199 protein-coding genes and 3 pseudogenes (1 of these 202 running past the window's edge) are annotated in these 218,577 nt (G+C 66.5%); 90 read left to right on the forward strand and 112 right to left on the reverse strand.

The annotated features are described in order from the left end of the window. The 7 genes in view from DDE23_RS09525 to DDE23_RS09555 are tightly spaced (at most 12 nt apart) and all read right to left on the reverse strand, a layout consistent with a single transcriptional unit that may run on beyond the window. On the reverse strand, positions 1-242 hold the 5' portion of the coding sequence (locus tag DDE23_RS09525) for an enoyl-CoA hydratase/isomerase family protein (RefSeq protein WP_107751047.1). It extends 502 nt beyond the left edge of the window; 242 of the gene's 744 nt are visible here — the first part of the coding sequence; the start codon lies at positions 240-242; the stop codon falls past the left edge of the window. Beyond that, the gene (locus DDE23_RS09530) at positions 239-1,420 is read right to left on the reverse strand and encodes a MalY/PatB family protein (protein WP_107751048.1); all 1,182 of its coding nucleotides are present in this window, start codon (positions 1,418-1,420) and stop codon (positions 239-241) included. Before DDE23_RS09530 ends, DDE23_RS09525 begins: the two co-directional genes overlap by 4 nt. Next, complete coding sequence (locus DDE23_RS09535; RefSeq protein ID WP_107751049.1) at positions 1,417-2,847, reverse strand: CoA transferase; 1,431 nt, start codon at positions 2,845-2,847, stop codon at positions 1,417-1,419. The genes DDE23_RS09530 and DDE23_RS09535 overlap by 4 nt, the downstream gene beginning before the upstream one ends. Positions 2,848-2,858: 11 nt before the next feature. Then, positions 2,859-3,587, reverse strand: a complete 729-nt coding sequence (locus DDE23_RS09540; RefSeq protein ID WP_107751050.1) for an amino acid ABC transporter ATP-binding protein — start codon at positions 3,585-3,587, stop codon at positions 2,859-2,861. Further along, positions 3,584-4,288, reverse strand: a complete 705-nt coding sequence (locus tag DDE23_RS09545) for an amino acid ABC transporter permease (RefSeq protein WP_107751051.1) — start codon at positions 4,286-4,288, stop codon at positions 3,584-3,586. Before DDE23_RS09545 ends, DDE23_RS09540 begins: the two co-directional genes overlap by 4 nt. After that, entirely contained in the window at positions 4,285-4,980 is a 696-nt protein-coding gene (locus DDE23_RS09550) for an amino acid ABC transporter permease (protein ID WP_107751052.1), read from the reverse strand. Before DDE23_RS09550 ends, DDE23_RS09545 begins: the two co-directional genes overlap by 4 nt. Before the next feature lie 12 nt (positions 4,981-4,992). Next, positions 4,993-5,811: a transporter substrate-binding domain-containing protein gene (locus DDE23_RS09555; protein WP_107751053.1), complete on the reverse strand. Its 819-nt coding sequence runs from the start codon at positions 5,809-5,811 to the stop codon at positions 4,993-4,995. Between the two features lie 194 nt (positions 5,812-6,005). Between DDE23_RS09555 and DDE23_RS25400 the strand changes: the two genes are divergently transcribed. Then, on the forward strand, positions 6,006-6,896 hold the full coding sequence (locus DDE23_RS25400) for a LysR family transcriptional regulator (protein ID WP_202863237.1): 891 nt from the start codon (positions 6,006-6,008) through the stop codon (positions 6,894-6,896). Between the two features lie 301 nt (positions 6,897-7,197). On the opposite strand, the pseudogene DDE23_RS25710 reads toward DDE23_RS25400, so the two are convergent. The 5 genes and pseudogenes from DDE23_RS25710 to DDE23_RS09580 all read right to left on the reverse strand — a co-directional run. Then, positions 7,198-7,269, reverse strand: a pseudogene (locus DDE23_RS25710) (hypothetical protein); the annotation flags it as partial. Positions 7,270-7,554: 285 nt separating this feature from the next. Next, entirely contained in the window at positions 7,555-8,232 is a 678-nt protein-coding gene (locus DDE23_RS09570; RefSeq protein ID WP_238149947.1) for an efflux RND transporter permease subunit, read from the reverse strand. A gap of 26 nt (positions 8,233-8,258) precedes the next feature. Further along, complete coding sequence (locus tag DDE23_RS25525) at positions 8,259-8,489, reverse strand: efflux RND transporter permease subunit (RefSeq protein ID WP_238149948.1); 231 nt, start codon at positions 8,487-8,489, stop codon at positions 8,259-8,261. A 12-nt stretch (positions 8,490-8,501) separates the two neighbouring features. After that, entirely contained in the window at positions 8,502-8,738 is a 237-nt protein-coding gene (locus DDE23_RS09575) for a hypothetical protein (RefSeq protein ID WP_133239537.1), read from the reverse strand. A 102-nt stretch (positions 8,739-8,840) separates the two neighbouring features. After that, entirely contained in the window at positions 8,841-9,284 is a 444-nt protein-coding gene (locus DDE23_RS09580; protein WP_133239538.1) for an efflux RND transporter periplasmic adaptor subunit, read from the reverse strand. A gap of 200 nt (positions 9,285-9,484) precedes the next feature. Between DDE23_RS09580 and DDE23_RS09585 the strand changes: the two genes are divergently transcribed. Continuing rightward, positions 9,485-9,880, forward strand: coding sequence for a VOC family protein (locus DDE23_RS09585; RefSeq protein WP_107751057.1), 396 nt, complete (start codon positions 9,485-9,487; stop codon positions 9,878-9,880). A 1-nt stretch (position 9,881) separates the two neighbouring features. Beyond that, positions 9,882-10,202: a DUF1801 domain-containing protein gene (locus DDE23_RS09590; protein WP_107751058.1), complete on the forward strand. Its 321-nt coding sequence runs from the start codon at positions 9,882-9,884 to the stop codon at positions 10,200-10,202. Here DDE23_RS09590 and DDE23_RS09595 read toward each other — a convergent pair. The 6 genes from DDE23_RS09595 to DDE23_RS09620 all read right to left on the reverse strand — a co-directional run bounded on the left by DDE23_RS09595 (position 10,197) and on the right by DDE23_RS09620 (position 15,968). Next, complete coding sequence (locus DDE23_RS09595) at positions 10,197-10,841, reverse strand: helix-turn-helix domain-containing protein (protein ID WP_107751059.1); 645 nt, start codon at positions 10,839-10,841, stop codon at positions 10,197-10,199. The genes DDE23_RS09590 and DDE23_RS09595 overlap by 6 nt on opposite strands. An 88-nt stretch (positions 10,842-10,929) precedes the next feature. Further along, positions 10,930-12,192 (reverse strand): TRAP transporter large permease, encoded by a 1,263-nt coding sequence (locus DDE23_RS09600; RefSeq protein ID WP_107751060.1) that lies wholly within the window; start codon positions 12,190-12,192, stop codon positions 10,930-10,932. Next, complete coding sequence (locus tag DDE23_RS09605) at positions 12,193-12,765, reverse strand: TRAP transporter small permease (protein WP_107751061.1); 573 nt, start codon at positions 12,763-12,765, stop codon at positions 12,193-12,195. Between the two features lie 107 nt (positions 12,766-12,872). After that, positions 12,873-13,868, reverse strand: a complete 996-nt coding sequence (locus DDE23_RS09610) for a TRAP transporter substrate-binding protein (protein WP_107751062.1) — start codon at positions 13,866-13,868, stop codon at positions 12,873-12,875. Between the two features lie 56 nt (positions 13,869-13,924). Continuing rightward, on the reverse strand, positions 13,925-14,896 hold the full coding sequence (locus DDE23_RS09615; RefSeq protein ID WP_157958000.1) for a PDR/VanB family oxidoreductase: 972 nt from the start codon (positions 14,894-14,896) through the stop codon (positions 13,925-13,927). Positions 14,897-14,912: 16 nt separating this feature from the next. Next, a complete protein-coding gene (locus tag DDE23_RS09620) occupies positions 14,913-15,968 on the reverse strand; it encodes an aromatic ring-hydroxylating dioxygenase subunit alpha (protein WP_107751064.1) in 1,056 nt (351 codons plus the stop codon). 174 nt (positions 15,969-16,142) lie between these two features. On the opposite strand from DDE23_RS09620, the gene DDE23_RS09625 reads away from it, so the two are divergent. From DDE23_RS09625 to DDE23_RS09655, 7 genes are all read left to right on the forward strand, one after another. After that, positions 16,143-16,601 carry a MarR family winged helix-turn-helix transcriptional regulator gene (locus DDE23_RS09625; RefSeq protein ID WP_107751065.1) on the forward strand — a complete coding sequence of 153 codons (459 nt, stop codon included), beginning with the start codon at positions 16,143-16,145 and terminating at the stop codon, positions 16,599-16,601. Between the two features lie 168 nt (positions 16,602-16,769). Then, on the forward strand, positions 16,770-17,498 hold the full coding sequence (locus tag DDE23_RS09630) for a TetR/AcrR family transcriptional regulator C-terminal domain-containing protein (protein WP_107751066.1): 729 nt from the start codon (positions 16,770-16,772) through the stop codon (positions 17,496-17,498). A 193-nt stretch (positions 17,499-17,691) separates the two neighbouring features. Next, complete coding sequence (locus DDE23_RS09635) at positions 17,692-19,062, forward strand: aminotransferase family protein (RefSeq protein ID WP_107751067.1); 1,371 nt, start codon at positions 17,692-17,694, stop codon at positions 19,060-19,062. A gap of 81 nt (positions 19,063-19,143) precedes the next feature. Beyond that, positions 19,144-20,151: a TRAP transporter substrate-binding protein gene (locus tag DDE23_RS09640; protein ID WP_107751068.1), complete on the forward strand. Its 1,008-nt coding sequence runs from the start codon at positions 19,144-19,146 to the stop codon at positions 20,149-20,151. Further along, positions 20,151-20,615 (forward strand): TRAP transporter small permease, encoded by a 465-nt coding sequence (locus tag DDE23_RS09645; RefSeq protein WP_107751069.1) that lies wholly within the window; start codon positions 20,151-20,153, stop codon positions 20,613-20,615. The genes DDE23_RS09640 and DDE23_RS09645 overlap by 1 nt, the downstream gene beginning before the upstream one ends. A gap of 54 nt (positions 20,616-20,669) precedes the next feature. Beyond that, positions 20,670-21,962, forward strand: coding sequence for a TRAP transporter large permease (locus DDE23_RS09650; RefSeq protein WP_107751070.1), 1,293 nt, complete (start codon positions 20,670-20,672; stop codon positions 21,960-21,962). A 16-nt stretch (positions 21,963-21,978) separates the two neighbouring features. Next, positions 21,979-23,271, forward strand: coding sequence for a M20 metallopeptidase family protein (locus DDE23_RS09655; RefSeq protein ID WP_107751071.1), 1,293 nt, complete (start codon positions 21,979-21,981; stop codon positions 23,269-23,271). A 2-nt stretch (positions 23,272-23,273) separates the two neighbouring features. On the opposite strand, the gene DDE23_RS09660 is transcribed toward DDE23_RS09655, so the two are convergent. Genes DDE23_RS09660 through DDE23_RS09690 form a run of 7 tightly spaced genes read right to left on the reverse strand, consistent with a single transcriptional unit; the run spans position 23,274 to position 30,460 of the window. Further along, complete coding sequence (locus tag DDE23_RS09660) at positions 23,274-24,320, reverse strand: phosphotriesterase family protein (protein WP_107751072.1); 1,047 nt, start codon at positions 24,318-24,320, stop codon at positions 23,274-23,276. Then, positions 24,317-25,234 carry a CobW family GTP-binding protein gene (locus tag DDE23_RS09665; RefSeq protein ID WP_107751073.1) on the reverse strand — a complete coding sequence of 306 codons (918 nt, stop codon included), beginning with the start codon at positions 25,232-25,234 and terminating at the stop codon, positions 24,317-24,319. Before DDE23_RS09665 ends, DDE23_RS09660 begins: the two co-directional genes overlap by 4 nt. Further along, on the reverse strand, positions 25,231-26,742 hold the full coding sequence (locus DDE23_RS09670; protein WP_202863238.1) for an amidohydrolase family protein: 1,512 nt from the start codon (positions 26,740-26,742) through the stop codon (positions 25,231-25,233). The genes DDE23_RS09665 and DDE23_RS09670 overlap by 4 nt, the downstream gene beginning before the upstream one ends. Continuing rightward, entirely contained in the window at positions 26,739-28,040 is a 1,302-nt protein-coding gene (locus DDE23_RS09675) for an aspartate aminotransferase family protein (RefSeq protein ID WP_107751075.1), read from the reverse strand. The genes DDE23_RS09670 and DDE23_RS09675 overlap by 4 nt, the downstream gene beginning before the upstream one ends. A gap of 17 nt (positions 28,041-28,057) precedes the next feature. Then, positions 28,058-29,293: an NAD(P)/FAD-dependent oxidoreductase gene (locus DDE23_RS09680; protein ID WP_107751076.1), complete on the reverse strand. Its 1,236-nt coding sequence runs from the start codon at positions 29,291-29,293 to the stop codon at positions 28,058-28,060. A gap of 44 nt (positions 29,294-29,337) precedes the next feature. Then, positions 29,338-29,682 carry a RidA family protein gene (locus tag DDE23_RS09685; protein WP_107751077.1) on the reverse strand — a complete coding sequence of 115 codons (345 nt, stop codon included), beginning with the start codon at positions 29,680-29,682 and terminating at the stop codon, positions 29,338-29,340. A 31-nt stretch (positions 29,683-29,713) separates the two neighbouring features. Then, complete coding sequence (locus DDE23_RS09690) at positions 29,714-30,460, reverse strand: TetR/AcrR family transcriptional regulator (RefSeq protein ID WP_107751238.1); 747 nt, start codon at positions 30,458-30,460, stop codon at positions 29,714-29,716. Positions 30,461-30,627: 167 nt separating this feature from the next. On the opposite strand from DDE23_RS09690, the gene DDE23_RS09695 reads away from it, so the two are divergent. From DDE23_RS09695 to DDE23_RS09705, 3 genes are read left to right on the forward strand one after another with little or no spacing between them, the layout of a single operon-like run. Next, entirely contained in the window at positions 30,628-31,914 is a 1,287-nt protein-coding gene (locus DDE23_RS09695) for a TRAP transporter large permease (RefSeq protein ID WP_107751078.1), read from the forward strand. A gap of 10 nt (positions 31,915-31,924) precedes the next feature. Then, positions 31,925-32,491: a TRAP transporter small permease gene (locus DDE23_RS09700; protein ID WP_107751079.1), complete on the forward strand. Its 567-nt coding sequence runs from the start codon at positions 31,925-31,927 to the stop codon at positions 32,489-32,491. A gap of 3 nt (positions 32,492-32,494) precedes the next feature. Further along, on the forward strand, positions 32,495-33,490 hold the full coding sequence (locus tag DDE23_RS09705; protein ID WP_107751080.1) for a TRAP transporter substrate-binding protein: 996 nt from the start codon (positions 32,495-32,497) through the stop codon (positions 33,488-33,490). A 75-nt stretch (positions 33,491-33,565) separates the two neighbouring features. Here the strand turns inward: DDE23_RS09705 and DDE23_RS09710 are convergent, their stop codons facing one another. Next, positions 33,566-35,071 (reverse strand): amidase, encoded by a 1,506-nt coding sequence (locus DDE23_RS09710; RefSeq protein ID WP_107751081.1) that lies wholly within the window; start codon positions 35,069-35,071, stop codon positions 33,566-33,568. 244 nt (positions 35,072-35,315) lie between these two features. On the opposite strand from DDE23_RS09710, the gene DDE23_RS09715 reads away from it, so the two are divergent. Beyond that, the gene (locus tag DDE23_RS09715) at positions 35,316-35,987 is read left to right on the forward strand and encodes a GntR family transcriptional regulator (RefSeq protein WP_107751082.1); all 672 of its coding nucleotides are present in this window, start codon (positions 35,316-35,318) and stop codon (positions 35,985-35,987) included. A gap of 32 nt (positions 35,988-36,019) precedes the next feature. On the opposite strand, the gene DDE23_RS09720 is transcribed toward DDE23_RS09715, so the two are convergent. The 3 genes from DDE23_RS09720 to DDE23_RS09730 form a co-directional block, all read right to left on the reverse strand. Continuing rightward, complete coding sequence (locus DDE23_RS09720) at positions 36,020-37,915, reverse strand: TRAP transporter permease (protein WP_107751083.1); 1,896 nt, start codon at positions 37,913-37,915, stop codon at positions 36,020-36,022. A gap of 77 nt (positions 37,916-37,992) precedes the next feature. Beyond that, a complete protein-coding gene (locus DDE23_RS09725) occupies positions 37,993-38,994 on the reverse strand; it encodes a TAXI family TRAP transporter solute-binding subunit (protein ID WP_107751084.1) in 1,002 nt (333 codons plus the stop codon). A gap of 56 nt (positions 38,995-39,050) precedes the next feature. Further along, positions 39,051-39,992: a dihydrodipicolinate synthase family protein gene (locus DDE23_RS09730; protein ID WP_170121808.1), complete on the reverse strand. Its 942-nt coding sequence runs from the start codon at positions 39,990-39,992 to the stop codon at positions 39,051-39,053. Positions 39,993-40,187: 195 nt separating this feature from the next. Here DDE23_RS09730 and DDE23_RS09735 point away from each other — a divergent pair, with 195 nt between their 5' ends. The 8 genes from DDE23_RS09735 to DDE23_RS09770 all read left to right on the forward strand — a co-directional run bounded on the left by DDE23_RS09735 (position 40,188) and on the right by DDE23_RS09770 (position 49,298). Next, positions 40,188-41,210, forward strand: coding sequence for a LacI family DNA-binding transcriptional regulator (locus DDE23_RS09735; protein WP_107751085.1), 1,023 nt, complete (start codon positions 40,188-40,190; stop codon positions 41,208-41,210). Between the two features lie 306 nt (positions 41,211-41,516). Beyond that, a complete protein-coding gene (locus DDE23_RS09740) occupies positions 41,517-42,197 on the forward strand; it encodes a GntR family transcriptional regulator (RefSeq protein ID WP_107751086.1) in 681 nt (226 codons plus the stop codon). A 50-nt stretch (positions 42,198-42,247) separates the two neighbouring features. Beyond that, complete coding sequence (locus DDE23_RS09745) at positions 42,248-43,786, forward strand: gamma-glutamyltransferase family protein (protein WP_107751240.1); 1,539 nt, start codon at positions 42,248-42,250, stop codon at positions 43,784-43,786. A 1-nt stretch (position 43,787) separates the two neighbouring features. Then, complete coding sequence (locus tag DDE23_RS09750) at positions 43,788-44,300, forward strand: TRAP transporter small permease subunit (RefSeq protein WP_107751087.1); 513 nt, start codon at positions 43,788-43,790, stop codon at positions 44,298-44,300. Continuing rightward, positions 44,297-45,853 carry a TRAP transporter large permease gene (locus tag DDE23_RS09755; protein WP_107751088.1) on the forward strand — a complete coding sequence of 519 codons (1,557 nt, stop codon included), beginning with the start codon at positions 44,297-44,299 and terminating at the stop codon, positions 45,851-45,853. Before DDE23_RS09750 ends, DDE23_RS09755 begins: the two co-directional genes overlap by 4 nt. A gap of 29 nt (positions 45,854-45,882) precedes the next feature. Next, a complete protein-coding gene (locus DDE23_RS09760) occupies positions 45,883-46,962 on the forward strand; it encodes a TRAP transporter substrate-binding protein (protein WP_157958001.1) in 1,080 nt (359 codons plus the stop codon). A 52-nt stretch (positions 46,963-47,014) separates the two neighbouring features. Beyond that, positions 47,015-47,836, forward strand: a complete 822-nt coding sequence (locus DDE23_RS09765) for a sulfite exporter TauE/SafE family protein (RefSeq protein ID WP_107751090.1) — start codon at positions 47,015-47,017, stop codon at positions 47,834-47,836. A gap of 19 nt (positions 47,837-47,855) precedes the next feature. Further along, positions 47,856-49,298, forward strand: a complete 1,443-nt coding sequence (locus DDE23_RS09770) for an amidase (protein ID WP_107751091.1) — start codon at positions 47,856-47,858, stop codon at positions 49,296-49,298. A gap of 397 nt (positions 49,299-49,695) precedes the next feature. Here the strand turns inward: DDE23_RS09770 and DDE23_RS09775 are convergent, their stop codons facing one another. After that, the gene (locus tag DDE23_RS09775; protein ID WP_238149949.1) at positions 49,696-49,881 is read right to left on the reverse strand and encodes a hypothetical protein; all 186 of its coding nucleotides are present in this window, start codon (positions 49,879-49,881) and stop codon (positions 49,696-49,698) included. 252 nt (positions 49,882-50,133) lie between these two features. Continuing rightward, on the reverse strand, positions 50,134-51,489 hold the full coding sequence (locus DDE23_RS09780) for a formimidoylglutamate deiminase (RefSeq protein ID WP_238149950.1): 1,356 nt from the start codon (positions 51,487-51,489) through the stop codon (positions 50,134-50,136). Positions 51,490-51,597: 108 nt separating this feature from the next. Between DDE23_RS09780 and hutI the strand changes: the two genes are divergently transcribed. Genes hutI through hutU form a run of 4 tightly spaced genes read left to right on the forward strand, consistent with a single transcriptional unit; the run spans position 51,598 to position 56,778 of the window. Beyond that, a complete protein-coding gene (gene hutI, locus DDE23_RS09785) occupies positions 51,598-52,785 on the forward strand; it encodes an imidazolonepropionase (RefSeq protein WP_211316859.1) in 1,188 nt (395 codons plus the stop codon). Then, entirely contained in the window at positions 52,782-54,320 is a 1,539-nt protein-coding gene (gene hutH, locus DDE23_RS09790; protein WP_107751094.1) for a histidine ammonia-lyase, read from the forward strand. Before hutI ends, hutH begins: the two co-directional genes overlap by 4 nt. After that, positions 54,317-55,117, forward strand: coding sequence for an N-formylglutamate deformylase (gene hutG, locus DDE23_RS09795; protein ID WP_107751095.1), 801 nt, complete (start codon positions 54,317-54,319; stop codon positions 55,115-55,117). The genes hutH and hutG overlap by 4 nt, the downstream gene beginning before the upstream one ends. After that, positions 55,114-56,778 carry a urocanate hydratase gene (gene hutU, locus DDE23_RS09800; RefSeq protein WP_107751096.1) on the forward strand — a complete coding sequence of 555 codons (1,665 nt, stop codon included), beginning with the start codon at positions 55,114-55,116 and terminating at the stop codon, positions 56,776-56,778. Before hutG ends, hutU begins: the two co-directional genes overlap by 4 nt. 37 nt (positions 56,779-56,815) lie before the next feature. Here the strand turns inward: hutU and DDE23_RS09805 are convergent, their stop codons facing one another. Further along, on the reverse strand, positions 56,816-57,505 hold the full coding sequence (locus DDE23_RS09805) for a GntR family transcriptional regulator (RefSeq protein ID WP_107751097.1): 690 nt from the start codon (positions 57,503-57,505) through the stop codon (positions 56,816-56,818). 137 nt (positions 57,506-57,642) lie between these two features. On the opposite strand from DDE23_RS09805, the gene DDE23_RS09810 reads away from it, so the two are divergent. The 3 genes from DDE23_RS09810 to DDE23_RS09820 are packed head-to-tail and all read left to right on the forward strand — an operon-like array spanning position 57,643 to position 61,092. Continuing rightward, positions 57,643-58,599 (forward strand): ABC transporter permease, encoded by a 957-nt coding sequence (locus tag DDE23_RS09810; protein ID WP_107751098.1) that lies wholly within the window; start codon positions 57,643-57,645, stop codon positions 58,597-58,599. Positions 58,600-58,605: 6 nt separating this feature from the next. Next, positions 58,606-59,463 (forward strand): ABC transporter permease, encoded by an 858-nt coding sequence (locus tag DDE23_RS09815; RefSeq protein WP_107751099.1) that lies wholly within the window; start codon positions 58,606-58,608, stop codon positions 59,461-59,463. Positions 59,464-59,466: 3 nt separating this feature from the next. Then, complete coding sequence (locus DDE23_RS09820) at positions 59,467-61,092, forward strand: ABC transporter ATP-binding protein (RefSeq protein ID WP_107751100.1); 1,626 nt, start codon at positions 59,467-59,469, stop codon at positions 61,090-61,092. A 36-nt stretch (positions 61,093-61,128) separates the two neighbouring features. Here DDE23_RS09820 and DDE23_RS09825 read toward each other — a convergent pair whose 3' ends face one another. From DDE23_RS09825 to DDE23_RS09835, 3 genes are all read right to left on the reverse strand, one after another. Next, positions 61,129-62,319, reverse strand: coding sequence for a 2Fe-2S iron-sulfur cluster-binding protein (locus DDE23_RS09825; protein ID WP_107751101.1), 1,191 nt, complete (start codon positions 62,317-62,319; stop codon positions 61,129-61,131). A gap of 1 nt (position 62,320) precedes the next feature. Continuing rightward, complete coding sequence (locus DDE23_RS09830; protein ID WP_107751102.1) at positions 62,321-63,361, reverse strand: aromatic ring-hydroxylating dioxygenase subunit alpha; 1,041 nt, start codon at positions 63,359-63,361, stop codon at positions 62,321-62,323. Between the two features lie 83 nt (positions 63,362-63,444). Then, positions 63,445-64,377, reverse strand: coding sequence for a LysR substrate-binding domain-containing protein (locus DDE23_RS09835; RefSeq protein ID WP_107751103.1), 933 nt, complete (start codon positions 64,375-64,377; stop codon positions 63,445-63,447). Between the two features lie 166 nt (positions 64,378-64,543). Here DDE23_RS09835 and DDE23_RS09840 point away from each other — a divergent pair, with 166 nt between their 5' ends. From DDE23_RS09840 to hisC, 3 genes are read left to right on the forward strand one after another with little or no spacing between them, the layout of a single operon-like run. Further along, complete coding sequence (locus DDE23_RS09840; protein WP_107751104.1) at positions 64,544-66,103, forward strand: ABC transporter substrate-binding protein; 1,560 nt, start codon at positions 64,544-64,546, stop codon at positions 66,101-66,103. A gap of 55 nt (positions 66,104-66,158) precedes the next feature. Next, entirely contained in the window at positions 66,159-67,544 is a 1,386-nt protein-coding gene (locus tag DDE23_RS09845) for an FAD-binding oxidoreductase (RefSeq protein ID WP_107751105.1), read from the forward strand. A 16-nt stretch (positions 67,545-67,560) separates the two neighbouring features. Beyond that, positions 67,561-68,670, forward strand: coding sequence for a histidinol-phosphate transaminase (hisC, locus tag DDE23_RS09850; protein WP_107751106.1), 1,110 nt, complete (start codon positions 67,561-67,563; stop codon positions 68,668-68,670). A gap of 35 nt (positions 68,671-68,705) precedes the next feature. Here hisC and DDE23_RS09855 read toward each other — a convergent pair whose 3' ends face one another. The 4 genes from DDE23_RS09855 to DDE23_RS09865 form a co-directional block, all read right to left on the reverse strand. After that, positions 68,706-69,236: a HutD/Ves family protein gene (locus DDE23_RS09855; protein ID WP_107751107.1), complete on the reverse strand. Its 531-nt coding sequence runs from the start codon at positions 69,234-69,236 to the stop codon at positions 68,706-68,708. Between the two features lie 96 nt (positions 69,237-69,332). After that, the gene (locus DDE23_RS09860) at positions 69,333-70,763 is read right to left on the reverse strand and encodes a sulfatase family protein (protein ID WP_107751108.1); all 1,431 of its coding nucleotides are present in this window, start codon (positions 70,761-70,763) and stop codon (positions 69,333-69,335) included. Next, positions 70,760-70,939 carry a hypothetical protein gene (locus DDE23_RS25530; RefSeq protein ID WP_238149951.1) on the reverse strand — a complete coding sequence of 60 codons (180 nt, stop codon included), beginning with the start codon at positions 70,937-70,939 and terminating at the stop codon, positions 70,760-70,762. Before DDE23_RS25530 ends, DDE23_RS09860 begins: the two co-directional genes overlap by 4 nt. After that, positions 70,930-71,253 carry a hypothetical protein gene (locus DDE23_RS09865; RefSeq protein ID WP_238149952.1) on the reverse strand — a complete coding sequence of 108 codons (324 nt, stop codon included), beginning with the start codon at positions 71,251-71,253 and terminating at the stop codon, positions 70,930-70,932. The genes DDE23_RS25530 and DDE23_RS09865 overlap by 10 nt, the downstream gene beginning before the upstream one ends. Before the next feature lie 1,101 nt (positions 71,254-72,354). On the opposite strand from DDE23_RS09865, the gene DDE23_RS09875 reads away from it, so the two are divergent. Next, on the forward strand, positions 72,355-73,539 hold the full coding sequence (locus DDE23_RS09875; protein WP_107751110.1) for a hypothetical protein: 1,185 nt from the start codon (positions 72,355-72,357) through the stop codon (positions 73,537-73,539). Here DDE23_RS09875 and DDE23_RS09880 read toward each other — a convergent pair. The 4 genes from DDE23_RS09880 to DDE23_RS09895 form a co-directional block, all read right to left on the reverse strand. Further along, positions 73,527-75,476, reverse strand: coding sequence for a tripartite tricarboxylate transporter permease (locus tag DDE23_RS09880; RefSeq protein ID WP_157958002.1), 1,950 nt, complete (start codon positions 75,474-75,476; stop codon positions 73,527-73,529). The genes DDE23_RS09875 and DDE23_RS09880 overlap by 13 nt on opposite strands. A 53-nt stretch (positions 75,477-75,529) precedes the next feature. Beyond that, entirely contained in the window at positions 75,530-76,609 is a 1,080-nt protein-coding gene (locus tag DDE23_RS09885; RefSeq protein WP_107751112.1) for a hypothetical protein, read from the reverse strand. 151 nt (positions 76,610-76,760) lie between these two features. Beyond that, positions 76,761-77,657, reverse strand: a complete 897-nt coding sequence (locus tag DDE23_RS09890; RefSeq protein WP_107751113.1) for a LysR family transcriptional regulator — start codon at positions 77,655-77,657, stop codon at positions 76,761-76,763. Positions 77,658-77,700: 43 nt separating this feature from the next. Next, on the reverse strand, positions 77,701-79,176 hold the full coding sequence (locus tag DDE23_RS09895) for an FAD-dependent oxidoreductase (protein ID WP_192883718.1): 1,476 nt from the start codon (positions 79,174-79,176) through the stop codon (positions 77,701-77,703). 242 nt (positions 79,177-79,418) lie between these two features. Between DDE23_RS09895 and DDE23_RS09900 the strand changes: the two genes are divergently transcribed. The 3 genes from DDE23_RS09900 to DDE23_RS09915 all read left to right on the forward strand — a co-directional run bounded on the left by DDE23_RS09900 (position 79,419) and on the right by DDE23_RS09915 (position 82,344). After that, entirely contained in the window at positions 79,419-80,492 is a 1,074-nt protein-coding gene (locus DDE23_RS09900; protein ID WP_107751114.1) for a type 2 periplasmic-binding domain-containing protein, read from the forward strand. A 61-nt stretch (positions 80,493-80,553) separates the two neighbouring features. After that, complete coding sequence (locus DDE23_RS09905; protein WP_202863239.1) at positions 80,554-81,366, forward strand: glycoside hydrolase family protein; 813 nt, start codon at positions 80,554-80,556, stop codon at positions 81,364-81,366. Positions 81,367-81,864: 498 nt separating this feature from the next. Further along, on the forward strand, positions 81,865-82,344 hold the full coding sequence (locus DDE23_RS09915; protein ID WP_238149953.1) for an ATP-binding cassette domain-containing protein: 480 nt from the start codon (positions 81,865-81,867) through the stop codon (positions 82,342-82,344). Positions 82,345-82,357: 13 nt separating this feature from the next. Here DDE23_RS09915 and DDE23_RS09920 read toward each other — a convergent pair. The 9 genes and pseudogenes from DDE23_RS09920 to DDE23_RS09960 all read right to left on the reverse strand — a co-directional run. Beyond that, a pseudogene (locus DDE23_RS09920) lies at positions 82,358-82,516 on the reverse strand (IS6 family transposase); the annotation flags it as partial. A 263-nt stretch (positions 82,517-82,779) separates the two neighbouring features. Then, positions 82,780-83,790, reverse strand: a complete 1,011-nt coding sequence (locus DDE23_RS09925; RefSeq protein ID WP_107751118.1) for a zinc-dependent alcohol dehydrogenase — start codon at positions 83,788-83,790, stop codon at positions 82,780-82,782. After that, a complete protein-coding gene (locus DDE23_RS09930; RefSeq protein WP_107751119.1) occupies positions 83,787-84,791 on the reverse strand; it encodes a branched-chain amino acid ABC transporter permease in 1,005 nt (334 codons plus the stop codon). Before DDE23_RS09930 ends, DDE23_RS09925 begins: the two co-directional genes overlap by 4 nt. Before the next feature lie 9 nt (positions 84,792-84,800). Next, positions 84,801-85,661 (reverse strand): branched-chain amino acid ABC transporter permease, encoded by an 861-nt coding sequence (locus DDE23_RS09935; protein WP_107751120.1) that lies wholly within the window; start codon positions 85,659-85,661, stop codon positions 84,801-84,803. Beyond that, a complete protein-coding gene (locus DDE23_RS09940; RefSeq protein ID WP_107751121.1) occupies positions 85,648-86,373 on the reverse strand; it encodes an ABC transporter ATP-binding protein in 726 nt (241 codons plus the stop codon). The genes DDE23_RS09935 and DDE23_RS09940 overlap by 14 nt, the downstream gene beginning before the upstream one ends. Next, on the reverse strand, positions 86,370-87,107 hold the full coding sequence (locus DDE23_RS09945) for an ABC transporter ATP-binding protein (RefSeq protein ID WP_107751122.1): 738 nt from the start codon (positions 87,105-87,107) through the stop codon (positions 86,370-86,372). Before DDE23_RS09945 ends, DDE23_RS09940 begins: the two co-directional genes overlap by 4 nt. A gap of 12 nt (positions 87,108-87,119) precedes the next feature. Continuing rightward, positions 87,120-88,409, reverse strand: coding sequence for an ABC transporter substrate-binding protein (locus DDE23_RS09950; protein ID WP_107751123.1), 1,290 nt, complete (start codon positions 88,407-88,409; stop codon positions 87,120-87,122). 76 nt (positions 88,410-88,485) lie between these two features. After that, positions 88,486-89,304: an SDR family NAD(P)-dependent oxidoreductase gene (locus tag DDE23_RS09955; RefSeq protein ID WP_107751124.1), complete on the reverse strand. Its 819-nt coding sequence runs from the start codon at positions 89,302-89,304 to the stop codon at positions 88,486-88,488. 35 nt (positions 89,305-89,339) lie between these two features. Continuing rightward, the gene (locus DDE23_RS09960) at positions 89,340-89,855 is read right to left on the reverse strand and encodes a 2,4'-dihydroxyacetophenone dioxygenase family protein (protein WP_107751125.1); all 516 of its coding nucleotides are present in this window, start codon (positions 89,853-89,855) and stop codon (positions 89,340-89,342) included. 250 nt (positions 89,856-90,105) lie between these two features. Here DDE23_RS09960 and DDE23_RS09965 point away from each other — a divergent pair, with 250 nt between their 5' ends. After that, complete coding sequence (locus DDE23_RS09965) at positions 90,106-91,710, forward strand: XylR N-terminal domain-containing protein (protein WP_107751126.1); 1,605 nt, start codon at positions 90,106-90,108, stop codon at positions 91,708-91,710. A 53-nt stretch (positions 91,711-91,763) separates the two neighbouring features. Here the strand turns inward: DDE23_RS09965 and DDE23_RS09970 are convergent, their stop codons facing one another. The 8 genes from DDE23_RS09970 to DDE23_RS10010 all read right to left on the reverse strand — a co-directional run bounded on the left by DDE23_RS09970 (position 91,764) and on the right by DDE23_RS10010 (position 100,626). Next, positions 91,764-92,390 (reverse strand): ANTAR domain-containing response regulator, encoded by a 627-nt coding sequence (locus DDE23_RS09970; RefSeq protein ID WP_107751127.1) that lies wholly within the window; start codon positions 92,388-92,390, stop codon positions 91,764-91,766. Next, positions 92,387-93,529, reverse strand: coding sequence for a transporter substrate-binding domain-containing protein (locus DDE23_RS09975; RefSeq protein WP_107751128.1), 1,143 nt, complete (start codon positions 93,527-93,529; stop codon positions 92,387-92,389). Before DDE23_RS09975 ends, DDE23_RS09970 begins: the two co-directional genes overlap by 4 nt. 48 nt (positions 93,530-93,577) lie before the next feature. After that, positions 93,578-94,570, reverse strand: a complete 993-nt coding sequence (locus DDE23_RS09980; protein ID WP_107751129.1) for a formamidase — start codon at positions 94,568-94,570, stop codon at positions 93,578-93,580. 104 nt (positions 94,571-94,674) lie between these two features. Further along, positions 94,675-96,015 (reverse strand): purine-cytosine permease family protein, encoded by a 1,341-nt coding sequence (locus tag DDE23_RS09985; RefSeq protein ID WP_107751130.1) that lies wholly within the window; start codon positions 96,013-96,015, stop codon positions 94,675-94,677. A gap of 356 nt (positions 96,016-96,371) precedes the next feature. Continuing rightward, the gene (locus tag DDE23_RS25535) at positions 96,372-96,572 is read right to left on the reverse strand and encodes a type IV toxin-antitoxin system AbiEi family antitoxin domain-containing protein (RefSeq protein WP_337589832.1); all 201 of its coding nucleotides are present in this window, start codon (positions 96,570-96,572) and stop codon (positions 96,372-96,374) included. An 834-nt stretch (positions 96,573-97,406) separates the two neighbouring features. Beyond that, entirely contained in the window at positions 97,407-98,255 is an 849-nt protein-coding gene (locus tag DDE23_RS10000; RefSeq protein ID WP_107751242.1) for an ABC transporter permease, read from the reverse strand. Positions 98,256-98,260: 5 nt separating this feature from the next. Next, positions 98,261-99,517: an ABC transporter permease gene (locus tag DDE23_RS10005; protein ID WP_107751132.1), complete on the reverse strand. Its 1,257-nt coding sequence runs from the start codon at positions 99,515-99,517 to the stop codon at positions 98,261-98,263. Positions 99,518-99,537: 20 nt separating this feature from the next. Beyond that, positions 99,538-100,626, reverse strand: coding sequence for an ABC transporter ATP-binding protein (locus DDE23_RS10010; protein ID WP_107751133.1), 1,089 nt, complete (start codon positions 100,624-100,626; stop codon positions 99,538-99,540). A gap of 209 nt (positions 100,627-100,835) precedes the next feature. Here DDE23_RS10010 and DDE23_RS10015 point away from each other — a divergent pair, with 209 nt between their 5' ends. From DDE23_RS10015 to DDE23_RS10040, 6 genes are all read left to right on the forward strand, one after another. Further along, positions 100,836-101,921 (forward strand): ABC transporter substrate-binding protein, encoded by a 1,086-nt coding sequence (locus tag DDE23_RS10015; RefSeq protein WP_238149955.1) that lies wholly within the window; start codon positions 100,836-100,838, stop codon positions 101,919-101,921. A gap of 94 nt (positions 101,922-102,015) precedes the next feature. After that, a complete protein-coding gene (locus tag DDE23_RS10020) occupies positions 102,016-102,912 on the forward strand; it encodes a MurR/RpiR family transcriptional regulator (protein WP_107751135.1) in 897 nt (298 codons plus the stop codon). Beyond that, positions 102,909-103,778: a carbon-nitrogen hydrolase family protein gene (locus tag DDE23_RS10025; protein ID WP_107751136.1), complete on the forward strand. Its 870-nt coding sequence runs from the start codon at positions 102,909-102,911 to the stop codon at positions 103,776-103,778. Before DDE23_RS10020 ends, DDE23_RS10025 begins: the two co-directional genes overlap by 4 nt. 346 nt (positions 103,779-104,124) lie before the next feature. Beyond that, the gene (locus tag DDE23_RS10030) at positions 104,125-105,093 is read left to right on the forward strand and encodes a TAXI family TRAP transporter solute-binding subunit (protein ID WP_107751137.1); all 969 of its coding nucleotides are present in this window, start codon (positions 104,125-104,127) and stop codon (positions 105,091-105,093) included. Between the two features lie 69 nt (positions 105,094-105,162). After that, entirely contained in the window at positions 105,163-107,751 is a 2,589-nt protein-coding gene (locus DDE23_RS10035; protein ID WP_107751138.1) for a TRAP transporter permease, read from the forward strand. After that, complete coding sequence (locus DDE23_RS10040; protein ID WP_107751139.1) at positions 107,748-108,179, forward strand: universal stress protein; 432 nt, start codon at positions 107,748-107,750, stop codon at positions 108,177-108,179. Before DDE23_RS10035 ends, DDE23_RS10040 begins: the two co-directional genes overlap by 4 nt. A gap of 52 nt (positions 108,180-108,231) precedes the next feature. Here DDE23_RS10040 and DDE23_RS10045 read toward each other — a convergent pair whose 3' ends face one another. Then, positions 108,232-109,119: a MurR/RpiR family transcriptional regulator gene (locus DDE23_RS10045; protein WP_107751140.1), complete on the reverse strand. Its 888-nt coding sequence runs from the start codon at positions 109,117-109,119 to the stop codon at positions 108,232-108,234. A gap of 162 nt (positions 109,120-109,281) precedes the next feature. Between DDE23_RS10045 and DDE23_RS10050 the strand changes: the two genes are divergently transcribed. The 4 genes from DDE23_RS10050 to DDE23_RS10065 are packed head-to-tail and all read left to right on the forward strand — an operon-like array spanning position 109,282 to position 114,172. Further along, positions 109,282-111,675, forward strand: coding sequence for a GcvT family protein (locus tag DDE23_RS10050; protein ID WP_107751141.1), 2,394 nt, complete (start codon positions 109,282-109,284; stop codon positions 111,673-111,675). Then, the gene (locus tag DDE23_RS10055; protein WP_157958003.1) at positions 111,672-112,091 is read left to right on the forward strand and encodes a GNAT family N-acetyltransferase; all 420 of its coding nucleotides are present in this window, start codon (positions 111,672-111,674) and stop codon (positions 112,089-112,091) included. Before DDE23_RS10050 ends, DDE23_RS10055 begins: the two co-directional genes overlap by 4 nt. A 3-nt stretch (positions 112,092-112,094) precedes the next feature. Further along, positions 112,095-112,850 carry a beta-keto acid cleavage family enzyme gene (locus DDE23_RS10060; protein ID WP_107751142.1) on the forward strand — a complete coding sequence of 252 codons (756 nt, stop codon included), beginning with the start codon at positions 112,095-112,097 and terminating at the stop codon, positions 112,848-112,850. Next, entirely contained in the window at positions 112,847-114,172 is a 1,326-nt protein-coding gene (locus DDE23_RS10065; RefSeq protein WP_107751143.1) for an aspartate aminotransferase family protein, read from the forward strand. Before DDE23_RS10060 ends, DDE23_RS10065 begins: the two co-directional genes overlap by 4 nt. Positions 114,173-114,307: 135 nt before the next feature. On the opposite strand, the gene kce is transcribed toward DDE23_RS10065, so the two are convergent. From kce to DDE23_RS10125, 12 genes are all read right to left on the reverse strand, one after another. Next, positions 114,308-115,240, reverse strand: coding sequence for a 3,5-dioxohexanoate:acetyl-CoA acetone transferase (kce, locus tag DDE23_RS10070; RefSeq protein ID WP_107751144.1), 933 nt, complete (start codon positions 115,238-115,240; stop codon positions 114,308-114,310). 1 nt (position 115,241) lies between these two features. Further along, positions 115,242-116,258, reverse strand: coding sequence for a branched-chain amino acid ABC transporter permease (locus DDE23_RS10075; protein WP_107751145.1), 1,017 nt, complete (start codon positions 116,256-116,258; stop codon positions 115,242-115,244). Continuing rightward, positions 116,255-117,118: a branched-chain amino acid ABC transporter permease gene (locus tag DDE23_RS10080; RefSeq protein WP_107751146.1), complete on the reverse strand. Its 864-nt coding sequence runs from the start codon at positions 117,116-117,118 to the stop codon at positions 116,255-116,257. The genes DDE23_RS10075 and DDE23_RS10080 overlap by 4 nt, the downstream gene beginning before the upstream one ends. Positions 117,119-117,121: 3 nt before the next feature. Further along, on the reverse strand, positions 117,122-117,826 hold the full coding sequence (locus DDE23_RS10085) for an ABC transporter ATP-binding protein (RefSeq protein WP_107751147.1): 705 nt from the start codon (positions 117,824-117,826) through the stop codon (positions 117,122-117,124). Continuing rightward, the gene (locus tag DDE23_RS10090) at positions 117,819-118,547 is read right to left on the reverse strand and encodes an ABC transporter ATP-binding protein (protein WP_107751148.1); all 729 of its coding nucleotides are present in this window, start codon (positions 118,545-118,547) and stop codon (positions 117,819-117,821) included. Before DDE23_RS10090 ends, DDE23_RS10085 begins: the two co-directional genes overlap by 8 nt. 65 nt (positions 118,548-118,612) lie before the next feature. Continuing rightward, positions 118,613-119,881 carry an ABC transporter substrate-binding protein gene (locus tag DDE23_RS10095; protein WP_107751149.1) on the reverse strand — a complete coding sequence of 423 codons (1,269 nt, stop codon included), beginning with the start codon at positions 119,879-119,881 and terminating at the stop codon, positions 118,613-118,615. Between the two features lie 28 nt (positions 119,882-119,909). Continuing rightward, positions 119,910-120,572, reverse strand: a complete 663-nt coding sequence (locus DDE23_RS10100; RefSeq protein ID WP_107751150.1) for a DAPG hydrolase family protein — start codon at positions 120,570-120,572, stop codon at positions 119,910-119,912. 12 nt (positions 120,573-120,584) lie between these two features. After that, positions 120,585-121,835, reverse strand: coding sequence for an ABC transporter substrate-binding protein (locus tag DDE23_RS10105; protein ID WP_107751151.1), 1,251 nt, complete (start codon positions 121,833-121,835; stop codon positions 120,585-120,587). A 35-nt stretch (positions 121,836-121,870) separates the two neighbouring features. Further along, entirely contained in the window at positions 121,871-122,797 is a 927-nt protein-coding gene (locus tag DDE23_RS10110) for a 3-hydroxyacyl-CoA dehydrogenase family protein (protein WP_107751152.1), read from the reverse strand. A gap of 3 nt (positions 122,798-122,800) precedes the next feature. Beyond that, positions 122,801-123,595 (reverse strand): SDR family NAD(P)-dependent oxidoreductase, encoded by a 795-nt coding sequence (locus DDE23_RS10115; RefSeq protein WP_107751153.1) that lies wholly within the window; start codon positions 123,593-123,595, stop codon positions 122,801-122,803. A 4-nt stretch (positions 123,596-123,599) separates the two neighbouring features. Continuing rightward, the gene (locus DDE23_RS10120) at positions 123,600-123,953 is read right to left on the reverse strand and encodes a cupin domain-containing protein (protein WP_107751154.1); all 354 of its coding nucleotides are present in this window, start codon (positions 123,951-123,953) and stop codon (positions 123,600-123,602) included. A gap of 59 nt (positions 123,954-124,012) precedes the next feature. Next, positions 124,013-124,849, reverse strand: a complete 837-nt coding sequence (locus tag DDE23_RS10125) for a cyclase family protein (protein WP_170121809.1) — start codon at positions 124,847-124,849, stop codon at positions 124,013-124,015. A 180-nt stretch (positions 124,850-125,029) separates the two neighbouring features. On the opposite strand from DDE23_RS10125, the gene DDE23_RS10130 reads away from it, so the two are divergent. The 8 genes from DDE23_RS10130 (at position 125,030) to DDE23_RS10165 (ending at position 131,860) form a co-directional block, all read left to right on the forward strand. Next, positions 125,030-125,785: an IclR family transcriptional regulator gene (locus DDE23_RS10130; protein WP_107751155.1), complete on the forward strand. Its 756-nt coding sequence runs from the start codon at positions 125,030-125,032 to the stop codon at positions 125,783-125,785. Between the two features lie 295 nt (positions 125,786-126,080). Continuing rightward, positions 126,081-126,548: an RrF2 family transcriptional regulator gene (locus DDE23_RS10135; RefSeq protein WP_107751156.1), complete on the forward strand. Its 468-nt coding sequence runs from the start codon at positions 126,081-126,083 to the stop codon at positions 126,546-126,548. A gap of 344 nt (positions 126,549-126,892) precedes the next feature. Beyond that, complete coding sequence (locus DDE23_RS10140; protein WP_107751157.1) at positions 126,893-127,948, forward strand: sulfate ABC transporter substrate-binding protein; 1,056 nt, start codon at positions 126,893-126,895, stop codon at positions 127,946-127,948. Positions 127,949-127,951: 3 nt separating this feature from the next. Continuing rightward, the gene (gene cysT, locus DDE23_RS10145) at positions 127,952-128,803 is read left to right on the forward strand and encodes a sulfate ABC transporter permease subunit CysT (protein WP_107751158.1); all 852 of its coding nucleotides are present in this window, start codon (positions 127,952-127,954) and stop codon (positions 128,801-128,803) included. Between the two features lie 11 nt (positions 128,804-128,814). Next, positions 128,815-129,693 (forward strand): sulfate ABC transporter permease subunit CysW, encoded by an 879-nt coding sequence (cysW, locus tag DDE23_RS10150; protein WP_107751159.1) that lies wholly within the window; start codon positions 128,815-128,817, stop codon positions 129,691-129,693. An 11-nt stretch (positions 129,694-129,704) separates the two neighbouring features. Further along, positions 129,705-130,424 carry a sulfate/molybdate ABC transporter ATP-binding protein gene (locus tag DDE23_RS10155; RefSeq protein WP_170121810.1) on the forward strand — a complete coding sequence of 240 codons (720 nt, stop codon included), beginning with the start codon at positions 129,705-129,707 and terminating at the stop codon, positions 130,422-130,424. Positions 130,425-130,595: 171 nt separating this feature from the next. Beyond that, on the forward strand, positions 130,596-131,099 hold the full coding sequence (locus tag DDE23_RS10160) for an Lrp/AsnC family transcriptional regulator (RefSeq protein ID WP_107751161.1): 504 nt from the start codon (positions 130,596-130,598) through the stop codon (positions 131,097-131,099). 182 nt (positions 131,100-131,281) lie between these two features. Continuing rightward, positions 131,282-131,860, forward strand: a complete 579-nt coding sequence (locus DDE23_RS10165) for an RBBP9/YdeN family alpha/beta hydrolase (protein WP_107751162.1) — start codon at positions 131,282-131,284, stop codon at positions 131,858-131,860. A gap of 282 nt (positions 131,861-132,142) precedes the next feature. Here DDE23_RS10165 and DDE23_RS10170 read toward each other — a convergent pair whose 3' ends face one another. From DDE23_RS10170 to DDE23_RS10180, 3 genes are all read right to left on the reverse strand, one after another. Next, positions 132,143-133,387, reverse strand: a complete 1,245-nt coding sequence (locus DDE23_RS10170; RefSeq protein WP_202863242.1) for a Tm-1-like ATP-binding domain-containing protein — start codon at positions 133,385-133,387, stop codon at positions 132,143-132,145. A gap of 68 nt (positions 133,388-133,455) precedes the next feature. Next, entirely contained in the window at positions 133,456-134,637 is a 1,182-nt protein-coding gene (locus tag DDE23_RS10175; RefSeq protein ID WP_107751163.1) for a cytochrome P450, read from the reverse strand. Between the two features lie 99 nt (positions 134,638-134,736). Then, positions 134,737-135,639, reverse strand: coding sequence for a helix-turn-helix domain-containing protein (locus tag DDE23_RS10180; RefSeq protein ID WP_192883719.1), 903 nt, complete (start codon positions 135,637-135,639; stop codon positions 134,737-134,739). Positions 135,640-136,021: 382 nt separating this feature from the next. Here DDE23_RS10180 and DDE23_RS10185 point away from each other — a divergent pair, with 382 nt between their 5' ends. The 12 genes from DDE23_RS10185 (at position 136,022) to DDE23_RS10240 (ending at position 147,687) form a co-directional block, all read left to right on the forward strand. Then, a complete protein-coding gene (locus tag DDE23_RS10185; RefSeq protein ID WP_107751165.1) occupies positions 136,022-136,774 on the forward strand; it encodes an IclR family transcriptional regulator in 753 nt (250 codons plus the stop codon). Positions 136,775-136,980: 206 nt separating this feature from the next. Then, a complete protein-coding gene (locus DDE23_RS10190; protein WP_107751166.1) occupies positions 136,981-138,000 on the forward strand; it encodes a DODA-type extradiol aromatic ring-opening family dioxygenase in 1,020 nt (339 codons plus the stop codon). Continuing rightward, positions 137,997-138,656, forward strand: coding sequence for an RraA family protein (locus tag DDE23_RS10195; RefSeq protein WP_107751167.1), 660 nt, complete (start codon positions 137,997-137,999; stop codon positions 138,654-138,656). Before DDE23_RS10190 ends, DDE23_RS10195 begins: the two co-directional genes overlap by 4 nt. Continuing rightward, complete coding sequence (locus DDE23_RS10200) at positions 138,653-139,315, forward strand: RraA family protein (protein WP_107751168.1); 663 nt, start codon at positions 138,653-138,655, stop codon at positions 139,313-139,315. Before DDE23_RS10195 ends, DDE23_RS10200 begins: the two co-directional genes overlap by 4 nt. Before the next feature lie 3 nt (positions 139,316-139,318). Then, positions 139,319-139,990, forward strand: coding sequence for a 4-carboxy-4-hydroxy-2-oxoadipate aldolase/oxaloacetate decarboxylase (locus DDE23_RS10205; protein ID WP_107751169.1), 672 nt, complete (start codon positions 139,319-139,321; stop codon positions 139,988-139,990). A 93-nt stretch (positions 139,991-140,083) separates the two neighbouring features. Further along, positions 140,084-141,340: an amidohydrolase family protein gene (locus DDE23_RS10210; protein WP_107751170.1), complete on the forward strand. Its 1,257-nt coding sequence runs from the start codon at positions 140,084-140,086 to the stop codon at positions 141,338-141,340. Position 141,341: 1 nt separating this feature from the next. Beyond that, positions 141,342-141,656: a hypothetical protein gene (locus DDE23_RS10215; protein WP_107751171.1), complete on the forward strand. Its 315-nt coding sequence runs from the start codon at positions 141,342-141,344 to the stop codon at positions 141,654-141,656. Next, positions 141,653-142,045 (forward strand): Rieske (2Fe-2S) protein, encoded by a 393-nt coding sequence (locus tag DDE23_RS10220; RefSeq protein WP_107751172.1) that lies wholly within the window; start codon positions 141,653-141,655, stop codon positions 142,043-142,045. Before DDE23_RS10215 ends, DDE23_RS10220 begins: the two co-directional genes overlap by 4 nt. A 179-nt stretch (positions 142,046-142,224) precedes the next feature. After that, positions 142,225-143,859, forward strand: a complete 1,635-nt coding sequence (locus DDE23_RS10225; RefSeq protein WP_107751173.1) for an FAD-dependent oxidoreductase — start codon at positions 142,225-142,227, stop codon at positions 143,857-143,859. 67 nt (positions 143,860-143,926) lie between these two features. Continuing rightward, positions 143,927-144,949, forward strand: a complete 1,023-nt coding sequence (locus tag DDE23_RS10230) for an amidohydrolase family protein (RefSeq protein WP_107751174.1) — start codon at positions 143,927-143,929, stop codon at positions 144,947-144,949. Positions 144,950-145,006: 57 nt separating this feature from the next. Continuing rightward, on the forward strand, positions 145,007-146,182 hold the full coding sequence (locus DDE23_RS10235; RefSeq protein WP_107751175.1) for a 4-hydroxybenzoate 3-monooxygenase: 1,176 nt from the start codon (positions 145,007-145,009) through the stop codon (positions 146,180-146,182). A 65-nt stretch (positions 146,183-146,247) separates the two neighbouring features. Next, positions 146,248-147,687: an NAD-dependent succinate-semialdehyde dehydrogenase gene (locus DDE23_RS10240; RefSeq protein ID WP_107751176.1), complete on the forward strand. Its 1,440-nt coding sequence runs from the start codon at positions 146,248-146,250 to the stop codon at positions 147,685-147,687. A gap of 18 nt (positions 147,688-147,705) precedes the next feature. On the opposite strand, the gene DDE23_RS10245 is transcribed toward DDE23_RS10240, so the two are convergent. Continuing rightward, on the reverse strand, positions 147,706-148,749 hold the full coding sequence (locus tag DDE23_RS10245) for a GlxA family transcriptional regulator (protein WP_107751177.1): 1,044 nt from the start codon (positions 148,747-148,749) through the stop codon (positions 147,706-147,708). Between the two features lie 87 nt (positions 148,750-148,836). Between DDE23_RS10245 and argE the strand changes: the two genes are divergently transcribed. From argE to DDE23_RS10290, 9 genes are all read left to right on the forward strand, one after another. Further along, positions 148,837-150,054 (forward strand): acetylornithine deacetylase, encoded by a 1,218-nt coding sequence (gene argE / locus DDE23_RS10250; RefSeq protein ID WP_107751178.1) that lies wholly within the window; start codon positions 148,837-148,839, stop codon positions 150,052-150,054. A 45-nt stretch (positions 150,055-150,099) separates the two neighbouring features. Then, positions 150,100-151,302, forward strand: a complete 1,203-nt coding sequence (locus tag DDE23_RS10255) for an amino acid aminotransferase (RefSeq protein WP_202863243.1) — start codon at positions 150,100-150,102, stop codon at positions 151,300-151,302. After that, entirely contained in the window at positions 151,295-151,996 is a 702-nt protein-coding gene (locus DDE23_RS10260; RefSeq protein ID WP_107751180.1) for a DJ-1/PfpI family protein, read from the forward strand. The genes DDE23_RS10255 and DDE23_RS10260 overlap by 8 nt, the downstream gene beginning before the upstream one ends. Beyond that, positions 151,993-153,450: an aldehyde dehydrogenase family protein gene (locus tag DDE23_RS10265; protein ID WP_192883720.1), complete on the forward strand. Its 1,458-nt coding sequence runs from the start codon at positions 151,993-151,995 to the stop codon at positions 153,448-153,450. The genes DDE23_RS10260 and DDE23_RS10265 overlap by 4 nt, the downstream gene beginning before the upstream one ends. Positions 153,451-153,465: 15 nt before the next feature. Then, the gene (locus tag DDE23_RS10270) at positions 153,466-155,124 is read left to right on the forward strand and encodes a thiamine pyrophosphate-dependent enzyme (protein WP_202863244.1); all 1,659 of its coding nucleotides are present in this window, start codon (positions 153,466-153,468) and stop codon (positions 155,122-155,124) included. A 447-nt stretch (positions 155,125-155,571) separates the two neighbouring features. Next, the gene (locus DDE23_RS10275; RefSeq protein ID WP_107751181.1) at positions 155,572-157,107 is read left to right on the forward strand and encodes an ABC transporter substrate-binding protein; all 1,536 of its coding nucleotides are present in this window, start codon (positions 155,572-155,574) and stop codon (positions 157,105-157,107) included. Positions 157,108-157,230: 123 nt separating this feature from the next. Then, complete coding sequence (locus DDE23_RS10280; protein WP_202863245.1) at positions 157,231-158,187, forward strand: ABC transporter permease; 957 nt, start codon at positions 157,231-157,233, stop codon at positions 158,185-158,187. Between the two features lie 3 nt (positions 158,188-158,190). Further along, on the forward strand, positions 158,191-158,997 hold the full coding sequence (locus DDE23_RS10285) for an ABC transporter permease (protein WP_202863246.1): 807 nt from the start codon (positions 158,191-158,193) through the stop codon (positions 158,995-158,997). After that, positions 158,997-160,583 carry an ABC transporter ATP-binding protein gene (locus tag DDE23_RS10290; protein ID WP_107751183.1) on the forward strand — a complete coding sequence of 529 codons (1,587 nt, stop codon included), beginning with the start codon at positions 158,997-158,999 and terminating at the stop codon, positions 160,581-160,583. The genes DDE23_RS10285 and DDE23_RS10290 overlap by 1 nt, the downstream gene beginning before the upstream one ends. A gap of 28 nt (positions 160,584-160,611) precedes the next feature. On the opposite strand, the gene DDE23_RS10295 is transcribed toward DDE23_RS10290, so the two are convergent. The 3 genes from DDE23_RS10295 to DDE23_RS10305 all read right to left on the reverse strand — a co-directional run bounded on the left by DDE23_RS10295 (position 160,612) and on the right by DDE23_RS10305 (position 163,419). Next, entirely contained in the window at positions 160,612-161,139 is a 528-nt protein-coding gene (locus tag DDE23_RS10295; protein ID WP_170121812.1) for a MarR family winged helix-turn-helix transcriptional regulator, read from the reverse strand. A 114-nt stretch (positions 161,140-161,253) separates the two neighbouring features. Next, positions 161,254-162,435 (reverse strand): Rieske 2Fe-2S domain-containing protein, encoded by a 1,182-nt coding sequence (locus DDE23_RS10300; RefSeq protein ID WP_170121813.1) that lies wholly within the window; start codon positions 162,433-162,435, stop codon positions 161,254-161,256. 48 nt (positions 162,436-162,483) lie between these two features. Continuing rightward, positions 162,484-163,419: a PDR/VanB family oxidoreductase gene (locus DDE23_RS10305; RefSeq protein ID WP_107751186.1), complete on the reverse strand. Its 936-nt coding sequence runs from the start codon at positions 163,417-163,419 to the stop codon at positions 162,484-162,486. Positions 163,420-164,053: 634 nt separating this feature from the next. Between DDE23_RS10305 and DDE23_RS10310 the strand changes: the two genes are divergently transcribed. Continuing rightward, positions 164,054-166,330, forward strand: coding sequence for a hybrid sensor histidine kinase/response regulator (locus DDE23_RS10310; protein ID WP_107751187.1), 2,277 nt, complete (start codon positions 164,054-164,056; stop codon positions 166,328-166,330). Here the strand turns inward: DDE23_RS10310 and DDE23_RS24855 are convergent. Then, a complete protein-coding gene (locus DDE23_RS24855) occupies positions 166,252-166,917 on the reverse strand; it encodes a hypothetical protein (RefSeq protein ID WP_133239539.1) in 666 nt (221 codons plus the stop codon). The genes DDE23_RS10310 and DDE23_RS24855 overlap by 79 nt on opposite strands. A gap of 171 nt (positions 166,918-167,088) precedes the next feature. On the opposite strand from DDE23_RS24855, the gene DDE23_RS10315 reads away from it, so the two are divergent. The 7 genes from DDE23_RS10315 to DDE23_RS10345 all read left to right on the forward strand — a co-directional run bounded on the left by DDE23_RS10315 (position 167,089) and on the right by DDE23_RS10345 (position 175,515). Continuing rightward, positions 167,089-167,985: an AraC family transcriptional regulator gene (locus DDE23_RS10315; protein WP_157958004.1), complete on the forward strand. Its 897-nt coding sequence runs from the start codon at positions 167,089-167,091 to the stop codon at positions 167,983-167,985. Positions 167,986-168,214: 229 nt separating this feature from the next. Then, entirely contained in the window at positions 168,215-169,318 is a 1,104-nt protein-coding gene (locus tag DDE23_RS10320; RefSeq protein ID WP_133239540.1) for a hypothetical protein, read from the forward strand. Beyond that, on the forward strand, positions 169,315-171,771 hold the full coding sequence (locus DDE23_RS25410; protein ID WP_107751190.1) for a vWA domain-containing protein: 2,457 nt from the start codon (positions 169,315-169,317) through the stop codon (positions 171,769-171,771). The genes DDE23_RS10320 and DDE23_RS25410 overlap by 4 nt, the downstream gene beginning before the upstream one ends. Before the next feature lie 4 nt (positions 171,772-171,775). Continuing rightward, entirely contained in the window at positions 171,776-172,522 is a 747-nt protein-coding gene (locus DDE23_RS10330) for a hypothetical protein (RefSeq protein ID WP_107751191.1), read from the forward strand. Between the two features lie 615 nt (positions 172,523-173,137). Next, entirely contained in the window at positions 173,138-173,755 is a 618-nt protein-coding gene (locus tag DDE23_RS10335) for a sugar transferase (protein WP_272947874.1), read from the forward strand. Continuing rightward, positions 173,752-174,378, forward strand: coding sequence for an acetyltransferase (locus DDE23_RS10340; RefSeq protein ID WP_107751192.1), 627 nt, complete (start codon positions 173,752-173,754; stop codon positions 174,376-174,378). The genes DDE23_RS10335 and DDE23_RS10340 overlap by 4 nt, the downstream gene beginning before the upstream one ends. Before the next feature lie 6 nt (positions 174,379-174,384). Beyond that, positions 174,385-175,515 carry a DegT/DnrJ/EryC1/StrS family aminotransferase gene (locus tag DDE23_RS10345; RefSeq protein WP_107751193.1) on the forward strand — a complete coding sequence of 377 codons (1,131 nt, stop codon included), beginning with the start codon at positions 174,385-174,387 and terminating at the stop codon, positions 175,513-175,515. A gap of 48 nt (positions 175,516-175,563) precedes the next feature. Here DDE23_RS10345 and DDE23_RS10350 read toward each other — a convergent pair whose 3' ends face one another. The 14 genes from DDE23_RS10350 to DDE23_RS10410 form a co-directional block, all read right to left on the reverse strand. Continuing rightward, positions 175,564-176,784: a glycosyltransferase family 4 protein gene (locus tag DDE23_RS10350; protein ID WP_107751194.1), complete on the reverse strand. Its 1,221-nt coding sequence runs from the start codon at positions 176,782-176,784 to the stop codon at positions 175,564-175,566. Positions 176,785-176,842: 58 nt separating this feature from the next. Beyond that, positions 176,843-177,595, reverse strand: a complete 753-nt coding sequence (locus DDE23_RS10355; RefSeq protein ID WP_133239541.1) for a hypothetical protein — start codon at positions 177,593-177,595, stop codon at positions 176,843-176,845. A gap of 24 nt (positions 177,596-177,619) precedes the next feature. Next, positions 177,620-178,618 carry an O-antigen ligase family protein gene (locus DDE23_RS10360; RefSeq protein ID WP_157958005.1) on the reverse strand — a complete coding sequence of 333 codons (999 nt, stop codon included), beginning with the start codon at positions 178,616-178,618 and terminating at the stop codon, positions 177,620-177,622. Positions 178,619-178,749: 131 nt separating this feature from the next. Beyond that, positions 178,750-180,024 carry a UDP-N-acetyl-D-mannosamine dehydrogenase gene (gene wecC / locus DDE23_RS10365; RefSeq protein WP_107751197.1) on the reverse strand — a complete coding sequence of 425 codons (1,275 nt, stop codon included), beginning with the start codon at positions 180,022-180,024 and terminating at the stop codon, positions 178,750-178,752. Then, positions 180,024-181,163 (reverse strand): non-hydrolyzing UDP-N-acetylglucosamine 2-epimerase, encoded by a 1,140-nt coding sequence (wecB, locus tag DDE23_RS10370; RefSeq protein WP_107751198.1) that lies wholly within the window; start codon positions 181,161-181,163, stop codon positions 180,024-180,026. Before wecB ends, wecC begins: the two co-directional genes overlap by 1 nt. 106 nt (positions 181,164-181,269) lie before the next feature. Then, a complete protein-coding gene (locus DDE23_RS10375) occupies positions 181,270-181,626 on the reverse strand; it encodes a MarR family EPS-associated transcriptional regulator (RefSeq protein ID WP_107751199.1) in 357 nt (118 codons plus the stop codon). A 434-nt stretch (positions 181,627-182,060) separates the two neighbouring features. Continuing rightward, positions 182,061-182,762 (reverse strand): RES family NAD+ phosphorylase, encoded by a 702-nt coding sequence (locus DDE23_RS10380; RefSeq protein WP_107751200.1) that lies wholly within the window; start codon positions 182,760-182,762, stop codon positions 182,061-182,063. Beyond that, positions 182,759-183,148 (reverse strand): MbcA/ParS/Xre antitoxin family protein, encoded by a 390-nt coding sequence (locus tag DDE23_RS10385; protein WP_107751201.1) that lies wholly within the window; start codon positions 183,146-183,148, stop codon positions 182,759-182,761. Before DDE23_RS10385 ends, DDE23_RS10380 begins: the two co-directional genes overlap by 4 nt. A gap of 137 nt (positions 183,149-183,285) precedes the next feature. Continuing rightward, a complete protein-coding gene (locus DDE23_RS25050; protein WP_157958006.1) occupies positions 183,286-183,462 on the reverse strand; it encodes a hypothetical protein in 177 nt (58 codons plus the stop codon). A gap of 60 nt (positions 183,463-183,522) precedes the next feature. Next, complete coding sequence (locus DDE23_RS10390) at positions 183,523-184,902, reverse strand: ammonium transporter (protein ID WP_107751202.1); 1,380 nt, start codon at positions 184,900-184,902, stop codon at positions 183,523-183,525. Positions 184,903-185,366: 464 nt separating this feature from the next. Then, positions 185,367-185,921 carry a sarcosine oxidase subunit gamma gene (locus tag DDE23_RS10395; RefSeq protein WP_107751203.1) on the reverse strand — a complete coding sequence of 185 codons (555 nt, stop codon included), beginning with the start codon at positions 185,919-185,921 and terminating at the stop codon, positions 185,367-185,369. After that, positions 185,914-188,853, reverse strand: coding sequence for a sarcosine oxidase subunit alpha family protein (locus DDE23_RS10400; RefSeq protein ID WP_107751204.1), 2,940 nt, complete (start codon positions 188,851-188,853; stop codon positions 185,914-185,916). Before DDE23_RS10400 ends, DDE23_RS10395 begins: the two co-directional genes overlap by 8 nt. Beyond that, positions 188,850-189,131, reverse strand: a complete 282-nt coding sequence (locus DDE23_RS10405) for a sarcosine oxidase subunit delta (protein ID WP_107751205.1) — start codon at positions 189,129-189,131, stop codon at positions 188,850-188,852. The genes DDE23_RS10400 and DDE23_RS10405 overlap by 4 nt, the downstream gene beginning before the upstream one ends. Positions 189,132-189,141: 10 nt before the next feature. After that, positions 189,142-190,392, reverse strand: coding sequence for a sarcosine oxidase subunit beta family protein (locus DDE23_RS10410; RefSeq protein ID WP_107751206.1), 1,251 nt, complete (start codon positions 190,390-190,392; stop codon positions 189,142-189,144). 105 nt (positions 190,393-190,497) lie between these two features. On the opposite strand from DDE23_RS10410, the gene DDE23_RS10415 reads away from it, so the two are divergent. Both DDE23_RS10415 and DDE23_RS10420 read left to right on the forward strand, forming a co-directional pair. Beyond that, positions 190,498-191,451, forward strand: a complete 954-nt coding sequence (locus DDE23_RS10415; protein WP_107751207.1) for a GlxA family transcriptional regulator — start codon at positions 190,498-190,500, stop codon at positions 191,449-191,451. A 294-nt stretch (positions 191,452-191,745) separates the two neighbouring features. Then, the gene (locus DDE23_RS10420; RefSeq protein WP_107751208.1) at positions 191,746-194,169 is read left to right on the forward strand and encodes an ATP-binding protein; all 2,424 of its coding nucleotides are present in this window, start codon (positions 191,746-191,748) and stop codon (positions 194,167-194,169) included. A gap of 153 nt (positions 194,170-194,322) precedes the next feature. On the opposite strand, the gene glnT is transcribed toward DDE23_RS10420, so the two are convergent. From glnT to DDE23_RS10440, 4 genes are all read right to left on the reverse strand, one after another. Next, entirely contained in the window at positions 194,323-195,627 is a 1,305-nt protein-coding gene (gene glnT / locus DDE23_RS10425) for a type III glutamate--ammonia ligase (RefSeq protein ID WP_107751209.1), read from the reverse strand. Positions 195,628-195,707: 80 nt separating this feature from the next. Next, positions 195,708-197,033, reverse strand: a complete 1,326-nt coding sequence (locus DDE23_RS10430) for an FMN-binding glutamate synthase family protein (RefSeq protein ID WP_107751210.1) — start codon at positions 197,031-197,033, stop codon at positions 195,708-195,710. 11 nt (positions 197,034-197,044) lie between these two features. Continuing rightward, the gene (locus tag DDE23_RS10435) at positions 197,045-197,731 is read right to left on the reverse strand and encodes a GltB/FmdC/FwdC-like GXGXG domain-containing protein (protein ID WP_157958007.1); all 687 of its coding nucleotides are present in this window, start codon (positions 197,729-197,731) and stop codon (positions 197,045-197,047) included. Between the two features lie 3 nt (positions 197,732-197,734). Next, positions 197,735-198,622 carry a class II glutamine amidotransferase gene (locus DDE23_RS10440; RefSeq protein ID WP_107751212.1) on the reverse strand — a complete coding sequence of 296 codons (888 nt, stop codon included), beginning with the start codon at positions 198,620-198,622 and terminating at the stop codon, positions 197,735-197,737. Between the two features lie 488 nt (positions 198,623-199,110). Here DDE23_RS10440 and DDE23_RS10445 point away from each other — a divergent pair, with 488 nt between their 5' ends. Continuing rightward, on the forward strand, positions 199,111-199,761 hold the full coding sequence (locus DDE23_RS10445) for a helix-turn-helix domain-containing protein (protein ID WP_107751213.1): 651 nt from the start codon (positions 199,111-199,113) through the stop codon (positions 199,759-199,761). Positions 199,762-199,794: 33 nt separating this feature from the next. Here the strand turns inward: DDE23_RS10445 and DDE23_RS10450 are convergent, their stop codons facing one another. The 10 genes from DDE23_RS10450 to DDE23_RS10495 form a co-directional block, all read right to left on the reverse strand. Next, positions 199,795-200,862 (reverse strand): heme-dependent oxidative N-demethylase family protein, encoded by a 1,068-nt coding sequence (locus DDE23_RS10450; protein ID WP_107751214.1) that lies wholly within the window; start codon positions 200,860-200,862, stop codon positions 199,795-199,797. Positions 200,863-200,872: 10 nt separating this feature from the next. Then, on the reverse strand, positions 200,873-201,859 hold the full coding sequence (locus tag DDE23_RS10455; RefSeq protein ID WP_107751215.1) for a PDR/VanB family oxidoreductase: 987 nt from the start codon (positions 201,857-201,859) through the stop codon (positions 200,873-200,875). Continuing rightward, entirely contained in the window at positions 201,856-202,464 is a 609-nt protein-coding gene (gene dmmA, locus DDE23_RS10460; protein WP_107751216.1) for a dimethylamine monooxygenase subunit DmmA, read from the reverse strand. The genes DDE23_RS10455 and dmmA overlap by 4 nt, the downstream gene beginning before the upstream one ends. A gap of 75 nt (positions 202,465-202,539) precedes the next feature. Next, positions 202,540-203,685 (reverse strand): aminomethyl transferase family protein, encoded by a 1,146-nt coding sequence (locus DDE23_RS10465; RefSeq protein WP_107751217.1) that lies wholly within the window; start codon positions 203,683-203,685, stop codon positions 202,540-202,542. Positions 203,686-204,036: 351 nt separating this feature from the next. Next, a complete protein-coding gene (gene glyA, locus DDE23_RS10470) occupies positions 204,037-205,332 on the reverse strand; it encodes a serine hydroxymethyltransferase (RefSeq protein WP_107751218.1) in 1,296 nt (431 codons plus the stop codon). A gap of 21 nt (positions 205,333-205,353) precedes the next feature. Then, the gene (locus DDE23_RS10475; RefSeq protein WP_107751219.1) at positions 205,354-207,969 is read right to left on the reverse strand and encodes a phosphoenolpyruvate carboxylase; all 2,616 of its coding nucleotides are present in this window, start codon (positions 207,967-207,969) and stop codon (positions 205,354-205,356) included. Continuing rightward, complete coding sequence (locus DDE23_RS10480; protein ID WP_107751220.1) at positions 207,969-208,961, reverse strand: 2-hydroxyacid dehydrogenase; 993 nt, start codon at positions 208,959-208,961, stop codon at positions 207,969-207,971. Before DDE23_RS10480 ends, DDE23_RS10475 begins: the two co-directional genes overlap by 1 nt. Further along, complete coding sequence (gene sucD, locus DDE23_RS10485) at positions 208,961-209,851, reverse strand: succinate--CoA ligase subunit alpha (protein ID WP_107751221.1); 891 nt, start codon at positions 209,849-209,851, stop codon at positions 208,961-208,963. Before sucD ends, DDE23_RS10480 begins: the two co-directional genes overlap by 1 nt. Next, entirely contained in the window at positions 209,848-211,047 is a 1,200-nt protein-coding gene (locus DDE23_RS10490) for a malate--CoA ligase subunit beta (RefSeq protein ID WP_107751222.1), read from the reverse strand. The genes sucD and DDE23_RS10490 overlap by 4 nt, the downstream gene beginning before the upstream one ends. 27 nt (positions 211,048-211,074) lie before the next feature. Beyond that, the gene (locus DDE23_RS10495; RefSeq protein ID WP_107751223.1) at positions 211,075-212,322 is read right to left on the reverse strand and encodes a pyridoxal-phosphate-dependent aminotransferase family protein; all 1,248 of its coding nucleotides are present in this window, start codon (positions 212,320-212,322) and stop codon (positions 211,075-211,077) included. A 198-nt stretch (positions 212,323-212,520) separates the two neighbouring features. Between DDE23_RS10495 and DDE23_RS10500 the strand changes: the two genes are divergently transcribed. The 3 genes from DDE23_RS10500 (at position 212,521) to DDE23_RS10510 (ending at position 215,506) form a co-directional block, all read left to right on the forward strand. After that, positions 212,521-213,156 carry a response regulator transcription factor gene (locus DDE23_RS10500; protein WP_238149956.1) on the forward strand — a complete coding sequence of 212 codons (636 nt, stop codon included), beginning with the start codon at positions 212,521-212,523 and terminating at the stop codon, positions 213,154-213,156. 108 nt (positions 213,157-213,264) lie between these two features. Then, positions 213,265-214,242, forward strand: coding sequence for an HpcH/HpaI aldolase/citrate lyase family protein (locus DDE23_RS10505; protein ID WP_107751224.1), 978 nt, complete (start codon positions 213,265-213,267; stop codon positions 214,240-214,242). After that, positions 214,235-215,506 (forward strand): glycerate kinase type-2 family protein, encoded by a 1,272-nt coding sequence (locus tag DDE23_RS10510; protein ID WP_238149957.1) that lies wholly within the window; start codon positions 214,235-214,237, stop codon positions 215,504-215,506. Before DDE23_RS10505 ends, DDE23_RS10510 begins: the two co-directional genes overlap by 8 nt. Here the strand turns inward: DDE23_RS10510 and DDE23_RS10515 are convergent. The 3 genes and pseudogenes from DDE23_RS10515 to DDE23_RS10525 form a co-directional block, all read right to left on the reverse strand. Beyond that, positions 215,503-215,913 carry a group II truncated hemoglobin gene (locus tag DDE23_RS10515; RefSeq protein ID WP_107751226.1) on the reverse strand — a complete coding sequence of 137 codons (411 nt, stop codon included), beginning with the start codon at positions 215,911-215,913 and terminating at the stop codon, positions 215,503-215,505. The genes DDE23_RS10510 and DDE23_RS10515 overlap by 4 nt on opposite strands. Continuing rightward, complete coding sequence (tdm, locus tag DDE23_RS10520) at positions 215,910-218,279, reverse strand: trimethylamine N-oxide demethylase (RefSeq protein ID WP_107751227.1); 2,370 nt, start codon at positions 218,277-218,279, stop codon at positions 215,910-215,912. The genes DDE23_RS10515 and tdm overlap by 4 nt, the downstream gene beginning before the upstream one ends. A 77-nt stretch (positions 218,280-218,356) precedes the next feature. Further along, a pseudogene (locus DDE23_RS10525) lies at positions 218,357-218,577 on the reverse strand (bifunctional methylenetetrahydrofolate dehydrogenase/methenyltetrahydrofolate cyclohydrolase); the annotation flags it as partial.

The following is a 218,577-nucleotide window of genomic DNA, read 5'->3' on the forward strand; positions in this document are numbered from 1 at the left end:
ATCTCGGGCAGGGCGCGCCAGGCTTCGGTCGGCGGGTCGTGCAGATCGGCCCCGGCGCAGAAGATCCCGGGCGAGGCCGAGGTCAGCACCGCCGCCCGCGCAGGCCCCCGGGCGAAGCGCTGGAAGGCTGCGTCAAGCTCTGCCGCCATGCGGCTGTCGATGGCGTTGCGCTTGGCGGGACGGTCCAGGGCGATGACGGCGATGCCGTCGTCCTCGTCGTAGCGGATCAGGGGCTCGGTCATCGTCCCTCCGTCAGGGCGCGGGTCAGGCGGGCGCAGAGGTCATCCATCAGCGCGGGCGTGGTTGCATAGTTGAACCGCACATAGCCGTCCCAGCCCGGCCCGCACTGCGCGCCGTCATTGACGCCGACCCGCGCCCGGTCGAGGAAAAAGCGCGCAGGCCCGCCGGGCAGATCGGCGGCGCGGGCATCGACCCAGAGGAAATAGGTAGACTCCGGCAGGAAGCAGCGCAGGCGCGGCTCGGCCCGGGTCAGCGCCTCGACCAGTTGCTGGCGCTGCGCGGCAAGCCGGTCCATCAGCGCCGCCAGCCAGTCGTCGCATTCCTCCCAGGCGGCAAGCGTCGCCTCCATCGCCCCGACGCTGGGCAGGCCCAGCAGAACCTCGGGCACCCGCGCCTTGAACCGGGCCATCAGCTCGGCCGAACCGAAATGCATGATCCCGCAGCGCAGGCCCGGGGTGTTGAAGCTCTTGGACGCGGAATAGAGGGTGACAATCCGCGCCGCCGCCTCGGGGAACATCTGCGCCAGCGGCTGATGCGCGCGGGGGGCGAAGACCAGATCGGCGTGGATCTCGTCCGAGATGATGACCATGTCCCGCGCCTCGGCCAGCCGGATATAGGGCGCCAGTTCCTCGCGGGTGAAGACCCGGCCGGTCGGGTTATGGGGATGGCAGAGCAGCAGGACCCGGGGCCTCAGACCCCGCGCGGCCAGAGTCGCGGCGGGGTCGGGATCGGCGCGCGGGCCGTCGGGCGTGTCGCGCATCGGCACGTCGTGCAGCGCCCGCTGCCCCTGATCCAGCGCGATCAGGAAGGCCGGGTAGCAGGGCGTCTGGATCAGGATCCCGTCGCCCGGGTCGCTATAGGCGGTGAGGCAGGCCGCAATCGCCTGCAACAGATCGACGCAAAGCTGGGTGTCGCCGGGCGCCACCGCCCAGCCGAAGCGCTGGCCCATGCGGCGGGCGAAGCTGGCGGCGACATCGGCCATCGGCCCGACCGGACCGCGCATCGGATAGCCGGTCCGCTCCGCCGCCAGCAGCGCTGCCAGCCGGGCGCGGATCGGGGTGGCGAGGTGGTAATCCATCTCGGCAATGCCCATGCCCAGCACATCGGGGGCGAAGGTCGACCATTTGGCGTTGTGCTTGTCCTTCAACGCCTCAAGGCTCATCGGGGCGAGGGGGTTCATGCCTCGACACCCCGGTCCAGCCAGCTTGCGTCATGGCGCCCGGGCGGGCAGGGGGGAAGCGCCCAATCGCCCGGCGTGGCCGAGAAATGCGCGAAGGGCGCGAGGTGGCGCAGAAGGCCGAAGGGGCTGTCGCGCTCGATCGACGGCGGCAGGCCCGCCGCGGTGGGGAAGGGCGCGCCCGCGTGGCGGCCGGGGCCGGTCAGCCCTTGCGACCACATGGTGACACGGGCCAGCGAGACATGGACGCGGTAGCTGCCCCCCTCGCGCGCCCGGCGCATCAGGGCGGCGATGGTGCCGGTCGCGCCCAGATAGGCGGCGAGGTAATCGGCCAGCAGGCCCGTCGGCACGTAGCGTGGCTTGCCGCACTGACCTTCCTCCAGCGCGACGCCGGTCACCGATTGCGCCAGTTGCTCGAAGCCCTTGCGCCCGGCCCAGGGTCCGGTCCGCCCCCAGCTGTCGACGCTGACATGCACCAGACCCGGATGCCCCGCCGGCAGCGCGGCAACGAGGTCCTCGGCGCTCAGGCCGAAGCCCTCCATCGCGCCGGGCCGCCAGGATTGCACGACGACATCGCCCGAGAGCGCCAGCCGCCGCATCCGCTCCAGATCGCCGGGGCGGTGGAAATCGAGATAGGCGGCGCGCTTGCCCCAGCCGGTTTCCAGCAGGAACGCCTGCGGATCGGCATGGGCGGGGGCGCTGATCCTCAGGCAATCGACTCCTTGCTCGGCCAGCGTCCGGGTCAGGATCGGCCCGGCGATGACATGGGTGAAATCGAGGACACGCAGCCCCGACAGCGGCCGCGCGGCGGCGGGCAGGGGCTGAGGCGCGCCCTCGGCGACCTTCTCGACCGTGACGAGGGGGGCGGCGGCCAGCGCCTGGCCCTGCGGATGCGCGTGCCATTCGGCACGGCTGCGGACCATGGTCCCGGCCAGATTGGCGGCGGCAAAGGCCTCCTCCCAGTCCAGCGCATCGCGCTTGGCCACGGCGCGGGCGATGGCCTCGGGCGTGTTGGCGCAATCGAGGACGGCCAGCGCCCCGTCGCGCAGGCCCGGATAGGTGCCCATCGGGTGGAACCAGCGCCCGTCCTTCGCCTGATAGAAGGTGCTCAGCGGCGCGGCGGCGCCGGAGGCCATGGTCATGTCCTGGCCATGGCAGGACTGGAAAAGCCCGCAGCAGAGCGCATAGACCGCCGCGTTGCGGTCAAGGCTCACCGCCTGCGCCGGACCGCCCCGCCGCGCGCCGAATTCCGCCGTGGCGAGGGCCTGCGCCATCACCGCGCTGCGCGCGGCGAGCGCCAGCGCCAGGTCGGTATCCAGCGGCGGCTCCTCGCCGGTGTATCCGGCGCGGGTGGTCAGCTCGGCCAGCGGCAGGCCAAGCGGGTCCAGCACGTCCGCAAGCGCGGCGCGTTCGGTTTGGCTCAGGGGCATGTCGGGGCCTTTCAGTGTCCGAGAATGTCTTGCAGGAAGGCGCGCGCCCGCGCGCTTTCGGGGGCGGTGAAGAATTGCGCGGGGGTTGTGTCCTCGACAATGGCGCCCTCGGCCATGAAGATGATCCGGCTGGCCACGTCGCGGGCAAAGCCCATCTCGTGGGTGACGCAGAGCATGGTCATGCCGTCCTGCGCCAGCTCGCGGATCACCGCCAGAACCTCGCCCACCATCTCGGGGTCGAGGGCCGAGGTCGGCTCGTCAAACAACAGCACCGGCGGCTCCATGGCCAGCGCCCGGGCGATGGCGATGCGCTGCTGCTGGCCGCCCGAAAGCGTGTCGGTGTGGACGTCGCGCTTGTCGCGCAGCCCCACCCGGTCGAGGAGTTGCATCGCCTTGGCCTCGGCCGCCTCGCGGGTCAGGCCCTTCAGCTTGCGGGGCGCCAGCGTGATGTTGTCGATCACCGACAGATGCGGGAACAGGTTGAACTGCTGGAAGACGAAGCCGATCCCCTGTCGCAGCGCGCGGATCTCGCTGGTCTTGGGGTCAATGGTCTTGCCGTCGACGGTGATACTGCCCCTGTCGATGCTCTCCAGCCCGTTGATCGTGCGCAAGAGCGTGGTCTTGCCGGATCCCGAGGGGCCGCAGAGCACCAGCACCTCGCCGGTCTGGACCGTCAGGCTGATGTCCTTGAGGACGTGCAGCCGGTCGAAATGCTTGTCGAGATGGGAAATGGCGATCATGAGGCAGGTTCCAAAGCGATTTTCGCCGTGCGGCGGCCGCGCCGTTCCAGACGGCGGCCCAGCAGCAGAAGCGGATAGCAGAGGGCGAAATAGGCGAGCGCCAGCAGCGCATAGGCCTGGATCGCCTGACCGGGCAGGTTGTTGGCGAGATCGAGGAAGGTCTGCGTGGCCTCGGTCGCGCCGATGGCGGCCCCCAGCGCGGTTTCCTTGATGAGAAGCGACAGCTGGCTGACCAGACTGGGCAGCATGTTGCGCAAGGCCTGCGGCAGGATGATGAAGCGCATGGTCTGCACCGGGCCGAAGCCCAGCGACATCGCCGCCTCGGTCTGGCCGCGGGGCAGGGCGTCGATGCCCGCCACGACGATCTTCGAGATATAGGCGCCGTTGAACAGGACCAGCGTGATGAGCATGGTGATCGCGGGCGGGAAGGAGACGCCAAGCGCCGCGGGCAGCAGGAAATAGACCCAGAGCACATGCAGGAGCAGCGGCACCGAGCGGATGTAGAAGATGATCAGCTCGGCCAGCGCCCGCACCGGCTTCAACCGGCTGCGCAGCGGCACGGCCATCAGCAAGCCAACGGGCATCGCCAGCACCAGCCCGCTCACCGCCAGCACCAGTGTCAGCGCCAGACCGCCCAGCGGCGTATGCGGGAAGCCGCCGATCAGCAGTTGCAGCCAGTATTCCTGAAGGATCTCGATCATGCCTGCGCCCCCCGGGATTTGACGGCGGTGCGGCTGTAGGCGCGGCTGGCCAGCGTCAGCACGGTGCAGATCGCCAGATAGACGAGGGTCGCCGAGGCATAGGGCAGGAAGGGCTCATAGGTGATGTCCTGGATGCGCTGCGCCTGGTAGACCAGCTCGGGCACGCCGATCATCAGCGCGATCGAGGTGTTCTTGGTGATGGTCATCGCCTGACCCAGCAGCGGCGGGACCGAGATGCGGAAGGCCTGTGGCAGGATCACGTAGCGGAAGGTCTCGAGGCCGGAGAAACCCAGCGACAGCGAGGCTTCGGTCTGGCCCTTGGGGATCGACCGGAGGCCCGAGCGCAGATCCTCGGAAATGAAGGCGCCCGCGTAGATCGAGATGGCGATGGCAGCGCAGATGAAGTTCACGTCCCGGGCATAAAGCCACATCCGCGGCCCGTCGGGCAGCAGTTCGGGCGCGCCGAAATACCAGAAGATGACATGCACCAGCAGCGGCACCGAGCGGATGGCGTCGACCAGCAGGCCCACGGCCTGCCGGACGATCCAGAAGGGCGACAGCCGGATCAGCGTCAGAAGGACGCCGATCACGAAGCCCGCCGCCAGCGTGACCCCGCTCAATTGCAGGGTGACGGTCAATCCCTTGAGCAACAGCTCGCCGTATCGACCGCTCAGAAACTCGATCAGGGTCACGCGGCGGGGTCCTTACTCGGCGGGCTGGTTGTCGGCGGAAATGGTGAAGCTGCGCTCCATCTGCATCGGCGTCGCGGCACCAAAGAAGCGGTCGAAGCTGGCCACGGCGCTGCCATCGGCCTCCATCCCCAGAAGCGCCTCGTTCACCGCCGCGCGCAGCGCCGGTTCGTCCTTGCGCAGGCCGACACCCAGCCAGTCGTCGGTCAGGAAGCCGTCGAGCAGGTGGTATTCACCCGGCGCGCCGCTCATCTGGCCCAGAAGCGTGCTCTCGTCGCCCGCCATCGCCTGCACCATGCCCCGCTGCAACGCGAGGAAGGTATTGGCCGGGTTGGGGAAGCCGACGGTGGTGGCCTCGGGGTAGCGCTCGGCGACGATCATCGAGGCCATGCCGCTTTCCGGCACGGCGATGCGGCGGCCTTCCAGCTGGTCCAGTGCGGTGATCTCGCTGCTGTTCGGCACGGCGACGCGGACGCCGGTACGGAAATAGGGGATCGAGAAATCGACCTGCTGCGCCCGTTCGGGGGTGATGGTCAGCGCCGCGGTGGCGATGTCGATGCGGCCCGCCGTCAGGTCGGGGATGCGCGAGGCGCCGGTAACATAGCGCAATTCGGGCGTCACGCCGATATGGGCGGCGATGGCGTTGCAGACATCGACGTCAAAGCCCACGGGCGTGCGCTCGTTGCCGTTTTCCAGGAACGAGAAGGGCACGTAGTTGGACGGCACGCCGCAGACCAGCACCCCGGCGGCGCGGATATCGTCAAGCTGGTCGGCCTGGGCGGCACCAGCCACAGCAAGGCAGGCGCCTGCCAGCAGGATCGTGCGCAAAGTCATGGTCTTCTCTCCCTTGGATGAGGTGGAAATTCAAAAGAATTTCCTTGTCCTTGCGGCAGTGGCATGCCGCGAAATCACGCTCCGAACATTCAGCTTTCAACGGAAGACCACAAGAAAATTCTCATTGCGCATTATCAAGTCTGGGCTTAGCAATGAGGGATCGGAACAGCGCCGGTATGCCGCGCGGGAGCGTCATGTTCAACCTCACCCTCCGCCAGCTGCGCGCCATCCACACCATCAACGATTGCGGCAGTTTCGCCGCCGCGGCGCGCGGGCTGAACGTCTCGGCCGCGGCGCTGAGCGCGATGATGCGCGAGGCCGAGGCCGCGATCGGCTTTCGGCTCTTTGAACGGACCACCCGCTCGCTGCGCCTGACCGATACCGGGGCCGAGTTCCTGCCCCATGTGCAGCGCATCCTGGCCGAGCTCGAACGGGCCGACGCCTTCATCCAGCGCCAGCGCGAGGGCGAAAGCGCGACCCTGCGCATCGCCGCCACGCAATTCCTGTCCTGCGCCGTGCTGCCGCCGCTGCTCTATGCCTTCCGCAACGCCGTGCCCGAGGCCCGGATCCAGATGATCGACAGCGCCATCGATGACGTGATCGAGACCGTGCGCTCGGGCAAGGCCGATCTGGGTGTCTATCTGGACGTGGACAGCGACGAGGGGCTGGAGGCGGTGCCGCTCTTCCGCTCGCCGCTCTGCGTGGTGCTGGGACAGACCCATCCCTTGGCCGATCAGCCCAGCATCACCTGGTCGCAGCTGGCCGGGCACAACATCATCTATGTCGGCCGCGAACAGAACCTGCGCCAGAATCTGGCCGAGGCGCAGGTCGATCTGGACATTCTGCCCCACCAGCAGGTCGCGCATGGGACCAGTGCGCTGACCCTCGTCGCCGCGGGCGAGGGGATCGCGGTGATGACGCGCTATGTGCAGCCGATGCTGCCGATCTATGGCTTGCGGATGGTGCCGCTGGTCGAACCCTCGCTGGACCGGCAGGTGATGGTGATCCACCGCCGCAAGCCGCATCTGTCGCGGCTGTCGCGGAAGTTCGTGGCCTTCGCGCAGGCAACGCGGCTGGGGGATTGAGCGTCGCTGCCGGGGCGGCGGCCCGCCCCGTGTCCAGCTGCCCGTCGCGGAGCCCGGCATCGACACCGCCCGCCGCGGCCGGGGTCTTGTGGGTCTCGGCAACCCGGCCGTTCGGCATGACCACGATCAGGCCGGCGTCGCGGATGCTCGAGAGGCGGTGCGCGATGGTGATCGTCGGGCGGCCCTTCGACGGCCCGTCCAGCGCCTGCGGCATGGTGCGTTCGGTCCGGGTATCGAGGGCGCTTGTCGCCTCGTCCAGCAGCAGGATCGGCGGATCGCGCGGCAGCGCGCGGGCCCGCGCCAGCCGCTGCTTCTCGCCACCCGAGAAGTGGAAGCCGCCTTCGCACAGAAACTGCTCCTGCAAAGCGATCATCGTCAGCAGCGTCAGGGCGGCCAGCGCGAAGCCGATCAGCGACCATTGCCAGTCGCCTGCGGTGTGCGAGCGGACCTCCAGCCCGGCCAGACCGCGCGGGATGCGGGCGAAGCGCTGCGCGAGCCAGGGACCGCGCCCTATGGTGCGGGCAAGGATGATGCCCGGGGGCGGAGAGCGTCTCGTGCGCCGCGGCGGGCATGTCGGCGGCGCGCCCCTGCGGCCCACAGATAAGCGCCTCGCGCAGCCTTGCGGCCGGGGCGCTGATCTGCACGGTCACCGGCCCGATCACGGGGACGAAGGCGGCCAGCCGCCAGCCCAGAAGCACGATCGCCACCGCCGCCAGCACCACCGCGCCGAGCGAGCGCCCCAGCGCCGAGCCCTCGGGCAGGCCTCGCTGTCTATCACCGCGCGATGGGCCTGCGACAACGACCGCGCCAGCCGCTCCATCTCGGCCATGGCGCCGCCGCGGGAGACCCCGCTTGCCCCCTCGCCCGCGGCGATCTCCGCGTCCAGGGTGGTCCGGCGGATGTCCCCGTCGAGCGTGCCGGTGAAGGCCTGCCCCGCATTCGGATCCGAGCCGGAAATGCCGAAGCCCAGGATCACCGTCTTCTCGCGGATGTCGGGGCGGGTCGGGGTAGGGGCCTCGCAGGCGGCGATCATGGCGGGGGTGCGGTCGGCGGTGGCCCCGGCGGGCAGATCGAACATGGCCATGAAACTGCCCTGATCCCTTTCGGGGACGAACGAGGTCGGGATCCGGGCACAGCCCACATCCAGTACCGCGATCAGGGCGACATAGAGGACCGGCATCCGCCCGCCACGGCGCAGGGTGACGCCGACCCAGCCGCCATAGCGCCGGGTCAGCGCGTCGAGGCGGCGGTTGAACCGGCCGAAGAAGCCGCGCGCCGCGCCGTGCCGGGTGACCGGTTGCAGGAGCGTGTCGCAGTGCGCGGGGGTCCCCGGCAAGGCGATGGGCGCGGCGATGGTCGGGATCAGCCTGTAGCGCGGCTTTGCAGGAAAAGCAGGATCACCAGGAAGATCATCCCCATCGCCTCGAACAGGGTCTGGATCACCCTGGTGATCGAGACCCCCACGTAAGGCGCGGTGTTGTACGAGAGCGAGACCTCCATATCCGCGGGCATCGACTGGCGCGGGATGGCAAGGATCCCGGCCACGCGATGACGATGGCGATGAGCGAGGCGCAGGATGAAGAACCGGGGCATGGGATCCGCTTCTCAGTAATGGGGATCGGAGGGGAGCACCCCGTCCGTCCGGGTGCTGGCCGGAACGGTCATTCCCTCGGGCATGCGGTGTTGCCTGCGGATTGCCAGCACCTCGCCCGGTGGCAGACCCGAGGCGACGATGACCCGCTCGCCCCTACTCACGTCACGGCGCGTGGCCTCGCTCCCGGGCGAGACGACGACAAGCTGGGCGCCGCCACCCCCCGTGCGCAGGACGGCTTCCCCGGGCACCAGCGGCGCGCCGGGAAGAACCCCGCGCGGCACGCTGGCGCGGGCGAACATGCCGGGCAGCAGGGTCAGGTCGGGCGTGTCGGCCTCGATCCGCAGGCTGGCTTAGCGGTTTCCAGGGTCGACGATCACGTCCGAGGATCGGACAAGGCCCGTCAGCGGCGCGGCCCCGTGCCAGGACACCAGCAGCCGGAGCGGGCCCAGCCCGTCCGCGGCGGCGATCAGCGCCGCGTCCAGAACATCCGCGGGCAGGCGGAGGTCGACGAAGACCGTGTAGAGAGCCTGAACCGCCGCCAGCGCCCCGTCGCCGCCCGGTGCCGCCAGCCCGCCAATGTCGGCCAGCCCGGCGCTGACATGGCCGTTGATCGGGCTGCGCCGCGTGGCGAAATCCGGCTCCAGCCGTTTGCGGGTCACCAGGGCGCGGGCTTCGGGGCCGCCGGCGTCGGCCAGCAACAGCTCGTCATGCGCTGTATCGCTGCGCTCGCGGCTGATGGCATTCTTGGCCAGCAGGGCAAGGACCAGAAGGGTCGAGAGGCTGCGGCGGGCCATATTGCTGCCCATGAGTGGCACGGGGTCAGCCTGTGGCCCCCTCGGGTGGACGAATGGCTCAGGTTCTCTGGAAATCATGGGAAGGCCGCCGAAAACGCGCCGCGGATCCCTGCCGCCCCCCGAAAATGTCGCCATTCTTCAAGACCCAGAGGGGCGTCTTGGCCGATAGGGGGGCCGAACACCTCTGCAGGAGCCGAACCTTGAAATTCCGATACACGATCCTCTATGTCGATGACGTCCCGGGCACGGTCGATTTCTTCCGGCGCGCCTTTGGCCTGCCACTCGGCATGCTGCACGAGGGGGGCGATTACGCCGAACTGGCGACCGGCGGGACCAGGCTCGCCTTTTCCTCGACCGCGCTCATGCGGCAACTGGGAAAGACCCCGGCCGCGCCCTCGATCAACGCTCCGACCTTCGAGATCGCCTTCGAGGTGGCCGATGTGGCGGGGGCACTTGCCCGGGCCCTCGATGCCGGGGCGACGCTGGTGCAGGACCTGCGGCACGAGCCCTGGGGTCAGACCACGTCCTATGTCAGCGATCCGAACGGCTATCTGATCGAAATCTGCTCACCCGTTCAGGCCCCGGACGAAAGCTGAGATGGATGCGTCAGACAAGGCCCGGATCCTCGATACGCTGCACACGATCATCATCTCTCTGTGCCCGGATGCCGCGTTTCTGGACAAGTACGGCGGCGAGGTTGTCGAGCGGGTGGCAGGCGGGCCAGAAGCGCCTTTCTGCGGGATCTTCGCCCATGCGCGGCACGTCTCGCTCGAGTTCTCGCAAGGGGCGCGCCTCGATGATCCCCGTGGCCTGCTGGAAGGGTCCGGCACGCAGCGGCGGCACCTGAAACTGCGATCCGTTGCGGATATCGAGGCCAAGGCCTGCCGGGCCTTTCTGGAACAGGCCGGCCGTCTATAGCCCGGCGGGTTCGGGCCAGTTGCCCAGCCCGGGCGCGAGGATCTGCTCAAGCCGGGCCGGATCGGCGCGCAGCCGGGCGGGGCTCTGGCCGAACCACCGGACAAACTCGCGCGTCATATGCGCCTGATCGCTGTAGTCGAAGGCAACGGCGATCTCGATCAGGGGCAGGGTGCCGGGAAGGGCCTGGGCCGCGCGCCGGGCCCGGCCCAGTTGCCGCCAGAAATCGGGGCTGGGCAGGGACAGGCCCGCGAACCGCCGCTGGAAGGTGCGCAGGGTGACCCCGCTTTGCCGCGCGACCCCGGCGACCGTTGCCGCCGGACAACCGAGTGCGCCGATGGCGTCGCTCAGGTCGGGATCGCAGCGGACCTCGGAGCCGAGGATCTCGGCCACAGGCGCCGCCTTCTCGTGCAACGCGGCGAGGGCCGCGGGTGACAGGATGCTGCCAGGCGACAGCCGGTAGCCGGTCAGGCTGGTTCCGGCGGCCAGTTCGACGCTGCGCGGGGCGCTGTCCCAGCCGGTGTAAAGGACCTCCTGCGGGTCGTTGCCACGCGCGGCAACGATGATGTCCCGGCAGCCATCCGGCAGCACAGACGCGCCCTCGGGCTCTGTCGTCCTGTGTTCCCATCGCAGATACAGCACCGTCGAGACCCCTCATCATCGTCCGTTGCCGGACAGGTTCCACAAATGGCGCGCCCTGTCCAACAGCGGTTTCCGCCTCTGCGGGGGGTCAGCGGATCAGAACGGTCGACAGGATCGGCAGGAAGCACAGCACCAGCAGCAGGGCCACCGACACGGCGATATAGGGCAGCACGGCGCGAAACAGGGGGATCGGCCGCACCCCGGATATCCCCGATGCCACATAGAGAGCCGCCCCCACCGGCGGGGTCAGCAGGCCCACCACCAGCGTCAGGGTGACGACGATGCCCAGATGCACCGGGTCGAGTCCATAGACCCCGGTGGCAATGGGCAGCAGGATCGGCACGGTGATGATCAGCGCGGCGATGCCGTCGATCAGCGTCCCCAGCACCAGCAGCGCCAGCATGACGACCAGCAGGAAGACATATTTGTTGTCGGTGAGGCCGGTCAGCAGCTCGGCCAGCCTGGCGGGCATGCGGCCATAGATGATGACCCAGCCGAATACCGCCGAGGCGGCGACGATGGCCAGCACCATGGCCGTGTTGCGGCCGGCGCGTTCGAGGACGGCGGGCAGGCGGCGCAGATCCAGCTCGCGGTAGACGAAGGCGCCGATCAGGATCGCCACCAGCGCGGCCGAGGCCGCCGCCTCGGTCGGCGAGCCGAAGCCACCGACGATGGTCGCGACGATGGCCAGCGGCACCAGCAGCGCGGGCAGGGCGCGCACCACGACCCTGAGCGCTTCGGCTCGGGCATAGGCCTCGGACCTTGGATAGTTGCGCCGGAAGCCGATCACCCCCGCCAGCACCAGAAAGGACGCGGCCATGATGAGGCCCGGCACCAGCCCCGAAATCAGCATGTCGGCGACGGGCACCTGTGCCAGCACGGCGAAGATGATGAGCGGCATCGACGGCGGGATGATCGGCCCCAGCAGGCCGCCGGCGCAGGTCATCGCCGCGGCATCGGCCTTGGGATAGCCCGCGCGCTCCATCTCGGGGACCATGATGCGGGTCATCACCGCCGTCTGGGCGATGGCCGAGCCGATGATGGCGGCCATCATCGCATTGGCCAGGATGTTGACATAGGCAAGCCCGCCCCGCACCGACCCCACCAGCACGCGGCTCAGGGCGATGAGCCGCGTGGTGATGCCGCATTCGTTCATCAGTTCACCGGCGATGATGAACAGCGGGATGGCGAGCAGGCTGAAATTGCCGAGCCCGCCGTTCAGCTGCACCAGCAGGTTGTCGAACAGCGCCGCGTGTCCGCCGCCGCCGATATAGACCATGCTGCTGAGCACGAGCACGGCAAAGACCGGCACCCCGAGGATCATGAGGGCGAGGAAGATCAGGGCGGTCATTCACACCTCCTGCGGGAGGATGGCGGCATCCTGCGGATCGAGCAGCCGGGCCAACGCGTGGATCCCCCCGAAGGCGAAGAACGGCACCGGCGCCAGCCAGATCCAGGCCTTGGCGATCCCCAGCGTGTTGGTCGGTTCGAGCCAGGTGAAATTCCCGGTCTCGATGGCCCGGGGCAGGGGATCCTGCCAGTTGGTCAAGAGGCCCGGCAGGTCGAACATCCGCCAGGCCAGCACCAGCAGCAGCGCCGACAGCCCCAGCAGCACCAGATCCGACGCCATCCGCAGCCAGCGCGCGGCACGCGGCGACAGCATGTCGGCCAACAGCGTGACGCCCGGGTGCTGGCCGGTACGGATCAGCATCGACTGGCCGACGAAGGCGGCGACGGTCATCAGCGCGACCAGCGCCTCGGCCGCCCAATAGAGCGAGCGGCCGCCGATGGTCAGGCCGATGTTGACCAGCGTCAGGATCAGGATCGCCGCCATCAACGCCTGCAACAGGCGCCGCTCAAGCGCGAAGAGGCCGCGCGAGACCCGGGTGACCGGATGCGGGCGGGTCGGGGACAGGGGGGGCATGCAGGGGCTCCGGGTGCTGGGCGACGCCGACTTCGGCGGATGCGCGCCGCTGGCAGGGAAGGGGCGGGCCCGGTCGCGCCGGAACCGCCCGTGACCTTGGCCGGGGATCACTCGGCGAAGCGAGCGGCCTCGGCCCTGAGGGCGGCGATGTCGCCGATGCCCTGGCCGAAGCTTTCGTCCCAGGCGGCCTGCAGATCGGCGTAGTCCGCGGGCGCGACCTCGACGATGGTCAGGGCGCCCTCGGCCGCCAGCTGCCGGAAATGCGCGCGCGAGACGTCTTCCGCGGCCAGTGTCGCGTCGATCACGCCCCGGGCATAGGCGGCGCCGTGCTCGTCGAGCAGCGCGCGATCCTCTGCGGACAGACGTTGCAGGGTGCGGGCCGAGACGATGACCACCGCCGGGAACATGCCCTGGTTCGACATCAGCAGCGTGCGCGCGTGATCGGCGATGTTGAGCACGCGGAAGATATCCAGATTGGTTTCCAGCGCGTCAACCTGCCCATTGGCGAAGGCGTCGTAGATCGCGGGCAGCGGCAGCGGCGTTGGCGCCGAACCGATCAGCTGGTTGAAGGCCAGGATCGCCGGGGACGCGGTGATCCGCACCCGGCGGCCCCGCAGATCGGCGGGCGATTGCGCGTCGAAGCTGGTCATCACCTGCGTCACCCCGGCCATGCCATAGCCCAGCCCGTGCACGCCGACCCGGCTGTCGAGCAGCCCCATCAGGGCGCGCGGCGTCTCACCCTCGGTCAGGAAGCGGCCCGCCTGTTCGTTCGAGGCGACAAGCCCGGGCGCCAGCAAGAGGTTCATCTCGGGCACGCGGTTGGCCAGTTCCGAGACGGTGATGAGCATCATGTCCAGCGTGCCCGATTGCACCTGCCGCAGCATGTCGGCCTCGGTGCCCAGCTGGCCGGAATGGAAGACCTCGGTCTCGATCCGGCCCTCGGTCGCCTCGGTCAGCCCCTCGGCGAAGCGGATCGTTTCCAGCGTCCAGGCCTGCTGCGGCGGCGTGACCACGCCGATGCGCAGGGTCTCGGCCCAGCCCGCGCCCGCCATCAGGACGCCAAGGCCTGCGGCCAAGGCGGCCGCCAATCTGGTCGTTGTCATCGTGTTCTCCTCCCAAAAGAACGATGCTTGATTTCCCTGCGGGCGACGCTTTGTCGTCAGACCGAAGGGCCGTGTGAAATGGAATCGATGCGGATCTGCGCCGTGCCGCCCCTGAGGCGGGACACGCAGGCGCAGAGGGCGCCCTTGCGTCCCTGATCGCCCAGGAACACGTCGCGGTGGTCGATGTCGCCGTCGATCTCCTCGATTTCGACCTTGCACAGGCCGCATTCGCCGCGGCGGCAGTCGTACATCACCGGCTGGCCCGCCATCAGCAGCGCGTCGAGCAGCGACTGGTCGCGGCGCACCGTCACCTCGGCGCCGGTTTCGACCACGCGCACGCTGAAGGGCACAGACTCGCTGGCGCCGGAATTGGCGAAACTCTCATAGCGCAGCCGGGCGGGCGCGCGGCCCGCAGCGGCCCAGGCGGACTTAACGGCAGCCATCATCGGATAGGGGCCGCACATGTAGAGCTCGGTCTCGGGGTCGAGCGCGGCGACGAAGGCGCGGGCGTCCAGCAGACCCTGCGCGCTGTCGTCATGCAGCGTGAAGGACGCGCCGAATTCGGCCTCCATCTCGGCGATCCAGGGCCCGCTGGCGCGGTCGCGGACGCAATAGTGCAGCGTGAAACCGCGGCCTGCGGCCTTCAGCGCCCGGGCCTGGGCGAGGATCGGCGTGATACCGATCCCGCCTGCGAGGAAGGCGTGCCGGGGCGCGGCGAAGGACAGCGGGAAATCGTTGCGCGCGGCCGAGATCCGGATCCGGTCGCCCGGCCGCAGCCGCCCCATGGCGCGCGAGCCGCCGCGGCTGTCGGGCAGCAACTTGACGGCGATGCGCAGGCTGCGGTCGGGGCCGATCGCGACATGCGAATAGGAGCGGACCTGCACACCGCCCTCCAGCGGCAGATGCACATCTATATGGCCGCCCGGCTCGAAAACGATCCCCTCGCCATGCGGCAGAAGGTCGATCTGGGCGACATCCGGGCATGGCCGGGCAGTGGCGACGATTGTCGCCTCAATGAGGTCAGACATAGGGAACTCCGTGCGCTCAGCCGACGGCCCGCAGCGACTGGCGCCGGGCGTCTTCCTCGTCGAGCATCTGCTGGTTGATGCGCCGCGCCCACATCGCGCCCGCATCGATGTTGAGGTTGTAGAAGGTCTTGTCGGGGTAAGCCTCCATCGCCCGCTGCTGCTGGGCGAGGATCTCCTCGTCCTGGCGGAACACGTGGCGCACCCCGTCGCGATGGGCATTGGTCGTGCTCTGGTTCGTCGTGTCGAAATTGCGCACGAAGGCCCAGAAATAATGGCAGGTGCTGTCGGTCTCGGGGGTGATGGTGTTGATGACCCAGGCGTTGCGCCCCTGCGAGCGGTCGCCTTCAGGCGCGCCGGTGCCGGTGGGGGCGACGCCGACGTCGATCTGGATCGTGCTGGGCGCGGTGAAATGGATGATCTGCCAGCGGTCGACCTTCGGCACGCCGGGCAGCTGCGCGGCCCAGAAGTTCGCCGGGATGGAATCGATCATCCAGCGCGTGACCGTCGCCTTGCGGTCCCCGTGCGAGACGTCGAAGGGCGCTTCCGCCACCGCCTCGTTGCCGATGGAACCGGCATGGACGAAGGTTTCATGCGTGAGGTCCATCAGGTTGTCGAGCACCAGCTGGAAATTGCACTGCGCATGGATATGGGTGCCGTCGCCCGCCCAGTCGGGATGGTCGAGGCGGCCCATGTCAGGGATCAGCGCCGGATCGGCCAGCTTGGGGTCGCCGGGCCAGATCCAGACAAGGCGGTGGCGTTCCTCGACCGGGAAGGCGCGCACGCTGGCCGAGGGGTTGATCGTGTCCTGCGAGGGCATGTGAACGCAGCGCCCGCCGGGTTCGTATTTCAGCCCGTGATAGGGGCAGACCACCGTGTCGCCGTCGAGCTGACCCTTCGACAGGGGCACCAGCCGGTGCCAGCAGACATCGGCCAGCGCCGCCACCTTGCCCGCCCGGGTGCGGTAGAAAACGATGTCATGGCCGCAGACCTTGCGATGCGACAGCCTGCGCCCGGCCTCTTCCTGCCAGGCGAGGGCGTACCAGGCGTCTTGCGGAAACGGGGTATTCAGCATCGGCAATCCTCCCTTTGCGATATGTGTAACGTGAACATATATTATGTACACGGTCAATATGCTTTCGATACGGAAGTGGCGGCGGCCGGGCGACTGGCGATATGGCTGGACAGGATTCGAGGGAATCCGTAAGCGGGGACGGGTCGTCGGACAGCCATCCTGGAGGAGAAAGGCGTGAGCACGAATCTCTATGACCTTCCCGGTCACCGGATCCGGCGGGTCAACCAGATCATCGTTGCGCGCTTTACCGAACGGTGCCAGGCGACGGGCATCACCCCGGTGCAATACGCGGCGATGATGGCGATCCGCCACGAGGGCGCGAATGACGCGACGCAGATCTCGGCGATGATCGGCTTTGACCGGGCGACGCTGGGCAGCGTGCTGGACCGGCTGGAAAAGCGCGGCCTGATCGTGCGCGGGGGCCATCCGACCGACAGGCGGGTCAAGGTGATTTCGCTGACGCCCGCCGGACACCTGGCGCTGGACGAGGTGCATCCGCTGGTGCTGGCCAGCCAGGGCGATTTCATGTCGCTGCTCGAGCCCGATGAACAGGGGCAATTGATGCGGCTTCTGGACAAGATCATCCGCAAATCCGAGCATTTTTCGGGCCCTGCGGGCGACCCAGAGGCATAGGGCCGCCGCCTCTCGTCGCGAAGGCGGGTTCCTGTCGCTCCGGCCAATCGCCTGAACCGGTGGGCTATCGACCGCGTGCCGGGTTGTGACCGGGCGGTGCGGGGTGCTACCGATGCCTGCGGCCCGGCCCCCGGTCGGATCGAGCGACGGCAGCGAAAGGCGTTGGACATGGCGAAATCTCCGGCGACCGGCCCGCGGAGCCGCGACAAGGGGCAGAAAGCCGCGCCCGAATTGTCCAAGACCCAGATCGTGGAGACCGCGCTGCGGCTGATCGACGAGGAGGGATTGCAGGGCTTCTCGGTCCGCAGCGTCGCCAAGGCGCTCGGCTGCTATCCCACAGCGATCTACTGGTACACGCCAAGCCGCCATTTCCTGATCGCCGAGATCGTCACGATCATCCTGCGCGACGTGGTCCCCACCGCCGATCTCGGGTGGCAGGACTGGCTGCGCGCGCTCTTCACCCGCTACCGGACCGCGATCGCCCGTCACCCCAACGCCGCCCCGCTGATCGGCGTGAACCTCGTCTCGAACGCCTCGGTCGATGTCGATCTGCTGGAGGGGTTGCTGGCCAAGCTCCACGAGGCGGGGTTCCGGGACGAGGGCCTGATCGACGCCTATAACGCGGTTGTCGGTGCCATGGTCGGCTTCACCACGCAGGAATTTGCCATGGAGCCGCCCGATGCCGACGACCTTCAGGGCTATCTGACCGGCTTTCCCGCCAAGATCGACGCCGCCCGCCATCCGATGCTCGCGCGGATGGCGGGGCCGATGATGGGTCGGTCCTTCATCCTGCGCTGGCAGAACGGCGCAACCCGGCCGATGGACGGCGCCTTCGCGCTTTATGTCGACGCTTTCGTTGCGGGGCTCGAAGCCCTCCTCCGTCGCGCTGAGCGCTGAAATTCCCTGATTTGCACCGGGTTTCCCACCCGGTCCGCCTCAAGCCGCCGCTCCTCAGAGAGCCGTGGCCGGGATTTCTTGTCCGCCGTACAATATTTCTTGTACGGCGGACAATGATCATTGTACGGTGAACAAGAGAGGTGATTCCAGCGCGCCTGCCGCGCCCCGCCGCAAGAGACAGAAGGACCATGCCATGACCGCCACCGAGAGCCCCTTTTCCGAACGCGGCGGCCCGATTCAGGTCTTCTATGCACCGCTCGATGCGACGCGGCGGCCGATGATCTCGCATGCCGAGGGGATCTACATGTGGGACACCGCCGGCAAGCGCTATCTCGACGCGACCTCGGGCCCTGTGGTCAGCAACATCGGGCACGGCAACAAGGCGGTGCTGGCGGCGATGGCGGAACAGGCGGGCAAGGTCTGCTACGCCTCGCGCGCGCTTTTCGAGAACGAGGCGAACATCGCCCTGGCCGAGCGCGTGGCCGGGCTGGCCGGGCCGGGGTTCGAGCGGGTCTTCGTCGTCTCGGGCGGGTCCGAGGCGACCGAGGCCGCGATCAAGCTCGCCCGCCAATACGCCGTGGCGAAGGGCGAGGCCGGGCGCTGGAAGGTGCTGGCCCGCAACCCGGGCTATCATGGCGCGACGCTGGGCGCGGCCGCCGTCACCGGCGACCCCGAGACGGATGCGGTCTTCGAGCCGGTGATGCGGATCATGCCCCGGGTGCCGGCGCCCTTCACCTATCGCACGCCGGGCAACATCGACGCCGACACCCATGCCCGCGACTGCGCGCAGGCGCTGGAGACGGCGATCCTTGAGGAAGGGCCCGACAGCGTTCTGGCCTTCATCATGGAACCCGTGGGCGGGCTTGCCACCGGCGCGCTGGTGGCGCCGGATCATTATTACACTGCCGTGCGCGAGATCTGCACGCGCCATGGCGTCCTTCTGATCTTCGACGAGGTGATGAGCGGCGCAGGACGCACCGGCCGGTTTCTGGCGGCCGAACACTGGCCCGATGCGCGCCCGGATATGGTGACACTGGCCAAGGGCGTGGCTGCTGGCTACACGCCACTCGGCATGGTGCTGGCCTCGCGCGGGATGGTGCAGACGGTGGTTGACGCCGGTGGCTTCATGCATGGCCACACCTACAGCGCCAACCCCCTCTCCTGCGCCATCGGCGATGCGGTGCTGCGCGAGGTGATGGAGAACGACCTGATCGGCAATGCCGCGCGGATGGGCGCCCTTCTGGGCGAACGGCTGCAGGCGCTCGCGGCGCAATCGGGCATTGTCGGCGACGTGCGGGGCCTCGGCCTGCTGCGCGCCATCGAGATCGTCGCCGACAAGACGACCAAGACCCCGTTCCCGCCGTCGCGGAAGACCATCGCCCGCATCGTGCAGATCGGGCTTGAAAAGGGGCTGTTGCTCTATTCGCGCAGCACCGCGGGCGGGCGCTATGGCGAATGGCTGATGATGACGCCGCCGCTGACCCTGACCGAGCCGCAGCTCGACGAGATGATGGCGCTCCTGACCGAGGTCCTGAGCACCTTCGAGGCCGAGGCACGCGGCTGAGCAAGCACCGCGTGCCACCCAAAGGACGCCCGGACAACGGGCGCCACCCCTGACCGACACCCACCAACAAGGGATGATCCCATGACCAAGCCTCTTTCGTTCCGGTCCCTCGCCGCGGCGGGCGCGATCCTGTCCTGCGCCGCCCCGGCGATGGCCGACTCGCTGCGCTTCTCGCATTTCCTGCCGCCGGGCCATTACTTCGACAACGACGTCCGCGCCTGGGGCGAGGCGCTGGCCGAGGCCTCGGGCGGCGAGCTGACGTTGCAGGTCTTCCCCGCCGGCCAGATGGGCGCACCCGCCGATCACTACGCCATGGCCCGTGACGGGATCGTCGATGTGGCCTGGGTCAATTTCGGCTACACGCCCGGCGCCTTCCCCATCGCCGACCTGATCGACCTGCCCTATTCGCTGGAGGTCGACCGCGCCGCGGCCTCGACCGCGGTGCACAATTGGTACAGCGCCTATGCCGCGCAAGAGATGCCGGACGTGCATTTCTGCCTCGCCCATGTCGGCGCGCCGGGCGCGCTGCATTCGGCCCAGCCCATCGCGCTGCCCTCGGATGTGGCGGGCCTGCAGGTCCGCCCGGCCAGCGGCGCCATGGCACGCTTCATCGCCGATCTGGGGGGGTCCGCGGTGCAGGTGCCCGCGACCGAGGCCCGCCAGGCCATCGAGCGCGGCATCGCCAATGCAATCACCTTCCCCTGGGGCTCGATCGACTTCTTCGGCATCTCGGACGCCGTGCCCTATCACATCGCCGACACGCTCTATTTCGTGGGCGCGGGCATCGTCATCAACAAGGCCCGCTACGAGAGCCTCTCGCCCGAGATGCGGGCGGCACTGGACAGCGTCTGCACGGCGGAATGGGCGGTCAACGTCGGCGCCAGCTGGGTCGAATTCGAGGATGCCGGCCGTCAGGTGCTGGCCGACATGGGCCACACGATCCACGACCTGACCCCCTTGGAACTGGCGGCCTGGCACGAGGCCGCGCAGCCCTCCTATGACCGCTGGGCGGCGGCGATGACGGCAGCGGGGCTCGATCCCGTGGCGATCCGCGCCGAGCTGGACGCGGCGGTCGCGGCGGCGCAGTGATGGACCGCTTCCTGCGCGCGGTCGAGGTCGCGGCCAGCCTCATGCTGGGGGTGGTCACGCTGATTACCTTCGTCAACGTGGTGCTGCGCTACGGGTTCAACAGCGCGCTGATGGACAGTTTCGACCTGACGCGCATGGCGCAGGGTCTGGCGCTGGCCTGGGGTATCGCGGTGGCTACCCACCGGCGCGAGCACATCACCATCGACGGGCTCTGGGGCCTGATGGGACCGCGCGGCAAGCGGATGATGGACGCGGTCGCGCGTCTCATCACCGCGCTCTTCCTGCTGGGCCTGACGCTGGCCATGGCGCAGCGCGCGGCGCGCAACATGGCGGGCAACCTGTCCACGGCCGAGCTGGGCCTGCAGATCTGGGGCTTTCACGCGGCGATGACTCTGGGCATCGCGCTGGCGGGTGTCGCCGCCCTTCTGGGCCTCCGGTCGCAGCGCAAGCGGCCGGTTGCCTGACGCCTTCCGCCGCCCCGACCCGGGGGCGGCGCTTCGCTTTCTCAAGGAACGATGATGTCGCAGACCGAGATCGCCCTTTCCGGCTTCGCCCTGCTGGTGGTGCTTCTGCTGATCCGGGTGCCGGTCGGCGTGGCCATGGCGATTGCCGGTGTCGCCGGGTTCTCGCTGGTGGTGGGTATCGACCCCGCGATCAGCATGCTGAGCCAGGTCGCCTTCAATTCGCTGACCGCCTATGAATTCTCCATCATTCCGATGTTCATCCTGATGGGCACCTTCGCCGCCCGCAGCGACCTCAGCCTGGAGATGTTCCGCGCCAGCCAGGCCTGGCTGGGGCGCTTCCGGGGCGGAATGGCCTATTCGGCGCTGGTCGCCTCGGCCGGGTTCGCCGCGGTCAACGGCTCATCTATGGCGACGGCGGCGACCATGACCCGCGTGGCCCTGCCGGAGATGGAGCGCAACGGCTACGACAGCGGGCTGGCGGCGGGCGTCATCGCCGCGGGCGGCACGCTGGGCATCATGATCCCGCCCTCGGCCGTCTTCGCGCTCTACGGCTTCATCACCCAGCAGGATGTGGCCGACCTGTTCATGGCCGGGATCCTGCCGGGGTTGCTGGGGCTCGCGCTCTATGCCTCGGTCATCGTGCTCTATACCCTCGTCCGGCCCGCCAGCCTGCCCGAGGCCGAGGGCAGCAGCTGGGGCCAGAAACTGCGGGCGCTGCGCAGCGTCTGGGCCATCGCGCTGCTCTTCGCGCTCATCATCGGCGGCATCTATGGCGGGATCTTCACCGTGACCGAGGCCGCCGGGATCGGTGCCTTCGGCGCCTGGCTGATCGGGGTGCTGCGCGGGCGGCTGGGGCTGCGGACGACGCTCGCCTGCCTCGCCGAGGCGCTGGCGATGAGTGCGGCGATCTTCACGCTGGTGATCGGCGCGCTGACCTTCGGCTATTTCCTGACCGTGACCGGCACCACCACCGCGCTGATCGGCTGGTTGGCCAACCAACCCGTCGGCCCCTACGGCGTGCTGACGCTGATCCTGCTGGGCTATCTGATCCTTGGCGCGGTGATGGACGAACTCGCCATCACGCTGCTCACACTGCCCATCGTCTTTCCGGTCATCGTCTCGCTGGGGTTCGATCCGATCTGGTTCGGGGTGATCTTCGTGATGACCGTGACGCTGGGCGTGAACACGCCCCCCATCGGCATGAATGTCTTCGTCATCAACTCGATGGCGCGTCATATCGGGCTGGGGCGGATCTACCGCGCCGTCATGCCCTTCGTCGGCGTCGATCTGCTGCGCCTGTTGCTGCTGGTGCTGTTCCCCGCCCTCTCTCTCTGGCTCGTTTCCTGACACCCGAGGTTCCGCCATGTCGCCTTCCCTTCCCGAAACCCTGACCGAGCGCCTCGACCGCCGCGCCGACGAGATTTTCGCGCGGATGATCGCCTGGCGGCGGGACTTCCACGCCCATCCCGAACTGGGCAATCAGGAAGTCCGCACCGCGGGCATCGTCGCCGATCACCTCGAACGGCTGGGTTTCGATGAGGTGCGGCGCAATCTTGGCGGCAGCACCGGGGTGATCGGCATCCTGAAGGGCGGCCAGCCCGGCCCCTGCGTGGCGCTCCGCGCGGATATGGACGCGCTCCCTGTCCGCGAGGCGACGGGGCTCGACTTCGCCTCGGTCAAGACCGGGGTCTGGGGTGGCGAGACGGTGCCGGTCATGCATGCCTGCGGCCATGATGCGCATACGGCGGTGCAGATGGCGGTGGCCGAGATCCTGGCCGCCGAGCGCGACGCGCTGAGGGGCAGCGTGATGCTGGTCTTCCAGCCCGCCGAGGAAGGCCCGGCGCCGGATTGGCAGGGGCTGTCGGGCGCCGCGCGGCTGGTGGCGGACGGCGAATTCGACGACCCGACGCCCGACGCCTTCTTCTGCTTCCACGTCCTGCAGGACGAACGCCCCGGCACGGCGGGCGAGATACGGGTGCATGAGGGCGACGGCACCTATGCGATGAACCTGCTGCGGATCAGGATCCACGGGCGGGGCGGCCACGGCGCCTTTCCCTGGCGCACCGTCGATCCGCTGCTGATCGGGGCGCAGATCCTGACCGCCCTGCAGGCGATCCCGGCCAAGAACGTCAACGTCAACGAGAATGACGTCACCCTGTCGATCGGCATCTTCAAGGGCGGCACCAAGTTCAACGTGATCCCCGAAACCGCCGAGATGGAAGGCGCGCTGCGCTTCACCGATCCCGCCACCGGCGCCTATCTGGAAAGCCGGGTCGAGGCCGTCTGCCGCGGCATCGCCGAGGCGGCGGGCGGGCGGGCCGAGGTCGATTGGTACATGCGCGTGCCGCTGGTGCGCAACGATCCGGCGCTGGTGCGGCGGATGCGGCCCTCGCTCGACCGTGCGGCCCCGGTGGATAGGCCGGTGGTCGAGGTCGAGAACTGCTTTCTGGACGATGTGTCGAACTTCGCGGCCATCGCGCCCTTGATGTTCTTCACCGTGGGCGTGGGTCTGGACGAGGACGACGCCGCGCGGTCGGGCTTCCACCACGAGCCGACCTTCCGGGTCAACGAGGCGGGGCTGAAGACCGCGCTCAGGGCGATGGTCAACGTCACCTTCGATTACGCCGAGGCGTCGCTGAAGAACGACCCGGGCTGAGTTCAGACCAAGGTCAACAGCCGGGCCGGATTGTCGATCAGGATGCGGTCGACCTCGGCCTGGTCGAAGCCCCGGCGCAGCATCAGCGGCACGACATTGGCAAATATGTGCTGGAAGCCATGGCCGCCGAAGCGTTCCAGCCGCCCCTTGGTGCAGACGTCATGGCTGATAAGAACCTGATCCAGATGCCCGCGGTCCGCCAGTTTTCGCAGCCAGCGGATCCGGGTCGCGTCATTGGGCAGGTCGATGTCGGGATTGGGCCAGTAATAGCTCGTCTCCCAGCCGAAGAGGTCATATTCCAGCACCGCGCCGGTATCGGCCAGACGAAAGAGCGTGTCCTCGTCAAAGATCGTCCGGTCGATATGGCTGAGGATCAGGCGGTCCATCCGGCCGCCCCGAGCCGCCACGAAATCCGCGACCTCCTGCGGCTGGTCGGCATCGCGCCCGGGATGGACATTGAGCGCGGCGCCGGTGGCCTGCTGCGCGACGATGGCGGCTTCCATCACCTTCTTCTCGCGCTCGGTCCAGGGTGACTGGCAGCCGATCTCGCCGATGATCCCCGCCTTGACGTCGGTGCCCCAGGCGCCGACCAGCACCTGATCGGTGATCTGGGCAATCAGCTGATCGACGCTCATCCCGGCGGTTTCGGCCAGCTGGTATTGCTCGACATAATGACCGGCGCCCATGACGATGGGCACGCCGGTTTCCTCGGCCATCCGGCGCAGCAGCAGGGGACGCGGCCCCAGCCCGCCCACGGTCAGATCGACCACCGCGCCGCCGCCCGCCCGCGCCATCTCCTCGATTTCGTCCCGGACCACGGCGAAATCGTCGATGCGGTAATTGTCGGTGAAATGCCCCTGGCCATAGCGGGCGCGGAAGCAGTTGCAGAGGTCGACGGCCGCGTCGGTCACGCCCTCGGGCAGGGTCTCGCCCCGGAAGGCGGGCGGATTGAGGTCGATGAAAAGATGCTCATGCATCAAGGTCGCGCCCAGCGTTGCGGGGTCGATCAGGCCGGTGACGCTTTGCACCTTGCCGCGGCGGTCGGTCATGCCTCTTGCCTTTCCACGAGATCTGAAAGCCGGGCGCGGGCGGCCTCGGGGTCGAAGGCGGCGCGGTCGCCGATCAGGACCAGCCGGCAACCCGGGTCCCGCCCGGTCGCGGGCTCGAAGGTCGCCCGGCGACCCACCATCTGGAAAAGCACCGGCGCCCCCGGCCGTTCCACCAGCGAGACGAAGCCCTTGGCCCGATAGAGCGCGGGGGCGAGCGTCTCCATCAGCCGCTGGAAGCCGGTGAAGGGCAGGGATCCCCCGCTGACCCATTCCAGCGCGACAAAGCGCGCGGCGTCCTGGATCGGCGCGCCCTCGACGGGTGACGGGGCTTTGCCCTGACCGGAGAACAGCAGATCCACCGGCAGGGCGTCGCGCGCGTCGAAACTGCGCAGCCGGAATTCCGCGCCGAGCCGCAGCATCAGCGCTGATAGGTCGGCATCGCCCGCCTTGCCCAGGATCGCGAAGTCGGATCCCCTTAGCTGCGCCCGCCAGACCGGATCGTCAAAGCGCGCCGGTGTCTCGGCCAGATCCTCGACATCGACGATGGAGAGCGTGCAATCGAGCCGCACATCCGCCCAGAGGACCGGATCCGACAGGGTCTGCACGATGCCGCGCGGGTCCGAAACGCCCGAGGCCTCGATGACGATGGCCTCGGGCTCGTGCTCCAGCACCTGCTTCAGTGCGCGCAGCAGATCGCCCTGCAGGCTGCAACAGATACAGCCGTTTTCAAGGCCGATCACCGTATCGACCTGCCCTTCGATCATCGCCACATCAATGTTGATCGCCCCGAAATCGTTGACGATGGCGGCGATGCGCCGCTCGCCGCTGCTGAGAAGGCGGTTGATGAAAGTGGTCTTGCCCGCCCCCAGAAAGCCCGTGACGACCAGGACGGGGACGGGCGCGCTGTTGGTCATTGCGGCAGACCCCGGCCGAGGATCGCGCGCCCCGGTGCGGCGCTCTCGATCAGCGCGCCGTCCCGGATGACCGCGGTGCCGTTGACGATCACGTGGCGCATCCCCTCGGCGGGGCGGTTCATCGCCCGGAAGGTCGCCCGATCGCGCAGGCCGGCAAGGTCGAAGACCACGAGATCAGCGTCACAGCCGGGCTGTATGCGGCCCTTGCGCCGCATGGCGGGCGCGGCACCCTCGATCACGCGGGTCGGGATCAGCGTGCATTTGGCCAGCGCCTCCATCAGGTCGATCTTGCCACGCTCGCGCACGTAATCGCCGATGAAGCGGGTGAAGGTGCCCGACGAGCGCGGATGCGACACGGCCTTTTCCGGCAGCGGCCAGGCCTCGCCCTCGTAAAGCGAACCGTCCGGCATGACCCAGGGCAGCGCGTCCGAGGCGATGGCGCCGCCGGGATAGAGCACCGACACGTCGAGAAGCCGCTGATGGCCCGCGTCATTCTCGGTATCAAGGAAGTGCCACAGGATGATGTCGCCCGAATCCCGCTCGGCCGCTTCGCGGACCGCCTCGGCATCGGCAAAACGCTCGCCCGTGCGCAGCAATTCCACCCGGTCATAAGGCGAGCCGGTGCGGCCGGTGAAGTCGGGCTGCTGCAGGAAACCCGCGCTGACCACGGTCGAGCCGGTGCCATAGGGATAGGCCTCGACCGTGATCGGCAGGCCCTGGGCCTGAGCGCGTTGCAGCACCTGGACCGCGCGTTCGATATCGAGCAGCGAGGTCGAATTCAGGTGGCAGACATGCATATGCGCGCCGGTCGCGCCCGCCAGACCGATGATCTGCACATAGCTGTCCACCGAACTCGCCGGGTCGATGTTCGAGGCATTGGCGATATGGGTGAAGGTCACGCTGCCCGCCTCGGCCGCCAGATCGCAGACCAGCGTGAGTTCCTTGATGCCCGCGCCGGGGGCGTAGCCGTTGGGAATGCCGATGCCGATGGCGCCCTCGTCCATCGCAGCACGCAGGCGGGCGACGATCCGCTCGGCCTGGGCATCGCTGGCGGCATCGACCGACCAGCGGCGGTCGTTCGCGCCCTGTCCCATGCCGATCATGGACGAGACGGTGGCGTCCGGCGGCAGGCCGATCATCGCCTCCTGCCGGGCAAAGAGCCAGGCGGCCGAGGTGCCGTAATTGCACAGCCGCCGCCGGTCGGCCTGAGCCGCGTACCAGCCAGCGACCGGCAGCGCGCCGACCTCCAGTTCCAGCGCCGTGGTCACGCCGTCGAAGGCCTGCATCCGGTCGGCAGCCAGCGACTGGCCATGGGCGTGGATGTCGACGAAACCCGGGGCGACGATCAGGCCGGTTGCGTCGATCTCCTCCTCCCCCGGGGCCAGGGCGTCACCGATGGCAGCGATCTGGCCGCCCCGCAGCCCGACATCGGTGATCCGGTCAAGACCGGTTTCCGGGTCGATGACCCGCCCGCCGCGGATGACGCAATCGAAGGCGGCGGCGCTCACAATCCGACGCCTTGTTCCAGCGCCGCCATGAAGCCCGCCAGCTCGGCCTCCCCGACCGGGAAGGACAGCGCCATGAGGCCCCGCGCCGCGAAATAATAGCCCCGCTCCTGCATCGTCAGATGCAGGAGTGCGAGCAGCTTCTGATCCACCTCGCGACCCATCCCGCTGTCGGGGTGGATGTTCATGATCGCCCCCATGCCGCTGATGCGGAACGGCAGGCCGCGCGCGACGAAGATCTCTGCCAGGGCGGCGCGCAGGGTTTCGCCGCGGGTGTAGAGCGCGTCCAGAGCCTCGGCCGTCAGATAGGTGTCGATCGCCGCCACCCCGGCCGCCATGGTCAGGCTGTTGTTGTTGAAGGTGCCCGCATGGGGCAGGGCACCGGGGCGCGAGGGATCGAAATGGTCCATGATCCCGGCCCGGCCGCCGAAGGCGCCGAAGGCCAGACCGCCGCCGAAGAATTTGCCGACCGTGGTCATGTCGGGAATGATGCCGAGCCGCCCCTGTGCGCCGCCGACGCCCATGCGCGCCGTCTGCACCTCGTCGAAGATCAGGAAGGCGCCGTGCCGGGTCGTCAGGTCGCGCAGCGCCTGCAGAAAGGCCGGGTCGCCCGGAATGCAGCCGCCCGCGCCCAGCATCGGCTCGACCAGCACGCAGGCGATCTGCGCGCCGCAGGCCTGGAACTCGGCCTCGGCAGCGGCGATGTCGTTATAGGGCAGGCAGGCGTAGTCGAAGGGCACGTTGACCGGCGAGCCACCGCCCGCGAAGGTCATGAACCCGCCGTGGTAGCCGCCGGTGAAGACGACGACCTTGTCGCGCCCGGTCACGCACCGGGCGGCGGTCACGGCCATGAGATTGGCCTCGGTGCCGGAATTGGCAAAGCGCACCCGGTCCATCGAGGGAAAGCGCGCGCAGAGGCGTTCGGCCAGCGCCACCTCGTAGGGCGTGTGCGATGACAGGTTGATGCCGCGCGCATGGGCCTCAGCCAGTGCCTGCGCCAGCACCGGCGAGGAATGGCCGAAGATGCCCGCGGTGAATTCGCCCAGAAGGTCAACATAATCGTGGCCATCCACGTCCCGGATGCGGCATCCCGCGCCGCTTTCGATACAAAGCGGGAAAGGGTCGGACCAGAGAGACGAGCGGGTGTTGCCGCCGGGAAGCACCTGCCGGGCGCGGTGGAGCGCTGCGGCGCTGCCGGGGTTGCGCGCGACATAGGCGGCGCGGGCGGAGGCATAGGCGGCGTCGACGCGGGCCGGGTCAAGCCGGTTCGTCGGCTTGGGGGAGACAAGAGGCTGTGTCATCTGACGATCCTTTACCTTCAGGCAAGCTGCGTGGCCGGGGCCAGCGCGTCGTGGAGCGGTGTTCTGGCGCCGGTCATGACCTCGGTCAGCAGCGCGGCGGTGGTCGGGCCCAGGGTGAATCCCTGATGGCCGTGGCCGAAATTGACCCAGAGCCCGTTCTGGCCGGGCACGGGGCCCACCATCGGCAGCATGCCGGGCAGGCAGGGGCGGGTTCCGAACCAGGGCGGGGTCCCGGTGCGCGGACCCAGGTCGATCAGATCGCCGACCTGCCGTTCGGCACGGGTCAGCTGCCGGGGATTGGCGGGCGAGTCATGCGCCACCAGCGCCGCGCCGGTGGTCATCCGCAGCCCGTCCCGCATGGCCGAAAACACGACGCCGTTGTCGGTATCGAGGAACGGGCGGCGCGGCCTCAGGGGCGCGTCGTAATGGGCGTGATAGCCGCGCTTGAGCACCATCGGCACGCGCAGCCCGAAGCGGTGCAGCGCGGCGCCGGTCCAGGGGCCGAGGCAGAGGACGGTCTGCGCCGCCTCGATGACCCCCTCCGGCCCGTTCACCCTCCAGCCCGAGCCGGTCGCCGCAAGGCTGCCCGCATCGGCAAGGACGACACGCCCGCCCCGCCGCTCGAAGAGATCGGCATAGGCCCGGGTCAACGCCCCGGGATCGGACGCGCTCCAGCTGCCGGTGTAATGCACGACCCCGGCCGGGGTCGCCCTGAGCGCGGGTTCCTCACGCCGCCAGTCCTCGCCGCCAAGGATGCGGGAGGTGACGCCATAGGTGTCGGCCAGCCGGCCCGCATTCGCGGCCTCGGCGTCGAAGGCGGCGGGGTTGCGAAACACCAGCGCCAGCCCCTCGCGGCTGATCAGGTTCTCGCTGCCCGAGGCGTCGATCAGCGGGGCGTGGTCGACGGTCGCCCGGCCGGTGAGCTGCGCATAGACCGCCGCCGCCTCGGCATGGCGCGCGGGGGCCGAGGCCCGCCAGTAGCGCCAGAGGGCCGGCGCCATGCTTGTCACGCCCGCGGGCGACCAGACCAGGTCGTTCGACAGGCCCATCCCATAGCGCAGCAACTGGCCCGGCGCGCGGGGCATGGCATAGGGTTCGGCGGCCTCGACCTGGATCACCCCGGCGTTGCCGAAGCTGGTCTCGCGCCCCGGCGCTTTCCGGTCGGCCAGCGTGACCGCGTGGCCCTGCGCCTGCAGCGCCAGCGCGGTGGCGACCCCCACCATCCCGGCGCCAAGCACCAATGTCTCGGACATGACGTGTCCTTTCGGCGTGACCGCCGCGCCCGGGGCGCGCCGGGTCAGGCTTCGGCGATGACGGTGATTTCGACCTTGGCGTCGATCATCAGATCGGTGCGGACGGTCGTGCGAACGGGCAGGGGATCGGAGAAGGCGCTGCCATAGACCGCGTTGAACTCGGCGAAATCAGCGGCATCGGTCAGGTAGCAGGTGCAGGACACGACATTGGCCAGGCCCAGGCCTTCGCCTTCCAGCGTCGCCTTGATCCGGTTCAGGCAATTGCGGGTCTGTGCCGCGATCCCGGCCGGCAGGCTGCCGTCGGCGTCGAAGCCCAGTTCGCCCGAGAGGTACACGGTCGAGCCGATACGGCGGACCTTGGAGAAGGGCAGTTTGGGAAGCTGAGTCATGGGAGACCTTTCAGTTCAGGGTTGGGTCGGTTCAGGGGTTGGGGGATTGCCTCGGCGCGCGCGCCGAGAGGCCTTCGATCAGCAGATCGAGCAGAAAGTCAAAGCTGCTGGCGTAAGAGACGTGTTTGCCGTTCTCCCAGCGCAGAACGAAGATCCGGTTCATGAAATCGGGCAGTACGGCATGGGTGAAGGGGAAGCGGTCGGCGTCGATCTCGGCCACGCGCCGGGCAAAGAGGGCCTCCCATTCGTTGGCCTTGTCATCGGGGGCCGGTGCGAATTCCATCGTCACGAAGCCGCAGAGGCCGCCGATCAGCGCGTTGAACGCATCGCGCAGGGCGGAACCGCGATAACCCGCGTCATGCAGCGCGGTCAGCACCGCCTCGACCAGGGCGAGGTTGGCGACGCCGTTCGATTTCAGCTGCGCCCCGAGCAGGGGGGCGACATTGGCGTGGTCGCTGACGGCATCGCGGTAGGACAGGAACACCGTCCGCAGCCGGTCCTGCCAGGGCTTGTCGCGTGGCAGGCTCTGGCTGACCGCGGCGGTGAACCGCGCGGCGATCTCGCCGAACAGGTCCTCCTTGGTGCCGCCCACGTGCCAGTAGATGTTGTTCGGCGACACTCCCAGCGCCCGCGCCAACTCGCGCATCGAGAAGGCATGCAGGCCCTTCTCGTCGATCTGCGCGATGGCGACATCGACGATCCGTTCCTTGGTCAGTCCGACCGAGGCGGCGCGCCCGCGCAGCCTGCCGTTCTTACTCTGTGCTGTTGCGTCGCTCATCTCCACCCCGATGCACAATTACTGGGCATTTTCGAATTATTTCTTGCCAAGGGGCGCTTTCTCCATTCAGTTATAGAACACTGTGCAATTGAAAGATCAACAGAACTCGACACCCGCCGGCGCGATTTTTTCGTCAGCGCCGCCCAAGCAAAACGATAGGGAGCCAAGTGGCCGCACTTCCGATCCTTCTTTTGTCGACCGCCCTCCTGTTCGGAGGCGCGGTGCTGGCGCATCTGATCGGGGCCGCTTCGGTCCTGTCCTTCTTCGCCGCTGACCGGGCGCGGTTCCTGGCCGCAGCGCCCCAGCGCATCATCGCCCATATCGACCTGTTCTCGATCATGTCGATGCCGCTCTTCATCCTTGCGGGCGAGATCATGAACCGCGCCGGCGTGACCCGGGCGCTGATCGACCTGGCGATGGCGCTCATGGCGCGGCTCAAAGGGGGGCTGGGGCATGTGAACATCCTGACGTCGGTCTTCTTCGCGGGCATTTCGGGTTCTGCCATGGCCGATGCCGCCTCGGTATCAAACACGCTGGTCCCGGCCATGCGCAAGGCGGGCTATACCTCCAGCTATGCCGGGGCCATCACCGCGGCCTCGTCGGTGATCGGGCCGATCATCCCGCCCTCGATCATCATGATCTTCTACGGCGCGCTGATGAACACCTCGGTGGCGGCGCTGTTCATCGCCGGGATCGTGCCCGGGCTGGTGATGGCCGCCGCGCTGTTCGGCGCGAATGCCTGGATGGCGCATCGCCACAACCACCCCACGGGTGAGCGGGTGCCCCCGCGCGAGATCCTGCGCCGCTTCGTCTATGCCCTGCCGGCGACGGTCATTCCGGTCATCATCCTGTCCGGCATCGTCTTCGGCATCATGACCCCGACCGAGGCGGCGGGCGTGGCGGTCTGCTGCGCCATCCTCGCGGGCGTGATCTATGGCCAGATGTCGCTCCGCAAGCTGATCGAAAGCCTTGAGCGGACCGCGGTGCTGTCGGGCTCGATCTTCATCCTGCTGTCGGCGGTGGCGATCTTCGGCTATCTCGCCGGGCTCGAACAGATCCCGTCGCGGCTGGCCGAACAACTGATCGGACTGGGCTTTGACGGCTGGAAATATCTGCTGCTGCTGAACCTCGTGTTCCTGGTGGCGGGCATGTTCCTCGAGGTGCCGGTGGCGCTGGCGCTGCTGGTGCCGCTGCTGGTGCCCACCGGGATCGAGATGGGGGCGGATCCGGTGCATCTGGGCATCGTCATCATCGTAAACCTGACGCTGGGGATCGTCACGCCGCCCTTCGGCGCCGCCCTGCTGGTCGTCTCGGCGGTGTCGGGCACGCCTTACTGGTCGATCGCCCGGGCGGCTGCGCCCTTCTTGCTGGTGCAGCTGGGCGTGCTGATGCTGCTGACCTTCGTGCCCGAGATCAGCCTGTTCCTGCCGCGCCTCTCCGGCTTCGTGAATTGAGGGTCCGACCATGAACACCGTGCTCGCTTCCGATTCCCTCCTCGCTCGTCTGGCCGACCGCGTCTACGCCGTGTCCGAAGCGGTGAACTGGCTGGCCCGACGGGCCGCAGGCCTCTTCTTCCTGGGCATGCTGGCGACGATGATGCTGCAGGTCATCGCCCGCTACGCCTTTGCCGCCCCGCCCTTCTGGACCGAGGAGCTGGCGCGCTGGCTCATGGTCTGGGGCGGGCTGCTGGGGGCGTCCTGCGCCTTTCACACCCATGCCGACCCGGCGATGGTGCATCCCCCCGTCGGCGTGACCTGGCGGCTGAAGCTGCAGGCGGTCTCGCGCTTCATCGCCTCGTGGCTCTTCTTCCTGCCGGTGCTGTGGTTCACCTATCCGTTCTTCCTGCGCCAGATCGGCCGCACCTCGGAGGGGCTGGAAGTCTCCACCGCCTGGATGGCCGCGGCGCTTCCGGTCGCCCTGATCCTGATCCTGTTCCATGGCGTCGCGGGATTGGGCGCCCTGGTGTCGCCCCGCGTGCTCGCCCGCGAAACCGACTACGCCACCCAATTCTCTTCTCACACCACGGAGTAACGCATGACCCTTGCCTTCCGCCCCCTCTCTGCCGCTGCGCTGGCCCTTGTCCTGGCCGCCCCGGTTCACGCCCAATCCGTCGCCATCGCCCTGGATTCCACCCCGGACCGCGAGACGCAGGGCAGCTATCGCTACGTCGATACCCTGGTCTCGACCCTGCGCGACATGGGCTGGGAGACCGAACTCTTCCCCCGCGACGCGATCGGCGGCGAGGACGAGCGTCTGGACCAGATCCGGGCCGGGATCCTCGACATGTCGATGTCGAACTACGCCGTGACCTATCAGTTCGTGCCCGAAATGCGGGTCATGCAGCTGCCCTATACCTTCGCCAACTCGCGCCACGTCTTCGATTTCTTCACCGAAAGCGACTACCTCGACAGCGTGAACGAGCAGCTGGCGGCCGAAGGCATGCATGTGCTGGCCATCGTGCCCACGGGCGGCATGCTGGGCATCTTCAACAACCAGAAGGAAGTCCGCTCGGTCAGCGACATGCAGGGCCTGCGGATGCGCGCGCTCGATGCCAACCAGCTGGAAATGTTCCGCATGATGGGCGCCGACGGCGTGGTGATCCCGTTCTCGGAGGTGCCGAACGCGCTGCAGACCGGCATCGCCAACGGCTACGTCAACGCCTCGGTGGTGCCGCTGGCCTTCGGTCAGGGTGATCTGTTCACCAACTTCACCGATGCCCGCGTCATCATCTCGGCCCGGGTCGCGCTGGCCTCGACCGCCTGGTGGGAGGCGCTCTCGGACGAGCAGCGCGCCCAGGTCGAGGAAGCCTCGCTCACCGCGTTGCAGGATGTCTTCGACTGGGTCGATGTCACGCAGGAGCAATCGCTGGAGGCGCTTGATGCCGCCGGGATCGCCGTCTACCGGCCGACCGACGAAGAGCTTGCGACGTTCCGCGAGGCGACGGCCGATATGGCCGATCTGCTCGAGGGCGTTGACGCCGCCCGGATCGCGGAACTCCGCGCCATGGTCGCCGAGCATCAGCCGGAATAATCCCGGACGCATCCAGAAGAGAGGCAGGGCGCCGTCAACCGGCGCCCTTTCTTCATGGACGGGGCAGGGGGGGCGTCAGAAGCTCAGGAAACCCGGGGCTTCCGACAGCGGCCTGGCGGCCTTGAGAGCCGCCAGATCGGGGGCTTTCGACGCAAGATCCGGGATCGTGCTGACAATCGCCTCGATCTCGGCCGCGACCGCCAGCACCGCGCGGTCGGCATTGCGCCGCCCGACGATCTGCAAGCCGAAAGGCATGCCGTTGGCATCGAACCCGCAAGGCACGGTGATCGACGGATGCCCCGCCAGGGTCGAGGCATAGGCCAGTGCCAGCCAGTGGTAATAGCTTTGCGTCGCCACCCCGTCGATCTCGGCCGGGTAGAGTTCATGCCAGTCGCGGGGGCTGACCGTGACGGCCGGCGACAGGATCACGTCCCAATCCTGGAACCAGGCCTGCCAACGGTGGTAATAGGCGGTCTGGTCGGTGAAGGCGGCGGCGAAATCGTCGGCGCCATAGCCGCGCCCCTCGATCACGTTGTCGCGCACGTTGGGGCCGATCTTGTCGGGGTGGTTGTCGAAACGTGCGCCATGGGTCGACACGAACAGCAGCCCGCGCAGCACGGCGAAGATGCGGTCCGCACCCGAGCAATCGGGCGAGGCCTCGTCAACCCGGCCCATGAAGGGCGCGAGCGCCGCCAGTACCTTGCGGAACTGGTCGCGCACGATGCCTTCGGTCGGGGTGAAGCCGAAATCCTCGGTCGTGGCGATGCGCAGGCCGGTCAGGTCGACCGGCGGCAGGTCCGCAAAGCCGCTGGCGTCCCAGGCGGTGCGCCCGCCGACCACGGCGGTGAAGGGATCGCGACCGTCGGGGCGCGAGATGACCGACAGCATGAGCCCCGCGTCAGCCACGGTGCGCGCCATCGGACCCGCGCTCGACAGCGGCACCAGCCCGATGCCGCGGGTGTCGCCCGGCACCACGCCGGGGCTGGGGCGGAACCCCACCACGCCGCAATAGGCCGCAGGGTTCCGCAGCGAGCCGCCGGTGTCCGAGCCGGTGGCGAGGGGCGCATAGCCGCAGGCCAGCGCCACTGCCGAGCCGCCCGAGGATCCGGCGCAGCTGCGGGTCAGGTCATAGGGATTGGCAGTCGCGCCATAGACGCGGTTGCGGGTGTTGCCGCCCGCGCTCCATTCGGGATTGTTGGTCTTGCCCATCGGGATCGCCCCCGCACCGCGCATGGCCGCGACCAGGGCATCGTCCTTGGTGGCAATGTTGTTCACGAACAATTCCGACCCGAAGGTCGTGGGCAGGCCCTTCACGTCGAGCATGTCCTTCACGCCGAAGGGCAGGCCGTGCAGCGGACCCAGGGCCTCGCCCCGCGCCTGTGCCTCGTCAGCGGCGAGCGCCGCGGCCTGCACCCCGTCGAAATCGCGCGCGACCAGCGCGTTGACCGCGTGATCCACGTCCTGCACCCGCGCGATGCAGGCTTCGGCCAGCTCCCGTGCGCTCAGCGTCCTGCGCGCGATGGCCCGCCGGGCCTCGGTCGCGGAAAGATCGGCGGGATTGCTGGCGTCTGGTTTCTTCATCTGTCGCTCCATGACTTCGCCTCAGGGAGGCGGGCGCACCCTTCCGCCAGGCGGCATCCGGCATCGGAACCTCGGGTGACATTTCGACCGCGATCCGGCTCCGGATTGCCTGTCCGCAGGCCAAGGGACCTGTATCCGCTGGCGAAGGCGAACAAGGACTTCTAGCAAGAATTGCACTCTGTGCAAGCGATATTGTATACAATAATCTGGGCAGCGCTGCGCGTTTTTCAGGCAGGAAGAAAAGATGGTGCGCGATCACGTCGACCATATCGAGACGACGCTTCAGGACGCCATCCTCGACGGGCGTTACGCCGATGGCGAGCGGTTGGACGAGACGCGGCTGGCGGAGCAATTCGGCGTCTCGCGCACCCCGGTGCGGGAGGCTCTGCGCCGCCTTGCCGCCACCGGGCTGGCGCGCCAGCATGCCAATCGGGGGACTTTTGTCCGGCAACCCGGGCCGCTCGACCTGTACGAGATGTTCCAGGTCATGGCCCGGCTCGAAGCCTTCTGTGCCGAACTGGCCTGCGCCCGGGTCGCGCCGTCGGCCATCGCCGCCCTGCGCGCGCTGAACGACGCCTGCGCCGCCGCGGCGACCCAGGGGGATGTCGACCGCTACTATGGCGCGAACGAGGCTTTCCACCAGCGGATCTATGCGGAAAGCGGCAACGACTTTCTGGCCGAGACCTGTCAGACCCTGCAAAGGCGGCTGCGCCCCTATCGGCGGACGCAGCTGCGGACGCCGGGGCGGCTGGCGCAATCGCTGGCCGAACACGCGCAGGTCATTGATGCCATCGAGGCGCGCCAGCCCCGGAAGGCCAGCGCGCTGTTGCGGGATCATGTGTCCGTGCAAGGCGAGCGGTTTCACCGCCTGATGAGCCATTGGCGCGCGCGCGAGGGACAGGGCGCTTCCGGCTGAGGGGCGGACCGCAGCCCGCTCCTCACGCGGGCTCACAAGGCGATGGCGCGCTCCTGGGCGATGCCGCGGCGGGCCAGAACATAGACGCAGACCACCATCGCCCAGCCGCAGCCAAAGCCCACGCCCCACGGCAGCGAGCCCGTAGGCGCGATGACCGCGACCAGCCCTGCGGCGCCGATGAGGACCCGCGCCAGAGGCCCGAGCGAGCGGCCGCACCAGCCGGCAAAGGCGATGGCCCAGAGCGTGGTCGAGGCGAGCATCGCGGCGGCCCCGGCGGCGATCTGGGGCGCCGTGCCCTCCCACAGGATCGCCGGGTCGAAGACGAAACTGAAGGGCACGAAGAAGGCCACAAGGCTGAGGCCGAAGGCGGACCAGCTGGTCTTCATCACCGGCGCATCGCCCACCGCTGCGGCCGCGAAGGAGGCCAGCGCCACCGGCGGTGTCACCATCGACAGCACGCAATAGTAGAAGATGAAGAAATGCGCGGCCAGCGGCTCGACACCCAGGTTCTGGATCGCCGGCACGAAGAGGACCGCGCCGATGATATAGGCGGCGACCGTCGGCAGCCCCATGCCCATGATGATGCAGCCGACCATGGCCAGCGCCAGCGACAGGAAGATGGACCCCTCGGCCAGCGTGACCAGCGAACCCGCGAACTTGAGCGCCAGGTTCGATTGCACGGCGACCGCGATCACCAGACCGATCGAGGCGATGGGCACGGCAACCTCGGCCGCCTGCCGCGGGGCCTCGCGCAGGCCCTCGACCAGTGCCGACCAGCCGATCCAGGTGTTGCGGCGCAGGAAGGGCACGATGAAGCAGCTGACCGAGGCGATGACGGCGGAATAGGCCGCCGAATAGCCCCAGACCAGCGCGCCGATCAGGATCAGGGGCGGCAGCAGCAGATGCAGGCGCGGCAGGATCGGATCGACGGCCGCAACCTCGGCCGCGGTCATGGCCCGCACATTGTCGCGCCGGGCCGTCAGGTCGACGACCAGCAGCAGCGCCAGATAGAAGGCGACCGCCGGGATCAGCCCCGCCAGCGCGACCCGCGCATAGGGGACGTTCAACATCTCGGCCATGATGAAGGCGGCAACGCCCATGATCGGCGGCATCAGCTGCCCGCCGGTCGAGGCGATGGCCTCGATCCCCGCGGCACGGTGGCCGGGGACGCCGGTGCGCTTCATCAGCGGGATGGTCAGGACGCCGGTCGAGACGACATTGGCCACCGCCGAGCCCGAGATCGAGCCCATCAGCGACGACGAGATGACGGCGGCCTTGGCCGTGCCGCCCGTTGCGCGGCCGGCAATGCGGATCGCCAGGTCGATGAACAGCTGCCCACCCCCCGCCGCCGCGTAGAAAGCGCCGAACAGGATGAAATAGAAGATGAAATTGACCGAGGTCGAGGTGGTGATGCCCAGCACCCCGGCCGTGGTCATGGTCGAAATCTCGATGGCGGCATCGAGGCCGAAGCCGCGGAACGACAGCCAGCCGGGCAGCAGGTTGCCCCAGAAGGCATAGGCGATGAACACCGCCAGCACGCCGACCAGGATCATCCCCACCGCACGGCGCGCGCCCTCCAGCAGCAGCGCCACCAGCACCACCCCGGCCCAGAGGTCACGGTCGAAGACCGGCGAGACATTCTCCATCCGCGTGGTCAGGCGCTGGAAATCCAGCAGGTAATAGGCGCCGACCCCCAGCGTGGCGAGGATCAGCAGCCCGTCGATGGCGCGGCGCGCCCAGAGGGGCAGGGCCGGGGCGTTCAGGGGCTTGGTCAGGAAAAGCAGGACAAGCGCGAAGGTCAGATGGACCGGGCGTTCGAACAGGGGCTGTTGCGGGGTGAGCAGGATCCAGGCCTGAAAGGCCACGAAGGCCAGGCCGATCACGAAGGCCGGCGACAGAAGGGTCTTGCGAAACGCAGGGGCGGGCATCGGGGTCTCCTCCTCGGGACCGGGACGACGGAACGGACGGACGGGGCCTGCGCCGGAACGCAGGCCCCGGGGCAGGATTACTGGATCCAGCCGCGTTCGCGGTAATACCGCTCGGCACCCGGATGCAGCGGGATGCCGACATTCTCGGGGCGCCAGGCGTTTTCGGGCACGAAGGCGCGCCAGGCGGCATGCGCCTCGCCCATGGCGGCGGCGTTCTCGATCACGGTGCGGGTGATCTGATAGGCGGTCTCGTCCGGCACCGAGGCATTGGCGATCAGCACCGTGCCCAGGTTCGCCCCGACGGTCGGCGCCTCCTGCCCCTCGAACCAGGGACCGAAGGTCCCGACGCCGAGGCCGTTGGCGGACAGTACCTCCATCGCCGCCTGGGGAATGTCGATGAAGCGCATCCCGGCGGTCAGCGTCACCTCGGTGATGGTCGGATGGCCGCGCACGATGGTGTCGATGTAGATGTCCGCATCGCCGTTGCGCAGGATGTCGGGGATCTGCGGCGTGTCCACCTGCACGATGTCGCCGCCATTCGCGCGAATTTCCTCGGCGTTGGTGCCGAGCGCCTGCAGGATCATCTCGGCCGCCGGAACGGCGCTGGAGCCTGCGGGCTTCAGCAGGATGCGGACCGGCTGGTCCGAGGCCAGGATCGCGGCCAGATCGGTGGTGCCGCGCGCCTCCAGGAAGGCCTGACGCGCCATGACGCCGATGTAGACATCGTTGAGCCCGCCGACGAGCGCGCGGATATCGGGGGCCGAGGCGCCCTCGTAGACCGGCGCGCCCTCCATCGCCCAGACGGCGGTGGCGGTGTTGGACAGGGCGATTTCCGCCCGGCCGGCCTGTACGACCATCGGGTTGGCGACGCCGCCGCCCCGGGCCACCACCTCGACGGTATTGGCGCCGAGAATGGGCTCGATCATCTGCTCCAGCGTGGCGGCGAAGACATACCACGAGGTCCCCTCGCGCATGGCGCCGATGCGGATCTCCTGCGCCGGGGCGACGGTGGCGCTGACGGCCAGTGCCGCCGCGCCGAAGGCCGCTTGGCGCAGCGCATTCGTGATGGTTTGAAACATGGTCTCTCCTCCCAGTTCAAAGGGTATGCCCCCGCGACCGGCGCGGGGGCAATGTCTCATTCGGCGGCGAGAAGGTTCTCGACCCGGCCGATGCCCGCGGCGTCGAAGGCGGCGAAGATCTCGGCCTCGGCCGCAGCGCCCAGGTTCTTCAGCGGCTCGCGGATCGTGGCGTGATCCAGCACGCCGCGCTTCACCAGACCCAGCTTCAGCGCGACCGTACCCTCCATGTGCGAGCCACGGTGATAGACCGCGCGCGTCACCGGCAGCAGGCGCTCGAAGATGGCGCGGGCGGTCGGGTAATCCTGCGCCTTGCCGGCCTTGATCAGGTCGATCAGCAGTTCGGGCGCGATGTTGCCGTAGCCGACCAGCAGGCCGTCCACGTCGAACATGGTCGGCAGCAACCATTCGTCATGGCAGGACAGGACCTGCAGGTCGGGCTGCGCGGCCTTCAGCTGCGGGATCTCGACATACCAGCGCTTCATGTTGCGCACGCCGTTCTTGGTGGCGACGACGCCCGGCTGCGCGGCGATGGCGAGCTGGGTGTCGAGGTCATAGCTGGCCTTGGTCGCGTCGGGGTACTGGAACAGGATTTCCTGCAGGCCCGAGGCCTCCCAGATCGCCTTGTAGCGGTCTTGCGGCGCGCCTTTCTGGAAGCCGAAACGCAGCCAGCCGTGGTTCGGATAGACCAGGGCGCCGGTGGCACCCGCATCCTTGCACTTGCGGGCCTCTTCGGCGGCGACCTTGGTGCCTTCGCCGGTGATGCCGGCGATGATCGGAATATCAACGGCATCGGCATAGGCGCGGATCAGGTCCAGGCGTTCGCCCTCGGTCAGGAAGGTGCCTTCGCCCGCATGGCCCAGGATCACCAGCGAGGTGACATCCTCGAACGAGGCCAGCCATTTGGCGATGCGCACATTGGCGTCGAAATCGACATCGCCGTTTTTCTTGAAGGCGGTGACGGGGGCCGGGCTGAGGCCGCGCAGGTTCATCGGTTTCATGGTGCTCTCCTGGATAAGTATCGTTTGCGGGAACGTTCCCATCGGCGGGTGAGTTTTTTGCTTGCTGCGGTCAGGCCGGTGTGTGAGAACGATAGCGGGAACGTTCCCATTTACGGCCGGCCCCCGGCACTCGTCAACCAAAAAAATGACAGTGCCGAACCGGGGGGCTACAAGGACAAAGGACAGGAGGGCGCGGTGGCCAACGACCTATCAGACAGAAAGACCAGCGGCCGGGTGACGATCCTCGACGTCGCCGCGGCCGCGGGCGTGTCGAAATCGACGGTCTCGCGCATCCTGGATGAACGCCTGCCGCGCGCCAGCAATCCAACGGCGGACCGGGTCCGTCAGGTGGCAGCGGACCTCGGCTATGTCCGCGACGTGAGTGCCGCGAACCTGCGGCGCGGAACCTCGCTGACGCTGGGGGTGATCGTGCCGCGCCTGACCGATACCGTGATGGCGATGCTCTACGAAAGCCTCGCCCGCGCCTGTTCCCGCCGGGGCCGCTCCGCCATCGTCGCCACCACCGACGACCGGCCCGAAGCCGTGCGGGCCGCGGCCGATTCGCTTTTCAACCGCGGGGTCGACGGGCTGGTGCTGGCCACCACCCGCACCGACGACGATTTCGCCTCGGAACTGCGCGACCGCGGGATCCCCTTCGTGCTGGCGCTGCGCGGCGACGGCCATTCCGCCGCCTCGCTGGGCGACGACGATCTGGGCGGCTGGCTGGCCACGCGGCACCTGATCGACCTGGGCCACCGGCGCATCGCCCTGATCGCCGGGCCGGAACATGCCTCGAATGCGCTTGGCCGGGTCGAGGGCTACCGGCGGGCCATGGCCGAGGCCGGTCTGCCGGTCGATCCCTCCTGGGTCGTGCCCTCGGCCTTCAGCATCGAGGGCGGGGCGGAGGCGGTGCAGGGCATCCTGAAACTCGACCCGCGACCAACGGCGATATTTGCGGTGAACGACAATACCGCCATCGGCGCGATGTCGGTCATCCAGCGAGCCGGGCTGAACATCCCCAGCGACATCTCGCTGGTCGGCTACAACGACATTCCGCTCGTCTCGCATCTGTCGACGCCCCTGACCACGGTCCGCGTCCCCTTCGACCAGATCGCAACCGGCGCGCTGGAGCTGTTGCTGGCCGGCAGCACCGACGAACAGCGCATCGCCACGCCGACGCTGATCCCCCGGGCAACCAGCGCGGCGCCGGGGCGCTAAGCGCGGGCGGAGGGCATTCCGTCTCCGTCGATGACGTCAACTATGACTTGGCGCGAGCTTCCGAATCTTGGGGCGGGAGCGCCGGGCGGCATACCAACTCCATCTCAACCGCAATGATCTCGGGACGCTCGGCAGGGCGTCCGACCGGGTTTTCCGGCTGGCCAGCCTGTGATCGCACCAGGATTTTCGGGAAAAGTGCTTGAAAGACAGGCGCTTGTAGAACTGTATCGCAAACATCAAAACTGTATGCAATTTTTCTTTACAGAATGCAAAATGCTGGTCTAGCGTACCGAGACAGGAGAAATCATGCCTCATACTCTGCGCCAGAAGATCGCCGACCTTGTACTGAACGGGGAACTGAAGCCGGGCGACCGCCTCGACGAACTGTCCCTCGCGGATCGTTTCGGCGTGTCCCGGACCCCGATACGCGAGGCCATCAGACAGCTTGGCGCCTCGGGCCTGATCGAGATCCGGCCGCGCCGCTCGGCGGTGGTGCGCAGCTTCGACCGGACCGAACTCAGCGAAGCCTTCGAGGCGATGGGCGAGATCGAGGCGCTCTGCGCCTCGCTCGCCGCCGTGCGCATGAACGAGGCCGAGCGGCTCAAGCTGCGCGCGCTCATGGCCGCCTCGCAGGATGTCAGCGCCCGCAACGACCGGCCCGCAGCGCTGGAGCTGGACTTCGAATTCCACGGCCAGCTGCACGACGGCGCCCGCAACCGGATGCTCAAGACGGTGGCCGAGGAAACGCGGCTCAGGATCACGCCCTACAGTGCCGCGCTCTACATGATGGAAGGCTACAACGCCGATCTCGAGCGTCCGCATTCGCAGCATGCGGCCATCGCCGACGCCGTCCTTGCTGGCAATGGCGAGGGCGCCGCGCGGCTGATGCGTGAGCATATCGCGCAATCGCTGATCTCGCTCCAGCAATTCTTTGCCGACACGCAATCGCGGTCGGATGCTCCCAAAGTGAAAGGCGACGCCAGGTGACACATTCGTTTCAAGGGCCCGGGCGCGCGCCGATGTACGCGACCGAGGCGATGTGCGCGACCTCGCATCCCGCCGCCGCCCGTGTCGCGCTGGCCATGCTGGGGCAGGGGGGGAATGCCGTCGATGCGGCGGTGGCCGGGGCCGTGGTGCTGGGCTTTTGCGAACCGGCGATGTGCGGGCTGGGCGGCGATGTCTTCGCGCTGATCCATGATGCGAAGACCGGGGAAAGCCGGGGGCTGAACGGCACCGGACGGGCGCCCGCCGCGCTGCATGCGGGCGATCTACGGGCGCAGGGCCTGACCGCGGTCAGCCTTGATTCGGTGCATGCGGTGACCGTGCCGGGCGCGGTCGACGCCTTCGACCGGCTGATCGCGACCGAGGGGCGGCTGGATCTGGCGACGGTCCTCGCGCCCGCCATCGCGGTGGCCGAGCGCGGCGTGCCCACCCATCGCCGCACCGCCATCGACGGGGCGACTTTCGCTGGGCGGCTCAAAGGCGCCGGGCGGCAGCATTTCATGCGGGAGGGGCGCAGCCTCCGCGAGGGCGAGATCTTCGCCGCCCCCGGTCAGGCCGAGGCCCTGCGCCTGATCGCCCGCGAGGGCGCCCGCGCCTTCTACGAAGGGCCGGTGATGGAGGATATCCTGGCCACGCTGCGGGCCGAGGGCGGGTTGCACAGCGCCGAGGATTTCGCGCGGACCGCTGCCACGCCGGTCACGCCGATCCGACGGGCCTATCGCGGCCATGATCTGGTGGAATTGCCGCCGAACGGGCAGGGGGCCACCGCGCTGCTGCTGGCCGGACTGCTGGAGCGGTTCGATATCGCCAGCCTGAACCCGCGGGGCGCCGAGCGCGTCCATCTGGAGGCCGAGGCGACGCGCCTTGCCTACAGCGCCCGCAACCGCTTCATCGGTGACCCGGGCGAGGGGGAGTTGAACCTCGACGGGATGCTGTCCGACGCCGCCATCGACGAGATCGCCGCCCATATCGACCCCAAACGCGCCGGCAAGACCCTGCCGCCCCGTTTCGAGGCGCTGCACAAGGACACGGTCTATATCACCGTGGTCGATGCCGAGGGGCTCTGCGTCTCGCTGATCTATTCGCTGTTCTGGCCCTACGGATCGGGCTTTGCCTCGGAACGCTTCGGCATCCCGCTGCACAACCGCGGCGCCGGTTTCACCCTGGCCGAAGGCCATGTGAACGAGCTGATCGGCGGCAAGCGGCCGCTGCACACGCTCTTGCCCGGCCTGCTGGAGGTTCCGGGCACCTATGCCATGCCCTTCGGCGTGATGGGCGGGGCCTATCAGGCGACGGGCCACGCGCATTTCGTCTCGAATCTCGTGGATTACGGGATGGACGTGCAGGCCGCCATCGACGGGCCGCGCAGTTTCCTCGACATCACCTCGGGCAAGCTGGAACTGGAGAGCACCTTTGACGAGGGCGTCGCGGCCCGGCTGGTCGAGATGGGCCATGACGTGACCCGCGCGCGGGTCGGCATGGGCGGGGCGCAGGCCATCCGCCGGGACGCCGCGACGGGGCTGCTGACCGGCGGCAGCGATCCGCGCAAAGACGGTCTGGCCCTGGGGATCTGACATGACCGCGCAGCCCCGCAGAACCGAGATGAAAGTCAGCTTTTCCGGGGTGCTGCGCGGTCTCGCCGCCCTCGCCGTCGTCGCCCTTCTGATGGCGCAGATCGTGATCGTCGCGCTGCGCTACGTCTTCTCCCTGGGCGCGCCCTGGGCCACGGACCTGCTGACCTATCTGTTCTTCTTCATCGTCTCGCTGCCGCTGGTGGGCGTGATCCTGCGCAACGAAAGCGTCCGGGTGGACGTGTTCAGCGGCCGCTTCCCGCCGCGGCTGAACCGGATCATCGACCGGGTCGCCCTGCTGGGCCTCTTGTTCCCGGCGACGGCCTGGGCTGCGTGGAACGCGGTGCCGATGGTGCGGACCTCGTGGCGGGTGCTGGAGGGGTCGCCGACGCTGGGCGGCCTGCCGGGCCTCTTCCTGCTCAAGACGGTGACGGCCCTGATTTTCGCCGCACTCGCGCTGGTCGCGTTGATCGTCGGCCTGCGGCCGCGCCTTTACGGAAAGGGTGACAAGACATGAGCGATGCGCTCCTTGCCCTTCTGGGCGTGCTGCTGCTCGGCGGCATCCTGTCCGGTGCGCCGGTCGGCTTCGTCTTGCTCGGTGTGCCGACGCTGGTGGCCCTCCTCGGCGCGTCGCTCGGCGTCTTCGACCTCGGCTTTCTCTCGGCCTTTCCGTCGCGGGCCTTCGGCATCCTGACCAACGACGTTTTCCTCTCGGTGCCGCTTTTCGTGCTGATGGGCGGGCTGATGGAGCGTTCCAACATCGCCAAGCGCATGATGCTGACGGCGGGCGCGCTGTTCGGCAAGCGCGAGGGCGGCATGGCCTATGCCGTCGTGATCGTCGGCGCGCTGCTCGCGGCCTCGACCGGGGTGATCGGCGCCACGATCTTCATGCTGGGCCTGATCGCCATGCCCGCCATGCTGCAGGCCGGATATTCGAAATCGCTGGCGTCCGGCGTCATCTGCGCCTCGGGCTCGCTGGGGCAGATCATCCCGCCGTCGATCCTGCTGATCCTGCTGACCGATCAGGTCTCCTCGGCCTATCAGGCCGGACGGCGCTCGGCCGGGGAATGGGCGGTGCAGCCGGTCTCGGTCGGCGATCTCTTTGCGGGGGCCTTCATTCCCGGGCTGATGCTGGTCGGGCTTTACCTCCTCTATATCCTTGTCACCTCGCTCCGCCGACCCGAAAGCTGCCCGCCGGTGATCCCGCGCGACGAGCTGGGTAACCAGACCCGTCCCGACCTTGCCGAAGTGACCTATTCGCTGGTCATGCCGCTTCTCCTGATCCTGATCGTGCTGGGCTCGATCCTGGGCGGGATCGCCACCGCCACGGAAAGCGCCGCCCTTGGCGCGGCCGGGGCGCTGGTCATGACGGCGATGGACCGCGACGGCGTGCCACGCTGGCGGCGGGCGCTCATGGTCGCGGTGCTGCCCGCGGCGCTGGCTCTGGTGCTGGTCAAGGCGATGGGCGGGGCCCAGGCCTCGCCGCTGGCGGCCGGGATCGGGACGGTGGCGCTGGTCATGCTCTGCCTCGGCACACTGGCCGCGCTGGTGCAGGAATTCCGCCGCGGCGGGCTGTGGGACGTGACGCTGAGCACCGCGAGCATGGTCTCCATGCTGACGCTCATCGTGCTGGGCGCGACCATGCTGTCGCTGGTCTTCCGGGGCCTGCACGGCGAGGCGATGGTCGAGGACTTCCTGCATGGCCTGCCGGGCGGCAGCATGACTGCGGTACTGGTGGTCATGGCGATCATCTTCGCCCTCGGCTTCGTCATCGAATACGTCGAGATCATCTTCATCGTCGTGCCGATCGCCGGCCCGCCCCTGATGGCCGCAGGCGTCGACCCGGTGTGGTTCGCCATCCTCATCAGCCTGAACCTGCAGATCAGCTTCCTCACGCCGCCCTTCGGCTACGCGCTGTTCTACTTCCGCCGCGTCGCGCCGCCGACCGTGCAAACCATCGACATCTACAGGGGGATCGTGCCGTTCATCCTCTTGCAGATGGTCGCGCTGGCCATCGTCTACCTGGTCCCCGACCTCGCGACATGGCTGCCCCGCGCCCTCTACCACTGAGCGGCCCAACCAACAGGGATCATACCATAATGAAAAGAAGAACCTTCCTCACCACTGCCGCCGTTTCGCCCGTGGCCCTCGCCGCGCCCGGCATCGCCCGCGCCCAGGCGCAGCACAACTGGAAACTGGTGACCTCGGTGCCGCGCGGCCTGCCCGGTCCCGGCGCCTCGGCTCAACGCTGGGCCGAGCGCATCACCCGGATCTCCGAGGGGGCGATCAACGTCCAGGTGTTCGGCGCGGGCGAGCTGGTCGCGCCCTTCGCCACGCAGGAAGCGGTGGAGAGCGGCACGGCCGAGGCCTATCACGGCTCGGGCACCTGGTTTTCGGGGCGCGACATCGCGCATGCCTTCTTCACCGCCGCGCCCTTCGGCCTGACCTATGACGAGATGCACGCCTGGATGTATTTCGGCGGCGGGCAGCAGCTGCTGGATGAATTCACCAACACCCGCGGCCTGAAGATCTTCATCGGCGGCGGCTCGGGCCTGCAGACCGCCGGCTGGTTCAAGCGCGAGATCACCTCGCTCGACGATCTGAGGGGCCTGAACTTCCGCGCCGCCGGGCTTTACGGCGAGGTGCTGCGCAAGCTGGGGGTCAACCCGACCTCGATCCCGCCGGGCGACATTTTCGCCGCGCTGCAGGCGGGGACGCTCGACGGGGCCGAATGGGTGGGGCCGTCCAATGACCTCGCGTTCGGGCTGCAGAACGTGGCGGGCTACATGTACGCCCCCTCGCCGGTCGAGGTCTATGGCGGCATCGAGTTCGGCATCGGCATGGCGGCCTGGGAGGCGCTGACCGACAGCCAGCGGCTGATGGTCGAGACGGTGACCGAGGCCGAGGCCAACCGATCCTCGGCCGACACCTTCCACGCCAACCTCGCGGCCTATGAGGTGCTGCGCTCGAACCCCGATCTGACCATCGGTGATTTCCCCGACGATGTCTGGGCCGGGATCGAGACCGCCTGTGCCGAGGTGATCGAAGAAGTGAAGGAAACCAGCGACTTCCACCGCCGCTTCGTCGAGGCCTATTACAGCTACGTCCGCCAGGCGACCACCTACAAGCAATATTACGACACCGGCTTCATGGTGCGCCGCCAGAACTTCTTCCTGTGACGAGACGCGCGGACCCAGCCCCGGGCCGGGTCCGCGCCATAAGGACGCCGTCATGACCCTCGATCCCGCGCTGCTTGTCCGGTTGTTCCTGCTGCTGCTGGCAATCGGCGCCCTGGCTGGGCTCCTCGCGGGGCTGCTGGGGGTCGGCGGCGGCATCGTGCTGGTGCCGGCCTTCCACTACAGCTTCACGCTGCTGGGCTTTGCCAGCGATGCCTTGATGCAGATCTGCATTGCCACCTCGCTGGCCACGATCGTCGTCACCTCGGCCCGGTCGCTGCAGGCCCATGACAAGCGCGGGGCGGTCGACTGGGCGATCCTGAAACGCTGGGCGCCGGGGATCGTCATCGGCGCAGCGATTGCCGTCGTCGTGGCGGCGCAGCTGCGTTCCGGCACCTTGCAGGCGATCTTCGGCGGGTTGGCCCTGATCGTCGGCCTCTACATGACCTTCGGCCGCGCAAGCTGGCAGATCGCCCCGCAGATGCCCGGCGGCGCGGTCAGGGCCGCCGCCGCGCCCCTGATCGGGTTCCTGTCGGTGCTGATGGGGATCGGCGGAGGCTCCTTCGGCGTGCCCTTCATGACGCTGCACGGGGTCGCCATCCACCGGGCGGTGGCGACGGCGGCGGGTTTCGGCCTGCTGATCGCCGTGCCCTCGGTCATCGGTTTCGCCTTCCTGCCGGTGGCGGTCCATCCGCCCCTGACGCAGGGCGCGATCAACATCCCGACCTTCCTCGTCATCGTGTCGATGACGCTTCTGACCGCGCCCCTCGGCGCGCGGCTGGCCCATGCGACGCGGCCCGTGCTGCTGAAACGGGTGTTCGGCGCCTTCCTGACCCTTGTCGCGCTGACCATGCTGCGCCGCGCGCTGGGGTTCTGACAGCTTTGAGGCAGAGACCATGACCGACGAGACCCTCTATTCCGGCCCCGAGCTTTGCGCCCTGAGCGCGGTCGACGTGGTGGACCTGTTGCGCCGCGGCGAGGTCTCGCCCGAGGAGTTGATCGCGGCGGCCGAGACGCGGCACGCCCAGACCGACCCGGCGATCAACGCCATGCCGACCACCTGCTTCGACCGCGCCCGCGCGGCCGCCCGCGCGCTGCATGCGCCCGACGATACGCGCGGCGCGCTGCATGGCCTGCCGGTCGGGATCAAGGACCTGTCCGCGGTTCACGGCGTCCGTACCACCTGGGGCACCCCGGCGCTGGCCGATTACCGGCCCGAAAAGTCGGATCCCCTGGTCGAGCGGATCGAAGCGCGCGGCGGTCTGGTGATCGGCAAGACCAACACGCCGGAATTCGGCGCCGGCGCCAACACCTTCAACGCCATCTTCGGCGCCACCCGCAACCCGCATGACACGCGCCTCAACCCGGCGGGCTCGTCGGGCGGAGCGGCGGCGGGGCTGGCGGTGGGCCAGACCTGGCTGAGCCACGGCTCGGACCACGGCGGCAGCCTGCGCACCCCGGGGGCCTATTGCGGCGTCGTCGGCCTGCGGCCCAGCCCCGGCCTGGTCGCGGGCGGGCCCGCGCAGGCGGGCTACATCACCGAGGGCGTGCAGGGCCCGATGGCGCGCTCGGTCACCGATCTGGCCCTGTTCCTCGACACGATGAGCGGCTTCGATCCGCGCTATCCGATCTCGTATCCGGCCGATCCCGTGCCCTATCGGAACGCCGTCACCCGGGCCGATCCTGCCGGCCTGCGCATCGGCTATCTGCCCGACCTCGCGGGCGAAAGCGCCGTCGATCCTGACATGCGCGCCCATATCGACGGGGTGATGACGCGGATGGAAGGGGCAGGGGCCAGGGTCGAGGCGGTGACGCCTGACCTCTCGGGCATGCGCCGCGCCTATTACGTGCAGCGCGGGCTGCTCTGGGCCACGCTCATGCGCGACATCGACCCTGAGGTCCGGGCGGGGTTCAAGCCGACGCTCGAGGGCAATGTGCAGGACGGGCTGGCGCTGAGCATCGACGACATCATCGACGCCCAGCTGATCCGGTCGCGGCTTTACGATGCGGTGCAGGCGGTCTTTGCCCATGTCGACGTGCTGGCCTGTCCTGTCGTCGGCACGATGCCGCACCCGGTCGAGGAGGAATGGGTGCACCGGATCGACGGCAAGGAGCTGAGTTTCTACATGGATTGGCTGGATTGCGGGTTTCTGGCCACGGCGCTGGGTCTGCCCGCGATGTCTGTGCCGGTCGGCCGCAACCCCGCGGGGATCCCGGTCGGGCTGCAACTGATCGGCAAGCCGCGGGGCGAAGCGGGTCTCCTTTCGGCGGCGCGCGGGGTCGAGATGGTTTTCGGCGGCCCGTTGCCGGTGCTCGACCCGGTCGTGCGCCACAGATAGCAGCGTAGTGGCAAGGGGTCTGAGCTTGCCCTTGCAGGATACATAACACCGATTATCAGCCTTATGGCTAGTTGCATGGGATAGCGTCCGTGAGTCTCGAGCAGTAGCGCGAATGACAATGTTCGTCATCCCGACCAAGCTCATCAAACTCCAGTAGGTCCAGCACAGGACCAGAGGAGGCAAACCCCGCCCTGCCGCCTTGAACCAACTGGGTTGGTCCGCGAGGGTCACGAAAGGAGTCCGGCTACTTCGCAAGAGTCGGAGGGTGCATTCTCGAGCAAGCCCGGCCCCCCCCCAAGCCAGACAACGCCGCCCGCGCCGGACCATGTCGGCACAAGACCAAGGGAGGACACAGCGTTGAAGTTGGCCCAGTTGAAGGCGAAGAGCCCTGTCAGTGTCAGCTTGATGAGATACCAGAAGAAGCTGGCGCATCCATCCTGCGGAACCGGAAGGCCATGTTGATGCAAACGCCGATAAGCGAAAGCGTGACGATCAACAGAGCGACAGTGCCGGTATTGCTCGCCACAGCCCCGAACGGGGATTCGGCGGCATCAGGCAGGAAGCCGTCGGCAGTTTCGACCATCCATCTGACGATGCTCCTTACCGGTTGCCTTGCGCTTCGGATGCCCCCTCCTGTGTGGCGATGATGACCTCACCACCCCGGCACCTTGCGATGCCGTCGGCCGGGGGTATCCATCACATCAAGCCTGGATCGCGGCGTCGGTGAGGATCGGCTGACGCCCGCGCTTGCCCGTCGGCGCCGCCAGCCATTGCGTCGCCGGATCTGCGCAACAAAGCGCATTTGGATCCCCGACAGAGCCGAAGGAACGGGCGCTCACTCGTTCATCAACTGCCAGACTGCCACACGGTAGCGCGAGAAGACCGCGTCCCTGTCGACATGCCGGCCTCCGCTCACCCGGTGCCGACCGGCCGACCAGACATCGGTCACCACGTTGTCTTTGGCCGCGAAGCCGAGACCATCGAGGATCCTGTCCGCCGGCAGGGCACAAAGCGCCGGGCATTGACTGTCGATCGCCACGAGATCGGCCAGTCTGCCAGTCTCGATGACCCCCGCATCGCGCGCCAGCGCCTGCGCCCCGCCCCGCGCGGCGGTGGTGTAGAGGTATGCGCCGACCGAGCCTGCGCCCGGGATCATCACGTTGCGGCTCGTGTCGCGCAGGCGCTGGGAATATTCCAGCGTGCGCAACTCTTCCGTGAGCGAGATATTGACGTTCGAATCCGATCCGATGCCGAACCGCCCCCCGGCCGCCGCATAATCGGGGCCGTTGAACGGCCCGTCGCCCAGATTGGCCTCGGTGATCGGGCACAGACCGGCCACGGCGCCGGTCCGGGCCATGGCGCCGGTTTCCGCCTGCGTCATGTGCGTGGCGTGGATCAGGCACCAGCGTTCGTCGACGGATTGATGATCCAGAAGCCATGCAACCGGTCTGGCGCCAAGCCAGGCCTCGATGTCGCGCACTTCCTGCGGCTGTTCGGCGATGTGGATGTGAATGGGCCCCTGCCCATGCGCCGCCACGACCCGCGCCAGATCGTCGGGACAGGTAGCGCGCAGCGAATGGGGCGCGATGCCGATGCGTGCGTCCGGCGGCAGCTCGCGCAGGGATGATGCCGCGCGCTCCGTCAACTGCGCGAAACGGTCGACATCATTGCCGAAACGCCGCTGCCCGGCGGTCAGCGCGGCCTGCCCCGCCCCGCCATAGGTATAGAGAACTGGCAGATGGGTCAGGCCGATCCCCGTCTGCGCGGCTGCGGCGAAGATCCGGTCTGACAATTCAGCGATGTTGTCATAGGGCGTCCCGCCCGGCTGATGGTGGACATAGTGGAACTCTCCCACGCCGGCGAAACCCGCCTCCAGCATCTCGACGTAAACCTGGGCGGCGATCGCTTCGAGCTGGTCGGGGGTCATGCGATCCATGAACCGGTACATGAGGTCGCGCCAGGTCCAGAAACTGTCTCGGCCCTGTTGCCGGAATTCGGTCATCCCCGCCATGGCGCGCTGAAATGCATGGCTGTGCAGGTTGCTCAGAGACGGCAGCAGGGTGTCGACGCAGGTGTCGCCCGCCTGCGGACCGACATCCGCCTGCAAGTTCGTGATGATCCCGGCATCGACGGCCAGGCGGACATTGACGGCCCAGCCATCGGCCAAGAGAGCCTGTTTTGCATGAATCACGGCCTTACCTCCAAGCTTATATCTTTTATGTATAGACATATAATCGGGGCGGCGCTAGGAGAAAAGCAGAATATGGAGGGAACCCGGATGCCTGACGCGAGTCAGCTGATGACCAATCTGACCGCCGTCACGCTGACCGGCGACGCCCCCTATGGCCTGATCGACGATGCGGCCATCGCCATCGCGGACCGCCGGATCGCCTGGGTCGGCAAGCGCGCCGATCTGCCGCGGGATCTGACGTCGCTCGACGCTGTTGACATGGGCGGGCGACTGGTCACGCCGGGGCTGATCGACTGTCACACGCATCTGGTCCATGGCGGCAACCGCGCGGTCGAGTTCGAGATGCGGCTGAACGGCGCCAGCTACGAAGAGATCGCTCGCGCGGGCGGCGGCATCGTTTCGACCGTTCGCGCGACGCGGCAGGCCAGCGAGGATACGCTGCTGCGCGAGGCCCTGCGCCGCGCCGATGCGCTGCTCGCGGAAGGGGTCACCACGCTTGAAATCAAGTCAGGCTACGGGCTCGATATCGAAACCGAGCTGCGGATGCTGCGGGTCGCGCGGGCGGTCATGGCGAACCGGCCGGTACGGGTGAAGACGTCGTTCCTGGGGGCCCATGCCGTTCCGGCCGAGTACAAGGACCGCGCCGACGCCTATATCGACGAGGTCTGCATTCCCGCCTTGCGTGCCGCCCATGCCCAAGGGCTGGTGGATGCGGTCGACGGGTTCTGCGAGGGCATCGCCTTTTCCCCCGTGCAGATCGCCCGCGTCTTCGACGTCGCACAAGAACTGGGACTGCCCGTCAAGCTGCACGCCGAACAGCTGTCGAACCTCGGCGGTGCGGCCATGGCGGCGAGATACGGCGCGCTGTCAGCCGATCACATCGAATATTTGGATGAAGCGGGCGTGGCCGCGATGGCAAAAGCCGGAACGGTGGCCGTGCTGCTGCCAGGCGCCTTCTACACGCTGCGTGAAACCCAGAGGCCGCCGGTTCAGGCCCTGCGCGACGGCGGCGTGAGGATTGCGCTCGCGTCCGATGCCAACCCTGGCTCGTCTCCGCTGACCTCGCTGCTGCTGACCATGAACATGGGCTGCACCCTGTTCCGCCTGACGCCTGAAGAGGCGCTGCGCGGGGTGACGACCAATGCCGCCTGCGCCCTGGGCCTGTCCGATGTGGGCAGCATCGCGCCTGACCAGCGCGCCGAGCTGGCCGTGTGGGATGTCGAGCACCCGGCAGAGCTGTCCTACCGCATCGGCTTCAATCCTCTGCATTCGCGCATTTTCGGAGAAATCGCATGACGTCCCTGACCCTGACACCCGGCGCCGCCACCTTGGCCGACCTTGCCCGCATCTATCGGGAAGAGGCGGCCGTCACGCTGGACCCGGCCTGCCACCCGACTATCGCACAAGCGGCAGCCCACATCGACGCTGCCGCCAAGGGAGAGGCCGCCGTCTACGGCGTCAATACGGGCTTTGGCAAACTCGCCTCGGTCAAGATTGCGGCGGAGGACACCGCGACCCTGCAACGCAACCTCATCCTGTCCCATTGCTGCGGCGTCGGCGATCCGATCTCGCGCCGCCATTCCCGGCTGATGATGGCACTCAAGCTGTTGTCGCTGGGGCGCGGGGCCTCAGGCGTGCGGCTGGAGCTCATCACGCTGATTGAGCAGATGCTGGCTCGCGGCGTGACGCCGGTGATCCCGGTGCAGGGGTCGGTCGGGGCCTCGGGCGATCTGGCCCCGCTGGCGCATATGGCCGCTGTCATGATGGGCCATGCCGAAGCAGAGTACGAGGGCGAAACGCTGCCGGGCGCCGAGGCCCTTGCCCGCGCCGGACTGAAGCCGGTCGAGCTGGGCGCCAAGGAGGGGCTCGCGCTTATCAACGGCACGCAGTTCTCGACCGCCTTCGCGCTGGCCGGCTTGTTCGATGCATGGCAGGCGATGCAGGCGGCGCTTGTGACCTCGGCCCTGTCGACTGATGCGATCATGGGCTCGACCGCGCCCTTGCAGCCGGAAATCCACGCCCTGCGCGGCCATCCGGGCCAGATCGAGGCGGCGGCGACGATGCGCGCGCTGCTCGACGCCAGCGAGATCCGCGAGAGCCACCGCGACGGCGACACCCGCGTGCAGGACCCCTATTGCATCCGCTGCCAGCCGCAAGTGACCGGCGCAGCGATGGACATGCTGCGCATGGCCGGCCGCACGCTTCAGATCGAGGCGAACGCCGCGACCGACAACCCGCTGGTGCTGAGCGAGGCGGGGCTGATCGTCTCGGGCGGGAATTTCCATGCCGAACCCGTAGGCTTTGCCGCCGACATGATCGCCCTTGCCGTGGCCGAGATCGGCGCCATTGCCCAGCGTCGCGTCGCGCTGATCGTCGACCCGACGCTGAGCTTCGACCTGCCACCGTTCCTCACCCCCAATCCCGGGCTGAATTCGGGCCTGATGATCGCCGAGGTGACCAGTGCGGCGCTGATGAGCGAGAACAAGCATCTCGCCAATCCCTGCGTGACGGATTCGACGCCGACCTCCGCCAATCAGGAAGACCATGTGAGCATGGCCGCCCATGGGGCGGTCCGGCTGGGACGCATGGTGACCAATCTCGAACGGATCCTCGGGGTGGAGTTGCTCTGCGCCGGCCAGGGGATCGAGTTCCGCGCCCCCCTCAAAACCAGTGCGCCGCTGGCTTCGGCGCTGGCCCATCTGCGCCAAACCGTACCGTCGGTGGTCGAGGATCGCTACATGGCCCCCGACCTGGAGCGCGCGGCAACGCTGGTCCGCAGCGGTGCCCTGATTTCGGCCACCGGGCTGAAAATGCCGGAACTGAGCGCATGAACCCTGTCGAGATCACCCGCGGCAAGGGCCCGGTCGTTCTGGGATTGCCGCATACCGGAACCTGGCTGCCGGACGATGTCAGCGCCCGGCTGAACGAATGCGGGCGCGGGCTCGACGATACCGACTGGCACATCCATACCCTTTATGAGGGGTTGCTGCCGGGGGCGAGCACGGTGCGCGCCACCTTCCATCGCTACGTGATCGACGCCAATCGCGACCCGTCGGGGCAAAGCCTCTACCCCGGGCAGAACACAACGGGCCTCGTGCCGCTGACCGCTTTCGACGGGCGGCCGATCTGGGAGCGCGAACCCACGCCCGACGAGGTCGAGGCAAGGCGGGTCCGCTATCACGCGGCCTATCACGCCGCCCTGGAGGCCGAGATGGAGAGGGTCCGCGCCGAGCACGGGGTCGCGATCCTCTATGATTGCCATTCGATCCGCAGCCACATTCCCTTCCTGTTCGACGGTATCCTGCCGGATTTCAACATCGGCACCAATGGCGGCGAGAGCTGCGATCCCGCCATCGAGGCGGCCGTGCAGGGGATCTGCGCGCGCGCCGATGGCTACAGCTCGGTGCTCAACGGACGTTTCAAGGGCGGCTGGACCACGCGGCATTATGGCCGTCCGACTGAAGGCTATCACGCCATCCAGATGGAACTGGCGCAATCCACCCACCTGACGGCCGAGGCCGCGCCCTGGACGCTTGACGCAGCCAAGGCCGAAGCGCTGCGCGCGCCCCTCGCCGAGATCCTGACAACACTGGCCGATCTGGCCCCGACCCTTGGAGGCAAACGATGACCAATCCCCGCCACAACATCCGCGACGTCTATCCCGATACCGGGACCGAGATCACCGCGAAAAGCTGGCTGACCGAGGCGCCGATGCGGATGCTGATGAACAACCTGCATCCCGACGTGGCCGAGAACCCGCACGAGCTGGTCGTCTATGGCGGCATCGGGCGCGCCGCCAGGACCTGGCAGGATTTCGACACCATCGTCGCCAGCCTGAAAGAGCTGGAAGACGACCAGACCCTGCTGGTGCAATCCGGCAAGCCCGTGGGCGTCTTCCGCACTCACAAGGACGCGCCGAGGGTGCTGATCGCCAATTCCAACCTTGTGCCGCACTGGGCTAACTGGAAGCATTTCAACGAGTTGGACAAGAAGGGGCTGGCCATGTACGGCCAGATGACCGCCGGGTCGTGGATCTATATCGGCTCGCAGGGGATCGTTCAGGGCACCTATGAAACCTTCGTCGAGGCCGGGCGCCAGCATTATGACGGCAAACTGACCGGGCGCTGGATCCTGACCGGCGGTCTTGGCGGCATGGGCGGCGCGCAGCCGCTGGCAGCCGTCATGGCGGGGGCCTGCTGCCTTGCGGTCGAATGCGACGAAACCCGCGCCGATTTCCGCCTGCGCACCCGCTATGTCGACGAGAAGACCCATTCGATCGACGAGGCCCTCGACATGATCGACCGCTGGACCAAGGCGGGCGAGGCGAAATCCGTGGCGCTGATCGGCAACGCGGCGGATGTGTTCCCCGAACTGGTCAGGCGCGGCGTGCGCCCCGATATCGTCACCGACCAGACTTCGGCCCATGATCCGGTCCACGGCTATCTGCCGCAGGGCTGGACCGTCGCCGAGTGGCGCGAGAAGCAGCAAAGCGATCCGGACGCGGTAGAAAAGGCCGCGCGCGCTTCGATGAAGGTGCATGTCGCCGCAATGGTGGATTTCTGGAACGCCGGCGTGCCGACGCTGGATTACGGCAACAACATCCGCCAGGTGGCGCTGGAAGAGGGGCTGGAAGACGCCTTTGCCTTCCCCGGCTTCGTGCCCGCCTATATCCGCCCGCTGTTCTGCCGCGGGATCGGACCGTTTCGCTGGGCGGCTCTGTCGGGCGACCCCGAGGACATCTACAAGACCGACGCCAAGGTGAAAGAGCTGGTGGATGACCCGCATCTGCACAACTGGCTCGACATGGCGCGCGAGCGGATCAGCTTCCAGGGGCTGCCGGCGCGGATCTGCTGGGTGGGACTGGGTGTGCGGCACAAGCTGGGTCTCGCCTTCAACGAGATGGTGCGCAACGGCGAGCTGAAGGCCCCGGTGGTGATCGGCCGCGATCACCTCGACAGCGGCTCGGTCGCCTCGCCCAACCGCGAGACCGAGGCGATGAAGGACGGCTCTGATGCCGTGTCCGACTGGCCGCTCCTGAACGCGCTGCTCAACACCGCGTCGGGCGCGACCTGGGTGTCGCTGCACCATGGCGGCGGGGTCGGGATGGGCTTTTCCCAGCACTCCGGCATGGTGATCTGCTGCGACGGGTCCGAGGATGCCGACCGGCGGCTGGCCAATGTCCTGTGGAACGATCCGGCTACCGGCGTCATGCGCCACGCCGATGCGGGCTACGACATCGCGAAGGATTGCGCGCGCGAACACGGGCTGAACCTGCCAGGCATCCTCTGAATTCCGGTGACATGCCGCGGCGCCCCGCCGCGGCATGTCAGTATTTCGTCGTCATCCTGTGGCCCCGCCGATAGGTCAGCCGGACCAGCGTCACCGCCGCTTCCCGCAGCCATGTCGTACGCTCGGTGCGAAACAGTGCATTCCCGGCGAAGCATCCCATGTGATCGGCAATATCCTGTGTCGCCTCCACCGCCGAGAAACTGATCTCGGCATTCGAAAACGGCACTTCTGCCAGCAGCCATTCGTTCGGTCCGCTCTTGGTGAAATCCGCCTTCAGGACTGATGGGACGACCTCGGGATTGATCCAGCGCTCTTCGTGCTGATACGGGAGTCCATCCGCCCAATGCATACAGACCACGCGAACGACCTGCTGGCCCGCCTTCAGGGCGAGCCGCCCGAGCAACCAGTCGGGAACATCCAGAACCGACCGGTCGATCAGCGCATAGCGGTACTCTGCCCGCTGTGCCTCGATCTCTTCGCGCACGATGGGAATCGCAAAGCGCGCCTGACGGATCGGCGCCTTGCGCACCCGCGTACCGGCCTTGCGCTTGCGCTCGACGATGCCTTCCTCTGCCAATTCGCGCATCGCCCGATTGACCGTGGCGCGCGCGCAGCAATATTTTTCGGCAAGGTCCATTTCGTTCGGCATCAAGGTGCCGGGCGCCATGACACCGCGCGCAATCTGATCCAGAAGATCCGCTTTGACATCCTTGTAGGTCACGGTCATTGGCATCGCCCCTTTGTTACTTCAGCCAATCTAACCAATAGACCAACCCAGCTATCCGAACTTCGGGTATACAGTCGCGTGTAAACCTCGATAATGGTATACATAATGTAATAACATTAGACAATAGGACCGAACCCTTGTCGCCCATTCTCAAGATCACCCTGTCTCGGCTTGCCATGGGAATCCTCACGCTTGTGATCGTGAGCGTGCTGATTTTCTCGGCCATCGAACTCTTGCCCGGGGACATCGCGACGGAAACACTCGGCCAATCCGCAACCGAGGAAACCATCGCCGCATTCCGGGAGCGTTTCAATCTGAACGGCCCGGTTCACATGCGCTATTTCGAGTGGCTGGCAAGCGCGGTTCAGGGAGATTTCGGTGTCTCGCTGTCGAACCAGCGTCCGATCTCGGAACTGATCGCGCAACGCGCAGGCAACACCTTCTTCCTGGCCGCCTATGCCGCGCTGATCGCGGTGCCGATCGCCATCGTCCTTGGGATGCTGGCGGCGCTCTATCGCAATTCGGCGTTCGACAAGGCGGTCTCGGGCGCCACGCTCGCGGCGATTTCCTTCCCCGAGTTCTTTGTCGCCTACATTCTCGTGCTGCTGTTCTCGGTCACCTTCGGCTGGTTCCCCAGCCTTGCCAACGTCGATGCCGGCACCGGGTTTGTCGAGCGGCTCTATCGCACCTTCCTGCCCGCGCTGACCCTGACGCTGATCGTGGTGGCGCACATGATGCGGATGACCCGTGCGGCGATCATCAACCTGCTGGCCCTGCCCTATGTCGAGATGGCCCATCTCAAGGGGATGCGGCGCTGGCGGGTCATCGCGATCCACGCGCTGCCGAATGCCATCGCCCCGATCATCAACGTCGTGGCGCTGAACCTTGCCTATCTGGTCGTGGGGGTTGTGCTGGTCGAAGTGGTCTTCGTCTATCCGGGGCTCGGGCAGCTACTGGTGGACGCGGTGTCCAACCGGGATGTGCCGGTCGTGCAGGCCGCCTGCCTGATCTTCGCCGCCACCTACATTCTTCTGAACATCGCTGCGGACATCCTGTCGATCATCGCCAATCCCCGCCTGCTGCATCCGAGGTAATCGCCGATGACGCCCTTTCTCAGAAAACTCGGCGCGGCGCCGGTCTCGGCCTGGTTCGGCATCGTCATCGTGACGCTGATCGCGCTGACGGCCATTTTCGCCCCGGTTCTTGCCCCCTTCCCCGAATTCGAGGTCGTGGGCCCGCAATACAGTCCCTGGGCCGCGCCGCATTACCTGGGGACCGACGCCCTCGGGCGGGACGTGCTGTCGCGCCTGATCTACGGCGCACGCAATACGGTGGGGATTGCCCTGTTGACGACCGCTCTCGCCTTTCTGATCGGGGCGAGTTTCGGCCTCTTGGCGGCGACGCTGGGCGGCTGGTTCGACATGGTCGCCAGCCGGGCGGTCGATGTGCTGATGGCCATTCCGTCGCTGATCTTCGCCCTTCTGATCCTGACGATCACCGGCACCTCGGTCCTGTCGCTGATCCTTGTCATCGCCGTGTTGGACAGCACCCGGGTCTACCGTCTGTCCCGCGCCGTCGCGCAGGGCATCCTGACGATGGATTATGTCGAGGTCGCGCGGATGCGCGGCGAAGGGTTGTTCTGGATCATCCGCCGCGAGGTTCTGCCGAATTCGTCCGCCCCGCTGATCGCCGAATTCGGGCTGCGCTTCTGCTTTGTCTTCCTGTTCATCTCGGCGCTCTCGTTCCTCGGGCTGGGGCTGCAACCGCCGATCGCGGATTGGGGCGCAATGGTCCGTGAAAGCGCCCGGCTCATCTCGTTCGCCGATTTCTCGACTTGGCAGACCGCCACCTTCGGGCTTGCCCCGCTCTTGCCCGCGGGCGCCATCGCCCTGCTGACGGTGTCCGTAAACCTGATCGTCGACTGGGTGCTTCACCTGGCCAGCGGCCTGGAGGATTAACGCATGACTGACACGTCCGACCTTTTGCTGGATATTCGCGATCTCGTCATCGAGGGCCGGTCAGGCGGCACCTGGCAACCCATTGTCAAGGGCATCGACCTGACGCTGAAACGCGGCGAGATCCTTGGTCTCATCGGCGAAAGCGGCGCCGGGAAATCGACCCTGGGCCTGGCCGCCATGGGCTATGCCAAGTCGGGCTGCCGTATCGCCGGAGGGTCGATCAAGCTCGCCGGCGAGGAACTTGTCGGGGCCCCGGCCGAGACCCTGCGCCACCTGCGCGGCAAGCGCGTAGCCTATGTGGCGCAATCGGCGGCGGCGGCCTTCAATCCCGCCTATCGGCTGATCCGGCAATACAGCGAGGCCCCGGTCAAACATGGCGTCATGTCGCGACAAGAGGCCGAGCGCGACGCCGTGCAGCTGTACCGCGAGATGCAGCTGCCAAACCCCGAAGAGATCGGCTTTCGCTATCCGCACCAGGTGTCGGGCGGGCAGTTGCAGCGGGCGATGACGGCGATGGCCATGGCCTGCCGTCCCGACCTCATCATCTTCGATGAGCCCACAACCGCGCTGGACGTGACCACCCAGATCGAGGTGTTGGCCGCAATCCGCAAGGTCGTGCGCGAGCACAAGACCGCGGCGATCTACATCACCCACGATCTGGCCGTGGTCGCGCAGATGGCCGACCGGATCAAGGTCCTGCTCAAGGGCGACGAGATCGAAGAGGCGGAGACGCGGCAGATGCTGGCCCATCCGCGCGAAGATTACACCAAGTCGCTCTGGGCGGTGCGCGAATTCCGCCGCGCGCCACGGGCACCGGACGACACCGGCAAGCCGATCCTGACGCTTCAGGATGTCGACGCCTCGTATGGCACCCTTCAGGTGCTCGACGGGATCAACCTGAGCGTCAACCGTGGCCAGACCATGGCCGTTGTCGGCGAAAGCGGATCGGGAAAGTCGACGTTGGCACGGGTTATCATGGGTCTGTTGCCGCCCGACAAGGGCAGCGTTCGCCTGGACGGAAAGACGCTGTCGCCGCTCAACCGCCATCGCGACAAGGGCGTGCAGCGCCGGGTCCAGATGATCCATCAGATGGCCGATACCGCGCTCAACCCCAAGCACCGCATCCGCGAGGTTCTGGGCCGGCCGCTCGAATTCTTCCTCGGCATGAAGGGCGCGGCCAAGGAAGCGCGCATCCGCGAGCTTCTGACGATGATCGAACTCGACCCCGATACGTTCATCGACCGGCTGCCCTCGGAATTGTCAGGCGGTCAGAAACAGCGGGTGTGCATTGCCCGGGCGCTTGCGGCCGAGCCCGATTTCATCATCTGCGACGAGGTGACGTCGGCGCTGGACCAGATCGTCGCCGAAGGCATCCTGCGGCTTCTGGACCGGCTGCAACGCGAGATGGGGCTGACCTATCTGTTCATCACCCACGATCTGGCGACGGTGCGGTCGATCGCGGATTGGGTGGTGGTGATGCAAAAGGGGCAGATCGTCGAACAGGGCGCCAAGGATCAGGTCTTCCAGCCCCCTCACCACCCCTATACCGAACTGCTGCTGTCCTCGGTCCCCGAGATGGACACGGAATGGCTGGACAGGGTGCTGAACGACAGACGCGCGGCCGGATAACGACCGCGCGCCTGCGCATCCCGGAAATCCGGTTCTTCAGATGTCAAGCACGACGCGGCCTTCGGGCCGCGCGCAGCAGATCAGCACTTGGCCTTGGGGCGGGGTCTCCAGAGGCTCTTCGACATAGGACACGATGCCCTCGACCAGCGTGCAGCGGCAGGTGTTGCAGATGCCCGACCGGCACGAGAAATCCGGCTCCAGCCCGGCGCCCTCGGCCAGCTCCAGGATTGTGCGCACATCGTCGCCCATGGTAGCCGTCACGCCCGATGTCGCGAAATGGACCGTATTCCGGCCACCAGAGCCTGTACCGGCGCGGTTGCCGGGATTGTCGCTCGCCTTTGGCACAAGCGTTTCGGGAACAGCCCAGGCTTCGGGGTCGGTCAGGTTCACCAGCGCCGCAATCGCCTTTGGCGCCTGCGACGCGGCCTTGGACGCAGATGCGGGCTGCGCCGCCAACTTCTCCAGCGGGCTGGCCGTGCCGAAGAACTCATAGGCGATGCGGCCCCGGTCGACGCCAAGCGTGGTCAGCACGCGATACATCGCTACCATGAAGCCGGTCGGCCCGCACATGTAGACCTCGTAATCGTCCAGCGGCAGATGCGCCTGCAACAGGGCCTTGTCGATCACCCCCTCGGTGTTGAAACGGGCCTCTGCGCGGTCCCTCTCGGTCGGGGTGCGATGGGTGACATGCAGCGTGATCCGGCCATCGGTTGCGTCCGCCAGCGCTTTCAGCTCGGCACCAAGCGCCTGAACATCGCCGTTTTCGCAGGCATGGAAGATCCAGACGCGGCGCTTCGAGCGCGCAAGGACCTTTGCCATCGCCAGCAGGGGCGTGATCCCGATCCCGCCGGCCAGCAGCAGAACGGGACGCGCGCTGTCCTGATCCAGCACAAAGGCGCCGCGCGGCGGCGCGATGTCCAGCACCTCGCCTTCACCCACATGGTCATGCAGCCAGCACGAACCGACCCCCTCCGGGATCTCCGTGCCGTCCGGGGCGCCTTCGCGCTTGACCGAGATCCGGTGGAACGCGTCCTGCTGCACGTCGCCGGACAGCGAATAGGTCCTCAGAACAGACCCCTCGCCGCTGGGGACCCGAAAGGTCAGGTATTGCCCCGGCAGGGCCTGCCAGAGCGGACCGCCGTCAACCGGCGTCAGGTGGAACGAGGTGACGACATCGCTTTCGCGCACCTTCGCGGCGACGCGAAACCGGCGGAACGCATCGGCCATGTCACGCGTCCATCTTGGCGTCGACCATCCGCTCTTCGGCGATCATCGCCTCAAGCTGGCGACGGAAGCGAAGCTGGCCCGCATCGATGCTCAGGTCGATATGCGGCGATTGCTTGTTGGTCATGCCGAGCTGGACCTCTTGCAGGACGGCGCGGTCCTCCTCGAAGGCGTGACGCACGTCTTCGGCCATCATCTTCGACAGGCCCTCATCGTCCGGGCGGACATTGCGCAGCTGGAACCAGTAATAGCGCGTCTCGGCCTCGGTGACCGGCGTCATGAAATTGTAGCTGTCCATCACGAAGGTCTTTTCATGCAGCGGCCCGTCCGGCCCGCCGGTTCCTGCCGGGGTAAAGACCGCGCGGATCAGTGCGTGCGAGGGATAGCGCACCTCGTAATGCTGCAGCCGATCGCAATTGCCTTCGAATTCGACCACCTTCTTGTAGAAGGGCGCCGGCTCGTGATCCATCATCCAGCGGTGGACGATGATGCCGTTCTCGGTCTTGGTGACACGCAGCGGCGTGTCCTTGGTGGCCGGCGCAGCAAACGAGCTTTGGTGCACCCAGGCCACGTGACTGGGATCGAGCAGGTTGTCGCACATCAACAGGTAATTGCACTGTAGTTCCATCGCATCACCGGCATTGATCCCCCATTCGGGGCTGTCGAAATTCGGGATGTCGATGATTTCCTCGGGATCGGCCATGGCGGCATTGCCCATCCAGATCCACACCAGGCCGTATTTCTCGTGCACCGGATAGGGGCGCACCTTGGCCGCCGAGGGGATCCGCCCGCCACCGGGCGCCCAGACACACTGGCCGGCGCAATCGAAGGTCAGCCCATGATAGCCACATTCGACCGTGTTGCCCTTGATCCGGCCCTTGGACAACGGCAACTTGCGGTGCGGGCAGGCGTCCTCAAGCGCGATGACCTCGCCCTCTTCGGTGCGGAAGACGCAAATCTGCTCGTTCAGAACCTTGATCTGCTTCAGGTCCCGAGTGACCTCGGAACTCCAGGCAGCGACATACCAGGCATTGCGTAAGAACATTGGCGACCTCGTGAGTTGCTTGGCGTTATTCGCAATATGTCTGAACATTCCTCCGTTAACAGGCAGAAATGGGCGCTAATACTTTAGATATTCTGCTCGTCGGTCGCATAATTCCGGCTGGTCGCCATCAGCCAGTTCAGGAATTCGCGGGCTTTCGGCTGGTTCAGTGTCGTATCGCCCCAGCAGACAAAATACGGTTCCGGCATCGGCAGGTTGTCTTGGGACAGCCGCACCAGCCGTCCAAGATCCAGATCGAAGCGAGAGAACGAGCGTTGCGCCAGGACGACGCCCTGGCCGCCTGCCGCGGCCTCGATCGCGCTGCTGGACAAAGAATGCACCGCGACCGGCTTGAAGGTCGCGTCGCGAATGCCATTTGCCGCGAACCAGTCGGCCCAGCGAGGCACCGAACTGTAGGCCGGGCCCCAGTCGATTTCGATCAGCGGCAGGCGAAGCAGCCCCTCGGCTGTGCGCGCCTCGGGATGCCGCTTGAGAAACCCGGGCGAGCAGGCCGGAAAGCTGTGATCGGTGAACAGGACCCGGGCATGGGGGAACCGCTGCGCGATGCTGCCATAGGTCAGGCGGAACATGTCGTTCGTCAGGTTCGGGTCGGGTTCGAGATGCGTTGCTTCAAGCCTCAAGGGCATGTCGTTCAGATGGGCCTGGATATCGTGCAATAGCGGATTCAGCCATTTCAGAAGAAGCGTCGGCAGCCCCGAGACCTTCAGATCCGCCCCCATCTTCGTGCGCAGCACGAGGGTATGGGCCATGCGCAGGCGGTCGAAACCCTCGGCAATCAGCTTGTGATAGGTCAGCGCCTCGTTCGACAGCGCGGCGCGGCGCCCATCCTTGTTGATCAGCTTCATGGACAGGTGCTCTTCCAGCACCTTGAGCTGCTGGCTGATCGCGCCCGAGGTCACGCCCAGTTCCTGGGCGGCGCCGGTGACGGAACCGAGACGCCCGAAGGCTTCAAAAGCCTGCAAGGCGCGCAAGGGGGGCAAGTAGGATTTCACGATCACCTTCCCCGAATGGCTCGGACCCCGAATCGATCAGGCCCCTGTTTAGCTGCGCTACACAGTATCGCAGGAATATTGAGTTGTCCCGACCTTATGTCACCACTTACGATATTATGAACAGACATATTAACAAACAACAACCCCAAACCGTCTCTGCAGGGAGAGATCCATGACCATATCCACCAATCGGCGTGCATTGCTTCAGAGCGCGGCGGCCTTTGGCACGCTTGGCGTTCTCGGTCTCTACGGCCAGCCCTTGAAGGCTCAATCCGCCCCGCGACAGGGTGGCACTTTCCGCCTAGCGATCAATGACTTCGACAGCGGCGAGACGCTGGATCCGCAGGTCAACGAAAGCAAATTCATGCAGAATCTGCAATACCAGATCCGCAACGCGCTGATTGAAGTCGGCCCCGGCGGCGTGATGGTGCCCGAATTGGCGACGGAATGGTCAAGTAATGCCGATTCGACGGTCTGGACCTTCAAGCTGCGCCAGGGGGTCGAGTTTTCCAACGGTCAGCCCTTCGTCGCCGAGGACGCAGTGTTCTCGCTGAACCTGCATCGCGGCGAGCAGAGCATCTCGGTCATCAAGTCGCTGATGGCGGGCGTGACCGACATTCAGGCCACCGGCCCGCACGAGATGACCATCACCCTGTCGAGCCCGAACAGCGGCTTCCCCGCCGTGCTGACCATGGCTGCGACGGTGATTGTCCCGGCCAATACGACGAATTTCGACGAGGGCATCGGCACCGGCGGGTACATCCTTGAAAGCTACGAGCCCGGCGTGCGGGCGCGGGTGGTAAAGAACCCGAACTACTGGAAAGAGGGCCGCGCCCACTTCGAGGCAGTCGAAACGCTGGCCATACGCGACGTGAACGCCCGCACCACGGCGCTGCGCACCGGCGAGGTGGATGCGATCAACGCCGTCGACGCCACCACCGCGCCGCTGATCCGGGCACTGCCCGGGATCGACCTGATCCAGGTGCAGGGCAAGATGCATTATTGCTTTAGCATGAACACCGCCGAGACCCCCTATCAGGATCCGGATGTGCGCCTGGCGATGAAGCTCGCAATCGACCGCGAGGACATGGTCAGCAAGATCCTCGGCGGCTTCGGCTCGGTGGCCAATGACCAGCCGATCTCAAGCGCCTATCCCTACCACAACCCGAACCTGCCGCAGCACAGCTACGACCCGGAACAGGCCCGCGCCCTGATGCAGAGGGCCGGCGTTGCAGATCACCGGCACGTCCTGCACGTCTCGGAAACGCCCTTCGCCGGGGCGGTGGACGCAGCCCAGCTCTTCAGCCAGCACGCCGCAGCGGCAGGGATCACCATCGAGGTCGCGCGCGAGCCCGAGGACGGCTACTGGTCGAACATCTGGGGCAAGACGCCGTTCTTCGCCTCGCGCTGGTCGGGTCGTGCGAACGAGGACCTGATGCTGACCCAGGCCTATTCGCGCGCCAGCCTGGGAAGCTGGAATGCGACGCACTGGGACAATGACGCCTTCAACACTGCACTCATCGCCGCGCGCGGCGAGCAGGACGAAGCGCGCCGGCGCGAGCTGTACTGGGAATGCCAACGCCTCATCTACGAGGACGGCGGCATGATCGCCCCGATCTGGGCCGATATCCTCGATGCGAAATCGAGCAGTGTCGCCACGGGCGACGAGATCGCCAGCGATTGGGATATGGACGGCAACCGCGCGTCCGAGCGTTGGTGGTTCGCCGCCTGATCCCGATTGGCGGGCCGCCGCTTCCCGGCCCGCCACCCCATCCCCACGAGGCCCCATGACACATCATACCAGCCCGCTCGAAACTGTTCTCTCTGCCCTTTCACCGATTTTCGGCGACCGGCTGTCGACAGAGCGGGCAATCCGCGACCAGCACACGGCCGTGGAAAGCTGGCTGACACCGGCCGCACCCGACGCCGTCGTCATGGTCAACAGTACCGACGAGGTATCCGCGGTCCTGAGGCTGTGCCACGCGCACGGCGTTCCCGTTGTGCCGTTCGGCGCGGGATCGTCCATGGAAGGTCAGGTAAACGCGCCGCATGGCGGGATCAGTCTCGATCTTTCGCCCATGGACAAGCTGTTGTCCCTCAATGCCGAGGATATGGATTGCACGGTGCAATGCGGCGCCGTGCGCCAGCGTCTGAACGAGGATCTGCGCGCCTCGGGCCTGTTCTTCCCAGTGGATCTGGGCGCACATGCCACGCTGGGGGGCATGGCCGCGACCCGCGCCTCGGGCACGACGACCGTGCGGTACGGCTCGATGCGCGAGCTTGTGCTGGGTCTGACCGTGGTGCTGCCGGATGGCCGCATCATCAAGACCGGGGGACGGGCGCGCAAATCCTCGGCCGGTTACGACCTGACGCATCTCTTCGTCGGCGCCGAGGGCACGCTGGGCGTCATCACCGAACTCACCCTTCGGCTGGCGGGTATCCCCGAGGCCAGCAGCACCCTCATGTGCAGTTTCGACGATATCGGCGCGGCCACCGCTGCGGTGGTGACGGCCCTGCAATTCGGCCTGTGCCTGAACCGGATCGAGCTGGCGGACGCGGTGCAGATGGCCGCGATCAACGCCTATGGCAAGTCCGACCTGCCCGAAGCGCCGACGCTCTGGATCGAACTGGCCGGGTCAGGGGCGACCGTGGCCCATGATTCCGGGATACTGCAAGACCTGGTCCGGGATGCAGGCGCGACAGGGATAGAGCAGGCCAGCGATCCCGAGGCGGCATCCGCGCTTTGGCGTGTCCGGCACTCTGCGCTCTATGCCTCGCGCGCCCTGCGGCCCGGCATCAAAGGGCTGTCGACCGATGTCTGCGTCCCGGTCTCCGCCCTGCCCGCCTGCATCGAAGGGATCGGCAAGGTGGTGGAGACCACGTCGCTCAAGGCGCCGCTGATCGGGCATGTGGGCGACGGCAATTTCCACATGGTCCTGCTGTTCGATCCCGAGAACCCCGAGGAAACCGCCGAAGGGCGCCGCATCAACTCGGCCCTGATCGAGCTGGCGCTGTCTCTGGGCGGGACCTCGACGGGCGAACACGGGGTCGGGCTGGGCAAGAAGGCCTATATGGAGGCCGAACACGGCACCGCGCTGGACCTGATGCGCCAGCTCAAGCGCTGCATCGACCCTGCAAACATCATGAACCCCGGCAAGATCTTCGATCTTTGACCAAAGGACCCCCCCGATGAAATCCGACCTGATCCGTCCCGAAATCGCGGCGCTGCCGACCTATAATGCCGGGCTTGCGCTGGACCGGTTCCGCGCGCGCTACGGCATCGACTGTCTGGCCAAGCTCGACAGCAACGAGAATCCCGCAGGCCCTTGCCCCGGTGTCGTGGACGCGATCCGTGACGAGGCCGCCGGCATCGCGCGCTATCCCGATGCCGGCAACGGCGCGCTGCGCGAAGACCTTGCCGCCGCGACCGGCTCGACCACGGACCGCCTTATCATCGGCAACGGCTCCGAAGACCTGATCGGCGCCGTCTTCCGCACGGTGCTGCGCCCCGGCGATCATGTCGTCACGATCTGCCCCAGCTTCGGGCTGCACGAATTCGGCGCACTGGCCTCGGGTGCGCATGTCACCAAGGTGCCGTTCAACGCCGACTGGAGCTTTCCGGTCGAGGGCATGATCCGCGCCATGGCGGCCGAGGCGCCGCGCGTGCTGATGTTCTCGTCGCCCAGCAATCCCGCGGGTCCGGCGATCTCGGCGGACGAGTTCGACACGCTGCTGACGGCCACGCCGCCCGACACGCTTGTCGTGTTCGACGAAGCCTATCTCGAATATCTCGATCCCGCCGCGCGGTTCGATGCGATGGCGCGGCTGGAAGCCGGGCCCAATCCCTGGCTGATCCTGCGCACCTTCTCGAAGGCGTATGGCCTGGCCGGGATCCGCGTCGGCTATGGCATCGCCTGCGATCCCGATCTGGCCGCGCAGATGATGAAGGCGCGCAACCCGTTCGGCGTCAACGCGCTGGCAGTGGCCGCCGCGCGGGCCGCGCTGCGCGATGCGGACCATCTGGCGCATTCGGTGACGCGGGCGGCCGAGGGGCGGGTCCAGCTGGCCCGGCATCTGTCCCAAGCCGGGTTCGCCTGCGCGCCAAGCCAGACCAATTTCGTCTTCTTCGACACCGGCCGGACCGCCACAGACTTTGCCGAGGCGCTTCGCCACAAGGGGGTGCTCATCAAGCCGTGGCTGGAGGAGCCCTATACACGCTGGGCCCGCGTGACGATCGGCACGGAAGAAGAGAACCGGCATTTTCTGGCGGCTGTGGAAGCCATCCACTGCCCCGCCTGACCGGTTCCGGCCCGCCCGTTCCGGCGGGCCGCGCTTCAGCCTAGCCGCACGATCACGCAGAGCGCCTTGGGCCCGACGGTGATCGTGCCCCCCTGCCCCAGCGCGAAGGCGCCGGTCGGGAGCGATGTCTCTCCCACCACGACCTGCCCCCGATGGCACAGGATGCCGGTCTGCCCCCGGCCGGCATCGAGCTGCGCGGGGCCTTCGATCACCTCGACCGAGGGCGAGATCGCCCTGGGGTCGTAGATCAGGTTCAGGTCTCGCACCGGCCCGTTGACCATGCGGCTGTCCACCGGCGTCTCGCCCGAGAATGCCAGCGGGCGGAACGGCCGCGCCGCCAGAACGCCGTCGGGCGTGTGCAGGTCCAGCCCGTCGCCGTCGATCACCGTCAGAATCCGCGCGAGCCCTTCGAAGACCGAGAACGGGCCATCCTTCGACACTTCGGCGATGCTGATCCGCCACCGCCATGGTTCGGCGCCCTCGTCGCGCAGAACTTCATGCGTGACCCCGCCCCCGTTCTTCCAGGGGGTCGTCGTGAAGTTTTCGGGCGTGACGATATGGTACATGGTCTTTCGCTCTCTGTCAGGACTTGCTCTGCCCTCAGATCCGGGCAGAAATCGGGATGTGTCTGATGCCGCCGCCTGCGGGTACGGGTGCAGCGCTCAGGTCTTGGGCGGGGGAGTCGCCGACGGCGCGCCCATGGACGCCGCAGCCTCGCGCCCGCCATAGCCCGCGATCATTGCATCCTGATCGGCAAAGGCGAGGTCATTCGTCGCGCCCGGATCACAGGTCGCGTAAAGATGCGCATAGAGCGCGGCCAGGACCGCCGCACAGGCCGGGTCTGCGGCGCGATTGGTGGTTTCCTCGGGGTCGGCATGAAGGTCGAACAGCTCCGGCTCGAACCCGTGGTAGTGGATCAGCTTCCAGCCTCCCTTGCGCAGCATGAACGCGCCAGAGACCGCCCCAACCGCGTGATATTCCGAAAACACCACGCGGTCCGGATCCGTCCCGCGCGCGGCGATGTCGAGCAGGCTCTCGCCGGGACGGTCGCCGTCCAGCGTTGCGCCGAAATGGTCGATGATGGTCTGCGAGACGTCCAGCAGGCTCACCGGCGTCGCGCAGGTGCCGGGCGCGATGCCGGGGCCCGCGACGATCAGCGGCACGGCTACCGATTCCTCGTACATGTTGCCCTTGCCCCAAAGGCCACGCGCCCCGACATTGTCGCCGTGGTCCGAGCTGTAGATTACCGTCGTGTTCTCAAGCTGCCCGCTGGCCTCGAGCGCATCCATCAACTGCCCGATATTGTCATCAAGGAAAGTGCACAGCGCGAAATAGCAAGCCGCGGCCAGCTTGCGCTCGTCATGGTCCCTGAAGCCATTGTCGGCGATCATCGCGGCGGCCTGCTTCTGCAGCCATGGATGGTTCTCGAACCCGTCCATGGTGTGCAGCTTGAATGGCGGCAGATCGTTCAGAGGATACAGGTCCAGATATTCCTGCGGCACGATCAGCGGAAAATGCGGCGCGACAAGGCCCACGTACAGGCACCACGGGTCAGGCCGCCGGGCCGCGTCCTTCAACCAGTCCTCGGTCCGGCTGACCACGGCCCTGTCATAGCGCGTATAGGGGCTGTCGCCCGGGCCGATATAGCTGCCCAGCATTCGCGTATCCGTACGCACGCGCTCTTCCTCTCGACGCAGGGACCCCCAGACCATGCCGACCCCGTCGGCCACCTGCATCGGGATATGTTCGACATCGAATCCGGCCGGGTCCTCGTTGCTGCGGTAATGCAGCTTGCCGATGGATTCGACGCGGATGCCCTTGTCCTGCAGCGCATGGCCCCAGCCGCGCGGCTGGCCGCAATAGGGCATCGCGTTGTCCCACAGCCGGATGTCATGCACATAGCGCCCGCTTGCAAACGCAGCCCGGGCGGGCACGCAGATCGGACAGGGCGTATAGGCATCGGTGAAGCGGATCCCCCGCGACGCCAGCTTGTCGAGGTTGGGGGTCTTCACCAGCGGATGACCAGCGCAGGACAGCGCCCGCGACTGGTGTTCGTCGGACAGGATAACGAGCAGGTTCCCCGGGAAGGTCATTCGTCATCTCCCTTTGAGAAATTGGTGAACTCGTCGGCGCGGCCGAGTTCGGAAAGCGCGGAGCGGATGGGTTTGAGGTCCTCGGGCACGAGCGACCGCAGGACCAGATCGGTGCGCGCATCGAGAACAGGCACCAACTGGTCCAGCACCGCGCGCACGGCTTCGGTCAGCGACAATTGTAGCTGGCGGCCACCTCGGGATGGGCGGATACCGCCCGCAACCCGCGCGCGCGCAACTGGTTGACCGCCTTGAAATACTGGCTCTTGCCGAAAGCAATGCGCTTGCGCAGGGCGGTCAATCCGTCGGGCGCTTCCAGGCCCATCGTCCGGATGACCCGCCATTGCAGCAACATCAGGTCGCTGTGACGGGCGACAAGGGCGCGCCCCTTCGCGTCGATCTTCAGCGACAGGTGATGGATGACAAGGCTCAGCGAGAGCTCCTGGCGGAAGCCGTCCGGTTGCGCGTCGGGATGGATTTTTTTCTGCGGCATTTTCGGCCCTTCGTCCCCCAATCTCTTCGACGATTTTGGTGGACACGTCAACCTTTTTGCGCCGAGAGAGCCGTAAAGCTGCCTTCGCAGGGAGGGGCGAAGCTGCGGCCCGACGTTGAGGGCCGCATCGCCAAACATGGGCACCCGTCAATTGATTGGAGGATGCGGAATCCGTGGGTGTTTCGCACGTCAACCGCGTGACCGGCCCCAGCCGATCCGATACGTCGCGGCCCGTGCAGGCCCAGATCCCGACAATCCACCCAAACCCGCTTCGGCAGGCCACGGCAGGCTTGGGCCCGCCGGTCCTGTCCCTGCGTCCGTTCCGAGAGTGCCGCCATGCGCGACCTTCCCGATCCCTCCCGCAGCCCTGCCACTCCGCGCGGCCGGATCGCGCAGTCGACCAGCGTCGCCCGTTGCCTGCCGGTACTCTTGGCCGACGGTCGCGGCCCGCGCCGGGTTCGGGCGGATGATGCTGCCCGCGCAATACCGCCCGCTGGAACTGGCCTCGCATGTCCGCCGCCACTGGGGACGAAGCTGGACCCGAGGGCTGACGGTCGCGGATGGGGCATGCTGCGCGCCGAGGGCTATTGCGGCACCACTGATTGCCTGCGAGCCAACGCTCCGCTGATTGAGACCATCGCGCCCGGGCATCTGGCTGGGAACCATGCTGACGCGCAAGTTACCGATGCTGGAGCGGGTCGCATTGGACAACAAGATGACGCGGATCGTCTGGGCCCAGATGGCCCGCGGTGGCGTCTGCCAGTCTCCGACCGTGGCGGCAAAAGTCGGCCTCCGGTCTTGCTCATGACGCTCCATCCTACGCAGGAGCTGGAGCCTCCGGCAAATCCGGCGCGGTTCAGAAAGGCCCGGCTGTGCGACAGCTTGATAGGTGCCATCTGGAGCTTCGTGCGCTCGCCTCCGAGAACGGCGGAATCCCCACTCCAGTTGAACGGGAAAGCCTCCCCCGGCGAGATCAGCATGCCGCTGCTTCCGCGCCGTGGCGAGGCTGAGCTTTCTCGTTGCCGGAAAGCTGTCTCCGCGGAAGGAAAATTCCCTGGGAGCCCCGGCTGCGGTAGGAAGTGCAAACTCTGGAGGAACCCCGTGCCGATTGATCAGCTAACCCGCGACCTCGAGCGTCATGCGAGTTTCGGCGAGAAATACACAGGCAGTCCGGGGGATCTGGCGACCGCTGACTGGATCGCGGGCGAGCTTTCCTTGGCCGGCTACCAGATCCAACGGCAGGAGATTCCGCTCCCCTGCAATCGAGTGAGCCAGTTGAGCCTGTCCGACACCGGGCTGACACTGTTTGCTCAGCCGAACATGGTGGCCGACAAGGTCATCGCCCCCTTGTGCGTGGTGCATGACGTGGCCCAAGCCTCCCGAGCTGCTGGCGTCATCGCGGTATTGGCCCTGCCCTATGCTCGATACTCGACCCTCTGGCTGCCCCCGATCGCGACGTGGATCGACGCCGCGACGCGGGCGGGGGCGAAGGCGATCATCATCCTCCCGACCGGCCCGTCGGGCGACATCGTGGGCCTCAACACCTGGGCCGACCGGCCGTTTGCAGATGTTCCGCTGGTGATCGGACGGCCGGACGAACTGGCACGCTATCTGGCGCTTGAGGGGCAGGAAGTCACCTTGACGCTCCTTGGCGGGGTTGACGCCGTCGTCAGTCCGAACATTCTGGCCGTCCGCCGGGCGGGACCGCGTTGGATCGCGCTCTCGACCCCGCGCACAGGGTTCTTCACCTGCCTGACCGAACGGGGCTCCGGCACGGCCGCCTTCTTGGCCATGGCCAGAATGTTGCCTGCCCGCTATCCGGATCATTCGCTGTTCGTGATGAACACCACGGGCCACGAACTCGCCTTCGCGGGGACGCATGTCGCCATGGACAGCGCCCCTGCCCCGGATGCGACGGATCTGTGGGTCCATATCGGCGCGACGCTTGCGGCGAATGACCATCAGGAAACCCGAAACGGTGTCATGCTGCGACACGCCGACCCGAACCGCCTGCTGATGGCGACACCGACGATGACCGAGGCCTGCCGCGGCGCCTTTGCCGGGTTGAGCGGGTTGGAGGACCCTCGCCCGGTGATCTCTGGCGCGGGGGAATTGTCGTCAATCTGCGATCTGGGCTATCGAGATGCTTTCGCAGTGCTCGGCCAGTCGCGGTGGTTTCACACGCCGCAGGACACGCTCGACAAGCTTGATCCTGAGCTGCTGCGCCCTGTCATCACGGCGCATCTGGCAGCGCTGGACATGGCGCTACGCGCTCACCACAGGTGAGCGCGCAGGAAACGGACGTTGAGGACATCGGCATAGACGAAGTACAACAGGGCCAGCGTGCCCAGTGCATACAGCGCCACCGCCCAATACGGGCGCACCCGGCCGACGAACAGAAGATAAGCCAGCACGAAGGCCACCATGGCCGCCATCTGGCCGATCCACCACGCGGACAAAACCATCGCCAAGAGCAGACCAAAGAAGACCAAGGTCCGCAAAGGCGCCTCAATGATTGGTCCCCGGTAGCCACCCGCCACGCCGCGCCGAAGATCGCTCACCGTCGTGAAAGCGAAGATGCAAGTGCCCGAGACGGTGACGATCAACGGCATCGTCCGTGCATAGAGCGACCAGTCCAGCGCCTGGACCAGCGCCCAGACGAACAGCGCCAGCATCGCGGCCCCAAAAGCCGCGGATAGCCAGGGATTGCGCATGGCACCTTCTTGCGCCGGATTGTCGGAAACCGCCTTGGCCGTCCGCAGCGCACTCCAGGTGGCATAGATCAGGAACAGGATCACGCAGGCGGCAAGCAGCAGCGTCTGGGGTCGCGACAGGAAGTCGGGCAGCGCATAGGACTGGATCGCCAGCACCGCGGATTGCTCCATGATCTTGCCGAGGACGAACCCCAGAACCAAGGGCGGTCGCGGCCAGCCCGCCTGCCCCATCAGCCAGCCGACCACGCCGAAGCCGAGCAGCATGTACCAGCTCATCAGGTCAGCCGCGAAGAGCCATGCCCCCATGAACAGGAAGATCAGCACGGCCGGGACGATCAGGTGACCTGATATGAAGGCCGCTCGCGCGAATTGACGGCCCCAGAGCATCAGCAGGCCCGCCGCCAGCAGATTTGCGATGACGATGGTCCAGATCATGCTGACCGTAAGGTCCAGATGCTCTGTCATCATCATCCGGCCTGGGGTCAGTCCATGGATCAGCAGCGCGCCAAGCAGGATCGCCATCGCGCCCGTGCCGGGAATGCCCAGCACCAGGGTCGGGATGAGGGCGGCGCCGACCACGGCATTGTTGGTGGATTCCGGCGCGATCACGCCGCGGATGTCCCCCTTACCGAATTGCGACTTGTCCTTGGCGGATTGCACGGCGTGGCCGTAGGCGATCCAGTCCGCCACGGCATTGCCGATGCCCGGCAGCATGCCGATATAGGTGCCCAGAAGCGCGCAGCGCAGCGCCAGCCAGCGGTGCCGAAAGGCGTCCTTGATCCCGTCGAGAAGGCCACCTCCCTCGGCCTGCCCCCGCGGCACGGATGAGATCGAGCTGTCGCGCAGCGACAGTCGCAGCATCTCGGCAATTCCGAACAATCCCAGCACCACGGGCACCAGCGGCACCCCATCCATCAGAGACACCTCGCCGAACCAGTAACGCGGCGTCGGGCTCGAGACGGGAAAACCGACCTGCGACAGCAAGAGGCCGATCGCCGCCGCGCCGAGACCCTTGGCCAGGGACGCGCCCGAGACCGATCCCACCATCAGCAGCCCCAACAGGGCCAGCAGGAAGAAATCGGGAGTGCCCAGCATCATGATGATCGGCATCGCCAGCGGCAGGAAAAGCAACAGCATCAACCCGCCGAAGACACCGCCGAAGGCCGAAACGGTATAGGCCGCTCCCAGCGCGCGCTCGGCGTGGCCCTTCTGTGCCAGCGGATAGCCGTCAAGCACCGTGGATTGCGAACCCGCCGTTCCGGGCGTTCCCAGCAGCACCGAGGACAAGGTGTCTGCCGTCGTGATCGGCGCGAACATCCCCAGCAGCAAGGCAAAGGCCTGCGCGGGTTCCATGCTGAAGGTGAAGGGCAGGATCAGCACAAGGCCGGTGACACCGCCGAGACCGGGCACCGCGCCGAGCCAGATACCCAGAAGAACGCCCCCGACCAGATAGAGGGGCGTCGGCCATTGAACGATCAGGGCAAAGCCCGCGAGAATGCTCTCAATCACGATGTTTGTCCTTGGAACGAGAGTGGGGCATCGCCTGTCGGGTCCCCTTGGACCTAGCGCGCATAGCGGTCGATGAAGCCGCGCATCGTCTCCAGAATCTCGGGCGAGACATTCCGGACCTCGTCGACGATCGCAATGGCCTCGTCACGCAGGACGGGCTCGGGGGCGGTTCCCAGAACAGGGGTGATCGCGCCGATGTAATCCGGGTCCTCGACCATCTCGGCATAGGCGTCGGCAAGGCTTTGCAGGATCTCCTCCGGGGTTCCCGGAGGCGCCGCAAACAGCCAGGCAAGCCCGTCCGAGGTCCGCGTCAGGTAGCGCAGCAGATCATAGGCCGGGCCAGCAGGCGCACCGCCCAGATGGGCGACATGGAAGTCATGGAAAGTCGGCACGCCCTCCAGAGCGGGACTTGTCGCCTCTCCCCCGTCGATCGGTTGACCCCAATAATAGAGCGGCAGGCTTTCCCCGGTTTCAACCATCTCGGGAACCACGGTCGTCAGGTAGTTCGACACCGTCCCCGTCCGCAGGTCGACTTCACCACGGCGCATTGCGGCCAGGACATCGGATCCGCCGGTATGCCCGCCGATATAGGCGTTCTCGATGCCGAGAAGGTCGAGCGAGGCTGCGGTTCGGATATCTGTCGACACATTGGGCGCGATCCCCCCGCTGCGAATGGAGGGCAGGGCGAGAAACTCCTCGGCGCTTGCCGCAGAGCCGGTGCTTGTCTCGGTCCGGACATGGGTGACCCATTGCGTTGCGAGGCCGCCCAGAATGCCCATCTCATGAAACGGTACGCGCAGGGCTTCGGGGTCCAGAACCCGGGTCGATCCCCCCCATGCGAGCCAGCCCAGGGTCAGGCCGTCCGGGTCGGAGGCATAGACATACTGGATACCCCGCAGCAAGGCACCGCCGGGCATCGGGACCGCGATGACTTCAGGGGTCCCGGGGAGAAAGCGCCCAAGATGCTGCGCCGCGATCTGAGCACTGAGGCCGACGGCACCGCCGGGGCCTGTGTTGAAGACGATCTCGATCGTCTCTCCGCTGAAATCAACCTCAGCGCTGGCCGGCGCCACCAACGAACAGACCACGAAGCTCGCCGCGATGGCGCCAAGGGTAAATCTATCGACCTGCATGATGCTGTCCTCCCTGACATGCACGAACGCGCGGTCTCCCCACCGCCAGAGCCATCGCTCCCGTTCATCTCCAAGAAAGCGCAGCACCGCCCCTCAGGGAAGCGGGTAAGGCGCGAAGCTACCTTTCGCCAATTGCGAAAACCAACGGATCTCAGGCACGGTCCCACGGGGCAACGGGCTGCGTCGCCGCAACCAACGCGTCGAGCAACAGCCGAACCGCCCGGCTTTGCATGCGCCGCTCGGGTACCATCGCCTTGAGGTACAAGTCGGGCACGCGCCACTCCGGCAGCAGTTCGATCAGTTGGCCCGAGGCGAGCGCCTCGCGGGTCAGCGGCTCGGCGATGAGCGCCACTCCAAGCCCCCGTTCCGCGGCATGTCGCAAGATGCGGGTATCGGTGGCGCTGAACACGGCATTGACTTCAACGGCGACTTCGCCAGCCGGACCGACGAGCGACCAGGTACTGCCGGACGCCCGGAACACCAGCCCATCCAACCGGTTCAGATCGCTCGGATGCTTTGGCATGGGACGCCCCTCGAAATATGACGGCGCCGCGACCAGTTTGCGTGGCAACGAGCAAAGCGCCGTTTCGTGGACCTGAGGGTATGTTGCCGGAAGCGCACCAATGGCGATGTCATAGCCTTCTTCAATCGGGTTCACGGAGCGATCGACCAGGTTGAGGTCTATGCGGACACCGGGATGGGCAATCTGAAAATCGCAAAAGATGTCACTGAAATGCATGACCGACATCGTCGTCGGGCATTTGATGCGCAGCTGCTCGGACAGGCGGTTCCGAGCCGGACCGGCTTCGATCGTGGCCTCGATCTCGCTCAACAGTTCCGAGAATTTCTGCTGGCACGTTCGGCCGACCGAGGTGAGCTCCAGCCCACGGGTCGACCGCTCGAACAACTGAGCCCGGCACATGTGCTCCAGTTGCGACACACGCTTGGACACGACCGATGGCACGGTTCCGGCCTCGCGCGCCGCAGCAGAGAAGCTGCCGAGACGCGCGACGGCCAGAAAGGTCCGGAGATTGACGATGAAATCCATGCCTCAAGCCGTGCCGGGTCGCGACCGGGCTGTCAAGCGGGTGTCAGTTTGCGTCCACCGCATCCAGCGCCCGTGCCGGCGCGTCGGCCGAGTCCCGCAGATGCACACCCTGCTTGCGCAACGTCGCCTGCAGTTCGGCAATGTCGATATCGCGCGGCTGGAGGGCACGATTTGCGGCAATCCCGGCCGCCGCCCCGGCCGCATGACCGGTCAGCCAGCATTGCGGGATCTCGCGCATGAAGCCGTGGCTGTTGGCATCGCAGGAGATATGCCGTCCCGCTGCCAGCAGGCCGTTCAGACGCACCGGCACCAACGCGCTGTAAGGGACGGAGATTACCGGGAATTTCGGCGACATCGACGGCGAAACCCCGACTTCGTCCGGCAAGGCCTGCCCAGAGCTCCATTGGCCGCGCTCGATCCGACCCATCCCCCCCAGACGCCGTGTGTGCCGAACGCCGAGTTGCGGCGCGCTCAGCAGCATATAGGCGTCCTTGAACCCGGGCGCATGCTGGCGGAAGAACTCACAATGGGCTTGCATGAAACGGTGCGAGCGGATCTCGACCTCGGTGATGTCGTCGACATTCAGGGCGCTGAGCCCCGACTGCCGCGGCCCGAGGAACAGCGCGATGTCATCGCGCCACGAGACATAGGGTGCCTGGAAGAAGCCCAGCCTCTCGCGCCCCAGCTGGTTGATCTGCGAGAACCCGGCCTCGTCGTTGAGGCGGAAGTCGAGCCAGGTCTGCATGTCGACGCCACCCAGCATGAAGCCGGTGTTCATCGAATGGTGGACGTCGCCCTCTTCGATATCGGTCTCGAAGCCGGCGCCAGCCCGGGCAAAGACGTCTCCATCGCCGGTGCAGTCGACGACGACCTTGGCCATCAGCGCCTGACGGCCTTCCTTGGATTCAAAGATCACCCCGGTGACAGCCCCGTCCTGCAACACCGGCACCGCGGCCCAGGAGTGATAGACGATGCGCACCCCGGCCTCGATCAGCATCTCCTGGCTCGTGAGTTTCAGGCGCTCCGGATCGATCGTCGGGGCCCAGGTGACGATGCCGTGGAAGGCCGAGGTGCGCAGCCGCCAGTATTTCGCCAAGGCATCGTCGCGGCGGCCCCAGAGCGTGCGATCCGGGCCGGCCTTTCCCTCGTCGGGGAGCCGGTCCAGCACCTCCTCGGCAAAACCGCGGATCACCAGATTGCCGGACCAGTCGGTCATCCGGTCGATCCAGATCACCACGCCGCCGGTCGAAAGCCCGCCGAGGTGGTTGTAGCGCTCCATCACCACGACATCGGCACCGGTGCGCGCGGCCGCCAGCGCGGCGGACGTCCCGGCCGGGCCCCCGCCCACCACCAGCACGTCGCATTCGTGGTAGACCGGCACCTCACGCGCAGGCTCGGCGACGCTCCCGCGCCCGTTGCGAGCCGAGAAGACGTACTTGCCGGATTCGAAGATATCAGAGCCAAGGAACCGGTTTTCGCTCTGCCGGATTTCCTGCACCTTCGGTTTGTCGTCGGACATTGGCTCCTCCATTATTGCCGCAAGGCCCGCAACGGAGCCGTCGAGATGGACCCTAAATCCACGATGCGCCTGCGCGGAAGCCGCTCATCCGGCAAGGCTGCTTTCGCGGATCGCGGCAGCTTCGCTTTCGCGATTGACGAAGGCCGCTTTGCCTACGCGCGTGCTTCCCTTCGCTATCCGCATCAAGTGAAATGCGTCTGTCCGGGTCTCCGCCAGCGGAAATCCGATGGGAGGAGAGAACCATGACCAGACTCAAAACCGGCGCGATCCTGCGCCTGACCGCCTGTACCCTCGCCCTCGCCGCGCCCGGCGCGGCCATGGCCGAGGCCGATTTCAGCGGCGAGACCGTGCGCATCGTCTACAACGCCGGGCCGGGCGGGGCGACCGGCCTCTTTGCGCAGATCCTCGCCGCGCATCTGGGCCGTCACCTGCCCGGCAAGCCCGAAGTGATCGCGGAATCCATGCCGGGCGGCGCTCTGCTACGGGGGATTCAGGCGGTCTATCACTCCGAGCCTGATGGCCTGACCCTAGGATGGTTGGCATGGGGCGGCGCGACGCGGGTGCTGGACCCGGAAGACCTGCGCGTCCCGTTCGGCGAATTCGGCCTTGCGGGGGGGCTGGGCAATACCTGGGTCACCCATGCCACCACCAGCGCCTCGATCACCACCGGCGCCGATTTCGCGGAAACCGACCGTATCCGCTACGGCGGCTTCACGCCCGGATCGAGCGAGATCCGCACGGCGGCGTCGATGGACCTTCTTGGCATCCCGATGGACTTCGTCGGCGGGTTTCAAGGCGGCGCCGAGACCTTGGCTGCGATGCAGCGCGGCGAGGTCCAGTTGCGGAACGGGACCGTCTCGAACTGGCTGACAAATGTCGTCCCCGAGATGGTCGATCCCGGGCAGAGCGTCGGTTTGTTCTACTGGGGCCGCCCACAGGAGGACGGAACCGAAGCGGAGAACCCGGAACTTGGGGATCTGCCGACCTTCTACGACTACGTCGTTGCCGCACGGGGACAGGCGCCTTCCGGGCCGGCCTATGACCTTGTGCGCTATCTCTCGACCGCAGCGGACGGGATGACCTGGATCTTCGTCACCCCTCCGGAGACGCCCACTGACATCACCGACGCCGTGGCCCGTGCCTATGCCGAGGTGATGGAGGATCCGGCGATGGTGCAAGCCGCCCTGAACGTTCTGGGCTCTACGCCCGAAGTCGTGCTGCAGGACGAAGCCCAACGCATCATGAGGGTCGTGGAAACCGTGTCGCCAGAGGTCCGTGCGACGATGCAAGACTACATCGACCAATTGTCGCGCTGACATGCTGACGGCACATAGACTACTGGACGCTCCTATCATCACAAAGGGCATGGATGCCCGGATGGGGAGCAATATCAACGGGCCGTCAGCGATCCGGGTGCCTGACTGGGTGCCCAACCCGCTGGGCCGCTATTACCTGTATTTCGCGCATCATCGCGGCGATTACATCCGGCTCGCCTATGCGGAGGAGCCAACCGGTCCCTGGACCGTGTACGAGCCCGGAGTGTTGCCGCTCGCCCTGTCTGGCTTCAGTCATCACCTCGCCTCGCCGGAGGTGGTGATCGACCACCAAGCGCGCCGGATCCGGCTATTCTATCACGGCGGAGACGAGATCAAGTTCCAGTTCACGCGGCTCGCGGACTCGAGCGACGGGCTGGTCTTCACGGGCGGGCGCGAGAACCTGATGAATCCCTATGTGCGGATCTTCCGACACGGGGGTTGGACCTATGCGATCGGCATGCCCGGCCAGTTCTATCGGTCGAAGGATGGTCGTACCGCGTGGCAGATCGGGCCCCGGCTTTTCACCCCTGACATGCGCCATTCTGCGGTCAGAGTGGTGGGAGACATTCTCACGGTCATCTGGTCGAACCGCGGTGACGCGCCGGAATCTCTCTGGCAATGCGAGATCGACCTCACGCCTGACTGGATGTCCTGGTCAGAGGGCCCCCACCGGCTTCTCCTTGCGCCCGAGCGTGACTGGGAGGGGGCGCAGCTGCCGATCGCACCGTCGGTGATCGGCCCCGTGGACGAGCCCGTCAACCAACTTCGGGATCCAGCGATTCTGGAGGACGAGGGACGGCTGTTCCTGTTCTATTCGGTCGCCGGAGAATGGGGGATCGCCGTCGCCCAATTGACGGAAACGAGCCTCGCCTGAAGGCCGCTTCGACGCTCGGCACCCTCCGCGCGCGCTGACGCCACAGATTTGGGCATTTCCGGCTCGGGTCCGAATGCGGGGCAGGCTTTTACCGGCATGCTCGACGGGGACATCCGCCGGACCACCCTGGACGCGGAGATCGCCGCGGGCGAGGGGACGAGCGGGGTCTCCCGCGGCGGCGCCATGGCCGAGATGGCGCGGCTGGCGCGGTCGGTGCCGCAGGCCCATCGAGCGGTGATCGACAGCGAGGCCTGCCCGAGGGCTCGGCGCTGGGGCGCTCGCCCGGCGCGGTGGTGCTGGCGGCGGTGGCGATCGTGCTTCTGGACTGGCGGCTGGCCGCCTTCGTCCCCGTGATCGGGCCGGTGACCGTGCAGATCAGCGCCCGGGCCGCAAGGCTGCGCGAGGCGCTGAGCTATGGGCCGCAGGGGCACGCCGCCGACATGCAAGCCGCGGCGCACGAGACGCTCTCCGCCCCCGGGCATCATCCTTGCCCGCACCATGGGTCGCGGTCCTTGGCTCGCGCAGCGCTTCGCCCGCATCCCGCGCGGTCTGGCCGGGCTGGAGGTCTGCTCGCACACGCCAAGCGACTGGCAATGGTCGATGATCGGCTTCGCGCAGGCCATCCTGACCCTGCTGACGATGATCGCCTTGCAGGAGCAGCTTCTGTGCAAAGGCGGCTTCCGCTTCTCGGGCGGCGAGAAGCAGCGGCTGGCGCGGGCCCGCACGCTGCTGCGCGATCCGCCGATCCTGCTGCTGGACGAGGCGGCCGGCGCCCTCGATCCCCGGACCGAACGCACCATGCCGCAGGCGCTGGACGCACTGTCGAACGGCCGCCCGACGATCACCATCGCGCACCGCCCCTCGACCATCCGCGACGCCAGCCTGATCGTGGTCATGCCGAACGACCGGGTGGCCGAAACCCACAAGACCCCGGCCGCGGCGGGCGGTGTCGATGCCGCGCTCCGCGACGATACCTAGGTCATGTTGACAAACGGCGGATCCAGAGGCGGATTGGTTCACGGCTGACGACCACGCCGCGCTCCGCCAGAAGATCCTCCACATCCCCGGGGCTCGAGGCAAAGCGGTGTCGGGCCCAAACCGCACAGGCAATGATTTCACGCGGAAACCGAAAGCCCTTCAGGCCAGGCATGGACGAGGGGATCTACAGGCCGGACCTCTACCGGCCACGGCGAACACAAACAACCTGGCAATGCCAATCGGCCGTTTGCGACACCGATCGGACGGGAAAAGACCATCGAACGCCGGCCGATATCGCCTTGTCGCACCGGCGGCGAGGCGATGTCCCGCAGCCTCGGGGCAGGGTCGGAAACCCGCGGGACCGGAGGGTCTCGGCAGCGCCTCACGCAGCGACAGTGCTCAGACCATGGATCTGTCCGCCGATCCCCGGGCCTGTCAGCCGAAGGGGTCGATCAGCACCTTGCACTGGGTCGTCCGCTGCCGCAGCGCCTCGAAGGCTGCCGGCGCCGTGTCGAGGCCGACCACATCAGACACCAGATGCTGCGGCGCGAAGCGGCCCGTGTCCAGCGCGTCGATCGAGGTGCGGAATTCGTGCATGTCGAAGAACACCGACATGAGGATTGTCACCTCTTTCGAGATCGCGCGGAAGCTGTCCAGCCGGTCGGTCCCGGTGCAGAGCCCCAGCACGCAGACAATCCCGCGCGGGCGCACGAGGTCGATGCACTGGTCGATCAGCCCGACCTTGCCCACGCATTCGAACACGATGTCGGGCGCTTCGCCGCAGGCCTCGGCCACGCGCTGCGCCATATCCGGCCCCGATTGCACGAAGGCTGTCGCGCCCAGACTGCCGGCGCGGTCCTCCTGATGGCGGTGCAGGTCGGCGGCGACGACCGACTGCGCCCCGAGCCTGCGCGCCCAATAGACCACGGCGAGGCCGATGGCCCCTGCCCCCACCACCAGCACCCGGTCGCCGGGCTTCATGCCGGACCGCATCACCCCGTGCAGCGCCACCGCCAGCGGTTCCGCCAGCGCGCCATCGGCCAGCGACACGTCGACCGGCATCTTGCGCAACTGGTGATGCGCGAGCGCGGTGAACTCGCCATAACCGCCGCCGATCAGGGTCATGCCGTTCTCGCACCACGCCGGTTGCCCCGCGCGGCAGGCGGCGCAATGGCCGCAGCCCCGGATCGGCGCGGCCGCGACCAGATCGCCGGGCCTCAGCGTCGTGACAGCGCGCCCGACCTCCAGCACCTCGCCCGCGAATTCGTGGCCGATGACCTCGCCGCCCTGCAGGCCGAAGGTCTGATCCTCGGTCATGTGCAGGTCGCTGCCGCAGATTCCGCAGCGGCAGATCTTCAGCACCACCTCATCGGCGCCGCAGGTGGGATCGGCCACCTCGGCCTTGCGCAGCGGCTGCCCGAAGGCGTCGAACACCAGCGCCTTCATGCCTTGTCTCCGTCCAGCCGGATCAGTCGGCGCCTTGTGGGGAACCACGGCGCCTCGACCCATTTCGACCACAGGCCCCAGATCCCGCCCCGGAAGTACAGCGCGCAGACGAGGGTCAAGAGGCCCAGCACGATCAGGTAGCTGGCGCCGTATTCGCCGAACCAGCGGTCCGCGAAGAAATAGATCACCGCACCGATGATGACGCCTTCAAGGCTGCCGATGCCGCCGACCATGACGATGAAGATCGCAAGGTTCGCCCAGTTCGCGTCGAAGGCGGACGGCGGGGTGATCCTGAGTTGCGCCATGAAATAGACCGCGCCCGCGAAACCCGTGCCGACCGCCGTGGCGATGAAGATCAACAGCCGCAGCCGCCCCACATCGACGCCCTGACTGGCCGCCGCGACAGGGTTGTCGCGCATCGCCGTCAGCGCGATGCCATAACGCGAGCGCAGCAGCAGGTAGCTGCCGCCCAGCGTGACCAGCAACAGCGCCGCCGCCAGCAGGGACGAGGCCACGGCGCGCTCATGCGCCGAGAATTGCGTCATCACCCGCAGGCTCATGCCCGCGCCGCCGTTCAGCATCGGCATGTTGGTAGCAACAAGGCGCAGCGCCTCGGCCACGACCCAGGTGCCGATGGCGAAATAGGCCCCTTCCAGCCGGTGCAGCAGGCCGTAGATCGGCACCGCCAGGATCGCCGGCGCCAACAGGCTGAGGAACACGGCGAGGAACGGGTTCACGCCGAAGGTTTGGGCGAGGACGAACATCGCATAGGCGGCAACGCCGACAAAGGCCTGCTGCCCGACCGAAACGACCCCGCCGTAACCCGCCAGCATGTTCCACATCTGCGCCACGGCGATATAGCAGGCGAGCGTCACCACGTCGCGGATCAGACCTTGCGAGGCCCACCACGGCATGGCGCAGATCCCCACAAGCGCGGCGGTGAACAGGACCAGCGCAACCCGGCCCGAGAGGGTCATGCGCGCGACACGATACTTGGACATGGGGCCCCCTCAGGCTCTGCGCTGGAAGATGCCTTGCGGGCGGATCGCCAGCACGGCCAGAAAGACGAGGTGCCCGGCAAGGATGCCGAAGCCCGGAGAGATGCGGAAACCGATGGCCTGACTGATGCCGAGGATCATCGCCCCAGCGAAAGCGCCCCAGATCGAACCCAGACCGCCGATGATCACCGCCTCGAAGGCAAAGATCAGCTGGAACGGGCCATCCGCCGGGGCCACGGTCGAGCGCATGGCCTGAAAGGTCGCGGCAAAGCCCAGGATGCCGACGGCGATCGCGGTCGCGGCGGCATAGACGTTGCGCGGGTTTACCCCCACCATCGCCGCCGCCTCGACATCCGCCGAGGCCGCGCGCAGCGACCGGCCGAAGCGGGTGCGGCGCATGGTCAGATCAAGGCCCCCGGTCAGCAGCGTGGCGCAGATCAGCACGATCAGCGGCAGCACGCCCACAAAGATCGGCCCCAGCGAGATCGAGGCCTGCTGGATCCCGCCGCCCGACAGCGACCGTGTGTCGGCCGACCAGATCACCAGCATCGCGTTCTGCAGCGCGATGGACAGCCCGAAGGTGGCGATCAGCGAGGGCAGCGGGTCGTTGCCCACCACCCGGTTCAAGAGCGCACGCTGCAACAGCCAGCCAAGCGCCGCGCCGATGGGCACCAGCGTCGCCAGCACCGCCCACGGCCCCAGCCCGGCGACATTGGCCAGCGAGATGCCGATCAGCGCCAGCAACACGACCAGATCGCCGTGGGTGACGTTGACGATCTTCATCACGCCGAACATCAGCGCCATGCCGAGGGCGTATTGCGCATAAAGGCCGCCCAGAAGGACGCCTTGGACGATGCCGTCAATCCAGTGCATGGCTGGCTCCGAAATAGGCGGCCGAGATCGCGTCACGGCTGATCTCGCCGGAGGTGCCGTGCAGGGTCACGCGCCCTTCCAGCAGACAATAAAGACGATGCGAGGCACGCTGCGCGAGGCCGACATCCTGTTCGACCAGCACCAGCGCCGTGCCGTTCGCGGTGATTTCCGGCAGGGCGGCATAGATCTCGCGCACCACCTTGGGCGCAAGGCCGAGGCTGATCTCGTCGCACAGCAGGATGCGCGGCTGGGCCAGAAGCCCTCGGCCGATGGAGACCATCTGCTGCTGGCCGCCCGACAGGTTCTCGACCGGCGTGCGGGCCTTTTCCCGCAGGATCGGGAACAGGGCAAAGACCCGCTCCAGTGTCCAGGGCTCGGCCACGGGCTTTGCGGCGTGTTCGCTGGCGACGCGCAGGTTCTCCTCGACACTCATCCCGGTGAAGAGGCGACGGCCCTCGGGCACGATGGCCAGCCCCTCGCGCACCATGCGATGCGGGGCGCGGCCGCCGACCGGCTGGCCGTCGAGGCGGATCATCTCGGGCGCGACGGGCAGAAGTCCCATGATCGCGCGCAACAGGGTGGATTTTCCGGCGCCGTTCGCGCCGATCAGCGCAACGGTCTCGCCGGAGTTCACGGTCAGGTCGATGCCGTGCAGGGCGCGCATGTCGCCGTAGCCGGCGATCAGGCCGTGGGTGGACAGAAGGGGCGTCATGCCTCGACTCCCATATAGACGCGCTTCACGTCCGGGTCTTCGATCACGGCGGCGGGCAGGCCCTCGGCGATCTTCTCACCGAAGTTCAGCACCATCAGCCGGTCGGCCACCGCGAAAAGGGCGTGCAGGACGTGCTCGATCCAGACAATCGTGGTTCCGCCGTCACGGATGCGGCGGATCAGGGCGACGAGCGCCTTGCCCTCGTCATCCGTCAGGCCGCCGGCGATCTCGTCCAGCAGCAGCAGGTCCGGCTTCGAGGCCAGCGCCCGCGCCAGTTCCAGCCGCTTGCGATCCAGAAGCGTGAGCGAGCCTGCCTCGGTATTGGCGCGCGGCGACAGCTCGCAATCCTCGAGGATCCGCGCGCAATGGTCATAGGCCTGCGCCTCGGTCATGCCGCCGCCGAAGGTCGCGGCGACGAGCAGGTTCTCGAAGGTGGTCATGCCGGCATAGGGGCGCGGGATCTGGTAAGTGCGCCCGATCCCGGCCCGCGCGCGGCGGAACGGGGGGCCGGCCAGAGGCCGGCCCCGGAAACGGATCTCTCCCGCATGGTCGCGGATGTCGCCGCTGACAAGGTTGAACAGCGTGGTCTTGCCTGCCCCGTTGGGGCCCAGGATGCCCAGAACCTCGCCCTGCCGGACCTCGAAATCGAGATCATGCAGAACCCGGACCGCCCCGAAGGACTTGCCCAGCCCGCGCGCCACCAGCAGCGGCGCGCTGTCTCCGTTTCGTTCCATCGTCCTATGACCTCAGACCGACCAGGGCAGCGGCACCATCGCCTGTTCCGGTTCGAACAGGGGATTGACGGTGTTGTCCACGATCTTCAGCTCGAAGGGCCAGCGCTCGCCGCGCACCCACTGACCGCCGAAGATCGGCGTGGTGGAGACGTTCGGATGCGGCCCGGACCCGAAATCGACCGGCCCGATCAGCGTCTGCATCGAGGTCGCGCGCAGCGCGTCGCGGTTGGCCTCGCGGTCCATGGGGTTGGTCGAGCGTTTCAGCGCGTCGATGGCGACTTCCCAGATCGCGTGACTGTAGCCCAGGGGCTGCGTCCATTGACGCCCGGTCTCGGCCTCCCAGGCATCGGCGACTGCGCGGCTGGTCTGGCCGGTGATCGACGACTGGAACGGGAAGGCGGGCGTCCACCAGACCTCGGACGACATGCCGACGCCCAGATCCCCCAGCGCCTCGATCCCCGAGGGGAAGAGCAGCGCGGCGGCGACGGTGATCGCCTTGGGATGGAAGCCCTGCTGCGCGCATTGGTTCACGAAGGTGGTCAGGTCGTCCACATAGGTGATACCGCCGACGATATCCGCCTCGAAATTCTTGAAGGACGAGATGATCGACGAGAAATCGTTGGTGCGCGGCTGGAAGAAGCCCGGCATGTTGGTCTGGAACCCGGCTGCCTGCGTGGGCGAGGGCAGGCCGTAATCGGTGTTGCCCCAGGTCTCGCCATCGGCGTTCTGCGGGAACAGCAGGCCGACATTGCGGTTCGTCTCGAGGCTGTTCCAGAGGCCCACGAAGGTGTTGAGCGCCTCGTCCAGACCCCAGAAGAAGTGGTAGGTCCACTCGAAGGGCTGCTCGCCGCCGCCGCGCGGAAAGACGATGGCCTGCCACGGCGCCGCGGTCGACAGGCAGGGCACGCCATAGAGTTCCGCCTGATCCGCCGCCGGGTTGATGATGTCGGTGGTCGACGCGGGCAGCAGCATGTGCACCTCGTCGTTCAGGATCAGGTTCGCTGCGACCTCGGCGGCACGGTTCGGGTCGGACTGGCCGTCACGCACCAGGATCTCCAGATCGTAGGTGCCCGCCGCCGTCTCGATACGCCCGCCGAGCGCCTCGCGGATGCGGTCCACGGTGAAGCCGTCGGTCTCGCCGAACAGCGCCAGCGGTCCGGTGGCCGGGGTGATGAAGCCCACTTTGATGGTGCCCGCGCTCTGGGCGCGAACGATGGACGGGGCCGACAGGGCCGCGACGCTGGCCCCCATCCCCTGCAACACGGTCCGCCGCGACGGCGTCCAGTTCATCGACTTGCTCATTCCATTTCCTCCCTGGGAAAAAGCTGATCTGTGGTAGGCGCGGCGCCTCCTCGGTCCCCGCGCGGTGCAGTCGGGATCACCCCCTGAGCGAGGATCCCCCGTCGATGGTCATCTGCGCCCCGGTCACATAGGCCGAGGCCGGCGAGGCGAGGTACAGCGCCAGGCCCTTGATCTCGTCTGGATCCGCGATCCGCCCGAGCAGCGATTGCGCCTCGAAGGCCGCGCGGTCGGCGGGGTTCTTCAGCCGTCCGCCGCCGATGTTGGTCGCAAAGGGCCCCGGCGAAATGCAGTTCACCAGAATCCCGAAGGCGCCCAGTTCCATCGCCGCATTCCGCACCAGGTGATCGACCCCGGCCTTGGCGGGCATGTAGGGGGTGCCGACGAAGCTCTCGTTCACCCGCGCCGCGACGGACGAGGTGACGATGATCCGCCCGCCGCCCGTGGCCTTCATGTGCCGCGCCGCGTGGCGGATGGTCAGGAACACCGCCGTCAGGTTCACCGCGATCACGCGGTCCCAGTGATCCTCGGGCATGGCGTCGATCTGGCCACGGGGGTCGCGCGCGCCCTCGGGCGTCAGGAAGCCCGGACCGGCGTCAACGCCCGCATTGGCAAAGACAACGTCGATGCGGCCGTGTGCGTCCGCCACCGCATCGAAAGCCTCGGCCAGCGCCTTGCGGTCGCTGACATCCAGCCTGCGTGCCCAGACGGTGCCGGGCCAGCCCTGCGCGGCGATCTCGGCCACGGTGCGGTCCAGCCCCGGCTGGTCGAGGTCCAGCACGCAGACCCGCGCGCCCCTCTCGACCATGATTTCGGCATAGGCCCGTCCGATCCCCGAGGCCCCGCCGGTCACGATCACCGACTTGCCCGCCACGTCGAACATCGTCTCCAGGGACATGCGCGTTCTCCTCCCCGCATCCATCCGAGCCGGGCTCAGATGAACATGTCCTTGTTGATGGCGATGCCGTTGGCCTCGCAGTAGCTGACGTAATGGTCGATGAACCAGAAGACATCGGCGGTGAAATCGTACTTGCCGTTGTCGTCGAAGAACTCGATTGCCCCGTTGAGCCAGAACAGCGCCTTCATGCCGTTCGGATCGTCGGAATAGAGCGTGTGCGCGGTGCCCGGCAGCTCGTAGACGAAATCGCCGGGACGGGCGACCCAGTCGTATTCGTAATAGCCCCACGACCCCTCGAGCGTGACCGCCGAGACGACGCCGCGATGCTTGTGCGTGCCGATCCGCCCGCCGCCCTTCACCCACAGGATGTTTGCGGCCGTGTTGGTGCGCACGTCGAAAGCCAGGTGCTTGATCGCCGCCTGATCGCCGAAGGGCACCCAGGGGTTATTCGCGTCGTCGCCGGGAATGAAAGCGCCTTCCTTGCCGAAGCGACGAATCATCGCCTCATGCGGTTCGGGCGGCAGGGCGGTGATGAATTCGGGTTTGGGCATCTGGTCCTCCTCTGACCTTGCCGATGGGATGCCTTTATCCGACAGGTCGCCCCCGGAATCGGTCAAACGGAAAAAGCGTGGCCTCGCATCCGATTTCAGCATCGCTGCGCGCAAAGGCTTGCCAGAAAGGCAGAAATTGATCCGGAAAGGGGGGCGAGGCCGCGCCGGGGGCCCGTCCACGCCCCGGCTTTCTGCACTGCCGCGTTATCATTTGGTGACATAGGAATAACGATATGATGAAGTGCGCCCCATGAAGACCGATAGCGCCCAGAACGATCTGTTGACCCGCGGCGGGCGTCCGACACTGCGCGACCTGCTCGACCTGCTGGAATTCAACCCGGCCAAGGGCACGATTCTGCTCAATGGCGAGCGGATGCTGCTGACCCGGGCAAGCCTCGGCGCGGACATCCGCGACCAGCTGATCCGCCGCTATTCCGAGCACGAGGCGATGGTGCTGATGCTGCGGCTGGGCTTCCGCGCCGGGCGCGAGGACGCCGAGTTCATCCGCAAGTCCTGGCCCACGCTCGACCCCGGCGATGCCTTCACCGCCGGCACGCGGCTGCACATGGTCACGGGAACGGTGAAGGTCGAAACCCTGTCCAACGATTTCGACTTCGACAACGACCGCTTTTCCGGCGATTTCCTCTGGCACGATTCGGTCGAGGCCTCGGCCTATCACCGCTCGCACGGGCGGGCGACGAAGCCTGTGTGCTGGATGCAGACGGGCTATGCCGCGGGCTATGCCAGCGTCTTTTTCCGCAAGCTGGTGATCTACAAGGAGACCAGCTGCTCGGCCATGGGCCACAAATCCTGCCGCGTGGTCGGCAAGACCGTGGACGGCTGGGGCCGCGACGATCCTTTCGTGCGCATGTTCCTGGACGAGGTGCTGGGCAACACCAGCGAGCCCTCGCTTGCCCCGACGCGCGTGCTGCGCCCCACTGTGCCCGAGGATCTGGACGCGCTGATCGTCGCCCCGGTGCGCGACCGGCTGGAGATCCTCGCGCGGTCCGGCGCGCCGGCCCTCATCACCGGGCCATCGGGCGCCGGGCTGCGGTCCGCGGCGCGCTGGCTCCACCGGCAGCGCGCGGCCGAGACCGGCTTCATCATCACCCATGCCCAGGCGGCCGAGCTGGGCGACCGGCTGGCCAGCCTGCGGCAGACCCACGGGCTGCGGCGCAGCACCACGCCGCTGCTGGCGATCTCCGCCATCGAGACGTTGCCTGCCGACCGTCAATGGATGCTGCTGGATCTGCTGACGGCCGAGAAGGGCCGCCCGCCGCAGGTGGTCGCCCTGGCCGGGTGCAGCCCCGAGGCGTTGTTTTCCTTGCCGGATTTCCTGCCGGAATTGGCCCATGCGCTGAATGTGCTGCCGATCCCGATGCCCGCGCTGGCGCAGCGACGCGCCGACATTCCGGCCATCGCCCGCGGGTTGCTGCCGGCCATGGCCTCGGCCGAGGGCGCCGTAAGCCAGGTGTTGAGCGACGATGCGCTGGCCCGGCTGGCGCAGATCGACTTGCCTGGCAACATCCCGCAGTTGCGGACTCTGATCCGGCGTGCCGCGCTGCTGGCGGCGACGCCCGGGATCATCCGGGCCGAGGACCTGGCAGCCGCGGAAGCCGTCGCCGCGCCCATCGGCACAGCCGTTGCCGGAACCGATCCCTGGAGCCGTGTTGCCGATGAGTTCCGCGCCGGCACGATCACCCTCGACAGCCTCAACGCGACGCTGCTTCGCGGTGCCCTGAGTGACGCAGGCGGCAATATCGCCGCGGCCGCGCGCCTTCTTGGCCTCACGCGGCCGCAGATGGCCTACCGCCTCGCCCAGATCGGCGGCGGGGCGACGGAGACGCGCGACTGAAGCGCCGAAGCCAGCCGCGCAAGATCGGGCGCTTCACTCAGCCGGCCGGGGCGTTAGCGCTTGAAGGACAGGATGCTGTTGGCATTGATGATGGCATTGGCGATTTCTTCGGTGCTGACCCGTTTCGACATCGCCTGTTCACGGATGACCTGATAGGCCTCCTTGTCCGAAATTCCGCGTGTTTCCATCAGGATGGACTTCGCTTCGGAAACTTTGCGGATCCCGAACAGCTTGCCTTCGAGACGGGCGATCTGTCTGTCCTTGGTTCTGGCCTGCTCGCTGACATGCCGGGCGACCACCAAGGCAGAAAGCAGGCCAAACGACCTCACCGGAGAGGCGATGACGCTTTTGGCCCCCAGCCTCAGGAGGGCATCGACGATGACCGGGTTCTCGTAATTCACGACCGCGATGATCGTCGGGGCGTTCTCGGCCTTTGACCAGGGGAATTCGAGCTTGATGACATCCGGCCGCACCGCGAGGAAAACGACATTGGTATCGGCGGGCGGCTCGGGCAAGGGCGGCCAGAAGGCCTGAACCTGGCAGCCGATGCGCTGCAGCTGCTGGGTGAGCTGCTCTCCGTCAGAATCCTGTGGGTGAAAGACCGCGACGCGCAAGGCGCGGAGCTCTCTCAGAAGCTTCGGCGTCTCCAGCGCCCGCTTGTCCCGACCGTCGCTTTTCATTTGTCCAGCTTCGCCGTCCAGTCGCCGAGAGAATGGGTCACAAGATACGGATCCGGAGAGACCGGGCGCCGTGCCTCTCGGACGATGGTGAATTGCCCGTTGGCATTCGCCTGGCCGATCCGGGGATAGAGACAGGTGTGATGGTTGGACGGGTCGATGCGGACCCGCCCCTGCGGCGCTTCGAATTCGGACCCGAGCAGTGCCGGCATCAGGGCGTCGATGACATCGGTGCCGGTCTGGCGAAACGCATTCGCGAAGAGATGCACCTGGACATAGGCCGCTTCCCAGGTCTGGTTGGGCTGGATCCCGCCTCCGAAACGGGAGCGGAAACTCTCCAGGCAGCGCCGGTTGTTCTGCGTGCCGATCGACTGGAAATAGGGGGCCGAGGTGAAGTGCCCGGCGGCGGCCTCGCCTCCCATCTGCGCGATCTCGGCCTCCGAGGTCGACAGGCTGCCGATCGGCATTTCCTTCGGGTTCAACCCGGCCTGCGCGTAGGCGTGGTAAAGGTATTGGGTCGGATTGCCGACGACGGTCGAGAAGATGAAATCCGGTCGCTCGGCCTTGATATCGGCAATGATGTCGACGAAGTCCTTTTCGGTCGCATCCAGGGGCACATAGCGTTCGCCGACTTTCGCGCCATCCGTCCGCTGCTGGATCAGGTCGGTCATGATCCGGTTGGATTCATAGGGGAATATGTAATCCGACCCCACGATATAGACCCGCGCACCGAAGTTCGAGGTCATGAACTCGGCCAGCTGGACGCTGTTCTGATTCGGCGCCGGGCCGGTATAGATCACGTTGTTGGAATGCTCGAACCCCTCGTAGAGCGTGGGATAGAACAGCAGCCGGTTCCACTTTTCGATGACCGGGATCACGGCCTTTCGGGTGTGCGACATGAAGCATCCGAAGATGACATTCACATTGTCCCTGATGATAAGCCGCTCGGCCAGAACCCGGTAATGCCCGGCCGAAGCATGGGGATCGTACTGGATCGGCACGATCTCGCGGCCGTCCAGACCCCCGGCTTCGTTGATCTCCTGGATGGCAAAGAGGGTGCCCTTCAGATGCGCGGTCTCGCTGGGCGAGACCGCGTCATTGTCCGAGAACAGCACCCCTACCCTGATCGGTTCGGTCGACATCTGAACGTATCCGCTATGAGCCCCGATATTCCGCGCGCGCGCCCCTCGTCACCCCTGGTAACGGCGGGTCGGTCGTGGAAATCCGCAGGACGTGCCATCCGTCACCTTAACAGCGCCGTCCCAGGGAAGGCGATACTGTCCGGCGGCTAGGTCGGTCATATAGGTATACGGACAATCCTGTGCCCCGCCTTCCACGGCGACATAGCCGCGATGACCGAACTGGTAGATGTTGTTTTCGACCCCCCAGAGCTGGCGCGCCTCGTCGGCAAGGCGCGGCCGGACTTCGGCCGTGATGATCTCGTCAGGCGCACCATTGCCGGTGACCAGCGGCACGCCGTCGAAGCCGACGATCGTGCCCTCGCCCATCGAGTTGAACACGCCATCTGTCCCGGCCATGCAGACATTGGCCGAATACATCAGGTTGCAAAAGGAATTGGCCTGATTGGTGATCGTCCAGGCATGCCGGATCGGCGCCGTGTAGCCGGCCGTGCGGATCATCACATTCGCCCCCTTGTAGGCACATTCCCGCGCCATCTCGGGGAACATGCCATCATGGCAGATGATCAGGGCCAGTTTGCTGCCATTCGGCCCGTCGCAGACCGGGATGCCCAGATTGCCCGGCTCCCAGGGTTCGACCGGCACCCAGGGGTGCATCTTGCGGTAATAGAGGCGGATCTCGCCGGTGTTGTCGATAATCAGACCGCTGTTGTAGGGGTTGCCTGCCGGGTTGAGCTCCATGATCGAGAAGCATCCCCAGATGTTCTCGCGCAGGCAGGCCGACTTGAAGGCGGCAACCTCCGGCCCGTCAAGGCGGCACATGATCTCGGGGTTGGTGTCCATCGACAGGCCGTGCAGGCAGTATTCGGGAAAGACCACCAGATCCATCGTCGCAAAGGCGCGCCGCGCCTTCGTCACCATGGCGCAGACTTTCTCGGTCTGCCGGGCCAGATCCGCTTTCGTCACCACAATCGGAAGCTGCAATTGCACCAGACCGATGACGACCCCATCCGGCGATTTGTTCAGTCCGCCCAGTCCGCTCATTCTCGACACATCCATGATTTGCTTTGGCAGGAAGGCAGGGCCAGCCGCTGGCCCTGCCCATGACCGCCCCCCGCGCGCGCGGCGTTACGGGGGCGGCAGGGTCGTCACGATGCCCTGTAGCGCAGCTCGGCGTTCGCCCGACGCTCCTCGCCGGTCAGCGCCCAATAGGCGAGCGCCCCGATCACGAAGGCCGAGACCGCGGTGGACAATCCGGGGAACATCCCCTCGACGAGGAAGGCGGCCAGCGACCCGATGATCCAGGCGGCAAAGGACTTGCCCCGCCAGGCGTAATCGGCCACCCGAGGCGTCCGGGTGAAATAGAGATCCACGATCATGATGGCGCCGATCGGGGGAACCAGGATGCCCAGCAGCGACAGCCACGGGACGAACATCGCCCAGACATTGGTCGCGGCAATCGCGATCCCGAAAACCGCCAGAATGACGGCCATCACCCGCATCCTGCTCTTGGCAATCCGCGACCAGCCCACCGCGGAATTGTAGAGGCAATGCGCGCAGACCGAACCGAGGTTGCACAGGACGAAGGCGAAGGCGATCACCGACAGCCAGGGCAGGTTGAGATTGACCAGATAGCCGAACATGTTGTCGCTGCCGAAGGGCTGCGGGTCCGGCAGGGCGAGCGCCGCGGTCATGATGCCGCCGACCAGCATTCCGTAGAGGTTGGCGAATGGGAAGGCGCTGAAGGTGGCGATCAGCGACCCTTTGGTATCCTTGGCCCAGCGGTTGAAATCGGCCGTCACCGTCCCGGCGTCGATGAAGAGCGCGATCACCATGGTCAGCCCGATGCCGAACGCCATGGACAGCTCCGGATTGGCGCCGGCGTAGGAATAGACCGCCGACCACCCGACCTGGCTGGCGGAATCGTAGGCCACCCAGGTGCCCAGAACCACGAACAGCGGCACCGATATGAGGCCGATCCAGTGCAGGCCGCGAATGCCGACGAAGGTGATGCCCAGATAGATCACCCCGGCGACGATCGTCATCAGCAGGTAACTCACGCCATAGGCGGTATGAATCAGGTTTCCGGTGATCCCGGTCTGGACGGCGAACCATCCCAGCAGCAGCGTCGACAGCAGGCCGGAGGCGATCACATAGCCTTTCCGCCCGAATACCAATGTTGCCAGCAGCGCGAAATTCATCCCCGTACGCGTTCCCAGCACGCCCAAGGCGCCGACATAGGCGAACATCATCGCGTTGCCGATCACCATTGCCCACAGGGCCTTTTCGAACCCCATGCCGGCCACCATCAGTGACCCGGTCATGGCGCTGGTCAGGATCATCGGAAAACCGATCCAGACGGTGGATACTGAGAATGTACTGTGTCGCGCCTGCAGCGGCACGGGTTCGTGCTCGTATTCGCTGCCCAGGACGTCGTCGACCTGTCCTTCAAGCTCGTCCAGCGCTTTGGAATTGTCTCTTGCGGTCATGTTCGCTCCCCAGTTTATCTGCGGGTCAAGTGACCAAAACGCAAAAGGCCCGACCCAGACGCGAACGTCTGGATCGGGCCTTGTTGCCCTGTGCCTGACCGGCAATGCTGGCGGTCGGTACAAATATCCCGCAGGCGCCTCTCATAAGGCGCTGGGGAAAGGGTAGCAGTTGCCAGATTCGTGTCAAGCGATGTCTCGGCGCGACGGATTCGGTCTGACCGGCAGCCACGGCGCCTCGCCCCGTGGCCTCCGCTGGAAGGGCATTCTGGCCCGTCCCGGCCGCGCCACCTTTGAGCGCGAAGACGTTCTTGTCCGCCACATGCGGCAGGGCGCACACAAGGGGTGCGACTTGGGCTTCATAGGTCACACGCGCCACTGTCGGTTTCCGGATTCACGAAATCTTCCGGCACCATGATCCGATAGCGCGGGTGGATCTTGCCGCCTCGGACCACGGCCCGGTCGCCGCTACCGAAATCAAATGCCTGCTGGTCGATCCGTTTGCACCAGGGATGGTCGTGGCGGGCGGCGACGACGAGGAACAGACGCTTGACCTTGATCTACCGGCAGGACTGCAGGAGGTCGCACAGCAGTCACGGGCGCAGGGTCGTCAGGCTTTCGAAATCCATGTGTGCGTGTGGAAGCCTTCATGGTCGGGCAGTTCGTCCATGGCTACCGGGATTGCACACGCCGGCGCCGACATCATGAGCCCCCGGTCCCATGGTTGGCCGGTCGTCTTGCCCTCGATCAAGCCCAGCTTCGGGTCGGCAAACAAGGATCGGGGGCGGGGTCTGATCGGGGCATCGATCGGCAGTTTCACCAGCAAATTAGGGATATTGTCCCGGTAGATCCAGATAGGTGCGCTTTCGCCGAGGCCGAGGATGCCTCCGACATACAGGGCCGCGAAATCCCGCGTCGACCAGATCGTCGACTGGTTGTGCTATCGGTGGGCGTCCTCGTTTTCCCGGACAATGGCATCCAAGAGAACCTCGCCGACAAGGCCATGACGCTGGGCATCCCGGTCATGAGGTTCGAGAAGGGGGCGTGAGGCGCGCAGACGCTTGCGATGGAGCGCGGTAGGCTTCGGCGTACACTGTTGCCCCGGTCGGGAGCGCCGGGGCGCAGGCCGAGCGCGTCCCACGATTTGAGGATCCGCTGCACTCCCCCGCCCTGATCGCTTTCCCCCGGCAGGTCAGACGATGGTGTGGGTCGGCTCATGAGTTCCGCCTACCACACTCGATTCGCGAAATTGGCGCGTCACAACGTGTGTCCAACCGAGCCTTCGGACCAGGTGTCGTCGCTTCCCCTGGTTCTGACTCTGCGCGCAACCGGGCACGGGTTGCGTTGCACGCCGGGGCGACCCTTCCTGCGACGGTTCCGGGGCAACCGCCGGTCTAGCGAAGGCCCCGCAGCCGCTCGTTGCGCCGACGCAGGAGTTCCAGCGTGGCCAGCAGCAGCACCGAAAGCAGGATCAGCAGCGTGGCGACGGCCAGAATGCTGGGGCTGATCTGTTCGCGGATCCCGGACCACATCTGCCGCGGCACGGTGCGCTGGCTCGCCCCCGAAAGGAACAGCACCGCCACCACCTCGTCGAACGAGGTGACGAAGGCAAACAGCGCCCCCGAGATCACCCCCGGCGCGATCAGCGGCACCACGACCTGAAAGAAGGTGGTGGCGGGTGGCGCGCCCAGGCTGGCCGAGGCGCGCATCAACGAGCGGTCGAAGCCGCTCAGCGTGGCGGTGACGGTGATGACCACGAAGGGCGTGCCGAGCGCGGCATGGGCCAGGATGATGCCGGGGAAGGTCTGGCTGAGCCCGACATTGGAAAAGAAGAAATACATCCCCGCCGCCGAGATGATCACCGGCACGATCATCGGCGAGAGCAGCAGCGCCATCACCGAAGCGCGGTAGGGCATGCGCGAATTTGACAGGCCCAGCGCGGCGACGGTGCCCAGCAAGGTGGCGATCAGCGTGGCGAAGACGCCGATGACGAAGCTGTTGCGGAACGCGTTCAGCCAGTCCTCGCTGCCCAGCACGTCGCGATACCAGCGCAGCGAATAGCCGGCGGGATCAAAGTGCAGCATCTCCGGGGTGAAGGTGAAATAGGGCTCGGCGTTGAAGGACAGCGGGATGACCACCAGGATCGGCGCGATCAGGAACAGGTAGATCAGCCCGCAGAGCAGCTTGTAGCCGAGGGTCCAGAGGCGGTCGCCGAGCGTGACATAGGGGGGAAGTTTGGCCATCGCGCTCATCCCATCTTGAGGTTGTCGATGCCGACCAGCCGGTCATAGATCCAGTAGAGCGCCAGCACCCCGACCAAGAGGATCGTGCCCAAAGCCGCGGCCAGACCCCAGTTGAGCGAGCTTTGCATGTGATAGGCGATCTCGCTGGAAATCAGCTGGCCGGTGCGGCCGCCGACCAGCGCGGGGGTGATGTAATAGCCGATGCAGAGGATGAAGACGAGCACCGAGCCGGCGCCAAGGCCGGGGATGGTCAGCGGGAAGAACACGTCGATCCAGGCGCGCGAAGGCGTGGCACCCATCGAGATGGCGGCACGACGGTAATTCGGCGGGATGGTCTTCATCACCGAATAGAGCGGCAGCACCATGAAAGGCAGCAGGATATGGGTCAGCGCCACGATGGTGCCGGTCATGTTGTAGATCAGCTGCACCCGCCCCTCGTCGTCGAGGATCCCCAGCGCCACCAGAATGTCGTTCAGCACCCCCTGCGACTGCAAAAGCACGATCCAGGCGGTGGTGCGCACCAGAAGCGAGGTCCAGAAGGGCAGCAGCACCAGGATCATCAGCAGATTGGCCCGCCCGGTGGGCAGCGTCGCGAGTTGGTAGGCGATCGGATAGGCCAGCAGGACGCAGAACAGGGTCACCAGCAGGCTGACCCAGAGCGTCTTGAGATAGAGGCCGATGTAGATCCGGGTATTTTCGGGCTGCAGGACGATGTCGCCGTCGACGTCGCGTGTCCGGTCGGTGGCGGCGAGGTAATAGGCGCCGGTCAGGCGACCGTCGAGCGCCTTGAGGCCGGCCCAGATCTCGGGTTCGGACCAGCGCGGATCGACCTCTTCGAACAGCGCGCGATAGCTCTGGCCGTCCTCGGCCCCGCGGCGCAGCGCCCGGCCAAGGCGGGTGAGCGCGCTGCGGCTGCCCGGCAGGTCGTAATTGAGCCGGCTGGCAAGCCTGCCCAGATCGCCTGTCTCATCGGCGGCCAGCAATTCCTCGGCAAAGAGCCGGTAGGTGGCCTCGGCCGGCAGGGTGGGCGGGGTCCAGCTTTGCAGCGCCTCAAGGGTCTGCGGGATCGCCCGCACCGGCACCGGATTGTCGACAGAGCGGGCGATCATCAGCAGGATCGGGAACACGAAGGTGACCAGGATGAAGGCCAGCAACGGCACGGTCAGCCCGAAGGTCTTCAGCTTGTTCCGGCGCTCGGCCTGCCGGAGCTTGGCCTTCAGGGTCAGCCCGTCGTCACCGAGGATCGGCGTGGAATCGGCCATGGTTCTGTCCCCCGACCCGGTCAACCGTCGAGCGCGCGGCAATCGCCGGCATTCCAGCCGAAATGCACATTCGCGCCGGGTTCGAGCATCGCATGGCGGTCGGAATTGGGCAGCTTGACGATGAAATCGTCCTGCCCGCAGAGCGACACCCGGGTGCGGATGTGGTCGCCGAGATAGATCAGTTCCTCGACCTTGCCGGCAAATACATTGTCGATTTCGCCAGCCTTGGCATGGACCGTCACCCGTTCAGGGCGCAGCGACAGCGTGGTCCGGCTGCCCACCCCGCCGATATTGACAGCCAGCGATCTGACCATCGAGCCGTCGCCCAGTTCGACCTGGCATATGTCGCCGTCACGGCTGCGGACGATGCCGTCGAGGCGGTTGTTCTCGCCGATGAAATGCGCCACGAAGGCATTGCTCGGCCGCTCGTAAAGCTCGGTCGGCGGGGCCAGCTGCTGGATCACCCCGTCATTGAACACGGCGATCCGGTTGGACATGGTCAGCGCCTCGGACTGGTCATGGGTGACATAGACCACGGTGACGCCGATCCGCTCGTGGATATGCTTGATCTCGTATTGCATCTGCTCGCGCAATTGCTTGTCGAGGGCGCCCAAGGGTTCGTCCATCAGTACGATGTCGGGGTCGAAGACCAGCGCCCGCGCCACCGCCACGCGCTGCTGCTGACCGCCTGAAAGCATGCCGGGCCGCCGGTTGGCAAAGGGCGCCAGCTGCACCATATCGAGCGCCCGCAGCACCCGCGTCTCGCGCTCGGCCTTGTCGATGCCGCGCACCTTCAGCGGATAGGCGAGGTTCTCGGCCACGCTCATATGCGGGAACAAAGCGTAATTCTGGAACACCATGCCGATGTTGCGCTTGTGCGGCGGCACCCGGTTGATCGAGCGCTGGCCGATATAGATCTCGCCCCGCGTCGCGGTCTCGAAGCCTGCCAGCATCATCAGACAGGTGGTTTTTCCCGAACCGGACGGGCCCAGCATGGTGACGAATTCACCCTTGGCGATGCTGAGGTTGAGGTCCTTCACCACCAACGTCTCACCGTCATAGCTCTTTTGCACGCCCTCGAAGCGCACGGCGGCCTGCGTCGCGTCCATCTGTCGCCCCCTCAGGAAAGCCCGAATCCGATCATCGGATCAGCCTAGCATGAGGGTGTTTCAAATGATACATTTTTGTAGATAACTTGAACATATGCAAAATACATGCTATGGAATCAATGCTGGGCCGTCTGGTCCGACACTGCTGCCGGGCTCCGAATCCGGTCGAAATCAAAAGCGCCGCAGGCGCGATAAACGGGGAGAAGATGATGAAGATTGGTTTCACACCAATGCGGCTCGCCTGTCTGGCGGCGGGTCTGTCGCTGCCGGTCCTCGCGCCTCTGAGCGCGGGCGCCGACAGCCTGACGGTCGTCGGATGGGGTGGTGCGCTGAGCGAGGCCGAGGCGCAGGCCTTCGAGGCGCCGTTCACCGCCGCCACCGGCGTCGAGATCATCTCCGAGGTCTATAACGGCGGCCTGGCGCAAGTGCGCGCGCAGGCCGAATCCGGCCATGTGACCTGGGACGTGATCGATGCCGAGATGACCGATGCAACGCTCGGCTGCGACGAGGGGCTGCTGGAGGAGATCCCGACCTCCTCGCTGGCGCCGGGGGCTGACGGTTCGACGCCGCAGGACGATTTTTTCGGCGATGCGCTGCAGGATTGCGGCGTGGCCAATTACGTCTGGGCCAATGTCTTTGCCTTCGATGCGCGGCAATTCCCCGATGGCGGGCCGACCAGTGTCGCCGATCTGTTCGACACCGAGCGTTTCCCCGGCCGTCGCGGCCTGCGCCGCAGCCCGCGCGCCAATCTGGAATGGGCGCTGATGGCGGATGGTGTGGCGCTCGATCAGGTCTATGCCGTGCTGTCGACGCCCGAGGGGGTGGACCGCGCCTTTGCCGTGCTCGACCGCGTCAAGGACGATGCGATCTGGTGGGAAGCCGGCGCTCAGCCGCCGCAATTGCTGGCGGACGGCGAGGTGGCGATGACCTCGGCCTATAACGGGCGGCTGTTCAACGCCATCGTGCGCGAGGGTCAGCCCTTCGAGATCGTCTGGGACGGGCAGGTCTGGGATTACGGCGCGTTCATCATCCCCCGCGGCGCCCCGAACCGCGAGCGGGCGCTGGAATTCGTCCGCTTCGCCACCGCGCCGGAGCAATTGGCCGAGCTGACCAATTACATTTCCTACGGCCCGGCGCGGGCCTCGGGTGTGACGCTGGTGCCTGCCGAGATGCAGGCGCAGCTGCCGACCGCCGAGGCGAACTTCGCGTTGGGCTTGCGTTCCAGCGCTGAATTCTGGTCGGATTACGGCGAACAGCTCGAAGCGCGGTTCAACGCCTGGCTGGCGGCGAACTGAAGCCGTCAGGGCGCGCCGCAACAGGCATGGCGCGCCCTTTCGACCACGGCAGGCGGGGCGGGGCGACGAGGCGAGAGTAACAGGGGGGATCGGGGTGAACGAGTTTGACGATATCCAGGAGCGGCTGACGCGCCTTTATCCCAGCCTGCCGCCGACGCTGCAGCGCGCCGGTGCCTATATGCTGGAAAACCCCGGCGCCATCGCCACCCAGTCGATGCGCCGGATCGCCGAACATTCGGGCATCGCGCTGCCGAACTTCGCCCGTCTGGCCAAGTCGCTGGGTTTCGACACCTACAACGAATTGCGCGAGGTCTATCGCCAGCGGGTCACCGGCGGCGCCCTGCCCGGCTATCCCGAGCGCGCCGAGGGGCTGCAAAGTTCGGGCAAGACCTCGGGCGACGAGGCGATCTGGGCCCAGTTCCGCGATTCCGCCCTGGCCAATGTCGCCAGCGTCTTTGCCCGCATTGATCCGGTCACCATCGCCGAGGTGGCCGAGACACTGTTGAGCAAGAACACGATCTATGTCGCCGGCATGCAGGCTTCGTATCCCTTCGCCAACTACCTCGCCTATGTCGGTGGCATGGTGGCGGGGAAAATCCGGCTGCTGGGTCGGCGCGGCGGCATCATCGCCGACGATCTGGTGGATATCGGGCCCGGCGACGCCCTCGTATGCCTTGCCATCCAGCCCTGCGCGCGGCTGACCGTGCAGGTGGCCGAACTGGCCTATGAGCGGGACAGCTATGTGGTCGGCATCACCGACAGCCTGGCCTCGCCGCTGGCCCCCTATTGCAGCAAGGTGCTGGTCACTTCCTGCACCTCGCCGCTGTTCTTCGAATCCTATGTGGGTTCGACGGCGATCCTCGAATTGCTCATCGGCTTCATGACCCTGCGCGCCGGCCACGAGGCCATCGACCGGATCTCCGAGATCGAGACCGACCGCCGCCGGCTGGGCGAGTATTGGAACACCGAGCGCGACGGAGCGTCGAAATGAATCCCGGAGACAGTCTGAGCCTGCTGGCGTGCCAGATCGAGGTGCCGGTGACGCGCAGCGCCGCCGCCCGCGACGCGCATCTGGCGGCGATGCGCGCCAAGGTCGAAACGGCTTTGTCGCGCGCCACCGCGGATCTGGTGGTGCTGCCGGAACTCTCCAGCATCGAATATTCGCGCCTCGCCTTCGAGGCCCTGGACGCGCTGGCGGAACCGGCCGAGGGGCCGTCCCTCGCCACCTGGTCGGCGGTGGCGCAGCGCTTCGGCTGTCACGTCGCCTTCAGTTTTCCGCGCCGCGAAGGGGGGGCGGTGTTCATCACCCTGGCGGTGGTCGGGCCGGACGGGCGGCTGGCCGGTTCCTACGACAAGATCTATCTGGCCCAGTTCGGGGCCTCGATGGAGAAGGAATTCTTCACCCAGGGCGACGGGCTTTCCGTCTTCGATATCAAGGGCTTTCGCGTCGGTCTGAGCATCTGCGCCGATATCCGCATCCCGGAATTGTCGCGCGCCCTGACCCTTGATGGCAGGGCCGACCTGATCCTGCATTCGGGGGCCTATTACCGCGATTCCACCTTCCATTCCTGGCACAGTTTCGTTGTCGCCCGCGCGCTGGAGAACCAGGTGTTCTTTCTCAGCCTCAACCGCGCCGGAACCGATTACGGCGCCTCGATGTTCTGCCCGCCCTGGGTCGATGAGATCCGCAAGCCCTATCTCTTCGCCGATACCGGCGAGGAGCTGGTTCGGCTGGTGGCCGACCGGGCCGAGATCACGCTGGCGCGCGAGAACTACGCCTTTCTCAAGGACCGCAAGGCGCAGCACGCGCTGCGCGACGCCCCTGCCTCCAACCCTGAACCGGTGCCCCATGAGTGACACACAACTGCCTGCCAGCGCCTCTGTCGTGGTGCCGGGCGGTGGTGTCATGGGCTGCCCGACGCTCTGACACTGGGACGGACTCCGGGTCTTTGATCCATGTATCACCACCGCAATCCCTTCAGTGGCGATCGTCAATCTGGGACCGCAAGGGGCGCCGACACGGGCGTCCGCTCGCCCGGCGCGACGGCATCGCTCGAGTCGGCGGGCGATCTGCTTCGTGTCAAAAAACATTAGTTTTTCGGTGACTTTCGGCGGGCGGCTGTTCCACGCTTGTGCAGCCGGGCGTCGTGGCGCCCGTCGAGATCCAACCGAAAACCCTCGACACAACAACCCGGAGATCCCCATGCTCATCAAGAGACTGACCCTTGGCGCTACCCTGCTGGCATCGATGACGATCGCTTCCGGGGCCTTTGCGCAGCAGCAGTTCATCACCATCGGCACCGGCGGCGTCACCGGCGTCTATTACCCGACCGGCGGCGCGATCTGCCGATTGGTGAATGCCAACCGGGCCGAGACCGGCATCCGTTGCGCGGTCGAATCCACCGGGGGTTCGGTGTACAACACCCGCACCATCCGTCAGGGCGAGCTGAACTTCGGCGTCGTGCAATCCGACGTGCAGGCGGCAGCTGTCGCCGGCTCGGGCAGCTTCGAAGCCGACGGCGCCTATCCGGGGCTGCGCTCGCTCTTCTCGATCCATCCCGAACCGCTGCACGTCATGGCGCGCCGCGATTCCGGGATCACCAGCGTCGCCGACTTCCCCGGTCACCGGGTCAATATCGCCAATCCCGGTTCGGGCACGCGGGTCCTTGCCGAGACGCTGCTGTCCTATTACGGGGTCGATGTGAGCGCGCTGTCGCTTGCCGCGGAACTCAGCTCGGCCGAACAGGCGGCGGCGCTCTGCGACGGCAATATCGAGGCCACGGTCTGGGCCGCCGGCCTGCCCAACGGGTCCAGCCAGGAGGCGACCTCGACCTGCGACGTGGCGATCCTGCCGCTCGCCGGGGAAGAAATCGACCGCCTGCTTGCCGAGAACAGCGCCTATGCGGCGGCGACGATTCCGGGCGGCATGTATGCCGGGAACCCGGACGACATCCCCTCCTGGGGTCCCCGCGCGACAATTGTCACCGACGCCAGCACGCCTGACGACGTGGTCTATGCCGTGGTCAGCGCGGTGTTCGAGAATTTCGAGGAATTCAAGCGCCTGCACCCGGCTTTCGAGCGGCTGGACGTGGCCGAAATGATCGCCTCGGGGCTGACCGCCGAACTGCACCCCGGCGCCGTGCGCTACTATCAGGAGCGCGGCTGGATGTAATCCGACCCTGCGCCCGCCCGTCTTGCGGCGGGTGGGCGCGACCAACGACCCCCTGCCCGGAGCCCTGATGTGACCAGCAGCCAGATTGACGCCGCCGACAGCCGCGACTTCATCGCCGAGGCCGATACCGGCGCGCGCGCCCCGACCGGGGGGTTCAACCGGCGCGTCCTGTGGTTCGTGCCGCTGTTGTGGTCGGTGTTCCAATTGTGGATCGCGTCGCCGCTGCCCTATGAGCTGGGGATCTTCGTCGTCAACAACGGGCAGGCGCGCTCTATCCACCTGGCCTTCGCGGTGTTCCTGGCCTTCACCGCCTTTCCGACCTTCAAGCGCAGCCCGCGCCACACGATCCCGCCACAGGACTGGGTCCTGGCGCTGGTGGGCGCCTTCTGCGCGGGCTACCTGTATCTTTTCTGGCGCGAGCTCGCCGCACGCTCGGGCGCCCCCAACACCACCGACATCGTGAGCGCCTGCATCGGCGTGGTGCTGCTGCTCGAAGCCGCCCGCCGGTCGCTGGGCCTGCCGCTGATGGCCGTGGCCGTGGTCTTCATGGGCTATGTCTTCTTCGGTTCGTCCGAATGGCTGCCCGATGTCATCCGCTGGCGCGGCGCCTCGATCGAGCGGGCGATGAGCCATTTCTGGCTGACCAGCGAGGGCGTCTTCGGCGTGGCCCTGGGCGTCTCGTCGGGCTTCGTCTTCCTCTTCGTGCTGTTCGGTGCCTTGCTCAACCGCGCGGGGGCGGGCAATTATTTCCTGTCGCTGGCCTTCGCCACGCTGGGCCATCTGCGCGGCGGCCCGGCCAAGGCCGCGGTGATCGCTTCGGCGGCGACGGGCCTGATCTCGGGATCGTCCATCGCCAATGTGGTCACCACCGGCACTTTCACCATCCCCCTGATGAAGAAGGTCGGCTTCAGCCCGGCCAAGGCGGGGGCGGTCGAGGTCTCATCCTCGATCAACGGCGTGCTGACGCCGCCGGTGATGGGCGCCGTCGCCTTCCTGATGACCGAATATGTCGGGATCAGCTATGTCGAGGTGGTGCGCACGGCGATCATTCCGGCCGCCATCTCGTACATCGCGCTGCTCTATATCGTGCATCTTGAATCCCTGAAGATGGGCCTCAAGGGCACCAGCCGGATGAATCCCGTGCTGTTCCTGTTGCGCGCGGTGCTCGGCGTGTCGCTCGGCATCATCGCTGCCGGATCGGTGCTGTGGCTGTCGGGCAAGGCGGTCGACGCGCTCGAATTCGGGCTGGGCGGCATGGCCAGCCCGGTGCTGATCGCGCTGTTTCTGCTGGTCTATGTCTTGCTCGTGCGCATCGCCGCGCGCCAGCCCGATCTCGACCTCTCGGTCGAGGCGATGCAGCATCTGCCGCCGTTGCCTGTCATTCTGCGCAGCGGGTTTCACTACCTGATGCCGATCTTCCTGCTGATGTATCTGCTGATGGTCGAGCGACGCTCGCCGGGCTATGCGGCCTTCTGGTCGGCCTGTTTCATGCTGCTGGTGCTGCTGTCACAGGGCACGCTGAAGGCCCTGTTCCGCGGCGAGGGCAACTGGGGCGCGACGCTGCGCCATGGCCTGTCCGAGGCCTGCGAAGGGCTGATCGAGGGCGCGCGCAACATGATCGGCCTCGCCTGCGCCATGGCGGTCGCGGGGATCATCGTCGGGTCGGTGACACTGACCGGAATCGGTCAGGTGATGGCCGAATTCGTCGAGTTCCTGTCCGGCGGCAACCTGATGCTGATGCTGGTCTTCGTGGCGCTGATCTCGATCGTCCTCGGCATGGGGCTGCCGACCACCGCCAATTACATCGTCGTCTCGTCGTTGATGGCGGGCGTCGTGGTCGAACTGGGGGCGCAGAACGGGCTTCTGGTGCCGCTGGTCGCTGTGCATATGTTCGTCTTCTATTTCGGGATCATGGCCGACGTGACCCCGCCCGTGGGGCTGGCCAGCTTCGCCGCCGCCGCCATTTCGGGGGCGGATCCGATGCGCACCGGTTTTCAGGCGTTCTTCTATTCGATCCGTACCGCGCTTCTGCCCTTCCTGTTCATCTTCAACACCGATCTGTTGCTGATCGACGTGACCTGGGCGCATGGGATCGTCATCTTCATCGTCGCGCTGATCGCGATGCTGGTCTTTGCGGCCGGAACCATGGGCTGGTTCCTGACCCGCTCGCGGCTGTGGGAATCGGCGGTGCTGGTGCTGGTGGCGCTGACGCTGTTCCGCCCGGGATTCTGGCTGGACCGCCTGTGGGAGCCCTTCGACCAGCGCCCCCCCGCCGAGATTTTCGCCATCGCCGAGGCCGCGCCCGGGGGCGGAACGATAAGGGTCGCGCTGGAGGGCATGACCATCGATGGCCGCGAAGTGTCGTCCTATTACCGCCTGCCGATGGGCGAGGCCGGGCGACCGGGCGCCGAGCGCCTTGCCCAGAGCGCCGGGCTGGAACTGGTCGAGCGCGACGGCGCGGTGATCGTCGACCTGATCACCTTCGGCGGACCCGCCGAACAGGCCGGAATCGACTTTGACTGGACCGTGACCCGTGTCGAGCTGGCGAACGACCGTCCACCCAAGGAGATCTTCTTTCTGCCCGCCTTCCTGCTGCTGGGTCTGGTTGCCTTTATGCAGCGCCGGAGGCTGGGGCGCAGCGCCGTGGTGACCGCATGAAACCGCCTGTCCTCGCCGCCCTGGACCTCGTGGACGAGGCCCTGCACGACGCCATCCTGACCAAGGCCGCCCAGCTCGCGCGGCTCGATGATGCGCCGCTGGCGGTGGCGACTGTCCTGCCCGATTTCGGCCTGTCGATGGTCGGCACCTATTTCCCGGCCGACACTGCCCAACGGGCGCTCGCCGATGCCTCGGTACGGCTGCACGCGCTGACTGACCGCATTCTGCCCGGCCTGCCGGTCAGCCATATCGTCACGCAGGGCGCCATCTATCACGAGATCCTCGAGCAGGCCGATCGCATTGGCGCGGGGCTGATCGTGATGGGGGCCCATCGTCCCGAACTGGCGGATTACCTCCTTGGCCCCAATGCCGCGCGCGTGCTGCGTCATGCGCGGTGCTCGGTCTTCGTGCTGCGCGACCCGGGGTGATTCGCAGGCAAAGGACATCGGAACAAACTGGCCGTCTTGCGCAGAAAGATAACTAATGTTTTTTCTTCGCCACCCAATACGCCTGATGCTCGCGCCGAAGCTCCTCGTAGGACCTGATTCGCTCGCGGGCCGGTTCGCCCGCCTCGGCGACGATCATCGCCACCAGCACCTCGATGACCGCCAGCGTGCCGACATAGCAGGCCAGATGATGCGTCGAGAGCGGCGAGGTGATCAGCGTCTCGTCCGCGCTGAAGTCCGGCGAAACGATGTCGCTGTCCGAGATCAGGACCAGCGTCACCCCTTTGCGTTGGGCAAAGCGACAGGCGTCGATCGTCTCACGCGAATAGGGGGTGACCGTGATCGCGATCAGCACGTCGCCGGGGCCGGCATTGTGCAGCTCGTCGATGGCGCTGTTCATGTGACGCGGGATCAGTTGCAGGTTCGGCAGCGCCATCCGGCCGACATAGTGCAGGTAATAGGCCATCGCGTAGCTGGCGCGGACGGCGGTCAGGTAGACGGTCCTTGCCTCAAGCAACGTGCGCACCACCCGGTGCAACTGGTCCGGCAACAAACGCTCCAGCGATCGCTGTACGGTCGCCATCTCGTTCAACGAGGCCTCGGCCTGGGCCAGCCCCAGCGGACCCTGCTCGCGCAGATGGCTCACCCATTCCGGCTGATCGACGGTGGCCGATGCCGAAACCAGCGCATGGCGAAACGGCTCGCGGAACTCGTCATAAGTCGCGAAGCCCATGCGCTCGGCCAGCCGCACCAGCGTATAGGTGCTGACCCTCGACTTGCGCGCGGTCTCGCGGATCGAATCGAGGCCAAAATCCGAAGGGTGGTCGACGACATATTTCGCCACCGTGCGCAGCCTGCGCGGCAGGTCGGGCAGCCGGGATTTCAGGTCGTTGCTGATCCGCGTGCGAAGGGTCGGATCCATTGGCATCTCCGGGGCGAAAGGCGCGTAACAAGCGTTATTTTCTGATACTATTGACGATTTTTGTTTTTCCCACAACATCGAACCCGCCAACGCCGACCACCCTGCTCGCCCACTCGCCCACTCGCCAACGACAGGGCCTCGCCCGAACCCAAGGAAACCATCATGGCCGATTCCCTGCCCTCTCATGCCTCGGTCGTCGTCATCGGCGGCGGCATCATGGGCTGCTCGACGCTCTATCACCTCGCCAAGCTGGGGGTTTCCGATGCCATCCTGCTGGAGCGCAACGCGCTGACTTCGGGCACCACCTGGCATTCGGCGGCGCAGGTGCGGGCGCTGCGCAATTCGCAGAACCTGACGCGGATGATCCAGTATTCGGTCGACCTGTACTCGCGGCTCGAAAAGGAGACCGGGCAATCGGTGGGCTGGATCCAGAAAGGGTCGCTGTCGATCGCCACCAATCCCGACCGGCTGACCCATATCAAGCGGCAGGAGGCGCTGGCGCGCGCCTATGGAATCGACGCCCGTTCAATCAGCGCCGCCGAGGCCAAGGAGCGCTGGCCGCTGATGAATGCCGATGACGTGCTGGGCGCGGTCTGGTCGCCCGATGACGGGCGCGTCTCGCCCTCGGATGTCTGCGCGGCGCTGGTGAAGGCCGCGAAGGGGCTGGGCGCGCGGATCTTCGAACGAACGGGCGTCACCGGCATCCTGACCGAGAACGGGCGGATCAAGGGGGTGGAGACCTCGCAGGGTACGGTGATGTGCGACGCCATCGCGCTCTGCACCGGACTCTGGTCGCGCGAGTTGGGGGCGATGGCAGGGGCCGAGGTTCCGGCGCTGGCCTGCGAGCATTTCTACCTGCTCACGAAGCCCATCGCCGGCATCGCGGGCAACATGCCGACGCTCTCGGACCACGACAACCATCTCTACATCCGCGACGACAGCGGCGGCCTTCTGGTCGGTTGCTTCGAGCCGATGGGCAAGCCGATCGCGCCAGGTGTCCTGAACGAGAGCTTCGAATTCGGGCTTCTCCCCGAGGATTGGGACCATTTCGAGCCGATGATGATGAACGCCCTGCACCGGTTGCCGGCGCTTGAGACGGCCGAGGTGAAGATGCTGCTCAACGGACCCGAGAGCTTCACCCCCGACGGCACCTTCATGCTGGGCGAGACGGCCGAGACGCGCGGCCTGTTCCTGGGCTGCGGCATGAACTCGGTCGGCATGGCCTCGGGCGGGGGTGCGGGGATGAACCTCGCGCATTGCATCGTCCACGGGCATACCGCCTATGACCTGTCCGAGGCCGATGCCAAGCGCTTCGCGCCGGTGTTCAACTCGCTCGACCACCTGATGGCCCGCGCACCCGAGATCCTGGGTACGCATTACGACATCGCCTATCCCGGCAAGCAGCTGAAGACCGCGCGCAACCTGCGCGCCCTGCCGCTGGACGCCGAATACCGCGCCGCGGGGGCGCATATGGGCCAGGTCTACGGCTGGGAGCGCCCGCTCTATTTCGGCAAGACGTCCGAGCCGACGCCGCGCTTCGAACGCCCCGACTGGTTCACCAATGTGGGTGCCGAGGTCAGGGCCGCGCATGAGAAAGCCGCGATCTTCGACGCCTCGCCCTTCGGCAAGATCGAGGTCGAGGGAAAGGATGCCGAGGCCTTCCTGATGCGCGTCTGCGCCGGCCACATGAACCGCAAGCCGGGATCGGTCATCTACACCGCGATGCTGAATGATCGGGGCACCTTCGAATCCGACCTGACCGCGCAGCGCCTCGGCCCTGACCATTACCGTCTGTTCACCGGCACCGCCGCCATCAAGCGCGACATGGCCTGGCTCAGCCGCCACGCCGAGGGCTTCGACATCACCCTGACCGACAGCACCGAGGCTTATGCCGTGCTGGGCCTGATGGGCCCCGAGGCCGCGCGCATCGTCGCCGAATGCGGCGCGCCCGAGCTGAACGAGCTGGGCTATTTCCGGCAGACCGGCGCCCATCTTGCCGGGATCCATGTCCGCGCCGCGCGGCTGTCCTATGTCGGCGAGGCGGGCTGGGAGCTGACCTGCAAGGCCACCAACGCGCCCGCGCTCTATGCCGCGCTGACCGCTGCAGGGGCTGTGCCCGCAGGAATGTTCGCGCAGACCTCGATGCGGGTCGAAAAGGGCTTCTGCGCCATGGGCCACGAACTGGACAGCGACATGACGCCGATCACCGCAGGTCTCGACTTCGCGGTGCGCAAGTCGGGCGGATTCATCGGGGCGGAGGCATTGGCGGCCGCGCGCGCCAGCGGGACGCGCTCGGTGATCGTCTCGCTGGTGCTGGACGATGCGGAGGCCGTGCCGTTGGGCCACGAGCCGGTCTATCGGGGCGATTCCATCGTCGGCAAGACCTCGTCCGCCGCCTTCGGCTACCGTATCGGCAAGCCGGTGGCGCTGGCCGCGGTCAAGGTTCCCCTGGCGGAGGGCGAGCGCGTCAAGGTCGATATCGCGCGACGGCTTTGCGACGCGACGGTGACGCTCGGGCCGGTCTTCGATCCCTCGGGCAGCAGGATGAAACCGTGATCCGCGTGGTTCCACTTCAGCGCGCGGCCGAGGCCGCGCCGCTGCTGCGGGTCCTGCGGGCGACGCTGGATGACGCGACCTTTGCCCTGCGCCTTGAACGGGCCGAGGCGCAAGGCTACCGCGTGCTTGCTGCCCTTGATGGGTCGGCAATGGTCGGCGCGCTGGGGTATCGCCTCAGCGATGATCTGACCTGGGGGCGGACGCTTTATGTGGACGATCTGGTGGTCGCGCCCGACCGGCGCAGTTCCGGCATCGGCAGGGCGCTTCTGGCCGAGGCGCGGGCGCAGGCCGCCACCAGCAACTGCGATCACCTGCGGCTGTGCAGCGGGCTGAGCCGCATCGATGCGCACCGTTTCTATGAAGCGAACGGGCTGCAGCGGTTCAGCCTGCAATTCGTCGCCCGGATGGAGGAGTAAGGCATGCGCCCCCCTGTCATGGTCGCCCCGAACGGCGCCCGGCGCGGCAAGGCGGATCATCCGGCCTTGCCGGTGACCCTCGCCGAGACCGTCGAGACCGCCCGCGCCTGCCATGCCTCAGGCGCCGAGGCGCTGCATCTGCACATCCGCGACGAGGCCGGCGCGCATTCGCTCGACAGCGGGCGCTACCGCGAGGCCTTGGCCGAACTGGCCCGGCAGATCCCGGGGATGGCGGTGCAGATCACCACCGAGGCGGTCGGAATCTACGACGTGGCGGCGCAATTGCGCTGCCTGACCGAGGTGCAACCAGGCTGGGCCTCGGTCGCGGTGCGCGAGACGGCGCGCGATCTGGCGCTGGCGCCCCGCCTCTACGCGACCTGCGCCGCGCAGGGCACGCGGGTGCAGCATATCCTCTACGATACGGACGACATCGCACTGCTGCGCGACTGGCAGGCGCGCGGGATCGTCCGGCCGGGGCAGGACGGGGTGCTCTTCGTGCTCGGCCGCTACAGCGCTGGTCAGGTCTCGTCGCCCGACGACCTGACGCCGTTCCGCACCGCGCTGCCCGAGGCCGGTGACTGGATGGTCTGCGCCTTCGGTCCCGACGAACATGCCTGCCTTGCCGCTGCCGCCGCCCAGGGCGCGGCGCTGCGCGTGGGTTTCGAGAATTCGCTGACCGGCGCGGACGGTCAGCCGCATCCCGACAACGCCGCCTCGGTCGCAGCGCTGCGGCAACGCCTGGAAAGGACCAGAGCATGAGCCATGTCTTCCCCCGCCATTGCCACACCGATCTGCCGACCGCCGTGTCGGGCGACGGCTGCTACCTGATCGACGCCGAGGGACGGCGCTATTTCGACGGCTCGGGCGGCGCCGCCGTCTCGTGCCTGGGGCATTCCAACGAACGGGTGCGCGCGGCGATCAAGGCGCAGGTCGATGCGCTGGCCTATGCCCACACCAGTTTCTTCACCTCGGAACCGGCCGAGGCGCTGGCCGACCGGCTCATCGCCCGGGCGCCCGGCGATCTGGACCGGGTCTATTTCGTCTCTGGCGGGTCCGAGGCGGTGGAATCGGCGATCAAGCTGGCGCGGCAATACCATCTGGAGCGCGGCGAGCCGCAAAGGCGGCACCTGATCGCCCGGCGCCAGAGCTATCACGGCAACACGCTGGGCGCGCTGTCGGCGGGCGGCAATGCCTGGCGGCGGGCGCAATTCGCGCCGCTGCTGGTCGAGATGAGCCATATCGCGCCCTGCTACGAATACGCCGAACGCGCCGAGGGCGAGAGCCTGCACGATTACGGCCAGCGCACGGCGAACGCGCTGGAAGCCGAGATCCTGCGCCTCGGTCCCGACAGCGTCATGGCCTTCATCGCCGAACCGGTCGTGGGCGCGACCCTGGGCGCAGTGGCGGCGGTCCCCGGCTATTTCACCCGCATCCGCGAGATCTGCGACCGCTACGGCGTGCTGCTGATCCTCGACGAGGTGATGTGCGGCATGGGCCGGACCGGGCATCTTTTCGCCTGCGAGGCGGATGGTGTGGCGCCCGATATCCTGTGTATCGCCAAGGGGTTGGGGGCTGGCTATCAGCCCATCGGGGCGATGCTGTGCTCGAAGGCGATCTATGACGCCATTGCTGCCGGCACCGGGTTTTTCCAGCATGGCCATACCTATCTCGGCCATCCCATCGCCGCCGCCGCAGCGCTGGCCGTGCTGGAGGAATTCGAGGAACAGGACCTGATCGGCCGCGTGTCCCGGCTGGGCCCGGTCTTCGAAACCCTGCTGCGCGACCAATTGGGCCAGCATCCCCATGTCGGCGACATCCGCGGACGCGGGCTGTTCTGGGGGATCGAGCTGGTCGAGGACCGGGCAACCAAGGCGCCGTTCGATCCGGCGCGTGGCCTTGCCGGAAGGGTGAAGCGGATCGCGAAATCCCGGGGGCTCCTGTGCTATCCGATGCCCGGCACACGGGACGGCCGGCTCGGCGATCACATCCTGCTGGCACCGCCTTTCATCGCCGATGAAACTCAGCTGGCCGAGGTCGCAGCCGTGCTCAAGGCGGCGTTGGATGGCGCCCTGGCAGGTTGACGATGCGGCAGGATCGGACCCTCGTTGCCCTCAGGGATCCCATCCTCCCGGCAAGCCGGATCGCTTTGGCGCCCCCGACCCTCGTGGCGCCATCGACATCCTCCGCCGGATGGCATGCGACGCGCAGCGCGTTGTTCAGAACCCGACCCGATCCCCGCCCTTCAGGTCCAGGATCGCCCGCGCCTCGTCGGGGGTGGCGATGTCGTGCCCCAGATCCTCGATGATCCGGCGGACCTTTGCCACCTGTTGGGCATTCGACTCGGCCAGTTCCCCGCGCGAGATGAACAGGCTGTCCTCCAGCCCGACACGAACATGGCCGCCCATCTGGCTGGCCGTCACCGCCAGCGGGATCTGGACCGCCCCCGCCGCCAGCACCGACCAGCGGTACTGATCGCCGAACAGCTTGTCGGCGGTGCGCTTGAGGAACACGAGGTTCTCCACATCCGCGCCGATCCCGCCCAGGATCCCCAGCACGAATTGCAGGAAGATCGGCGCCTTGAAGTGGCCCTGATCCATCATGAACTTCAGGTTGTAGAGGTGGCCAACGTCATAGATTTCATGCTCGAACTTGACGCCATGCGGGGCCAGTGTCTCGGCCGCTTCCTTGATGTCCTTGAAAGTGTTGCGGAAGATATTGCCCTCGGAGCCGGCGACATAGTCGCGTTCCCACGGAAATTTCCACTCGGTGTAGCGCGCCGCCAGCCCGTGGAAGCTGAAGTTCAGCGACCCCATGTTCATCGAGCACATCTCGGGCGAGAAGGCCTTGGCGGGCGCGATCCGCTCCTGGATCGTCGCGGTCAGCGAGCCGCCGGTCGAGATGTTCACCACCGCGTCCGTCGCCTGCTTGATGCGCTGGAGGAAGGGCGCGAAATCATCGGGGTTGATCGAAGGCGCACCCGTCTCGGGGTTCCTCGCATGCAGGTGCAGGATCGAGGCCCCGGCCCCGGCCGCCGCGATCGCCTGGTCGGCGATCTGGTCGTAGGTGTAGGGCAGCGCGTCCGACATGGTGGGCGTGTGGATTGCGCCGGTGACGGCGCAGGTGATGATGGTCTTGGGTTTGCGGGCCAAATCAGGCCTCCTTCTTGGCAAGGCCGCTCACCCGTCGGCTGAGCGGGAACAGTTCGAGGCCCCAGCGGTCGCGCAGGAACCCCCAGAGACCGCGCGGGGCGAACAGCATGATGACGATGGCAACGACACCGAGCGCGATCAAGTAGAGCGTGCCGAGATCGGCCAGCGTCTCGCGCAGGGCGAAGAACACCAGCGTTCCCAGGATCGGACCCTCCAGCGTGCCGATCCCGCCGATCACGACGATGAAGATGACGAAAGCGGTCCAGTCGTTGGCGCTGAAGGCGGCATCGGGCGAAATGCGCAGCTTCTGCAGGAAGATCAACGCGCCGATCAGCGCCGTCAGGCCCGAGACCACGACATAGACGGTGAACTTCGTGCGCCAGATGTCGATGCCGAGCGACCGCGCCGCCAGCTCATTGTCGCGGATCGCCGTCAGCGCCACGCCCTGACGCGACCGCAGCAGCCAGACCACCGTCCCGATCACCAGCATCCCGGCGCCGAGCGCCAGCCACCAGGCCACGGCCTCGCGCGCGTCGCGGCCCTCGGCCAGCGAGCGGACGATATCCGGCGACAGTGAGGTGCCCGAGCCGCCGCCGAGGCTGGCCATCTGGGCAAAGGACAGCCGGAACACCTCGGCCACGACCCAGGTGCCGATGGCGAAATAGGCGCCGCGCAGGCGGAAGATCAGCACGGCGACCGGGGCCGAGATGACGAAACCCGCCAGCACCACCAGAGGCAGCGCGGCATAGGGATGCAGCCCCGCCAGCATGGTCAGCGCGAAGAACAGATAGCCGCCGAAGCCGACATAGGCCTGCTGGCCCACCGACACCAAGCCGGCATAGCCCGCCAGCAGGTTCCACAGCACGGCCAGCGACATGTAGAGCGCGATCTCGCCCATCAGCCGCAGGTCGGCCCGTCCCGCCCACCAGGGCGCGGCGATCAGCAGAAGGACGATCGGCACCAGCACGATCAGCCAGGCGGTCGACAGGCGGGTGCGGCGCGTGACTGACAGGCTCATCCGTCGATCCTCGGAAACAGGCCGCGCGGACGCAGGGCCAGGATGATCAGGAAGACGATGTGACCGGCGAGGATCTGATAGCCCGGGTCGATCTTGGCGCCGATGGTCTGCGCCACGCCCAGGATCACCCCGCCCGCCAAGGTGCCCCAGAGGTTGCCGAGCCCGCCGATGATCACCGCCTCGAAGCCGAAGATCAGCCGCGCGCCACCCGCTGCCGGGTCAAAGGCCGTGCGGATGCCGAGGAACACGCCCGCCAGCGCGGTGACGGCCAAGGACAGGGCCATCGCCAGCCCGAAGATATGCGCGCGGTTGAGCCCCATCAGCTGCGCGACGTCCTGCCGGTCCGAGGTCGCGCGGAACGCCCGCCCCAGCGCGGTGCGGTAGAACATCCATTGCAGCGCGGCGATCACCACGACCGCGGTGACGAAGACCATCACCGGCATCACCCCCACCGCCAGCGGCCCAAGGGTCACCGAGGCCGTCTCGATGGCCCCGGCCTGCAGGTTCTGCGGATCGGCGGAATAGCCCATCAGCAGCACGTTCTGCAGGATCACCGACAGGCCGAATGTGACCAAGAGCGGCGGCAGCAGATCCTCGCCCATCGTGCGGTTCAGGATGAGCCGCTGCAGCGCATAGCCAATGAGCGCCATCGTCGGCACCACCAGCAGCAGCGCGACCAGCGGGTTCAGCCCCAGGCTGACGCCAAAGCTGAGCGCAATGTAGGCCGAGAGCACGATCAGGTCGCCATGCGCGATGTTGACGAGGCGCATCACCCCGAAGATCAGGGACAACCCCGCCGCAAAGAGGGCGTAGAGCCCGCCCAGCAGCGTCCCCTGAAGAATGGCGTTGAGCCAATCCATGCGTCAGACTCCGAAATAGGCGCGGGTGATGTCGTCGCGCGGCACGGTTTGCGATTGGCCTTCCAGCGAGACGCGGCCCTCCTGCAGGCAATAGACCCGCTGCGAGACCGAGAGCGCCTTGGCGATGTCCTGCTCGACGATCACCGCCGTCAGCCCCTCGCCGACAATGCCCGGCAGGGCCTCGTAGATCTGGCGGATGATGACCGGGGCGAGGCCGAGGCTGATCTCGTCCATCAGCACGAGGTCCGGGTTCGCCATCAGCGCGCGGCCGATGGCGACCATCTGCTGCTGGCCCCCGGACAGCGAGGTGGATTGCTGGAGGCGGCGTTCCTTGAGGATCGGGAACAGATCGTAGACGCGCTGCAGGCTCCACGGCCCCTTGCGCCCCAGCTGCCCGCCGATGACGAGGTTTTCCTCGACACTGAGCGAAGGGAACAGAAGCCGCCCCTCGGGCACCAGCGCGATCCCCAACGCCGCGACCTGATCGGCGCGCAGCGCACCGATGAGATGCCCCTTCCACCGGATCGCCTCGGGCGCGTTGCGCAAGAGCCCGGCGATGGAGCGCAGCATGGTCGTCTTGCCCGCGCCATTGGCGCCGATCACCGCCACGACCTCGCCGGGGTTGACCGTCAGGTTGACGCCATAGAGCGCCTGAAAATCTCCGTAATGCGCATTCAGCGCCTGAAGGCTGAGGATCGCGTCAGCCATCGGCTTCGATCCCCAGATAGATTTCCCTGACCTCGCGCGACTGCATGATCGCCTGCGGTTCGCCCTCGGCGATCTTGCGGCCGAAATCGATGACCATCAGGCGGCCGACCACGGCAAGGAGGGCGTGCACGACATGCTCGATCCAGACGATGGAAACGCCGGTCGCGTGAACGTCGCGGATCGTCTGGATCAGCGACTGGCATTCGTGTTCGGTCAGCCCCCCGGCGATCTCGTCCAGCAGGATGACGCGGGGCCTGGCACAAAGCGCGCGGCTGAGTTCCAGCCGCTTGCGTTCCAAAAGCGTCAGCCCGCCCGCCTGCCCGTTCGCCTTGGCGATGAGCCCGGTGCGGTCCAGCACGTCGAGGCACAAAGCCTCGGCCGCGCGGCCGGACAGGCCCGCGCCTTGGGTTGCCGCGACATAGGCATTCTCGAACACCGTCATATGCGCGAAGGGCTGCGGCACCTGAAAGCTGCGGGCGATCCCGGCGCGGCAGCGCTTCGCCGCCGACCAGCCGGTGATGTCCTGCCCGCCCAGCCGGATCTGGCCCGCATCCGCCCTCAGCGTCCCGGTCACGAGGTTGAACATCGAGGTCTTGCCCGCGCCGTTCGGGCCGATCACCCCCAGCGCCTCGCCGGGGGCGAGCGACCATGACTGGTCGTCCGCCACCACGACGGCGCCGAAGGCCTTCTTCACGCCCTGAAGTTCGAGGATCGCTGACATGGTCTCTCCCGCAGGTTCGGGTTCAAGGGTCGCGGGCTGCCGTCCGCCGGCGGCCCCCTTCGCAATCACGCCAGCAGCATCAGCTCACCGGTGGTGGGGATGTTCGGCGCGGTGGCGTTGGCGATGATCTTCAGGTCGATCCCGTCGCCCTCGCGTTGCCATTGCCCGGCGACCAGCGGCGTCTTGGTGACATTCGGCACCGGCCCGGCCGCCCAGTTCACCGGGCCGACGATGGTGTTCATGTCGGTCGCGGCGATGGCGGCAATGATCGCCTCGGGGTCGTCCAGATCCTCGGCGCGGGCGACGACATCGGCCACGACCTCGAACAATGCGTGTTTGAAGCCGATGGGCTGGGTCCAGGGACGGCCCGTCGCCTGCATGTAGCCGCCCGCCAGATCGCCGGCCGAGGCGCCGGTCAGCGAGGACGAGAACGGATGGGACGGCGACCACCAGACCTCGGACGAGAGGCCAATGCCCCGCTCGCCGAGCCCCTGGATCACGGACGGGAACAGCAGCGCCTTGCCGATGGTGACGATCTTCGGGTTGAAGCCCTGCTGCGCCGCCTGACTCCAGAAGGTGCCGAAATCGGGCGGGATCATGTTGCCGGTGACGATCTCGCAGCCCGCTTCCTTGAAAGCGTTGATGTAGTTCGAGAAATCGTCGGTCATCGGCTGGTAGCGGCCCGGATCGACCAGATCGTAACCTGCCGCGGCCAAAGGCGTGGGCAGGCCCCGCTGCGGATCGCCCCAGGCGTTGCCGTCGGCGTCGTTCGGGAAGAGGCCGCCCACCGCCTTCGCCACGCCCGAGCCGTCCCACATGGCCAGGAAGGCGCCGATCACGTCCTCGAGCCCCCAGAAGAAATGGTAGGTGCTGGCGAAGCCCTGAGCCGGATTGCCGCCGCGGCCGAAGAAATAGGGCTGCCACGGGCAGTCGGTGGTGATGCAGGGCACCTCGTTGATCTCGGCCTGATCCGAGACCGGGTTCACGGTGTCGGGGGTCGAGGCGGCGACGATGATGTCGACCTCGTCGGACAGGATCAGCTCGCTGGCGACTTCCGCCGCGCGGTTCGGGTTCGACTGGCTGTCCTTCGAGAGGATCTCGATCTGCCAGCTGCGGCCGTTGTTGTCGATGCCAGCCCCGAAACGCTCGGTTATCGCCTGCAGGATATAGTCGTCGGCTTCGGCGAAACCGGCCAGCGGGCCGGTGCGCGGGCTCACATGGCCCACCTTGATCGTGGGGGTCTGCGCATAGGCCCGGGTTGCCCGAAGGATCGCAGGCGCCGCCAGCAGCGCCGAGGTTCCGGTCAGGAAATGCCGTCTGTTCAGGGTATTCATCGTCTCGTCCTCCCCAGTTCGAGAATGTTCAGAAGCGCGCATCCTGTGTGACCTGCCGGTAGAGAACCGGCAGGAGGTCGGCCAGATAGCCCATCTCCTCGATGGCATGACGGTGCAGGCGGGTGCAGAAATCCTCGGTCAGCGCCTCGCGCCGGATTGTCTGGACAACCGCGTCCGGCAGCTGGGTCGTCAGGTCCTGATGATGCACGTCGCCCATCCAGAACCGGGTCCGCATCTCGCAGCCGTAGTCCGTGTTGCGCACGAAATGGGTCATGTGGCCCAGGTTGATCGGCCGCTCAAGGCTGCCGGGACGGGCGCAGACGGCGATGCCGTCGACGGCGTCATAGCCTGCCGGATCGAAGACCTCATGCGGGTCGCGGAAATGGATGCGCAGTTTGTGGACCTCGCCGTCGCCGCCGAGGGTTTCGTGCACCAGATGCTTGGCACCATAGTAATTGCCGCCGTTGCCCCGGTCCTCCCAGTCGCTGAAGATATGGTCGACCGGGTGCCAGAGCTTGTACTGGTCGGTGCCCCCCAGCCATCCGAACCACCAATGCACCATCTTGGCGCGGCAATGCGGCATCCGGGTCAACGCGGCGATGGTCACCGAGCCGTCGTCATGGCGGATGATCCCCGATTCCAGCGGCAGATAGCCGGGCTTCAGCATCTCGTTACGGTCTTCAAAGCGCATGGCGGGCCTCCCTCACATCACTTCCATCGGCCGGGTGACAGGCACCGGCAGATCCGTCGGATTGGCGGCGATCTCGATGGACCAGCCGTCGGCACCGTGGTGCCATTGCCCGCCCATCATCGCAGACTTGGCCACGTTCGCGATGGTCGAGGCATTCCAGTCCGCGATGCCCAGCGTCGTCTCGCAGCGTGTGTCCCGGATCGCGGCGATGACGCTTGCAGCGTCGTCGGGGTCCGAGGCCCGCTTCAGCACATCGACGGCAAGGTCCAGCAGCGCATGTTTCATGCCGAGGGTCTGAACCCAGGGACGGCCGGTCGCCGTGCGCCAGGCCTCGGCGATCTGCGCGGCGCTCTGCCCGGTCGAGGCCGAGGTGAAGGAAAATGCCGGATGCCAGCCCAGCTCGCAGGACAGCCCCTCGCCACTGTCACCGGCGGCTTCGAGGATATTGGGCAAAAGCAGGCTCTTGCCGATGGTCGTGACCCTGGGCCGCAACCCCTGCTGATGCGATTGCGTCCAGTAGGTCAGGAATTCCGGCGGGATCATCGTGCCCATGACGATATCGACATCGGCCGACTGGAACTGGCCGATGATGGTGCTGAAATCGTCGGTCATCGGCGTGTAGCGGCCGGGATCGACGACCTCGTAGCCGGCTTGGGCCAGCGCCGGCGGGAAGCCGAACTGCGCGTCGCCCCAGGCGTTGCCATCGGCGTCGTTGGCCAGCAGAAGGCCGACCCTGCGGTTTGTCGCGACCCCGTCCCAGAGCTTGAGATAGGCAGCGATCACGTCCTCAAGGCCAAAGGCGAACAGATAGGTCATCTCGAACCCCTGCCCCGGGTTCGATCCGCGTCCCATCACGAAGGACTGCCACGGGCAGGCGGTGGACAGGCTCGGCACGCCATTGAGTTCGCATTGATCGGCCACCGGGTTCACGGTGTCCGGCCCCCCGGCCGAGAGGATCAGCGAAACCTCGTCGCGCAGGATCAGTTCGGACGCCACTTCCGACGCGCGATTGGCCGACGACTGGCTGTCCTTGACGATGATCTCGATCGGGCGGCCATTGGCGCCCTGCGACAGCACCCCGGCGTATTGCGCCAACACGAACGTGTCCGGCTCGGCGAAGAAGGCCAGCGGTCCGGTCGTCGGTGTCACCAATCCCACGCGGATCGGCCCATCGGCGGCCCGCAAGCCGGTCGGCAGCAGCGCCGGAACGGCCAGCGCCGCGCCGGAGGTTCCCAGGAATGCCCTGCGGTTCAGTCGTCCCATGTCTCGTCCTCCCCAGTCCGATGTGTCGAAAAGCGTCAGTCGTCCAGAATCTTGTCCAGCTTCCCCAGATGCGTGGTGACCCGGTTGCGGACCGCGGTGGCCTGTTCGGGCGTCCATTTTCGGAACCCCGCGCCTGATTTCATGCCGAGTTTGCCGTCGGCGACCAGCTGCCTGAGATACGGCGAGGGGCCCGGACGGTTCTCGATATCGGCCAGAACCGTTTCGTGGATGGCCAGCGTCAGGTCGGTGCCCACCAGGTCGGCATTTTCCAGCGGACCCAGCACCGAGAGCCTGCGCCCGAAGCAGGATTTCACCACGGTATCGACGGATTCCGCGTCGCAGATCCCGCGCTCGACCAAGCTCACCGCCTCGCGCCAGAGCGCGTGCTGCAGCCGGTTGCCGATGAACCCGGGCACGTCCTTGTCGACGCGGACGGGCGTTTTCCCGGCTTCGGCCAGCAGCGCCATCATCGAGGCCATCGCGGGTTCGGCGGTCCATTCGGTGCGGATCACTTCGACCAGCGGGATCATGTGCGGCGGGTTCCACCAATGCGTCCCCAGCGCGCGGTCCTTGTGCGTCAGCCCCTGCATGATCCCGGTGATCGGCATGACCGAGGTATTGGACGCAAGGAGGCAGTCGCGCGGCGCATGGGCCTCGATCTCGGCGAAGATCGACTGCTTCAGCGCCATCGCCTCGGGCGCGGCCTCGAACACCGCGCTGGCCTGCGCCACGGTCGACGCGAGGGTGTCATGCACCGCGATCCGCGACAGAGCGGCGGCGATTTCCGCTGCGTCATGACCCATGAGGGTCATCGATTCACGCACGCGGGCGGGTAGCGCGGCCCGCGCCTCGGGCATGGGATCAGTGATCGCCACGCCCAGCCCCGCGCGGGCCATGACAAGGGCGATGCCGTGGCCCATGAGCCCCGCGCCGATCACCCCGATGAGACGGTCCTGCACCATGGATCAGCCCGCCGTATAGCCGCCGTCGGCATAAAGGATATGCCCGGTGTAGAAATCGGACGCCTTCGAGGCGAGGAACAACAGCGGCCCCGCCAGATCCTCGGGCTCGCCCAGCCGGCCCTTCGGCACCCGGGCCAGGAACCCGCCGCGCACGGCCTTGGCGTTGTCATCCTCGCCGAACATCCACGCGGTCAGCGGGCTGCGGAAGACCGTCGGCGCGATGGCGTTGACGGTGATCCCGGTCGGCCCCAATTCGCATCCCAGCGCCTTGGTGATGCCGTCGACCGCCGCTTTCGAGGCGCAATAGGCGGTGTACCCCGCCGGATGTCCCAGCAGCCCCCGGGCCGAGGACACGAGCACGATCTTGCCCCCCCTCCCCTGCGCCTTCATCTGCCGTGTCGCCGCGCGGGCCATCAGCCAGCTTTGCGTGACATTGGCATCCATCACGGACAGGAAGGTGTCGGGCGCCATCTCGTCGATCTTCGCAACCTTGTTCGTCCCCGAGGCGACGACGAGGATATCGCAGGCTCCGAAGGCCGCGACCGCCGCCGCGATCAGCCCCTCGCAGGCGGCTTCGGTCTCGGGGCGGACATTGGCCTCCAGCACTTCGGCGCCGCTGTCGCGGCATTCCCCGGCGATCTCGGCCAGCGCGGAGGCATTGCCCGCCGCCAGCACCAACCGGCAACCGGCGCCCGCCAGCACGCGGGCCGCGACCATGCCGAAGGCGCCCGAGGCCCCGGTGATTACGGCAACCTTGCCCGCCACCTCGAACATCGACAGGGGATTCATCAGGCGCATGGCCTCACTCGCTTTTCGGCTGACGCGGATAGGGGATGACGACCAGCATCTTGCAGACGTGGTTCGAGCGGTTCTCGATGCGGCGCAGCTGGCCCGGCGGGATGGTGCAGCTGTCCAAGGCCCGCAAAACCTCGGTCCGGCCGTCCCATTCGAGGGTCATCTCCCCCTCCAGAACCACATAGACCTTCTCGAACGGCGTCTGATCCGGCCCCGCGCCGCCGCCCGGCAGAAACTGGCTGTAGCCGATCCACTGGTTGGTCGGCCCGCCCTCTTCGAAGCCTTGCAGGCGAAGTCCCACGACGCCCCAATGGTTCGGCGCGTCATAGGGCCGGGCCTCGGCGTATCGCTTGATGTGCATGATCTCTCCCCCCGACCGGCGCCGGTAGGATGGGCAATATTGCCCATCCTACGTCCCGCTCAGATCGCGTTGCCGCGTTCGATGCGGTAGTCGCCGGACTTGTCGATCATCGCCACCAGACGGATGATACAGCCGTCGCCCCGGTCCCAGTTCCAGGGGAAGAAGGCGAAGGTGCAGCGTTTGCCTGTCACCGCATCCAGATCGCCGCCGACATTCTCGATGCCCATGATCCCGTTCCTGAACAGGATGTTGTGCACCGGCTCCCACTCCGGGAAAGCGTCCTTCCAGTCCACGCCGCCCGACCATTCCTTGTATTCCTCGGCCAGATGCGGCAGCAGCGGACCGTTGCGCTGCGGACCGATCGCGGTCGCCAGCGGATGGTCGTTGGCCTGCGTGTCGTGGCCCACCACCTTCACGCCCTTCTCGACCATCCATTCACCGGCGGATTTCACGAAGCCCGGGCAATAGGCGAAGTAATCGCCATCCTCGTACTGCTTGTGCCAACCGGTGTTGACGATCAGCACGTCGCCCTTGCGGATCGACTTGCCGCAGGCCGCTTCCAGATCGTCATAGGTGATCGGCTCCCATTTCTTCTTGGGCATCGACACCACGATGCCCGAGCCGAAGAAATGCGGCAGCGGCACCTCGTCGATGAAGGGCGTGCCCTGCACCACATGGGCGGGCGCGTCGATATGGGTCGTCGCATGCATGGTCGTCGTGATACGCTGCGACAGCACCCCCGACTTCGCCATGTAATGGATACGCTCGATCTTCGTATCCTCGAAATACGGCCAGTTCGGGTTCTGGAAACCGAAGCGGTGGCTCAGGTTGTAGAATTCCAGACCCATGCTGTTGTCGAGGTTCCCCTCGAATTCGATGCCGCGGACCTTGACCATCTCGGCTCCTCCCTCCCGATACGTCTTGCCGATCTTGCACCGCAATATGGTGCGTTCGGTTCGTTATACGGTACATCCACGAGTCGCGCCGCGTCAACAAAATTCTGGGGCACCTGTACCGCATTGCAGATCAGGTCATTCCTGCTGTATTGCTACGCGGACAAGAACAACGGGGCAGCCATGAGCGACAGCGATCACGGACGGTCGGGCATCCAGGTGATCGCGCGTGCCGCGGCGATCCTGCGCGTGTTGCGCGACAACACCGAGGGGATGAGCCTGGGGCAGATTGCCGACCGGGTGGAGCTGCCCCGCTCGACGGTCCAGCGCATTGTCGGGGCCCTTCAGGCCGAGCGGCTGGTCATCGCCACCTCTTCGGGCGGCTCGATCCGGCTGGGCCCCGAGATTACCGCCCTGTCCGAGGCGACGCGCTACAACGTTGTCGAGGAATGCCGGTTGCACCTGTCCGAACTCTCGCGGCGGTTGGGCGAGACGGCGGATCTGTCGGTATTGCGGGGCGCCGGGATGATCTTCCTCGACCAGGTGCCCGGGACGCACCGCCTGCGCACCATTTCCGCCGTGGGCGATGTCTTCCCGCTGACGACAACCGCCAATGGCCGCGCCGCCCTGGCCCTCCTGCCGGAGGCCGAAGCCCGGAGCCTGGTCGAGGCGGAGTGGAAACGCGCGCATCAGCCGGGTGACTGGATGGCCTTCGCGCGGATGCTCACCGATATCCGCAGCCAAGGCATCGCCGAGGACGCCGATGAGCATACGATCGGCATCTCGGCGCTGGGTGGCGCCTTCCGCGACCGCAACGGCGAGATCCACGCCATCTCGGTTCCTGTCCCCACGCCGCGCTTTCTGGCGATGCGCGGAACCGTCGAGGCCGAGCTGCGCGTAACACTCGACCGCGTGCGCCAGCACTTCGGCGGAAGTTAGCAGCTGCCACTCGTTTCTGGTCTGATCCCGGAAGACGGGACCGTCCGACCTGGCGCTTCCGGGTGGATCATCGGCCTGAGTGGGGGGCTGGACACGTCCGGAAGCGCGCAAACTTCCGCAGCGCGGGCCATCGGGTCGGATCCGCAGAAGGGGTGCTTTTGTGCAGCGTGCTGGCTGGTCGCGGTGTCACCGTCGCCCGCGGCAGGTATCCGGCAAGCCGGCCTTTCCGTGAAATCACGACTGCTTCCTGCGTGATTTTCATTGAGCCGGGATTTCGGGTGTCGTATCGACAGACATGATCACGCAGAAGATGAAATACGGCCTTAAGGCGCTGATGATTCTGGCCGCTGAGCGGGCGGGCGAGGGTCGTGCTTTGCGGATCGAGGAGATCGCGACGCGCTCGGGAACGCCGAAGCGGTTTCTGGAACATATCCTGCTGGAAATCCGCAACGCGGGTTTCATCGCCTCGGTACGCGGCCGACATGGCGGCTACGCGCTGATAAAAGAGCCGCGCGAGGTATCGCTGAGCGAGCTGATGCGGCTGATCGACGGGCCGATCGCCCCCCTGCCCTGCCTGTCGCGCCGGGCCTACCAGAAATGCGAGGATTGCCCGGACGAGGAAAGCTGTCGGCTTCGGCAGGTCTTCGGCCAGGTCTTCTGGTCCTATCTTCTGCTGATCGATTCCCTGACCCTGGCGGATCTGGTCGATCAGCCCGAATCCTCCGGCGGGACCGCGGCCGCGGCGTTGAAGCTCGGGCTCTGAACCCCCTGCAAGGGCGGAAGCCACGCAGGCCCCCTTGGCGGGAGAATGCTCTTCCAAAATCACGACAGATTTAGCCGTAATTATTCCGTTGCTAATCACGATTATCTCTGTCGTTATTATGCTCATGAAGACCTCGGCTTCCCAGGACAGGAGGACAAGATGTTCCCATGCAGCCCTTTCCCGCCCGCCCCGACACGACCGGTCGAAGACCAGAACGCCGCCCGCCCCGAGGCCGCCGCTTCCCTTCGCCGCTCGGACCGGGGGGCGTGATGACCCATATCCCCCGTCTTTCGTTTCACACGCTCCCTGCCCCTCTGCGCCGTGCGACACAGGAAACCCGACCGATGACCTTCGATTCCGACATCCTGCCCTCGGCCCGTGCTGCCAGCCCCCAGGGGCCTGACGCCTGGACAAGTCTTGCCGCGGCGACGCTGCTCGGCCTTGCCGCGCTGGTCGGCTTTGCCCAGGCGGCACCGGCGCAGGCCCTGCTGAACGTGAGCTACGACCCGACGCGCGAGCTTTACCGTGACTACAACGCCTGGTTCGCCGATTGGTGGGTCGCGCAGGGCCACCCGCGGCCGGAGATCCAGACGTCACACGGCGGATCGGGTGCCCAGGCCCGTGCGGTGATCGACGGGCTGGGCGCGCAGGTGGTGACGCTGGCCCTTGCCAGCGACATCGACGCCATCGCCTCGCGGACCGACAGGATCCCGGCGGAGTGGCAGCAGGCGCTGCCGCAGAATTCCTCGCCTTACACGTCGACAATCGTGTTCCTGGTGCGCGAGGGTAACCCCGAGACCATCCAGGACTGGGATGACCTGATCCGCGACGGGATCGAGGTCATCACGCCGAACCCCAAGACCAGCGGCGGCGCCCGCTGGAACTACCTGGCCGCCTGGGGCTATGCGCAAGAGAACGGGCTCGACCCGCGCGCATTCGTCGGCGCCCTCTATCGCAACGTGCCGGTGCTGGACACGGGCGCCCGGGGCGCGACCACGACCTTCGTACAACGGGGCCTGGGCGACGTACTGCTCGCCTGGGAAAACGAGGCCTATCTGGCGCTGGCCGAACTGGGCGACGATCAGTTCGACATCGTCGTGCCGTCGATCTCGGTGCTGGCCGAGCCGCCGGTGGCGCTGGTGCCGGGCAATGTCACGGATGACGCGACGCGGGCGCTCGCCTCGGCCTATCTGGAGCAGCTCTATTCGCCCGAGGGGCAGGCCATCGCGCTCAGAAACTTCTACCGCGCCTGGGATACTTCGGCCGCGGCACCCGAGGATGTTGCCCGCTTCCCCGAGGTGAACCGCCTGCCGATAGACTATTTCGGCGGCTGGGCGGTCGCGCAGCCCGAACATTTCGCCGATGGCGGTGTCTTCGACCAGATCTATACGGCGCCCTGAGCCATGGCGACGCGGCCCTTCATCCTCAAGGCGCCCACCCCGATGCCGGGGTGGGGGCTGTCCTTCGGGATCTTGCTGACGATGCTGTCAATCATCGTGCTGATCCCGATGGGCGTGCTGCTCTGGCGCGGATTTGTCGGCTTCGGCGCGGCCGAGATCTGGGCGGTGGTCAACCGCCCCCGGGTCTGGGCCGCGCTGGCATTGAGCTTTCGCGCGGCGCTGGTCGCCGCGCTGTTCAATCTGGTGTTCGGGGTCCTGCTGGCCTGGATTCTCGTGCGCTACCGCTTCCCGGGAAAACGGCTCATCGACGCAGCGGTCGACCTGCCCTTCGCGCTGCCCACCGCCGTCGCAGGCATCGCACTGACGGCGATCTACGCCCCGAACGGCGTGTTCGGCTCGGTGATCGGACAGGCCTTCGGCATCCGTGTGGCCTATACCGAGCTGGGCATCTGGATCGCGCTGATCTTCGTCGGACTGCCCTTCGTTGTGCGCACCGTGCAGCCGGTGATCGAGGAGATCGACCGCGAGACCGAGGAGGCCAGCGCAACCCTGGGCGCCAGCCGATTGCGCACCCTGACCCATGTGGTCCTGCCGATGCTGGCCCCCGCCGCGCTGACGGGCTTTGCCCTCGCCCTGGCCAGGTCAGTGGGGGAATACGGATCGGTCATCTTCATCGCCGGCAACCTGCCGAACGTGACCGAGATCGCGCCGCTGCTCATCGTCATCCGGCTGGAGGAATTCGACTATGACGGCGCGGTCGCCATCGCCATCGCCATGCTGGCCATCTCCTTCACGCTGCTGCTGGCGATCAACCTGATCCAGATCTGGAGCCGACGCCGCATGGGCGCGGTGTGAAAGGGGAACCCATGGCCCATTGCGTGCCTCTCGCGGCGCGTCCCCGCCGCCTTCGATCCGCCACCACCGAACCCCGCGTGGTCAAGGGGGTGCTGATCGCGCTCTGCCTTGCCGTGCTGAGCGTTCTGCTCTTCGCCCCGCTGATCGCGGTCTTCGACGAGGCGTTGCGACGCGGCTGGGCCTTCGCGCTGGCGTCCCTGGGGGAACCGGACGCCCAGGCGGCGATCCGGCTGACGCTGAGCGTGGCGGCCCTCGTCGTGCCGCTGAACGCGGCCTTCGGCATCGCCGCCGCCTGGGCCATCACCAAGTTCGACTGGCGTGGCAAGGCCTGGGTCATCACGCTGATCGACCTGCCCTTCTCGATCTCGCCGGTCGTTGCGGGCCTGTTGTTCGTGTTGATGTTCGGCGCGAACTCGGCCTTTGGCGCCTGGCTGGTGGCCAGCGGCTTTCCCATCGTCTTTGCCGTGCCGGGGATCGTGCTGGCGACGCTGTTCATCACCTTCCCCTTCATCGCCCGCGAATTGATCCCGGTCATGCTGGAACAGGGCCGGGCAGAGGAAGAGGCCGCGCTGACCCTCGGGGCGTCGGGGTCGCGGGTCTTCCTGACCGTGACGCTGCCCAACATCCGCTGGGCGCTGCTCTATGGCGTCCTGCTCTGCAATGCCCGGGCGATGGGCGAGTTCGGCGCGGTCGCGGTCGTCTCGGGCAAGATCCGCGGCCAGACCACCACGATGCCGCTGATGATCGAGATGTTCTACAACGAATACCTCTCGGTCGCGGCCTTCACCATGGCGAGTGTCCTCGCGCTTCTGGCTTTCGTCACGCTTGTCCTGAAATCGGCCCTGGAATGGCGCCATGCCGATCAGCTGGCCGCCACCCACCGCCACTGATGGAGACCCCCATGAACATCGAGATCGAGGAAATCTGCAAGGATTTCGGAACCACGGCGGCGCTGCAGCCCGTGTCGCTGTCGATCCCTGCGGGCTCGCTCGTGGCCCTGCTGGGTCCGTCCGGGTCGGGCAAGACGACACTTCTGCGCATCCTCGGGGGGCTCGAATTTCCGTCGGCGGGACGCGTGCTGTTCGACGGCGCGGACGCCACCGGGCTGACAGTGCAGGAGCGCCGCGCGGGCTTCGTGTTCCAGTCCTACGCGCTGTTCCGGCATATGAGCGTGTTTGACAACATCGCCTATGGCCTGCGCGCCCGGCCCCGCAAGACGCGGCCCGCCGCTGCTGAAATCGCCCGGCGCGTCACGAGGCTGCTGGACCTGATCAAGCTGCCCGACATCGGCGGGCGCTATCCCAGCCAGTTGTCGGGCGGCCAGCGGCAGCGTGTCGCCCTGGCCCGTGCCCTGGCCATCGAACCGCGGATGCTGCTGCTCGACGAACCCTTCGGGGCGTTGGACGCCAAGGTGCGCAAAGAGTTGCGGCAGGGCCTGCGCGACATCCACGACACCACCGGCCTGACCACGATCTTCGTCACCCACGATCAGGACGAGGCGATGGAACTGGCCGATCTGATCGTGGTGATGTCCATGGGCCGCATCGAGCAGATCGGCAGACCCGCCGAAATCCGCGCCAGGCCCGCCAGCGATTTCGTCCGGCAGTTTCTGGACCTGTGAGCGGCTTTGCGGGGCGGACGATCATGGCACGATCCGGGAATCCGCAGACGACCGCCCGGTGTCGGGGGCCTGTCCCGCCCCTGCCGCCCGGTCGGCCATTTCCGGTTGCCGCGCCGGTGCCCTGACAATCCTCGGCCGCGAACCGGCGCAGCCCCGCTCTGGAGGAGCACGATGACCCTTTCAAACCCTGACCGCACCCGCCCGGTCACTTTCGATCGCATCGACCGCAAGATCCTGTTCGAACTGATGCGCGACGCGACCCTGCCGGTTGCGCAACTGGCCGAAAGGGTCGGCCTGTCGCAGACACCGTGCTGGAAACGGGTGCAGAAGCTGGAGGCGGCAGGCGTCATCACCGGCCGCGTCGCCCTGGTCGACCCCGCCGCCATCGGTCTCGGCCTCACCGTCTTTGTCGAGATCGAAGCCGCCGATCACACGCCGGAATGGCGGTCGGCCTTCGCTGGCGTGGTGGCGGATTATCCCGCCATACAGGAAGTGCACCGGATGGCGGGCGAGGTGGATTATCTGCTCAAGGTCGTGGTCAGCGGCATGGCCGCCTATGATGCCTTCTATCTCGACCTGACCCAGCGCCTGCCCTGCCGGAACGTGACCTCCAAATTCTCCATGGAACGCATGAAGGCCACGACCTCTCTGCCCATCGACACCGAAACCGCGTGACAGCGGGTGATCTGGCCAGAGGAACGGAAGGATCATCGCGCTGCAGGCGGTGACACCGCAACGACGCTGCCCCCCCGGCGGGGCCGCAGGCATCCGGAGACTCAGGTTCTATCTGGCAGGCAGACTTTGGAATTCCAATACACGATAATCTTGCTAGATTATTGTTTGAAAGGAAAGCCGCCATGATCCGCACCCTGCTCATTCCCGGCCTCGACGGCTCGCCCGCCCCGCATTGGCAGCACTGGTGGCAGGCCACGGACCCGACTGCCAAGATCGTTGAACAGATCTCGTGGTCGAGTCCCACGCCCGAGGCCTGGGTGACCGAGATTGCCGGTGCCACGATGATCCACCCCGATACGGTGTTGGTCGGCCATTCGCTGGGCGCCATCGCCATCGTCCGGCTGCTGGCCAGCTGGCCGCAGGTGCGCATCGCCGGTGCCCTGCTTGTCGCCCCCGCCGAGCCGCAGATCAGCCCGCGTACCGCCGCCTTCGGCCGTATCCCCGAACGCCCCCTGCGGGTGCCGGTCGTGGTCGCCGCCAGCACGAACGACCCCTGGATGCCCCAGACCCGCGCCCGGCAACTGGCCCGCGTCTGGCGCGGCGACTTCGTCGATATGGGCGAGGCCGGGCATATCAACGTCGAGGCCGGTTTCGGCCCCTGGCCCGAAGGCAAGGCGCTGCGCCATCTGCTGTGGCACGGGGCACGATCCGCCGGCGTCCAGCCGTTCCACAGCCTGAAACACCGCAGGATTCTCGCATGAAGCGCCTCACCTTACTCAACACGCTCCGCCGCAGCTTTCCGTTGGTGGTGAGCGGCATGCTCTATCTCTGGCTCCTCGCTTTCGTCCTGTTCTCGTAACGCTGCCCGCGCAAGAAAGGGTCACTCCTTGTTCGGCACGCTCCCGGACGGGGGCGAGGAGTGGGATGCAGAGCGCAGCGCGTGAAACCGGCGCTCTGGCCTTCCTGCCTTCCTGTCCGGGCCGGGCGCAGGTGCATGGTCCGGGTTTTTCCGCACACCGCGTCACCCGCTGCCAAGCGGCGGATCAGGCCGTACCGGCCGCTGCCCGAGGGCGTTTCTGCCCGATGACGCTGTGCAGCGCTGACAGGACCTCGGCGGCGAAGGCTGGGTCATTGGCATGGGCTTTGTGCACGTCGACGGGAATCCCGGAAGGAAACGCTTCGCGGCATTGGTCGGCGAAGACCCCGGGAAGATCGGGGCGGTGCAGCGTGCCCTCGGGGCTGTCGTGATGCGACAACCCGTCGAGGGGCACGAGGAAGCGCACGGGCCCCGCGGCGTTCTGCAGGATGGCGCCCATATGCACCGCCAGGCGGTTCAGATCGTCGGCCGTGGTTCGCACGGCGGTCAGGGCGGCGTTGTGGACGTGAAAGGTCCGTCCGCCGAAGGGATCAGCGCCCTTCGCCAGATCGCTGGGCATGATGTAGAAATCGGTGTTGCCCGGCACGAAGACCACCGGAATGCCACGGGTCACCGCCGTTGTCGCCCGCTCAGGCCCGACGGCGCAGATGCCGCCGTGGAGAAAATCGTTGACCTCGACAAGGGACAGGTCCGCCACGGCCGCGACCTCGCGCTCGGCGCAGATGGCCTCCAGGGTGCGCCCGCCATTGCCGGTGGTGTGGAACACCATCACCTCGCAACCATCCGCTTCCATGCCTTCGCGAACGGCGCGGGCCAGCCGTTCAGTGGTCCCCAGGGTCGAGACCAGCACCAGCGGCTTTTCCCTGTGCCGCACCGGCTGGTAGCCTCGGGCCATGCCCGCCAGAGCAAGGGCGCCGTTGCGGTAGACATCGCGCGAGATGCTGTTGAGCCCCGAGATGTCGCAGACCGAATTGAGCATGGCGATGTCGGAGATCCCCACGAAGCCCGCCGTCATCCCCGAGGCCAGGGTTGAAATCATCAGCTTGGGCAACCCGTAGGGAAAGCTCTGCATGATCTGCGTGCCCAGCGTCGTGCCCATCGAGCCGCCGATCGACAGGATCCCCGACAGCGGCACGCGCGCGTGGGTTTCGTGGGCCAGCCGGACCGAGCCTTCGATCATCTTCTCCAGGATCTTGCCCTCGTGCCTGATGGCGCGGATCTGGTCCAGGATCATGCCGAGGGCCGCGGCGACAGCATCCGGCCCGATCTCGGCCCCGCCCAGGTCCTGCCGGACCGAAGGGTCGAGATGGATCACCGCCACACCGGCGGCTTCGAGCGTTTCGCGCAGGAAACGCCCTTCTTGCTGTTTGGTGTCCTGCGTGACGACCAAAAGGACAGTTTTCTTGCTCATGATTTTCTCCCGGTGGAGCGGCAGGGGGTGACGCGGCGGGGGCGCGCTCAGGCGCCCCGCGCGCGGCCTCAGACGAAGCGGGTTTCCAGATAGCCGAGGCTTTGAACGGTGTTGTTGAGATGGCGCCGCGAATCGCCGATCTCGATCCGGTCGAGGTGGATCACCATCGCCGACAGAAGCGCGTTGGCCTCCATCCGGGCCAGCGACTGCCCCGCGCAATTGTGTCGCCCGATGCCGAAAGCCATATGGTCGCCTGCATTGCGCGAGATGTCGAACCGCGCGGGATCGGGGTAACGGCGCGGATCCTGATTGGCCGCGGCATAGAGCACCACGACATCCGAACCCGCGGCGATCGGCACCCCGCCGATTTCGGTATCCCGCGACGCGACGCGCTTGAAGCACAGCGCAGGCGAGGCGAGGCGCAGCACCTCGTTATAGGCGCGCGAAACCATCTGCGGATTGGCCTTCAGCTTGTCCCATTCCCCGGGATGGCTGCCGAAGAGATGCAGCATGAACGAGATCGACGCGACGGTCGTGTCGATCCCGGCCACCAGATAGGCGGCCATCAGCGGCGGACATTGTTCGTGGCCGATGATGCCGCGATCGGCCGCATCGTACAACGCCCAGCCCAGCCCGCCCTCGCGCAGGCGGTTGCGCGGGTCCTCGTGCAGCCAGCCGATATAGGCAAAGCACTCGCCGAAGATCGGCAAGGAGGCCTCGAACCGGGCGTTCCTGGGCCCGATCACGTTGAAATTCGCGTCACCCCAGGCGATGAGCTGATCCACCCCCTCCTCGGGAAGGCCGATCAATTCGCCCACCATCTGCAACGGATAGACCCGGGCGAAATCGGCCACGCCATCGAAACGCCCCTTCCCCTTCAGGCCGAGGACCAGTTCATCGGCCATGGTGGTTGCCCGCTCGCGCAGGGGGGCCAGCCCCCGGACCGACATCTGTTCGGCCAGCGCGGCCCGCAGCGGCCTGTGGTCGTCGCCGTCGCTCTGGATGATCGTGCCGGTGAAGGCCTCGTTCAGGACCTCGTTGAAGCCGACGCCCCTGCCGGAAACGAAGGTGGCGTCGTCGTTGAGCACATCGCGCACCTCCTGATATCCGGCGCAGGCATAGGCATTCAGCCGGTCCATCCAGACCACCGGCCCGGCCTCGCGCAGCTCGGCGTAGGCGGGATAGGGATCTGCCAAAACGGCGTCCGCAAACAGGTCCAGATCGGACCTCGCGATCACTTCCTGGGTCATTCGGTTCTCCTCCCTGAGAACCGTCACGATAGGAGCGAGGGCGACCCCGGTCTTTCACAGCAGCGCAAAGGCCTTGCCCGCCGGGGAAATCCGGGGCGGTCAGTGCCCGCGCCAGGCCCGGGGCGAGGCGCCATAGCGCGCGGCAAAGGCGCGCGAGAAATAGGACGAACTCGAAAAACCGCAGTCGAAGGCGACATCGGTGATCGAGGCATCGGGCCGGGCGCGCAGCATCTCGGCGGCATGGGCCAGCCTGCGGTCCAGAATGTAGCGGCTGGCGGTGGTGCCGACGGCTTCGAAGGCCAATTGCACCGAGCGACGGCTCACCCCCAGCCGCGCCGCAATGACCGTGGAGCTGAGCTGTTCGTCAAAGAGATGCGTGCGCACATCGGCAATCACCGCGCTGCGCAACCGCACCGAGGGCCCGGCCGCGCCATCCTGCGCCGGGCCTGCCACCGCGGTGGTAAGCAGGTCGGTGACCGACCGTTCCACGCTGAGGGCCCAATCGCTGTCACGCGACAGAAGCTCATAGTCGCGGACCAGCGACTGCAGCAGCGTGCACAGGATGCGGCCCTGACGGGGGTTCAGACTGGCCCCGCCCTGCCGGTGCAGGGTGTAGTCGGGTCTGCGCTCCAGCAGGTTGGCGACGGGGACATCGACCACGAAAAGCCGGTAATGGCCGGAAAAGTCCAGCCAGTGGTGGCGGTCCGGGTCGGTCACGGCCATGTCGCCGGGTGCCAGCTCGACCACACGACCAGACTGCGAATGCTGGCAGCGGCCATGCTCCAGGATCGTGGCCAGGGCGTTGGCCGGACGCGCGGCCTGACGGGCATCCTGGCGAGCATAATGCGAGCGGATCCCGGCGATGTGGCGAAAGCCGAGGCTGCCGATCCGGTAGTGGTTCAGATGCGCCACGAATTCCTGCCGCTGGGCGTCGATGCACGAACCCGGGAAGGCCGCATCGACCGAGGCGTTCCAGTCGTCGAGGTCGCGCGAATACCGCACCTGTCGGCTCACGGCTTGCGGCGCAGGCCCCATGTCAGGACAGGTCCCGCTCGGACGCCGGATGGGTCAAGATCCGCTGTTCTTGCCGCGCCACTGTCACCCCCCTTCGCCCTGCCGGCGAGACTAGAGGAGCGCAGCGTCCGGGGTCAAGGAGGTGGCACTGCATCGCCGGAGCCCCCTGGACCCGCGCCGCCCTGCCGGTCAGGTCCCCTCCGCGCATCCCACCCCCCCCCTCTCGAGGACCGCGCGGGCCGGGGGAGCGGATCAGCAACCCCGGACCATGTTGACTTTGCCCGGTGACAGGACAATTTTTCCCACAATATGATAGCAGCAACTGCACGATTGCCGCCACGACCCATTCCACAGGACAGAAAGCAAAACCTTGACCGCACTGTCGACGCAAACAACGCTGATGATCCTCGATCTCTTCCAGGGGCCGCAGGCCGAGCTTTCGACCGAAGACATCGCCTCGGCGTTGGGAAAGCCGGTGTCTACCTGCTACCGCTATCTCAAAGTCATGAGCGACATGGGATATCTGGTCAGCACCTCGGGCTCTGGCTACAGCCTTGGCCCCAAGATCATGCTGCTGGGCTTTCACCTGCGCCAGAATGACCCGGTGATTGCCGTCAGCCGCAGACACGCCGACAGCATGGTCCGGTCGTTTCATGGCACGGCGACGATCAACCGCGTCTTTCGTCAGTCGTTCATCTGCATCTACACAACCCACTCCAAATCGGAAAAGCGCAACAGCTTCGGCCCCGGCGATTCGATGCCGATCCTGTTCGGCGCGAATGCCATGGTCATTCAGGCGTTCCTGTCGCGCCATCTGCAAAAGAAACTCTACGACGAGAACCAGGAAAAATTGGCCAAAGGCGGCCGCGGCGAGACCTTTCAGGAATTTCGCGACAATCTGGCCGCCGTGCGCCAGGCCCGGGTCTGGAAGGTGGATGGCGCGATCCGTGCCGATTCCTCGGGGATCGCGGCTCCGCTGCTGGGGCTGAAGGGTCAGATCCTGGGCACCTTCTCGTTTTCGGTCCCGACCGAGATCCTCACGCCCGAGATGGAAGAGACGTTGAAACTGCGCGTCCATGAGATCGGCATACGCGTCAGCGAGATGCTGGCCCGCCCGACCTGACAGCCCTTCGCAGCCGCCGGATTGCGGGGCGCCGTCGGCAGGCGGGCGCCCCCTCGCGCATGCGGCGTCCTGCCGGAAAGCTCATAAATAAATTACCGATATACGAGAATATTTGACAGGGATAATCCTGCCTGCTATCGACGGCTGACCAGAGCCGGACCTGCCCGATGGGCCGCAGGGCTCTTGCAACGGGAAGGAGAGCGAGCATGGCCGATATCGTCGGGGTCATCACGACAGCGCATGGTCCGCAACTGCACACGACCCCCGATCAATGGCTCTTGCGGCTGGCGTCCGACAAGGCGCGCAAACATCCGTTCAAGGGCGGGCTCTATACCTTTGACGAGCTGGTCGAGCTGCGCCGAGACGAAGGCCTGGCCGAGAAATCCTCGATGGAAGCCATGGTGCGCAACCACCATCTGTGCAACGCGGCGACCGAGCGTCTGGCAGAGGCCTATGACGCGATGAACGCCGATGTCGCGGTGATCTTTGGCAACGACCAGCACGAGATGTACGGCGACGACCTGATGCCGCCCTACATGGTCTATTACGGTGACAGGATCCCGCATTTCCCGGCCACCGAAGAGGGGCGCGCCCTGCTGCCGCCGGGGATCAAGGAGGGCGAGCACGGCCACGCGCCCGACGAATACCGCGAATACGTCTGCCAGTCGGACCTGTCGCGCCACATCATCGCCGAGCTGGTCGAAGCCGAATTCGACATCACCGTCTCGCCAAAGCTGCCCAGTCACAACCCGCGCACCAACGGCGTCAGCCACGCGTTCGGCCATATCTACCGGCAGATCATGCGCGATCGGGTGATCCCCAACGTGCCGATCTACCAGAACACGTTTTTCCCGCCCAACCAGCCCACCGCGCGCCGGTCCTTCAACTTCGGCAAGGCCGTGGGGCGCGCGATCCGCAGCTGGAAAAGCGACGCGCGGGTTGTCGTCTTCGGGTCGGGCGGCATGAGCCATTTCACCATCGACGAGGAATGGGACCACCGTTTCATGCGCGCGATGCGCGAAAAAGACCGGGAATTCCTGCAATCGATCCCTCTGGCCGAGCTGCAATCGGGCACCTCCGAGATGAAGAGCTGGATCTCGGCGGCGGGCGTGATGGATGAGCTGGAAACCGAGATGCACGAGATCGCCTATGTCCCCTGCTACCGCTCGGCAGCGGGGACCGGCACCGCGCAGGGCATGTATTGGTGGGAGGTGAAGAGCGCATGAACTCACCTCTCGACAGACTGGCGCGTCTGGACACCTGTGCGGTGTCGGATGCCAAGGATTCCCTGGGGCTGAGCGCGGCGGTCAGCGGCATGGGCCGGGCCTCGGGTCAGGGTGTGCTGGCCGGGCGGGTCAAGACCGTGCAGCTTGCCGCGGGCAAGCCCGCTCCCGATGCGCCCAAGGTCCATCTGGGCGCCCGCGCCATCGCCGCCGCGACGGCAGAGACGGTGATCGTCGTCGCCCATCCGGGCATTGACGCCGGGGGCTGGGGCGGGGTTCTGTCCACCGGCGCGCAGCTGGCGGGGGTGCGCGGTGTCATCATCGACGGGCCGACGCGCGACGTGGATGAGGCGAAGGGCCTCGGATTTGCGATCTTCTCGCGCACGACCACCGCCCGCACGGCACGCGGTCGGGTGTATGAGGTCTCGACCGGCGAACCCGTCGTGATCGGCGCCGAGCCGGTGGCGGACGGGGATTACGTGATCGCCGACGGCTCGGGCGTGGTGTTCATCCGTCAGGCCGATATCAGCCGCGTTCTGGACGCCGCCGAAAGGATCGCCGCGCGGGAGGCGGCCATGGTCGCGGCCCTGCGCGCGGGCGAGCCGATCACGCAGGTGATGGGCGCAACCTATGAAACCATGCTGGAGGCCAAGCCGTGAGCGATGCCAATGTGACGCGCGCCGCGACGCTGGATTGCGCGACCCTGTCGGATGCGATGGACAAGCTGGGGATCGAGGGCGTCTGCCGGGGCATCAAACCGCGCGACCCGGCGTTTCGCATGGCCGGGCGGGCGTATACGGTGCTCTACGGTCCCGTCGATGCGGCCAATCCCGGCACCGTCGGCGATTATGTCGATGACATGCAGCCGGGCCAGATCGCCGTCCTCGATAACGGCGGGCGCGAGGATTGCACGGTCTGGGGCGATATCCTGACGCAGTTCGCCCATACGCGCGGTCTGGCGGGCACGGTGATCGACGGCCCTTGTCGCGATGTCCATCTGTGCCTTGAACTGGGCTACCCGGTGTTTTCCCGCAGCTATTCGATGAAGACCGGCAAGGACCGCGTGCAGGTGGATGCGGTGCAGGTGCCCGTCACCATCGGCGATGCCCGCGTTTGTCCGGGCGACATTCTGGTGGGCGGCGCGGATGGTGTCGTGGTACTGCCACGGTCGCACGAGGACCGCATCCTCGACGAAGCCGAGCGAATACAGGCGGCCGAGGATGCGATCCGCGCCCTCGTCGCCCAAGGGCAGTCGATCACCCAGGCGCGCCAGCGGATGAACTACCACTCGCTGCAATCGCGCACGGACAAGGGCTGAGTGATGACCCATGCCATCCGCGAGATCGAGCGCGCCGATCCGGCCCAGATTGCCGGGCTTGGCGAATGCGGCGTCGCCACGGTGCACGAGGCGATGGGGCGCCGGGGCCTCATGTCATCGAAGATGCGGCCGATCCAGCCGGATCAGGCCATCGCAGGCAGTGCGATCACCGTCTCCGCCGCGCCAGGCGACAACTGGATGATCCATGTCGCGCTCGAACTGGCGCAGCCGGGCGATGTGCTGGTCGTCGCGCCCTTCTCGCCTTCGGACGCCGGTTACTTCGGCGACCTGCTGGCGGAATCAGCGCAGGCGCGGGGCATCGCCGGGCTGGTCATCGACGCCGGCGTGCGCGATCTGCGCGACCTCAAACAGATGCGGTTCCCGGTCTGGTCGACGGCCATCAGCGCCTGGGGAACGGTCAAGGAAACACCGGGTTGGGTCAATGTACCGGTGCAATGCGCGGGCGCGATTGTCAGGCCGGGCGACGTGGTTGTCGCCGACGACGACGGCGTGGCAATCGTCCCGCGCGACGAGGCGGCCGAGGTGCTTGCCAAGGCACGGGCCCGCATCGCCGATGAAGCAGAGAAGCGCCGCGCATTGCGCGAGGGGGTGCTGAGCATGGACCTCTACAATCTTCGGCCAGGGTTGGTGGCCAAGGGGTTTACCTACCGCTGAGCCTGGCGCAGCCAGGACGATCCATTCGAGGCGTATGTCCCGGGCCATGACAGCAAGAAGACCTGTCGCCCCGGGACCGAGGAAGGGGAGCCAATGAGGCCCACACAATTGGACAAGGCCCGCATCCGCGAGCTGGAAGAGATCGGCACCCGCTCGGATACGCGCGACGTGCTCGCCCGGGCGACGATGCAGGCCAAGCGCGACTACGACGATTACTTCGTCGTCGATATCGACGCCCATGTCTCGGAGGATCACTTCTGGGGCGAGGTGATCGAGCTGATCGACAACGAATATCTGCGCGATCTGGGGCAGAGCCAGCTGCGCAGCTTCGCCGGCAACAACGCGCTGCTCAACATCGTGCCGGGATTGAGCCACCAGAGCGTCGGCGGGCGCATCACCCATCAGGGACGGCGCGAGCCCGACGTCCCGCAGGGCGAGCATCCCTTTGTCGTCGCCGCGCAACGCAGCATGGATGCGATGGGGCTGGATTATCAGATCGTCTTTCCCAGCGCGATGCTGCTCTTGGGCATGCACCCCCAGGACGAGGTCGAAGTCGCCCTCGCCCGGGCGTTCAACCGCTGGACGGTCGAGCGCATTCTGCCGATGGACGAGCGGCTCAAGGCCTTTGTCTATCTGCCCTTCAACACCCCCGAAGCCTGCGAGGCGTTGGTGGCGCAATACGCCGACGCCAAGGATGTGATCGGCTTTACCGTCTGCTCGACCCGCAACAATGCGATCCACGCCGATTGCTACGCCCGGCTCTATGCCATGATCGAGGAAAGCGGCAAGCCGCTGGCCTTTCACTCGGGCTATCACTGGGGCGATCCGTCTTTCGCGCAGCTCAACCGCTTTGCCACGATGCATGCGCTGTCCTTCACGCATTACAACCAGATTCACGTGTCGAACTGGCTCTTCAACGCGATGCCGGAACGCTTCCCCAAGTTGAAAATGCTGTGGGTGGAAAGCGGGCTGGCCTGGATCCCCTTCCTGATGCAGCGACTGGACCACGAGGTGCTGATGCGGCCCAGCGAGGCACCGGGAATGAAGCGGCTGCCCAGCGAATACATGGCCGAGATGTGGTACACCAGCCAGCCGATGGAACGCACCAACATGGAATTGCTGGAAGCGACCATGAAGGTGATGAAGGCGGAGACGCAGCTCTTGTATTCCTCGGACTGGCCGCATTGGGACTGGGATGCGCCCTCGGTCATCACGACGCTGCCGTTCCTGTCGGATCAGGCCAAGCGCAACATTCTGGGCCTGAACGCGGCACGGCTGTTCAATCTGGACATCAAACCCAAGAAACCGCGTGCCGATGCGGTTCTGGCCACGCGACCGGGGAGATCGTGACATGAGCGAGACCATCGAAACCACGCAGGACGATCTGCCGCGGCTGAGGGCGCTGATCGGCGAACTGACGGACGTGACCGACCGGATCTGCGCCACCCGGCAATCGGGGCGGCTGGACGAAGAGGCGTTGTCGGATCTGGTCGCCGCGGCGGCCCGGCTGTTTTCCGACCGGATGGACCGCGATCCGGGCACCACACTTGCGGTGCCGCCGGACCGGCTGAACGCGACGCAGAGCGTGGTCCTCATCAAGGCCTTGATGGAGGTCACCGACATCAACCTCTTTGATCTGGCGATCTGGTATCGGAGGGTGGGATGACCAAGGCCAACACACCGCCACGTCAGGTCTCCATCGGCACCTATGAGGGCCTGCGCACGAAAGAGCGCGTGGTGCTGGATATCGACGGGCAGTCGGTCGGTGTCTACTTCCTCGGCGACGAGATCCGCGCCTGGCACAACACCTGCCCGCATTCGGGCGGCCCTGTCTGCCAGGGAAAGACCGTCGCCCGCACGCTGCAGGCCGTTGACGCGGCCACGGGCAAGAGCCCCGGCCTGACACTGGATCGCAGCAGCCGGATGATCGTCTGCCCCTGGCACGGTTTCGAGTTCGATCTGCTGACCGGAATCCACGCCGTCGATACCAAGACCCGCCTTCGGCCGGTGCCAGTCGCTGTGGTCGATGGCGATGTGGTCCTGACCCTGGGCTGACCCCCTCGCAACGACCGAGCGCCCCCTGATCCGGCGTTGGAACAGGGGTCTTGCGTCGTGGGCGGGTGGTGCGGAACGCCAAAAGGTATGCAAGAAAATTTCTCACTATAAGAAAATTCTTGCAATCAATTCGCCGCTCCTTAACCTGTCAATCATTGGCCCCGGGCCGGAGGAATCACATGAAAGCCGATGTCTTGATCGTCGGGGCCGGCCCTGTCGGACTCAGCCTTGCCCTTGAGCTTGCGTATCAGGGCGTCCGCTCGGTGGTGGTTGAACGGCGGCCCCGGGGCGGCTTTGTGACGGTGCGCTGCAACCACATTGCCTCGCGCTCGATGGAGTTCTTCCGCCGCCATGGCCTGGCCGATACCGTGCGCCAAGCGGGCCTGCCGGAGGATTATCCGCAGGATGTCTCCTACCGCACGACGACCACGGGCCAGGAATTGTCGCGGATCAGGATTGCCGCCCGGGGCGACCGCAAGACCGAGCGCGACACCGGCGTGGATTCCCGATGGGCGACCGCCGAACCCCCGCACCGGATGAACCAGATCTACCTCGAGCCGCTGATGATCGACGCGGCGATGCAGCGCCCCGAGGTCACGCTGCTTTTCGAGCATGAGATGCTCGACTTCAGCCAGGATGACAGCACTGTCAGCGCCCGGATCAAACCCGCGACAGGGGCCGAGTTCACCGTGCAGGCCCAGTATCTGGCCGGATGCGACGGCGGCGGCTCGCAGGTGCGCAAGGCGATCGGCGCGCGGCTCGAAGGCGACGCGGTGCTGCAAAGGGTGCAATCGACCTATCTGCGCGCCCCTGGCCTGATCGAAGCGATGCAGGTTCCGCCCTGCTGGTGCATGTTCTCGCTCAACCCGCGGCGCAGCGGCAATATCTACGCCATCGACGGCAAGGAGCTGTGGCTGGTCCATAACTACCTGCGCGACTCCGAGCCCGATTTCGCCGCGGTCGACCGGGATCACTGCATCCGCGAAATCTTTGGCGTCGGGCCGGAGTTCGCGTATGAGATCCTCAACATCGAAGATTGGTTCGGCCGCCGCCTTGTCACCGACAAGATGCGCGACCGCCGGGTGTTTCTGGCCGGCGATTCCGCCCATCTCTGGGTGCCGTACGCAGGCTATGGCATGAATGCCGGAATCGCCGATGCCTTCGACCTGGGCTGGATTCTGGGCGCAGTCATCCAGGGCTGGGGCGGTCCACGGCTGCTGGATGCCTATGTCGCCGAGCGGGGCGCGATCACCGAACAGGTGAGCCGCTTCGCAATGGACCATTGCATCAAGCTGGCGGCGATGCGCAGTGCCGTGCCCGCTGAACTGGAGGATCCGACGCCCGAGGGCGAGGCCGCGCGCGGGCGCATGGGGCACGAAACCTATGCGCTGAACGTCCAGCAATATTGCGCGGAGGGGCTGAACTACGGGTATTTCTACGATGCCTCGCCGGTGATCCTGCCCGATGGCGCGCAGCCGCCGGTCTATTCGATGGCCGACTACACACCCTCGACGGTACCTGGCTGCCGGGTGCCGCATTTCTTCCTGCCGGACGGGCGCTCGCTCTACGATACCTTCGGCAAGGGCTACACGCTGCTGCGGCAAGACCCGGCGCAGGACGTTTCGGCCTTTACCGCCACCGCCGCCGCCTTCGGGATGCCGCTTGGCGTGGTCGACATCACCCCCGATGCAGCAACGGCTGCGCTCTATGACGCTCCCTTGATCCTGGTGCGCCCCGACCAGCATGTGGCCTGGCGCGGCGATGCCGCGCAGGGGGATGCGGCGTCAATCCTGAACAGGGTCAGGGGCGCATGATGCCGGGCCGCCGTCGGACAAGCACCAATCAGCCAGAGATCAAGGGCCCGCGGGGAGGAAACGCGCGATGATTATTGATTGCCATGCGCATATGGCCGTTCCGGGCAAGCTGCCGGCGTGGAAGGCCAGCCTTCTGTCCCATCGCGGCGCGCATGGACGCAAGGCGCCCAGCTTTACCGCGCAGGAGATCGAGAGCGCCTTTACCCGCGTCGAAATGGCCGAATACGGCCATATCGAATGTCTGGAGCGGGCGGGCGTCGATCATCAGTTGCTGTCGCCGCGACCGTTCCAGCTGATGCATTCCGAGGAGCCCAAGAAGCTGGTGCATTGGTACGCCGAGGCCGCCAATGACCTGATCGCTCAGGAATGTGCGCAATACCCCGGCAAGTTCACCGGCATCGCCGGGCTGCCGCAGACCGGCGACAGCCCGGTCGAGCATTGCCTGCCCGAGCTGGAGCGCACGGTGAAGGAGCTCGGCTTTCGAGGCTGCCTGCTGAACCCCGACCCGTTCGAGAACAACGGTCGCAAGGCCCCGCCAATGGGCGACCGCTACTGGTATCCGCTCTATGAAAAGCTGTGCGAACTCGATGTCGTGGCGCATATCCATTCGGCCAGTTCGCGGCTCGTGGACCGCGAGCCCTATTCGCTGCACTTCATCAACGAGGAAACCACCGCCGTCTATGGCCTGTGCAAATCGACGGTGCTGGATGACTTCCCGGATCTGAAGATCCTGGTCAGCCATGGCGGCGGTGCGATCCCCTATCAGGTGGGCCGCTTCGATGCGACCAGCGTGCCGCGCAAGGGCATGGATGTGTCCGGTGCCCGGTTCCTGACCCGGCTGCGCAAACTCTATTTTGACACGGTGCTCTACTCGCGTGAGGCGATCGAACTGCTGGTCAAGGTCGTCGGCCCCTCTCGCTGCCTCTATGGCGCTGAAATGCCCGGCGTGGGGTCGTCGATCAACCCCGATACCGGACAGGCCTTTGACGACATCATCCCCTTCATCCGCGGGCTGGACTTCATCACCGACGGCGAGAAGGCCGATATCCTCGGCGGCAATGCGCGGCGCGTCTTCGGGCTCGCGCTCTGACCCGCCAGCTTGGCCCCGACCGCGCCATCAAGACATTCATGACCGGAGACACGACGCATGAAAACGCAAGTGGGGATCATCGGCGCAGGGCCCGCGGGCCTGCTGCTGGGCCGGATCCTGCAAGCCCACGGCATCGACGCGGTCGTTGTGGAGCGGCGCAGCCGGGATTATGTCCTCAAACGGATCCGCGCGGGGGTGCTGGAGCAAGGCACCGTCGACACGCTGCGCAAATACGGCGTGGCCGAGAGGCTGGACCGCGAGGGACTGCCGCATGCCGACATGAAACTGTTCTGGAAGGGCGAGCGCCACTCGATCCCCATGACGGGTGAAGGCGGGCGGCGGATGACCACCTACGGCCAGAACAAGATCGTCGAAGACCTCGTGCTCCGGCGCGAAGCGGACGGATTGCCGCTGATCTTCGACGCCGAGGTCAAGGCCATCGAGAATGTGACCGACAGGCCGGTCATCCACTATGACCACAACGGCGAGGCGCAGACGCTTGAGTGCGACTTCGTCGCGGGATGCGACGGTTTCTGGGGCGTTTCGCGCAAACACATGCCGGATGCGGATGCGCATTCGTTTGAAAAGGTTTTTCCCTTCTCCTGGTTCGGCCTGCTGGCCGAGGCCAAGACCAGCACCGAAACGCGCGGCTTCTGCCACAGCGAGCGGGGCCTTGCCGTCAGTTCCTCGCGCGGCCCCGACGTGAGCCGCCTCTATCTGCAGGTGCCGCCCGATTTCGACATGGCCAGCATGTCCGACGATCAGATCTGGGACGAGTTGTCGCTGAGGCTGGCCAACCAATACGGCAAGACGCTGAACCGTGGCCCGATCATCGACAAGGCGGTCGTCCGGCTCAGGGGGTTCATCTGCGAGAAGATGGTCCACGGGCGGCTGGCGCTGGCGGGGGACGCCTGCCACACGGTCCCGCCCAGCGGCGCCAAGGGGCTGAACCTGGCGGTCGGGGACGTGCGTCTGCTCAGCGAGGCGATCGTTTCGCTGCTGCAGGAGAATGACGACAGCAAGCTCGCGCGCTATCCCGACCTGGCGCTGCAGCGCATCTGGCCGACGGTCCATTGGTCCTGCACCATGTCCGACGTGTTCCACATCTTCCCCGGGCAGACCGCCTTCGACACCCGGCGGCAGTACGAGGTGCTGAACTTCTGGGCCTATGACGAAACCGGCCAGAGGGTGTTCCGCGAGAACATGCTGGGCAGACCGCTGCCGCAATACTGACGCGTGGCAGTTCAACACCATTCAGACTTGGCAGGCGGCCCTGCGCGCTTGTCCGGAGGGGGCGAATGACGGATTTCACCTATCCCGAACCGAAGCTGTTCATCGGCGGTGTCTGGCTCGAGGCCGGGTCACGGGACACGATACCCGTGCTCGATCCCGCGACCGGCGCGCCCATCGCGCGGCTGCCGGTCGCCACCCAGGCCGACCTGGACGCCGCCCTGGACGCGGCCAACCGCAGCTTTCCCGCCTGGCGCGCGATGTCCGCCATTGACCGCGCCGCGATCTTGCACCGCGCCGGGATGCTGTTGCGCGAACGGGCGCGGTACATCGGCCATGTCTCGACGAGCGAGCAGGGCAAGGTGCTGGCCGAATCCTCGGCCGAAGCCGCGGCGAGCGCCGACATTTTCGACTGGTTCGCCGAAGAAGCGCGGCGGGCCTATGGCCGGATCGTGCCGTCGAAATTCCCCAGCGTGCGTCAGAATGTCCTCAAGGAGCCGGTCGGCCCCGTCGCCGCCTTCACCCCCTGGAACTTCCCCACCACCATCCCCGCCCGCAAACTCGGCGCCGCGCTGGCGGCGGGTTGCACGGTCATCATCAAACCGGCGGAAGAGACGCCGGGAAGCTGTCTGGAACTGGCGCGCGCGCTGGACGACGCGGGGCTGCCCAAGGGCGTGCTGAACGTCGTCTTCGGCGTGCCTGCGCAGATTTCCGAGTATCTGATCGCCTCGCCGGTCATCAAGAAGATCTCGTTCACCGGCTCGACCATGGTCGGCAAGCACCTCTCGCGCCTGGCCGCCGACGGGATGAAGAAAAGTACGATGGAGCTGGGCGGCCATGCCCCGGTTCTGGTGTTCGAGGACGCCGATATCGACAAGGCCGCCGCGATGATGGCCCGGTCCAAATACCGCAACGCAGGCCAGATCTGCATCGCGCCGACGCGGTTCTACCTGCACGACAGCATCCATGACCGCTTCGTCGAGGCCTTCGGCCGAATCGCTGGTGGCCTCGTCATTGGCAATGGCCTCGACCCGGCCTCGACGATGGGGCCCCTGGCCAATGGTCGGCGGCTAGAGGCAATGGGCGTGCTGATCGAAGACGCGGTCGGCAAGGGGGCCAGTCTGCGCACCGGCGGCGCCCGCATGGGCAACGCCGGGAACTTCTGGCAGCCGACGATCCTGACCGATGTGCCCAACAGCGCCGCGGTGATGAACACCGAACCCTTCGGTCCCGTGGCCGTGACCCAGCGCTTCACCGACATGGATGCCGTCATCGCCGAGGCCAACCGCCTGCCCTATGGCCTGTCCGCCTATGCCTTCACCGCCGATGGCGCCCGCGCCAACGCGCTGGCAGACCGCATCGAGGCCGGGATGATCGGCATCAACTTCAGCGTCCTGACCGGGCCGGAAACTCCTTTTGGCGGAATCAAGGAAAGCGGCCACGGGTCCGAAGGCGGGATCGAGGGGCTCGACGGTTTCCTGATTACCAAATACGTGGCCCAGGCGTAGGCGCCTCGCCCCCTGTCGTCAGTCGGCGTCCGGGCTCTTGAAGCCCGTCGCCGCTGACTGCCTGCTGCGAGTGCGATACTCGACCGGCGTCAGGCCGACGCGGCGCTTGAAGAGGCGCGACAGATGCTCGGCGCTGGCGAACCCCACCCGGCGCGAGACCGCGGCGATGGTCAGGTTTGTCTCGGTAAACAACACGCGCGCCGCATCGAGCCGGATCCGCTCCAGAAACACGCCGGGCGAACAGCCCCGATCCTTGGCGAAGCGCCGGGCGAAATTGCGTTCGCTCATGTTCACCACCGCAGCGATGTCCGAAATCTTGATGTTGCGGTGGTAATTGTCGTTGAGCCAGCCGACCGCCTGCCGCATGCGCGGCGTCAGGCTGTCCTGTGCTTCCAGACTGGCGCTGATCTGCGGCTGGCTGGCGGTGCGCCGGACGAAGACCACCAGGATGCGTGCGGTACGGCTCGCGATGTCCTGGCCCAGATCCTCTTCGACCAGTTCCAGGCACAGATCGATCCCGGCTGAAACGCCCGCCGAACTGTAGAATTTCCCGTCGCGGGTATAAAGCGAATCGGCGCGCGAATGAACCTTGGGGAAATCGCTGCGCATATCCTCGAAATAGCGCCAATGCGTCACGCATTGGCGACCGTCCAGTTGCCCTGTCGCCGCCAGCAGGCCGACGCCGCTGCCGATGGTGACAACCCGCTGTGCCCCAAGAACCAGCGGCGCCAGCGCCGTGACCTCGGCGTCGGACCGTGTCGCAGCGCGGCACCCCGGGCCGCCCGGGATGATTAACGTGTAGCCGCCTTGCGGGCTGAAATCCGGGACCGGCTCGGCCTCCATCCCCGCGCCGCAGGACAGTTTGACCATGCGTTCGGCGGCCGAGACAAAGCGCAAACGATAGGGCCAGACCATGCGCCCCGGGGTCGGGCGCAGCAATTCCTCGGTTTCCAGATTGGCGGTCGAGAAGACTTCCGACGGTCCCGCAACATTCATCAGAAGCGCCCTCTTGTAGAGGAAGACGATGATGTCCCGTTGGGGGTAATGCGGCTCGGCGGGCATGGGGGCTCTGCTGGATCAAGACAGGTTTGTCTGAATATGTCATGAAACTGACAGGCGCTGCAATTCGCCGCGTGCAACCTTCCTCGCATGAGAACGCGCCCCGCCGATACCGCCCCTGTGGCACAGAAGCCGTCAGCCGCCAGCCTTGACGCCGTGGCCAGGCTAGTCGGCTTCCCCACGGTCAGCACAGAGTCGAACCTTGCGCTGCTCCAGTGGGTCCAGGGCCTTCTGGGAGAGCTGGGCATCATCGGCCACCTGACGCATTCGGACGACGGACAGAAGGCCAACCTTTTCGCGACGATCCACCCCGGGGATGGCAGCGTGGCGCCCGACAAGGGCGGGATCGTACTGTCGGGCCATACCGATGTGGTGGGCGTCGATCCATCGCACTGGACCTCGGACCCCTTCACCGCCACGCAGCGCGGCACGCGTCTTTATGGGCGGGGCACGGCGGACATGAAGGGCTTTCTGGGGGTCGTTCTGGCGCTCTTGCCCGCCATCGCCACCACGCCCCGGGTAGAGCCCGTGCACCTCGCCCTCAGCTATGACGAGGAAGTCGGCTGCAAGGGCGTCCCCCGTCTGATCGAGGATCTGGCGCGGCGGGGCATCACGCCCGAGGTCTGCCTGGTCGGCGAGCCGTCCTCGATGCGGGTCATCACCGGGCACAAGGGTTCGCGAGTCTTTCGTTGCCTCGTGACCGGGAAGGAGGCTCATTCCTCGTTGGCCACGCAGGGCGTCAACGCCGTTCACGTCGCCTGCCGGCTGGTCGAGTTCATCCGGCTCGAAGGATTGGCCCTTGCCGAGAGCGAGACACACGTCCCCGGCTACGCGGTGCCCTTCTCGACCATCGGCACCGGCGCCATCGCGGGCGGCACGGCGGTCAATGTCATCCCCGGCCATTGCGAGTTCCGCTTTCAGATCCGCCACCTGCCGGACACGAACCCCGAAACGGTGATCGCCCGGATCAGGGACTTCGCCGACGGGCTGCTCGCCGAGATGCGCCTTGTGGACCCCGGCTGCGCCATTGCCTTCACCGATCTCGGCGGCGTGCCCGCCCTGAACGAGCCGCCGGATTCCGCCTGGACCCGGCGCGTCGCCCGGGCTGCGGGAAACGACAGGCCCGGGATCGTCGATTTCGGCTCTGAGGGCGGGCATTTCCAGCGAGCCGGGATCAGCACCGTGATCTGCGGCCCGGGCGACATAGCCAACGCGCATCGCCCCGACGAATTCATCGACCTCGACCAGCTCACTGCCTGCGAGCGGTTCCTGACGCGCCTCTTGGGCCTGATGCCCCTCGAGGCCTGATTCACCACTGGAAGACCGGGCACGCGCCCGTATTGGGAGGTTACCTTGCTTTTCGAAGGACTGAAAACGCCCTCGCCCGACCCCATCCTGGGAATGGCGGCCCGCTTCAACGCGGACCCCGCCCCGGACAAGGTGGATATGGGGATCGGCGTCTATATGGACGACCAAGGCCGCTCGCCCGTGCTGGAAAGCGTCAAGCAGGCCGAGGCGCTGCTTCTCAAGGAACAGTCGAGCAAGGCCTATCTCTCCTCTGCCGGGCATGAGGCCTATAACCGGCATATCCGCGCCCTGCTGCTGGGGGATGACCACCCGGCGCTGCCCCGTGCGCGGACCATCCAGACCCCGGGCGGCACCGGTGCGCTGCGCGTTGCCGCGGATTTCCTGCACGCCCTGAAGGGTGACTGCCGGGTGTGGATCCCCGATCCGACCTGGGCCAATCACCGCGGGCTCTTCGCCGCGGCGGGTCACGAGGTGACGACCTACCGCTACCTCGATGCCGCGACCGGCGGCGTCGCTTTCGGCTTGATGATGGAAGACCTCGCGCAGATTGGTCCGGGCGATATCGTCATCGTGCATGGCTGCTGCCAGAACCCGACCGGCGCCGATCTGACCGCCGCGCAATGGACCGAGGTCAGCGACCGCCTGCTGGCGCGCGGAGCGGTGCCGCTGGTCGACATCGCCTACCAGGGCTTTGGCCGGGGTCTGGACGAGGACGCCGCCGGTCTGCGCCTGCTAGCCGAGACCCAGCCGGAACTGTTGATCGCCAGCTCCTGCTCGAAGAACTTCGCGCTCTACCGCGAACGGGTCGGGGCGCTGACCCTGGTGAGCCAGAGCACAGCCTCGGCCGACAGGGCGCTGGGGCATCTGTTGCCCGTGGTGCGCGCGAATTACTCCATGCCGCCGGATCACGGTGCCGCGGTGGTGGCGCAGATCCTCGGCGATCCAGAACTGCGCGCGCTCTGGGTTGAAGAAGTCACCCTGATGCGCGAACGCCTGATCGGTGTCCGCGCAGCCCTGGCAGGGGCGATGAACCAGACCGGCGGGCGCGACTATGGCTTCATCGCCCGCAATCGGGGCATGTTCGTGCAGCTTGACCTGACGCCCGAGCAGGTCGATTACCTGCGCGAGCACGAGCATATCCACCTCAGCCGCAGCGGCCGGATGAATGTCGCGGGCCTGAACCGGGGCAATGTCGCGCGGGTCGGCGCGGCGGTCGGCCGGATCCTGAGCGGCGCCTCCCATGGCTAAGCTGGTCATTGGCATGGTCGCCTTCGAGCAGGCGACCAACCTCGATTTCACCGGCCCGCTGGAGGTCTTCGGCAAGCTCGCGGGATGCGAGGTGCAGATCTGCGCCAAGACCCGGGATCTGGTCGCCTGCGAGGGGCTCTCGGTCATTCGGCCCACGGTGACCTTCGCCGATTGCCCGCAGGTCGATGTGCTCTTCGTGCCGGGCGGCCCGGGACAGATCGATGTCATGACTGACGATGAAACCATCGGTTTCGTCGCGCGCCAGGGACAGGCGGCGCAATGGGTCACGGCGGTCTGCACCGGTTCGCTGATCCTGGGGGCCGCGGGTCTGTTGCAAGGCTACCGCGCCGCCTGCCACTGGATGTCACGCGACCAGCTGCCGCTGTTCGGGGCCGAGCCGGTCAACCAGCGCGTGGTCTTTGACCGCAACCGGGTGACCGGCGGCGGCGTCACGGCGGGCATCGACTTCGGCTTTGCCCTGGCGGCGCGACTGGTGGGCGACCCTGCTGCCCGGCGCCTGCAACTGGCCCTTGAATACGCGCCCGAGCCGCCTTTCGACTGCGGCCTGCCCGAGCGGGCCGATCCGGACACGGTCACCGATCTGCTGGGCCGGGCGGCGGGCTTGCTGGAAAGACGCTGGGCCGCATCGAGGACCGCCGCCGACCGGCTCAATCAAAGGGGCACCGGACAATGAGCATCGATTTCCTGAACCGCGAGCATGGTCTGCACATCGACGGCGCCTGGCAGCCCAGCGACGGCGGTGCGCGGCTGGATGTGATCAATCCCGCCAATGGCGCTGTCATCTCGACCATCGCCGACGCGAGCCTTACCGATGTCGACCGGGCCGTCGCCGCCGCGCGCGCGGCCTTCGAACGCAATGACTGGGCCTGCCTGCAGCCGAACGCCCGCGGGCAGCTGCTGTGGCGCATCGCCGAGGCGATCGAGGCCCATGCCGACGAATTCGCGCGGCTCGAATGCCTGGACAACGGCAAGCCGATGCTGGCGGCGCGGCGCGGCGACGTGCCGGGCGCCGCCGATACCTTCCGTTACTTCGCAGGCTGGTGCACCAAGATCACCGGCCAGACGATGCAGGTCTCGCGTCCTGGCCAGACCTTCGCCTATACGCTGCGCGAACCGCTGGGCGTGGTCGCCGCGATCGTGCCGTGGAACTTTCCACTGCTCATGGCGGCATGGAAGCTGGCCCCGGCGCTGGCGGCAGGTTGCACCGTGGTGCTGAAACCGGCCGAGGATACCTCGCTCACCGCGCTGCGGCTGGCCGAGGTGATGGCCGATTGCGGGCTGCCCGCGGGGGTGGTCAACGTCATCACCGGGCGTGGCGCCAGCGTGGGCGCGGCCCTGACCCGCCATCCCGGCGTGGACAAGGTCGCCTTTACCGGCTCGACCCAGATCGGCAAAGAGATCATCGCCGCCGCGGCAGGCAATCTGAAGAAGCTGACGCTGGAGCTGGGTGGCAAATCGCCCACGCTGATCCTGCCCGATGCCGATCTGGCCAAGGCGATCCCCGCTGCGGCGATGGGGATCTTCCACAACGCCGGGCAGGTCTGTGCGGCCGGGTCGCGGCTCTATGTCCATGCCGACATCTTCGATCAGGTGACCGAGGGCATCATCCAGCGCGCCCGCGCCATGCGCAGCGGGCCGGGCGAGGTGCCGACGACCGAACTCGGCCCGCTGGTGTCGCAACGCCACCGCGAGCGGGTGCATGGCTATGTCGCATCCGGCATGGCGGGCGGCGCGCAGCTGCTGACCGGCGGCGCGCGCGGGGAGGGCGAGGGCTATTTCTACGAACCGACGATCCTGACCGGCACCACCCAGGACATGAGCATCGTGCGCGAAGAGATCTTCGGCCCGGTGCTGGTCGCTGAACGCTTCAACGATCTGGACGAGGCCGTCCAGCGCGCCAATGACAGCGACTTCGGCCTGTCGGCGACGGTCTGGACCACGAACCTCGGCCTGGCCCATGGGCTGGCCCGGCGGCTGGAGGCCGGCACGATCCGCGTCAACACCGGCGGCGGCACCGACCCCAACCAACCCTTTGGCGGCACCAAGCAATCGGGCTGGGGCCGGGAGTTCGGCGAGGAAGGCCTGCTCGAATACATGCAGACAAAATCTGTGCTGATGACCCTGTAAGCGATGGACAAGACAATGAACAACAAGATGCGGACGGATGTGGCGGTGGAAAGCCTGACGGGCGGCGATGCGGTGGTGGAGAGCCTGAAGCGCTGGGACGTGGACACGGTCTTCGGCTTGCCCGGCGTCCAGCTGGACCAGCTTTTCGACGCGCTGCATCGCCGGGGTAACGGGATCCGCGTGATCCACACCCGGCACGAACAGGGCGCGGCCTATATGGCGCTGGGAGCCGCAGCCTCGACCGGGAAACCCGCCGTTTTCGCGGTTGTTCCGGGGCCAGGCGTGCTGAACGCAGGGGCCGCGCTGTCGACCGCCTATGCCTGTGGCGCGCGGGTTCTGTGCGTGACCAGCACGGTGGCGACAGCTCAGATCGGCCGCGGTAACGGCGCGCTGCACGAGATCCCGGACCAGACCGGCTATCTGCGCGGGCTGACGAAGTGGTATGGCCGCGCGACCTCGGCTGCCGAAGTCCCCGCCGTGATGGACGAGGCTTTCCGCCAGTTGATGAGCGGACGCCCGCGCCCCGTCGCCGTCGAGGTCCCCCCGGACGTGCTGGCGCAGCGTGCGGTCTTTGCCCCGCAGGTCCGCCCGGCGGTGCCGGCCCGCCCGCTGGTCGATGCCTCGGCTGTCGAAAGCGCGGCCAGCCTGCTGATGGCCGCGAAGAAACCGATGATCCTCGTCGGCAGCGGCGCCCGCCACGCGGGCCCCGACCTGACCCGTCTGGCCGAACGTCTGCAGGCGCCGGTTGTCAGCCGCACGCAGGGACGCGGGATCGTGCCCGACACGTCGGATTACAGCTGGTCGGCGGCCATGGCGAATGACCAATGGGCTGATGTCGATGTCGTGCTGGCCCTCGGCACACGGATGACGCAATTGCGGGAATGGGGCACGGACAAGGACCTGTCGGTCATCCGCGTCGATATTGATTATCCCGAGATCGTGCGCAGCGGCCCCCCGCGCCTGGGCATCGTCGCGGATGCCGCCGATTTCACGGCCGAGCTGCTGGCGCTTGTCGAAGCGCGCGGGTTCCAGGCCGTCGACCGCAGGGAGGAATTGCGCCGTGTGCGCACTGACTTCGCCGCGACCTTGACGCAGACCATCCAGCCGCAAACCGATTACCTGCGGGCGATCCGGGCGGTCCTGCCCGATGATGGCATCCTGGTCGACGAGATGACCCAGGTAGGCTTCGTGGCACGCTATGCCTTTCCCGTCACCCATCCGCATGGCTTCATCTCGTCCAGCTATCAGGGCACGCTGGGCTATGGCTTTGCCACCGCCATCGGCGTGCAGGCCGCCAATCCCGACCGCCGGGTCGTGGCGATCAGCGGCGACGGCGGGTTCCTGTTCACCATGCCCGAACTCTCGGTGCTGGCGCAGCAGCAGATCCCGCTGACCACGGTGGTCTTCGCCGACGGGCATTTCGGCAATGTGCGTCGCATTCAGGAACGCAGTTACGGCGAGCGTTTCATTGCCTCCGAGCTGCACAACCCCGACTTCGTGCAACTCGCGCAGAGTTTCGGCATCCGGGGCCTGCGGGCAGAAGGACCCGCTGGCCTGCAAGATGCGCTGGCCACGGCGTTTGCGGGCGACGGACCGACCCTGATCGAGGTTCCCGTCCGGATCGAGGACATGGCCTCGCCCTGGCAGTTCGTCCATGGGCGCAAAGTGCGCTGACATGGCTGGCGGCCCTCGCATCGGGATGGGTCACGCCGCCCTTTGCGGCGGTTGCCGCGGGCGCCGGGCAGGGCTGGCGCGATCTGTCTGGCTACCGGGAGGCTCGCCGGGAATAGGTGAACAAATAAAATCACTATTCGATAATTTTTTGTTGCCTTATCGCCCAAGAATCTGTCACCTGCTTGCAAGGAGTCGTCAGGGAAGAGCGATCACCACAGCCCGCCGTACCGTGCGCCAGCATCCGGTCGTTCTGCGACCGGGCGGAGGATCTTCGCGTAACCGACAAAGCGGCGAGCGGCGCGTGGACAGGTCACCATTTCCGGGGCAAGGACACCGCTGAAACGACCAAGGGGTGCCGGAAACCACCGGCTCCCGAAGAAAGGCCCGAAAAGGCCGCCCCACCCGCAGCAATCAAGAACCGCGTTTGACAATAAAGGGAGAAGGAAGATGACTGAAGGACTGAAGCTCTCACGTCGCAGACTGCTGGAACTGACCGCCATGTCCGGGGCGATGGTGCTCGCGCCCCGGCTCGCCTGGGCGGGAGAGCCCCAACGCGGCGGCCATCTTGTGATCTCGAGCGGTGGCGCGGCGGCGGGCGACTCGCTTGATCCGCGGACCTTCAATTCGCCCTATGGCGCGGCGGTCTCGGGGATCATCTACAACAACCTGATCGCGGTGCAGGGCCCCAACAAGGAGCTCGTCCCCGAGCTGGCCCAACGCTGGGAGGCGATCAACGACGGGCTGAGCTGGGTGTTCCATCTGGTCGAGGGCGTCGAGTTCCACAACGGCAAGATCCTGACCAGCGAAGACGTGGTCTATTCGCTGCGCCGTCACGCCGAGCCGGAGTCGCGCTCGAGCATGCGCTCGGTCATCAGCAACCTCGTGGATATCCGCGCCGATGGCGACAACCGCGTCATCATCGACCTGCCTGCCGTCAACTACCTGTTTCCCGCCTATATGGCGCATTTCACGCTGGGGATCATCCCGGCCGGGACCACGGAGTTCACCGGGATCGGCACGGGCGGCTACAAGGTCACCAATTTCGCGCCGGGCGAAGTGCTCGAACTGGTGCGCCACGAGAACTACTTCAAGCCGAATGCGGCCTTCGTGGACAGTGTCGAGCTTCTGGCGATCAACGACCCCTCGGCACTGACCGCGGCGTTCCAGAGCGGTCAGGTCAACATGACCAGCGGGCTGGACGCCCGGTCGGCCGGGTTGCTCGAATCGATGTCCAGCCTGCGCATCTTCAAGATGGAGGGCGGCGGCTACATCAGCTTCAACATGCGCTGCGACATTCCCCCCTTCGACAATCCCGACATGCGGCTGGCGCTGAAGCTCGCGGTCGACCGCGAAGACATGCTGCAACGCGTGGGCGCGGGGGTCGGCAGCATCGGCAACGACACGCCGGTGCCGTCGAACGATGCCGTCTTCTCGCCCAATGTCGAGCAGAAGCGCTACGATCCCGAACGCGCCCGCGCGCTGTTCGAGAGCGTCGGCTACACGGGCACCATCGTGCTGCACACTTCGGACGCGATCTCGTCGCGGGCCGTCGACATGGCCACGGTGTTCCAGGAACATGCCGCCCGCGCCGGTATCCCGATCGAGGTCCAGCGCGATCCCGCGGATGGCTACTGGAACTCAGTCGTCGGTGTCGCGCCTTTCCACGTCTCGGCCCGCTCGGCGCGGCCAACGGCGGATGCGATCTTCTCGACCGCCTTCCTCGGCACCTCGGAAAACAACGAGTGCAAATGGGTCAACGAGGAATTCGACGCCGCGATCATCGCGGCACGCGCCGAAGAAAACCTCGAGCGGCGGCTTGCCCTCTACGAGCGCGCTCAGGAGATCTGCAGCGTCGATGGCGGCACGATGATCCCCTTCTTCTCGGCCACGGTGCAAGGCACCAGCGCGGATGTCGACGGGTTCAATGTCGGGGCGGTCGAGCTGAACGGCTATCGCGCGGTCGAACAGGTCTGGTTCACCTGACCTTCCCTCCCCGGGCGCCGCTGGTGGCGCCCGGGATCCTCTGACAAGCACCACGCACCGGCGCCGCCTGCCCCGGTGTTCAAGAGAGAAGGTGCCGGCATGACGTTGATGCAAGGGTCCGCTGTGCGTTCGTTCGTCGTTGCGCGCATAGCCTCGGGCCTCGTGTCGATCCTCTTCATTTCGTTCCTGGTCTTCCTGGGAACGGCGCTTTTGCCCGGAGACGCGGCCACCGCGATGCTGGGACAGGAGGCGACACCCGAACTTGTCGAAAGCCTGCGCCAGGCGTTGGGATTGGATCAGCCCCTGCTGATCCGCTATCTCGACTGGCTGTGGGACGCGCTGCATGGGGATTTCGGCGTCTCGCTGTCAAACGGGCAGCCCGCCATGGCCATGCTGCTGCCCCGGCTGGAGAATTCGCTGATCCTGGCCTTTTCCGCGGCGGTCATCGTGCTGCCGCTGGCCATCTCGATCGGCCTCTTTGCCGCGATCAAGAAGGGCAGGCCCTTCGATACCATGTCGGGACTGGTCTCGGCGCTGTTCCTGTCGATGCCGTCGTTCATGATCGGCTACGTGCTGATCTATGTCTTCGCGGTCGAGTTCCGGCTGTTCCCGGCCGTCTCCAGCGTCCGCGCCTCGACATCGCTGACCGGATGGGTCTGGGCGCTGACCCTGCCGGTCCTGACGCTGGTGCTGGTCGCGCAATCGCATGTCCTCAAGGTCACGCGGGCCGCGGTGCTGGGCGTGATGGGATCCGACTATATCCTGATGGCCGAGACCAAGGGCATTCCGCGCATCCGCATCATCTTGCTGCACGCGCTGCCCAACGCGCTGTCGTCCATCGTGTCGATCTGCATGATAACCATGGCGCACCTGATCGTCGATGTCGTGGTGATCGAGGCGGTCTTCAGCTATCCGGGGATGGGCAAGCTGATGGTCGATGCCGTCGCCTATCGCGACATCCCCGTCGTTCAGGCCTGCGGCGTGCTGTTCTCGGCGATCTTCGTCGTGCTGAACATGCTCGCGGATCTTCTGGGCGTCCTCGTCAATCCACGTCAACGCCTGCCGCGCCGGGGAGCCTGAGCCATGCTGAGCAGAATTGCGGTTATCGGGTCCCTCTGCCTGCTGTCGGCGATGGTTCTGGCGGCACTGCTGGCGCCCGTGCTGGCGCCCGTGCCACCCAACGAGATGGTCTACCCGGCCTATGCCGCGCCGGGTCCCGGCGGGGTGCTGGGGGCCGACGGTCTGGGCCGGGACATGCTGTCGCGCGTCCTTCACGGCATGCGCTACACGCTCATCATCACCTTTGCGGCGACCACGCTGGCGGGGGCGATCGGGGTTTCCCTCGCCATCGCCTCGGGCCTGCTGAAGGGATGGTTCGACATTCTGGTCGGCCGGGCCTTCGACATCCTGATGTCAATTCCGCATATCATTCTGGCGCTGATCGTTCTGGCCATTCTGGGCGTGTCGATGACGACGCTGGTCTTCACCATGGCCGTGCTGCAATCGAGCACCTATTACCGCGTGACCCGGCCGATTGCCGGAGATCTGTCGGCCATGGATTATGTCGAGGTCGCGCGGCTGCGGGGTGAGCGGCTGGGCTGGAACCTGTTCCGCGAGATCTTTCCCAACATGGTGCCGTCGCTCTTGGCGCAATACGGGCTGGGACTGTCGTCGGCGACGCTGTTCATCAGCTCGCTCAGCTTCCTGGGCATCGGGATCCAGCCCCCGGCCGCCGATCTGGGCGGGCTGGTGCGGGAGAACGCGCTCGCCTTGTCGGCGGGACGCTTCACCCCTCTGGTGCCGGCCGCCTGCATTGCGCTCTTCTGCCTGTCCGTTAACGGCATCGCCGACTGGCTGGTCAGCCATTTCTCCGAAAGGCCGGAATCGTGATGACGACACCTCCCATCCTGAGGATCGAGAACCTGCGCGTTGAATCGCGCAAATCGGTGCTGCTCGACGATGTCTCGATCACCCTCGCCAAGGGCGAGGTCCTGGGGATCATCGGTGAATCGGGGGCGGGCAAGAGCACTCTTGCGCTGTCGTCCATGCTGCTGATGCGGCCGGGATGCCGGGTGACCGCCGGCAGCGTCGAGCTGTGTGGCCAGCCGCTGATCGGCCTGCCCCAGGCCGCGCTGGAACAGATTCGCCGCACCAGGGTCGCCTATGTCGCGCAAAGCGCCGCCGCTGCCTTCAACCCGTTCTACAGGCTGGAGACGCAGATCACCGAGCTGCCTGCCCTGAGCAGCCGCCTGGGCCGGACCGAGCGGCACCGCATGGCCGCCGCGCTGTTTGAAGAATTGCAGCTGCCCGACCCCGAAACTTTCGGAAAACGCTATCCGCATCAGGTTTCGGGCGGGCAGTTGCAGCGGGCGATGATCGCCATGGCCCTGATTAACAAGCCTGAGCTCATCATCTTCGATGAACCGACCACCGCCCTCGATGTGACCACCCAAATCGAGGTGCTCCAGCTGATCCGCAAGATCGTGCGCGAGCACGATTGCGCCGCGCTCTATGTCTCGCATGATCTGGCCGTGGTCGCGCAGATGGCTGATCGCGTGCTGGTCATGCGGCACGGCAAGATGGTCGAAGAGGGCCCGACCCGGCAGTTGGTGGACAGCCCGCAGACCGAATATGCACGCCAGCTGGTCAGCAACCGGGGCCATCACGGCTATGCGGAGCACAGGGGCGAAGACACGCCGATCCTCGACATCCGCAATGTCACCGCGGCCTATGGCGCGGTGACAGCGGTCGACAACGTCTCGATGGCCATGGCGCCGGGCGAGGTTCTGGCGCTGGTCGGTGAATCCGGCAGCGGCAAGACCTCCCTCGCCCGCTGTGTCGCCGGATTGCAGACCGTGCGCAGCGGGACCATCACGCTGCAAGGGGCGCCATTGCCGCCGCTGGTCGAACAGCGCAGCTTCGAACAGCGACGGCTGGTGCAGTACATCCACCAGCTGCCCGACCTTGCGCTGAACCCGCGCCAGACGCTGCGCGAGATCATCGGACGACCGCTGAGCTTCTTTCACAAACTCTCCGGCGCCCGACGCGAGCAGCGCCTGGCCGAGCTGATGGAGGCCATCGAACTGCCCGTCAGCTACCTGGACCGCTATCCCTCGGCCCTCTCGGGCGGACAGAAACAGCGGATCTGCATTGCCCGGTCGCTGGCGGCCGAGCCCAAGGTCCTGATCTGCGATGAGATCACCTCGGCGCTGGATCCGCTGGTCGAGGAATCGATCGTCCTGCTGCTCAGCCGTCTGATCCGCGACGAGAACCTCGCGATCCTGTTCATCACCCACAATCTGGGCCTGGCCGCGCGCTTCTCGCATAACGTGGCGGTCATGCAGCACGGCAAGCTGGCCGAGTTCGGCCCGACCGCAGAGGTTTTCGAAACCCCGCAATCGGCCTATGCCCGAACGCTGATGGAGGCCGTTCCGCAACTGGATGAGGGTTGGCTCGACTCCCGGCGCAGGGCCTGACCCTCGCCGGGTGCGGCCCTGCCGGGAACTAGTCGAGCAGGTGGTCGATCTCCTCGCCCTCACCGACCTGCCGCCGGATCGTGGCGATCAGCCGGAACAGGGTCTCGCGGTCCTCCGCTGACAGCTCGCTCATCAGCCAGTCGTTGCGGCGGCGCGTGACCGGCGCGATCTGACGATAGACCGCCCAGCCGGCCTCGGTCGCGCTGGCAGGACCGAAATAGCGCCGCTCGCTGCCACCGGGCCAGGCGATGAGCCCCTTGGCCCCCAGCGACCGCATACCCCGGCTGGCCTGTGGTCGGCTGACGTTGCACAGCTCGGCCAGCTCGCTGCCGGTCTTGGCGCCGCGCGTACACAGCGTCAGCAGGCACCGCCATTCCAGCAGGTTCAGCCCGGCAAGCCGCTCAAGGATATTGCCGGTCTGATGCTCGATGGCGGCGTTGAGCCAGGAAATCCGGACCGAAAGCATGTCGGTCATGACGACCGTGTCGTCCGATGCCGGCTGCGGTTGCCGCAACTCGTCGTCGCTCAGACGTCTGACGGTTTCGGGCTTGCTCATCTCGACCACGGGCTGATTGCTCCTGTCATCAGGACGTACCAGCCGGGCGAGCCTGTCACAACTCCCCGCAAGGCCCCGGCCGGTACAGGCGGCGGGACCCGGGGCCGGGCGGCGTCAGCCGGCGGGCGCCTCCTCGAACCAATTGCCTGCCGGGCTGTCAATCCATTCCTCGCCCGGGGCGAAGGCCACGCCGACAGGATCCTTGCCGTCCTGCACCGCCTTGACCTGCCGCAGCATGAAACGGCGCAGCAGGGCGATACCTTGATCGGAGGTGGCCAGATGTTCGTGGTTGTGCCAGGTGATGTCGCCCTGCCCCTTTTGCGCCTCGTAATCGCCGGGAAAGACCCGGTGTTCCTCGTCGCTCAGCTCTTCCCAAAGCTTGCCATCCTGACGCGAGCGCACGTTTGCGAGCTCGCCCTCGGCTGTCACGCGGCCGACGGTGTAGATCTGGAAATGTGTATCGTCGATCGGCAGCACGAAGCCGATCGACTGGCAGCGCCCCGGGGCCAGCTTGGGCGATGGCACCACGCGCAGGGTCGGGATCTGCACCTCTGTGATCCGGCGCAACCGCTTGCCGCCGTCGAGCGCCCGGAACGAGGTGGTGCGCACGCCCAATGCCTCAGTGGTGAAATCGCAGATCGGCATGGTCGCCATCTCGGCCACGAACTGAGTGCCCGAGAATGTCGAATGCAGCACCACCACATGGAACGGGTCCATGACATTCTCCCAGTGCTGGAACCAGTTGAAATCGACCACCCTGGGACCGCCTCCGCCGATGGACAGATCGTTGACCTCAAGGAACTCGCCTTGGTCCAGCTCTTCCAGCAGGCGGAAGCGCGGCAGCAGGGGCTGTTTTTCTGCCGGACCCATATAGACCCAGATCAGCCCGTAGCGTTCTGCCGCGGGATACCAGGGTTGGCGCACCTTACCGCGTGTGCCTTCGCCCATTTTCGGCTCACAGGGCTGTTCAAGACAATTGCCCTCGGCGTCGAAAAGCCAGCCGTGATAGCAACAACGGATGCCACGAGCCTCGACCTTGCCGTAATAGAGCGAGGTTCCCCGGTGGGCGCAGCGCGGATGCACGATGCCCACCTTGCCAGAGCCGTCGCGAAACAGGATCAGATCCTCGCCCAGGGCCCGGATCTGTCGGGGCGTCGCGGTCGCGTCCGCCGCCACGCCGACCGGATGCCAGTAGCGGCGCAGAAATTCCCCCATCGGCGTGCCCTTGGTCACCTCCGTCAGGCTGGCATTCGGCACACCGGGCTTGAGATCATAGGCCGTTCCGGCACTGGGCATGGATAGTCCTCCGCTTGTTGGTTCACGATTTCCCATGAGACACCCGCGCTACAGGTCGAGGACGAGATGCGGCGTCTTCGCGCGCGAACAGCAGATCAGCATCCGCCCCTCCCCGTGCTCCTGATCCGTCAGGATCAGGTCGCGGTGATCCGCCTCTCCGCCGAGGACCTGACATTCGCAGGTGCCGCAGACCCCGACACGGCAGGAATGGGCCGCGTCAATCCCGGCGGCGAGCAGGGCGTCAAGGATTGTCTCCTGCGGCCCCACGACGATGGTCCGGCCCGAGCGCGCCAGTTCGACAGCCACCTCACCCTCGCCCATCCCGGGCCTTGGCGCTTCGAAGCGTTCGATGTGGACATGTCCCGGGTCGCGATCTGCCGTCGCGGCCAGAAAGGCGTCGAGCATCCGCCCCGGACCGCAACAATAGAGATGAGTCTCGGGTGATACCCCGGCCAAAAGCGTGGGCAGGTCCGGCGCCCCGACTTCGTCATCCACGCGCAGCTGGGCTCCCAGCTGCGAAAGCCGGTTCGCAAACGGCAGCGCGCTGCGTGAGCGGACACAGGCAATCAACGACCAGGGGCGTGTGCCCTGCACCAGTCTTTCGGCCATGGCCAGAAGCGGCGTCATGCCGATGCCGCCCGCGATCAGCAGGACGGGACCATCCCCCGGGACCAGAGCGAAAGCGTTGCGCGGCGCCGAGATCCTCAGCACGTCCCCGGGCCGCAAGATTTCATGAACCGCCGCCGAGCCACCGCGACTGCGCGGTTCGCGCAGGATGCCCAGCACATAGGCCTCGCAGGAACTGCCTGCGGTCAGCGAATACTGGCGGACGGCGCCACCCGGCAGATGCAGATCCACATGGGCGCCCGGCTCCGGCCTCGGCAGGCGACCGGCGAGGGGACTCAGGGTCAGGCTCAGAACGCCGGGGCATTCCCAGCGCAAGGCGCTCAGACGGGCGTCGATCGTCCCCGACAGCTTGGTCATCGGCCCCTTCCCCTTCGACAACGGCGGCCGATGCCCCCTTCGCCGCCCTTTATTGCGTATGCAATTTGTTATTTCAAGTGCAATTTGAGGACGCCTCCGCGATCTGATGCCAAGGGGACATCGTCTGTCCGGGAAAAGAGCGACCCTGAACGGCGGCGCTGTCAGGGAGCAGAAGCGGGAGATGCGGGCCGGCGTGCGTGTCGGGGGGCTTCCTCTGCCGCGGCCCGCGGCAGGCCGGTCACAGCGGCGTCGCGACCCGCGGATCGAGGGGGCAGTGCATGCCAAATCAGCGGCGGATCTGTGCACCGTGCCCCCCAGGGGGACAGTTTCACCAGCCTGCGCAACAGGCCGTCCGGCTGGAGGCCTCACGGCGTCAGTTTGGATATTGCCACATTCTGGACACAACCTTAAGGATTAATGAGTGTTGTCCCCAGTAACCACGGTCGCCACCACCCGCAGCGTATTCGAGCGGCGTCGGAGGTGGCGTGGGGGCAGCCGCTCGTCACCGTCCCGCCCGTCCGAAGACCCGCACCATGATGATCGCCTTCCATGCCTCGTGCCCGTTCGTGACCTCGTTTTCGTACCGGTTCCAACCACGTCCCCCTGATCGCCTTCTGCTTTTGCGACCGAAACCATGAGCTGTTTCAGTGATCTGGAGCATTCGACCGCGTCAGCCGCCGCGCTTGGCCTGTGGTTGTCCTGCGCTCTGATCCTTGCTGCAGTCCTGCGCAACAACCGCTTTGCGGGGAAAGCAGCCTTCAGCCTCGCATTTGCGGCGATGCTGTGGTGGCTCTTTGCCGTCTATTTCGAACTGGTCGGACGGCGGGAAGACTGCAAGCTGATCTGGTCGCTGGCGGCCTGGCCTGCCATCACCCTGCTGCCGATCGCCTGGTCGTTGTTCATCTTCGACTACACTATGAACCAGCCGCCGCTGTGGCGCTGGCAGCGGCTCATGGCGCTGGTCGGGCTGCCGGGCATCGTCACGCTGATCGCGCTGACCAATGCCCAGACCCATCTGCTTTATGGGACCGACAGCCAGATGGTCACCGAGGACGGCTACACTTTCGTCCGGTACGACCACGGACCGCTGTTCTACGTCGTTGCCGCGGTGCTTTATGTCTTCGTCTCCTCGGCGCTCGGCGTGCTGGGCCTGGCAATGGCGAAGGGCAAACCGGTCATTCGGCCCTTTTTGTCGGTGCTGACGATCGTCACGATCGCGCCCTTGCTGGCGAACATCGGCTATGTCCTCTGGGGCCTGACGATCTTCGGTTTCGATCCGACGCCCTTCGCTTTTGCCCTGGCGCTGATCGCGCTGAGCTGGATGGTCTTCAACAACACGATCATGGACACCGCGACCCTGGGGCGCGAGCTGATGTTCTCGGACACCGGGGACCCGGTCTTCGTCGTCGATGCCCAGGGGCGCCTCGCCAGTGCCAATCCCGCGGCGCAGGTACTCTTTTCCGAGGCGCTGCCCCGCCCCGGCGAAAGCCTGTCCCACCTCGGCCAGATCGGGCGCCTGCTGGACGAGATCGTGCGCGCGCGGGCCCCGGTGCCGGTCGATACCCTGCGCCTGGGCCAGAAGGTCTACGATCCGAGGATCCGGCCCATCGACAGCCCCATTCCCGGACCCAATGCCCTGCTTGGCTGGACGGTGTCACTGATCGACATTACCGAACGCGAACGCACCGCCGAGACGCTGCGCGAGGCGCTGGCCCGGGCCGAGGACGCCAATCAGGCCAAGTCGCGCTTTCTGGCGAATGTCAGCCATGAGATCCGCACCCCCCTCAACGGGATCCTCGGCATGGCCTCGCTGCTGGGCGAGACCGATCTGTCGCCGGAACAGCGTGACTATCTGCAAGTCATCGACGATTCCGGGCAGGTGCTGCTGTCGACGATCGGTGATGTGCTCGATCTGTCCAAGGTGGAAGCCGGCCAGATGGCGATCGAGAGCCGGGCCTTTGCCATCCGCGATACCATCGAATCGGCGCAGATGCTGTTCTTGGCCCGGGCGCGCGAAAAGGGTCTGGCGCTGACGGCGAGGATCCACCCGGCTCTGCCGGAGCGGATCATGGGCGATGAGCACCGCATCCGGCAGGTGTTGCACAACCTGATCTCGAACGCGATCAAGTTCACGGATGTGGGGTCAGTCACCCTGGATGCCGCCCCCAGCGACACTGGCAAATGGCTTGTGGTGCGGGTCACCGATACCGGGCCCGGCGTGCCGACCAAGGCGCGCCAGACCATCTTTCTGCCCTTCCATCAAGCCGATGCCGGAGACAGCCGCAAGTTCGGCGGCACCGGGCTGGGGCTGGCGATTTCGCGCCATCTCTGCGCATTGATGGGCGGCTCTCTCGACCTCGCACCCGAGGAGGAACAGGGCGAAACCTTCGAGATGCGCCTGCCGCTGGTGCCAGCGGATTCCGAGGCGCCAGAGGGCGTCCCCCTGTCGTTGCTGCCGCCCCTGACCAGCGAGGCCGTCGCGCGGCCCGCCACGGCCCCCGCTGGCGCCGCCTCGGCGCAGGGGGTGCCGCTGCGGATCATGGTGGTTGACGACAACCGGACAAATCGCCTGATCCTGGAAAAATTCCTGTCCGCGAAGCCTTGCATCCTGCGCTCGGTCGCCAGCGGGCCCGAGGCAATCGAGCTGGCCCGCACGGATCCTTTCGACGTGATCTTGATGGATATCCAGATGCCTGGCATGGACGGGCTCGAAGCCACCCAGACGATCCGTCGCATCGAACGCGAGACGGGCCGGTCGCCCAGCCACATCGTCGCGGTGACGGCCAATGCCATGCCGGAACAATTCCGGCAGTATCTTGAGGCGGATATGGATCAGGTTCTGTCCAAGCCGGTCTCGAAGGTCCGGCTGCTTGCCCTGATAGACCAGGTCGACAGGCGGGCCCTGGTGTGACCCCGCAAGCCCGAGTGCCGCCTGACCGGCGGGTCGGCGCGATGCGCGGACATGCCCGTCAGCCCCTCGCCACCGGGCGCTGAGAGGGAGACCTCGAGCCTCGGCTCGACCCCTGCAAGCTGGATCAGCGGCGCTTCGGCGCGCCATTCGAGCCGGTTGCCCCGGATCAGGCGAGAAAGCGCCTCGATCTGGTTCAATTCGGCCACCTCGCCACCCAGCGACACATAGGCGCCAGCACAGGCGAAATCCTCGGACCTGGCGCGCAGGCGCGGGGCCTCGGCGGATCGGGCGGCCAGAACTTGCGCAGCGGCGCGGCCCAGGTCCGCGATCTGCGCTGTCGCCAGCGACAGAAGCTCGGCCAGTTGCGCGTCGCCCATGATGGCGACCCTGTGCTGGGCGGCATCGTCGATACCAAGGCCGAGATCGTCGTGCAGGACTTCTTGATGCCAAAGTCGACGGACTGGACGTGCAGCGCCGGATCCGCTGCGAAAGCCCGATCTCTCCGCCGGTGCTGTGGCGCCTGACACGATGCGCAGGCTGGCGCGGTGGCAGGGCGAAGCCGTCTCACCGACCGGGAGGTAGTTCAACCTTCCGGAGCTTCTGGCGCAACGGATCGGCCGCCCGGTCAGCCGGGCCGCATCGGCGCGCGTGCTGGACAGAGGGGTGATTTCCCCCTTACTCTTTCAACCATGACGATAATTTCGGTTTCGACCTCTGATCTGTGTACCCGTGCGCGTGTCTCGGCTTTTCAGGCCACGGTGGCGCCGCTGTGCCGGCTGGAATTCACCCCTGACGACCCCGAGAGTTTCAGCTCGGCCACCGCGGTTGGCCTGATGCCCGAAGCCATGCTTGCCTGGGGCCGCCATTCGCCTTGCCGGGCCGAGCGGACGGCGGAGCTGGCGGAGGGTGGTTCGGACAATGTGATGATTCACTTCCTGCGCCATGGCGCTTTTGTGATGAAACAGCAGGGCGGCAGCGAGGTGATCTGCGAGCCCGGACACCTCTATGTCGACCCCAACGAAATCGCCGGAACCTCGCGCTTTCTCGCCGACGGGACCGAGGCTTTCTACATCTCGCTGCCCCGCTCGCTGGTCCGGGGGCTGCGCGGGATCAACGACCACCTGCGCCAGCGCCTCGACATGACGCCGCAATGGCGGCTTTTGCAGCGCTACGGCGAGGCGCTCTTTGCCGAGCTTGACACGCTGACGCCCGAGCAAATCGCGCTATCCTCGCGCCATCTGCATGATCTCGCGGTCTCGGCCTTCGGCGCCCGCGATCCGGGCCCCCTGCCCGGCACGATGGCCGCGCGGCTGCGGCTCATCAAGGACGATATCGCCGGGCTTCTGGCGCAGCACGACCTCTCGCCGGATCTGGTCGCCGCGCGGCACGGGATCTCGACGCGCTATCTGCGGATGATGTTTGCCGAGGAAAGGTCGAGCTTTCGCACCCATGTGCTGGACGAACGACTGAGGCTGGCGCACGCCCTCCTTTCGGCGCCCGAGGCCGCGGGCCAGGCGATTTCCGACATCGCCGGGGCGGCGGGCTTCTCGGACCTGTCGTGGTTCAACCTCAGCTACCGACGCCGCTTCGGCCAGACCCCGCGCGAGACCCGAGCCGAGGCGATGCTGACCGCAATCCGACATTCCCCTGGCTGAACCGGGGCCTGCCTGCGATCACATCCGCGCCAGAACCGGCGTGCAACCTCACCCTCCTGCCGCTGAACCCGCGATCCTTCCGCCCTGCCCAAGACAGGCGCAAGCGCCGTGGCTAGCGTCCGGTCGTCAGCAAGGGATGGTTCCGGATGAGGATGTCTTCGATCGACTATGCGCCGAGCCCGGCGCGCGCCCTGGGCTCGCGGGCGGGTATCGGCCGTCGGGCCTTTGGATGACGGGAGCGCCCCCCTCTCCCCCGGCTGCGCCGATCCTTGGACTGCTCGCCCGTCTCGGCGGGCCGCATCGGCGCGGGCGGCAATTCGGCTCGCAGGGATGGCCGCGGCCGCTGGAACCCGCGCTGCCGGAGGCGCAGCTGCCGTCCCTTCGCGCCCGCCTTGCCCCGGTGCTCGCACGGTTGAACACCGACCGGCAGGCGTGGGTCGCCCGGACCGAGCGGGAGCTGCGGCTCGCGGCCAGTCTGGCCGCCCTTGCCGGTCTGGCGCTTGGCTGGAGCATGGGCGGGCTGCCTCTCGGCCTGGCGCTGATGCTCGGCGGCGCGGCTTTCGCCCTTCTGTTGCTGACGGGCCGGGCCCAGGGCAGCCTGCGCGCGGCGACCAAACAGGGGATCATCGGCACGCTGGCTCCCGACCTGACCGGCCTCGCCTCGGTTTCCCCCGAAGCCCGCGCGGCGCTTTACACCCCTGAAAGGCTGGAAGCCTGGCACCTTGCCCGCCCTGTCCACTCCGTCACGGTGGATGAATGCCTGACCGGCGAGCGCGCAGGATACCACGTCCGGGTTGCCCGCATCGGCCTCTATACCGGCAACGAGAACAACCGCGAGGCCGAGGTCGGGGGTGGGCTTTGCCTCGTCGCTGTCGAACTGGTAGCGGACGGCACCCATGACGGCACGCCGACCTTCGTGATCCCCACCGATGCCGCCCGAGCCCTGCGTGCGCCGCCGCTATCCCCAAGACCGCCGCAGATGGCCACAGGAGACGCCGATTTTGACGCGCGTTATCAGGTGCTTGGCAATCCGGCTCCCCTTGGTGCGCAAGCCCGCGCGGCGTTCGCGGCGCTGGAGGCCGTGACCCGCGCTGACCCGACCTGCACACGAGAAGTCCCGCCCGGCACCGGGCTGCGCCCCTTCGTGATCCTCCGCCCGGGGCAAGTGACCGTGCTGACACCGCTTGCGCTCTTTGACGGCGCCTTCGAACCGCCGCCCCCCTGGCAGTCGCTCGACGCCGACACCCTGATCCCGCGCTTCGCTGCGGACCTGCTGGCCATGGACCAGCACCTGACGGCGGCCCTCGCCCTGACGAAAGGACTTTCCCGATGATCCGCCCCTTGCGCCTGTTGACCGGGCTCGCCCTCGCCTCAACCCTTGCCCATCCAGCCCTGGCCGAGCGAGTCTCGGTCCTGGTTTTCGATGCCTCGGGCTCGATGTGGAACCGGGTCGAGGGCGATCTGAGCCGGATCGAGGTCGCCCGCGACGTGATGGGCGAATATTTCGCCAGCCGCGATGGCGCCGTGCCGCTGTCTGTCATCGCCTATGGCCACAACCGGCGGGGCGATTGCCGCGACATCGAGGTCGTGGCGCCGATGGGTCAGGGCTCGCCCGATGCGCTGGAGCGGCGGTTGCGCGGGCTGATGCCGCGCGGCATGACGCCCCTGACCGACAGCCTGGCGCTGGCCCGCGCTCAGATCCCGCCCACGGCCGAAGCGGCCGACATCATCCTCGTCACCGACGGGCTCGAGACTTGCGAGGGCGATCCCTGCGCGCTGGCCGCGAGCCTCGCCGCCGAGGGGATCGAGATCCGCGCCCATGTGGTGGGGTTCGGTCTCAGCCGGGCCGAGCTGGAGGGGCTGTCGTGCATCACCGAACAGACCGGCGGAATGATGTTCGACACCAATTCCGGCGCCGAACTGGCCGCGGCCCTGCAACAAGTCAGCGCCGCCGAGCCAGCGCCACCCGCCCCGCCGCCCACGCCGGAACCCGAACCCGCCGCGGCCTTCGATCTGGGCGACCGGGCCGAGGCCGGGTTCGCCTACCGCATCCGCTGGACCGGCGAGGCCACGTTTGTCGATTACATCGGCTTCGTCCCGCAGGGCGGCACCGACATGACGGCCGCGATCAGCTACCAGACGATCGGCGGGACCGGCGCCGCACCCAACAACCCCGTGACCCGCACCGCGCCGACCGAGCCGGGGATGTATGACCTCGTGCTGGTGACCGCCCGCGCCGGGATCATCGCCCGCCAGGCGGTCGAGGTCGTGGCGCCGCATCTGGGCTTCGAGGCCATCGGCTCGGTCGAGCCGGGCGCGCGGGTGGTCTTCACCTTCCGCGGCCCCGAACGGGTCGAGGAACGCATCGTCATCGCCCGCCCCGGGGATCCGCCCAACGCCCAGATCGGCGACTGGGGCTATGCACTGCACAAGAACGGCACCATCCGCCTGACGGTGCCCGATGAGCCCGGCGAATATGAGGTCCGCTATCTGAACCGGGGCCGGAGCGAGGTGCTGTTCGCCCGCCGCTTCGGTGTGGGCATTCCCTTCGCGGATGAGGACCAGACCCGCGCTTCCGACCTCGCCGCCGCGGCCTTTGCCGCGACCCAGGGCGACGCCAATCAGGACGCCATAGCCGCCCTGCCCGCCACCTTCCGCCTGCCCCCGGGCACCCCGGCCGGCGCGGTCAGCTGGGAGGGCATCCCGCTCGACCCCGACATGGCGCCCGAAGCCTGGGCGCCCCACGAGACCGGCGCCGCCGTCTCGGGCCTCTTCGAACCGGGCCGCTGGCGCATCACTGCCCGCGCGCCGGGCGAGGTGGTCTATTCGGCCGAGGTGACGATCTTTCCGGGCCAGACCGATGACGTGACCCTGACGCTTGTGGACGAGGCGTCGGACGGCGCGCTGGTCGGGGGCTGGATCCTCTGGGCGATCCCCCCGCGCGAGATCGACGACCAGCCGATGCGCATGGCGTCCTTCACCCTGCGGCTGAGCGACGAGGGGCAGGATTACATTGGCCGGATCGCGCCCGGGCCGGGGATGGGACCGGCGGCGACGCCGGTCGAGCTGACCTCGGTCGTGGTGGAATTCGGCGATCTCTTCATCGACTTCCCGCAGCCCGGGATCGCGGCCGAGCCGCTGCGCCTTGCCCTCTCGCCGCAGGGTCCGGGCTTTGTCGGCACGCTCTTTGCCGGGGGCGAACAACTGGCCGTCGCCGCCTGGCCCGAGGATGTGCCGCAGGATCTGGCGCTTTGGCGCGAGGCAGCTTTCGGGCCGGCGCAGGACGCAGACCCGGCGCAGCGGTTCTCGACCGCGGCGCGCTGCGACGAGCCGCGCTGCGCGCTGGTCGTCGACGGGCTGGCGCTGACGCTGGAACAGGGCTGGTCGATGACCGCGCCCGCCTGGGTCGGCGCCACCGCCGGGGCGCATCCGCTCGACGCGCCGCGGGTCGATTTCTTCGGGCCGGAGGGCGCGAGTTTGCACCTCAACCCGCATCAATGGCTGGCGAGCAACGGGCCCTGCTTCTCAACCGAGGCAGGCGCGCTCTGCCTCTTCCTCGACGCCCCGGCCGTGGCCACCGCCGCCGCCCTGCCGCTGTCCATGTCCCTGCGGCTGGTCGAGCGCGCCAGCACACCGGGGGCCACGGTGAAGGACCCCGGCCGCCCCGCCGCCCCCGGAGCCGCCGCCCCCGCCGCCAGGCGCCGCCTCGTCCCCGTCGAGCTGCCGGAGGGGCTGAGCCCCGCTGAGGTTCTCGACCGTCTCCTGCCCGGCCTGACCACGGAGTAACCCCATGACCAAACCCATCTTTCCAAGCTTCGCCATGGCGCTGGCCCTTCTGCCCCTCCCCACCCTAGCGCAGGATCTGCCGCGGCAGGGCAACGGCGTCCAGCGCACGGATGCCGGCGGCCTGATCATCGCCACCTGCCGACAGGGCGAGGGCTGCCATTGCTATCAATCCTCGCATTCGCTGGCCACGCTCGAGACCCAGACCGACCTCAGCCCGCCCGAGGGGCTGGACGCGCCGATCCTGGTCAGCCTCGACGGCGCGCTCTTCTGGAGCGAGGACAGCGGCCATGCCGTAGACCTGACCTATGGCGGCGACGGCCTTTGCGATCCCCAGGTCTTTCCCGAGGCCGATACGGGGCTGCCCCGCAACGGCGACTGGGCGATGACCATCACCGGGCACAGCCTGTCGGGCTGCCCCGATCAGGTCGCGGCAGCCATCGGCGGCGATATCGGCATCGGACGGACCGAGCGCCGCGCCATCACCTGGCCCCGGCCCTTCTCGATGGCACCGCTCACCGCCGACAATCCCGCTGCCGGCCCCTGGGTCAACCAGGGCGGTGGCGTCTGGAGCACCGAGGTGCTGAATTCCAGCGGCGCCATGGGCGCCAACGCCCGGGTGACGATGACGGCGCGCATCCTGAGCCCGGTCGAGATCGCGGTGACGAGTGTCTTCTCGACCGACGCCCTAGCGATCATCACCGGCCAAACCTGCCGCTCGACGACCGAAGCAAGGCTTCGTCGGCACGGCTGAAGGCGCGATCAGATGGCCTCGCGGGGATCGCTGGCACGGCCTCACAGGGCGCCCGGAGAGTGAATCCAGGGGCAGGGGATGTCGATTCGAAGTCTGGACAGGTTCGTGCGTCATGACCAAACAAGTGCCGCGGCGGCGAGGGCGATGGCCGGGGGACACAGCGTTGTGCCTCTGACTTAGCGCCTTGCGACCCGCCGCCAGCCCTTCGGCTTACCGGTTGTGACTGTGATCCAGTTGCGGCGTCCGCGGCAGCGCCCTTCGCAGCAGACACCCCTTTCCTCACAACTTGCAGCCGGGCATGCAGGCGCGTTTGCCCCGTCTCCCGCGGCGAAGGACCCAGTCCGCGTCATTGTCCCGACCTGCGATCAACCGATCGGAGGCGGCGGGCTGCTCAGCCTCGTCCGCTTCCTTGTCCGCCGAACGGGCTGCCCTTGAAACAGGGAAGTTCCATGCCGGCAAGACAGCCGGAAGGCAGGTTGACCCGTCTCGGCCCTCTCGGCGGCAAGCTGCCCAACACGGGGTCTCGCAACGGGTGCTTCTGGTTGCGCTGCCGGGAGAGATCAGGCAGAAGACGACCTAAGTTCTGAGGCGATCTTGGCGCCCGGATTCTCACATGTGGGCATCTCCATGAACAATTTCATTATTCGACTGCGTGATCTTTTCTTTGTCAGTATCGCCATCCTTTTGCTCTCGCCCCTGCTGATCGGCACGGCACTGTTGGTGTGGATCAAGATCGGCCGCCCGATCTTTTTCCGGCAAGCGCGGCCCGGCCTGCATGGCAAGCCCTTCCAGATGCTGAAGTTTCGCACCATGCGCGACGCCATTGGGCCCGATGGCCAGCCGCTGCCCGACAGCGAGCGCCTGCTGCCCTTCGGCAAGTTCCTGCGTGCCACCTCGCTCGACGAGCTGCCGGAGCTGTTCAACATCCTCAAGGGCGACATGAGCTTCGTCGGCCCCCGGCCCCTGCTGATGGAGTACCTGCCGCTCTACACGCCCCGTCAGGCGCGGCGGCACGAGATGCGGCCGGGGATCACCGGCTGGGCCCAGATCAACGGCCGCAACGCCATCACCTGGGATCAGAAGTTCGAATACGACGTCTGGTATGTCGAAAATCAGTCCTTTTGGCTCGACACCAAGATCTGCTGGCTGACCATGATGAAGGTCTTCCGGCGGTCCGACATCAATGCCCAGGGTGAGGCGACGATGCCGAAATTCCAGGGCCCCGGCTCATGACCCACCTGATCGGCGTCTATGGGGCGTCGGGCTGCGGACGGGGGATCATGCCGCTGGTTCGGGCGGAACACCCGGGCGCGACGCTGGTGTTCATCGACGATGGCCAGGCGCCGGGTTCGGTGAACGGCCATGCCATCACCGATTGGGCCGGTTTCCTGCAGCGCCCGGCACGGCAACGCTCGGTGTGCCTGGCCATCGCTTCGGGCCGGGTGCGCGAGACGCTGGCAGGCAAATGCGACGCCGCGGGGGTACCGCTGATCGGCGCCCGCGCGGCCTCGGTCGTCGAGATGGACGAGGTGCAGATCGGCGAGGGGGCGTGTCTGTCACCCTTCGTCACGCTGACCTCGAACATCCGCATCGGGCGGGCGTTCCACGCCAACCTCTATTCCTACATCGAACATGATTGCACGGTGGGCGATTTCGTCACCCTGGCGCCGGGCGCCAAGGTGAACGGGAATGTCACACTGGGTGATCATAGCTATATCGGATCGAACGCTGTCATTCGGCAGGGGCTGACCATCGGCCACGCCGCTGTGGTCGGCATGGGTGCGGTCGTCACCCGTGACGTGCCGCCGGGCGTGACCGTGGTCGGCAATCCGGCCCGCATCTTGAACAAAGGCTGATTTTCCATGCGCATCTATTTGTCCCGACCGCATATGTCCGGCCACGAGGAAGCCCGCGTGGCCGAGGCTTTCGCCTCGAATTTCGTGGCGCCCCTTGGACCGCAGCTCGACGCGTTCGAGGCCTCGATCCGCGATTACCTCGGCGGCGGGCTGCATTGCGTAGGCCTTTCCTCGGGCTCGGCGGCGCTGCATCTGGCGCTGCGCATGGCAGGGGTCGGGCCGGGGGATGAGGTCTGGATTTCTTCCATGACCTTCGCCGGCGGCATCTTCCCGGTCAATTACCTGGGTGCGACGCCGCGCTTCTTCGACCTCGACCCCAAAAGCTGGGCCATCGACACCGCGCGTCTGGCCGAGGAACTGGCCAAGGCCGCGGCCGAGAACCGGTTGCCCAAGGTGATCGTGCCGACCGACCTTTACGGCCAGTCCGTCGATCTGGACACGCTGGAAGCGCTGGCCGGGCAATACGGCGTGCGGCTGATCGTCGACAGCGCCGAGAGCCTGGGCGCGACCTTTCTGGGCGGGCGCAAGGCGGGCACCGGCGGCGATGCCGCGATCCTGTCCTTCAACGGCAACAAGATCATCACCACCTCGGGCGGGGGCATGCTGGTCACGCGGCACAAGGACTGGGCCGATCAGGCGCGCTTCCTGGCCACCCAGGCGCGCGATCCGGCGCCCCATTACGAGCATTCGACCTTTGGCTACAATTACCGGCTGTCGAACATCTGCGCCGCGATCGGCGTGGGGCAGATGCAGGTCCTGGACGACCGCGTGGCCCGTCGCCGCGCCATCTTCGAACGCTATCGCGCCACGCTGGAGCGGCCCGGTATCGCCTTCATGCCCGAGCCCGAGGGCTATCGCTCGACCCGCTGGCTGACCACGCTGACCATCGACCCGGCCGAAACCGGTACCGACCGCGAGGCGATCCGCCTGATGCTGCTGGAGCACCAGATCGAATCGCGCCCGCTGTGGAAGCCGATGCACATGCAGCCGCTCTACGCAGGCTCAGCCTACCACGGCAGCGGCGTCGATGAGCGGCTCTTCGAGAAGGGCCTGTGCCTGCCCTCGGGCAGCGACATGACCGACGCGCAGCAGGGTGAGGTCATCGAGCGCGTGCTCGACCTGCTGGGCCGCTCTTGACCGACATCGGCGCGGGGGCTCGTGCGCAGCGAGCCCCCTGCGATCCGCCTAGCGCCGGGCGGCGCCGGCAACCCAGTTGACCCAGTCACTTGCAAGGCGGGACCGCGCGAAGCGGCTTGTCGCCAGCGCCTGTGCGCGGGCGCCCTTGTCCCGGAGCGCCGCGCGGTCGTCGGCGGCAGCGATCAGCGCGTCGGCAAAGGCCTGAGGCTGATCGGGTGGTACGGCAAAGCCGCAATCCGTCTCATCGATCAACTCGGCCAGCCAGCCGGGATAATTGTTCAACACAGGCAGCCCGGCGGCGATGTAGTCGAAGAACTTGTTGGGCGAGGTGCCGAAATAGAATGCCGGCACATTGCGCAAAACCTGCAAACCGACGTCCGCACCGGCCATCAGCCCCGTCAGTTGCGTTTTCGGCACGGGATCAAGGAACAGCACGTTGTCGAGCCCCTCGTCCCGGGCCCGCGCCTGAAGCTGCGCCTTCTCCCGACCTTGCCCGACCAAGGCAATGCGGATGTCATCGCGCCCCCGCGCCCTGAGCACCGCTGCCGCGTCGAGCACAGCGTTCAGACCGTTCGCCGAACCATGCGTGCCGGTGAAGATGGCCAGCAACTGGTCATCGGCCACCCCCTCTGGACGCCACGACTCCGTCGACTGCGCGAAAAGATCCATGTCGCAGCCGTTCGGCACCATGGCGATGCGATCGCGCGCGACACCGCGTTTGGCGATGCCGTCCACGATCCCCGGCGACAACCCGACCAGCCGGTCGGCCGAGCGATACGACATCCATTCCAGCGCTGACAACAGCCCCAGCACCACCGGATTGGTGATGACCCCCATCGCCTTGGGAAGCTCGGGCCAGAGGTCGCGCACCTCGAAGACGAAGGGCTTGCGCCTTAGCCAGCGCGCGAAAATGCCCGGTATCCCGGCCGTGAGCGGCGTGGTTGTCGCGAAGACGACATCGGCGGGCTCACGCAGGGCGACGCCGATCGACCCCAGGGCAAATTTCGCAAAGACCCCGACGCGCTGCGCAAAACCCATGTGGTTGGCGTAGTCCAGCGCGAACTCGATCACCTCGATGCCGTCCACCACGCCCCGCCGTCGCCCACGCACGAAGTCGCCGGTCAGCCCGGTCTTCCCCTGCGCATAGCTGCCGCAGACCATTGTCACGCTGTGCCCATCCCGAAGCAGCGCCTGCGCCATTTCGTAGGATCGTGTCCCGGCCGAACCCTGCGGGGTGGAAAAGTGCTGATGGAAGTAAAGGACGTGCATTGAGTATAGTTTCCTTCTTGGTGCCAGCTCGCGACTCGTCAAGCCGGTCCGCCCGATCCTAGTAATGACTTACGGCATATAGGGAGCCAAATACAATTGGTGATACAATCGCGATGCTTGAGAACTGAGAGGTCAAAATCACTAGCGTGATCTCGTCTAGGCTTTCTCTATTATCCAAGAAACGGGAGATTTTTGGATCAATCAAGAATGCAAGGACAAGTGTTCCCAAGCCATTAAAGAATCCAAGACCTTGCAATATGACCGGCGCCGCATCAACAAAGAATATCGCCAGGATATTGATCAAGAATATTGATGCGCCAAAGATAAAATATACCCAAGTCGCCATCAAGAGAAGCGGAAGGTGCTGACGCAAGGACGCAACGAGCCCGGGGACGTTTTCGCCGCGGTCGCTCAGCCGCTCGCGATCATCGACAAGAAGCGCATCTGGCCGAATGAACGATCTCAAAACGCCGGAACCGCCTCCAAAGCTCTTGGAAACCATGAAGAAGTATCTGGCAAGCGAGTGCCTGAAGAAAATCGCAGCGGATACGGAAAGCGCAGCAAATACGATGGCAACGAAAATGGCGAAGAAAAGTGCATCCAAGTCTCTACGCATAACAAAGTAGCCCAGTGCGGGCGGGAAAGAAAATATACTCAGTCTCTTGAGTGTATTCATGATCTTCTCGATTGCCGCGCCAAAAGCATTCATTGATGCCTTTGATGCAGCCATCCTTGATATCACTGCAAAAGCATCGAACAGCGCATAGCCTGAAAAGAATAGCGCAACCCAGCCAATTATAAACGCATTCATATTTCAACCCTATTGCTGGCGCATCTATAGTGAGAGCTTGTTTCTAGTGGAGAGCGCGAGAGGAAGGAAATATAGGAATCGCCAGTAGGACATGTCGCCCGTAAACTGAAGTGCGGTAAGGAAAAGAATGATCAACGCGCGCGAAAACGCATCAGCCCTTATAAAGACCCAGGTGAGGATCAATAGAAAAAATGTCGCTCCAACCAATCCATATTCAGCCAAGGCCTCTCCGAAAAAGTTATGCGGATAGACAAATTCATAGGACTTAATATCCATGTCGTCCGAGAAGTGTATCCAATTGGAAATCCCGACTCCTAGGATTGGATTCTGCCAGAAAACTGAAATTGAGTCCCTTAGCATCTGCTGCCTTATCCCGATAGACCCTGCATCCGAGTCATTCAGATCTGAGGAGAGCAGTCTTTGAAAGACTGAGAACCGCTCGGGCAACAAATTCAACTCACTCAATGTGAGAAATGCCAGAACCGTACAGCCCACCACCACGGATAATGCGCCCAGCCTGCGGCTTGCAATAAGAAAGAAGAGACCAGAGGCACCCATTGCGATAAGCGGTCCTTTGGATCCGGTCCAAATAACCGCCAGAAAAAAAAGGAAGAAAGTGACGATAGGCACCATCCCACCGCCTCTAACGTACCTACGCAAACAGAGTAGGCACATGGTCGCCATGATCCAGCCAAAAATGATTGGCCCATTCAAGAAAAATCTGACCTGTCGGTCCCAGAAGCCAAAGAGCAGCTTGTATGCAATTGTTAGAGAGAGGATCACCAAACCACATACCACGAACGAGGTATAGAAGCTCTCATCGTGGCGATCAACCGCGCGACGGAAGATCAGGTACACGAATAATCCTCCCACCAAGAAGCCGTCAATTTTGACCAGGGCGATCGCTGGATCGATAGGCAGCAGTGCCTGCACTGATAGAAATGCCGCCAAGGCAAAGAACAATAGTGAAACTGAGCGGCTTTCCCGAGGATCCTGAGCGATAAAAAAAATCGATCCGATCATCAGGATTGCCGATAACGCAAGCCGCTCGATTGACAATGCTTCTCCCAGCCCTACTCCACCTACCGACAGAGATAGATATGCAAGAAACGCAGCGGGTAACGCTTTAAGTGTGTGTGAGATCGATCGCATCCTCATAAGGACTGAACCCACACTCCCCTCGCATCCACCACCTTGCCTCGGGGCGTGGGCGTGCCGCGGAACTCGCGGTGGTCCACCAGCATCACATGCACATCCGAGCTGGCGGCGGCGGCCAGATCAGCAAGACTGGCGGACTCGAGTCCCTTCGGCAGGTCGTCGACATTCGGCTCGACCACCAGCAACGGACCCGGGTGCTCGGCTGCAATCAGGCGGGCAATGTCCAGCGCCGGGCTTTCCCGCAGGTCGTCAATGTCCGGCTTGAAGGCGAGGCCGTAGACGGCCACCGTCACCTCGGTGGCGGTCTGCCCCGGGTTTTCCATGAGGTGGGCGCCGATTGCGTCGCGGACCTTGTCCAGAACCCAATGCGGCTTGCTGTCATTGACCACCCGCGCGGTGCGGATCAGCCGTGCCTCGTCCGGCGAGGACGAGACGATGAACCACGGATCGACGGCGATGCAATGGCCGCCGACACCCGGACCGGGCTGCAGGATGTTGACGCGGGGGTGGCGGTTGGCGAGCCGGATCAGCTCCCAAACATCCATGCCCAGCTTGTCGCAGATCAGCGACAATTCGTTGGCGAAGGCGATGTTCACATCGCGGAAGCTGTTCTCGGTCAGCTTCGCCATCTCGGCCACGCGCGGGCCGCTGGCGACCACGCAATCGCCGGTGACGAAGGCCTTGTAGAGCGCCACCGCCCGGGCCGAGCAAGCCGGGGTCATGCCGCCGATCACACGGTCGTTGGTGATGAGCTCCTGCATCACCTTGCCGGGCAGCACGCGCTCGGGGCAATGGGCGACGCGGATGTCCGACGCCTCGCCGGCGTTCTGGGGAAAGCTCAGATCGGGGCGCGCCGCGGCCAGCCAGTCGGCCATCGCCTCGGTTGCGCCGACGGGCGAGGTGGATTCCAGGATCACCAGGTTTCCGGGACGCAGCACCGGCGCGATCGCCTTGGACGCCGCCTCGATATAGCTGAGGTCGGGATCGTGGTTGTCACCCTTGAAAGGGGTCGGCACGGCGATCAGGAAGGCTTCGGCGGGTTCGGGCGTGGTGGTGGCGCGCAGGAACCCTTCCTTCACGGCGGCATGGACCACCATGTCCAGATCGGGTTCGACGATGTGGATCGCGCCGCGATTGATGGTGTCGACGGCCCGCTGGTTCACGTCGATGCCGACCACCTCGATCTTGCGAGAGGCGAACATGGCCGCGGTGGGCAGGCCGATATAGCCAAGGCCGATGACGGAAATGCGCTTGAAGGAATGATCAGACATTATTTTTGAACCTTATCGAGGCCGAAGAAGTCGAGGATAGCGTCACGGATCCGCTGTGCGGCCAGCCCGTCACCATAGGGGTTATGCGCGCGGGCCATCGCCTGATACGCGGCATCGTCGTCCAGCAGCGCCGTCGCCTCGCGCTGGATCAGCGCGGTATCGGTGCCCACCAGCTTGACGGTGCCGGCGTCCACCGCCTCGGGGCGCTCGGTCGTGTCGCGCATCACCAGCACCGGCTTGCCCAGCGAGGGGGCCTCTTCCTGCACGCCGCCTGAATCGGTCAGGATGATGTCGGCGCGGCGCATCAGATGGACGAAGGGCAGATAATCCTGCGGCGCAATCAGTTTGACGCTTTGCAGGGTGCCGAGGCTCGTTTCCACCGGCCCCTTGACGTTGGGGTTCAGGTGAACGGGATAGATGATCTGCACATCCTGACGCTGCGCCAGCGCGGCGATGGCATCACAGATCCGCTGGAACCCGCCGCCAAAGCTTTCCCGCCGGTGCCCCGTGACCAGGATCATGCGCTTGCCTGCGTCGATTCCGAAATCGGCGTCGAAGGCCGCGCTTTGCTGCGCATCGCCTTCCAGCCGGTCAACGACTTCGAGCAGGGCGTCGATCACCGTATTGCCGGTGATGATGATGGTGTCCTGTGCCACGCCCTCGGCGCGCAGGTTCTGCGCGGCCTTTTCCGTCGGGGCGAAATGCAGGCGGGCGATGGTGCCCGTGACCTTGCGGTTGATCTCTTCGGGCCAGGGCGAATAGATGTTGCCGGTGCGCAGCCCGGCTTCGACATGACCGACCGGGATCTGCTGGTAATAGGCCGCCAGCGAGGCGGACAGCGTGGTCGTGGTGTCGCCATGGACCAGCATCAGGTCTGGTTTGAAATCCTCGAGGATCGGCTTCAGCCCGGCCAGCACCGAGGCGGTGATCTCGGTCAGGCCCTGCCCCGGCTTCATCACGTTCAGGTCGTATTCCGGCTCGATCTCGAACAGCCTGAGCACCTGATCCAGCATCTCACGATGTTGGGCCGTCACGGCGACACGGACATCGAGTCCAGGCGTCTTCCGGAGCGCTTCGTGCACCGGAGCCATCTTGATGGCCTCGGGCCGGGTGCCGAATACCATGAGAATTTTCTTCATCACAATGCCTTTGGATGTGTGTTCAACGTGGTGCCAGGGATCGGTTCAGGCCCGGGGGAAGGTCCCACAAAAGGTCCCTCGGGGCAGATTGTGTTGTAGGGAGGGATCATGACGGCTTTTGAAGCCGCTCATGGTCCAGATCAGATTCCAGCGCTTCGATTTCCTCGCGCAGCGCGGCGTATTCCTCCAGCTTGCGGGCCAGGAACGCTCGGGTCAGCGCTGCTTTGCGGGTAATGCCCTTGGGCGTCAGGATATAGGCGTAGCGCCGCTTGTCTTCCGCCGCCGAGAAATTGCCCAGCTTGACCAAACCCTTCTCGATGAGCGCGTTGAGGACATAATGAATGCCTCCGACGCTGATACCCGCAGCCCGCGCCAGTTCACGCTGCGACATCTCCGGGTTGTCCTGGAGGAGTCTCAGCACCCGAAAATGCGTGTCTTCCTGCAACTTGCTGCGCTTACTCATCAATCGTCCTCCGCTTGACCAAAACAGCCACTCGAAACAATGGGAGCGGTGTGTTGGAGGTCCCGCAGATTATGTCAACCCTCGCATCGGCGCCTTCGCTCGATATTGAGCGGATAGCACCGGCCGGATCCAAAGGCAATGTGGCCAGGTCTCGTGCGGGCAGCGCCCTGTCGTGATCGTGATCGCGCCTCACGGCGGGCGTCACCGTCGCTTTGACAGGGGCTGCCGCATCGCCGCCCTGTCGCGCATCGGGCCATAGCGCGAGACGTCAGGAAGGTCACCACAGCCACCCTCGGGACACCTGGGAAACCAGAGCCCCTGCCCGCGCAACCTGAGGACTTTCGCCGCTTGCGGACCCGTCCCGCCTCGGGTCTGCCGCCGACAGCGCCTGGCGCCCATGCGCGGCGGCAGGTTTTCGCACCGCCAGACGGGCCTCATCCCACCGCGAGGATCGAGTATTCCGGGCCGCCTTGCCAGACCAGATCCCACGAGGCCCCGGGTCGTACACTCTGGATCGCTCGGGGCTCGAAGCAGACCAGGCAATTCCCTCCTGGCCCGGGCGCCCGCACCGAGGGATAGATCAGCCCCCGTGAGCCCCCCCGTTGCAGGTGCTGCGCCAGCGCCTGACCCTCGGGGTAGCCGATCTGGGGATCGGGGTGCAGCGCCGGATGGTCGAGCTCATCCGTGAGGTCGTCGAACACGCCGATGAAATCGGCCAGCAATTCGACATAGCGGGCGCTGTCCTCATAGCAGCCGGTGAAGCCCAGTTCGCGCGTGCGGTGCCAGGCGACCTCGGAGACCGAGATCAAGACGTCCCAGGCGCAATACCAGGCGCCCCGCGCCTCGGTGTTGAAGCGGTTGCCACCCGCTCTTGTATAGGTAAAGGCCGCGTTGATGTGGCTGTCGCCGTAGAGGCGCAAGTCGCGGCTGCGGCGCTGCCAGGCCAGTTCGCGCGGGTCGAGATGCGGATTGCGGCCCCGTTCGGCCAACAGGCGGCCGCTGGTCATGCCCTCGATCTCGGCCAGGATGGCCAGCTCGTCGTCGCTGTCGACCAGACCACGCAGCGCCGGCGGTTTGTGGTAGGTGGCGGGCAACAAGCGAACGAGACCGCGGTCGGAAATCCCGGTCTGCCTCATGCACCGCCCCTGAGCGCATCGAGATAGGTGCGGATGGCAAGGATCTGCGGCAAGCCCCCCTCGATGGCGGTATCGACTGGGCGCTGGCCACCGAAAAGGGGTCCGGTATTCGGCCGTGTGAACCAGCCCCGCGCCAGCGGTTCGGAGAAATAGAGCTCCAGCGATTTGTAGGTGCCGATCACCGCGCTGAGCCGCAGCAGTTGATCCTTGGTCAATTCACCGGTGAAATCGGGCTTGCGGGCGCGTTTCCATGTGCTTTCGGACATGTCGGCAAGCGCCGCGGCCTCTTTCAGGCTCAGCGCCCAGGCATCGACAACCCGCGCGTAGGCCTTGAGGGCGACGGCGTTCACCTGGACAGGCTGTCGGATTCTGGCGGCAACGGGCATCTTGGCTCTCCTTTGGGCTCAAAATAGGCCATATGGCCGCAGTGTAAAGTCCATATGAACCAACCGGCCGGGCGTAGCCAAGCGAAAAGGGGCGGTTTGTCGCCCGCCCCCGTAGTCTCCACGACCGTAATGCCGGATCAGTTCTTCTTCTTCACCGCGTCATAGGCGTGTTTCTCATGCCGCCAGCCGAGGATCACGGCGGCGACGATGGCGGCCAGGCACAGGCCCAGCCAGACCCCCTCGACACTGCCATAGCCGGTGAAAATGGCCCCCGAGATACCGTCCCAAGTATTCGCGTCAAAAGGCGCTTCCATGGTGAATTTCCTTTCCTGTTGGAGGGAGGACCAGCAGAGGCGACCGCCGGTCCGCTTGCGTCATTCCGCCGGGCTGACCGAAGCGTTGATCCCTTCGGGATAGGCCCGCGACGGAACCTTGACGGCATCGAGTCCCAGGATCTCGACCTCGGGCGGGACCCGCAGCTGGCCGGTGACCTTCAGAATCAGCGACACCACATAGCCGGGCACGAAGCCCAAAAGGCCCATGGTCACCGCGCCGACCAGCTGACCCAGGAACGATGTGGTCACGACATCCTCGCCCGCCAGCGCCGGATAGCCCTGTGCGGCGATGCCGACTGCCAAGAGGCCCCACATGCCAAGGAACCCGTGAACCGCGAAGGCGCCGACCGCGTCGTCGATCCCGCGCCGCTCCAGGAACGAGGCGACGAAGGGCATGGCCGAGGCGCCGATGAAACCGATGGCAAAGGCCATGGGCGGATACCAGACATCAAGCCCCGCCGCGCAAGAGATGATCCCGCCAAGCGCGCCGGACATCATCCAGAACGGATCGCGCGTCACCATCCAGGCGCCGATGATGCCGCCAGCAAAGCCCATGATCGTGTTGAAGGTCATGCCCGACAGCGTCATCGGCGTGCCATAGATCGTGGCGCCCATGGTGGTCGACCAGCTCCAGGCCTCGCCCGGGACGATGACGCAGGCCATCAGGAAGCCCCAGAAGCCGGCGATGATCAGCATGAGGCCGATCAGCGTCATCGGCATGGAATGCCCGGCGATCTGGTTGGCCGAGCCATCCGGGTTGAACTTGCCCACGCGCGGGCCGAGGTTCAGCAGCACCCCCAGCGTGAAGAAGCCCGCGATCATGTGCACGACCCCCGCGGCGCCGAAATCGTGGTAGCCCCATTGGGTGACCAGCCAGCCATCCGCATGCCAGCCCCAGGCGGCGGCCAGGATCCAGACGAAAGCGCCCAGCACGATGGCGAGGACCACAAAGCCCGTCAGGCGGATCCGCTCGATCAGCGCGCCCGACAGGATCGAGGCGGTGGTCGCGGCGAAAAGGACGAAGGCGCCGAAGAACACCCCCGAGGATTTGTCATCGAGGTTCGGCCCCATGAAGGCCGACCAGGGCGCCGCGACCTCGGTCGCGTAGCCGATGCCCGAGATGCCCATTGCGCCCTCGGAGCCGCTGAGGCCCGTGGGGAAGGCCCAGTAGATCCACCAGCCGATGAAATAGAAGAAGGGCACGATCATCGCGAAGGCGAGGATGTTCTTGATCCCCGAGGCCAGCGCGTTCTTCGACCGCGAGGCGCCCATTTCATAGGCCAGGAACCCGGCATGGATCAGCACCATGAGCGGGATCGAGAGGAAGTAATAGGTTTCGGCGAAGATCGTGTTGGTTGCGGCCGCGCTCGCCTGCAACTGGGCGACCGCTTCGGCCAAGGTTGAGATGTCCGTTTCCACGTGTGGCTCCCTGTCTCCAAAAGACGGCATGTCATCCAGCGTGTCGGGTTTTTGGTCTGCACCAATTACGGGAATTGGCTCACTGGACCTTTTCACTCAGGCGCCACCATCACCGTGGGTCAATTATTTTTCTTGCGAAGGGGTAGCGGCGGCGCGCTTTCCCGGGGATTCCGGCGGGGATCGGAAAAGGTGCTGAAGAAATGTGCGTTCTCGCCCGATATCCAGCAAAATAAGGACAGGAAGCGGGGGGTTCCCCGGGCCCAGGAGGGGGGTTTCCGCTGAGTCGCCGAGTCGTTCCCGCGGCTCAGCGGGCAGCGGATTGGGCGCCCCAAAGGGCGCGCCCAGCCGTGGAAAAGGGGTGTACCAATTGGACCGGATGGACAAATTCCACCCGGTCCTTCCAGTGCATCAGGGCCGCCCCGGTGACGAGGCAGCCCCAGGTGGCGGCGTCACAAGGCCCGGGCTCAGCCCCGGCCAACCATCCGCGCGGCGATCCCGTCCAGCGCGTGCCACAGACTCTCCGCGGCCGAGCGCATGCCCCAGATCCCCAGCCGGTCCTCGGCCCGGCGCAGGACATAGGTGCCCAGATGCTCGATCGGGCTGCGCGTGGCGCTGCCCGGGGCGAAGCGGGCCAGATCGATATTCGCCGCGCGTTCGAGGAAGTGCTCGATGGGCGCAGCACCCGCCGATGAGGTGATCTCGAACAACACCCAGCCGTCGGTCTGTTCGGTGATCGAAGCGCCGGGCACCTTCCCCGCCAGCGTTGCCGCGACATCCGTCTCGGCCGCGCCCGGCAATTCGACCAGCCATTGCCCGGGGCCGGTCCAGATCAGCGTCAGGCCATCGGCCGCCTGCCAGCGCCCCGGACCCGGCAGGTCCAGCGCTGGCGGCGGCGTGCCGCGGCGGAGCGCCAGCGAGGCCAGACCGCACTCCGGCGTCTCGGTCAGGGTCAGCGCGCCATGGGTCACGCGGCGCGGAGTCCGGGCGCCCAGGGCGCAGAGGGGGGACAGATCAGGCACGCAGGCGCCCTCCTTCGGGATCGACGAAATGGCTGGGCACGACGCGGACCGCGACCTCGCTGCCCTGCAACGGGTTGGCGGCGGTGATCACCTCGCCCATGCGGTTCGCGCCATCTTCCAGGAATGCGAGCCCGATGGACGAGCCGACATGCGGCGAATAGGCGGCCGAGGTGATCCAGCCCTGGTCATGCGCCAGATCGCGCGGCGCGCCCTGCGTGAACAGATGCGAGCCCGGCACGACCGTATCCGCCGCGTTCACGGGTTGCAGCCCGACGAGCAGGCGCTTTTCGGCCGCCAGCCCCTCGCGCCGCGACATGATATTGCCGATCGCGTCCTTCTTGGACGAGACCATCTTGCCCAGGCCGATCATCTGGCCGGTGGTCTGGCCGTTGAGTTCCGCGCCGGCGGCATGGCCCTTCTCGATACGAAGAACCCCCAGCGCCTCGGTTCCGTAGGGCGTGGCGCCGAGGTCGGCGCCCGCCTCCATCAGCCGGGCCATCAACGCATGGCCGTAGCGCGCGGGCACCGCCAGCTCATAAGCCAGCTCGCCCGAGAAGGAGATACGGAATAGCCGTGCTCTGAGCCCGTTGCAGATGGTGAGCGGCGCGCAGGCCATGAAGGGAAACGCCTCGTTCGACAGGTCGAAACCGTCGACCAGCCGGGACAGGAGTTCGCGCGACTTGGGCCCCGCCACGGCGATCTGCGCCCAGGCGTCGGTCGTCGAGATCAGCTGCACATCCAGCTCGGGCCAGAGGCATTGCCGGGCGAATTCCATGTTGCGGTAAACCGGCCCGGCGTTGGCGGTGGTTGTGGTGACCACGTAATGATCCTCGGCCAGACGGGCGCAGGTGCCGTCGTCATAGGCCGTGCCATCCTCGCGCAGCATGAGGCCATAGCGCACCATGCCGACCTTCAGGCTGGCCATGGCATTGGCATAGAGCCGGTCGAGGAACAGCGTCGCATCGGCACCCTGCACATCGACTTTGCCCAGCGTGGTGACGTCGCAAAGGCCGACGTCCGCGCGGACCGACAGAACCTCGCGGTCAACCGATTGGCGCCAATGGGTTTCGCCCGGGCGGACGAAATATTGTGCGCGCATCCAGGGGCCGACCTCGACAAAGGTGGCACCGTTCGCCTTGGCCCAGTGATGGGTGGGCGTCAGGCGGCGGGGGCGGAAATGCGTGCCGGTATCGCCCCCGCCCAGCACGCCCAGCGAGACGCCGGTATAGGGCGGGCGGAAGATGGTGGTGCCGGTCTGCGGGATGGTCTTGCCGGTCAGTTCCGCCATCACCGCCAGCGCGGTGACATTGGCGGTCTTGCCCTGATCGGTCGCCATGCCCAGCGTGGTCCAGCGCTTCAGATGCTCGACCGGGCGCATGTTTTCCTTATGCGCCAGAACGATGTCCTTGACGGTCACGTCGTTCTGGAAATCGACCCAGGCGCGGCGCTTGCCGGGGACGTGCCAGATCGGCGCCGTGTTGTCGTAGCGCGCTTCGGCCCGCGGCAGCGGCAGCGCGGGCGTCGTCAGGCCCAGCTCCGCCAGCGCCTCGGTCGCAGCGCGCAGGCCATCGGCCAGCGCCTCGGCCGTGCTGCCCTTGCCGGCGCAGGCGCCCGCCGGGAACAATCCGCCCGGACCGCCCTGCCCTGGCACGAAGGCCAGGTTCCGCTCGTCCCAAACCGGCCGCCCGCGGTGATGCGAGGCGAGATGCACGTTCGGGTTCCACCCGCCCGCAACCCCCAGCGCGCCGACTTGCAGCGTGTCAGACCCGCGCGCCGTGCGCACGGTGAGGGAATGCAGGCCCAGACGGCCCTGGGTGCCGATCACATCGGCCTGGGGCAGCAGACGGTACTCGCCGTGACGCTCCACCCCGCGGCGGGCGTCGATCACCGCCGCGACCGGAATGCCCTTGGCCATGAGGTCCAGCGCCGTGCGATGGCCGTCATCGTTGTTGGTGAAGATCGCCACCGGCGCCCCGGTTCCCGGGGCGGTCGCCCAACGGTTGGCATAGGCGCGCATGGCCCCCGCCAGCATGATCCCCGGACGGTCGTTGTCGGCGAAGGGTATGTGCCGCTCGGTCGCGCCCGCCGCCAGCACCGCCCGTTTGGCGACGATCCGCCAGAGGGTCTGGCGCACCGCGCCGCCGGGGGTGGGCAGGTGGTCCGAAACTCGCTCGACCGCGCCATAGACGCCGTGGTCATAGACCCCGAAGATCACCGTCCGCGTCAGGATGCGGACGTTCGGCAGGCTTTCCAGCTCGGCCTTCACCGCGGCGACCCAATCCTGCGCCGGGGCGCCATCCAACTGGTCGCTCTCGGCCAGAAGCCTCCCGCCCAGCCGGAAATCCTCGTCCGCGAGGAGCACCTTGGCGCCCGCCCGACCGGCAGCCAGCGCCGCCGCCAGACCCGCGGGACCGGCGCCGACCACCAGGAGGTCGGCATGCAGATAGCCGCGGTCATAGGCGTCGGGATCGGGCAGTTCCGACAGCTCGCCCAACCCCGCCGCCCGGCGGATCGCTGGCTCGTAGAGCTTTTCCCAGAAGGCGCGCGGCCACATGAAGGTCTTGTAATAGAACCCCGCCGCGAAGAAGGGCGACAGCAGGTCGTTGACCGCCAGCAGGTCGAAATTCAGAGGCCCCACGTGGTTTTGCGAGCGGGCAACGAGGCCGTCGTAAAGCTCGGCCATGGTGGCGCGGGTGTTGGGTTCGGCCCGCGCACCCTCGCGCAAGGTGACCAAGGCGTTGGGCTCCTCGGACCCGGCCGAGACGATGCCGCGCGGCCGGTGATATTTGAAACTGCGCCCGACCAGCTGCACGCAATTGGCCAGAAGCGCCGAAGCCAATGTATCGCCGGGATGGCCCTGATAGCGCTTGCCGTTGAAGGTGAAGTGGATCGTCTGGCTGCGGTCGATCAGGCCGCCGGAAAGCCGTTTCATGCCATGTCTCCCTTGCGCGCCAAAGACACGTCGCGCGCCAGTTCCGCGCCCAGGATCTCGTGCGTCAGCGTGTTGCGCGTGACCACCAGCCAGGAGCGATCGCCCTGTTCGTGAAACCACAGCTCGCGGTGAACCCCGGCCGGGTTGTCCCTCAGATAGACATACTCGGCCAACTCCGCCTCATTGCCGCCGGTCGGGCGGTCGATCAGCCGCGCGTCGCCGAGATAGGTGAATTCCTGCGCGTCGCGCAGGCCGAGAAGGGGGTGCGGGATCAGCATGGCAGCGCCCTCAATGCAGGTTGGGTTGGGCGCCGACGCCCTTTTCATCGATCACGCGGCCCTTCGCGAACCGGTCCAGCCGGTAGGCGGTGGCCGTCTCGTGCGGGGTATCGGTAGCCAGCAGATGCGCGAAGGCATAGCCCGAGGCAGGCGTCGCCTTGAACCCGCCATAGCACCAGCCAGCGTTGAGATAGAGCCCGTCCACCGGCGTCCGGTCGATGATCGGCGAGCCGTCCATCGACATGTCCATAACCCCACCCCAACTGCGCAACAGCCGCGCGCGCCCAATCCGGGGCATCAGGGCCATGCCACCCTCGATCACATCCTCGACCACCGGCAGGTTGCCGCGTTGGGCATAGGAATTGTAGCCGTCGATATCGCCGCCAAAGACGAGACCACCCTTGTCCGACTGGCTGACATAGAAATGACCGGCGCCGAAGGTGATGACCCCGTCAATGGCCGGCTTCAGCCCTTCCGAGACGAAGGCTTGCAAGACATGGCTCTCGATCGGCATGCGAAGCCCCGCCTGCGCCATCACGCGCGAGGTCGAGCCCGCCACCGCCACGCCGACCTTCCTTGCGCGGATCGACCCACGGCTGGTTTCGACGCCCAGAATGCGGCCGTTTTCGATCTGCAGACCGGTAACCTCGCAATTCTGAATGATGTCGACGCCGCGCAGATCGGCGGCCCGGGCATAGCCCCAGGCCACACCGTCATGGCGCGCGGTCCCGGCCCGGCGTTGCAGCAGGCCGCCCTTGATCGGGAAGCGGGCATTGTCGAAATTGAGCCAAGGGTACATCTTGCGGACCCCCGCCTGATCCAGCAGCTCCGCCCCTGCCCCAGTCAGATGCATGGCATTGCCGCGCCGCCGGTAGGCATCGCGCTGCGCATCCGAATGATAGAGGTTCAGGATGCCGCGCTGACTGACCATGGCGTTGAAATTGATCGATTGCTCCAGATTCTCCCACAGCTTCATCGAGAATTCGTAGAAGGGCTGGTTACCGGGCAGCAGGTAGTTCGAGCGGATGATCGTCGTATTCCGCCCGATGTTGCCGGAGCCCAGCCAGCCCTTCTCCAGCACCGCCACTTTGCGGATGCCATAGACCTCTGCCAGATAGAACGCGGTGGCGAGCCCATGCCCGCCGCCGCCGACGATCACCACGTCATACTCGGCCTGCGGATCGGGATCGCGCCACAGGGGCTTCCACCCCTTGTGGCCGGTCAGAGCCTCGGCAAATACCCGGAAACCGGAAAATCTCATCGGCGCGACTCCTTGGCTGGCACCGTCTGCATGGGGTCAGACTAGAGGCTTCTGACGGGGCATTTCTTTCTTGATACGGCCATTCTTTTCCGAAATCCTGCCATCATGAGTGTCAAGCGTATCGCCTTCGTCCTGATCGACGGATTCGCCCTGATGTCCACCGCCGCGGCGATGGAACCCTTGCGCGCGGCCAATCACCTGTCGGGTGAGAACCTCTATGATATCCGTATCTTCGCCCCGGATCCCGGGCCGGTCCGCGCCTCGCTCGGCAGCTGGTTCGAAGCCGAGGTCCTGCCCCCCGATCCCGGCGATCTGGACATGGTCTTTGCCGTGGCCGGGGGCGATCCGCTGTCGCCGCGCGACACGCGGCTGTTTGACTGGCTCAGGCGTGTGGACCGGACCGGCGTAGCCCTTGGCGGGATCTCGGGCGGGGCGGCGGTCCTGTGGCGGGCCGGGCTCTTGGACGGGCGGCGCTTCACCATTCACTGGCATCATATGGAGGCGATGCGGGCCGAAGCGCCGCGGGCGCTGATGGAACAACGCCTCTTTGTGATCGACCGCGACCGCTACACCTGCGCGGGGGGCACCGCGCCCCTCGACATGATGCTGGCGATCATCACCCGCGACCACGGCAGCCGTTTCGCCCGGCGCATCGCCGATTGGTTCATCCAGACCGAGATGCGGCCCGCCGATGCCCCTCAGCAGGGGCGCGGTGGCCCGGGCCATGCCGCCCTGCCCGGTCCGGTCCGAGCGGCGCTTGAGCTGATGGAGACCCATGTCGCAGATCCACTGGACGTCGGTCAGATCGCCGCGCTGGTCGCGCTGTCGCCTCGCCAGTTGCAGCGCCATTTCACCGAGAGCCTGGGCGCCCCGGTGGCCGAGGTCTATCGCAACCTGCGGCTGGACGTGGCGCGGGATCTGGTGCGCCGTTCGTCCCTCAGAATGGGAGAGATCGCACTGATGGCCGGTTTCGCCAGCCAGGCGCATTTCTCGGACGCGTTCCGCACCCGCTTCGGCCACCCTCCCCGGGACGAGCGCGAAGGCTCAGGCCAGCGGTGAGGCGCCCTTGTGACCAGCGCTCGAAGCCGGCCTTTGTCCAAATTGCAACGCCTCTATGCAATTTGCGTCGCAAAACGACCAGAATCTGCCGGAACGCCAGGGAAGATGTCGACCCGTCCGGCGCTTTGCCGTAGGAGGAAGGGGCAGGGAGTCAGGGGGATGGGGCGGGAGTGTGAGGGTCTGGTCGGCAAGCCGATGCCCCGCCTTGGCCCTCCCTTGCGCCTTGGGAAACTCGACCGGAAGAGGTCGCAGGATTGCGATGACCTCTCGTGATAGTCAATTTGGAAGCATGGGATGCGACGCATCGTTCGGATAACATATCTGCCCGCGGCAATTTCGATCGTCGTCGTCTTCCTGCTCTGGACCTCGGCCGAATCGCAGAACCGCGCGGTGCATCATCAAGCCATGCGGCAAGAAGTCCTCGCGGTAACCAGCGTGCTGCGCGCGCATATCGAAGGCACCCTGTCGTCCAACATCCAGCTCGTCCGCGGCCTGATCGCGACACTCACCACCGAGCCGGATATGGACGCCGACCGCTTTGGCGAACTGGCATCAGCGCTGGCGGACCGCGATTCACTGATCCGCAGCCTCGCAGCCGCGCCCGACATGGTGATCCGCTACATCTATCCGATGGAAGGAAACTCCGCCGCCATCGGCTTGGATTACATGGAGAATCCGACGCAGCGAGAGGCCGCCGTAAGGGCGCGCGACAGCGGCGAGCTGGTGCTGGCTGGACCGGTGAACCTGGTACAGGGGGGCGTAGGCTTTGTCAGCCGCTTTCCTGTCTTCATCCCGGACGGTACCGCTCAGGGCCGGTTCTGGGGCCTGGTCTCGGCAGTGATCGACGCGGACCGCTTTTACGCCGCAACCGGCCTCGTCGACGAGGCGCTGCCGATCCGCCTGGCCTTGCGGGGCGCCGATGCCAGCGGACCGCGCGGGCCGGTTTTCTTCGGCGACGCCGAGATACTCGGACTGGATCCGGTGCAAATGCCGATCACCCTTCCCTTCGGCACCTGGCAGATCTCGGCCATTCCGCGCAGTGGCTGGCATCCGTCGCCGCCCAACCTCTGGACACTTCGGCTCTGGCTGCTGATGGGAGCCGGGCTGATCGTGATCCCCAGCTTGATGATGGGGCGGCTGCTGGACGAGCGGGCGCGCAACGTCGGGCGCCTGCAACAGGCGCTGCGCCGACAGGGCGAGACGAACAGCCGCTATCAGAGCGTCTCGCGGATCAGCCGCAGCTTTCTGTGGGAACAGGATGCCGAGGGCAGGCTGACCTATCTCTCCTCGAGCTATCAGGACATCACAGGACTGCCGCGTCAGCAGCTGATCGGCAAGGGTCTGCGCGATCTCGGCCGCGGAGATGCCACCGATCGACAGACGGTGGATTGGGGTTCCCTGGACGGGACGATAGCCGGACAGCAAACCTTCAAGGATTTCGTTTTTCCGTTGAACACGCAGGGCCACGGCGAGATCTGGCTGCAACTGTCGGGGACGCCCGTCTTCGACGACAAGGGGAAGCTGCGCGGCTATCGCGGCGCGGGCATGGACGTGACCAGCGTACAGCGGGCCCGGCAGGCGGCAGACGAGTCCAGCCGCGCCAAGTCGATCTTCCTGGCCAACATGAGCCACGAGATCCGCACGCCGCTGAACGGCGTGCTGGGCATGGCCCAGGTGTTGGAAAGCCTGATCAATGACCCCGAGAAGCGGGCCATGGTCACCACGATCCGCGAGAGCGGACAGAGCCTGAACAACATCCTCAACGACATTCTTGACCTGTCGAAGATCGAGGCGAACAAGCTCGAACTCGAGGAGAACCCGTTCCAGCCCGAAGAGACGCTGCAGCGCATCGTCGCCCTTCACCAGCTGCGGGCCGAGGAAAAGGGTCTGGATCTGAGCCTCTCGGGGCTGCTGCCACAGGGGCCGGCGCGCACTGGCGACGTGCATCGGTTCGGCCAGATCCTGCACAACCTGATCTCAAACGCCATCAAGTTCACCGAGAAGGGATCCGTGTCGGTCGTGGTGTCGAACCGCACCGGTCAGGATCTGAGCCTCTGCATCACCGATACCGGCCCCGGCATGTCGCCCGAGCAACTGGAATCGCTGTTCGAAGCCTTCGTGCAGGGCGACGGGTCGGTCGCACGGCGCTATGGGGGCACCGGCCTCGGCATGTCGATCGTGCGCCATCTGGTGACGATGATGAAGGGCCAGATCGACGTCCGGTCGGTTCTGGGCGAGGGCACGTCGATCACCGTGCTGTTGCCGCTTCCCGACCAGGCGGTGGCCCAACCAGCCAGTGCCGAAGGCGCTTCCGCACAGGACCTGGCGGGGCTGAAATTGCTGGCGGCGGATGACAATGCCACCAACCGGCGGGTTCTGGAGGCGATGCTGCGCGGCACGGGCGTGGTCCTGACGCTGGTCAACAACGGTCAACAAGCGGTCGAGGCCTGGCGCGACGAGGCGCCTGACGTGATGTTGCTGGACATTTCGATGCCGGTTCTCGGCGGCATCGCGGCGCGCAGCCAGATCGCGCGTGAGTCCGACGCAACGGGCCGCTCCTGCCCGCCGACCATCGCCTTCACCGCCAACGTGATGGCGCATCAGGTGCGCGAATACCTTGACGAGGGCTTCGTCGGCTGCGTGGCGAAACCGCAGAACCGGGCGCTGTTGCTCGATGCGCTGCGCTCGGCGAAAGAGCAGCAGGGGCTGGTCTCGTGACGATCCGGCACCGGACCTGCCCGGTCGGGGGCTCGAAGGGTCTGCGTCGGTTGCGGTGAAGAGACCGGGGTGCTCAAAAAAAACGGGGGCCGTTGGCCCCCGGAAGGTTCGGGCCGGTGGGAGACTGATCCCCGGCCCTCTCAGGGTTCGTGTTCAGATGTCGAGCGTGTTGTCCCGCTCCCAGCGCGTGAAATGGGAAACGAAACTGTTCCATTCCTTGCGCTTGAGCTTGATGTAGCTGGCCGAAAAACCGGTCCCCAGCATCGCTTTCAGCTCGTCGTCCTTGTCGAAGTTGCGGATCGCGTCCAGCAGGTTCAGCGGCAGTTTCGGCGCATCGGTGATCTGATGCCCCTCGGCATACATGTCGATGTCGTAGCGCCGCCCCGGATCGGCCTTGCAGCGCACGCCCGAGAGACCGGCGGCTATGATTACGGCCTGCAGCAGATAGGGGTTCACGGCGCCATCGGGCAGGCGCAGCTCGAACCGGCCGGGCCCGGGGACGCGCACCATGTGGGTGCGGTTGTTGCCGGTCCAGGTCACCGAATTCGGCGCCCAGGTCGCGCCCGAGGCGGTGCGCGGCGCGTTGATGCGCTTGTAGCTGTTCACCGTCGGGTTGGTGATCGCGGCCAGCGCCTCGGCGTGTTTCATGATCCCGCCAAGGAAGGTGCGACCCTGATCGGACAGGCCCAGCTCCTTGGATTTGTCGGCGAAGACGTTGGTCTTGCCCTCATTGTCCCAGACCGAGATATGCGCGTGGCAGCCGTTGCCGGTCAGCCCCTCGATGGGCTTGGGCATGAAAGTGGCGCGCAGGCCGTGCTTTTCGGCCACCGACTTGACCATGAACTTGAAGAAGGAATGGCGGTCGGCGGTGATCAGCGCGTCGTCGTATTCCCAGTTCATCTCGAACTGGCCGTTCGCGTCCTCGTGGTCGTTCTGGTAAGGCCCCCAGCCGAGGTCGAGCATGTAATCGCAGATCTCGGCGATCACGTCATAGCGGCGCATGACCGCCTGCTGGTCGTAGCAGGGCTTCTCGGCGGTGTCGGCCTCGTCCGAGATCTGCTCGCCATCCGGCGTCAGCAGGAAGAACTCGGGCTCGATCCCGGTCTTGACGCGCAGGCCCTCCTTGGCGGCCTCGGCCACCAGCTTGCGCAGGACGTTGCGCGGCGCCTGCTCCAGCTCCTTGCCCTCCATCACGCAATCGGCCGCGACCCAGGCGACCTCGGGCTTCCAGGGCAGCTGGATGACCGAGGCGGGGTCCGGTACGGCCAGCATGTCGGGATGCGCCGGGGTCAGATCGAGCCAGGTCGCGAAACCGGCGAAACCGGCCCCGTCCTCTTGCATATCGGCAATGGCCTGGGCCGGCACCAGCTTGGCGCGCTGTCCACCGAACAGATCGGTGTAGGAAATCATGAAATACTTTACGCCCTTGTCGCGGGCGAAGGCAGCGAGATCGGTCATAGGCCTTCCTTTTTTCCCTGTTGGTGGCGCGGGCTTGTCTCCGCCCGCGTCCCCGTCATCGAATTGCCGTCGTCCCGGCCTCAGAAGCCCGGCTTGCCCGGGTACCAGTCGGTGCCAGCCAGCGGCACCCGCGCCATGGCGGCGGCCTCCATGGTCAGCGCACAGAGATCCTCGGGTTCGAGGTTGTGCACATGGCTCTTGCCGCAGGCGCGCGCGATGGTCTGGCACTCCAGTGTCATCACGTTGAGGTAGTTGCGCAACCGCCGCCCCGCGGCGATGGGATCGAGCCGCTTCATCAGCTCGGGGTCCTGCGTGGTGATCCCGGCCGGGTCGCGACCTTCGTGCCAATCGTCATAGGCGCCGGTGGTCGAGCCGAGCTTCTGGTACTCGCTCTCCCATTTGGGGTCATTGTCCCCCAGCGCGATCAGCGCCGCGGTGCCGATCGAGACGGCATCCGCCCCCAGTGCAAGGGCCTTCGCCACATCCGCGCCGTTGCGGATCCCGCCCGAGACGATCAGCTGCACCTTGCGGTGCATGCCCAGGTCCTGCAGGGCCTGAACGGCGGGACGGATACAGGCCAGCGTCGGCTGGCCGACATGTTCGATGAACACGTCCTGCGTCGCCGCGGTGCCGCCCTGCATGCCGTCCAGCACCACCACATCGGCCCCGGCCTTCACCGCCAGCGCCGTGTCGTAATAGGGGCGCGCGCCGCCGATCTTGATGTAGATCGGCTTTTCCCAACCCGTGATCTCGCGCAGTTCGAGGATCTTGATCTCCAGATCGTCCGGCCCGGTCCAGTCGGGGTGACGGCAGGCCGAGCGCTGGTCAATGCCCACGGGCAGCGAGCGCATGTCGGCCACGCGCTGGGTGATCTTCTGGCCCAGCAGCATGCCGCCGCCGCCGGGCTTGGCACCCTGCCCGACCACGACCTCGATGGCATCGGCGCGGCGCAGGTCGTCGGGGTTCATGCCGTAGCGCGAGGGCAGGTACTGGTAGACCAGCTGCGTGGAATGCCCGCGCTCCTCATTCGTCATGCCACCGTCGCCCGTGGTGGTCGAGGTCCCGGCAGCAGAAGCGCCGCGGCCCAAGGCCTCCTTGGCATTGGCCGAGAGCGAGCCGAAGGACATGCCGGCAATGGTGATCGGGATCTTCAGCTCGATGGGCTTCTTCGCGAACCGCGTGCCCAGCGTGACCGAGGTGTCGCAGCGCTCGCGGTAGCCTTCCAGCGGATAGCGGCTGATCGAGGCGCCGAGGAACAGCAGATCGTCGAAATGCGGCACCCGGCGTTTCGCGCCACCCCCGCGGATATCGTAGATCCCCGTCGCAGCGGCGCGGCGGATCTCGGAATTGGTCTCGTTCGAGAAGGTCCACGACTGGCGCGGCAGGGTTTGGGGGGTCTTGTCCATGGGGTGGGCCCTCAGTACGACGCGGCGTTGTCGATGTGGAAATTGTAAAGCGTCCGGGCCGAGCCGTAGCGCTTGAACTCTTCGGGCTTGGCATCGGCGCCCGCGCGTTCCAGCAGCTCTTTCAGGATCTCGATATGCTCGGCGCGCATTTCTTTCTCGACGCAATCGGCGCCGAGGCTTTTCACCGTGCCGCGCACGAAGAGCCGAGCCTCATAAAGGCTGTCTCCCAGCGCGTCGCCCGCGTCGCCCAGCACCACCAGATTGCCACGCTGCGCCATGAAGGCGGACATGTGGCCGATGTTGCCATGCACCACGATGTCGATCCCCTTCATCGAGATCCCGCAGCGCGAGCTGGCGTTACCCTTGATGTTCAGCAGGCCGCCATGGCCGGTGGCCCCGGCGTATTGGCTGGCATCGCCCAGGATGGTGACAACACCCGACATCATGTTCTCGGCCACGCCGGGACCGGCCGAGCCTTCGACGGTGATGCTGGCTTCCTTGTTCATCCCGGCGGTGTAATAGCCGGTCGAGCCCTTGACGGTCACGTTCAGCGGGCCGTCCAGACCGCAGGCCATGGCATGGCTGCCGCGGGGATTGACGATGACATAGGGTTCGTTGACCTGCGCCTTGGCGGCGGACTGCAGGGTCGTGTTGACCTCGCGCAGCTCGGTCGTGGCCATGTCGAGGGTAGTGGGCATGGATCAGCGCTCCCAGAAATAGACGGTGGCGGGTTCGGGTTCCCAGACGCGGGCCCCCTCGATGCCGGGCAGATCGGCAAAGGCGCGGTACTCGCTGGCGAAGGCGACGTAATCCTCGGTCTCGGCCATGACGGCGGGTTTGCAGGCGATCGGGTCACGGACCACGCCGAACCCGTTCTTGGTGCCGGTCACGAAGGTGAAGAAACCGTCGAGGTCCTTCAGCGTGCCTTCCAGCGCCTGGCCCAGGGTCGCACCCTCGGCAATGCGGCTGGAGATATAGGCGGCACCCACTTCGGTGTCGTTCTCGGTCTTGGTGTAGATGCCCTTTTTGGCCAGCTTGCGGCGCATGTCGTTGTGGTTCGACAGCGAACCGTTATGCACCAGGCACTGGTCCGAAGCGGTCGAGAACGGATGCGCGCCCAGCGTGGTCACGGCGCTTTCGGTGGCCATCCGGGTGTGGCCGATACCGTGGCTGCCGCCCATGGCGCGCAGGCCGAAGCGCTCGGCCACGTCCTTGGGCAGGCCCACTTCCTTGAAGATCTCCATGCTCTCGCCGACGCCCATGACGCGCAGCTTCCTGTCCTCGAGGAAAGCGAGCGCTGCGGCTTCGGTGTCCAGCGGCAGGGTCAGGACGGCATGCGTGTCGACGACGCGGATCGTCACCGGCGCGCCGACGGCGGCGGCCAGCGCCCCCTCGAGACCCGCGAAATCGGTGTCGGGCGTGTCGGATTGCACGGTGATTTTCAGCTTGCCGTGTTCATCGCCATAAATCGCGATCCCGGCGCTGTCGGGGCCGCGGTCGGTCATGGTGATAAGCATGTCGGTGAGCATGTCGCCCAGCTTCGGGCGCAAGGCATCCTTCTTCAGGAACAAGCCGACGATCCCACACATGGTTTCCTCCATCTGATCTGGGGGGCCGCGTCTGCGGCTCTCTGCAACATGATTAGCAGGAAACTTTTTGTCTCGACAAGAAACTTTTGCGACTGGGGTGAAGAAAGTCTGCAGCAGCAGTCAGCCCGGGCGCCTGCTGCCCGGAACACCGGATTTTCAGGGCTTTGCCTGCCAAACGGGCGGAAATGGAAAGGGGATTCGGGCCCGGTTGTCCCCAATCTGCCAGCGCCAGCGCGGCGAAAGGCACGCCGGCACGACAGCCCCGGCGAATCGCCCCCGGGCGAGTCGCCCCGCGCCTGCCCGTCGCGCGGCAAAAGGAAGCGCCGCCCCGCCCCGTTTGAGGGCAGAAGCCGGGCCAATCCCGGGGGTTTCTGCAAAGTCTTTGAAACTGGTTCAAAAACTTTGCATCATGGGAATGATCGGGGTTGCCGGGCGGATCACTGGAAAAGTCGCGCGATTGACCGTAGTGCTGAAGAGAGAGTGTCCAGATGACCAAAGGCGTGGGGCCGGAAAGCGTGTCCAAGCTGACCCAAGATCCGCACAGCGTGCGCGAAGAGCGGGAAAAAATCCTCGAGGTCGCGATCGGCCGCGAGGTCCGCAACTATCGCAAGCAGCAGAACATCACCGTGGCCGAGTTGTCGAAGCTCACGGACCTGTCCATCGGCATGCTGTCGAAGATCGAGAACGGCAATACCTCGCCTTCGCTGACCACGCTGCAGACACTGGCCAATGCGCTCTCGGTGCCGCTGACCGCCTTCTTCAAAGGCTATGAGGAACGCCGACAGGCGGTGCATACCAAGGCGGGCCGCGGGGTCGAGATCGAGCGCGCGGGCACCCGGGCCGGGCACCAGTACAAACTTCTGGGACACATCGGATCCAATTCCAGCGGCGTGATCGTCGAACCCTATCTGATCCAACTGACCTCGGAATCCGACACCTTCAAGACCTTCCAGCACGAAGGGATCGAGATGATCTACATGCTGGAGGGCAAGGTCGATTACCGCCACGGCTCGGACATGTTCCCGCTGGAGCCGGGCGATACGCTGTTCTTCGATGCCGATGCGCCGCACGGGCCCGAACGCCTGGTGCAACTGCCTGCGCGCTACCTGTCGATCATCAGCTACCCGCGCGAGAAGTAACGGAAAAGGCCCCCGGATCGCGGGGGCCTTCGGTCATTTCTGCAAGGGCGGTTCGGTCTCCAGATCGGCCCAGACCCCGGGCGAGGTCGGCAGACCGTCGTCATGGCGACTGAGATAGTCGATCATCAGCGGGCGATTGGCAATGAAGCCCTTATAGGTGGCCAGTTCCTCGGGCAGGTCGCGGATCACCCGATGCAGGCGGCGGCCCCATTTCGGCACGGTCACCAGATCCTGAAAGGCGATCAAATAGCAGCGGATCGGGAAGACCAGCGCATTGGACCGCGGCAGCCGGTAGAAGGTCTGCAATTCGACCCTCAGATGCTGCTTGGCGCCGATGTTCTCTGCCGTGAGTTCGGTCTTCTGGATGCCCCATTTGTGGTAATTCTCGGGGCTGGTATCCAGCAGCGGATTGACCGTCATAGTCCAGTTCAGCCGCCGCGCCGGGGCGCCCTGCTGCACATTCATCAGGAATTTCAGCGCGCGCTTGAAGATCCCCAGCTCGTGCGCCAGCGGCACCGGGGCGTGCCACTCGAAGAAATTCATGCCGATGTCGAAATCGAGCGACCAGTCGGCCTGCGTCGTCACCATCCCGGCGTCCATCCACAGGTTGTCGTCGCGCTGATCCAGCACAGCAAAATCGCCCTGAGTCTGACGGGTGATGTATTCGAGCGGCCCGTAGGGCAGCGTCGTCTCATCCATGAAGGTGAAAGTGTCGTCTATGCCCAGGGGCTTGTTCACCCAGCGCCAGCGGTCGCCGTCGCGGTGGAGTTCGAAGAGGTCCGGGTAATCCTCGGACTTCGACACCATGATGAGCTCCAGCAGGTCCCAGCCCGCCAGCGTCATATGCGGCAGCGACTGGCAGCGCAGAGGATCCTCGGCCAGCACCAGCGCCCGGTCGCGCATTTCCGAGACGTAATGCTCGTCCACGTCGAAGCGTTTCTCAAAGACCGAGCCCGCCGGGCCGCCGCGGTGCTGCTCCATGTTCACCGAATACATGTAGCTGTCTTCGTGGAACGGGAAGGGGAAGCGCTTGATCGCCCAGGGCGAATTGCGGAAGGAGTAATCGCCGCGGAAGGTCTCGTCGTTGAACTGGATGGTCATTCGGGTCTCCCTATCGGTCAAGGACCAGCGTCGGGCCGACGAAGCGGCTGACGCAGGGCATGATCTTCTTGCCGCTGGCGCGCTGGTCGTCTTCGAGCCAATGGTCGCGGTGGATAAAGCTGCCGTCATGGTCGACGACATCGGTTTCGCATTGGCCGCAGGCCCCGCCGCGGCACAGGAACGGCGCATCGACGCCGCAGCGTTCCATCGCCTCCAGCAGGCTTTCGTTCTCGCCCACCAGAATGGTCATGTCCGACTTGCAGAGCCGCACCTCGAAGGGCGTGCCGGGCTGCGGCGCGAGGAATTCCTCGGAATGGACGTTGTCCTTCGGCCAGCCATGCTCGGTCGCGGTGCGGTGCACCCAGTCGATCATGCCCTTCGGTCCACAGACATAGACATGCGTGCCCAGCGGCTGACCGTCCAGCAGATCGCCCAGCGGGATCGCCTGCTGCTGGTCGTCGTGATAGACCCGCACCTTGCCCGGATGCCGGGCGGTCAGATCACCGGCGTAGGAGCCGAGCGCGGCGTTGCGCACCGAATAATGCAACTCCCACCGCGCGCCCAGCTTTTCCAGCTGCGCGATCATCGCCAGGAAGGGCGTGATGCCGATGCCGCCCGCCAGAAACACATGCTTGCGCCCGCGCAGGTCGACCGGGAACAGGTTCACCGGATAGGTGATGGTCATCCGGTCGCCGGGTTTCACCTGCCGGTGCAGGAACAACGAGCCGCCCCGCCCCTGATCGTCGCGGCGCACCGAGATGGCATAAAGGCTGGGATCGGCTGGGTCGGACATCAGCGAATAGGGATTGAGGCGGGTGCGCCCCTGATCCTTCATTTCGACCACGGTATGCGCGCCCGCCGAGAAAGGCGGGAAGGGCGCGCCATCGGGGCGCCGGAACTCGAACCGGGTGACGAGGTCGTTGACCGGGACCACGGCGCTGACGATCACCTCGATCTTCTCGGCACCGGCCTTGGCTTTCTGGGGGGCGGCGCTCATTTGTACAGCTCCACGGGCTCGGGGACATTGCCGGGATCCTCGGCGTCGATGCAGACGCCCTGGAAGGCGGCAAGCCGGCGCGAGTAATGGTCGCGCACGAACAGGTTCAGCCCGCAATGCGAACAGACGAAAGGATCGGTCGTCACATCCTCGGTGATGCCCTTGCAATGGACGCATTGCATCCGCCGGGCCAGCGAGCCGCGATGCTCGGTCTGCACCGCGCCATAGGGGATCCCGGCCGCCGCCACCTCGGCCGCGGCGCGGCCCATCAGTCCCTCGGTCCCGGCCAGATAGACCTGAAGGCCCATATGCGCGTCGGACAGCACCCGGCGCAGGCGCGGCAGGGCGGCATCAAAGCTGGGGCCGATATAGAGCTGGGCGGGATTGAGCGCCCTGAGGCCGGCGGCGAAGGCCTCACCCGTCGCCCGCGGAATATAGAGGATATGCGCCCTGGCCATCAGCCCGGCATCTTGCGAGGCCAGATCCAGAAGCGCCCCGGCCCCCTCGGCATCGGCCATCATCAGATGCGCCTTGCCCGGGCGCGGCGCGAGAGTGCCATAGACCGGCCGGCTCGCAATGCTGGTGGGAAACTGGACTCTCGACATTGCGGCAGTCTCTCCGTTGTTCATTCCCTGTTGGTGAACAGGCGCCGCCCCGGGGACGGCGCCTGCGGCGATAGGTCAGCCCTTCGCGCTGCGGATCAGCTTGTCCTTGTCGTAGAAGGGCATTTCCTCGGCGGTGCAGGGGATCTCGACCCCGTCCTTGTTGCGCACCGTCATCCGCGTCCCGGGCACGGCGCAGTCAACCGGCATCCGGGCGATGCCGACGCTGTGCTTGTTCAAGGGCGAGCGCATGCCGAAGGTCACCACGCCGACCGGCTTGCCCTCTTTCAGCAGGGTGGCGCCGATATCGGCCTTGGTCATGCCGTCCAGCTTCACGCCATAGATCTTGAACCGCTCCTTGCCCTTCAGCGCATAATGGTTCTCGGCCCCGCGGAAACCGGTCTTGCCCGGCGACACAGTGAAATCGAGGCCCAGCTCCCACAGCGTGTCGCCGCAGGGTTCATCCGCGAAGGGGAAGGTCTCGGAATTGTCGCCCGGGAAGAAGAGCAGGTAGCTTTCGGTCCTGAGCAGGTCGAGGGTCGAGAATTGCACCGGGCGGATGCCCATCTCCTTGCCATCGGCCAGAATCGCATCCCACAGCGCCATGGCATGACGCGCCTCGCAGAAAATCTCGTAGCCGCGCTCGCCGGTGTAGCCGGTACGCGAGATCATCACCGGCTTGCCGAAGAGCTTGGTTTGAACGATCCCGAAATAGGCCAGGTCGCGGATCCCCGGCACATGCTTGGCCAGAAAATCGACCGCCAGCGGCCCTTGCAGCGACATGTCATGCAGATTGTCGTCGAACATCATCGCGACATTCTTGCCGTAAGCCGCCATGGCCAGCGATTCATGGCCGGTGCCCGCGCCATGCACCACCATCCAATGGTGCACCGACAGCCGGTAGATAACGCAATCGTCGATGAACTTGCCCTCGTCGTTCAGCATGCAGGCATAGACCGCGCGGCCCGGCATGATCTTGTCGACGTTACGGGTAGTCACCCGGTCGATGACGGCGGCGGCATGCGGTCCAACCAGATGGACCTTTTTCAGACCAGAGACATCCATCAGACCCGCCTTGGTCCGCACGGCCATGTAATCGGCATCGGCGCGTTCGTCGCTGTGGTCGTAGAACCAGACGGTGCCCATGCCGTTCCAGTCTTCCAGCTCGCCGCCGATCTCGGCATGGCGCTGCGCAAGCGCCGAGGTTCTGTAGATAATCGCCATGTTCTGACCTCCCAAGGCAACGTGTTCCTTTGGCATACGACCGTAAGGTCTTTCAAAAAGCAACACTTTAGTTCACAATTGTTTCCTGCAAGGAAAGATCCGGAAATGCGGCAGCCGCCACCGGGTGGCGCCACAAAATCTTGATCATTCATTGAAAACCGGCGCGACCCTGGCCTCCTCGCCCGTCGCCCCGACATCCTCCGGTGCACAGGATAGCGTCCAGAAAATGCATTGGTCCAGACCAATGTTTAAAAACGCGGCAGATTGGTTTGCTCCAATCCTCCCTCCGCGCCAGGGAAAGGGGCACCGGGCTAGAATCACCCGATGCCCCCTGAAGCCTTCGGAAGAGGCTCAGAGCCCGGGATAGACCGGGAACCGGGCGCAGAGCGCCTCGACCTCGGCGCGGACCCTGGCCTCGACGGCGGCATTGCCCTCCTCGCCATGCGCGGCGAGGCCATCGACAACCTCGATGATCCAGTCGGCGATCTGGCGGAATTCGGCCACGCCGAAGCCGCGCGTCGTGCCGGCCGGGCTGCCCAGCCGGATGCCCGAAGTGATCGTCGGCTTCTCGGGGTCGAAGGGCACGCCATTCTTGTTGCAGGTGATATGCGCCCGCCCCAGCGCCGCCTCGGTCGCCTTGCCCGTCACCCGCTTGGGCCTGAGGTCCACCAGCACGACATGGGTATCCGTGCCCTTGGTCACGGTATCGAGCCCGCCCCGGATCAGCTGATCGGACAGCGCCTGCGCATTGGCCACCACCGCGTGGATATAGTCACGGAACGCCGGTTGCAGCGCCTCGCCGAAGGCCACGGCCTTGGCGGCGATGACATGCATGAGGGGGCCACCCTGAATGCCGGGGAAGATCGCCGAATTGACCTTCTTGGCGATGGCTTCGTCATTGGTCAGGATCATCCCGCCGCGCGGGCCCCGCAGGGTCTTGTGCGTGGTCGTCGTCACCACATGCGCGTGTGGGAAAGGCGAGGGATGGGCCCCGGCCGCCACCAGCCCGGCGAAATGCGCCATATCCACCAGCAGATAGGCCCCCACCCGGTCGGCGATGCGGCGCATGCGGGCGAAGTCGATCTGCCGGGGGATGGCCGAGCCGCCGGCGATGATCAGCCGGGGTTTGTGCTGCATGGCCAGAACCTCGGCCTGATCGTAATCGAGCCGGTTGTCCTGCCGCCGCACACCATATTGCACGGCGTTGAACCACTTGCCCGATTGGTTGGGCGCCGCGCCATGCGTCAGATGCCCGCCCGCATCGAGGCTCATGCCCAGAATCGTGTCGCCCGGTTTCAAGAGCGCATTGAACACGCCCTGATTGGCCTGGCTGCCGGAATTGGGCTGCACATTGGCGAAAGCGCAATCGAAGAGCTGGCAGGCGCGCTCGATGGCCAGGATCTCGGCCTTGTCGACCCAGTCGCAGCCACCGTAATACCGCCGCCCGGGATAACCCTCGGCATATTTGTTGGTCATGACGCTGCCTTGAGCCTCCATCACCGCGCGGCTGACGATGTTCTCACTGGCGATGAGTTCGATCTCGTCGCGCTGGCGGGCCAGCTCGCCGGTGATCGCGGCGTGCAGGTCGGGGTCGCTGGTGGCCAGCCGGTCGGTAAAGAAGCCGGGGCTCTTGTGGGGGGCGTTCATTCTTTCTCTCCCTGTCGAGTGTCAGCCGGTCCAGCCAAGACCGGCGGCGATGCAGTTCATGGATTGCATGAGGTGAATGCGGGTCTCGACCGCCTCGCCGCCTTCGGCACGCAACCGAGCCAGAAGCGCGACCTGCGCCGCATGGGCGGCACGCAGCGCGGCCTCGTTCCTGGCGTGGCGGGCCTGGAACCGGGGGAAACGCGCGGCGAGGGGCTGGCCGGTCAGCCGCCCGATCATGGCGCGGGTGCGGTCATGCTCGATGCCGATCCGGGCAAAGATCCGCTCGGCCGCGACGCGGTCTCCGACCAACCCGGCATAGGGCTCGGCCAGGTCGAGCCGGGCGAGGGCGAGGGATTTCTCCACCTCGTCGACCGCCAGCCGGAAGAGCGGCATCTGCGCGAACATCCGTTCCAGCAGGGCCTCGCCGCCCGCGCCCCGCACCTGGCAGAAGGTCTGCAGCGCGCTGCCAAACCCGTACCAGCTGCTGATCATGTGGCGGTTCTGGGTCCAGGCAAAAACCCAGGGGATGGCACGCAGGTCGTCAAGGCTGGTCGCCCCCGACCGCCGCGCGGGCCGCGAGCCGATTTTCAGCAGGGCCAGTTCCTCGACCGGGCTGCCTTCGGTGAAATAGCCGATGAAGCCGGGATCGGCGAGCAGACCCTGATAGGCGGTCTGGCTGAGGCTGGACAGCGCCTCCATCGCGTCGTCCGTTTCGGGGTCCACGGCCTCGAACGGGGGTTCGGCGCTGTGGCGCAGGACGGAGGAGGCGAGCAGTTCCAGCTGCGCCGCCGCGGTGCCGGGGTTGCCGTATTTCGCGGTGACGGTCTCGCCCTGTTCGGTCAGCCTGAGCGCGCCTTCCAGCGTGCCCGCGGGCTGCGCGGCGATGGCGCGGCCGGTGGGCGCCCCGCCCCGGCTGACCGAGCCGCCCCGCCCATGGAAGAAGACCGGTCGCGCACCGCGCCTGCCCAATTGCCGCATGAGCGCCCGCTGCGCCCGGTCCAGCGACCAGATCGAGGTCAGGAACCCCCCGTCCTTGTTGCTGTCGGAATAACCCAACATGATCTCGACCCGGCCCGAGGCGTTGCGCAGGCTGCGCGCGGCCAGCGGCACCGCCATCACCTCGTCCATGATGCGGGGTGCGGCGCGCAGATCCTCGATCGTCTCGAAGAGGGGGACGAGTTTCAGCGCCAGACGCTCGGCCCCGAAGCCCGCGTAGCGCGCCAGCAGATAGACGGCGAGCAGATCGTCAGCCGAACGGGTCATCGACAGGATGAACGGTCCCAGCGCCTGCGGATCGGGGCCGGCCAGGGTCTTGCGCATGAGGTGCAGCAGACGAATGGTTTCCGCCGCCTCGGACCCCAGACGCCCGATGTCGAGGAACGCCAGCGAGGGCGAGCCCAGTTCACGGCGCAGCCGTTCGGACCAGGCGGGCGAGCCAGTGGCGGGCGCACCACCCTGCAGCACCCAGATTTCGGCAAGGGTTCGGGTGATAACCGCCGAATTCTGCCGGATGTCGAGCGTATGGGCGCGCAGGCCGAAGACCTCGACCTGCCAGCGCAGCGGGCGGATCAGCTCCTCCGCCACCACCCCCGCCCCGGCGGCTGCAAGCGCTGCCTCCAGTGCGCACAGATCCTCGGTCAGATCCTGCACGGATGGATAACGCGCGGCAGCCACCGCCTGCCGCAGCGCGCTCGCGGCCTGACGAAACAGCTCGTCGGGGTTGCGGGCGGCGCAGGCGAGCGGATCGTCGGCCCGCCGCGCGACCAGCGCCTGCAGCCGAACCCGATGCGGGCCGGGCAGCGCGGCGCGGTAATCGGACAGGCTTAGTTGCGGAATGATTGCATCCAGCGCCTGAACATAGAGCGCGCGGATCGTCGCCTGGGCACGTTCCAGCGCCAGCGCGGTGGCCCGGGCGGTGACATTGGGATTGCCGTCGCGGTCGCCGCCGATCCAGGAATGGAATCTGAGGCAGCAAGCATCGCGCTCCATCGGGCCCAATGCCGTGCCCACCGCATCGAGGTAGCGCTCAAAGAGGCGCGGCACGGCGTCGAACAGGCTGTTGCGATAGAATTGCAGGCCCCAGTCGATCTCGGCTTCCAGCGTCGGCCGCTCCAGCCGTAATTCTCCGGTGGTCCAGAGGAGGTCGATCTCCATCTCCAGCCGCCGTTCCATCCGCGCCACCTCGCGCGGGGTCCAGCGCTGCTCCTCGAAGCCGACCAGCGCACGATAGATGCGGCGATGGATCTCCATCACCGTGACGCGCTTGGCCTCGGTCGGATGGGCGGTGATCGTCGGACCGACCGACAGCCGCCCCTCGCTCAGCAGGGTACGGATCGCGGCCCGGCGCTCGGGCACGGCCTCGATGGCGGCGCGGAAGGTGCCGGGCGGAAGGCGGCCCTGCTTCTCGGCCTCGCGCGTGGCGCGCATCGCCAGCAATTCGTCGAGGATCTGTTGCAGGTGAAACCAGATCGTCGCGGCTTGCAGATGCTCGGCCAGATCCCCGGCGCCCCATTCAGACGCAGCGGGGTCGAGCCCGGGCGCACGGCGGGACAGCACCCGCGCCCAGACCTTGCGCAAAAGGGCGGTGGTGCGGGCGGCGTGGTCGCCCGCTCCGGTCAGGGGGGCGGTGTGTTCCATCACGCCACCCGGTCGCGCGGCTCGCGCCCGTCGAAGAAATCGGTGAGGTTGTCGAGCACCCGAAAGCCCATCGCCTCGCGCGTTTCGCGGGTGGCGCTGCCCAGATGCGGCAGCATCACCAGATTGTCGCAGTCCAGAAGCACCGGCGCCACCCGTGGCTCGCCGTCATAGACATCGAGACCCGCGCCGCCGATCAGATTGAACATCAGGGCCTGCGCCAGCGCGTGTTCGTTGATTACCTCGCCCCTTGCGGTGTTGATGAGGAAGGCGTCGGGCTTCATCAGGTCCAGCCGCCGCCCGTCGATCAGATGCCGGTTCCCCGCCCCGCCCGGACAATGGAGCGACACGAAATCGCAGCGCGGCAGCAGCGCGTCGAGGCTGTCGACCTGCTCGGCATCGTAGCGCGCCAGCACCTCGGCCGGGACGGGCGAGCGGTTCTGCACCAGAATCCGCATGCCGAAACCATGATGCGCGCGCTGCGCCATCGCCTGGCCGATCCGGCCGAAGCCGACGATCCCCAGCACCTTGCCCGAGACCTTGGCGCCCACCAGATGCGTCGGACGCCAGCCGGTCCATTGCCCGGCCCTGAGCTCGCGCTCGCCTTCGGCCGCGCGGCGGGCGACCATCAGCATCAAGGTCATGGCAATGTCTGCCGTGCATTCCGACAGCACATCCGGCGTGTTGGTCACGGCGATCCCCAGCGAGCGGGCGCTGGCGGTGTCGATGTGGCTGAAGCCCACGCCGTAATTGGCCAGAAGCCTTGTGCGGGGCTGGTCGATGGCCAGGGATTCCTGCCCCAGACCATCGGTCACGGTCGGCAGGATCGCGTCGAAATCCGCCAGCGCCTGGCGGAAATCCTGCGGGGCAAGCGGCGTGTCGGCGGTGTTGAACACCGCCTCGAACCGCTCGGCAAGCGCGGCCTCGACCGCCGCGGGCCAGCGCCGCGTGACCAGCACGCGGGGCTTTCGGCCCATGATCGCTGGCGCGTTCATCACGCGGCCTCTGCCATGACGCGGGCGATGGTGTCGCCGATCACCGCGGGGTTGGGCGCGACCGTCACCCCGGCGGCGGTCAGGATCTCGACCTTTTCCGAGGCGCTTTCGCCAAAGGCCGAAATGATGGCCCCGGCATGCCCCATGGTCCGCCCCTTCGGCGCGGTCAGGCCCGCGACATAGGCGATGACCGGCTTCGTCACATGGTCGCGGATATAGGCGGCGGCCTCGGCCTCCTGCGGGCCGCCGATCTCGCCGATCATGCAGATCACCTGCGTGTCGTCATCGTTCTGGAAATGCTGGATGATGTCGCGGAAGGACGAGCCGTTGATCGGGTCGCCGCCGATCCCGACCGAGGTGGAAACGCCGATCCCATGCGCCTTGAGCTGGGCCGCGGCCTCGTACCCCAGCGTGCCCGAGCGGCCGATGATCCCCACCGGACCGGGCAGATAGATATGCCCCGGCATGATCCCCAGAAGCGCCTTGCCGGGGCTGATGGTGCCCGCGCAATTGGGCCCGGTCAGGACCATGCGGCGTTCCTTGGGATAGCGGTACATGTAGCGCTTGACGCGGATCATGTCTTGGGCCGGGATACCGTCGGTGATGCAGACGCAATAGCAGATGCCGGCATCCGCAGCCTCCATGATGCTGTCGGCGGCGAAGGGTGGCGGCACGAAGACGAGGCTCGCCTCGGCGCCCGTCTCGGCAACCGCTTCCTCGACCGTGTCGAAGACCGGCAGGCCATCGACCAACTGGCCGCCCTTGCCGGGGACCACGCCGCCGACCACCCGGGTGCCGTAGTTCAGCATGTCGTTGGTGTGGAAACGCGCCATCTTGCCGGTTATGCCCTGCACGATCACGCGGGTGCTTTCGTCGATGAAGATGCTCATTTCACAGCCCTCACTCTGGTGTCCTGGGTCAGATCGTTCTTCCACGCGCCGACGGCGCGCTCGGCGGCTTCCATCAGCGTGTTGGCGCGGATCAGGGGCAGGCCGGATTCGGCGAGGATCTTCTGCCCCGCCTCGACATTCGTGCCGGCCAGACGCACGATCACCGGCACATCCACCTGCACCTCGCGCAGGGCCTGGATCACCCCTTCGGCCACCCAGTCGCAGCGGTTGATGCCGGCGAAGATATTGACCAGCACCGCCTGGACGTTGCTGTCCGACATGACCAGCCGGAAGGCCTTGGCCACCCGCTCCGGCGTGGCGCCGCCGCCGATATCGAGGAAGTTCGCAGGCTCGCCGCCCGCCAGCTTGATCGTGTCCATGGTCGCCATGGCCAGACCTGCGCCGTTGACGATGCAGCCGATATTGCCGTCGAGGCCGACATAGCTGAGCCCCCGGTCGGCGGCGCGGCTTTCGCGCGGGTCTTCCTGGCTCTTGTCGCGCAGCTCGCTGATCTGGGGATGGCGGAACAGCGCGTTGTCGTCGAAGGTCATCTTCGCGTCGAGCGCCAGGATCCGGTTGTCGCCGGTCACCACCAGCGGATTGATCTCGACCATCGTCGCGTCATACTCGCGGAACGCCCGGTAGCAGCCCTGAAGCGTGCGCACCATGCGCTGGGTCAGCGCCGGGTCGATCCCCAGCTTGAAGGCGATCTGGCGGCACTGGAAATCCTGCAGGCCGACCGCGGGTTCGACCGTGGCGCGGACGATGCTGTCGGGCTTCTGGGCCGAGATTTCCTCGATCTCCATCCCGCCCTCGGCTGAAGCCACGATCATCACCCGTTGCGAGGTGCGGTCCAGCACCAGCCCCAGATAGATCTCGCGCTCGATCGGCACGGCGCCCTCGACATAGACGCGGTAGATGCCCTTGCCCTCGGGTCCGGTCTGATGCGTGACCAGCTTGCGGCCGAAGAGCCCTTCGCAGGTCTTCTGGATCTCCTGATCCGAGGCGCAGACCTTGACGCCGCCTGCCTTGCCGCGCCCGCCCGCATGGACCTGCGCCTTCACCACCCAGCGCTCGCCGCCGATCTCGCGGGCGCGATAGGCCGCCTGTTCGGGGCTGTAGGCCAGCGCCCCCGGGGGAATGTCCACGCCGAAACTGGCGAGGATTTCCTTGGCCTGATATTCATGGATATCCATTCGTCTCTCCTCCTCGAACGGGCGTGCTTATTCGGCGGCCAGGGCACCGGCGAAATGCCGGTCCAGCACGGCATCGACCGCCGTCTGGTCGAAAGCGCCGCCCAGATCGCGGATCGCCTGGCCGAAACGGGTCACGATGTCGGTGATGGCGGCGGCGTTGAGCAGGTTCAGGATGCCGATCCGCACCTGAACGGGGGCGGACAGCGTCGGCCAGATGCCGAAATCCTGCGCCCGGCAGTTCTGCACCAGTTCCATCTCGCGCCCGGCCAGCTCCCCGGGCAGGTTCAGCACCACCAGCGAGGTCATGTTCGAGGTGACCGTGCAGCCCATCGCCTCGACCGCCTCACGCAGCGCGGCCTCATGGCGGGCATAGGCGCGGGCGCGGTTGGCCAGACCCTGTTGCAGGGTGATGCGCAAAGCCTCGTGGAAGGCGGCGACTGCATAGGCGGAATGGGTGCGGTGATAGGTGCCTTTCTCGACATCCTTGCCGTCGAGGATCCCCCAATGCCGCGCCTCCAGCACCGGGTTGTGCACGAAGGTCCGGGTGCCGGTCTTGCGCAGCTCGGCGATGTAGCGGTCGGTGAACGAAACCGGCGCATAGGTCAGCGGCAGGCAGCAGATGCCCTTCTGCGGGCAGGATGCCCAGCCCTGCACGCCCGGGTATTCGTCGATGCGGAAATCGGCGACACCCAGGGACGAGACGGCATCAACCAGCCCCATGACCCCGTGCCGCACGCAGGCATCCGAGAAGCCGCGCAGGTCGTTGATCCGGCCCGAGCCGGTTTCCCAATGCGCCATGACGGCCCATTTCGGCTTGTGCCTGGCCAGCGCCGCCTGAGCGATTTCCGCGGTGACAGACTGGCCATGCGGCACGTCGATCACGGTGACGGAGGCAGGCTTGGGGTCGAAGGGCGCGGCGGCCAGTTCCTCGGCCGTGGCGGCCTTCATCCGCACGGTCAGCCCGTCGATGCCCGAGAAGGTGCCGTTGTTGAAGACGACGACGCTGTCACCCGGCATCACCGCGCTGAACATCACGTCGAGCCCGCTCCAGCCGGTCCCGGCGACGCCGAAAGTGTGCACGTTCTTCGTGCCCCAGACCTGCCGCAGCATCCCTTTGGCCTCGACCATGCCGCGCAGCACGTCAGCGTGCATGTGGTCGGCGATACCCGCCCCGGCATAGGCGGCCAGCACCCGGGCGTCGGTATTCCCCGGACCGGGGCCCGCGGCGATGGTGGCGGGGATGTGCAGCGGCGGGAAGATCGTGGTCGCGGTCATGGTGCCTCCGGGAATTGCTCAGATCATTCCCCCAAGGAAATAAAATTTCTTGCTGAGGCTGAAAACGCCAGTCTATCCTGCAAACGGGCATCTAAACGGAGGGGGAAAAACCTACCCATTCCGGTAAGTATTCCGGCGTATACCGAAATACCCCCTGCCCGAATGGGTGGTTTCTTGGAAATCAGGGAGGATTTTCATATGCTTGTCCAAAAGATGCCGCAGATCGACATCATGCTGGCGGATGGCAATCCGCTGGTCCTGTCCGCCATGTCCGAGGCTTTCGAGCGTCATCCCCGATTCTCGCTAGTTGCCACCAGCGCCACGGCCGAGGGGTTTCTGGGTACGGTGATGCGGGTGCCGGTGAAGATCGGGGTGATCGACTGGAACCTGCCGGTTCTGGGCGGCGAGAAGCTGGTCGAGGTGCTGCGCGCGCAAGAAAACGCGCCCCGGCTGGTGGTCTACGGGCGCGACGGCAACGACGTGCCGCGCAAGGCGATGGCGGCGGGGGCGGCAGCCTTCGCGCCGCGCTCGGCCCCGATCGAGACGCTGATCCAGACCTGCCTCGACGTGGCGGCGGGCAAGATGGTGTTCCCGTTTCTGGACGTGCGGCAGCTGCGCGACGATCCGATCGCCAGCCTGTCGCGCAAGGAGCGCGGCCTGCTGGAGGCCCTGGCCACCGGCCTCACCAACCGTGAGCTGGCCACGCGGCAGGGGATCTCGACCAACACGGTGAAGTTCCACCTCTCCAACATCTTCGACAAATTGTCGGTCAAGAACCGCGCCCAGGCCATCGCGTATTTTTATTCCGCCCGCAGCCGGTCGGACGACGGATGACGCAAGATTCCCGCACCTGATGGGAAATAATTTTTCTTGACAGGCAAATCGTTTTCGCAAATCCCAAAAGGACGTCCCCCTGAGTCGTCAACGAAAAGGATCTTGCGCATGTCGTTCCATCTGGTCGAACAAGCCCCCGCCCGCCTCAACCGCTCGGAGCTCGCCGTGCCCGGGTCGCAACCGCAAATGTTTGAAAAGGCAGCACAATCCGACGTGGATGTGATCTTCCTCGACCTCGAGGACGCGGTCGCCCCCGATGAGAAGGCGCAGGCCCGAAAGAACATCATCAAGGCCCTGAACGAGATCGACTGGGGCAAGAAAACCATGTCGATCCGCATCAACGGGCTGGATACGCATTACATGTACCGCGACGTGGTGGATGTGGTCGAACAGGCGGGCGAGCGGCTGGATCTGATCATGGTGCCCAAGGTCGGGACCGCGGCGGATGTCTATGCCGTCGACATGCTGGTCACGCAGATCGAGGATGCGAAGGGCTACAAGAAGCGCATCGGCTTCGAGCATATCATCGAGACGGCGCTGGGGATGCAGAACGTCTCCGAGATCGCCGCGGCCTCGAAGCGCAACGAGAGCCTGCATTTCGGCGTGGCCGATTACGCCGCCTCGACCCGCGCGCGGACCACGATCATCGGCGGTGTTAACCCCGATTATTCGGTGCTGACGGACCCCTTGGCGGATGGCAGCCGCGCGGTCCATTGGGGCGACATGTGGCACTACGCGCTGGCCCGGATGGTGGTCGCGGCGCGCGCCAATGGCCTGCGGCCGATTGACGGCCCCTTCGGCGATTTCCAGGATCCCGAGGGGTATCGCGCCGCCGCAAAACGCGCCGCGGTGCTGGGCTGCGAGGGCAAATGGGCGATCCATCCCAGCCAGATCGCTCTGGCCAACGAGGTGATGAGCCCGTCGGAGGCCGAAGTCACCAAGGCGCAGCGCATCCTCGTCGCCATGGCCGAGGCCGAGGCGGCGGGCAAGGGGGCCGTCTCGCTGGACGGGCGGTTGATCGACTATGCCTCGATCCGGCAAGCCGAGGTACTGGTGGAGAAAGCCCGCCAGATCGCCGGTGCGTGACCGCATCGCCGCGCTGAAAGAGGCGGCGCGCGCCGGGTTTGACGCGGCCGTGCGCCGCGCCGATCCCGGCCGCGCGCTGGCCCGCTGCCTGGCGCAGCATCCGCTGCCCGTCCCGGGGCCGGGCGGGCGGTTTCTGGTGGTTGCGGTGGGCAAGGCCGCCCCCGCGATGACCCGCGCCCTGCTGCCGCAGCTGACCGGCAGGGTCGAGGCGATCTGCGTCACCCAGACCGGGAACGAGGAGGCCGCGGGGTCAGCCCGCGTCTTCCGCGCCGGTCATCCGGTGCCCGACCACACCGGCGCCGAGGCCGCGCAGGCGGTGATCGCGCTGCTGGAGGGGGCGGGGCCGGACGACCGCGTGATCGCCCTCATCTCGGGCGGGGGTTCGGCGCTGTTGCCAGCCCCGCCGCCGGGGGTCACGCTGGCCGACAAGCAGGCGCTGAACGCGGCACTTCTGGCCAGCGGGCTGGACATCGTCGCGATGAATCTGGTCCGCCAGCAGATCTCGCAGCTGAAGGGCGGCGGCTTCCTGCGGCTCGCGGCCCCGGCGCCGGTCACCGCCTTTGTCCTGTCGGACGTGGTGGGCGACGATCTGCGGGCGATCGCCAGCGGCCCGACCGTTGCCCCCCTGGGCACCAGGGCCGAGGCGCGGGCGATCCTGCAAAGCGCGGACCTCTGGGACGCGCTGCCCGCCTCGATCCGCAACCATCTGCAAGGGCCAGAGGACCGCTCCCCCCTGCCCCCGGCCAGCAACCACCTGATAGGCGGCAACGCCCATAGTGTCGAGGCCGCGGCGAAGGCCCTCTCCCCGGACCTTTCGGTGATCGCCGATCCCGCGCCGCTGACCGGCGATGTCTCCACCGCCGCGGCGCGGATTTTCACCGCGCTGCAACAGCACCGGGGGCACGAGGGACCGCTGGCGCTGGTTTGGGGTGGCGAGACGACGGTACGTCTGACCGGCCACGGGCTGGGCGGCCGCAATCAGGAACTGGCGCTGAGGGTTGCCGCCCTGGCCGATGCCCGCCCGCTGGCCCGGCCATGGGTGTTCCTCTCGGGCGGAACGGACGGTCGCGACGGCCCGACCGACGCCGCAGGGGCGATCACCGACCAGAACAGCCTGCCGCGCCTGCGCAAGATCGGCGCCGACCCGGAAGCGCTGCTGGCCAACAACGACAGCCACCGGGCGCTGACCCTGTCGCGCGACCTGCTGCTGACCGGCGCGACGGGCACCAATGTGGCGGATGTGCAGATCCTGTTGCTGGGCTAGGCCTCGCCCCGCCGCCAGTCCGGCACCTCGTTGACCAGCACATGCGCGGCCCGCCTCAGGGTCGCGCGCAGCCTTTCGACCACCGGCCCCTCCATCCCGCAATCGCTCAACGCCGCGTCGAAAGTGGCGAGCCAGAGCTCGGCATCCTCGGCGCGGATCGGGATATGCGCATGGATCTCGCGCAGGTTCATATGGCCGTGGCGTTCACGGTAATGGGCCCGCCCGCCCAGAAAGCCTGAGAGGAACTCGAACTGGGCCTGCCGCGTATGCGACAGGCCATGCCCGCGGAAATGCAGACGGTGCAGGGGATGGACCGTCGGGTCCGTCTCCATCCGGTCGTAGAACCGGGTGACGAGGCGATGCAGCGCCTCCTCGCCCCCCAGCGCATCGAGCGGCGTCGCGGTCACGACCGCGGACGGGTCTTCTGCGGGTCGTAATGCGCGAAGGGCACGACGCGCGCAGGCAGACGCTTCTGCTGACCGTCGAGCTTGCCGATCTCGACCTCGGTCCCCTCGGCGGCATGGGCCACGTCGAGCCGGGCCAGCGCGATGTTCTTGCCCAACAGCGGTGAGCGCATGGAGGACGTGACCTCGCCGATCTGCGCCCGGCCGAAATGCACGCAATCGCCGTGGCCCACCGCGACATTGCTGTCGATGTCGAGGCCCACGAGCTTGCGCGCCGGATGCTCCTTGCGGCGGATCAGCGCGTCGCGGCCGATGAAATCGTCAGGCTTGGTCTTCAGCGGCACGGTGAAGCCGATCCCGGCTTCGAACGGGTCGGTCTGGTCGCTGAAATCGTAACCGGCGAAAATGAGCCCCGCCTCGATCCGCAGCATGTCCAGCGCCTCCAGCCCCATCGGCGTCAGGCCGTGCGGTTGACCGGCCTCCCAGACGGCATCGAAGACCGCGCCCGCGTGCTTGGGATGGCAGAAGATCTCGTAGCCCAGCTCACCGGTGTAGCCGGTGCGCGACACGACGACCGGGATCCCCTCGGCATCGCCGATCCGGGCGGGGGTGAAGCGGAACCATTCCAGCGCCTCGAACCGGGGCTGGTGCGGCGCGGTCCAGATCACCTTTTTCAGGATGTCGCGGCTTTCCGGCCCCTGCACGGCGATGTTGTGCTGCATGTCGGTCGAGGCGCGGATCAGCACCTTCAGCCCGAGTTCCGCCGCCTTCTCGCGCAGCCATTCGCCACCGTAATCCGACCCGCCGATCCAGCGGAAATTGTCCTTGCCCAGACGGAACACGGTGCCGTCGTCGATCATGCCGCCATGCGGGTAACACATCGCGGTATAGACCACGCCGCCAACCGGAAGGGTCTTCATGTTGCGGGTAAAGACATATTGGCACAGCGCCTCGCTGTCCGGCCCGGTGATCTCGAATTTGCGAAGCGCGCTCAGGTCCATCACCACCGCCTTCTGGCGGCAGGCGTGGTATTCCTCGATGGCGCCGGCGGTCGACATGTGGCTGGCCAGCCAATAGCCGTTGTATTCGACGAAGTTCTGGGTGAACCGGGCGAAGCTTTCGTGAAAGCCAGTCTGCTTGGTCATTTTCGGCTCCGAATCGGGCGTCGGGCGGTAGGCGATGGCCCGCTGAAAGGTTTCCTTGCCGCTGTAGGTGCGGACGTGGATGTCGGTGGGGTTCCAGCCATTGGCGGCCGAAGTGTCGTCCGGGCAGGCGGAGCTGACGCAGACCAGATCGGTCAGCGCGCGCAGCAGGACGTAATCGCCCGGCCGCGACCAGGGCTCGTCCGAATACATGACGCCATGCGCATCAAGTCCGGTGTTGAAGAAGAAGTTGATCGCCATCCAGCCGCGCCGTGCCGTGACCCCATGCGGGGCGAGCGCGGCGTTGAAATTGTCCGAGCAATTGACATGCCCGGGATAGCCGATGTCGTCGTAATATTTCGCCGAACAGGCCAGCGCGAAGGCGTCATGGCGCCCGCAGGTATCCTGCACCACCTCGACCAGCGGCAGCATGTCGTGGTCGTAGTATTTCGCGTGCAGACCCGGCATCGGATAGGCATGTTCCATCAGCGTCCGCGTGGTGGTCACGTCGAGCGCATGAACGACGCCCTTGTCGAGCTTGCGCGCGGCAAAGCACTGGAAATCCGTGCATTGCCGCCCGTCCACGTCGAGGATCTGGATGTAATCGCCCGCCTTGACGAAATAGGCCTCGGCGGTGCTGGAATGGACGCGGATGTCGCTGACCGGCTCGGCCAGCGGATCGGGCAGCTCGAACCGCGGCGCCTGCTTGATGACCGCTCGGCGCACCATCACCGTGAGGGGTGTCGCGGTATCCTGCGTCTCGAAATCCATGATGCCGCCGGGGGCCGCGATGATCGCCACACCCTCGCGGGTGGCGGTGAAGCTCTCGGCGGCGCCGGCCGGGGTCTGGCTGTCGAAAAGCGTGATCGCCCGCGCCTGCGCCAGATCGATGCCCCGCGCCTGAAGGCCAAGGCGGAGACTGCGCAGCGAGGGATCGCCGCTGGTGACCAGCGCCATCAGGCCTGTGGGCACCGACTGGCCCGGCACGCCCAGCAGCCCCGGATCGCTGGCGCCCTTGGGATCGGCGCAGACGATCTCGCAGGGCTGGCCGCCCTCGGTGTTCTGCACCTCCAGCCGGTCGCCCGCTTCCAGACGGATCAGGATCGCGCCCGAGCCCTCGACGACATAGCGCTCGGTCCCGGGCGGCATCGAGAAGACCCGCGGCTGAATGAGGCCGCTGGGCCGCGGCGGGCCCGCCTTCACCGAGGGGTATTTGTCGTCCAGCATGGGATCACCCTTTCGCTTTCGGTTCTCTGGGAGCGGCAGGTAGGATGGGCAATATTGCCCATCCTACGGGCCCGGGATCAGGCGGTGAGGCCTTCGGGTTCGGGCAGACCATTGGCCCGGCAGGCCGCGGTCAGCGTATTGGCCAAAAGGCAGGCAATGGTCATCGGCCCGACCCCGCCCGGCACCGGGGTGATCGCCCCCGCCACCTCGACCGCCGAGGCGAAATCGACGTCGCCGACCAGCTTGTTCTTGCCGTCACGCTCGATGCGGTTGATCCCCACGTCGATCACCGTCGCGC

Origin of the sequence: Pararhodobacter aggregans (genome assembly GCF_003075525.1) — a bacterium.
Taxonomy (GTDB): Bacteria; Pseudomonadota; Alphaproteobacteria; order Rhodobacterales; family Rhodobacteraceae; genus Pararhodobacter; species Pararhodobacter aggregans.

Bases quoted from the DNA above. Each gene is read 5' to 3' on its own strand.
- DDE23_RS09530 (WP_107751048.1), bottom strand. From the start codon at position 1,420: ATGAACCCCCTCGCCCCGATGAGCCTTGAGGCGTTGAAGGACAAGCAC.
- DDE23_RS09535 (WP_107751049.1), bottom strand. From the start codon at position 2,847: ATGCCCCTGAGCCAAACCGAACGCGCCGCGCTTGCGGACGTGCTGGAC.
- DDE23_RS09540 (WP_107751050.1), bottom strand. From the start codon at position 3,587: ATGATCGCCATTTCCCATCTCGACAAGCATTTCGACCGGCTGCACGTC.
- DDE23_RS09545 (WP_107751051.1), bottom strand. From the start codon at position 4,288: ATGATCGAGATCCTTCAGGAATACTGGCTGCAACTGCTGATCGGCGGC.
- DDE23_RS09555 (WP_107751053.1), bottom strand. From the start codon at position 5,811: ATGACTTTGCGCACGATCCTGCTGGCAGGCGCCTGCCTTGCTGTGGCT.
- DDE23_RS25400 (WP_202863237.1), top strand. From the start codon at position 6,006: ATGTTCAACCTCACCCTCCGCCAGCTGCGCGCCATCCACACCATCAAC.
- DDE23_RS25525 (WP_238149948.1), bottom strand. From the start codon at position 8,489: ATGCCCCGGTTCTTCATCCTGCGCCTCGCTCATCGCCATCGTCATCGC.
- DDE23_RS09580 (WP_133239538.1), bottom strand. From the start codon at position 9,284: ATGGCCCGCCGCAGCCTCTCGACCCTTCTGGTCCTTGCCCTGCTGGCC.
- DDE23_RS09590 (WP_107751058.1), top strand. From the start codon at position 9,882: ATGGATGCGTCAGACAAGGCCCGGATCCTCGATACGCTGCACACGATC.
- DDE23_RS09600 (WP_107751060.1), bottom strand. From the start codon at position 12,192: ATGACCGCCCTGATCTTCCTCGCCCTCATGATCCTCGGGGTGCCGGTC.
- DDE23_RS09605 (WP_107751061.1), bottom strand. From the start codon at position 12,765: ATGCCCCCCCTGTCCCCGACCCGCCCGCATCCGGTCACCCGGGTCTCG.
- DDE23_RS09610 (WP_107751062.1), bottom strand. From the start codon at position 13,868: ATGACAACGACCAGATTGGCGGCCGCCTTGGCCGCAGGCCTTGGCGTC.
- DDE23_RS09615 (WP_157958000.1), bottom strand. From the start codon at position 14,896: ATGTCTGACCTCATTGAGGCGACAATCGTCGCCACTGCCCGGCCATGC.
- DDE23_RS09620 (WP_107751064.1), bottom strand. From the start codon at position 15,968: ATGCTGAATACCCCGTTTCCGCAAGACGCCTGGTACGCCCTCGCCTGG.
- DDE23_RS09630 (WP_107751066.1), top strand. From the start codon at position 16,770: ATGGCGAAATCTCCGGCGACCGGCCCGCGGAGCCGCGACAAGGGGCAG.
- DDE23_RS09635 (WP_107751067.1), top strand. From the start codon at position 17,692: ATGACCGCCACCGAGAGCCCCTTTTCCGAACGCGGCGGCCCGATTCAG.
- DDE23_RS09640 (WP_107751068.1), top strand. From the start codon at position 19,144: ATGACCAAGCCTCTTTCGTTCCGGTCCCTCGCCGCGGCGGGCGCGATC.
- DDE23_RS09645 (WP_107751069.1), top strand. From the start codon at position 20,151: ATGGACCGCTTCCTGCGCGCGGTCGAGGTCGCGGCCAGCCTCATGCTG.
- DDE23_RS09650 (WP_107751070.1), top strand. From the start codon at position 20,670: ATGTCGCAGACCGAGATCGCCCTTTCCGGCTTCGCCCTGCTGGTGGTG.
- DDE23_RS09655 (WP_107751071.1), top strand. From the start codon at position 21,979: ATGTCGCCTTCCCTTCCCGAAACCCTGACCGAGCGCCTCGACCGCCGC.
- DDE23_RS09660 (WP_107751072.1), bottom strand. From the start codon at position 24,320: ATGACCGACCGCCGCGGCAAGGTGCAAAGCGTCACCGGCCTGATCGAC.
- DDE23_RS09665 (WP_107751073.1), bottom strand. From the start codon at position 25,234: ATGACCAACAGCGCGCCCGTCCCCGTCCTGGTCGTCACGGGCTTTCTG.
- DDE23_RS09675 (WP_107751075.1), bottom strand. From the start codon at position 28,040: ATGACACAGCCTCTTGTCTCCCCCAAGCCGACGAACCGGCTTGACCCG.
- DDE23_RS09680 (WP_107751076.1), bottom strand. From the start codon at position 29,293: ATGTCCGAGACATTGGTGCTTGGCGCCGGGATGGTGGGGGTCGCCACC.
- DDE23_RS09685 (WP_107751077.1), bottom strand. From the start codon at position 29,682: ATGACTCAGCTTCCCAAACTGCCCTTCTCCAAGGTCCGCCGTATCGGC.
- DDE23_RS09690 (WP_107751238.1), bottom strand. From the start codon at position 30,460: ATGAGCGACGCAACAGCACAGAGTAAGAACGGCAGGCTGCGCGGGCGC.
- DDE23_RS09700 (WP_107751079.1), top strand. From the start codon at position 31,925: ATGAACACCGTGCTCGCTTCCGATTCCCTCCTCGCTCGTCTGGCCGAC.
- DDE23_RS09705 (WP_107751080.1), top strand. From the start codon at position 32,495: ATGACCCTTGCCTTCCGCCCCCTCTCTGCCGCTGCGCTGGCCCTTGTC.
- DDE23_RS09710 (WP_107751081.1), bottom strand. From the start codon at position 35,071: ATGAAGAAACCAGACGCCAGCAATCCCGCCGATCTTTCCGCGACCGAG.
- DDE23_RS09715 (WP_107751082.1), top strand. From the start codon at position 35,316: ATGGTGCGCGATCACGTCGACCATATCGAGACGACGCTTCAGGACGCC.
- DDE23_RS09720 (WP_107751083.1), bottom strand. From the start codon at position 37,915: ATGCCCGCCCCTGCGTTTCGCAAGACCCTTCTGTCGCCGGCCTTCGTG.
- DDE23_RS09725 (WP_107751084.1), bottom strand. From the start codon at position 38,994: ATGTTTCAAACCATCACGAATGCGCTGCGCCAAGCGGCCTTCGGCGCG.
- DDE23_RS09730 (WP_170121808.1), bottom strand. From the start codon at position 39,992: ATGAAACCGATGAACCTGCGCGGCCTCAGCCCGGCCCCCGTCACCGCC.
- DDE23_RS09740 (WP_107751086.1), top strand. From the start codon at position 41,517: ATGCCTCATACTCTGCGCCAGAAGATCGCCGACCTTGTACTGAACGGG.
- DDE23_RS09745 (WP_107751240.1), top strand. From the start codon at position 42,248: ATGTGCGCGACCTCGCATCCCGCCGCCGCCCGTGTCGCGCTGGCCATG.
- DDE23_RS09750 (WP_107751087.1), top strand. From the start codon at position 43,788: ATGACCGCGCAGCCCCGCAGAACCGAGATGAAAGTCAGCTTTTCCGGG.
- DDE23_RS09755 (WP_107751088.1), top strand. From the start codon at position 44,297: ATGAGCGATGCGCTCCTTGCCCTTCTGGGCGTGCTGCTGCTCGGCGGC.
- DDE23_RS09760 (WP_157958001.1), top strand. From the start codon at position 45,883: ATGAAAAGAAGAACCTTCCTCACCACTGCCGCCGTTTCGCCCGTGGCC.
- DDE23_RS09765 (WP_107751090.1), top strand. From the start codon at position 47,015: ATGACCCTCGATCCCGCGCTGCTTGTCCGGTTGTTCCTGCTGCTGCTG.
- DDE23_RS09770 (WP_107751091.1), top strand. From the start codon at position 47,856: ATGACCGACGAGACCCTCTATTCCGGCCCCGAGCTTTGCGCCCTGAGC.
- DDE23_RS09775 (WP_238149949.1), bottom strand. From the start codon at position 49,881: ATGGTCGAAACTGCCGACGGCTTCCTGCCTGATGCCGCCGAATCCCCG.
- hutI (WP_211316859.1), top strand. From the start codon at position 51,598: ATGACCAATCTGACCGCCGTCACGCTGACCGGCGACGCCCCCTATGGC.
- hutH (WP_107751094.1), top strand. From the start codon at position 52,782: ATGACGTCCCTGACCCTGACACCCGGCGCCGCCACCTTGGCCGACCTT.
- hutG (WP_107751095.1), top strand. From the start codon at position 54,317: ATGAACCCTGTCGAGATCACCCGCGGCAAGGGCCCGGTCGTTCTGGGA.
- hutU (WP_107751096.1), top strand. From the start codon at position 55,114: ATGACCAATCCCCGCCACAACATCCGCGACGTCTATCCCGATACCGGG.
- DDE23_RS09805 (WP_107751097.1), bottom strand. From the start codon at position 57,505: ATGACCGTGACCTACAAGGATGTCAAAGCGGATCTTCTGGATCAGATT.
- DDE23_RS09815 (WP_107751099.1), top strand. From the start codon at position 58,606: ATGACGCCCTTTCTCAGAAAACTCGGCGCGGCGCCGGTCTCGGCCTGG.
- DDE23_RS09820 (WP_107751100.1), top strand. From the start codon at position 59,467: ATGACTGACACGTCCGACCTTTTGCTGGATATTCGCGATCTCGTCATC.
- DDE23_RS09825 (WP_107751101.1), bottom strand. From the start codon at position 62,319: ATGGCCGATGCGTTCCGCCGGTTTCGCGTCGCCGCGAAGGTGCGCGAA.
- DDE23_RS09830 (WP_107751102.1), bottom strand. From the start codon at position 63,361: ATGTTCTTACGCAATGCCTGGTATGTCGCTGCCTGGAGTTCCGAGGTC.
- DDE23_RS09840 (WP_107751104.1), top strand. From the start codon at position 64,544: ATGACCATATCCACCAATCGGCGTGCATTGCTTCAGAGCGCGGCGGCC.
- DDE23_RS09845 (WP_107751105.1), top strand. From the start codon at position 66,159: ATGACACATCATACCAGCCCGCTCGAAACTGTTCTCTCTGCCCTTTCA.
- hisC (WP_107751106.1), top strand. From the start codon at position 67,561: ATGAAATCCGACCTGATCCGTCCCGAAATCGCGGCGCTGCCGACCTAT.
- DDE23_RS09855 (WP_107751107.1), bottom strand. From the start codon at position 69,236: ATGTACCATATCGTCACGCCCGAAAACTTCACGACGACCCCCTGGAAG.
- DDE23_RS09860 (WP_107751108.1), bottom strand. From the start codon at position 70,763: ATGACCTTCCCGGGGAACCTGCTCGTTATCCTGTCCGACGAACACCAG.
- DDE23_RS09865 (WP_238149952.1), bottom strand. From the start codon at position 71,253: ATGCCGCAGAAAAAAATCCATCCCGACGCGCAACCGGACGGCTTCCGC.
- DDE23_RS09885 (WP_107751112.1), bottom strand. From the start codon at position 76,609: ATGCAGGTCGATAGATTTACCCTTGGCGCCATCGCGGCGAGCTTCGTG.
- DDE23_RS09890 (WP_107751113.1), bottom strand. From the start codon at position 77,657: ATGGATTTCATCGTCAATCTCCGGACCTTTCTGGCCGTCGCGCGTCTC.
- DDE23_RS09895 (WP_192883718.1), bottom strand. From the start codon at position 79,176: ATGTCCGACGACAAACCGAAGGTGCAGGAAATCCGGCAGAGCGAAAAC.
- DDE23_RS09900 (WP_107751114.1), top strand. From the start codon at position 79,419: ATGACCAGACTCAAAACCGGCGCGATCCTGCGCCTGACCGCCTGTACC.
- DDE23_RS09905 (WP_202863239.1), top strand. From the start codon at position 80,554: ATGGGGAGCAATATCAACGGGCCGTCAGCGATCCGGGTGCCTGACTGG.
- DDE23_RS09915 (WP_238149953.1), top strand. From the start codon at position 81,865: ATGGGTCGCGGTCCTTGGCTCGCGCAGCGCTTCGCCCGCATCCCGCGC.
- DDE23_RS09925 (WP_107751118.1), bottom strand. From the start codon at position 83,790: ATGAAGGCGCTGGTGTTCGACGCCTTCGGGCAGCCGCTGCGCAAGGCC.
- DDE23_RS09930 (WP_107751119.1), bottom strand. From the start codon at position 84,791: ATGTCCAAGTATCGTGTCGCGCGCATGACCCTCTCGGGCCGGGTTGCG.
- DDE23_RS09935 (WP_107751120.1), bottom strand. From the start codon at position 85,661: ATGCACTGGATTGACGGCATCGTCCAAGGCGTCCTTCTGGGCGGCCTT.
- DDE23_RS09940 (WP_107751121.1), bottom strand. From the start codon at position 86,373: ATGACGCCCCTTCTGTCCACCCACGGCCTGATCGCCGGCTACGGCGAC.
- DDE23_RS09945 (WP_107751122.1), bottom strand. From the start codon at position 87,107: ATGGAACGAAACGGAGACAGCGCGCCGCTGCTGGTGGCGCGCGGGCTG.
- DDE23_RS09950 (WP_107751123.1), bottom strand. From the start codon at position 88,409: ATGAGCAAGTCGATGAACTGGACGCCGTCGCGGCGGACCGTGTTGCAG.
- DDE23_RS09955 (WP_107751124.1), bottom strand. From the start codon at position 89,304: ATGTCCCTGGAGACGATGTTCGACGTGGCGGGCAAGTCGGTGATCGTG.
- DDE23_RS09960 (WP_107751125.1), bottom strand. From the start codon at position 89,855: ATGCCCAAACCCGAATTCATCACCGCCCTGCCGCCCGAACCGCATGAG.
- DDE23_RS09965 (WP_107751126.1), top strand. From the start codon at position 90,106: ATGAAGACCGATAGCGCCCAGAACGATCTGTTGACCCGCGGCGGGCGT.
- DDE23_RS09970 (WP_107751127.1), bottom strand. From the start codon at position 92,390: ATGAAAAGCGACGGTCGGGACAAGCGGGCGCTGGAGACGCCGAAGCTT.
- DDE23_RS09975 (WP_107751128.1), bottom strand. From the start codon at position 93,529: ATGTCGACCGAACCGATCAGGGTAGGGGTGCTGTTCTCGGACAATGAC.
- DDE23_RS09980 (WP_107751129.1), bottom strand. From the start codon at position 94,570: ATGAGCGGACTGGGCGGACTGAACAAATCGCCGGATGGGGTCGTCATC.
- DDE23_RS09985 (WP_107751130.1), bottom strand. From the start codon at position 96,015: ATGACCGCAAGAGACAATTCCAAAGCGCTGGACGAGCTTGAAGGACAG.
- DDE23_RS10000 (WP_107751242.1), bottom strand. From the start codon at position 98,255: ATGGCCAAACTTCCCCCCTATGTCACGCTCGGCGACCGCCTCTGGACC.
- DDE23_RS10005 (WP_107751132.1), bottom strand. From the start codon at position 99,517: ATGGCCGATTCCACGCCGATCCTCGGTGACGACGGGCTGACCCTGAAG.
- DDE23_RS10010 (WP_107751133.1), bottom strand. From the start codon at position 100,626: ATGGACGCGACGCAGGCCGCCGTGCGCTTCGAGGGCGTGCAAAAGAGC.
- DDE23_RS10015 (WP_238149955.1), top strand. From the start codon at position 100,836: ATGAAGATTGGTTTCACACCAATGCGGCTCGCCTGTCTGGCGGCGGGT.
- DDE23_RS10025 (WP_107751136.1), top strand. From the start codon at position 102,909: ATGAATCCCGGAGACAGTCTGAGCCTGCTGGCGTGCCAGATCGAGGTG.
- DDE23_RS10030 (WP_107751137.1), top strand. From the start codon at position 104,125: ATGCTCATCAAGAGACTGACCCTTGGCGCTACCCTGCTGGCATCGATG.
- DDE23_RS10040 (WP_107751139.1), top strand. From the start codon at position 107,748: ATGAAACCGCCTGTCCTCGCCGCCCTGGACCTCGTGGACGAGGCCCTG.
- DDE23_RS10045 (WP_107751140.1), bottom strand. From the start codon at position 109,119: ATGGATCCGACCCTTCGCACGCGGATCAGCAACGACCTGAAATCCCGG.
- DDE23_RS10050 (WP_107751141.1), top strand. From the start codon at position 109,282: ATGGCCGATTCCCTGCCCTCTCATGCCTCGGTCGTCGTCATCGGCGGC.
- DDE23_RS10060 (WP_107751142.1), top strand. From the start codon at position 112,095: ATGCGCCCCCCTGTCATGGTCGCCCCGAACGGCGCCCGGCGCGGCAAG.
- DDE23_RS10065 (WP_107751143.1), top strand. From the start codon at position 112,847: ATGAGCCATGTCTTCCCCCGCCATTGCCACACCGATCTGCCGACCGCC.
- DDE23_RS10075 (WP_107751145.1), bottom strand. From the start codon at position 116,258: ATGAGCCTGTCAGTCACGCGCCGCACCCGCCTGTCGACCGCCTGGCTG.
- DDE23_RS10080 (WP_107751146.1), bottom strand. From the start codon at position 117,118: ATGGATTGGCTCAACGCCATTCTTCAGGGGACGCTGCTGGGCGGGCTC.
- DDE23_RS10085 (WP_107751147.1), bottom strand. From the start codon at position 117,826: ATGGCTGACGCGATCCTCAGCCTTCAGGCGCTGAATGCGCATTACGGA.
- DDE23_RS10090 (WP_107751148.1), bottom strand. From the start codon at position 118,547: ATGTCAGCGATCCTCGAACTTCAGGGCGTGAAGAAGGCCTTCGGCGCC.
- DDE23_RS10095 (WP_107751149.1), bottom strand. From the start codon at position 119,881: ATGAATACCCTGAACAGACGGCATTTCCTGACCGGAACCTCGGCGCTG.
- DDE23_RS10100 (WP_107751150.1), bottom strand. From the start codon at position 120,572: ATGCGCTTTGAAGACCGTAACGAGATGCTGAAGCCCGGCTATCTGCCG.
- DDE23_RS10105 (WP_107751151.1), bottom strand. From the start codon at position 121,835: ATGGGACGACTGAACCGCAGGGCATTCCTGGGAACCTCCGGCGCGGCG.
- DDE23_RS10110 (WP_107751152.1), bottom strand. From the start codon at position 122,797: ATGGTGCAGGACCGTCTCATCGGGGTGATCGGCGCGGGGCTCATGGGC.
- DDE23_RS10115 (WP_107751153.1), bottom strand. From the start codon at position 123,595: ATGCGCCTGATGAATCCCCTGTCGATGTTCGAGGTGGCGGGCAAGGTT.
- DDE23_RS10120 (WP_107751154.1), bottom strand. From the start codon at position 123,953: ATGCACATCAAGCGATACGCCGAGGCCCGGCCCTATGACGCGCCGAAC.
- DDE23_RS10125 (WP_170121809.1), bottom strand. From the start codon at position 124,849: ATGGTCAAGGTCCGCGGCATCGAATTCGAGGGGAACCTCGACAACAGC.
- DDE23_RS10130 (WP_107751155.1), top strand. From the start codon at position 125,030: ATGAGCGACAGCGATCACGGACGGTCGGGCATCCAGGTGATCGCGCGT.
- DDE23_RS10135 (WP_107751156.1), top strand. From the start codon at position 126,081: ATGATCACGCAGAAGATGAAATACGGCCTTAAGGCGCTGATGATTCTG.
- DDE23_RS10140 (WP_107751157.1), top strand. From the start codon at position 126,893: ATGACCTTCGATTCCGACATCCTGCCCTCGGCCCGTGCTGCCAGCCCC.
- cysT (WP_107751158.1), top strand. From the start codon at position 127,952: ATGGCGACGCGGCCCTTCATCCTCAAGGCGCCCACCCCGATGCCGGGG.
- cysW (WP_107751159.1), top strand. From the start codon at position 128,815: ATGGCCCATTGCGTGCCTCTCGCGGCGCGTCCCCGCCGCCTTCGATCC.
- DDE23_RS10155 (WP_170121810.1), top strand. From the start codon at position 129,705: ATGAACATCGAGATCGAGGAAATCTGCAAGGATTTCGGAACCACGGCG.
- DDE23_RS10160 (WP_107751161.1), top strand. From the start codon at position 130,596: ATGACCCTTTCAAACCCTGACCGCACCCGCCCGGTCACTTTCGATCGC.
- DDE23_RS10165 (WP_107751162.1), top strand. From the start codon at position 131,282: ATGATCCGCACCCTGCTCATTCCCGGCCTCGACGGCTCGCCCGCCCCG.
- DDE23_RS10170 (WP_202863242.1), bottom strand. From the start codon at position 133,387: ATGAGCAAGAAAACTGTCCTTTTGGTCGTCACGCAGGACACCAAACAG.
- DDE23_RS10175 (WP_107751163.1), bottom strand. From the start codon at position 134,637: ATGACCCAGGAAGTGATCGCGAGGTCCGATCTGGACCTGTTTGCGGAC.
- DDE23_RS10190 (WP_107751166.1), top strand. From the start codon at position 136,981: ATGGCCGATATCGTCGGGGTCATCACGACAGCGCATGGTCCGCAACTG.
- DDE23_RS10195 (WP_107751167.1), top strand. From the start codon at position 137,997: ATGAACTCACCTCTCGACAGACTGGCGCGTCTGGACACCTGTGCGGTG.
- DDE23_RS10205 (WP_107751169.1), top strand. From the start codon at position 139,319: ATGACCCATGCCATCCGCGAGATCGAGCGCGCCGATCCGGCCCAGATT.
- DDE23_RS10210 (WP_107751170.1), top strand. From the start codon at position 140,084: ATGAGGCCCACACAATTGGACAAGGCCCGCATCCGCGAGCTGGAAGAG.
- DDE23_RS10215 (WP_107751171.1), top strand. From the start codon at position 141,342: ATGAGCGAGACCATCGAAACCACGCAGGACGATCTGCCGCGGCTGAGG.
- DDE23_RS10220 (WP_107751172.1), top strand. From the start codon at position 141,653: ATGACCAAGGCCAACACACCGCCACGTCAGGTCTCCATCGGCACCTAT.
- DDE23_RS10225 (WP_107751173.1), top strand. From the start codon at position 142,225: ATGAAAGCCGATGTCTTGATCGTCGGGGCCGGCCCTGTCGGACTCAGC.
- DDE23_RS10230 (WP_107751174.1), top strand. From the start codon at position 143,927: ATGATTATTGATTGCCATGCGCATATGGCCGTTCCGGGCAAGCTGCCG.
- DDE23_RS10235 (WP_107751175.1), top strand. From the start codon at position 145,007: ATGAAAACGCAAGTGGGGATCATCGGCGCAGGGCCCGCGGGCCTGCTG.
- DDE23_RS10240 (WP_107751176.1), top strand. From the start codon at position 146,248: ATGACGGATTTCACCTATCCCGAACCGAAGCTGTTCATCGGCGGTGTC.
- DDE23_RS10245 (WP_107751177.1), bottom strand. From the start codon at position 148,749: ATGCCCGCCGAGCCGCATTACCCCCAACGGGACATCATCGTCTTCCTC.
- argE (WP_107751178.1), top strand. From the start codon at position 148,837: ATGAGAACGCGCCCCGCCGATACCGCCCCTGTGGCACAGAAGCCGTCA.
- DDE23_RS10260 (WP_107751180.1), top strand. From the start codon at position 151,295: ATGGCTAAGCTGGTCATTGGCATGGTCGCCTTCGAGCAGGCGACCAAC.
- DDE23_RS10265 (WP_192883720.1), top strand. From the start codon at position 151,993: ATGAGCATCGATTTCCTGAACCGCGAGCATGGTCTGCACATCGACGGC.
- DDE23_RS10270 (WP_202863244.1), top strand. From the start codon at position 153,466: ATGAACAACAAGATGCGGACGGATGTGGCGGTGGAAAGCCTGACGGGC.
- DDE23_RS10275 (WP_107751181.1), top strand. From the start codon at position 155,572: ATGACTGAAGGACTGAAGCTCTCACGTCGCAGACTGCTGGAACTGACC.
- DDE23_RS10285 (WP_202863246.1), top strand. From the start codon at position 158,191: ATGCTGAGCAGAATTGCGGTTATCGGGTCCCTCTGCCTGCTGTCGGCG.
- DDE23_RS10290 (WP_107751183.1), top strand. From the start codon at position 158,997: ATGACGACACCTCCCATCCTGAGGATCGAGAACCTGCGCGTTGAATCG.
- DDE23_RS10295 (WP_170121812.1), bottom strand. From the start codon at position 161,139: ATGAGCAAGCCCGAAACCGTCAGACGTCTGAGCGACGACGAGTTGCGG.
- DDE23_RS10300 (WP_170121813.1), bottom strand. From the start codon at position 162,435: ATGCCCAGTGCCGGAACGGCCTATGATCTCAAGCCCGGTGTGCCGAAT.
- DDE23_RS10305 (WP_107751186.1), bottom strand. From the start codon at position 163,419: ATGACCAAGCTGTCGGGGACGATCGACGCCCGTCTGAGCGCCTTGCGC.
- DDE23_RS10310 (WP_107751187.1), top strand. From the start codon at position 164,054: ATGAGCTGTTTCAGTGATCTGGAGCATTCGACCGCGTCAGCCGCCGCG.
- DDE23_RS10320 (WP_133239540.1), top strand. From the start codon at position 168,215: ATGACGGGAGCGCCCCCCTCTCCCCCGGCTGCGCCGATCCTTGGACTG.
- DDE23_RS25410 (WP_107751190.1), top strand. From the start codon at position 169,315: ATGATCCGCCCCTTGCGCCTGTTGACCGGGCTCGCCCTCGCCTCAACC.
- DDE23_RS10330 (WP_107751191.1), top strand. From the start codon at position 171,776: ATGACCAAACCCATCTTTCCAAGCTTCGCCATGGCGCTGGCCCTTCTG.
- DDE23_RS10340 (WP_107751192.1), top strand. From the start codon at position 173,752: ATGACCCACCTGATCGGCGTCTATGGGGCGTCGGGCTGCGGACGGGGG.
- DDE23_RS10345 (WP_107751193.1), top strand. From the start codon at position 174,385: ATGCGCATCTATTTGTCCCGACCGCATATGTCCGGCCACGAGGAAGCC.
- DDE23_RS10350 (WP_107751194.1), bottom strand. From the start codon at position 176,784: ATGCACGTCCTTTACTTCCATCAGCACTTTTCCACCCCGCAGGGTTCG.
- DDE23_RS10355 (WP_133239541.1), bottom strand. From the start codon at position 177,595: ATGAATGCGTTTATAATTGGCTGGGTTGCGCTATTCTTTTCAGGCTAT.
- DDE23_RS10360 (WP_157958005.1), bottom strand. From the start codon at position 178,618: ATGATCGGATCGATTTTTTTTATCGCTCAGGATCCTCGGGAAAGCCGC.
- wecC (WP_107751197.1), bottom strand. From the start codon at position 180,024: ATGTCTGATCATTCCTTCAAGCGCATTTCCGTCATCGGCCTTGGCTAT.
- wecB (WP_107751198.1), bottom strand. From the start codon at position 181,163: ATGAAGAAAATTCTCATGGTATTCGGCACCCGGCCCGAGGCCATCAAG.
- DDE23_RS10375 (WP_107751199.1), bottom strand. From the start codon at position 181,626: ATGAGTAAGCGCAGCAAGTTGCAGGAAGACACGCATTTTCGGGTGCTG.
- DDE23_RS10380 (WP_107751200.1), bottom strand. From the start codon at position 182,762: ATGAGGCAGACCGGGATTTCCGACCGCGGTCTCGTTCGCTTGTTGCCC.
- DDE23_RS10385 (WP_107751201.1), bottom strand. From the start codon at position 183,148: ATGCCCGTTGCCGCCAGAATCCGACAGCCTGTCCAGGTGAACGCCGTC.
- DDE23_RS25050 (WP_157958006.1), bottom strand. From the start codon at position 183,462: ATGGAAGCGCCTTTTGACGCGAATACTTGGGACGGTATCTCGGGGGCC.
- DDE23_RS10400 (WP_107751204.1), bottom strand. From the start codon at position 188,853: ATGAAACGGCTTTCCGGCGGCCTGATCGACCGCAGCCAGACGATCCAC.
- DDE23_RS10405 (WP_107751205.1), bottom strand. From the start codon at position 189,131: ATGCTGATCCCGCACCCCCTTCTCGGCCTGCGCGACGCGCAGGAATTC.
- DDE23_RS10410 (WP_107751206.1), bottom strand. From the start codon at position 190,392: ATGAGATTTTCCGGTTTCCGGGTATTTGCCGAGGCTCTGACCGGCCAC.
- DDE23_RS10415 (WP_107751207.1), top strand. From the start codon at position 190,498: ATGAGTGTCAAGCGTATCGCCTTCGTCCTGATCGACGGATTCGCCCTG.
- DDE23_RS10420 (WP_107751208.1), top strand. From the start codon at position 191,746: ATGCGACGCATCGTTCGGATAACATATCTGCCCGCGGCAATTTCGATC.
- glnT (WP_107751209.1), bottom strand. From the start codon at position 195,627: ATGACCGATCTCGCTGCCTTCGCCCGCGACAAGGGCGTAAAGTATTTC.
- DDE23_RS10430 (WP_107751210.1), bottom strand. From the start codon at position 197,033: ATGGACAAGACCCCCCAAACCCTGCCGCGCCAGTCGTGGACCTTCTCG.
- DDE23_RS10435 (WP_157958007.1), bottom strand. From the start codon at position 197,731: ATGCCCACTACCCTCGACATGGCCACGACCGAGCTGCGCGAGGTCAAC.
- DDE23_RS10440 (WP_107751212.1), bottom strand. From the start codon at position 198,622: ATGTGTGGGATCGTCGGCTTGTTCCTGAAGAAGGATGCCTTGCGCCCG.
- DDE23_RS10445 (WP_107751213.1), top strand. From the start codon at position 199,111: ATGACCAAAGGCGTGGGGCCGGAAAGCGTGTCCAAGCTGACCCAAGAT.
- DDE23_RS10450 (WP_107751214.1), bottom strand. From the start codon at position 200,862: ATGACCATCCAGTTCAACGACGAGACCTTCCGCGGCGATTACTCCTTC.
- DDE23_RS10455 (WP_107751215.1), bottom strand. From the start codon at position 201,859: ATGAGCGCCGCCCCCCAGAAAGCCAAGGCCGGTGCCGAGAAGATCGAG.
- dmmA (WP_107751216.1), bottom strand. From the start codon at position 202,464: ATGTCGAGAGTCCAGTTTCCCACCAGCATTGCGAGCCGGCCGGTCTAT.
- DDE23_RS10465 (WP_107751217.1), bottom strand. From the start codon at position 203,685: ATGGCGATTATCTACAGAACCTCGGCGCTTGCGCAGCGCCATGCCGAG.
- glyA (WP_107751218.1), bottom strand. From the start codon at position 205,332: ATGAACGCCCCCCACAAGAGCCCCGGCTTCTTTACCGACCGGCTGGCC.
- DDE23_RS10475 (WP_107751219.1), bottom strand. From the start codon at position 207,969: ATGGAACACACCGCCCCCCTGACCGGAGCGGGCGACCACGCCGCCCGC.
- DDE23_RS10480 (WP_107751220.1), bottom strand. From the start codon at position 208,961: ATGAACGCGCCAGCGATCATGGGCCGAAAGCCCCGCGTGCTGGTCACG.
- sucD (WP_107751221.1), bottom strand. From the start codon at position 209,851: ATGAGCATCTTCATCGACGAAAGCACCCGCGTGATCGTGCAGGGCATA.
- DDE23_RS10490 (WP_107751222.1), bottom strand. From the start codon at position 211,047: ATGGATATCCATGAATATCAGGCCAAGGAAATCCTCGCCAGTTTCGGC.
- DDE23_RS10495 (WP_107751223.1), bottom strand. From the start codon at position 212,322: ATGACCGCGACCACGATCTTCCCGCCGCTGCACATCCCCGCCACCATC.
- DDE23_RS10500 (WP_238149956.1), top strand. From the start codon at position 212,521: ATGCTTGTCCAAAAGATGCCGCAGATCGACATCATGCTGGCGGATGGC.
- DDE23_RS10505 (WP_107751224.1), top strand. From the start codon at position 213,265: ATGTCGTTCCATCTGGTCGAACAAGCCCCCGCCCGCCTCAACCGCTCG.
- tdm (WP_107751227.1), bottom strand. From the start codon at position 218,279: ATGCTGGACGACAAATACCCCTCGGTGAAGGCGGGCCCGCCGCGGCCC.